Raw genomic sequence first — 229,034 nt, forward strand, 5'->3', positions numbered from 1 at the left:
GGTCGAGCGCCTCGCCGGTGTCGTCGCCGATGCCGTCGACCCGGTCGGGCTCCACCTGGCCGATCGTCTGCCCGGCCATCAGCTGCGCGATGGAGGCCGACCAGCGCGCGAGCAGCACCTGCAGGTCCGTACGGAGCTCGGAGGTGAGCTGGAACGTCATGAAGACGCTGTAGCGCTGCTGGGGCGTACGGATGCCGGCCTGCTCGGCGCTGCCGTAGAACCGGTGGCGCTGCGCCAGGTCGACGACGTCGCCGCCGGCGACCGGCGTCGAGGTGTGGCCGCCCATCGCCGAGGCCGCGCCCGCTCCCGCGACGGCCCCGACCACGCCGCCGCCGGCCGCGGCGGCACCGACGAGCAGCCGCCGCCGCGAGAGTCCCTCTCGCGACGGCGTCTGCGGGTCCTGCGGTTCGCTCATTGCGCGGTGGCGACCTTCTCCGCGATCTGGGACAGCGGCTCCTGGAGCGCCTGCACCGCACGACTCAGCGAGGCGCTCGACTGGGCCTTCAGCGCGGCGTCGTAGTACTTGAAGCCACCCGGGATGCTCGGGTCGCGGTAGGTGTCCAACAGCTTCTCCACGTTCGCGAACTGCGTCTTCACGTTGGCGGTCAGGGTCGGGTCGATCTTCTCAAGCCCCGGCTCGAGGTAGGCGAAGGCCTGCTCGGCGCCCTCGACGTTGCCGGCGAAGTCGACCAGGTCGATGTGGCTGTACTTCTCCTCCTCACCGGAGATCTTGTTCGTCTGCACCTCCTCCAGGAGGCCGGCGGCGCCGTTGGCGAGATCCTCGGGCTTGTAGTCCAGCGAGCCGACGACGTCGGTGAGCTTGGCGACGTTGGTCACCAGCTCGGTGGAGTACTGCTTGGTCTTCGCGGTGATCGCACCGCGGGCGAACAGGTCGCGCTCGATGGCGTGCAGGCCGTGCCAGCCGACCTTGGGGTCGAGGTTGGAGGCACGCATGTCGATCAGGTAGTCCAGGTTGCCGGCGTTGTCGGTGGCCTTGAAGCCGGGCTCGACGAACCCGTCGACGTCGGACTCGATGCGCTCGTAGAACGGCCGCGCCAACGCGTAGTCCTTCTTCGCCTGCGCCAGGTTGCCGGCCTGCACGGCGGTGTTGAGGGTGCCGACCGCGGTCTGCATGTCCTTCACGACGCTGTCGACGTACTGCGCGTAGCCCTTGGTACCGGTCTCGAGCAGGGTGGCGGTGCTGCCGGTGGCCTCGGCGGTCTTGCCGGTGACGGTGAACTCCTGCATCTCCTTCGCCGCGCCCGGGCAGTAGATCTGGTACGTGCCGCCGCCGAGCGTGACGGTGAACTTCACGGTGGGCAGGCCCGGGGCGAGGTTCTCCTTCTCCCCGATGATGCGGTTGTCGCTCTGCAGCTCCAGCTCGGTGAGCGAGGAGGCGCTCTTGTTGGTGACGCTGAAGGTGACCGGCCCGGCCTTGGCCTTGGTGGCGTCGAGCGAGCAGGTCCCACCGTCGTCGCTGGTCATCGTCACGGCCACCTGCGAGGCACCGTTGGAGACCTTCGCGACGTCGGAGGCGCTGCTCGAGGAGCCCGACGAGCTCGAGGCGGCCGCGTCGTCGTCGGATGAGGCGCCACAGGCGCTCAGGGTGCCGGCGGCCAGCAGCAGCGCACCGGCCAGGACGACCGGTCGGGTGGGGTCAGGGAACCGCATGGGTGTTGCTCCTTCGTGGGGCGGGCGCAGTCGACGACTGCGGGGCAGGGGGAACCGGACGGCGCCGGAGGGCGACGAGCAGGACGAGGGCGGCGGCCACCAGCAGCGCGATCGGCAGGACGACGCCCCAAAACCGGTGCTCGGTGCGACGCGAGCCCAGCTGGCGCACGTCCTCGGCGGTGGCCGTGACGTGGCGGGGCGCGACCTGCCAGCTGCTGCCGCTGAGCGTGAGCGTCCGCGTGCTGGTCAGGCCGCCGCCGGAGAGGGTGACCAGCGTGGTGGTGCGCGAGGAGCCGTCGAGCAGGACGCCGTCGGCCAGCCAGACGCTGGTGGTGCGGTAGGTGCGCCAGCTCGCCTGGAACGGCCCGGGATTCTGGGCCGCGTTGAGCCCGACGGGCAGTCGTCCGCCGGAGAGCTGCACCAGGCGGTCGAGGGTGACGGTCGGGGTCGCATCGGCCGGCGTCGAGGTGCGCTGGGTGCGCCACAGCCGGGCCGCGACCCCGGCGTGGTCGTCGGCGCGTCCGGCCGAGGTGAGCCGGATCTGCTCGCGAGCGCCGGAAACGGCGACGTCGACGACCGTGCCCGACGCCGCGAGCCGTGCGGTGCCGGTGCCCTTCGCCGTGGTGAGCGGCGCGGTGCCGGTGGTCACCGACGGCGTGGGAACCGCCAGCACCAGCACGCCTGCCGCCACGGCGAGCGCGGCAGCGGCGCCGATACGCAGCCGCTGCTGGGCGCGGCCGCGGGGCCGGTGCTTCACGGGCCAGTAGACGAACAACGCCACGGGCACCAGGTAGGCGACCCAGCCGACGACCTCGACCAGACGGGGGTCCGACGGGATGCCGAGCACGCCGGTGATCAGCGCCGACCAGAGGCTGCCGGGCTGCACCAGCCAGGCCAGGTCGACCGTGCGCTGCTGGCCGGCGTTGAGCCAGCCCGCCTCGTGGGCGGTGCGCAGCGTCGTGACGACCAGGCCCGCGGCCACCAGGACGAGGAAGGCGCCGGTGATGCGGAAGAAGCGGGAGAGGTTCAGCCGCACGCCGCCGACGTAGATGCCCCACCCGATGCCGATGGCCACGAGGACGCCGAGCACGGCACCCACCGCGGCGAGCGAGGCCGATTGCGCCGCGGAGAAGGTGGCGAGCAGGAAGACGCTGGTCTCGAAGCCCTCCTTGAGCACGGCCAGGAAGGCCATGACCGCCAGGGCGTTGGCGCTGCCGCGGCCCAGGGCCTGCGCGGCCTCGGCCTCCAGCTCCTTCCTCATCCCGCGCGCGTGCGCGTTCATCCACACGATCATGCCGGTGACGAAGAAGATGGCGACGGCGCCGATGATCGACTCCATGCCCTCCTGGGCGGCCTGGGGCAGCGCGTGCTCGACGGCGGCGAGGCTCAGCCCCACCGCCAGCGAGAGCAGCACCGCGAGGCCGACGCCCCACCACATCGCGGTCAGGCTGCGCCCCTCGCGACGCAGGAACGCCGCGATGATGCCCACGATCAGCGCCGCCTCGAGACCCTCGCGCAGGCCGATCACGAGCGTGGCGAGCATGCGGACTCCTGGGGCGGGCGAGGACGGGCGACGACCCGTCAGCAGTGAGGTTAGGCGAACCTAACCCATCTCCGCCACCCGGCCCAGCGGTGACCTGCCTTACCGCACCTGTCCGGGTTCGTCCCGAACGACACGCCTGTAGTTCTGGACTTTTCTTCACTTTGGTCACACAGGCCTCAGTTTTTACGGCAGACTCCCCGACGTCGCATACCGCATGAATCGACGCATCTCGAGGAGACACGCCGGAAATGAAGTTCGTCGTACGCCGCCCTGTGACCGTTCCTCGACCGATGCGGCTGATCGCCTACGCGGTGCTGGGCAGCGTCCTGGTGGCCCCGGCGGTGGCCTCGGCAACCGGTGACGGCCAGGTCGCCGCGAAGGTGATGTCGGCGGCCAAGCGCACCCAGCAGGCGCCCAACGTCTTCTACCCGCTGCCGTCCTCGGCCTCGCCGACCGACCAGCAGAACTACCGCTCCGGCGGTGGCACCGACCTCGAGGCCTCCTGCGGCACCCAGGTCCGCGCGATCCACGCCGGCACCGTTCACTACGTGCCCTCCAGCAGCTGGGGCGGCGCCAACACCGTCGAGGTCACCACCGGCGACGGCCACCTCACCAGCTACTACGGCTACCTGGGCAGCATCACCGCGTTCGACAACCAGATCGTCAGCGCCGGCCAGCCGCTCGGCACCGTCGGCAGCCTCGGGGCCGCGGCCGGCACCTGCGAGCTCGGCATCCAGATCATGCCGAACGGCACGACCACCACCGACCCCACCGCGTGGCTGGAGTCGTGGGTGGGCAAGCCCAACCCCGACCTGAGCATGTGGGGCAGCAACGGCTTCCTGCTGGCCACCTTCAACGTGCTGGGCGCCTCCCACACCAAGCGCCCCGGCGGCGACGCCTCCCGCCGCTACCCGACGTGGTCCAAGCGACTGCCCGGCGTCGTGTCCTACCTGGAGAACAACCACATCGACGTCGCCGGCATGCAGGAGTTCCAGCGCTCGCAGCACAAGGCGTTCCTGAAGCAGGCCAGCAGCCAGTACGCCGCGTTCCCGGCGTCCTCGCGCACCGACACCGACAACACCATCGTGTGGCGCAAGGACACCTTCGACCTGGTCGAGGCCCACAAGTTCGCCATCCCCTACTTCAACGGCCACAAGCGCAACATGAACTACGTGCTGCTGCGGCAGAAGTCGACCGGGCGCACGGCGTACTTCATCAACGTCCACAACCCGGCCAACACCCGCCGCTACCACCACCAGCAGAAGTGGCGTAACCGCTCGATCGCGGTCGAGCGCAAGCTGGTCATCCGCCTGCGCTCGTTCAACCGCCCGGTCTTCCTCACCGGCGACCTCAACGACCGCGACAAGGCGTTCTGCCCGCTGACCAAGGACAAGCTGATGCTCTCGGCCAACAGCGTGCCGAGCTTCACCTGCGCCCCGCCCTCGAGCCTGTGGATCGACTGGATCCTCGGCGCCGGCCAGACCCGGTTCTCCTCCTACATCCGCGACTGGAGCCTGAAGAGCGCCAACGTCACCGACCACCCGGTGGTCTACAGCCGGACGTACCTGGCCGAGTAGCGGGGCCCTCAGGAACCGCCGGCCACCGTCTCGAACCGCAGCCCCGCGTCCTGGAGCCGGCGGGTGAGGTTCTCCCCCATCGCGACGGCCGGGGTGACCTGGCCGGCCGTCGCCGGGTTGTCGTCGTCGAAGGCCAGGCTCAGCGCGGACTCGCCGAGCATCTTGGCGGTCTCGTCGTAGCCGGGGTCGCCGCCGCTGACCCGGGTGCGCACCTGCTGGCCGCCGGCCTCGCCGACGAAGTCGACGGTGAACCAGGACTTCTGCCGTCGCGCGGCCGAGGGACCCTCCCCCGCCGGCACCTTGTCGAGCAGGAAGCGTCGCAGCGGCGGCAGCTGCGCGGCCGCGGCCAGGGCACCGAGCCCCACGGCGCCGCCGGCCAGGTAGCGCAGCGTCTTGACCCCGGCGTAGTGGGAGTAGCGGAAGTCGGGGCCGTAGCGCTCGAGCGCGGCACCGGACCGGGCGACCACGAACGGGTCGATGGTGGGCAGCGGCACCAGCCAGTAGCCCAGCTCGGCGTCACGGTGCGGCTTGCCGGCGACGGCTTTCGAGCGCCGGCCCTCCGGTCGCGGCTCGACCTGACGGCGCTGCTGCATCGCCGAGCGCATCTGGCGCCCGCGCGCGAACGCCGTCAGCGCGGAGGCGAAGGTGCCGCCGGAGAACTGCGCCCCGGCGCGCACGACGCCGCGCAGCGTCACCGGTTCGCCCTCGGGAAGCTGCAGCACGGTGAAGCGGGCGCCGAGGTCGTGCGGCACCGAGTCGAACCCGCAGGCGTGCACCAACCGCGCGCCGGAGGACACCGCGGTCGCGTGGTGGCGGACGTACATCGTGTCGACGAACTCCGGCTCGCCGGTGAGGTCGAGGTAGTCGGTGCCGGCCTCGGCGCAGGCCGCCACCAGCGGCTCGCCGTACTCGACGTAGGGCCCCACGGTGCTGACGATCACCCGCGCCGCGCGGGCGAGCGAGGCCAGCGACTCGGGGTCGGTCACGTCGGCCTGCAGCAGGGGCAGGTCCGCGTGCGCAGCGCCCAGCCGGGCGCGCACCTCCTCCAGCTTCGCGGGATTGCGCCCGGCGAGCGCCCAGCGGCAGCCCTCGGGCACCTGGCGCGCCAGGTACTCCGCGGTCAGGCCCCCGGTGAACCCGGTGGCGCCCAGCAGGACGAGGTCGTACTCCCGTGCGTCGGACATGGACGGAATCTACGGTGGTCCCATGTGCCGCAACATCCGGACCCTGCACAACTTCGAGCCGCCGGCCACGAAGGACGAGGTGCACGCCGCCGCCGTGCAGTACGTCCGCAAGATCAGCGGCGCGGCCAAGCCGAGCCAGGCCAACCAGGCCGCGTTCGACGTCGCCGTCGCCGAGGTCTACGAGGCCACCCGCCGGCTGCTGGAGGGACTGACGACCACCGCCCCACCCAAGGACCGTGAGGTCGAGGCCGCAAAGGCCCGCGCTCGCGCCCAGACCCGTTACGCCTAGCACGTAGCCTGGAGAGGTGCAGGAGCTCGCGGGACGCCTGATGGTGCTCACCGGCGCCGGCATGTCCACCGACTCCGGCATCCCCGACTACCGCGGGCCCGACTCACCGCCCCGCACGCCGATGACCTACCAGGAGTTCGTCGCCGGGCCGCAGGCCCAGCAGCGCTACTGGGCGCGCGCCCATCTGGGCTGGAACCGGATGCGCCGCGCCGAGCCGAACGCCGGCCACGCCGCGCTGGTGCGGCTGGAGGAGCAGGGTCGCGTGGAGCTCCTGGTCACCCAGAACGTCGACGGCCTGCACGAGCGGGCCGGCAGCCGCGAGGTCGTCGCGCTCCACGGACGCATCAGCGACGTCGTCTGCCTGGACTGCGGCACGGTCTCCTCGCGCAGCGCCGTGCAGCACCGGATGGGCGAGCTCAACCCCGGCCACCTGCGCCGCTACTCCGGCGCCACCGTCAACCCCGACGGCGACGTCGAGCTCGACGACACCGACGACTTCGTGGTGCCCGGTTGCGCTGCGTGCGGCGGCCGGCTCAAGCCCGACGTCGTGTTCTTCGGTGAGAGCGTGCCCAAGCCGCGGGTCGAGCGCACCTACGCCGCCCTCGACCGCGCCGACGCGCTGCTGGTGATGGGGTCCTCGCTGACCGTGATGTCGGGGCTGCGGTTCGTCCGCTACGCCGCGAAGGCCGGCACGCCGGTGGTCATCGTCAACCGCGGCACCACGCGCGGCGACGAGCTGGCCACCGTGAAGCTCGAGGCCGGGTGCAGCGAGTTCTTGGAGCGGCTGGTCTCAGACGCGGGTGACGAAGATGTGCTCGGCGGACTCGGGGAGCACCTCAGCGGTCTCCCCCGCTGAGCCGACCAGCACGCCGGCCTCGCCGCCGACCGCCTGCACGACCGCGCCCGGCAGGGCCCCGACCCGGCGCAGCGCCTTCATCAGGGGCTCGTCCTTCTGCATCTCCTCGGAGATCCGCCGCACCCGCACGCGGACGGGCTCGGCCACGTCGAAGGCCAGGAGCGGCTCGACGTCGGCCATGAAGTCTTCGTCGTCGGCCTTCTCCCCCAGCTCGGACAGACCCGGGATCGGGTTGCCGTAGGGCGACTCGGTGGGGTGCTCGAGCAGCTCGATGAGACGACGCTCGACGCTCTCGGACATCACGTGCTCCCAGCGGCAGGCCTCCTCGTGCACCTGCTCCCACTCCAGCCCGATGACGTCGGTGAGCAGCCGCTCGGCCAGCCGGTGCTTGCGCATCACGCGCACGGCCATCCCGTGGCCCTCGGAGGTGAGCTGGAGGTGGCGATCGCCCTCCACGGTGAGCAGGCCGTCGCGCTCCATGCGCGCCACCGTCTGGCTGACGGTGGGCCCGGACTGGTGCAGGCGCTCGGCGATGCGGGCGCGCAGCGGCGTGATGCCCTCCTCCTCCAGCTCGTAGATCGTGCGGAGGTACATCTCCGTGGTGTCGATCAGGTCGCTCACAAGGGGTATTCAACCCGACAGGGCCACAGCGAGGAATGGCATGCTGAGCCCGATGGACCAGCTGATCGTCGCGTCCCGCTTCAACGGACCGCCGCGCTCGGGCAACGGCGGCTACACCTGCGGACTGCTGGCCCACGAGTTCGGGCTCGGCGAGACCGTCGAGGTGACGCTGCGGCGGCCGCCACCGCTCGACGTCGCGCTGGACCTGCGCCGGGGCGAGACCCTCGAGCTGCTCGACGGCGAGACGCTCGTCGCCGAGGCTCGCGCGGTCGAGGAGACGGTCGACGCGGTCGACCCGGTGGACCTCGAGACCGCCCGTGCGGCCTCCGAGCACTACCCCGGCCTCGGCTCCCACCCGTTCGCGCGCTGCTTCGGCTGCGGCACCGAGCGCCCCGACGGACTGCGCGTCTTCCCCGGTCCGGTCGCCGGTGACGACGCCGGCCGCGTCGCCGCGGCGTGGACGCCGGCCGAGTCGACCGCGGCGGACTGGCACGAGTACGACGACCCCACGGAGCGCTGCTCGGTCGCGACGACCTGGACGGCGCTGGACTGCATCGGCGGCTGGGCGTGCGACCAGGGCGAGCGGCTCATGGTGCTGGGCCGGATGACGGCGGTGCTCGATACGCTGCCGGCCGTCGGCGAGCCCCACGTGGTCGTCGCCCAGCGTGTGGGCGGCGAGGGTCGGCGCAGCCTGAGCCTGGCCACGCTCTACGATCCCGACGGCCGCATCGTCGGCCGCGCCCGCCACACCTGGGTCGCGATCGACCCGTCCAGCTTCGACGCCTGAGGAGCACCCCCGTGTCCACAGCCCCCTGGTGGCGCGATGCCGTCTGCTACGAGGTCTACGTCCGCAGCTTCGCCGACTCCGACGGCGACGGCATGGGCGATCTGCCCGGCATCACCTCGCGCCTGCCCTACCTGGCCGAGCTGGGCGTCGACGCGCTGTGGATCACGCCGTTCTACCCCTCACCGCAGCACGACCACGGCTACGACGTGGCCGACTACCGCGACGTGGAGCCGACGTACGGCACGCTGGCCGACTTCGACACCCTGGCCGCGCGGGCCCACGAGCTCGGGCTGCGGGTGATCGTCGACATCGTCCCCAACCACACCTCGTGGGACCACCCGTGGTTCCGCGCGGCCCTGGCCGGCGACGAGGCCGCCCGCGAGCGCTACGTCTTCCGCCCCGGCCGCGGGGCGCACGGCGAGGAGCCGCCGAACAACTGGCTGGCGATGTTCGGCGGCGGCGCGTGGGAGCGCGTGGAGGACGGGTCGTGGTACCTGCACCTGTTCGACCGCTCGCAGCCCGACCTGAACTGGCTCAACCCCGAGGTGCACGCCGACTTCGAGCGCACGCTGCGGTTCTGGCTCGACCGCGGCGCCGACGGGTTCCGGATCGACGTCGCCCACGCGTTGATCAAGCAGGACGGCCTGCCCGACGTCGACGACCCGCCCGCCTACATCGACGGCACCGCCCCCGGCGGCCCGATGTGGGACCGGCCCGAGGTGCACGAGATCTACCGTGAGTGGCACCGGGTGCTGGCCGAGTACCCCGGCGAGCGCATGGCGGTCGGCGAGGCCTGGGCGCCGACGCCGGAGAGCACCGCCCGCTTCGTTCGCCACGACGAGCTGCAGCAGACCTTCAACTTCCACTGGCTCGTGGCCGACTACTCCGCCGCGGCCTTCCGCAAGGTCGTCGACGATACCCTCGACACGCTGCGCCCGGTGGGCGCGAGCGCCACCTGGGTGCTCGGCAACCACGACGTGGTGCGCCCGCCCACCCGCTACGGCGGCGGCGAGCGGGGCGTGGCCCGCACCCGCGCGGCGACGCTGCTGATGCTCGCGCTGCCCGGCTCGGCGTACCTCTACCAGGGCGAGGAGCTGGGTCTCGAGCAGGTCGACGTGCCCGAGGCGGCCCGCCAGGACCCCGACTTCCTCAACGGCCGGGGCCCGGGCCGCGACGGCTGCCGGGTGCCCATCCCCTGGTCCGGCGAGGCACCGCCGTACGGCTTCGGTCCCGGCGCCGGGCAGCCGTGGCTGCCGCAGCCGGCGGACTGGGCCGAGCGCAGCGTCGAGGCCGAGCAGGCCGACCCGGCCTCCACCCTGGCGTTCTACACCGGCGCGCTCGCGCTGCGTCGTCGCCGGATCGCCGAGGGCTGGGCCGAGGACCGCGAGATCGAGTGGCTCGACCTCGGCGCGGACGTCCTGGCCTTCCGCCGCGGCGAGGTGACCGTGCTGATGAACTTCGGCACCGCCGCCGTGCCGGTGCCCGACGGCGAGGTGCTGCTGGCCAGCGGTCTCGTCGAGGACGCCGTGCCGACCGACACCGCCGTGTGGGTCAGCCGCGCTCGCTGACGACGGTCGGCTCCAGCGACTCGTTGTAGCGGGTCAGGGCGTCCACGAAGTCGCTGAGCTCCTCGGCGCTCCAGGTCTCCAGGCGCTGCTCGAGCAGGGCGCGCCGCGAGCGGGCGGTCTCGGCCAGCCGGGCGCGGCCCTTGTCGTTGACCTCGATCTGCTGCGCGCGTCCGTCCTCGGGGTCGGGCGTGCGGGCGATCAGGCCGAGCTCGCAGAGGTGGTGGACCTGCCGGCTGATCGCACCCTTGTCGATGTTGAACCGGTCGGCCAGCTCCGTGGAGCGCATCGGGCCGTTCTCGGCCAGGAACGAGAGCATCAGGTACGACGGCGTCGACAGCTCGGGGTGCACGGTGCGGGCACGCTCGGCCATGACGGCCTTGATGCGGCGCACCATCACCCCGATCTCCTGCTCGAGGAGGTCGACGGAACGCTGCTTGGCTCGGGTCATGGCGCCGGTCACCGTACCCGGTCAGCGGGCACGGGCTGCAGCGCCGAGGCACCGACGGGCTCGCTGTGGTCGCGCTCGTCGGACCGCTCCACGGTGGTCCGCAGCGGCACCTCCTTGATGGCCAGTACGCACACCAGCGCCACCACCGCGAACGGCACGGCGAGCAGGAACAGGTGCCCGGTCGCCTCGCCGTAGGCGCCCTCGAAGACGGCGCGCACGGTGGGCGGCAGCGTCGACAGCTCGGGGACGGCGTGGCTGGAGATGCCCGAGGTGGAGATCCCCAGCGAGGCCAGCTGGTCGCTGACGCTGTCGGCCACCCGCGTGCTCAGCACGGCACCCAGGGCGCTCACGCCGACCGAGCCGCCCATCGAGCGGAAGAACGCCACCACCGAGCTGGCTGCTCCCATGTCGGCCTGCGCGGTGTTGTTCTGCACGGCGAGCACGAGGTTCTGCATGCTCGCGCCCAGGCCGACGCCCATGACGCACATGGCGACAGCGACGTAGACCAGCGAGGTCGTGGCGTCGATCCGGGAGAGCAGCGCCAGGCCGACGATCACCAGCACCATGCCGCCGACCAGGAACCGCTTCCAGCGGCCGCGGGCGGAGATGATCCGCCCGGTGACGATGCTCGAGACGAACAGGCCGCCCACCATGGCGATCGACATCAGCCCGGCGTGGGTCGGCGACATGCCGCGGGCGAGCTGGAAGTACTGCGAGAGGTAGACGGTGGCGCCGAACATCGCGACGCCCACCATCACCGACGCCGCGGTGGCCAGGGTCGTGGTGCGGTCGCGGAAGAGCCGCAGCGGGATGATCGGGTCGCTGGCCACGCGTGCCTCGACCAGCAGTGCGAGCCCGAGCAGCACCAGCCCGCCGAGCACCAGCAGGCCCGAGGTCGTCGAGACCCAGGCGAAGTGCTGACCGGCCAGGGAGACCCACACCAGCAGCAGCGAGACCCCGGACATCAGCAGGGTCGCGCCGAGGTAGTCGATGCGCACCTGGCGCTTGACCACCGGCAGGTGCAGCGTCAGCTGCAGCACCACGAAGGCGAGCACGGCCACCGGGATGCCCACGAAGAAGCACCAGCGCCAGCCGACGCTGTCGACCAGCAGGCCGCCGATGAGCGGGCCGCTCACGGTGGCGAGCGCGAAGACGGCACCGATGTAGCCGGAGTAGCGGCCGCGCTCGCGCGGGCTCACCATCGAGGCGATCACGACCTGCACCAGCGCGGTCAGGCCGCCGACGCCGAGGCCCTGCACGGCCCGCGCGCCGATGAGCAGGCCCATGGTGTGGGAGAACCCGGCGATCAGGGAGCCGGCGACGTAGATGATCAGGGCCGCCTGCACCAGCAGCTTCTTGTTGAACTGGTCGGCGAGCTTGCCCCAGATCGGCGTCGAGGCCGTCATGGTCAGCAGCGTCGCGACGACCACCCAGGTGTAGGCCGACTGGCTGCCCTCGAGGTCACCGACGATGCGCGGCAGCGCGTTGGAGACGACGGTGCTGGACAGCATCGCCACGAAGAGGCCGAGCAGCAGACCGCTGAGCGCCTCCATGATCTCGCGGTGCGACATCTCGCCGTGCTGCTCGACGACGGAGGCGTCGGCGTGCTCCGGCTTCTGGGGAGCGGCGACGTGCCGGCCGGGTGACGGACTGAGGTGGGACACGGGAGCTTCCTTCGACGACTGTGCGGACGCCAGCCATAACGGTTGACGTGGGCAACTGTATTCCTTGCCGTCGGCAACTATCCAGCGAATCGCGAAGGTCAGCGTGTGGCGTGGATCGCGCGCAGCAGCCGGCGGGGCGCCTGCTTGGTCATCTCCCGACGGCTCGGGTGGGCGCCGTACTCCGCGGTGAGCGCACCGCCGGCGAACCCGTGGTTGAACCACATCGTCATCGTGCCGTGGCAGGCGCCGCCGCACTCGAACCGCTTGACCGGCAGCTGCAGGAAGTGCGCCAGCCGGCGCGCGAACGCGCGCTGCTTGGTGTCGATGTCGATGCCGTGCAGCGGCTGGTGGAAGCTCACCACCCGCAGCGGACGCACCTGCTGCAGGAAGGCCATCATCGCCTTCGTCTCGGGCTCGGATGCCGGGCGCGGGCCGGAGTTGTAGTGCCCGGTGAGCCGCTGCCACTTGTACGGGTAGTTGCGGTTGAGGTCGACGCCGTGCGCGTTGACCCGCCTGTGGTGCGCCGCGCCGTCGGGGTTGTACGTCGGCACCAGCCACAGGTCCACGCCCCGCACCGGCGTCCCGTGCACCAGCGAGAGCAGGATCCGCCGCGACGCGGTCTCGTCGCCGTGCATCGTCGCGATGACCACCACGACCGGCTTGCCGGGCTCCCCCAGGTGGTAGGCCCGGATCGGCCGGCCCTGCACCGAGTGGCCGATGACCCGCGTCTCGAGCACCGTGCCCGCCTGCGCCTGTGACTGCGCCCGTACCTGCGCCCGTACCTGCGCCTGGGCCGGCGGCAAGACCAGGAGGGGGGCCAGGAGGGGGGCCAGGAGGGCGAGGAGGGCGAGGAGCCGCTTCATGAGCGCCGATCCTGGCACGTGCGGCGCCGTCCGGACGTGCAGCGACCCGCAGGCGTGGCCTCCGTCGAAGGCCCTTGGAACCGGGCGGATGAGATCCGGTCGCCTGCGGGTCGGGTGACTGCTGATGGATTGCCAGCGCGCGACGCGTGCCGCCTACTGGCGTGGTGCGCTGCTAGCGAGCAGCCACCTCACGAATCCGATAAGCATGCATTGATCGGACCACCTCCTTTCCCGTGTACGACCACGGTAGGGCGCGCACGCGGAGCGCTCAAGGGCTTATCTACGCCGTGGCGTCTACGTCGTGGCGCCGGCGAACTGCGACTGGTAGAGCCGCGCGTAGGCGCCCTCGGCGGCCAGCAGCTCCTCGTGGCTGCCCTGCTCGACGATGGCGCCGTCCTCCATCACCAAGATCAGGTCGGCGTCGCGGATGGTCGAGAGCCGGTGGGCGATGACGAACGACGTGCGGTCCGAGCGCAGGGCGGCCATCGCCTGCTGCACCAGGAGCTCGGTGCGGGTGTCGACCGAGGAGGTGGCCTCGTCGAGGATCAGTAGCGCCGGATCGGTCAGGAACGCACGGGCGATGGTGACCAGCTGGCGCTCCCCCGCCGAGAGGTTCGAGCCGTCCTCGTCGATCACCGTGTCGTAGCCCTCGGGCAGCGAGTGCACGAAGCGGTCCACGAAGGTCGCCCGCGCTGCGGCCAGCACGTCCTCCTCGCTCGCGCCCGGGCGGCCGTAGGCGATGTTGTCGCGGATCGTGCCGCCGAACAGCCAGGTGTCCTGCAGCACCATGCCGATCCGGCCCCGCAGCTCGGCACGCGGGATCGTGGTGATGTCGACGCCGTCGACGGTGATGCGACCGCCGTCGACGTCGTAGAAGCGCATCACCAGATTCACCAACGTGGTCTTGCCCGCTCCGGTGGGGCCGACGATGGCGACGGTCTGGCCCGGACGGGCGACCAGCGAGAGGTCCTCGATGAGCGGGCGGTCGTGGTCGTAGGAGAACGAGACGTGCTCGAAGGCCACCTCGCCGCGGCCCGGAGCGGCGTCGGCCGAGGCCGGTGGGTCGGCGGGCTCCTCGTCGGCGTCGAGCAGCTCGAAGACCCGCTCGGCCGAGGCGACCCCCGACTGCAGCAGGTTCATCATCGAGGCCACCGTGGTCAGCGGCTGGGTGAACTGGCGCGTGTACTGCACGAACGCCTGCACCTCGCCGAGGGTGAGCGCGCCGCTGGAGACCCGCAGCGCCCCGACGACGGCGATGACGACGTAGTTGAGGTTCCCGATGAACATCATCGCCGGCATGATCAGTCCGGAGACGAACTGGGCGCCGAAGGAGACCCGGTAGAGCTGCTCGTTCTGCTCGGCGAAGCGGCGCTCGACCTCCTCGGTGCGGTTGAAGACCTTGACCAGCGCGTGGCCGGAGAAGGCCTCCTCGATCTGCCCGTTGAGCTGGCCGGTGGTGCGCCACTGGGCGACGTACTGGCCCTGCGAGCGCTTCATGATGGCGCGGGTGACGTAGATCGACACCGGCACCGAGACCAGCGCGATGAGCGCGAGCAGCGGTGAGATCCACAGCATCATGGCCAGCACCGCGACCACCGTCATCAGCGAGGTGAGCAGCTGGCTCATGGTCTGCTGCAGGCTCTGGCTGATGTTGTCGATGTCGTTGGTGACCCGGCTGAGCAGCTCGCCGCGCGGACTCGAGTCGAAGTAGCCCAGCGGCAGCCGGTTGATCTTGTCCTCGACGTCTTGCCGCATCGCGCGCACGGTGTTCTGCACGACGCCGTTGAGCAGGAAGCCCTGCAGCCAGCCCAGCAGCGAGGCGACGGCGTAGATGGCGAGCACCCACAGCAGCACGTGACCGACGGCGGTGAAGTCCACCCCCTGCCCGGGCACGACGTGCTTCATGCCGCTCAGCGTGTCGGCCAGCTTGTCCTGGCCGCGGGCGCGCAGCGCCTGGACGGCCTCGGCCTGGGTCAGCCCGGCGGGCAGCCGCTTGCCGAAGAGTCCGGCGAAGACAAGGTCGGTGGCGTGGCCGAGGATCCGCGGGCCGAGCGACATCAGCACCACGCTGACGAGGCCCAGCCCGACGACGCCGATGGCGCGCGTGCGCTCCGGGCGCAGCCGCGCGACCAGCCGGCGCGCCGACGGGCCGAAGTTCATGGCCTTCTGGGCGACCATGCCGCCGCCCATCGGACCGCCACGACCCGGACCTCCGCCCTGGCCCTCGATGCGCTCGGTGGCCCGGAAGCCCTTGGTCTTGGGCGAGTCGCTCATACCGTCGCCTCCTCGGCGCTCATCTGGGAGGAGACGATCTCCTGGTAGGTCTCGCAGCCCTCGAGGAGCTCGCGGTGGGTGCCGTGGCCGACCACGCGACCGTCCTCGAGCACGAGGATCTGGTCGGCGTCCATGATCGTGCTGACCCGCTGCGCGACGATGACCACCGTCGCCTCGGTCGTCGCCGGCCTGAGCGCGGCCCGCAGCCGGGCGTCGGTGGCCAGGTCGAGTGCCGAGAACGAGTCGTCGAAGAGGTAGACGTCCGGGCGCCGGATGAGGGCCCGCGCGATGGCCAGCCGCTGTCGCTGGCCGCCGGAGAAGTTGCCACCGCCCTGCGCGACCGGCGCGTCGAGCCCCTCGGGCAGCGCCTCGACGAAGTCGCGGGCCTGCGCGGTCTCGAGCGCCTGCCACATCTCCTCATCCGTGGCGTCGGCCTTGCCGTAGCGCAGGTTGTCGCGCACGGTGCCGGAGAACAGGTACGCCCGCTGCGGCACCAGCCCGATGCGCGACCAGAGCAGCTCGGGGTCCTGGCGGCGCACGTCGAGCCCGCCGACCGACACGACGCCGTCGGTGACGTCGAAGAGCCGCGGCACGAGGTTGACCAGGGTGGACTTGCCGGCTCCGGTGGAGCCGATCACCGCCACGGTCTGACCGGGCCGGCCGGACAGCGAGACGTCGTGCAGCACGGGCTCGTCGGCGCCGGGGTAGGCGAAGGTGACGTGCTCGAGGTCGAGGTAGCCGCGCTCGGCGGGCGCCGGCGCGAGCGGCTCCTCGGGCGGCGCCACCGACGTACTGGTGCCGAGCACCTCGCCGATCCGGTCGCCGCAGACCGCGGCACGCGGCACCTGCATCAGCATGAAGGTCGCCATCATCACCGACATCAGGATCTGCATCAGGTAGGACAAGAACGCCGTCAGCGCGCCCACCTGCATCTGGCCCGAGTCGACGCGGTGGCCGCCGAACCAGATGACGCCGACGCTCGAGACGTTCACGACCAGCATCACCAGCGGGAACATCGTGGCCATCCAGCGGCCCGCGCGGACCGCGACCTCGGTGAGCTGGTCGTTGGCGACGCCGAAGCGCTGCGCCTCGTAGGGCTCACGAGTGAAGGCACGCACCACGCGGATGCCGGTGATCTGCTCGCGCAGGACCCGGTTCACCTCGTCGATGCGCCCCTGCATCTGGCGGAAGTTGGGCACCATCCGGCTCACCACGAAGCCGACGGTCAAGAACAGCACCGGCACGACGACGGCCAGGATCCAGCCGAGCCCGACGTCTTGGCGCAGCGCCATCACCACGCCGCCGACCATCATGATCGGCGCCGAGACCGCGATGGTGCAGGCCATCAGCACCAGCATCTGCACCTGCTGGACGTCGTTGGTGCTGCGCGTGATCAGCGACGGGGCGCCGAACTGCTGCACCTCGCGGGTGGAGAAGGTGCCGACCCGGCCGAAGACGGCGGCACGCAGGTCGCGCCCCAGGCTCATCGCGGAGCGCGCGCCGAACCACACCGCCCCCACCGAGCAGGCGATCTGGATGAGCGAGACGGCGAGCATGACGCCGCCGATGCGCAGGATGTAGTCGGTGTCGCCGTCGGCGATGCCGCGGTCGATGATGTCGGCGTTGAGCGAGGGCAGGTAGAGCATCGCCAGGACGCTCACGAACTGCAGGGCCACCACCGCGCCGAGGAGGTGGCGGTAGGGCGCGAGGCGCTCGCGCAGCAGGGACAGCAGCACGGTCAGGCCGCTCCTTCCGAGACGTGGGTGCGACGACGGATGCCGTCGAGCATGATGTCCGCGATCTCCTCGGGCGTCATCAGGAATTCCTCGAACGCGCCGGGGTGGCGCTGGCCGATCGCGAGGGTGCGCAGCGTCGCCGCCGCGGTCCGGGGTGCGACGCTGAGCTCGTCGGCGTAGACCGCGAAGAGGTCGGCCAGGCCGTCCATCAGCGCCCGGTTGGCATCGACGAGGAAGTCCGGCGGCCGGTGCTTGCCGCCCGAGCCGGGCATCTCGCGCTCACCGCTGCGGTACTGCTGGAGGATCGCGCCGCGCCAGACCCCCACCACCGTCATCACGCGCTGCGAGCGGGCGAAGAGGTGATCGGCCAGGCTCACCACCAGCGATCGCAGGTCGCTCGCGCGGGCCGAGGCCTCCTTCAGCTGCCGGGTCTCGGTCTGGGGGTCCACCACGTGCTCGACGACCGCTTGCCACAGCGCGATCTTGTCGGGGAAGGCCCGGAAGATCGTGCCCTCGGCGATGCCGGCCGCCTCCGCGATCTGCCGGGTGGTGCACTCGCGGCCGCTCGCCATCAGCAGCGGCACGACGACCTCCACGATGGCGCGACGTCGCTCCTCGGGGGCCATCGGGGTGGCGCGTGGACTCATGCCGGTCAGTATGGGTGAGTGAGTACTCACTCACAAGTGCTCGGCCTCGGCGACCCGATTTCGTCGTTTGTCCGCGAGCGGTGTCCGTTTTGCCATATTTTTGGGGCAACTCACGGGGGAGTGATCGTATGACGCTGCTGGCTGCCGATCCGGCCGAGCGCCGCAAGCCGCGCAAGAAGCGCCGCCGGCGCAAGCACAAGCACCAGGTCAGCGCGACCAAGCCGACGACCTCCAAGCCGTCGACGTCCAAGCCGACCGTGACGCCCATCGTGACCGCGGCGAACCCGCTGCTCTCCCCCACCGCCCTCCACCTCGCGCGACGCTTCAGCTTCGGCGTGACGCCGGCCCTGGGCAGCGCGATCAATGGAGCCGGCGGGGCACGGGCCTGGCTGGTGCAGCAGATGACGCCGTCCGCCGTCACCGATCCGGCCGGCGACACCGTCAACGGCTGGTTCGCGTTCTTGAACCGGACCCCGCAGGAGATCTACTCCCGGGAGAAGGCCGGGACCGAGGGGTCCTGGGTGGTCATGGACGACCTGAGCAAGTGGACCGTGGCGCGGCGCATCCACAGCACGCGCCAGGTGCACGAGGTGATGGTCGACTTCTGGTCCAACCTGTTCAACGTCGCACTGGGCAACGGCAACGGTGCCGCCTACGCGCGGGCCGACTACGACCAGGTGATCCGGCAGTACGCGTTCACCAGCTTCGAGCAGCTGCTGCAGAAGGTGATCGTCCACCCCGCGATGGGGATCTACCTCAACAACAACGTCTCCACCAAGACCGCACCCAACGAGAACCTGGGCCGCGAGCTGCTCGAGCTGCACACCGTCGGGTTCGGCGCCGGCTACACCGAGGCGAACGTCAAGGACTCCGCCAAGATCCTCACCGGCTACCGCGTCGACACCTGGCCCACGTTCAACGCCTACTACGACACGGCCCGCCACTACACGGGCGCGGTGTCGGTCATGGACTTCAGCAGCACGAACACCGCCGCCGACGGCCAGGCCGTGACCATGGCCTACCTGTCCTACCTGGCCAAGCACCCCAAAACCGCCGCGCGGATCGCGCGCCGGCTGTGCGTGCGGTTCGTCAGCGACAACCCGTCCGCCGACCTGGTCAGCACCGTCGCCGCCGCCTACACGGCCAGCAACACCGACATCAAGACCACACTCCTCGCGCTGGTCGACCACCCGGAGTTCAACGCCTCCGTCGGCAAAAAGCTGCGAAGCCCGCAGGAGGACTACCAGGCGATGGTGCGCTCGCTGGGCATCACCCTGGCGCAGCCCTCGGCCAGCGGCGACTTCGTCAACGCGATGCTGTGGCAGTACAAGACGCTCGGCGCCCCGCCGTACGAGTGGGCGCCGCCGAACGGCTACCCCGAGGTCAACGCGGCGTGGTCGAGCGCCGGGCGGATGCTGAACAGCTTCTCCAGCCACCGCAACATGGTGGCCCACTGGTGGCCCACCACCGGCGCGACGCTGCCCGACCTCGCGACCCTGTTCCCGCCGCTGCCCGCGACCCTGCAGAACGTCATCGACGTCGTCAGCACCAACCTGCTCGGCGAGACGCCCGGGCCGACGATCAGCGGGGCCATCGCGACGCTGCTCGGCTGGCCGCTGACCCACGTGATGACGCAGGCCGAGGCCAACAGCTACTGGCGCAAGATCGCCATCGTCTCGACCCTGCTCGACTCCCCGCTCCACCTGTACCGATGACCGCCACGACGACACCGGGACCTGCCATGGACGCCACCACCGCCACCGAGCCCTGCGGCTGCACGGGCTTCTCGATCGACCGCCGGCGCTTCCTCGCCTCGGCCGCCGCGCTCACCGGCGCCGTCGCCGGCGCCCAGATGTTCGGCGACTCCTTCCGCCAGGTCGCCTACGGCGCCGAGACCGGCAACAACGTGCTCGTCGTGCTCAGCATGCGCGGCGGCGCCGACGGCCTGTCGATGGTCGTGCCCCGTGGCGCAGACTGGGACACGCTCTCCGCGGCGCGCCCCGGCATCGTCGTGCCCAAGGCCTCCCTGGTCGGCGGCGACACCAACTTCGGGCTGCACCCCGCGTTCGCGCCGCTGGTGCCGATGTGGAACGCGGGCACGTTCGGCGCCGTGCACGCCGTGGGCCTGCCCGCCCCCAACCGCAGCCACTTCGACGCCATGGAGGCGATCGAGGACGCCTCGGTCAACGACTCGCTGCGCGTCGGCTGGATCAACCGCACGGTGGGCGTCACCTCTGGCGCCGTGCCCGAGACGGCCATGCAGCTGGGCACCGTGCTGCTGCCGACGTCGCTGACCGGCCCCGCCCCGGCGCTCGGCGCCAGCCAGCTGGCCGACCTCGCCCTGGTGCCGCTGGACAGCAACGCCAACCAGGCGCCCCGACAGGCCTCGATCAACGCGATGTGGGCCGGCCACACCGACGAGGCCGGCAACTCCGTGCGCGACGCGCTCGGCACCGTCAACCGGCTCGCCCCGCTGGTCACCCGCGCGGCCGTGAAGGACACCACGATCCTCAACCCCGCCAACTACCCCACCGGCGCCCTGCAGAGCGTCTTGTCGAACACCGCGGCCCTCATCAAGGCCGACGTCGGCGCCAAGTTCATCACCGTCGACTACGGCAACTGGGACATGCACCAGGGCCTGGGCACCGTCTCCTCGGGCTGGATGCTCACTCAGGTCACCCACCTCGCCGCCTCGCTCAAGGCCTTCTTCGACGACCTCGGCACCGCCGCCACCCGCGTCACCGTGGTGACCATGAGCGAGTTCGGCCGCCGCGTCGCCCAGAACGGCAGCGCCGGCCTCGACCACGGCTACGGCAACGTCATGCTCACCCTCGGCGCCGGCGTGGCCGGCGGCACCGTCAAGGGCGAATGGCCCGGCCTGTCGACCCTCAACCAGGGCGACCTGGCCGTCCGCACGAACTTCCAGAGCGTGCTCTGGGAGGTCATCGCCAACCGCTTCCCGGCCCTCTCGGGTCAGAAGGCCACGATCTTTCCCGACCTGGCCGTACCGCAGACGATCGGCACGATGAGCTGAGGCTTCGGCCGACCTCCGGCAGGGTGCCAGAGCGGCACTCCGAGCGATGGTCGAGGAGGTCGCCCACGACCGTCTCGAAACCACCCGCCATCCGCACTACGGCGCGAGCCGCTCGGTGACCCAGCCCGTCTCCTCGCGGCGGTACCGCAGCCGGTCGTGGACGCGGCCGTGGCGGCCCTGCCAGAACTCCACGGCCTCGGGGCGGACGACGTAGCCGCCCCAGGTGGGCGGGCAGGGCACGTCGGCGTCGGCGAAGCGCGCCTGCGCGGCGTCGTAGGCGGCCTGCAGGGCGTCGCGGTCGGCGACGACGGCGGACTGGGGGGCCGGGTCGACCGAGGCCCAGGCGCCGAGCTGGGAGTCGCGGGGGCGGGTGGCGAAGTAGGCCTCGGAGTCCTCGCGCGGCAGCCGCTCGGCGACGCCCTCGACGCGGACCTGGCGCTCGAGGGCGTACCAGGGAAACAGCAGCGAGCAGGCGGGGTTGCCGGCCAGCTCGTCGCCCTTGCGCGAGTCGTAGTTGGTGAAGAAGCGCCAACCCCCGTCGAGGCCCTTGAGCAGCACGGTGCGCGACGACGGTCGGCCGTGGCCGACGGTGCCGAGCACCATCGCGTTGGCCTCGCGCTCGGCGTCCTGGGCCTCGGCGTACCAGCGCTCGAAGAGGGCCATCGGCTCATCGGTCAGGTCGGACTCGGCCAGTCCCCCGGCGGTGTAGTCCAGCCGCCCGAAGCGCTGGCCCTCGCGCGGCTGCTCGAGCCGGTCGGCGAGCGTACGCAGGCCGTCGGCGGCCGACCCGAGCCCGGAGACGACCGCCTTCGCGGCGTCGTCGAGGATCGCGCGGAGGTCGGGTTCGCGGCGGTCGTCCATGGGCCCAAACTAGGCCGTGCGGCATGATGCGCGACATGACCGAGGTCCACGAGGGTCTCGAAGGCGTCGTCGCCTTCCGGACCGAGATCGCCGAGCCCGACAAGGAAGGGTCGTCGCTGCGCTACCGCGGCGTCGACATCGAGGACCTGGTCGGCCGGGTTCCGTTCGAGAAGGTGTGGGGGCTGCTGGTCGACGGCAGCTACGAACCGGGGCTCCCGCCGGCGGAGCCGTACAACATCGCGATCCACACCGGCGACGTCCGCGCCGACGTACAGGCGTCGGTGGCGATGCTGGCGCCGATGCTCGGCATGGGCCAGACCTACGACATCACCGACGAGCAGGCCCGCACCGACCTCTCCCGCGTGGCGGTGATGGTGCTCTCCTACGCCGCCCAGTCCGCGCGCGGCCTCGGCAAGCACGTCATCACCCAGAGCGAGGTCGACCAGGGCGCGACGCTGGCCGAGAAGTTCCTGATCCGCTGGCGCGGCGAGGCCGATCCCAAGCACGCGCACGCGATCGACGCCTACTGGAGCTCCGCAGCCGAGCACGGCATGAACGCCTCGACGTTCACCGCGCGGGTGATCACCTCCACGGGTGCCGACGTCGCGGCCGCCTTCTCCGGCGCCATCGGCGCCATGTCGGGCCCGCTGCACGGCGGCGCGCCCTCGCGGGTACTCGGCATGATCGAGGAGGTCGAGAAGACCGGCGACGCCAGCGGCTACGTCAAGCAGCTCCTCGACAAGGGCGAGCGGCTGATGGGCTTCGGCCATCGGGTCTACCGCGCCGAGGACCCCCGCGCTCGCGTCCTGCGCCGCACCGCCCGCGAGCTCGGGGCCCCGCGCTACGAGGTGGCCGAGGCGCTGGAGAAGGCCGCCCTGGCCGAGCTGCGCGAGCGGCGGCCCGACCGGGTGCTGGAGACCAACGTCGAGTTCTGGGCCGCCATCGTGCTCGACTTCGCCGAGGTGCCCGCGAACATGTTCACCGCCATGTTCACCTGCGCCCGCACCGGCGGCTGGTCGGCGCACATCCTCGAACAGAAGCGCACCGGCCGGCTCATCCGCCCCTCGGCGGTCTACGAGGGACCGGGCACCCGACCGGCCTCCGACATCGAGGGCTGGGACCCGAGCTGGGGCACGGCATGAGCCAGATCAAGGCCCGCTCGGAGGACCTGTCCTGGCGCGAGGTCGACGAGGAGATCGTGATCCTCGACCTGGCCTCCTCGCAGTACTTCTCCCTCAACGGCACCGGCGCCGTGCTCTGGAAGGTGCTGGCCGACGGCGCCGACGAGGACGGCCTGGTCGCGGCCCTCACCTCCGCCTACGACGTGGACGAAGCGCAGGCGCGCGCCGACGTCGCCGCCTTCGTCGCCCACTGCCAGGAGCTCGGCGTCCTGGCATGAGCTGCCGTGGCTGAGACCGCGCGCCGCTCGGGGGTGCTGCTGCGCGCGGTCGGCATCGTGTGGCACGCCGACCGCACCGGCACGGTGGTCGCAGCCGCCCTCCAGGCCCTCGGCGCCCTCAGCGGCATCGGCGTCGTGCTGGCGAGCAAGCTGGCGCTTGACGCCGTGCTCGACGCACCGTCGGCGTCGTCGGTCTCCGGCACCCTCGTCCTCGCTCTAGCGGTGCTGGCGGCGGTGGTGGCGATCAGCTCCTCGGTGGGGGTGCTGCAGAGCCAGCAGCAGCGCATCCTCGGCGAGCGGGTGACCCAGCAGATGTGGCGCGGCGTGCTGCGCGCCTGCGCCGGGGTGCCCCTGGTGACGTGGGAGTCGACGTCGTTCCTCGACCGCCTGGAGCGGGTGCGCAACAACGCGCTGAGCCGGCCGGCCTCGGTGGTCTCCAGCGTGCTCGGCCTCGCGGGCGGGCTCGTCGGGCTGGTCGGCATGGTGGTGGCGCTGGCCGCGCTCGACCCGCTGCTGGTGCCGACCCTGCTGGTGGTGGCGGTGCCGGTCGTCGCGCTCAACCGGCTCTCGAGCCGACTCGAGTTCCGCTTCGCGGTGCGCACCAACCCGCTGCAGCGGCGCCGGCTCTACCTCAAGGTGGTGCTGATCTCACGGCCCAACGCCGCCGAGGTCCGGGCCTTCGGCGCGGCGCCCCACCTCCTCGGCCGGCACGGTGACGCCGACGCCGACTACCTCGCCGACCTGGTGCCGCACGTGCGCCGCCGACAGGGCCTCGGGCTGCTCTCGACGCTCGTCTCCGCCCTGGGGCTCGCCGCGACCCTGGTCCTGGTGGTGGTGCTGGTGCAGCACGGGCGGCTGAGCCTGAGCGAGGCAGGCGCTGCGGCCATCGCGGCCCGCCTGCTCGGCGGCCAGATGACCACCACGCTCACGGCGATGAGCACCCTCAACGAGGCCGTACCCTTCCTGGCCGACCTGGAGTCGTTCCTCGACGACGCCGTCACCGAGGAGTCGCTGCGACCCGGTCGGCCGCTGGACCGAGCGCTGACCCTGCGCGACGTCAGCTTCGCCTATCCCGACCACGAGCCCGCCGTGCGCGAGGTGAGCATTTCGCTGCCCCGCGGCAGCGTGGTGGCGTTGGTGGGCGAGAACGGCTCGGGCAAGACCACGCTGGCCAAGGTCGTCGCCGGTCTGTACGCGCCGACGTCGGGCTCGGTGTCATGGGACGACGAGCCGGCCGCGGGTCACGACCTGCGCGCCTCGGTCACCGTGCTCTTCCAGGACTTCATCCGCTACCAGATGTCGGCGCGCGACAACATCGTGCTGGCCGACACCCGTCGCCCGGTCGAAGAGGAGCACGTCCGTGCCGCTGCCCGCAGCGCCGGCATCGACGAGGCGCTCGCCGCCCTGCCGTCGGGCTATGACACCATGCTCGGCCAGGAGCTGGAGGCCGGCAGCGACCTCTCGGGCGGGCAGTGGCAACGCGTCGCGCTGGCCCGCGCGCTCTACCGCGACTCCGCGGTGGTGGTGCTCGACGAGCCGACCGCGGCGATGGATCCGCGCGCCGAGGCCGCCCTGTTCGGCGACGTGCGCTCCATGCTCGCGGGCCGCACGGCGCTGCTCATCTCGCACCGCTTCTCCAGCGTGCGAAGCGCCGACTACATCTACGTGATGGACGCCGGCCGGGTCGCCGAGGAGGGCACGCACGACGAGCTGGTGGCGCTGGGCGGCACCTACGCCGAGCTGTACGCCCTGCAGGCGGCGGCCTACCTGGACTGAGTGCGCCGAGCGTCCTCGCGCTCGGCCGCGACCACCCAGCGCGCCAGCCCGGCGTCGTCCGGCACGGGGTCGCTCACCGGCAGGTCGATGCCTCGCAGCCGGTAGCGCACCCCCTCGGCCAGCATGTGCGCGACGGCGCCGGCCGTGGCCGGTCCGGTGTCACGAGTGGCCCGGTACCAGTTGCGCACCGAGTGGACGCTCGCCGACGGGGCCGACGGTGGCCGGCGGCGACCCAGCCGGTCGAGCAGCCGCACCCAGGCGGTGCGCGGGCCCATCGCGGCCGCCCACGGTCCGACGGCGGGATCGAGCCAGCGAGACGTGGCCTCGAGCACCGCCCGTACGTGCGGGACCACGCCCCACTCCTGGGCGCGTCCACGCAGCTGGTCCGGCGCGAAGTCGGCCGCGCGGAGCACCTGCTGCACGTCGAGCAGCCAGCGCAGCTCCGAGCAGCCCGACAGGCAGGCGTGCAGCATCACGTGCAGGGCGAAGTCGAGCTCGTCGAGGGTGGCCACCGAGGCACCCTCGACCCGGACCAGTCGGCGACGCCCGAGGAGCACGTCGGCCGCGAGGTGCGTGCGGTCGCGCAGTGCGGCGTGGTTGACCAGGCTCCAGTGCAGGTCGAGCACGGTGCCGTGGGGCAGCCGCATGCTCAGCTCGGCCGTGCGGTGGCGCACCGCGTAGTCCCAGTCCTCGGGCACCACGCTCGCCCCGGCCAACCCCAGCACGGCGACGGCCTCACCCACCCGCGTCGGGGAGACGAGCACGTCGAGGTCGGCGGCGTCGCGCACCTGCTTCTTCTCGAAGACGAGGCTGCGCAGCACCAGGCCCTTCAGCGCCGCCCACTCGATGTCCGCCCCGTCGAGCGCCGACCCCAGCCGCACCAGGTCGGCCACGGTGCGCATGTCGCGAGCGGCGGCGCCACTGCGCAACCGCGTCAACGGTGGCGGCACCGGGTGACCCGCGGTCTGGACCGCGAAGGTCACTGGGGCCAGGACACCGGCCGCCACCGCGCGCTCGACCCAGGTGATCTGCGGCGGCGGCGTGGGACAGGGCAGGTCGCGGGCGAACGACCGGGTCGCGCCGTGCACGAAGGCGTCGGCGTCGTCCACGGGCGGCCATCCTGCCTCCTCGCCGGGCTGGGCGCAGGGGTCTGGCCGAACTCGCCTCCGAGCCGATGGCCGCCTCTAGCATGGCGGTGTTCCCACTGCACCCACCGATGGACGCCCGTGAAGCCCGACCACCCCGACTCCGCCGACCAGCGGCGGCACTACGCCGAGCTGGAGAGCCGTCCGGTGCGGCCCCGCCGCTCGCCGGTCGTGATGGCCGCGGCGGTCTGGACCTGGCTGGCCATCGCGATCACCCGGCGCCGGCTGCGACGAGTCGGCTTCGCCGCCGCGGTGCCGGCGCCACCGGCGCTGCTGCCCTGGAGCAGCCGGCGCGGCGTCTACGGCGTGCTCTCGCGGCTCTCCCCTACCTGCCTCGAGCGCTCCTACGTCCTCCAGCGGTGGTTGAGCGCCCACGGAGTGGACTTCGAGGTGGTGGTGGGCGTGCGCCGTGATGAGGCCGGTGCCATCGCCGCCCACGCCTGGATCGAGGAGCTCACCACGGCCCGGGAGCGTGGCCGCTACACCGAGATCCACCGCGTCCCGGCGCCGGCCGCGTGAGCCGCGACCGACTCGCCGCGCTCGAGCGCGGCACCGGGCTGGTGTTCGGCCTCGACCCGGAGGTGACCGCGCCGCGGGCGCCGCGCGGCGCCACCGCTCGCGAGGCCCTCGAGTCGGTGGTGCTCGAGGCGCTGCAGCGGCCGCCCTGCCTGGTCAGCTTCTCCGGCGGCCGCGACTCGTCCTCCGTGCTGGCCGTGGCCGCTCACGTCGCCCGCCGCGAGGGACTGCCGCTGCCGGTGCCGACGACGTTGGTCTTCCCCGAGTGCGAGAGTGCCGAGGAGTCGGCGTGGCAGGAGCTGGTGGTGCGCCACCTCGCCCTGCCCGAGTGGAACCGCGTGGTGCTGCACGACGAGATCGACCTGGTCGGGCCCCTCGCCCGGCCGGTGCTGCGGACGCTGGGCCGTACCTGGCCCTTCAACGTCTACTTCCACGTGCCGATCTTCGAGCTCGCCCGCGGCGGCACGGTGCTCTCCGGGGTCTTCGGCGACGAGACCACCTCCGCGGGCTGGGCGTGGCGTCACGAGAACCTCGTGGCCCAGCGGCTGCGGCCCGGTGGTCCTCGCGACCTGGCCCGCATCGTGCTGGCAGCGGCAGGGCCGAGAGCCGTGCGCGGACAGGTGCTGCGGCGGCGCGAGGTCCGTCGGGACGAGGTGCCCACCCGTCCGCCGTGGCTCACCGAGTACGCCTTCGACATCGTGCAGGACGCGCGACGCGACCAGGCCGAGCGCGAGAGCCTCTCGCTGCGGCGGTCGATGACGCAGACGCTGTGGCGGCTGCGTTCCCGCGTGCTCGGCCTGGAGACGCTGGACCGGCTGGCGGCCGAGTACGACGTCACGCACTCCGCACCGTTCGCCGACGAACGCTTCGTCGGCGCCCTGCTGGCCGAGCGGTCGTGGCGCATGTTCGAGACGCGGACCGCGGCCGTGCGTCACCTCGTCGGCGATCTGCTGCCCGAGGAGATGTGCGCCCGCAGCTCCAAGGCCTACTTCGACTCCGCGTTCTTCCACCGCCACGCGCGGGCGTTCGCCCACGACTGGGACGGCACCGGCCTGGACCCCGACTACGTCGTGGCCGAGGAGCTGCGCCGCACGTGGACCCACGACGACGAGCCCGACGCCCGCACGTTCGCGCTGCTCCAAGACGCGTGGCTGGCCGCCGACCGTCGCTCGCCGGCCTCAGACCGAGCCTGAGGGCAACTCCGCCAGCACCTCGGCCACCTCGGCCAGCGACTCCCACCGCCGGGGCCGCGACAGCCGGAGGAAGGGCAGCGCGGCGTAACCCATGAGCGCCACGGGGTCGGCCGGCTCGAGGAGCACCGCGCGGTTCTCCAGCAGCACCTTGATTCGCTCGCCGGCGGATAACGGCGCCAGACCGGTGCGCTCACCCCACTCCAGCAGCAGCCACCCCGCCAGCGGCACCCCGGTCACGACCGGCGTCACGTCGTAGCGGTAGCGCGGGCGGGCGCCGAGCACACCCAGGTCACGACCCAGGCCGAGATGACGGGCAGCGTCGGGGCGCAGGTCGACGAACGCCGGGCCGGGGAGCACGAGGCCACCGTCCTCGACCACGACGTCGTCACTGAGCACCGGCAGCCCGCACGAGGCGAGGTAGCCCAGGGTGGTGCTCTTGCCCTGGTTCTTGTGGCCGATGACCGCCCAGGCACGACCGTCCACCACCACGGCGCCGGCGTGCATGGCGTCGCGTCCGTGCCACCAGTTGGTCACCGCGCAGGTGCCCGAGAGCAGCGGGTGCAAGAGCTCCTCGTCGGTGTAGTCGCGGCCGAGCCAGAGCCGCACCGTGGTCTCGCCGCGTCGCAGCTCGGCCCAGCTCTCGCCGTCGGAGAGGGGCAGCAGCGCGCGGTCGCGGTCGAGGACGAACCGAGGGTCGGGCAGCCGGTCGGCCGGGTCCGTGATGCGCTCGACCCGGATCTCGGGGTCGCCGTCGCGGGCCGGCGCCATCAGCCCCAGCGCTCCGGAGAGTCCCTCCAGGCGCAGCCCGTACACGCCGAAGCCGGTCATCGCCACCGTCCGTGGGGCATCTCGGGCGAGACCCTTAGGGGAGACCTCCCCTGTCGGGCGGCACGGCGCGCGACGTAGTTTCTCGGTGACACTTCACACCGCTGACGCGCACGAACCGCAGCGTGCCCAGCGCCACCAGGAATGAGCCCACCATGTCGCAGGACTACACCAGCCCCGAGATCACGCTCGTCGCTAGCGTTCACGAGCTGACGCTCGACGTCGACAAGTCCTACCACCCGAAGTCGGACGGCTACACCTTCGGCGGCAAGCCGATCAACGTCTCCTGATCCCAGGACGGCACGAGGGGCGGAGGGCTGGTGCCCTCCGCCCCTCGTGGCATGTAGGGCACGGACGCACGGTCGCTTCACAACAGTCCCCGCTCGGCGGCGATGCTCACGGCGTGCGACTGGTTGCGTGCTCCGAGCTTGGCGTAGAGGCGCGAGCGGTGCGCCTCGATGGTCTTCTCCGCCACCCCCAGCCGGCTGGCCAGCGACCGGCTGGTCAGCCCGTCGGTGAGCCCGCGCAGCACGTCGTGCTCTCGCGGCGTGAGCACCACCTGGGGCGGCGCCGTCCGACGCTGGTCCTCGCGCCAGCGCCGCAGCACCAGCGCCGCCACGTCGGGGTGCAGCGCCGAGCTGCCGGCGGCGACCGCATCGACGGCGCTGGGCAGCTCACCAGCCAGGTCGTCGTCGAGCACCAGCAGCCCCGACGCCCCGGCCAGCAGCACGAGTGAGGCGGTGCGTGCCGCAGGGTCGTCGGTGATGGCCAGCACCCGCGAGCCGTGGGCGACCAGCCGAGGCACGACGTCCTCGAACCCGGCCTCGATCATGCTCGGGCCGGCCACCACCACCTCGGCCGCGTGGTCACCGGCGGCGTCGACCAGGTCGGCATCGGCGCCGATCCGCTCCGCCCCCACGCCGGCTCCGCGCAGCCAGGCGAGCAGCAGCCCGGCCAGCCCGTCGTCGCGCTCGGCGACGAGCACCCTCGGATGCTGCGTCACTGCGCCGGTCCCCACTGCGCCGGTCCCCGCTGCGCCAGTCCCCACTGGTCTGTCCCCAACTGCCCCGTCGTGCCGTGTCGTCCCGAGCGACGCCGGCGCTGCGCCGGCCGTGATCACCTTAAGGTGCGTCTCCCCGTGGCGGTGCTCCCGCCGAGAAGTAGGGCCTCAACAGCCAGCCAGCGCGAGGAGGCGGCCTACGGCACGCACGCTGGAGACCTCGCCTAGCCGAAGTACGGCTCCAGCAAGCGAGCCAGCGCGAGGACATCCTTGCCCTGGTCGCGCTCGGACGGACCGCGCACGATGGCGATCTGGAGGCGCTTCCCACCGTCCGTCATGGTCACCTGCGCGCTGTTCGACTCGCTCGACCACGGATCGGTCAGGATGCCGGTGCCCAGATCTGCCGGAACGGCCTCGCTGTTCTTCTTCGGCCCCTGCTCGAACTGGCGCAGGAGCGCCTCGTTGTCGCTCTGCGCGCCCGTCTGGAACGTGACGTCGACCAGTCGCCGACCATCCGAACCCGCCTCGTCGATGTAGCAGCTCGCCGAGTCGGCGGACCTCATGGTCCGCAGGTCGTCCGAGGCTGCCTCGATCCGGACGTGGGACGTGGCGGTCGCCAACGTCACCGCCGAGCGGGGCAGCGCCCCGCAGAGCGACGACCCGTCCGAGGGAGCCGAGGTCGGTATGGCCGAGGTGTCGACGTCGGGAGTGCCGCACGCGGCGAGGACGAACGCGGTCACGACGAGGCCCAGGGCGGTGCGCGACAACGTCACGGGATCTCCCACACGCTGGCCTGCATCAGGCGTGGCCATGGTCCCCCTTCGCGATCGTGTGGGGCCGGGGTTCAACCCGGCGCGGAGGCCGCGGAAACCGATCGGGACGGGATCGGGCGTGGACGTCGGGGTCAGGCGTCCTGGTCGTGCTGCCGGTGGGCGTGCACCCGCCACGCCACCAGCAGCAGCACCACCACGACGACCAGGACGACCGCGACGCCGCGCCCGACCTGCTTCTCCACCGCGTGGTACGACGCGCCGGCCAGGTGGCCCAGCAGGACGAAGCCGGTGCCCCAGACCAGGCCGCCGACGGCGTTCCAGACCAGGAACCGCCGGTAGGGCATGTGCGCGGCGCCGGCCAGCGCCGGCATCATCGCGCGGAAGAACGCGGTGAACCGCCCCAGGAACACCGCCACGCCGCCGCGACGCGCCAGGAATCCGCGGGCCCGCTCGACCCGCTCGCGGTGGCGCGCCATCATCCGCAGCCGGAGCAGGCGGGTCAGGTAGCGGCGTCCGACCTCGTAGCCGACGGAGTCGCCCGCGATCGCCGCGAGCACGATCACGGCGATGGCCACCGGCAGCGAGACGTCGCCGATCGCGGTGGCCACGCCGGCCAGGACGGCGGCCGACTCCCCCGGCACCACGAACCCGACGAACACGGCGTCCTCGACGAACACCAGCAGGCCCGCCACCAGCAGCAACCACGCCGGCGGCAGGTGGAGGATGCCCTCGACCAGGTGGCCCACTCCCCCATTGTGTCGGTGACCCGTGTGAGGGTGGAGGTCCAGGCCGCGGCGACGCGGCCGTCTCGGGAGGACACCTTCATGACTTCACTTCTGCGGCGGGTGGCGGTGGTGCTCGCCATCGCCGTCTGCCTGCCCCTGGGTGGCGCCGCTTTCGCCTCACCCGGCAACGGCATCGGCTCGCCCGGCATCGGCGACCCGTACTACCCCGACTACGGCAACGGCGGCTACGACGTCGCGCACTACGCGATCCACGTCGGCTACACCCCGGCCACCGACCAGCTCACCGGCGACACCACCATCACCGCCCACGCCACGCAACGGCTCGCGCGGTTCGACCTCGACCTGATGCTGACCGCCTCCGAGGTCACCGTGAACGGCGCGCCGGCCCGGTTCCGGCAGCGACCGCACGAGCTGGTCGTCCGGCCCCGGCACGTGCTCGCGGCCGGACAGAAGATGGTGGTGCGGGTCCGGTACGCCGGCGTGCCCTCCACGGTCGCCGACGGCGACATCCGGCCCTGGATCAAGACCGCCGACGGTGCCCTGGCCATCAACGAGCCAGAGATCGCCGCCTGGTGGTACCCCGCCGACGACCATCCCCGCGACAAGGCGACCTTCGACGTCCACGTGAGGGTGGCCGACGGCCTGGAGGCGCTCAGCAACGGCAACCTGGTGAGCAGCCGGGTCCGCGACGGGCAACGCACCTGGCACTGGCGCGAGACCTCTCCGATGGCCACCTACCTCGCCTTCTTCGACGTCGGCCAGTTCGACATCACGCGCACGCGCTCGCACGGCATCCCCGTCATCACGGCCGTGGCCTCCAACGGCGGCCAGGAGGGCACCTACGCCGCCGCCGATCTCGCCCGTACACCGGAGATCGTCGACTTCGAGTCCTCGCTGTGGGGGCCCTACCCGTTCAAGCAGATGGGCGGCATCGCCCCCGCCGCCGACTTCGGCTTCGCGCTGGAGAACCAGACGCGGCCGAACTACTCGCGGAAGTTCTGGCGCAACGGACCGAACGTCTACGTCGCGGTGCACGAGTTGGCCCACCAGTGGTACGGCGACTCGGTCTCGGTCCACAGCTGGAAGGACATCTGGCTGAACGAAGGCTTCGCGACCTTCACAGAGTGGATGTGGTCGCAGCGGCACGGCGAGGGCTCGGCCGCGTCCTTGTTCCGGGCGACCTGGGACCAGCACCCGGCCGACGACACGTTCTGGCGGCAGCGCATCGGCAACCCCGGCGCCGGCGAGGAGTTCGACGACCCGGTCTACGACCGTGGCGCGATGACCCTGCAGGCGCTGCGGACGAGGGTGGGCAACCGCACGTTCCTGCGGATCATGCGCTCCTGGGCCCGCGAGCACCGCTACGCCAACGGCCGGATCTCGCAGTTCGTGGCCCTGGCCGAGCGCGTCTCGGGCAAGCGGCTGGACCGCTTCTTCAGGGTCTGGCTCTTCACCGCCCATCGCCCCGCGCCCACCGTCGCGAACGGCTTCCCGCCGCACTTCGGCACGTCCCGCTACCCGACCCCGATCTCGCTGGCCAAGATCATGGACGTGCAGCGGGTGGCCCAGCAGACCGAGCGGCGGTAAGCATTGCTCACTCAGCGCAGCCCGGTCACCACGTAGCGGCGGTCGGCGATCTGACCGCCCCACAGCGCGGGGTCGGGAAGGTCGCGCAGGGTGGGCTCGAGACCGGCGGCCCGGACCAGGTCGACGACCAGGTCCGGGTCGAGGCCGGCCCCGGTGTGCCACTGGCCCTCGACCAGCACCAACCGGCCGCCGGGAGCCAGGAGGTCGGCCCAGCGGCGGACGGCGTCGGCGGGGTCGGTCATCGCCCACAGCACGTGCCGCTCCGCCACGACGTCGACCGTCCCGCCCGCCACGTGCGGGGCGTTGGCGTCGTCGTGGCACAGCTCGAGCGCGACCCCCGCGGCCGCGGCCTTGGCGCGGGCGTGCTCGAGCATGCGGGGCGAGGCGTCCAGGCCGGTCACGGTGTGGCCGCGCTCGGCGAGCAGCACCGCGAGGCTCCCGGTGCCGCAGCCGAGGTCCAGCACCGAGGCCGGCGGCGGCGGCAGCAGCTCGGCCAACAGCTCGCCCCAGGCCGTGCGGGTGATCGGATCGGCCAGTCCGTGGTCGGGCTCGTCGTCGAACCCGTCGGCCTGCGCGTCCCACTCCTGCTGGCCCGGCAGCACCAGCCGGCGGGCGAAGCAGCGCGAGAGCGGGGCGTCGCGGTAGAAGCCGAAGCCCTCGACCGCCTCGTAGCCCGCCTGCTCGTAGAGGGCGATCGCCTCGGGCTGGGCGTTGCCAGTCTCCAGGATCATCACCTCGGCCCCGGCCTCGACGACCGAGCGCTCCAGGTGGGCGAGCATCTGCCGGGCCAGGCCGCGACGGCGGGCGTCGGCGACCACGTACATGCGCTTGATCTCGCAGGTCCGGTCAGCGCCGAGCGCGGGGACCTCGGAGCGGCGCCAGGCACCGGTGGCCACCGGCTCCGCGCCGTCGTAACCGACGAAGAAGGCACCGCGGTCGCCCTCGAAGGCGTCGGCGTCGATGGGCGTCTGGTCGCGCCCGCCGTAGCGGACCACGTACTCCTGCTGCACCTCCTCGACCAGCCGGGCGGCGTCGGGATGGGTGATCGGGACGCGGCGGATGTCCACCGGCGCAGCCTCACACACCGCCCCCGAGGCTCGGCTGGGAGGATGACGGGGTGGCGCAGATCTCGATCCCCGACGACCTCAAGCCGGCCGACGGACGCTTCGGATCCGGCCCCTCCAAGATCCCGGTGGGGGCACTGGAGGCACTGGCGGCCACCAGGACGACGCTGATGGGCACCTCGCACCGCCAGCCGCCGGTGCGCGCGCTGGTCGGTCGCGTGGTCGAGGGCCTCACCGCGCTGTTCGACCTGCCCGAGGGCTACCGGGTGGTGATGGGCAACGGCGGGTCCACCGCGTTCTGGGACATCGCGACCTTCGGCCTGATCCGCGAGAAGAGCCAGCACCTGAGCTTCGGGGAGTTCACCTCCAAGTTCGCCAAGGCGGTCGAGGCGGCGCCGTTCCTGTCCGCCCCGAGCGTCATCACCTCAGAGCCGGGCGGGTTGCCGGCGCCGGTGGCCGAGGAGGGCGTGGACGTCTACGCCTGGGCGCACAACGAGACCTCCACGGCGGTGATGGCGCCGGTGCGCCGGGTGGTCGACGACGGCTCGCTCGTGCTGATCGACGCGACGTCGGGGGCCGGTGGCCTGCCGGTGGACCTCACGCAGACCGACGTGTACTACTTCGCCCCGCAGAAGTGCTTCGCCTCCGACGGCGGCCTGTGGATCGCACTGATGTCGCCCGCAGCGCTCGAGCGGGTCGCCGAGATCTCGGCGAGCGAGCGCTGGGTGCCGGCGTTCTTCGACCTCTCCGTCGCCGTCGAGAACGCCGGGAAGAACCAGACCTACAACACCCCGGCCCTGGCCACGCTGTTCCTGCTGGCCGAGCAGGTGGACCAGATGCTGGGGCTCGGCGGGCTGGCCGCGATGGTCGAGCGGACCACCGCCTCCTCCCAGGCGCTGTACGGGTGGGCCGAGCAGACGTCGTACGCGACGCCGTTCGTGCCCGACCCCGCCCACCGCTCGCTGGTGGTGGGCACCATCGACCTGGCGGGCGTCGACGCCGACGCGGTGGCCGCCACGCTGCGGGCCAACGGCATCGTCGACACCGAGCCCTACCGCAAGCTGGGTCGCAACCAGCTACGGATCGCGATGTACCCGGCGATCGACCCGGCCGACGTCACGGCGCTGACCGCGTGCATCGACCACGTGGTGGCCAGGATGGCGACCACCGACCGGTGATCGTCTCGACCGCCACTGCCCGCACGCGGGTGCCGGACGCGGATGTGTGCGTCGTCGGCGCGGGCCCGGCCGGTCTGGCCCTCGCCGCGCGGCTCTCCGAGCGGGGCCGGTCGGTGCTGCTCCTCGAGAGCGGCCTGGACCGACCGGACCTGCGGACGCAGCGCCTCAACCGCGGCACGGTGGTCGGCCACCCGACCTGGCGGCTGGACCGCAGCCGGCTGCGAGCGGTCGGTGGCAGCGGCCAGGTCTGGGGCGGCTGGTGTCGTGCGCTCGACGCCGAGGACCTGCGGCCGCGCGCGTGGCTGCCGGGCAGCGGCTGGCCGCTCAGCGCGGCCGACCTGGATCCGTACCTGGCCCCGGCCCGGTCGCTGCTCGGTCTCCCGGCCGAGCCGCCGCATCTGGAGCCGGGGGTGGACGACGACGCCTTCGCGACGGCGGCCGGGATGGACGTGGTCGGTTACGAGTTCAGCCCGCTGCGGCACTCCGTCGGCTCGCACGCCTTGGGCGCCCGGCCGGCCGACGACGGGGTCGTGCTGCTCCAGGGCGCGACAGTGGTGGCGATGGAGGCGCTCGGCACGCGTCGACGCATCGACCGTCTCGTCGTCGCCACGGCCGACGGCGCCCACCTGGTCGTCCGGCCCCGGCTGCTCGTGCTCGCCACCGGCGGCATCGAGAACGCCCGGCTGCTGCTGGTCGCAGGACTGGGCAACGAGCACGACTTGGTGGGCCGCTACTTCATGGACCACGTGCACGCCCACGTCGGGCTGCTGGCCCTCGACGAGGACCGCTCGCGCTCTCCCCTGTTCGCCGCGCTGCGCCACGACCGCAGGGGCGGCGGCGCCGCCTGGGGGCCCGCCCTGGCCGGGTCGCCGGCGACGCGTCGTGCGGACCGGTTGCTGGCGGCCGCGTTCACCCTCACCGCGGCGCCGCACACCTACGGCCAGCCCTACCTCGCGCTGCCGGTCCGGCTGCGTCTGCTCGTCGACGACGTGGCCCGGCGCAACGCCCTGGCCGGGCGCACCGAGCTGGTCCCGGCCGACCTCCACCCGCACGACCGTCGGGTGGTGCGTCGACTGATCCGGCACCACGAGGAGCTGCAGCGGGCCCGCTTCACACGCGGGCGCGGCCGCCTCGGCCTCACCGATGCCGCCGACGTGCGCGCCCTGTACGTCCGGGGGGAGCAGGCGCCCAACCCGGACTCGCGCGTGCGCCTGGACCGGCGCCGCGACGCACACGGTGTCCCCCGGGCGTCGCTGGACTGGCAGGTCACCGACGTCGACCGCGCCAGCGTCGAGGGCTGGGTGGACCACGTGGCGCACGCGGCGGCCGACAGCCCCGGCATCCGGCTGCTGCGCGACCCCGCGTGGCAGCGCAGCATCGTCGGCGGCCCGCACCACATGGGCACCACGCGTATGGCCACCGACCCCCGCGACGGCGTGGTCGATGCCGACGCGCGGGTGCACACCGTCGACAACCTCTACGTCGCCGGCAGCTCGGTGTTCCCGACCGGCGGCTACACCAACCCCACCCTGCCGCTGGTGATGCTGGCGCTGCGGCTCGCCGACCACCTCGCCGACCACTACGTCGGTCAGCCCCAGGGGTGATCGGGGCGAACGTAGGTTGGCTGCATGACTGACGAGACTCGCGCCACCGCGGACATCGGGCTCACCGGCCTGGCCGTGATGGGTAGCAACCTGGCGCGCAACATGGCCCGGCACGGACACACGGTGGCGGTGCACAACCGCACCACCAGCAAGATGACCGACTTCCTCGACGCCCACGGCTCCGACGGCGACTTCGTCGGCTCGGAGTCGCTGTCGGACTTCGTGGCCAGCATCAAGCAGCCAAGGGCGATCATCATCATGGTCAAGGCCGGCGAGGCCACCGACGCCGTGATCGACGAGCTCACCGGGCTGCTCGACGACGGTGACATCCTCGTCGACGCCGGCAACGCGCACTTCGCCGACACCGTGCGCCGGCAGCAGGCCCTGGAGGAGCACGGCATCCACTTCGTCGGGATGGGCGTGTCCGGCGGCGAGGAGGGGGCGCTCAACGGCCCCTCGATCATGGTCGGCGGCTCCGACCACGCCTACGAGCGGCTCGGCCCGATCGTCGAGGACATCGCCGCGCAGGTCGACGGCACTCCCTGCGCCGCCCACGTCGGCCCCGACGGCGCCGGTCACTTCGTGAAGATGGTGCACAACGGCATCGAGTACGCCGACATGCAGCTGATCGCCGAGGCCTACGACGTGCTGCGCAGCGTCGCCGGCCAGGAGCCCGCCGAGCTCGCGGAGGTCTTCCGCCGCTGGAACGAGGGCGACCTGGAGTCGTTCCTCATCGAGATCGCCGCCGATGTGCTGGCCCACGTCGACGCCGACACGGGCCGACCGTTCGTCGACGTCGTCGCCGACTCCGCGGAGCAGAAGGGCACCGGCCGCTGGACCGTCCAGGTGGCCCTCGACCTCGGCGTCCCGGTCACCGGCATCGCCGAGGCGGTCTTCGCCCGCAGCGTCTCCGGCCACGACGCCCAACGTGAGGCCGCGCAGAAGGTGTTCGAGGAGAAGCTCGACGCCCCCGAGGTGGGCGAGGACTTCGTCGAGGACGTCCGCACGGCGCTGTTCGCGGCCAAGGTGGTGGCCTACGCGCAGGGCTTCGACATGATCGTCGAGGGCAGCAACGAGCACGACTGGGGCATCCACGCCGGCGAGATGGCCACCATCTGGCGCGGGGGCTGCATCATCCGCGCGAAGTTCCTCGACCGGATCCGCGAGGCGTTCGACGACGAGCCGGACCTGACCACCTTGATGACCCAGGAGTACTTCGCCACGGCCCTGCGCGAGGGCGAGCGCGGCCTGCGCCGCGTCGTCACGACGGCCACCGCGGCCGGAGTGCCCGTGCCGGGCTTCGCCGGGGCGCTCTCCTACTTCGACGCGCTGCGCCGCGACCGGCTGCCGGCCGCCCTGATCCAGGGGCTGCGCGACAACTTCGGAGCCCACACCTACGAGCGCGTCGACCGGGACGGTACGTTCCACACGCAGTGGGCCACCGACGACCGCAAGGAGGTCGAGGCGTGATCGATCTACGCCCGAACGAGGACCAGCTCGCCTTCCAGAAGGCAGCACGCGACTTCTTGGAGAAGGAGGTCGTCCCCCACCGGCAGCGCTGGGACCGCGACGAGCAGGTCGACACCGACCTGATCCCCAAGCTCGCCGAGATCGGCTTCTTCGGTCTCACCATGCCCGAGGAGTACGGCGGCGTGGGCGGCGACCACGTGCTCTACGCCATCGGCATGGAGGAGCTGGGTCGCGCGGACTCCTCGGTGCGCGGCATCGTCTCGGTCTCCCTCGGCCTGGTGGGCAAGGTGATCTTGGCCCACGGCAGCGAGGAGCAGAAGCAGGAGTGGCTGCCGCGGATCACCTCCGGCACCTCGCTGGCCTGCTTCGGCCTCACCGAGCCCGACCACGGGTCCGACCCCGCCCACATGCGCGCCAAGGCCGTCCGCGACGGCGACGACTGGCTGATCTCGGGCACCAAGATCTTCATCACCAACGGCACCTGGGCCGACGTCGCCCTCGTCATCGCGCGCACCAACCCCGACGAGCCGGGCGCGCGGGGCACCTCGGCGTTCCTCGTCCCGACCGACCTCGACGGCTTCACCCGCAACACCATCCACGGCAAGCTCGGACTCCGCGGCCAGGCCACCGCCGAGCTGGTGCTCGAGGACGTACGCGTGCCCGCCTCGGCGCTGGTTGGCGAGGAGGGCAAGGGCTTCAAGTACGCCATGGAGACCCTCGACAAGGGCCGCATCGCCATCGCCGCCAGCTGCACGGGACTGACGCAGGCCTGCCTGGAGGAGTCGGTCGCCTACGCCAAGCAGCGCCAGCAGTTCGGGAAGCCGATCGCCTCCTACCAGCTGGTGCAGGACATGATCGCCGAGATGTCGGTCGACGCCGACGCCGCGCGGCTGCTCACCTGGCGCGCCGCATCGCTGGTCGACGCCGGCGAGCCGTTCGGCACCGCCGCCTCGAAGGCCAAGCTGTTCGCCTCCGAAGCGGCGGTGAAGGCCTCCAACCTGGCCGTGCAGGTCTTCGGCGGCTACGGCTACGTCGACGAGTACCCGGTGCAGAAGCTGGTCCGCGACGCCCGGGTGATGACCCTCTACGAAGGCACCTCGCAGATCCAGAAGCTGCTCATCGGCCGGGCCGAGACGGGCATCAGCGCGTTCTGACGTCGGCGGCGGGGTGGTTTCGACGCGCCTGCTCGCAGGGCTCGCAGAGCTGCTCAACCACCGACCCGGAAGTGGTTGAGCACGTCGACACCACCCGACCGCCGACGCTGGGAAGCCCACGCCGCCCTGCGACGTTCACCACCCATGACCCGCGGACAGAAGATCCCCGACGAGAAGCACCCCATCACCGTCACCCCCACCGAGGGCACGGTGCGCGTCACGATCGGCGACACCGTCGTCGCCGAGTCCACCCGCTCCCTGACCCTCCAGGAGGCGGACTACCCGCCGGTGCAGTACGTGCCGCTGGCCGACGTCGACGCCTCGCTGCTGAGCGAGACCGCGACGTCGACCCACTGCCCCTACAAAGGCGACGCCTCCTACTACACGGTCACCACCGCCGACGGCGCGGTCGAGGACGCCGGTTGGACCTACCACCAGGCCTACGACGCGGTCGCCGAGATCACCGACCACGTCGCCTGGTACCCCGACAAGGCGAGCGTCGAGATCGGCTGAGCCAGCCCTAGGCGAAGTACGGCTTCAGCAGCCGAGCGAGCGCAAGGACGTCCTCGGACTGGTCGCGTCGGGCGGGCACCCGGGCGAGCGTGATCTGCAGCTGCTTCTCGCCGTTCATCATCGTGACCTGGGCACTGGGCGACCCGGTCGACCAGGGGGAGTCGACCAGGCCCGTGCCGAGGTCGGACGGGAGCTTCTTCTCCCGGTTCCCGCTGCGCTGCTGGAACTCGGCGAGCAGCTGCTGGTTCTCGGTGCCCTTGAAGTCGGCGAAGGCGACGTCGAGCGACCACGTCGTCGAGCCCGGGCGGTAGACCTGACAGCTGGTCACGTCCGTCGACCCGATCGCGTCGAGGCCCGCACCGCGCTTCACCACGCGCAGGTCGTCGGTGCCGAGGGCCAGCTCGACCGCGTGACGCGGGAGCGCTCCGCACACCGTGCTGCCTGTCGTCGAGGAGGTCGAGATCGCCGAGAGGTCCACCGAGGCCGCCTGGTGCCCGCACGCGGCCAACGCGGCGACCGAGACCGCCGCGAGGACGAGCATGGGAAACGTGCGCGGTCGCGCGGCGGACCTCGCCACCGAAGGGGTACTTGAGCTCATCGTTGTCGACCTCCGCTCGGCGTCAGTCTGCATCACGCCGACGGGTAGTCCGTGACGAACGGACCCCGATCCGGCCCGATCAGGGGTCCGTTCGTCACGGACTACCGCTTCCGGCGGCGGCGCGAGGCCGACTCCGGGGAGATGTTCAGCAACCGGAGCACGGCCTTCTCCATCGCCGCCTGCCGCTCGACCGGGCCGTCGTACTCGCGCTCGACGGCGGCCGAGATCGTGACGCCGTCCTCGTAGAGGTCGATGACGCGTGGGTCGACGTAGGAGTTGCGCGCGATCGTGGGGGTGTTGCCGAGGAAGGCCGAGACCTCCTTCATCGCGGCGCTGACCGCCCGCTTGCGCGAGGCCTTGGTGTCACCCGGCTCCTCGGAGGCCGCCAGGGCGGCCGCGGCGAGGACCGTGGCGTGCCAGGTACGGAAGTCCTTGGCCGTCAGGTCCTCCCCCACGCTGTCGTGCAGGTAGGCGTTGACCAGCGCGGCGTCGAGGTCGGCCCAGTTGGCGAGGTCCTTGTAGGCCATCAGCCGCTCGCTGCCGCCGCGGCGACGTCGCATGGTCTCCACGGCCTTCATCGCGTCCGGATCGTCGATCTCGATGCGGTGCTCGACGCCGGACTTGCCGACGAACTCGAAGACCAGCACGTCCTTGTGGCGCGAGACGTGCCGCTTCTCCAACGTGGTGAGGCCGAAGGAGTCGTTCTCGGCGTAGACGTCGCTGCCGATGCGGAAGTAGCCCAGGTCGAGCAGCCGGACCGCGGTGGCCGCGGCCCGCTCCAGCGGCATGCCCTCCTGCGCCAGGTGCTCGGCCAGTGCGGCCCTCGCCTTCGGCAGCTTCTTGGCCACCCGGGTGACCCGCTGGAACTTCTCGGCGTCGCGCTTGGTCCGCCAGTCCGGGTGGTAGAGGTACTGGCGCCGGCCGGCGGCGTCGGTGCCGACGGCCTGAATGTGGCCGTTGGCCACCGGGGAGATCCAGACGTCCTGCCACGCGGGCGGAATCACCAGCGCCTTGATCCGCTCGACGTCGGGCCGGCCGAGCCGCTCGCCGTGCTGGTCGAGGTAGCTGAAGCCCTTGCCCGAGCGACGCCTGGTGTAGCCGGGGTCGTGCGGGGAGACCGTGCGCAGCCGGACCATCAGCGACCCACCGCCAGCGCCGCGCGCACGGCCGTGCCGGCGTCGAAGAGCCGCAGCTGCACGACGGGCTGCCGCACGCCCTCCGAGCCGATCCGGACCCGCCCACCGGGGCCCACCGAGATGGACTCGCCCTGCCGCTGCGCGGGCAGCGGGTAGGTCGCGAGCCGGCGGAACCCGGGGTAGGCGTAGACGCCGACGTCGGTGTAGCCGCGGACCAGCACCTGGTCGTCGGAGAGGAACGCGCCGTCGGTGGCGAAGTCGTTGATCGACCCCACGCTGGTCAGCTGGTTGTCGGCGCCGGGGTCCAGGCGCTGCGGGGCTGCGTACACCACTCCACCGAACAGGGCCTTGGTGACGACGAACAACCTCCCAGAGTGGGGATCTCGCAGGAGCGTCTCGGCGTCGTGGGCCGTGCCGTCGGGGTAAATGAGCCGGTACGCCGGCACCTGCACCGTCCGCTCACCGCGGCCGACCGGCACCTTGCGCACCACCACGAAGCGCCGTTCGCGGTCGTTGTCGCCGATGTCGCCCACCCACACGTGCCCGGCGTTGGCCGGGGCGAGCGCCTCGGCGTCGACCTGGCTGCCGTAGTCGGTGATCCCGACGGTGCGGCCGTGGTCGTCGAGCACGAAGACCCGGCCGGCGTCGCCGCTGTCGTTGGTGAGAATCGTCAGCGAGCCGAGGTCCACCATCCCGCTGTCCTCGTCGATGCGCGGGTCCTGCACGGTGAAGACGGTCGCGGCGAGCACCGCCGCGAGGAACGGGATCATCCGAGCAGCTCGGCCAGCTTCGGGGTGACCTGCCAGACCTCGGTCAGCTCCGCCAGCGCGCGACGGTCCTCCTCGCGCGGGGCGGCGTCGGTGCGCACCGCCCGCAACAGCGTGTTGCGGGGCGTGTGCTCGGAGCCGACGAACTCCACGACGTCCACGCGGTAGCCCTCCAGCCGCAGCAGCGAGGCCCGTAGCGCGTCGGTGAGGGTGTCGGCCAACCGCTCGCGCAGGATGCCGTCGCGGGTGAGCATCGCGTACGGCTCGGGCGTCGGCGCGCGCCGCAGCTGGGCGGCGACGTCGTGGTGGCAGCAGGGAGCGGCGAGCACCAGGCTCGCCTCCCAGCCGACCGCGCGGGCCAGCGCGTCGTCGGTGGCGGTGTCGCAGGCGTGCAGCGCGAGCACCACCTCCGGCGCCGGGTCGACGTCGGCCCCGGAGATGGTGCCCTGCACGAAGCGCGCGTCGGCACCGAGCTCGTCGGCCACCCGCTCGTTGTGCGCCAGCGCCTGCGCCTTGGTGTCCACCCCGACCACCCGCACCGGCAGCGACCGCTGGGCGAGGTGGGCCGCCGCGGCGAAGGTGAGATAGGCGTTGCCGCAGCCCAGGTCGACCAGCCGCAGCGGGTCCTCCGGCGTGGGCGTCCGCAGCCGACCCGAGGAGAGCGCGTCGGTGACGGCCTGGTCGAGCAGCCGGACGAACTCCTCGACCTGGCGGTACTTGGCCCGTCGGCTGGGCTTGACCCGTCCGTGCTCGTCGGCGATCCCGAGCGCTCGCAGCACCGGGTGGTCCTCGGCCAGCAGTCGCGCCTTGTCGTGGTCGTGGGACCGGTCGGGTTCCGCAGCGGCGCGGGTGACGCCCACGACCGCCTCGCCCTTCTTCGTCACCCGCAGCTGGTGGGTCTCGGTGGTGGTCTCCACCAGCCAGTTCGCGAACGGCTCGGCCAGCAGCGCATCGAGCGCCGCGGCGCTCTCGGCGCCCGGCGCGTGGTTGGCGGTGAACGCCTGGGTCTGGTCGTAGGTCGTGACCTGCAGCCGGCGCCCGGCCTTGAGGTCGACGTAGCGCAGCTCGGCGCGGCGCCACGGCGGGGTCGTGCCTCGCCGACGGCCCGAGGCGACGGCGCGCACGAGGGTCTCCTGGGTCAGCACCAGCGCGCGCAGCCGGGCGAGCGCGACGTCGAGCGGCTGGGTCATCGCGCCGGTCTCATCGCAGCAGCGAGGTGATGGCGACGATGAGGATCAACCCGGCCAGCGCGCACGGGATGACCAGGCGCCTATAGCGGGGATGCACGTCCACCACCCTAAATCGGGGGGTGGTGAAGGCCGCCGTCCGGGCGCAGACTGTTCAGTACGCCGGCCTCCTCGGCCGGCGCCGACTCTCGGAGATGGTGCGCAGATGACTGCTTCCCTGCCCGACATGATGCCCGTGCTCTCCCGCGGCAAGCACCGCAACGCCAAGCGCGGCGCGTGCTTCATGGAGATGGCCTCCTACCTGGCCGGGGAGAAGTGGTCGGACCATCCCGCGTGCACGCACGGCCTCCTGGCGGCGGTCGCCCGCGACGTCAACGACTACGTCGAGGACGGCGCCCGCAGCCGCATCGTCCCGCTCATCCCCTCGGTGGTCGGCCTCACCACCGACGACCCGCGCGCCGACGCCTGGATCGCCCAGGAGGTCGCGCTGATCGCCCTCCCGATCGCCCCGGCCCCCCGGCAGCGCGTGGCCGCCGTCGGGCTGGTGCGCTGCGAGGAGGTGCTCAACGACCTCGAGGGACGTCCCACCGAGGCGATGCGCCCGGAGATCCGTGCGGCACTGGACGCCCAGCCCCACGCCCGCGACTGGGCGTACCGGTTCCTGCGCCGCGGCCGCAGCACCAGCGCCCGCAGCTTCAACCGCCGCAGCGCGCCGGTGATCGCCCGCGCCTCCGTGGCCGGGGTGGCCGAGGCGCTCGGGGAGGAGCGCGACGAGCGGCTGGTCGGGCTGCTGGAGCGGGTCGTGGTGCTGTGCGAGGAGCGCTTCCCTCAGGCCGCCATGGCCTCGTCGGTGGTCTCGGCCGCGTCGCCCGCCGAGCGCCAGCGCACCAGGGCCTGACGTCCGCCGCCGTAGAGGGCGTAGGCGACCAGCACGCCGAACAGCGACATCGCGCCACCGCCGATGAGGGTCCAGCGGGCCCCGAAGGTGGCGCCGACCCAGCCCACGACCGGGGCGCCCACCGGGGTGCCGCCCATGACCAGGGTCATGTAGAGCGCCATGACGCGACCGCGCATCTGCGGGGCCGTCGAGAGCTGGACGGTGGTGTTGGCGGCGTTGAGCATCGTCAGCAGCGAGAACCCCAGCAGTGGGGTGAGCGCGGCGAAGGTGACGTAGCTGGGCATCAGGCCCAGCACGATCTCGACCGTGCCGAACGCCAGGCCGGCGACGACCACCAGCCACGGCCGGGGCCGGCCCTCGCGGCGCGCGCCGAGCAGCGCACCGGTCAGCGACCCGACGGCCAAGGTGGTGCCCAGCAGGCCGTACTGGCCCGAGCCCTTGTGGAAGACCTGGGTGGCCATCAGCGCCGAGGTCATCTGGAAGTTCATGCCGAAGGTGCCGGCGAAGAAGCCGGCCACCAGCACCAGCTTCAGGTCCGCGCGACGGCGGACGTAGCGCAACCCGTCGCGGATCATGCCGGGCTCGCGGGGTGCCCGCTCGAGGCGCACCAGCTCCGACTCGCGCATCCGGCGCAGGGCGTAGATGACCGCGGCGTAGCTGAGGCCGTTGAGCAGGATGACCCAGCCCGTGGCGGCGACGCCGGAGCCGAACAGCGCGATCAGGAAGCCCGAGGCGGCCGGCCCGACCACGCGCGCCAGGTTGAAGGAGGCGGAGTTGAGGCCGACGGCGTTGGCGAGGTCGTCGGGGCCCACCATCTCGCTGACGAAGGACTGGCGGGCGGGGGCGTCGAAGGCCGCGCCGATGCCGAAGCAGAAGGCGACGGCGAAGACCATCCACGGCTCCACGACGCCGGTGAGCGCGAGAACGGCGAGCAGCAGCGAGCTGAGCCCCATCCACGCCTGGGTGGCCTGCAGCATCTTGTTCTTCGCGAAGCGGTCGGCCAGGAGCCCGGCGTAGGGCGAGAGCAGCAGGATCGGCAGGAACTGCAGGCCGGTGGTGATGCCGAGCGCGGTGGCCGCCGCGGAGGAACTGCCGTGGTGGAGCTGGAGCACCAGCCAGTCCTGCGCGACGCGCTGCATCCAGGTGCCGGTGTTGGAGACGACGCCACCGGCGGCGTAGAGCCGGTAGTTGCGGTTGTGCAGGGCGCGGAAGGTAGGGCTCAATCGAGTGACGCAAGCCTTTCGAGGATCGGGGCGGCCTGGCGGAGCACAGCGCGCTCGTCAGGGGTGAGCTGGTGCAGGCGCTGGGCCAGCCACTCGTCGCGGCGACGCCGGTCGGCCTGCAGCCGCCGGGTGCCCTCCGCGGAGATCGCCACCAGCACCTGACGCTTGTCGTGCTCGTCCTGGCGGCGCTCGACGTAGCCTCCGTCGACCAGGCAGGCGACGGTGCGGGTCATCGAGGGCGGTTGCACCCGCTCGTGGGCGGCCAGCTGGCCGACGGTCATCTCCCCCTCGCGGAAGAGCACGCCGAGCGCCGAGCGGGCGCCGACGCTGAGGTCGTCGGTGGCCTCGCGCTGGTTGGAGAGCCGACGCCGCAGCCGCATCACCGAGACCCGCAGCTCGGAGGCGAGCCCGGCGTCGGTGCGCGCGACGCGCTCCACGGTCGGAGTCATGATGCTGAGCCTAACTCATTAGTCAGGCTAAGCATTCCTCGGGTCAGGTGAGCAGCTGGCGCACCGGGTCGATCGCGAAGTACACGACGAACAGCGCCGAGACCACCCACAGCAGCGGGTGCACGCCGGCGGTGCGGCCGCGCACCAGCTTGATGAGCGCGTAGGAGACGAAGCCTGCGCCGATGCCCACCGAGATCGAGTAGGTGAAGGGCATCAAGACGATGGTGAGGAAGGCCGGGATCGCGATGTCGACGTCGTCCCAGGAGATGCCGCCGACCTGCTGCATCATCAAGAACCCGACCAGCACCAGGGCCGGCACCGCGGCCTCGCTGGGGATCACCTCGACCAGCGGCGCGAAGACCATGGAGAGCAGGAACAGCACCCCGGTGACCACCGAGGCCAGTCCGGTGCGAGCGCCCTCGCCGACGCCGGAGGCCGACTCGATGTAGGCGGTGTTCGACGAGACGCCGCCGAGACCGCCGGCCGCCGCGGCGAGCGAGTCGACGACCAGGATCCGCTGGGTGCCCGGCGGCATCCCCTCCTCGTCGAGCAGCCCGGCCTCGGCGCCGATGGCGGTCATCGTGCCCATGGTGTCGAAGAAGTCGGCGAGCATGAGGGTGAAGACGAGCAGCACGGCCGAGACCACGCCGATGTTGCTGAAGGAGCCGAGCAGGTTGACGTGGCCCACGGTGTCCAGGTGCGGGAGCGAGACGACGTCGCCCGGCAGCCGCGGCACGTTGAGGCTCCAGCCGTTGGGGTTCACCTTGTCGCCGTCGACGCTCGGGCCGACGTTGGCGATGGCCTCGATGACGATGGCCAGCACGGTGGAGGCCACGATCGCGATGAGGATGGCGCCGCGCACCCGGCGCACGTAGAGGGCGATGACCAGGACCAGCCCGATCGCGAACACCAGGACCGGCCAGCCGTCGAGGAAGCCGTTGGCCCCCAGCTGCACCGGCACGGTGGTGTTGGCGGCGTCGGGGATGCGGCGCACGAAGCCGGCGTCGACGAACCCGATGAGGGCGATGAACAGGCCGATGCCGACCGAGATCGCCGTCTTCAGCTGCGCGGGCACCGCGTGGAAGACCGCGGTCCGGAAGCCGGTGAGCACCAGCACCAGGATCACGACGCCCTCGATCACCACCAGGCCCATGGCGTCGGCCCAGGTCATCTGCGAGGCCACCGAGAAGGCCACGAACGCGTTGAGGCCCAACCCCGTGGCCAGCGCCAGGGGGTAGTTGGCGACGAGGCCCATCAGAATCGTCATCACGCCCGCGACCAGGGCGGTGCCGGCCGCGATGGCGGCCAGGTTCGGGGCCGAGCCGCCGCCGAGGTACTTCCCGTCGGCGTCCTTGGCGAAGCCGAGGATGAGCGGGTTGAGCACGATGATGTAGGCCATCGTGAAGAAGGTGACGATGCCGCCGCGCACCTCCCGCCCAACGGTCGATCCGCGCTGGCTGATCTTGAAGAACCGGTCCACGGGCGGCATCAAAGCAGACGCGGTGTGGACCGGTGTGTTTCGGCGGCGTGAAATACCCGCGTCGGGGGTGGCGGCACCCCCGAACGGGACGAGAATGCCGCCCGTGACGACCACTGGAGACCTCGACAACCCGATCGCCGCCGAGCACTACGGACACCGGACCGTCGCGGTCGAGCCCGGCGGCGTCGAGCAGATCCCCGAGTCCGAGCGGCACGGCACCCCGCTGCAGCTGCTGTGGACCTGGACCTCGCCGAACCTGGAGTTCGCCACCATCGGCGTCGGCATCATCGGCCCGCTGTTCTTCGGCCTGAGCTTCTGGCAGTGCTTCCTGGCCATCGTCGTGGGCACCGCCCTCGGCTCGGCCACGCACGGGGTGCTGTCGGGCTGGGGCCCGCGCAACGGGCTGTGCCAGATGGTGCTCAGCCGCACCGGGTTCGGGTTCCTGGGCAACATCCTCCCCGCGGGTCTCAACGCCGTCATCGCCGGCGTCGGCTGGTTCGCGGTCAACAGCATCAGCGGGGCCCTCGCGCTGCACGCCCTGATCGACGGACTGCCGAAGGTGGTGTGCCTGCTCGTCATCGTGGCCGCGCAGCTCACGCTGGCCTTCTACGGCCACAACCTGGTGCACGCCTTCGAGCGCTACGCCCTGCCCGTCCTGGCGCTCGTGTTCCTCATCGGCGCCGTCATCGTCTTCGCCAAGTCCGACCCGGGCGCCCCGGGCAAGCCGATCCCCGGCGCCTGGCTGATCGAGGCGGCCGCCGCCTTCGGCTACGCCTGCGGCTGGAACCCGTACGCCTCGGACTACACCCGCTACCTGCCCAGCAGCGTCGACCGCGTGAAGACCGGGCTCTACGCCGGCCTGGGCATCTTCGTCTCCTGCGTGGTGCTCGAGACCGCCGGCGCCGCGATGGTCTCCGCCGCCGGCAAGGCCGCGAACGTCGACCCGGGCGTCTACACCGGACTGTTGCCGACCTTCCTGGGCGACCTAACCCTGCTGTGCATCGCGGTCGGCGCCGTGGCCGCCAACGCGCTGAACATCTACTCCGGGGCGATGTCGTTCATGGCGCTGGGGGTCAAGCTGCCGCTGCACCGCGCTCGCGCGGTGGTCGCGGTGGTCTTCGGCGTGCTCGGCTTCGTCGTGGCGATCCTGGGCCTGAAGAACGCCGGCGAGAACTACGAGAACTTCCTGCTCGTCATCGCCTACTGGATCGGCCCCTGGCTCGGCGTGGTGCTGACCGACCGCTACCTGCGGCGCGGGGAGTCCACCGAGGAGCTCACGGCGACCGCGACGGACACGACGTACCGGAACTGGGCCGGGCCGATCGCGATGGGCGTCGGCATGGTGATCTCGATCTGGCTGTTCTCGAACCAGACCAAGTACGTCGGGCTCGTGGTCAAGCACGAGCCGCACGTCGGTGACATCACCTTCCTGGTCGGCTTCGTCGTCGCCGCCGCGCTCTACCTGGTGCTCTACCCGGCGATGGGCAAGCGCGCCAAGATGGCCGTGTGACCACCGACGAGGAGATGCTCGCCGTCGCCGTCGAGGAGGCCCGACAGGGCCTGGCCGAGGGCGGCATCCCGATCGGCGGGGCGCTCTTCGGCGCCGACGGCACGGTGCTGGGCCGCGGGCACAACCGCCGCGTGCAGGACAACGACCCGTCGATGCACGGGGAGACCTCGGCCTTCCGCAACGCCGGCCGGCAGCGCAGCTACCGCGGCACCACAATGGTCACCACGCTCTCGCCGTGCTGGTTCTGCAGCGGGCTGGTCCGCCAGTTCGGCATCGGCCGGGTGGTGATCGGCGAGGCGCAGACCTTCTACGGCGGACACGAATGGCTGTCAGAGAACGGCGTCGAGGTGGTGCTGCTCGACGACCCCGGGTGCGTGGCGATGATGACCGACTTCATCGCCGCCCGCCCCGACCTGTGGCACGAGGACATCGGCGTAGATTGAGCGCGTGACCTCTCCCCCGCCGCAGCCGCCGGAGACGCACGAGATCCGCGGCCGGGTGTACGTCGTGGCCGAGGTCGACCCGGTCGACCCCAACGGGGTGCGTACCACCGCCGTCGGCACCGTGCTGTGGCTGGCGGCGTTCGTGATGCTGCTGCCGTTCGTCGGCCGGCTCAAGGCCGACGACCACCTGTGGTGGCTGTGGACCTGCCTGGCCGGCTTCGGGCTGGGCCTGGCCGGCTGGGACTACTGCCGGCGCCGCCGCAACCGGCTCCTGGAGAGCTCGGAGACGTCCGGCTAGAACCGCTCGAGGTCCTGCGGGGTGAGGGTGTCGACGATCGGGTCGGGCACCGGCGCCGGCAGCTGCTTCTTGCGCAGCTGGGCCTCCGAGTGCGCGCCGCAGCCGTGGCCGTAGGCGACGACGCGGGCGTCGTCGTTGGCGAACTCGTTGGCGCAGACCCCGAAGTCCTCCGCCAGCGGGCCGGCCAGGCGCACCAGGAAGCCGCACGACCAGCACTGGTGGTGGGCCTGCTGGGCCAGCGGTGAGTCGGGGCCCTGGTCGCCGGCGTACCAGCGGTCGGCAGCGAGCGCACGACCTGCCACCGAGAGCACCCGGGTACGGCCCAGTCCCAGCTCCTTGGCCACCGCGCGCACCTGGCCGTCGTCGTGCTCGTCGGACTCCTCGGCGTCGCCGGCCAGGAAGGTCGGCACCAGCCGGTCGTCGTCCTCGTCGGTGGGCAGGATGTCGCCGGGCGAGAGGTCGCCGGGCCGGATCCGGTCGCGGTAGGGCACCCAGGCCGGCGCGACGATGGCGCTCTGGCCCGGCAGCAGCACGATCTCGTCGACGGTGGCCGAGGCCTCGCCGGCGGCATGGGCGAGCGTGACGGCCCAGCGCCAGCCCGGGTAGCCGCGCTGGGTGCAGGCGAAGTACCAGGTGCCGACGCCGTCGCCCTCGGGCACCAGCTCCAGCGCCTCGCCGACGACCTCGGCACCTACCTCGGCCACGAGGGCCTCGCGGGCGGCGTCGGCGGAGGCCGCGAGCACGGCGTCGTCAGTGGTGGCGATCACGACGGGAGAGTCTACGAGACCGTGCCGGGCTTCTTGGCAGGATGGGCAGGTGGACGAGCGGACCGACGGCGACGTCGCCGAGCAGCCGTCCCCGGCGCCGCAGCGCGGCCGGGGGCGACGCTTCGCCTCGGCGACCGGTCGCGGGATCGGCGCCGCCGCGCGCGGGACGCGCGACGGGATCGGCGCCGCGGGGCGCGGCACCGGCCACGGTGCGACGTACGTCTTCCGGCAGGCGCGGCGCGCCAGCCACGCCCAGGGCGCCGGCGACAGCGGGCTCTACCGGATCATCGAGCTGCACGCCTTCAACGCCGCCGGCGACGCCGCGCTGGCGATCTCGCTGGCCGGCACGATCTTCATCGCCGACCCGGGCGGTGCGCGCGGCCCGGTGGCGCTGTTCCTGGGGCTGACCATGCTGCCGTTCGCGGTGGTGGCACCGCTGATCGGTCCGTTCCTCGACCGGTTCTCCCACGGCCGTCGCTGGGCGATCGGCGGCACCTTCGCCATCCGTGGCGTCTGCTGCCTGGTGGCCGCCGACGCGATCGCCTCGAACTCGGTGCTGCTCTACCCCGCCGCGTTGGGCTGCCTGGTCGCGTCCAAGGCGTACGGCGTCGCCCGCGCGGCCACGGTGCCGCGACTGATGCCCGAGGGGCTGAGCCTGGTCAAGGCCAACAGCCGGATCTCGCTGGCCGGCATCGTCGGGGCGGCGGTCTCCGGCCCGCTGGCCGCCGGGGCCGCGTCGTTCGGCGGGCAGTGGTCGCTGCGCTACGCGTTCGTGGTCTACGCCGCGGCCACGGTGCTCTCGATCCTGCTCCCGGCCCGCTCCGACGCCAGCGACGACGAGGACTCCCTGATGGACGGGCCCACCCGCACCCGGCTGCCGTCGGTGGTGGTGCTCGGCCTGCGCTGCAACGCCGGGCTGCGGATGCTCTCGGGGTTCCTCACCATCTACATGGCCTTCCTGCTCACCCAGCACCCGCTGCCCGGCTGGACCGGCACCACGTTCCTCGGCCTGCACCGCGAGACGCTGCTGCTGGGGCTGGTCATCGGCGCCGCCGGCCTGGGCAACACCGTCGGCATCGGCCTGGGCAACCTGCTGCGCGCCGTGCCCACCCGCGTGATGGTGGTGGTGCCACTCGTGCTCGACGCCGCCGCCGCGGTGTGCGCCGCCCTGTTCTACGGCCTGCTGTTCGCCGTCGTGCTCGGCCTCGTGGCCGGCGTCAGCCAGGCCGTCGGCAAGCTCGCCCTCGACGCCGCCATCCAGCGCGACGTGCCCGAGCGGGTCCGTACCTCGGCCTTCGCCCGCTCCGAGACGCTGCTGCAGCTGTCCTGGGTGCTCGGCGGGTTCATCGGCATCGCCCTGCCGCTCGTGCCGCGGGTGGGGCTGGGCGTGCTGGCCGGGATCCTCGTGCTCTGGACCCTCTTCGTCCTCGTGGCCCGGTCGCGGCGGGTGGTGCCGGGGGTGGCCTGACCCGCCGAAACTCAACACTTGCGCAGTTGCGGCGCCCGATTTCGGGGGACATCGGCCGATAGGCCCGACTCACAACTGCGCAAGTGCGGGGTTTTGGTCGCCCCGGGTGCGCCAACTCCACACTTGCGCAGTTCGGTGGCCCAAAAAGTCCGGCCACGAGCGAGATGCCGGAGTCACAACTTCGCAAGTGCGGAGTTTTGGCTCGCTACTCCAGCTCGTCGGCCAGCCCCCGCAGGAGCTTGGCGACCGGGCGGGCGACCTTGTTCTCCGGACGCCGGCCGGCGCGGTAGGTCTCGCCGATGCCGTCGAGGAGCCGGATCAGGTCCTCGACGATGCCGACCATCTCCTCGGGCTTCTTGCGGTGCGCGTTGCGCTGGGCGTTGCGCTGGTTGCTGGCCACCGACGTCGGCTGCTCGAGGATGCGCACCTGCAGCGCCTGGTCGCCGCGGCGGCCCTGGGCGATGCCGAACTCGACCCGGGTGCCCTGCTTGAGCGCGCCGGCGCCCTCGGGGAGGGCGGAGGCGTTGACGTAGACGTCGGCACCGTCCTCGCGCGACAAGAAGCCGAAGCCCTTCTCGGCGTCGTACCACTTGACCTTTCCGGTGGGCACAGCAAGACCTCTTCTGCAGCGAGTCGTTCGGGCGGGAGCCGGACGAGTCTACGGGTGCGGCCGAGCGCCGGTCATCGGAATTGCTCGGGCTCGGCCAGCAGCGCGTTCATCGAGCCCGACCGGAACCCCAGCGGGTCGACCTCGGCGTGGTCGAACCCGGTCTGGCGCACCGCCGCCAGCACGGTCTGGTCGACCTGCTCGATCAGCGCTCGGTCGATCTCGACCCGGGCGGTGTCCCCCAGGTCGCGCACCCGCACGTCGCGGGCCTGCGGCACCAGCGCCCGCACCGCCGCCTCGGCGCGCTCCACGCGGGCCAGCCGCGCCGGGGTGATCTCGATGCCGTAGGCCACTCGTGAGCTCAGGCACGCCGCCGCCGGCTTGTCCCAGGTCGGCAGGCTCCAGCGCCGCGAGGCCTCGCGCACCTGCGCCTTGGTCAGCCCGGCGTCGAGCAGCGGGGTGACGGCGCCCCGCGAGGCGGCCGCGGCGATACCCGGCCGGAAGCCCGCCCGGGCGTCGTCGGCGTTGGTGCCGGTGGCGACGACGTCGTAGCCCTCCGCCGCGGCCAGCGGGCCGAGCACGTCGAGCAGCTCGCTCTTGCAGAACGCACACCGGTCGCCGTCGTTGGCGCGGTAGCCCTCGCGCTCCATCTCGTGGGTGGCGGGGGTCAGCACCCGCACGCCGAGCGACTCGGCGAACGTACGGGCGGGGTCGCGCTCGGAGGCCGGCAGCGAGTCGGAGTCGGCCGTGGCGGCGGCGACGTTCTCGGCGCCCAGCGCGCGCACGGCGGCGGCCAGTAGGAAGGCACTGTCGGCGCCACCGGAGAAGGCGACCATCACTCGGCCCAGCGCCCGCAGCCGCTCCTCGAGGGCGGCGAGCCGCAGCCCGAGGAGGTGCTCGTCGAGCCAGGCCGGGAAGGCGGTGAGGTCGTCGAGGACGACGTCGGTGCCGGCCGCCCTGAGCTCCTCGGCCGTGCAGCCGCCCGTCAGCACCGAGACGCTGAGGGCGCCGGCCGCTCGGGCTCCCTCGACGTCGTGCACGTGGTCGCCGACGTAGATCGACGCGCCGTGCTCGAGCAGCGCGTCGGCCTTGAGCGTGCTCCACACCTCACCGGCCACGACGTCGACGTCCAGTCCGAGGTGGTCGACGTGGAGCTGGGCGTTGCGGGTGTACTTGCCGGTCACGAGCAGCACCCGGCCGTGCTCGCGTCGTACCGCCGCCAGCGCCTCGGCGGCGCCCGGCAGCGTCGGCGTCGGCTCGATGGCGGCGCCGGGGTAGATCTCGCGGAACCGGTCGACGGCCCCGGGAATGCGCTCGGCGTCGAGGTGATCGCCGAGCAGCAGGTCGAGCGGGGGGCCGAGCCGGGCGGTCAGCTCCTCCTCGGGGAAGCTGACGCCCAGCTCGGCGCCGAGGGTGCGCAGGGTGGCGGCGAACCCGTCGCGGGTGTCGATCAGCGTCATGTCGAGGTCGAACCCGACCACCAGCTGATCCGCCACCGTTCCAGCCTAGGCCGGTGCGGGCACGGCCGATCCTGGGACCGTCCGCAGCGCCACGGGCACCAGCACGACCACGGTGGCGACGATGGAGACCACCACCGCCCACGCGGGCACCGTCTCGCCGAGCAGGTAGACGAAGCCCGGCACCGTGCAGGTGGTGAAGGAGGCGATGATCGTGAACCAGGCGGTCACCTCGGTCAGCCGCGAGAGGCCGAGCGCGATGACGGCGAAGAACAGGCCCCACAGCGCGGCCCACTGGAACCACAGCAGCGCCGAGGCGGCGTCGTCGAAGCGGACCAGGTTCACCACCGCGAAGCCGACGGCGAGGATCGCCACCCACAGCGAGAACCAGCCGAGGCCCGGTCCCTCGAAGCCGGCCAGGCTGTTGACGCCGACGTAGAGGTAGGTGAACCCGAACATCAGCACGCCGGCCGCCGAGAGCACCGCGTCGCCGTCCTTCGCGGTGACGATGAGGTAGAGCGGCGCGACGGTCTGCAGGCCGCCGACGAACAGGTTGAACACGCCGGCGGTCTTGGCGTCGACCTTGCCGAGGAAGAGCAGGCCGTTGATCAGGAGCACCGCTCCGACGAAGAGCAGTCCGACGGAGGCCATCAGAAGTACGCGTTCCCGGGGAAGGCGGCACCGTTGACCTCGTGGTCGCCGATGGCCGACGCCTTGAGGAACGTCGGGTTGTGCGTCGAGGCGGTCCGGGCGTTGCGCCAGTGCCGGTCGAGGTTGTGCACCGACTGCGTGGCCGAGGCGCCCCCGACGTCGAAGAGCCGCGCCGCGGTGGCGTAGGAGAAGCGGTCGATCGCCACCTTCGCCTGCGCCGCCGCGAGCTGGGCCGCCTCGGCGGCGGCCGCGGTGGGCAGTCCGTCGACCACGGAGTCGGCGGCCTCCTGCAACCGGTCGGCCGCGGCGAGGACGATCGCCTCGGCCGCGAAGGCGTCCGCGGAGATCTCCCCGACGACCTGAAGCACCTGCCGGTCCTCGGCGGGAGACCCAGCGGCGGCATGGCTGAAGTTGCGCGAGCGGCGCTGCACCAGCGCCACGGCGTCGTTGCGGACGCTGCGCAGGATGCCGACGGTGACCGCCTGCAGGTACAGCTGCAAGAAGGCGCCCTGGTAGACCGGGTCGTCTTGGTGGTCGGGGTCGCCGAGGTCGAAGTACTCCTCCTCCTCGACCCGGACGTTGTCGAGCCGGGTGGTGCCGGTGGCGGTCAGCCGCTGGCCGAAGCCGTCCCAGTCGTCCTCGACGGTGACGCCGTCGCGGTCCAGCGGCACGACCGCGCCGGCGATGCGGCCGTCGGGGGTGGCCGCCCAGATCTGGGTGTAGTCGGAGTAGAGGGTGCCGGTGGAGTAGAACTTCTCCCCGTCGAGCCGGTAGCCACCGCCGTCCTCGGGGGTGAGCGTGGTGTCGAAGTGCAGGCCCACCGCGTGCTTGCTCTGCTCGCTGAAGCCGTTGCCGACCAGCCGGTCGGCGTTCACCAGCGCCAGGCCGCGGGCCCGCGAGGCGGCGTCGCCGCTCTGCAGCTGCTGCTCGACGAACCAGAAGTGCGTGCGCAGGATGTGCGCGACGTTGGAGTCGGCCTCGGCGAGCTCGATGAGCGTCGTGAACAGCTCGCGCAGGCTCGCGCCGCCACCGCCCTCGGCGACCGGCACGCGGAGCCGGCCGAGGCCGGCCTGCTTGAGCCAGCCGATCTGCTCGAACGGCGCGATCCGCTCGCGATCGCGGACGTCGGCGTCGACGGCGATGCGGTCCAGCAGCGCGCGGAGCTCGGGTGAGCCGGCTCGGACCGGGGTCGAGGTGGAGGCGACGGTGTCGGTGGTCATGGGCGTCCTCGGAGCACTAGGTCGATAATGTCGAGTGAAATAATGCAGTAAACGGCCAACCAGTACAGGCTGCCGGCCGACGGTTGTGCCGATCAGGGGGTCGGCTCCCCCGATCAGGCGACGGCGGCCGAGGGGCGTATCGGGCTAGACAGATCGGGCCGATCGAGCCTCGGGAAACGCGTGTTCTCCCGAATCTGTGACACCGGCGTGGCGAACACCACATGATCGTCGGTGACGGGGATCATCGGGGATCTGACCATCGGAGTGCTGGCATGACCCTCTTCCCCCTTGCCCTCGCTGCCCTCGCTGCCCTCGTCCTCTTCGCGCTGGCGGCACTACTGACCGCGCCCGCGACCCGACGCCGTCGGGCGCCGATCCCGCGACACACCGAACACCGCCTCGTCCTTCCGGTCGTGGGCGCGCCACCGGGCATCGAGGAGTTCGCGGCGTACGCGATGTGCGGCGACACGGTGGTGCTCTCGGTGAGCGCGGACGCGGCCGCCGACGTGGTCGCCGCCGCCGAGGTGGTCGCCGGCTGGTACGGCTTCGGCCTGCGCGTGTGCCGAGCCGAGCGTCCCGCGAGCGCCCGCCCCGACAGCGGGTCCCACCCCTCGGCCGCCTGAGGGCGGCCGACTCAGGAGAGCCGGGCGCGCACCACGCGGTCCAAGACGTCCAGCGGCAGCGGGCCCTGGTCGAGCACGGCGGTGTGGAAGGCCTTGATCTCGAAGTCGTCGCCCCGACGCTGCTCGGCCTCACGACGCATCCGCTGGATCTCCAGCCGGCCGACCATGTAGGAGCAGGCCTGACCGGGGCTCACGACGTACCGGTCGACCTCGGGGCGCACGATGCCCTCGGTCATCGGGGAGTTGGCCACCATGTAGTCCACCGCCTGCTGCCGGCTCCAGCCCAGGGCGTGCAGACCGGTGTCCACGACGAGCCGGCACGCGCGCAGCGAGTCGGCCGAGAGCATCCCGAGCCGGTCGACCTGGCTGCCGTAGAGACCCATCTCGTCGCTGAGCCGCTCGGAGTACAGGCCCCAGCCCTCGGTGTAGGCGGCGGTGTGCAGGTGCTTGCGGAACTCCGGGACGCTGTCGGGCAGCTCGCCGGCCACCGAGAGCTGCAGGTGGTGGCCGGGGATGCCCTCGTGGAACGCCATCGACTCCAGCTCGAAGGTGCCCCAGTCCTGCGGCTCGTCGACGTTGACGAAGAAGGTGCCACCGCGGCTGCCGTCGGTCGCGGGCGGGAAGTAGAAGGCCTTGGCCCCGGTGAGCGTCCCCTCGACCGCGCACGGCGCCTTCGGCAGCGTCTCGAACCAGTCGCCCATCTCCGCTCCGGCCCGCTCCAGGGCCTGCTTCGAGGCCTCGACCAGCTGGTCGCCGGTCTCGAAGTGGAGCTCGGGGTCGGTACGCATGCGCTCGAAGATCTCGGCCAGGTCGTCGGTGCCGAGCGCCTCGGCGCCCAGCTCGCGGTACTCCTGCGCGAGTGCCTCGACCTGCGCGAGGCCGATGTCGTGGATCTCCTGGGCGGTCTTGTCGGTGGTGGTGAAGTAGCGCAGCGCGGCGGCGTAGGTCTCGGCGCCGTCGTCGAGCCACGACAGCCCGCACTGCTCGTCGGGCCGTGCCTGCGCCAGCACGACGTCGCGCAGCACGTCGCGGTAGCGCTCCATGCCGGGTCGCACCGAGGACGAGACGACGTCGACCAAGCGCGAGCGGAGGTCCTCGGAGCCCTCGGGCAGCGCCAGGGCGGCCACCATCGGGTCGTCGGCCACCGCGACGTCGAGCGCCTCGTCGAGCTGCCGGACGGTCTCGCGGACGGCGAACTGCGCCGGCCGGCGCCCGTGCTCGACGCCCTCGCGCACGCGGTCGGCCAGTGCGTCGTAGGCGGCGCCGATGCCCTCGAAGGTGCCCACCATCGCCTCGGCGACGCGGGCGTCGGGCAGCGTCAGCATGCCCAGCACGAGCGGCATCGAGGTCTGCATGCCGAAGATGGGGTCGGCCGAGAGCTCGGCCAGCCGGGTCTCGAGCAGGTCGGCGGAGGTGCGGGCGTCGCTGACCAGCACGGCCGCGGTGACCTGCTGCTCCTCGTCGAGCCCGCTCAGCGCCTCGGCCCGGTCGGCGAAGTCGCGCAGCTGCGCGATCCGCCGGTCCTCCTCGGCGCGCGAGAGGTCCTCGAACCTGCCCTCGCCCTGCGGGTAGAGCCCCAGCAGGTGCGCCTCGGTGGGCTCGGCCTGCAGCGTCGCGTCCCAGTACTCCCGAGCAAGGTCGTCGATGTCGCTCACGGGCTCAACCTACGTCGTGGCCCTGCCCGACCAGCCCGAGTTTCTCGGCCGACTCCTCGCGCATCTGCACCTTGCGGATCTTGCCGGTCACGGTCATCGGGAACTCCTCGACGACCATCACGTACCGCGGCAGCTTGTAGTGGGCCAGCTTGCCCTCGCAGAAGGCGCGGACGGCCTGGGCGTCGAGCGGCTCACGCCCCTCCCGCATGACGATCCAGGCGCACAGCTCCTCGCCGTAGCGCTCGTCGGGGACGCCGACCACCTGCACGTCGGCAATGTCGGGGTGAGCGTAGAGGAACTCCTCGATCTCGCGCGGGTAGATGTTCTCCCCGCCGCGGATCACCATGTCCTTGATCCGACCGACGATGTTGCAGTAGCCGTCCTCGCGCATCTCCGCGAGATCGCCGGTGTGCATCCACCCCTCCGCGTCGATGGCCTCCGCGGTCTTCTCCGGGTCGTCCCAGTAGCCGAGCATCACCGAGTAGCCGCGGGTGCAGAACTCCCCCGGCGTGCCGCGCTCCACCGTCTCGCCCGTCACCGGGTCGACGACCTTGATCTCGACGTGCGGGGCGACCATGCCGATGGTGGCGGTGCGGTGCTCGAGGTCGTCGTCGGCCCTGGTCTGGCAGGAGACCGGCGACGTCTCAGTCATCCCGTAGGCGATCGAGACGCCCTCCATGTGCATCTCGTTGACGCAGCGCTTCATCACCTCCACCGGGCAGATCGAGCCGGCCATGATCCCCGACCGCAGGGTGGAGAGATCGGTGCTCGCGAAGTCAGCGTGGTTCTGCATCGCGATGAACATCGTCGGGACGCCGTAGAGCACGCTGGCCCGCTCCTGCTGCACGCAGCGCAGGGTCGTGCCCGGGTCGAAACCCTGCGCCGGGATGACCATCGTCGCGCCGTGGGTGGTGCAGCCGAGGTTCGCCATCACCATGCCGAAGCAGTGGTAGAAGGGCACCGGGATGACGAGCCGGTCGGCGTCGGTGAGGCCGATGGTCTCGGTGACCACGTAGCCGTTGTTGAGGATGTTGCGGTGGCTCAGCGTCGCGCCCTTGGGGTAGCCGGTGGTGCCGCTCGTGTACTGGATGTTGATCGCGTCGCCGGGATCGAGCGTGGCCATCCGCTCCGCGACGGCGTCGGCGGGCAGGGCGTCGCCCTCGGCCAGCAGCGCGTCCCAGTCGTCGGTGCCGATGTAGACCACGCGCTCCAGGCCGGGGTTCTCCGCAGCGGTCTCGTCGACCATCGCTCGGTAGTCGCTGGTCTTGAAGTCCACCGCACTGATGAGCATCCGCATGCCCGACTGGTTCACCGCGTAGGAGAACTCGTGCGTGCGGTAGGAGGGGTTGACGTTGACCAGCACCGCGCCGATCTTGGCCGTCGCGTACTGAGCGATGGTCCACTCGGCACAGTTCGGCGCCCAGACGCCGATGCGATCGCCCGTGGCGAGGCCGGCGGCGATCAGGCCGCGGGCCAGCCGGTTCACCTCGGCGTCGAGCTCGGCGTACGTCCATCGCCGGCCGCTCTGGAACTCGACCAGCGCCTCGTTCTCGCCGTGCTCGGCCACGGTGCGCTCGAAGTTCGCACCGATGGTCTCCTCGAGCAGCGGCGGGGTGGCCTCACCCTTCGCGTAGGACTCCATGATCGGAACCTAGTGGCACTCGACCCACCGCGCACCAGGCGTGAGCGTCGATCGTGAACGTCGGCGGCCCGAGCGGCCCGTCGGGGTAGTCCAGAACGAGTAGCACCACGTCGTGCCCCACGATCGGTGCTACTTGATCTGGACTAGGCCTCCGTAGAATTGGCCGGATGTCCACGACCGGCGCCGCGAGGAGTCTCGCCGACCAGCTGCGGGGCTGGCCCGACGAGCGGCTCGCGGCGCTGATCGAGGCGCGGCCGGACCTCGGCGTGCCGGCGCCCCAGGACTCCGCCCAGCTCGCGGCCCGACTCTCGACGCGACCGGCGGTGGTGCGGGCGCTGGACTCCCTCTCGCTGCTGGAGCTGACGGTGCTCGAGGCGGCGCTGCACGCGCCCGGCTCGCTGCACGACGTCGTCCACGCGGCGCCCGCGAGCGTCGACGCCGCGCTCGCCCGGTTGCTCGACCTGGCGCTGCTGTGGGGCACACCCGAGGACCTGCGGCCGGTCAGCGTGCTGGCGGAGGTGCTCGCCTCGCCCCAGGGACCGCCCGTGGGCGAGGTGCCGCGACTGCTCGAGGGTCTCTCGGGGCCGGCCCGCGCACTGCTCGACCACCTCGACGAGCGCGACGCCGACGGTCGCTTCGAGTCGGTCACCGAGCCGGTGCGCGAGCTCCTCGACCGGCGCCTGCTGCAGCTGCGCGAGGACCGGCGCCACGTCAGCGTCCCGTGGTCGGTACGCGTGGCGCTGCGCGGTGGTCGGTCCACTCGCGAGCCCGTCGACGTCGTGCCGCGGGTCGCGACGAGCGAGCAGTCGCAGCGTATCGCCGACCGGGCCGCCGCCGGGGCCGCGTTCGAGCTGGTGCGCCGCACGGAGCTGCTGCTGGACCACTGGGGCAGCCATCCCGTGGGCGTGCTTCGGGCGGGCGGGCTCGGTGTCCGCGACCTCCGTGCGGCGGCGACGCTGCTGGCCGTCGAGCCGGCCGAGGCCGGGCTGGTCGTCGAGACGGCAGCCGCGGCCGGGCTGCTCGCCCCCGGCAGCGCCGACGACGTCGACCCCGCCTGGCTGCCCACCGAGGCCTACGACGCGTGGCTGACCCAGCCGGTGGCCCAGCGCTGGATGACGCTGGCCCGGGCCTGGTTGGCGAACCCGCGGCTCACCGGGCTGATCGGGGCCCGCGACGAGGCCGACCGGCCCGTCAACGCGCTCACCCCCGAGCTGGAGCGGCCGTGGCTGCCGCCCGCCCGCCGCGAGGCGCTGACCGAGCTGGTCGAGACCGAGGGGGTGCTGGCCGCCGGCACCGGGCTGCCGTCGCTGCTCGATCGACTGCGCTGGCGCGCGCCGCGACGACCGGCCGGTCGCGAGCGCGCGGTGACCTGGGCGGTGGAGGAGGCGGCGGTGATCGGGCTGACCGGTCTCGGCGGACCGGCGACGTACGCCGCCGCGCTGCTGACCGACGGCGACGCGGCGGCCGGGCTCGAGCCGCTGCTGCCGGCGGCGGTCGACCACGTGCTGATCCAGGCCGACCTCACCGCCGTCGCGCCCGGCCCGCTGGAGCAGGAGCTCGCCCGCGCGATCGCGCTCGTGGCCGACGTCGAGTCGCGCGGCGGCGCCACGACGTACCGGTTCAGCGACGCCTCGGTGCGGCGCGCCTTCGACGCGGGCTGGTCATCGGTGGAGATCAAGGAGTTCCTCAGCAGCTCCTCGCGCACGCCGGTGCCGCAGGCCCTCGACTACCTCGTCGACGACGTCTCGCGCCGCTTCGGCACGCTGCGGGTGGGTGGCGCCGAGGCGTTCTTGCGCAGCGACGACGAGACCGCGCTCACCGCCCTGGTCACCGATCCGGGCGCGGCCGGCCTGCGACTGCGGCGGATCGCGCCCACCGTGGTGGTCTCCGACGTACCGCTCCACGTGCTGCTGCCCCGGCTGCGCGAGCTCGGCCACGCGCCCGTGGTCGAGGCAGCCGACGGCACGGTGCGCATCGCCCGGCCCGACGTCTTCCGCTCGCGGACGAGCCGGCGGCGACCGGCGGGCGCCGAGCTGGCCCGTCGCGCCGCCCGCACCAGCGCCGTCGTGGCCGCGCTGCGCTCGGGCGACCGGATCGCCGCGAGCCGTCCGGCCGGCCAGCGCGCCGCCCTGCCCGGCGACATCCTCAGCCTGCTGCGTACCGCCGCCGAGGGGGGCGACCGGGTCTGGATCGGCTACGTCGACCACGCCGGCTCGCGGATGGAGCGCGTGGTGCGGCCGCTGCGGGTCGACGGCGGCGCGCTGCTGGCCGACGACGAGGGCGAGCAGCGTTCCTTCGCGGTCCAGCGCATCAGCGAGGCGCGGCTGCTCGGCTGAGTCGTGTGCTGCAGCGGTCGCCAGAGCGACCATCCAGGCACACGACCGTAGGCTGGACCGGTGAGTGAGGGTGCGCTGATCGTCCAGTCGGACAAGACGTTGCTGCTGGAGGTCGACCACCCCGACGCCGCGGAGGCCCGCAAGGCGATCGCCCCGTTCGCGGAGCTGGAGCGCTCGCCCGAGCACATCCACACCTACCGCCTCACCCCGCTCGGGCTGTGGAACGCGCGCGCCGCCGGCCACGACGCCGAGCAGGTCGTCAGCGCCCTGCTCGACCACAGCCGGTACGCCGTGCCCCACGCGCTGCTCGTCGACGTCGCCGAGACGATGGCCCGCTACGGCCGGCTGCGGCTGGACAAGCACCCCACCCACGGGCTCGTGCTCTCCTCGGTGGACCGGCCCGTGTTCGAGGAGGTGCTGCGGAGCAAGAAGATCGCCGGGATGATCGGCGAGCGTGTCGACGCCGCCGTGCCCGATGCCGTGGGCGCCGTGGTGGTGCACCCCAGCCAGCGCGGCAACCTCAAGCAGGCGCTGCTCAAGCTGGGCTGGCCGGCCGAGGACTGGGCCGGCTACGTCGACGGCGAGGCCCACCCGATCGCCCTGGACCAGGGCGACTGGGAGCTGCGCGCCTACCAGCAGCAGGCCGCCGACGCGTTCTGGGAGGGCGGCTCCGGCGTCGTCGTGCTGCCCTGTGGCGCCGGCAAGACCCTCGTCGGCGCGGCGGCCATGGCCCACGCCCAGGCCACCACGCTGATCTTGGTGACCAACACCGTCAGCGCGCGCCAGTGGAAGCACGAGCTGGTGCGGCGCACGTCGCTCACCGAGGACGAGATCGGCGAGTACTCCGGTGCGCGCAAGGAGATCCGGCCGGTCACCATCGCGACCTACCAGGTGCTGACGATGCGGCGGAAGGGCGCCTACCCCCACCTCGACCTGCTCGACGCCCGCGACTGGGGCCTCATCGTCTACGACGAGGTGCACCTGCTCCCCGCCCCGATCTTCCGGATGACCGCCGACCTGCAGGCCCGGCGCCGCATCGGGCTCACCGCCACCTTGGTGCGCGAGGACGGCCGGGAGGGCGACGTGTTCAGCCTCATCGGGCCCAAGCGCTTCGACGCGCCCTGGAAGGACATCGAGGCCCAGGGCTGGATCGCGCCCGCGGACTGCGTGGAGGTCCGGGTCACGCTGCCCGAGGGCGAGCGGCTCGCGTACGCGACGGCGGAGCCCGAAGAGCGCTACCGGCTGGCCAGCTGCACGTTCGCCAAGACCCGCGTGGCCGAGGAGCTGGTGGCCCGCCACCGCGGCGAGCAGACGCTGGTGATCGGCCAGTACCTCGACCAGCTCGACGAGCTCGGCGAGCACCTGGGCGCCCCGGTCATCAAGGGCGACACCACCGTCAAGGAGCGCGAACGCCTCTTCGAGGCCTTCCGCAGCGGCGAGATCGAGCTGCTCGTGGTCTCCAAGGTCGCCAACTTCTCCGTCGACCTGCCCGAGGCGGCCGTCGCCATCCAGGTCTCCGGTAGCTTCGGCTCGCGCCAGGAGGAGGCCCAGCGGCTGGGCCGGCTGCTGCGCCCCAAGGCCGACCGCCGCACGGCCCGCTTCTACGCCGTGGTCTCCCGCGACACCGTCGACGCGGACTTCGCCCAGAACCGGCAGCGCTTCTTGGCCGAGCAGGGCTACGCCTACCGGATCGTCGACGCCGACGACCTGGGTTCCCTGGACGCCGCGGCAGGGTAGTCCGTGACGGACTGCCCCTCAGCGCACACCCATCCACCCACCCGGGCGGTCCGAAACACTCTTCACGGGGGGTCGCCCGACCCGCCCCGATCAGTTGACGTCCAGCACACGACAGGAGCGCGATGAGCGGCATCCGAGCGGTCCCCGACGGTGGTGACCACGCCGATCGCGCCGCCCGGGCGCGCCAGGACCAGTCGGCCCAGCTGGCCGCGCTGATCCAGCGCTCCGGACGCGGCGACGAGCGGGCGTTCGCCGCCCTCTACGACGCCGTGGTGCGGCGGCTCCACGGGCTGGTGCTGCGCGTGGTGCGCGACCCGGCCCAGGCCGAGGAGGTCACCCAGGAGGCGATGGTGGAGGTCTGGCGGCAGTCCGCGCGCTACGACCCCGCCCTGGGCAGCCCACTGTCGTGGCTGATGACGATCGCCCACCGGCGCGCGGTCGACCGGGTCCGTTCGGCCGAGGCCTCGAGCCGGCGCGACACCACCTACCACCAGCAGAACCAGAGCATCGACCACGACGCCACGGCCGAGGCAGTCGCTCAGAACCTGGAAGGCCACCGGGTCCGCCAGGCCCTGGCCTCCCTGACCGACACCCAGCGCGGCGCGCTCGAGCTCGCCTACTTCGGCGGGTACACCCACACCGAGGTGGCGAACCTGCTCGACATCCCGCTGGGCACCGCCAAGACCCGCATCCGCGACGGACTGATCCGTCTTCGTGACACCCTCGGAGCCGACCATGAGTGACCTGCACCCCCTCTCCGGGGCGTACGCCGTCGACGCCCTCGACGATGTCGAGCGCGCCCGGTTCGAGCGCCACCTCAAGGAGTGCGACGACTGCGCCGCCGAGGTGACGAGCCTGCGCGAGGCCGCCGGCCTGCTCGCGCTCACCGCCGACCCGACCCCGAGCCCCGAGATGCGCGAGCGGGTGCTGGCCCAGGTCCACACCGTGCGCCCGCTGCCCCCGGTCGCCACCCAGGTGGAGGTGGTGCGCCGCCGTTGGGCGCGGTTTCCTCAGCTGGTGGCGGCAGCGGTGGCAGCGTTCGTCGTCGTCGCGGGCGGTGTAGGCGTCTCGGCGCTGCACCCGTTCCGCCAGGACCAGGCGCCGGTGGCCGGCAGCGTCGTGCAGCAGGTGCTGCAGGCCCAGGACTCCCGCAACCAGGCCGTCGACGTCGGCGAGGGCCGCGCGACGCTCTACCACTCCAAGTCGGTGGGCCGCGCGGTGCTGGTCACCAAGGACATGCCGGCGACGCCGACGGGCCGGACCTACGAGCTGTGGTTCAAGAAGAACGGCCACTTCGTGCCGGCCGGCCTGATGACCGCCTCGGGGAATCAGACCTTTGTGCTGCACGGCGGGCTGGGCGACGCCACCGACGTCGGGGTCACCATCGAGCCGACCGGTGGCTCGAAGCGGCCGACCAGCGCCCCGGTCGCGTACTTCGACCTGGCCAAGTCCGTATGACCTCGCGCCGCGTCGCCGTCGTCGGCAGCGGTGTCTCCGGGCTGGTCGCGGCGTGGGTGCTGGCCCGCGACGCACGGGTGACGCTCTACGAGGCCGACGACCGGCTCGGCGGTCACGCCGACACCCACGACGTCGAGGTCGACGAGCACACGCTGGCCGTCGACACCGGGTTCATCGTGCACAACGAGCGCACCTACCCGACCCTGCTGCGGCTCTTCGACGAGCTCGGGGTGGTGACGCAGGAGTCCGACATGAGCATGTCGGTGCGTGATGAGGAGACCGGCCTGGAGTGGGCCGGCGCCCTGGGGGCGCGGGGGTTGTTCCCGACGTCGGCGAACCTGCGCAACCCGCGCTACCTGCGGATGCTGGTCGAGATCCCGCGCTTCCACCGGATGGCCAAGCGCGCCCTGTCCGGCGAGAGCGACGAGACGCTGGCCTCCTTCTTGGCCCGCGGCCGGTTCAGCGAGTTCTTCACGACCTATTTCATGACCCCGCTGGTGGCCGCGGTGTGGTCGGCCGACCCGGACCACGCGCTGGAGTACCCGGCCCGCTACCTGTTCACCTTCCTCGAGCACCACGGCATGCTGACCGTCTTCGGCTCGCCGACCTGGCGCACCGTCGCCGGCGGCTCGCGCGAGTACGTCGAGCGCGTGGCCAAGCGCCTGGACGAGGTGCGGCTCTCCTCACCGGTCAGCGCCATCCGCGAGCACGCCGACGGCGTCGACGTCACCGACCCCGCGGGCACCACCCGCTACGACGCGGTCGTCGTCGCCACCCACCCCGACCAGGCGCTGCGCGCGATCGGCGAGCCGACGCCGCTGCAGCGTGAGCTGCTCGGCGCGATCCCCTACGCCCCCAACGTCGCCCGCCTGCACACCGACGAGCGGCTGCTGCCGCGCGCCGAGGGGGCGCGGGCGTCGTGGAACTACCTGCGCCGGACCTCCACCGATGGTCGGGTGCTGGTCAGCTACGACATGACGCGGCTGCAGCGGCTGCGCGAGACCGGGGGCCGGCGCTACATCGTGACGCTGGGCGGTGAGGACCTGATCGACCCCGCCTCGGTGATCGCGACGATGCACTACGCCCACCCCGTCTACACGCCGGAGTCGGTGGCCGCGCAGCGCCGGCTGCCCGAGCTCAACAGCCGGCGGGTCGCCTTCGCCGGCGCCTACCACGGCTGGGGGTTCCACGAGGACGGTGCGCTCTCGGGCCTCCGCGCCGCCGAGCACCTGGGGGGCACGTGGCCCGAGCGCGCGACCCGCCAGGTCGCACCGACCCCGCGGATCTACGCCACCCGCATCACCCACGCCCGGGTCGAGCCGCTGCGCAACGTCTTCTCCTACGCCAGCCACACCTGGCTGGTCGATCTCGACGACCTGCCGCACTACTCCGGCATCGCCGCGCCGCTGCTGCGCCGGCTCGCGCGCTTCGAGGCCCGCGACCACGTCGGCGACCCCGCGCTCTCGCTGCGCGCCAACATCGACGCCCTGCTGGCCGAGCACGGCATCCACGACGTCGCGCGCGTGCAGATGCTGGCCCACCCACGCACGCTGGGCTACGTCTTCAACCCGATCTCGGTGTTCTGGTGCCATCGCGAGGACCACTCGCTGGCGGCGGTGGTCGTGGAGGTCCACAACACCTACGGCGGCCGGCACGCCTACGTGGTGCATCCCGACGAGCACGGCCGGGCGATCGTCGACAAGGAGCTCTACGTCTCCCCGTTCAACGACACCTCGGGCACCTACCACGTCGCCGTCCCGCTGCCCGGCGAGACCGTGAACGTCGCCGTCACCTTGCACCGCGAGGGCCGACCGCCCTTCACGGCCACGATGAAGGGCACCGCCGGCGCAGCCGACGCCCGCGGCGTCCTGCGCAGCTCCCTGCGTCACCCCGTCGTCCCCCTGCTCGGATCGCTACGGATCCGGATCCAGGGCATCAAGCTCTGGCTGCGCGGCCTGCCCGTGCAGCCCCGTCCACGAAAGGATGGCTGAGATGGCCACCTACGCCGACTCGCACGTCGACACCCACCTGCTCGACATCGCCCGCTGGCCCGACCTGGCGCCGATCCGCGCCTCCGTGCAGGGCCGGGTGGAGACCGCGGTGGCCCGCCGGCTCTTCACCGCGGCGGTCGGCCGGCTGCCGGTCTCGGTCCGGTTCCCCGACGGCCGCGTGGTCGGCACCGGCGGCCCCACGATGACGGTCCTCGACGAGGACTCCTTCTTCCGCCGCCTCGGCTCGGGCAAGCTCATCGGCTTCGGCGAGTCCTACATGGCCGGCGACTGGGAGGCCGAGGACCTGGGCGGCTTCCTGACCGTGCTCGCCGCCCAGATGGCCTCGCTGGTGCCCGAGCCCCTGCAGCGGCTGCGTGCCCTCGTGGTGGCGCGCCACCCGGCCTCCGAGCGCAACATCGAGGCCAACACGCAGCGCAACATCGCCCGTCACTACGACCTGTCCAACGACATGTTCGCGACGTTCCTCGACGAGACGATGACCTACAGCAGCGCGCTCTTCGCCGAGGAGCCGACCACCGGCTCGACGGCGCGGGCCGACCTGGCCGAGGCGCAGCGCCGCAAGATCGACCGACTGCTCGACCAGGCCGGCGTCGGCGCAGGCACCCGGGTGCTGGAGATCGGCACCGGCTGGGGCGAGCTGTGCATCCGCGCCGCCGAGCGCGGCGCCACCGTCACCTCGGTGACGCTGTCCGAGGAGCAGAAGTCCCTGGCCGAGGAGCGCATCGCCGCCGCGGGCCACAGCGACGCCGTCACCGTCGAGCTCAAGGACTACCGCGCGGTCGAGGGCGAGTACGACGCCGTGCTCAGCGTCGAGATGATCGAGGCGGTGGGCTACGAGTTCTGGCCGACGTACTTCGAGACGATCGACCGGCTGCTGGCCCCTGGCGGCAAGGCCGCCATCCAGGCGATCACCATGCCGCACGACCGGATGCTCGCCACCCGCTCGACCTACACCTGGGTCAACAAGTACATCTTCCCCGGCGGGTTCCTGCCCTCGGTCGAGGCGATCGAGCAAGTCACGCGCGACCACACCTCGCTGCGGGTCGGCGACCGGCTCTCGATGGGCCACCACTACGCCGAGACGCTGCGGCTGTGGGACCAGGCGTTCCTCGCCGCCCACGACCGCGTGCACCAGCTCGGCTTCGACTCGGTCTTCGACCGGATGTGGCACTTCTACCTCGAGTACAGCCGCGCCGGCTTCGCCTCGGGCTACATCGACGTCAACCAGATCACCTTGCAGCGGAAGGCGGAGGAGCGCTGATGCTGGTCTCCGGGACCCCCACCGTCGCCGCCCGGCTCGAGGCCGCGCTGCGGCCCGTCGTCGGCGGCGACCTGCCCGTCCACCTCACCGCGTGGGACGGCTCCACCGCCGGACCCGTCGACGCCCCGCACGTCGTGCTGCACACCCCCGACGTCCTGCGCCGGCTGTTGTGGCACCCGGGTGAGCTGGGTGCCGCCCAGGCGTACGTGACCGGCGAGCTCGACGTCGAGGGTGACCTCGACGCCGCCCTCACCCACGTCTGGGGCGTCGTCCGCGAGCGCGGTCTGAGCTCGGTGCGCCCCACCCCGGCCACGCTCGTCAACGTCCTGCGCACCGCTCGCGAGCTCGGCGCCGTGGGCCTGCCGGCGGCCGCTCCGGCCTCGCAGGCGGTCATCAAGGGCCGGCTGCACTCGCTGTCGCGCGACCGGCGCTCCATCAGCCACCACTACGACTTCTCCAACGAGTTCTACGCCGCCATCCTCGACGACCACATGGCCTACTCCAGCGCGTACTACGAGCGGGCGGACATGAGCCTGGAGGAGGCGCAGGCGGCCAAGCTCGACCTGGTCTGCCGCAAGCTCGCGCTGCGCGAGGGCGACCGCTTCCTCGACGTCGGCTGCGGCTGGGGCTCGCTCTCCCTCTACGCCGCCGAGCACTTCGGCGCCCGCGTCACCGGCGTGACGATCGCAGCCGAGCAGAAGCGGTTCATCGACGAGCGGATCGCCGAGCGCGGCCTGGGCGACCGGGTGGAGATCCGGCTGCAGGACTACCGCGAGGTCGGCGACGGGCCCTACGACGCCGTGGCCTCGATCGAGATGGGCGAGCACGTCGGGCAGGACAACTACCCGACCTACGTCGACGTCCTGCGTCGCAACGTGAAGCCGCAGGGCCGCGTGCTGATCCAGCAGATGTCGCGCCGCGGCCGCCACCCCGGCGGCGGGCCGTTCATCGAGTCGTTCATCGCCCCCGACATGCACATGCGGCCCGTCGGCGAGACCGTGGAGCTGATCGAGGCCGGCGGTCTCGAGGTCCGCGACGTGCACCTGATGCGCGAGCACTACGTCGACACCGTCCGCGACTGGATGGTCCGCTTCGAGGCGAACGCCGACCGGCTGCGCGACCTCGTCGGCGAGGAGCAGCTGCGAGTCTGGCGGCTCTACCTCGTCGGTGGAGCGATGTCGTTCCGCGACGGCCGCATGGGCGTCGACCAGATCCTCGCCGTCCGCAACGACGAGGCGGGCCACTCCGGCTTCCCCCGCGTCCGCGACTGGTGAGCACGCCGTTCGTCCTGGTCGCCGGCGCGGTGGCCGTGGTCCTGCTGATGGCGGCCACCGCCGTTGCGGCGCACCGCACCGGCCGGTGGGCCGTCGTCGACGTCACCTGGGGCTCCGGGTTCGTCGTCATCGCCCTGGTGGCCGCTCTGCTGGGCGACGGGTCGGCGCTGCGGCGGGTGCTGCTGCTCGTCCTGCCCGCCGTCTGGGGCCTGCGGCTGGCCTGGCACATCCTCCGGCGCGCCGGCGGGCGCGAGGACCCGCGCTACGCCGAGCTGAAGGAGCGCGGCGGCTCGCTGTTCCGTAGCGTCCTGCTGCCCCAGGGCGTCGTCATGTGGTTCGTCGCGCTGCCGGTGCAGGTCGGCGTCGGCTCCGAGCGCGGTGTCACCTGGCTGGGCTGGCTCGGCGTCGTCGTCTGGGCCGTCGGCCTGGCCTTCGAGGCGATCGGCGACCAGCAGCTCGCCGCCTTCAAGGCCGACCCCGCCCACCGGGGCACGATCATGGACCGCGGCCTGTGGGCCTGGACCCGCCACCCGAACTACTTCGGCGACGCCTGCCTGTGGTGGGGCATCTGGCTCCTCGCCGCCGACGCCGGCTGGTGGGGCGCCGCGACGGTCCTGTCTCCGCTGGCCATGACCTACTTCATCCGCAACGTCACCGGCGCCAAGCTGCTGGAGAAGACGATGTCGAAGCGGCAGGGATGGGACGAGTACGCCCGCCGCACCCCGCTGTTCTTCCCGCGACCGCCCCGCCGCGCCTGAGCTCAGCTCGACTCGGCCTCCACCGAGGTCATCGCCAGTCGCAGGTCGCGCACCATCGCGTAGGGCAGCCCGAGCCGCGTGAGGATGATCTGCACCTGCGGCAGCAAGAACGCCTGCGCCTGCAGCTCTACCCGTCCGATCTCGGTGGTCGCCCGCAGCCACAGCACCGGCGACCCGCTCGCGTCGACCTCGACGAACCCGCCGACCACGCCCCACGGCGCCAGCGAGGCGACGATCGGCGTGATCGCCGCCTCCCACGCCGGGTCGATGCCCTCGCTGCCCACGCTGCCCACGCTGGGAGCCTAGGCCGGGGGCCGAGCCGCGGGTTTCGAGACGGTCGCGGGCGACCTCCTCAGCCAGCGCCCGCGCGACCTCCTCCACCAGCGGCAGACCCCGGCGACCGAAACAGGCGACCGGCAGCGGTGATCGAGCAGCAGGCGAGCCCTGGCGAGCCGCGCGTCGAGATCACCCCGCCGCCGACCGCTGGCACCGCCCCGCTCGGCTCAGCCGGCGTGCACCCCGGCCGGGCTGACGTGGATGCTCGCCGCCGTCAACCTCGGCAGCCGGTCGAGGAGGTGCTCCTGGGCGTGGTGGGCGATGTCGTGGGCGGCGCCGAGCGGGAGGTCGGCGGCGACGCTGAGATCGGCCTCGGCCCGCAGGGTGTGGCCGACCCAGCGCAACCGCAGCTCGCGGACGTCGAGCACGCCGTCGACGGTGGTGACCGCCTCCCGGGCGGTGCGCACGAGCTCGGGGCTCACCGCGTCCATCAGCCGGGCACCCACCTGGACGACGGCCGTACGCAGCACGCCCAGGATCGCCAGCGAGATGACCAGGCCGACGGCCGCGTCGGCCCACGGCAGCCCGACGGCCACGCCGGCCGCGCCGAGCACGACGGCGAGCGAGGTGAAGCCGTCGGTGCGGGCGTGCAGACCGTCGGCGACGAGCGCGGCCGAGCCGATCCGGCGGCCCACGACGATGCGGTGGCGCGCGACCAGCTCGTTGCCCACGAAGCCGATGACGCCCGCCGCGGCCACCGCCCACAGGTGGGAGACGGGCTGCGGGTGCAGCAGCCGGTCGGCGGCCTCGTAGGCCGCCACCAGCGCGGACAGCGCGATCACGACGACCACCAGCACTCCGGCCAGGTCCTCGGCGCGGCCGTAGCCGTAGGTGAAGCGCTCGTTCGGCGGCTTGCGCGCCAGCCGGAACGCCACCAGCAGCGGCAGCGCCGTGGCCGCGTCGGCGAGGTTGTGCAGCGTGTCGCCCAGCAGCGCCACCGAGCCCGTCGCCGCGACCACGACGCCCTGCAGGAGCGCGGTGAGCGCCAGCGCCGCCAGGCTGAGCCACAGCGCCCGTCGACCGCGGTCGTCGGCCTCGAGCGCGGAGTCGACCTGCTCGGCGCTGTCGTGGGAGTGGCCACCGACCAGGCCTGAGAGGGCGTGCCCCACCCGACCCCGCCTCGTCGTCGGGCCGTGCTCGTGGGCGTGGTGGTGGTGGTGGCCGTCGGGGGCGTGCTCGTGAGGCACCACCCGATGCGTCATCGCACGACCTCCACGCCACGGTGGTGGGCGGGCACGTCGTCGAGCAGGTGCTCGACGTGCCCGACGGCGTCGACCACTAGCTGGCGCACGTGGTCGTTCTCGACGCGGTAGAGCACGTTGTTGCCCTGGCGCCGGGTGGTCACCAGCCGCGCCATGCGCAGCTTGGCCAGGTGCTGGGAGACCCCGGGGACGGGCCTGTCGAGCTGCTGGGCGAGGTCGGAGACCGATCGCTCCTCGTCGAGGAGCAGCCCGGCCAGCTGCAGCCGCGTCGGGTCGGCGAGGACCCGGAGGACCTCGACCGCCAGCGACACCACCTCGTCGGACCAGAGCGGCGGTTGCGTACTTGCGTGCATGCGCAAATGCTAAGGCTCGGGGTCGCTGTGCGCCAGCCGGTGGTTGGCCGCCTCCGTCGCCTCGACCAGTCGCGCGAGGAAGCGGGCGATGGTGGCGAGGTCGCGCGGCGAGGCCTCGGCGAGGACGCCGGCGATCTCGGTGCCGGCGACGGTCAGGAAGGCGTGCGTCCGCTCGCGGGCGGCGGGGGTGGGGTGCAGGGTCACGCGGCGCCGGTCGGCGCTCTCGCGCGCCCGGCGCAGCAGACCGGCGCGCTCGAGCCGGTCGACCAGCACGGTGGTGGCGCCCGTCGTCATCCCGAGCCGGCGCGAGAGCTCGCCCGGCGAGAGCGGCGTCCCGGACTCCGCGGCCCACACGACCTGCCCCAGTGCGTGGGCGTCGTTGGTCGGCAGGCCGAGCCAGCGGGCCTGACGACGGCTCAGCTCCTCGAACCCGGCCGACCACTCCCCCAACGCCTGCATCACGGCGACCTGCGCCGGCGCCCAGTCGTGGGTGAGGGGGTCGACATCGGCCACGTATTCACTTTAGAGTCAAGTGACTTGACTGCCAAGCAACTTGACTCGGAGTGTCCCGATGACCCCACCCCACGTGCTCGTCTCCGGCGAGAGCATCGGCGGCCTCTCGGCCGCGTTCTGGCTGGCTCGCACCGGCTGGCAGGTCACCGTCCTCGAGCGCGCGCCGTCGTTCCGCGACGGCGGCCAGAACGTCGACGTGCGCGGTGTGGGGCGCGAGGTGCTCGACCGGATGGGCCTGTTCGAGACGGTCAAGGCGCTCAACACCACCGAGACCGGCACCGTGCTCGTCGGCGACGACGGTCGCGTGCGCACCGAGCTCCCCTCCGACGACGTCGACGGCTCCACCGCCGAGCTCGAGGTGCTGCGCGGCGACCTGGCGCGGGCCGTCCGCGACGCGCTGCCCGACGGCGTCGAGATCGTGCACGACGACTCCATCAGGGCCGTCGAGGACCACGACGACCACGTGGTGGTGACCACGCAGCAGGGCCGGCGCTACGAGGTAGCGCTCCTGGTGGTGGCCGAGGGCGTCCGCTCGACCACGCGCGACCTGGTCTTCTCCGACGTCGCCGACGTGCACGAGCTCGGCATCACCATGGCGTTCGGCACCATCGAGCGCACCGCGACCGACGACGACACCTGGCGCTGGTACAACGCCGTAGGTGGCCGGCAGGTGCACCTGCGCCCCGACCCCTACGGCACGACGCGAGCGATCCTCGCCTACGCCGACGGCGGCGACCTGGCCGGCGTCGGCCCCGACGAGGCCAGGACCTCGCTGCGCGAGCGGTTCGCCGACGCCGGCTGGGAGGCACCACGGGTGCTCGACGGCTTCGACCGCACCGACGACCTCTACGTCGACGACCTGGCGCAGGTGCGGATGCCGACCTGGCACCGCGGCCGGGTCTGCCTGCTCGGCGACGCCGGCTGGTGCGTCACCCCGATAGGAGGCGGCGGTGCGACCCTGGCGCTCACCGCCGGCTACGTGCTCGCGGCCAGCCTGACCCACGGCACCGAGCGCGCAGACCTCGAGCGTGACCTCGAGGCGTACGAGCAGTGGCTGCGGCCCGTGGTCGCCGACGTGCAGCGACTCCCACCGGGCATGGATCACTTCGCCTTCCCCCGCACGCGGCTGGGCCTCGCCGCGCGACGGGTGGTCGACAAGGCGATGACGACGCCGCCGCTCTCGCGGTTGGCCGCACGCGCCACGCACGTGGCGCAGACCGACCAGGAGCTGCCCCCGCTGCCCTCGCCGCGGTGAGCGCCCGGTTAGCTAGCTGAGCACCCGGGCGCTCAGGTAGTAGCAGCTGACCGCGTCGCCACCGCCGTAGCCGTCGGGCAGGTAGGCCGCGGGCCCGGCGATCTCGACCGGCGTCCAGAGGCCCTCGGCCGCGAGCCGATCGACGACGGCCCGGCACTCCCGGTCGCGCCACAGGTCGTCGCGCTGGGTGACGACGACGATGCCGTCGGGGCGCACCACGCGCGCGAGCTCGCGCCAGATCGCCTCCACCTCGGGCAGGTAGGTCATCACGCCGACGCACAGCGCGGCGTCGACGCTGTCGTCGTCGACGGGCAGCCGCTGCTGCAGATCGGCGGCCACGAGCGACTCGTACTCCCCCGTGGTGCGCGCGAGCGCGAGCGAGGCCGGGGAGATGTCGAGGCCGCGGATCCGTCCGGCGAAGCCGTGCGCGCGCAGCGTGCGGGCGACCATCCCCGTGCCGCAACCGACGTCGAGCACCGGGTCGGCGTCGGGCCGCAGCGACATCAGCGTCGCCACCACCGTGCTCGGCGCGCGGTAGTCCCACGCCTGCAGGTCCTCGTCGTAGGCGGTGGCCCAGGAGTCGTAGCGCTGGGCCACGGCCTGCGGATCGCTGCTGCTGGCGCCGAGCCAGTCGGCGATGCCGACGTCGTCGGAGGAGGGGTCCTCGGAGGCCATGCGCCAGCCTCTCACGGGGCAAGATGTCGGCCATGGCTCGTCCTCCGCGCTTCGACCACGTCGGGATCACCGTCGCCGACCTCGACACGGCCGTGGACTTCTTCGTCGGCCTGGGACTGGAGGTGGAGGGCCGCACGTTCGTCGAGGGCGAGTTCCTCGACACCGTGTGCGGCATACCCGACTCGCGCACCGAGGTCGCCATGCTGCGACCGCCCGACGGTGGTACCTCGCTTGAGCTGGCCAGCTTCGTCCGGCCCGACCACCGCCCGGGCTCGCCCGCGGCGATGGCCAACGAGGTCGGGCTGCGCAACGTCTGCTTCGAGATCCCCGACCTGCGCGCTACGGTCCAGCGCCTCGCCGAGGCCGGCTACGGGCTCGTCGGCGGCATCGGCAACCACGAGGACACCTGGCTGATGGCCTACGTCCGGGGACCGGAGGGCATCGTCGTCTCCCTGGCCGAGCAGGTCGGCTGAGCACCGTGTGGTCGCGCCGCGCGGTGCTGGCCGGTGGCGGCGTCGCGCTGCTCGGCGCTGCCGCAGCGGGCGTGGCCGACGGCGTGTTGCCCGGGCGGACGTTCGTCCGGCACGAGCTGGGGCTCGACGGTGCCGACGGCTCGGTGCCCGACGTCGAGCCCGGACCTCTGCGCAGCGGCGCGTTCAGCTCGCGAGCTCGCGGTGGGCGCCGCACGGGCTGGACCATCGCGTGGCCGCCACACGCTCGGGTCGGTGCATCGCTGCCGGTCGCCGTCGTGCTGCACGGGCGTCGCAACGACCACACCACTGCTTTCGGGGGGCGCCACCTCGGCCTCGACCGCTTCCTCGCCCAGGCGGTGCACGGGGGCGCGACCCCCTTCGCCATCGCCAGCGTAGACGGCGGCTCGGCGTACTGGCACGACCGGCGTGACGGCGACGGTGCCGCGACGATGGTCGTCGAGGAGTTCCTGCCCCTGCTGGCCTCCCACGGTCTCGACGTCGCTCGACTCGCCCTCATGGGCTGGTCGATGGGTGGTTTCGGCTCGCTGCACCTGGCCGGGGTCCTCGGTCACGCACGCGTGAGCGCCGTGGCCGCGATGAGCCCGGCGCTGTGGCACCGGTTCGCCGACACCGCCCCCGGCGCCTTCGACGACGCCGCCGACTTCGCCCGCACCACCGACTTCGGCCGCCAGCACCGGCTCGACGGCGTGCGGGTACGGATCGACTGCGGGCGCGACGACCCCTTCTTCTCGGCGACCCGCGACTACGTGGCCGGGTTCGCGAACCGGCCGGCAGGCGGCTTCGAACCAGGTGCCCACACGATGGGCTACTGGCGGCGGCTGGCTCCCACGCAGGTGCGGTTCGTCGCCGAGGCCCTCACCTAGGGTGGGCGCTGTGCAGCTGGAGAACGTGGTGTTCGACAGTCTCGACCCGCAGCGGCTGGGCCGGTTCTGGGAGGCGGCCGTCGGCGGCGAGACGCTCACCGACGCACCGGGGATCTTCGAGACCAGCCTGGTGATCGAGGGCGGGCCGTCCCTCGACCTGTGCTTCCAGCCGGTCACCGAGCTGCCCTCGCCCGGGCCCCGGCTGCACCTCGACCTGCTGGGCGGGCCACACCAGACCGAGGTCGTCGACCGGCTGCTGGGGCTGGGTGCGCGCCACCTCGACATCGGTCAGCACGACGTGGCGTGGGTGGTGCTGGCCGACCCGGAGGGAAACGCCCTGTGCGTGATGGAGGACCGGCCCGAGTTCGTCGGCACCGGTCCGGTCGCCGCCCTGCCCCTGGCCTCCGCCGACCCCGACGCGGACGCCGAGCTGTGGTCCTGGCTCACCGGCTGGACCGACGTCGACAGCAGCGAGGCCCGCTCGCTGCGCCACCCCTCCCGGCTGGGGCCGCTACTCGACCTGTGCCCGGAGCGGACCGCCAAGGGCGAGGCCAAGAACCGGATCCACCTCGACCTGCGACTGGAGGCGGGCGAGGACGCCGACGGGGTCGAGGCCGCCATCCTCGGGCTCGGTGGCCGCCGCGTGCGGCACCCCGAGTGGGGCGAGCTGCCTTGGCGCCACTACACCGACGTCTCGGGCAACGAGTTCTGCATCCTCCCCGCGTCGGGGTAGTCCAGCACCCACGTCATGGCCGTCGGGCCCGCCCGCCGTGACGAGCGTGCCGGACTACGCGCCGAAGCCGCCGTCGGCGCGGACCACGCGCCCGTGCAGCACCGCGCCCTCGACAGAGCAGGCGAAGCCGACGGTGGCGGCGATCTCCTCGGGGGTCAGGACGCGACCCAGTCCCTGGTGGGAGACCAGCTCCGCGACCGGCACGCCGTAGATGTCGGAGGTCGCGTGCAGCATCGCGGTGTCCGTCGATCCAGGGGAGATGCCGCATGCCACCACCCCGGTGCCCACGAGGTCCGCCGCCAGGCCTCGCACCAGACCCACGACGCCGTGCTTGGCCACGGTGTACGCGGCAAGCCGGAACAGGCCGGTGTGGCCTGCGGCCGAGGCGAGGGCGACGAACCGGCACCGTGAGGGGTCGGGCCCGGCGAGCATGGCCGGCACGACCGCGGCCGCGGTGTTCCAGACCCCGCGCAGGTCGACGTCGAGCAGCTCGTCGACATCGGCCTCGGGGGTCTCCCACAACGGTGCGCCACCGCGCATGACGGCGGCACCGGCGACGGCGAGGTCCAGGTTCCCCCAGCGCTCGACGGTCTCGGCGACGGCCCGCTCGAGCGCCGAGCGGTCGCGCACGTCGGCGACGACGGGGTGCACGTCGGGTGAGGCCAGCGCCTCGAGGTCCTCGCGGGTGGCCAGAGGCGGGCCCTCGCAGCTGTCGAGCGCCACGACCCGGTGTCCGTCGGCGACGAGCCTGCGGACCACGGCCGCGCCGATGCCACGAGCCGCTCCCGTCACCAGGGCGACTGCCATCAGCGGGCCCTCACAGTGCCTCGACCAGTGCCTCGACGACGCGGTCGACCAGCTCGGCCAGGATCTGCTCGCCCTGCTCGGCGCTCGCTGCGCGCGGGTCGCCGAGCACGCCGTTGGCCGAGACCGCCGCGACGCCGCCCTCGATCATGGCGGGCAGGATCTCACGCAGCGGTGCGGCATTGCCGACCTCGAGCCGGTCGGTGCGGACCCGCTCGGGGCACAGGTGCAGCAGCAGCGAGGTCTCGGTGAGGCCGGCGTGGAGATCAGCCCCGGGAAGGTGCGGGGGCTCGGTCGCGCACGGCACCCAGTCGACGTCGTGGCCCTCGACCTGCAGCTGCCCGACGGCCTCCTTGAGCGCCGAGAGGTTGCCGCCGTGGCCGTTGACGTAGACGACGCGGCCGGCCCAGGTCGCCAGCGAGCGGGTGAGCTCGACCAGCAGGTGGGTGAGCGCCTCGGTGCCGATCGAGACCGTGCCGGCGAACGACTGGTGCTCGCCGCTGGAGCCGTACCCCAACGCCGGCGCCAGCACGGCGTCGACGCGGGCAGCGGCACGTTCGGCCACGGCCGTCGCGATGAGGGTGTCGGTCTCCAGCGGCAGGTGCGGTCCGTGTTGCTCCAGGGAGCCGACGGGGACCAGCACCAGCGGCGCGTCGGGGACCTCCCGCCACGCCAGGTCGGCGAGCACGCGTGGCACTAGGTGCCCAGCGCGCGGGTGAAGCCCTCCGGCACCAGCACGTGCTCGGGCCGCAGCTCGCGGACGTCGGAGAGGCCGAGCCCGAGGACGGCGGAGTCGATGCCGCCGCGCAGCACGTCGAGTACGTTCTCCACCCCGGCCTGGCCGTTGGCGGCGAGCCCCCACAGGTAGGCGCGGCCGATCATGACGGCCTTGGCCCCCAGCGCGAGCGCCTTGACGACGTCGGAGCCGCGGCGCACACCGCCGTCGAGGAGTACGTCGACCTGGCTGCCGACGGCCTCGGCGATGGCGGGCAGGCAGCGGATGGTGGCCGGCGTGCCGTCGAGGTTGTTGCCGCCGTGGTTGGAGACCGAGAGGCCCGCGACGCCGGCGTCGACCGCCCGCTTGGCGTCGTCGACCCGGCACACGCCCTTGAGCACGAAGGGACTGCCGGTGAGCTGGTGCCATTGGTCGCGCATCCAGGCGACGTCCTCCCACGACGGCGGCGGGGTGGTCATCCACTCGTAGTAGGCGCCGAAGAACGTGGGCGCAGCACCGCCGTCGGGCGGCGCGAGGTTGGGCGCGGTGAGGTCGGGCAGGGCGCCGGACTTGGCGAACTCGTAGAGCCAGCGCGGCTTCACCGCCACCTTGGGCGCGAAGCGGACCATCGTCGCCAGGTCGACCTTCTCGGGGATCTCCGGGCTGCCCCAGTCGCGACCCATCGAGAACGACCAGTCCAACGTGGCGATCAGGCCCTTGGCTCCTGCCCGGTGGGCGCGCTCCATGCGCTGGACCATCACGTCGCGGTCGCCGGTCCAGTACATCTGGAAGAAGGTGGTGGCGCCGGTGGCGACGACGTCCTCCACGGAGCGGCTGGCGAAGTTGGACAGGCCCATGATCGTGCCGCGAGCAGCGGCCGCACGGGCGACCGCCACCTCACCCTCGGGGTGCACCGCCTGGACGCCGGTGGGCGAGATCAGCACCGGCAGCGAGACGTCGTGGCCGAGCACCGCGGTGCCGAGCGAGCGCTGAGCCTGGTGTCCGGCGACGTGCGGCGCGAGGCCGAGCTCGGCGAACGCGGCCTGGTTGTCGGCGATGGTCCAGCCGCGCTCGGAGCCGGCGATCAAAGCGCCGTAGACCGGGGCCGGCAGCCGCTTGCGTGCGCGCTGCTGGGCGACCGCGACCGACTCGAACCAGGGGTTCTGCTTCCAGGGGTTGGCGATCTTCACGACGGATCGAACCCCGCCAGCGGGCTCTCGGCGCAGGCGCTGACCGGAGGTTGGCGCTGCAGGGTGAGCATCACCGGCTCGTTGCGGGTGGGCGTGCGTCGGGAGTGGTCCTGGCTGGCCGCCGGCACCGTGCGCGCGCCGGCCAGCCCCGCCTCGCTGTTGCCCTTCACGCACTCGGGGTCGGGTCCGTCGAGCGGCAGCCCGGTGAAGAACTTGGCCGCCATGCAGCCACCGCGGCAGGCGTCGTAGGCCGAGCACTTCGTGCACGCGCCACCGGTCTGCGGCGACCGGAGCTCGGTGAACAGCTCGGAGTGCTGCCAGACGTGCTGGAACCCGCCGTCGGCGAGCAGGTTGCCGGCCTTGAACCGGTCGTGGATGGCGAAGGGGCAGGCGTAGACGTCGCCGACGGGGTCGATCAGGCAGACGACGCGACCCGCACCGCACAGGTTGAGCCCGGGCAGCGCCTCGCCGTAGGCGGCGAGGTGGAAGAACGAGTCACCGGTGAGCACGTGGTCTCCGTTGGCCAGCAGCCAGTCGTAGAGCTCGCGCTGCTGCTCCGGCAGCGGGTGCAGCTCGTCCCAGACGTCGGCGCCGCGGCCGCTGGGGCGCAGCCGGGTGAGCCGCAGCGTGGCACCGTAGGCGTCGGCGATGGCCTTGAAATCGTCGAGCTGGGCGATGTTCTGCCGGGTGCAGACGACGCTGATCTTGGCGTCGCGGAAGCCGGCGTCGCGCAGGTTGGCCAGGGCGCGCAGCGCGGTGTCGTAGGAGCCGGGGCCGCGGACGTAGTCGTTGACCTCCGCGGTGGCGCCGTCGAGGGAGACCTGCACGTCGACGTAGTCCGTGCTGGCCAAGAACCGCGCCCGCTCGGGGGTGATGCGCACGCCGTTGGTCGAGAACTTCACGCCGACCTGGTGGTCGACGGCGTACTCGAGCAGGTGCCAGAAGTCGGGGCGGATGGTGGGCTCGCCACCGCCGATGTTGACGTAGAAGACCTGCATCCGCTGCAGCTCGTCGATGACGGCCTCGCACTGGGAGGTCGTGAGCTCGCGCGGATCGCGGCGGCCACTGCTGGACAGGCAGTGGGCACAGGCGAGGTTGCAGGCGTAGGTCAGCTCCCACGTGAGGCAGATGGGGGCGTCGAGGCCGTACTCGAACTGCTCGACCAGCGAGCCGGTCTGCGGCCGCTCGGGTGCGATCGTCATGCGGCTTCTCGCTTCCTGATCATGTCGGTGGCCGCGAGGCCCGCCAAGGCGGCGGCGTAGGCGGTGTGCTGCTCGGTGGGGACGCCGCAGGCGAGGAGCGCCGAGCGGACGTCGGCGTGGGCGGCCAGCGACTCCACGACGGCCACCAGCTCCGGCCGCTTGAGGAAGGTCAGCTTGCGGTTGCCGAAGTGGTAGGCCAGCGCCCCGAACGGCTCGGGACGCAACGCGACCGACGGCGAGACCGCCCACGCCTCGTCGAGCATCAGTACACGCCGCACATGCCGTCGATCGAGACCTCTTCGACGAGGTCCTCGACGACCAGGCTCTGCCCCTCGGTCTGCTCCTGGATCTCCTCGGGCTCGCTCATGAATCCTCCTGGGGTGAGTGGTGTGGAGCACACAGTAGATGCACTCGGTGCCATAATGGAAGGGTGTCGAGCCAACGACGACAGCCGGGGCGTCCCGAGGCGACCAGCCACGGCGAGATCGAGCAGGCGGCCTTCGCGCTCTTCGCCGAGCGTGGTTTCGACGGCACGACGCTGGACGACATCGCCGACGCCGTCGGCGTCGGCCGCCGCACGCTGTTTCGCTACTTCCGCTCCAAGAACGACATCCCGTGGGGGCAGTTCGACCTCACCCTCGACGCGTTCCGGCGGCTTCTCGCCTCGATGCCCGAGGACCTGCCGCTCCACGAGAGCGTCCACCGCGGCGTCATGGACTTCAACGACTTCCCCGACGACGCGATGCCGGCGCACCGCGAGCGGATGCGGCTGATCCTCACCAACCCGGCGCTGCAGGCGCACTCGATGCTGCGCTACGCCGAGTGGCGCGACGTCATCGCCGAGCACGTCGCCTGGCGCACCCGCGGCTCGGTCACCGACCTGCTGCCCCGCACCGTCGGCCACGTCTCGCTGGCGCTCGCACTGACGGCGTACGACGTCTGGCTGGCCGACGAGCACGCCGTACTGCTCGAGGTGCTCGAGGAGTCCATGGGCACGTTGCGCAGCTACCTGGGACCCTCGTGACCATGGAGCTCGCGTGGCCGCTGGAGGGCGCCGACGACCTGCGCGAGCAGCTGCTCGCGGCCTACGCCGGCCCCGAGCGCGGCTACCACGACCTCACCCACCTGGCCGAGGTACTGCAACGGCTGGCCGAGCTGGGCTGCACCGAGCCGACCGTGCTGCTCGCGGCCTGGTTCCACGACGCGGTCTACGGGGAGGGCGAGGACGAGGAGCGCTCCGCCCGGCTGGCCGAGGCGACGCTGAGCGGACTGCTGCCCGATGCCGAGGTGGTCGCCGTCGCCCACCTGGTGCGGATGACCGCCCACCACCGGCCCGACCCCGACGACCACGAGGCGCAGCTGCTCAGCGACGCCGACCTGGCCATCCTGGCCGCCCCGGCCGAGCGCTACGCCGCCTACGTGGCCGGCGTCCGCGCCGAGTACGCGGCCTACGACGACGCCACCTTCCGCTCCGGTCGCGCGACGGTGCTGCGCGACCTGCTGGCCAAGCCCTCGCTCTTCCACACCGTCTACGCCCAGCAGCACTGGGAGGCCCCCGCCCGCGCCAACGTCGAGGCCGAGCTGTCGACGCTGGAGGCCTAGTCCAGACCGAGTAGCACCAGTCTCGACGCGCGCATCGGTGCTACTCGGTCTGGACTATCCGACCTGGGCTAGGCGGGTGGGGGCTTGCGGACCCGGAGCCCGGCGGTGATCAGTCGGGCCACCAGCTCGCGGCTGCGGACCGGCACCGCGCCGGCCTCGACCATCGCGTCGTACCACTCCGAAGGCACGTCGTAATGGTCGCGGTCGAACCCTCGCTCGGGCACCCCGGCCTCGGCGGCGAAGGCGTGCAGCTCGTCGTAGGACACGTCGGAGGCCAGGTGCGACCAGAGCCGACCGCGGCCGGGGGCGTTGGGCGGGTCGATGAGGATCACGCCTGCCCCTCCCGTCGCCGGTTCCCCACGGTACCCAGGTGAACCGGCACTCCCCCACCGGAGCTCCTGTGGGTCGGTGAGGGTTCACCACGGTGCCGTGGGGAACCGTCACCGGCAGCGCTCACTCCACCGGCACCCCGAGCGCCCGGTCGAGAGCGTCGTCGAGGAGCAGCCGCCAGGACCGGACCCGGTCGACGTCGACGTAGCCGCGGGTCCAGGAGTCGCCGGCGCGGGCACGGGAGCCCACGCCGAACTGCCTGACCCCCGCGCGCACCAGCCAGGGCACCAACGCGGGCTCCAGGCCGCCGCAGGCCAGCAGCAGCCGGGCCACCCCGGGGTCGACGCCGGCACGGGCGACCAGGTCGTCACCGCCGACGCCGAGGCCCTGCGGGGAGCCGCCCGAGGCGACCCCGTCCAGGCGCGGCAGCGAGGCGGCCGCGTGCCAGGCGTGGTCGGTGCGCAGGGCGTCGTCGAAGCAGCGGTCGAAGGCCCACGGCAGGTGGGGCAGCAGCGCGAGCAGCGAGCCGGTGCGGTGCACGTCGATCTCGAGGTCCCGGTCGAGCCACCCCAGCGAGTAGCCGGCCGCCCCCAGGGTCGCGGCGGTCGTCCCCAGCCGAGCCAGCGTCGTGACGTCCTCACCGCGCAGCAGCACCCGCACCGGCAGGTCGGTCTCGCGCACGGCGGCAGAAACCTCGGCCGGGGTGGTCGCCACCAGCAGGACCCGGTCGGCGCCGCCGAGCGTCGCGGCCGCCACGTCGCGGGCGTGGAGGCACACCACCTCCAGGCACGCGCGCGCCGATGTCCCGCCGGTTGTCACACTGGACATCGTGACATCCACGGATCCCCTGGTCGTCGCACGCGCGCTCGTGTTGCACGACCTGACCTCGACCGACGTCGCGACCCCCGCCAACGTCTCGCTGCTGGAGGAGGCCGTCGCGCAGCGACGCTGGTGGCTCGAGCAGTGGGCCGACGGTGCGCCGTACGTGGCCGGACTGGTCGCCCAGGACGTCCAGGACGGGCTGCTGGGCACGTCCGGGCGCTGGCCCCTGTGCCGCAGCTGCGACGTGGACGACCTGCACCCGCTCTACGTCGACCCCGACCTCGGCGGCCCCGACCCGCAGTGGGTCTGCGAGCAGACCGGCACCGTCGTCGCGCCGCTCGGCAACCTCTAGCTAGCGCTCGAACTCGGCGCGCAGCACGGGCACCCACAGCGTGAACTGGTTGGCGCGGTAGACCGACCGGGATACCTCGCAGACCTGCTCGCGGCAGTACGCCCGCCGCGAGATCCGCAGCACCGGGTCGCCCGGGCCGACCTCGAGGTGGGAGGCCTCGATCTCGCTGGCGGAGTCGGCGACGACGGAGTCCTCGCCCCAGGTCGGCATCAGGCTCTGCTCGCCGAACCACACATACAGGCTGTCGGGCTCCGGCTCGGCCAGCAGGTCGGGGAAGAGGTCGAGGGAGAGGTAGACGTCGGTGACGCAGGCGGGCACGCCGTCGGCGGTGCGTAGCCGCTGCCAGTGGACGATCGGGTGACCCTCCTCGACCTGCAGCGCCCGCGCGACGCCGGGGCCGGCGGTCTCGCGGCGGCGCAGCAGGGTGCGCGCGCCGGCAGCACGGCCGCGACGTTCCATCTCCTCGGTGAAGGACGACAGCCGCGCCTGCATGTCGACGTGCGGCTTGGCCACGAACGTGCCGCGACCCGGGATCCGCTCCAGCAGGCCTTGGGAGACCAGGCTGTCCAGTGCGTGCCGCACCGTCATCCGCGCGACGCCGAACTTCTGCACCAGCTCGCGCTCGGACGGCGCGGGCGACCCCGGCTCGGCCTGGTGCACCAGGGTGCGCACGTACTCGCGTACCTGCACGTGTTTGAGCTTGTCGGCCTTGACCACCGGTGTTCCCTCCTCCAAACCCCGCTGAACAATAAGCGGACGACAGGGGTCGTTGTCAGGCGATTCGGTGCAGTCTTCTCCTCCGCGTACCGAAAAGGGCGTTGTTGCCCGAATCGACCGCGTGGTCCGGCACATTCCGGACTCTGTGGTCCCGCAATGAGGGGCCTCGGCGCGGCGGCGTCAGCGCCGGCGGCGGATCACGGCCACCAGCACCGCCAGCACCGCCAGAGCGGCCAGCGCCTGCTTCCAGTACCCCTTGACCAGCACCGGCAGGACGGTCGCGCCGAGGTCCAGCGCATCGTCGTTCGCCCGGTCCTGCGCCTGGTCCTGGGCCCGGGTCGGCACCGGCGTCGGCGGCTGCGTTGTGCCGGCCGCGGCGATCGGGGTGGGACCGGGGATCGCCGTAGTCGCAGTGGTCGCAGGAGTCGCCGTGGGCGCCGGGGCGGATGCAGGGGCCGGCGTCGGCTCGGCGGCCGGGGCGTCCGGCGCTCCCCCCACCTTCGTCTTCAGGCACTCCACGAACTGCGCCAGCAGCTTGTCCGAGACGTCCTGCATGACGCCGCGACCGAACTGCGCCGGCTTGCCGGTGATGGCCAGGTCGGTGACCACCTCGACGTCGGTGCTCGAGCCGTTGCCGGTCAGGGTGGCCGTGACGTTGGCGCCGGCCGTGCCGTTGCCGCGCTTGTCCTTGCCCTTGGCCTCGATCCTCATCGTGTGCGCCGACGCGTCCTTCTCCACGAACGTGCCGGAGCCGTTGTAGACAAGGGCGATCGGACCCAGCTTCACCTTCACCGACCCCTGGAATGAGTCGTCCTCGACGCTGGTCACCTGGGCGCCGGGGAAGCACTCGGCCACCGACCCGATGTCATTGAAGGCCTGCCAGGTCTCCTCGACGTCGGCAGGGACGGTGAACCGGTGGGTGAGCTCCATGCGCCCTAGCCTGCCGCAGCGGCGAGCACGGCGCGACGTGACAGCACGGTGGCCAGGTGACGCCGGTAGTCGGCGTCGCCGTTGAGGTCCGAGGGCGGGTTGGTGCCCTCGGCCGCCGCCTCGCACGCCGCGCGGACGGCGTCCTCGGTGGCGGGCTGTCCGGTCAGCGACTGCTCCACGGCTCGTGCCCGCAGCGGGGTCGAGCCCATGTTGGTGAGTCCGACACGGGCCTCGGTGATCGTGCCGCCCTCGGCCTTGAGCGTCGCCGCGACGGCGACGATGGGCCACTGGTGTGCCACGCGCACGAACTTCTCGTAATGCGCGCCCCAGCCGGTGTGCTTGGGGATGCGTACCTCGGTGAGCAGCTCGTCCTCGCCGATGGCGGTCTCGAAGAGGTCGACGAAGAAGTCGTCGGCCCCGACCGTGCGCGTGCCGCCGCCCTGCTCGGCGATGACGAACTCGGCCCCCAGCGCGAGCGCCGGGGCACCCATGTCGCCGGCCGGGTCGGCGTGGGCCAAGGCGCCGCCGAACGTGCCGCGGTGGCGGATCTGAGCGTCGGCCAGGTGGTGCACGGCCTTGGTCAGCAGGGCGGCGTGCTCGGCCACCAGCGGGTCGGTCAGCACCGTGGCGTGGGTGGTGGTGGCCCCGATGACGATCGCGTCGCCGTCCTCGCGGATGCCGCGCAGGCCCTCGATGCGGCCGATGTCGATCACGTGCTCGGGCGCGTTCAGCCGCATCCGCAGTACCGGCAGCAGCGACTGGCCGCCGGCGATGACCTTGGCCTCGTCGCCGTGCTCGGCGAGCAGCGCCAGCGCCTCCTCGAGGCTGGTCGGTGCGGCGTACTCGAACTGGGCCGGGATCATGCGGGGCCCCCGTTCGAACCGGAGCGAAGTGAGGATTCGAATGGGGTGAAGCTCATGCCTGCTCTCCTTCTGCGTCGAAGTGGGGCATCGCGTCGCCGGTGGTCGGATCGGCACCGCCGGCGCCGCTGCCGTTGATGGCCCGCCAGACCCGCTCGGGCGTGCACGGCATGACGATGTCGTTCACGCCGAAGTGGCGCACGGCGTCGACGATGGCGTTGACCACCGCCGGGGTGGAGGCGATGGTGCCCGCCTCGCCGACGCCCTTGGTGCCCAAGGTGTTGGTCAGCGACGGCGTGGACCGGTGGTGCACGTCGAAGCTGATCATGTCGGCCGCGGTGGGCACGAGGTAGTCCACGAACGAGGCGGAGACCAGCGTGCCGGCGTCGTCGAAGACGGCGTCCTCGAACAGGGCCTGGGCGATGCCCTGCACCAGCCCGCCGTGCACCTGGCCGGCGACGATGAGCGGGTTGATGACGTTGCCGATGTCGTCGACGCAGGTGTACTTGCGCAGCTTGATCGCGCCGGTCTCGGTGTCGACCTCCGCCGCGCACAGGTGGGTGCCGTGCGGGAAGGAGAAGTTGACCGGGTCGTAGGTCGCGTCGGCGTCGATCGAGGGCTCCATGCCCTCGGGCAGGTTGTGCGCCACGAACACCGCCCCGGCGACGTCGGCGATGCTGATGCCCTGGTCGGTTCCGCGGACGCTGAAGGTGCCGGCCTCGAACTCGATGTCGTCGACGTTGGCCTCGAGCAGATGGGCCGCGACCGGCTTGGCCTTCTCGATGACCTTGTCGGCCGCCTTGACCAGCGCCTCACCGCCCACCGTCAGCGACCGCGAGCCGTAGGTGTCGAGGCCCTTGGACGCCACCTGGGTGTCGCCGTGCAGGATCTCGACGCTCTCGAACGGCACGCCGAGCCGGTCGGCCACGATCTGGCTGAACGCCGTCTCGTGCCCCTGGCCGTGAGCGCTGGCGCCGGTGGTGACCTCGACGCTGCCGGTGGCCAGCATGCGGATAGAGGCGTTCTCCCAGCCGCCGGCGCCGTAGTCGAGCGAGCCCAGGACCCGGGAGGGCGCCAGACCGCACATCTCGGTGAAGGTGGAGATGCCGATGCCCAGCTGCACGCGGTCGCCGGACTCGCGACGCCGCTGCTGCTCCGCGCGCAGCTCGTCGTAGCCGAAGCTGGCCATGGCCTCCTCGGTGGCCGCCTCGTAGTTGCCGGTGTCGTACTCCAGCCCCGAGACGGTCGTGTAGGGGAACTCGTCGTGGCGGATCCAGTTCTTGCGCCGGACCTCCATCGGGTCCATGCCCAGCTCGTGGGCCAGCTCGTCCATCATCCGCTCGACGCCGAAGGTGGCCTCGGGCCGGCCGGCGCCGCGGTAGGCGTCGACCCAGGTCTTGTTGGTCAGCACCGTCTGGCAGGCGAAGTGGTAGGCCGGGATCTTGTAGATCGCGTTGAACATGAACGCACCCAGCACCGGCACGCCGCCGCCGACGACCGCGACGTAGGCGCCCAGATCGGCGGTGAGCTCGATCTTGAAGCCGGTCAGGGTGCCGTCCTTGTCGGCCGCCATGGTGAGCTTCTGCCACTGGTCGCGGCCGTGGTGGGCCGCCATCAGCGACTCCGAGCGCGTCTCGGTGTACTTCAGCGGCTTGCCCAGCCGACGCGCGATGCACCAGGTGAGCCACTCCTCCGGGGTGACCTGCAGCTTGCCGCCGAACCCGCCGCCGACGTCGGGGGCCACGACGCGGATCTTCGACTCCGGCACCCCGGTGGTAGCGGCCAGCGCGAACCGCAGGATGTGGGGCACCTGGGTGGCCGAGTACATGACGTTCTGCTCGCCGGTGGGGTCGACGACGGTCGAGCGCGGCTCCATGAACGCCGGGATGAGCCGGTTCTGGCGGAACTCGCGCTCCACGACGACGCCGTCGGTGCGGGCCGCCGCGATCGCGTCGTCGACGTTGCCGCCGGTGCCGGCCTCGGCGGAGTCGAAGACCCACAGCGCCGACTTGTTGCTGCCCAGGTCGGGGTGGGCGAGCACCTCGTCGCGCAGCGCCTCCTTCATGTCCAAGGCGGCGGGCAGCTCTTCGTACTCGACGTCGACCAGCTCGGCGGCGTCGCGCGCCTCGGCGGCGGTGCGTGCCACGACGGCGGCGACGATCTCGCCGGCGAAGGCGACCCGGTCGGCGGGCATCGGCAGGTGCACCGGCGTCTTCTGGTCCGGGGTGATCGGCCAGGCGTTGATGAGCACGCCCTGGCTCTCGCCGAGGTCGGCGCCGGTGTACACGTCGACGACGTTGGTCGCGGCCTTGGCCGCCGAGGTGTCGATCGAGACGATCTTCGCGTGCGCGAAGGGGCTGCGCACCATCGCCATGTGGAGCATGCCGGTGAGCTGGATGTTGTCGGTCCAGCGGGTGCGGCCGGTGATCAGCCGCTGGTCCTCCTTGCGGCGGCGGTCGCGGCCGATCTCGCCGGTGGCGGCGGCGGGCCGGTCCTCGGTGACGGTCATGAGGCGTTGACCTCCTGCCCCGACGCGGTCTGCACGGCTCGCACGATGTTGTGGTAGCCGGTGCACCGGCACAGGTTGCCCTCGAGCCCGACCCGGATCTCCTCCTCGGTCGGCTTCGGGTTGTCGTTGAGCAGGTCGACCGACTGCATGATCATCCCCGGCGTGCAGTAGCCGCACTGCAGGGCGTGGCACTCGTGGAAGGCCTGCTGCACCGGGTGGAGCTCACCGTCGCGGGCCAGCCCCTCGATCGTGGTCACCTCCGACCCCTCGGCCTGCACCGCGAGTACGTTGCACGACTTCACGCTGTGACCGTCGAGGTGGACGGTGCACGCGCCGCAGTTGCTGGTGTCGCACCCGACGACGGTGCCGGTCTTGCCGAGCTTCTCGCGCAGGAACTGCACCAGCAGCATGCGCGGCTCGACGTCCTCGGAGACCGATGCTCCGTCGACGGTGAGGCTGATCCTGGTCATGTGAGGCGACTCCTGACTGTGACCGACGTGTCCGGCGTCACACAACCTAGGCAGCCGCGGTTGGCGGAAGGTTGGCGGCTCGATCGCCGGTGATCGGCCGCCTCCGCGCCGGAGCCGCAGCGCTCGATCCCACCGTTCCGCCTCGTCCGAGACCGACGTCACGGACAATGTCCGATATGCACGAGTCGGCGCGCCACTCCCGGCGGCTGCGCGTCTATGACCTCCTCGAGGCCGCGCAGGACATCGGGCACGAGGGCGTACCCGCTCAGCTGAGCGAGATCCGCGATCAGGCGCGACACGACGCCGACGCCGACCTGCAGCAGCTGGCCGCGACCGGTCTGGTCTTCTACGACCTGCTGCACGGCCACGACCACGAGGCCACCGCGCTCGAGTGCGACCGGCTCGTCGAGGACGCCGAGGCCCTCGAGCTGCCGGGCCTGCTCTCGATGGCGCTGTCGATGCGGGCGATGCACGCGATCTCGGTGGACAACGAGGCGCTGCTCGCCGACGCCGGCCGCGCGGTCGCGCTGGCCGACCTCGACGAGGGCGAGCCGGTCGACCGCGGGTTCGCCTGGACCACCCTGGGCGGCGCCTACACCTCGCTGGACCTGTGGGAGCTGGCCGATGAGGTCAACGACCGCGCCGCCGACCTGGCCCCGGAGTGCCCGGACCCCTACCGCCAGCTCGCGGCGGTCAACTCCAACCGCTTCCACATCCGGATCGCGTGGGGTGCGGCGCTGCTCGAGCACGGCGACGTCGAGGCGGCGATGGCCCGGCTGACCGCGGCGCAGGAGGCCGCCGACACCGCCCTGCTGACCGTGGGGGTGCCGTTGCTGTGGCAGCACGCGGCCGTCGCGGCCCGCGACCTCCTGCGGTTCGTGCGCCGCGCCTACGGCAGCGCCGAGAACGGCGACGTCGCCGACGACCTCGAGCGCATCCACCAGCACCGCCTCGTGCTGCACGAGTACGACGAGGCCGACGTCCGCCCGTACTTCGACCCGTTCCTGGCACTGGGGCTGCACCTGCTCGGTCGCAGCCAGGAGGCTCGCGCGCTGCTCGCGCCGGCCACCAGCGGCACGGCGCACACCCCCGCCGACACCTTCGCGGCCTGGGTGCTGGCCCAGGTGCTCTCTCCGGCGGAGCTCAGCGAGGACGCCCGCGCGCACCGCGCCTACGGCGCGCTCGTCCACGACCTGCACTGGACCGCCCGGGCCGGGGTGCTGGCAGCGGCACGAGCCCGCATCGCGGAGTCGGCGCTCACCTCGGCGCACGCCAGCCTCTCGCGCGAGGTGGGCCGCGACCCCCTCACCGGTCTGGACAACCGGCGGCGCTTCGACCGGTGGCTCAGCCACGACGAGGACGAGGGGCGCGACGCGAGCGTGGCGGACCCCGGGGCGGCGCGTCCGACCGCGCTGCTGCTCATCGACGTCGACGAGTTCAAGCAGGTCAACGACACCTTCGGCCACGACACCGGCGACGAGGTGCTGCGCCAGATCGCCGAGATCATCACCGGCGGCATCCGCGACCAGGACGTCGCGCTGCGCCTGGGCGGCGACGAGTTCGCGGTCATCCTGGCCGGTCAGCCGGGCCAGGAGCACAGCGGCGACGTGCTCGAGCAGGCCGCCGCCGGTCGTGCCCGGTCGCTGGCCGGCACCGTGGTCGAGGCCCCATGGCAGGACCTGGCCGCCGAGCTCGCGGTGAGCGTCTCGATCGGCTGGGCCGTCGGTGCGGTGGGGCGCGACGAGACCGGCAGCGCCCGCGACCTCTACCGCGCCGCCGACGCCGACCTGTACGTCCACAAACGGGCCCGGAATTTCTCGCATTTCGAGGATCGTTCCGCCCGGTAAGTCTCATACTTGGGCCTATGTCCGTTCTGAGCACGCCGGCGTTCCGGTTGCGCGTGTACGACCTCATGGAGGCCGCTCAGGGCGTCGACCCGCAGGGCGCGCGCGAGGAACTGGACCAGATCGCCAGCCAGGCCGAGTTCGAGGGACATACCGAGCTGGCGCAGCTGGCTCACACCGGCCGGGTGCTGCACGACGTCGTGCACTCCGAGGACCGCGACACCGTCGCCTTCGACGTCGCCGACCTCGTTCACCGCGCCGAGGCGCTCGACGCCCCCGCGCTGCAGGCCATGGCGCTGGGCCTGCGTGCCGTCGTCGCCGGCTCCACCGGCGAGAGCGAGGCGCTGCTGGCCGACGCCGGACTGGCCGTCGCGCTGGCCGAGCGGGAGGATCTGCCCGCGCTGGACCGGTGCTTCGTGTGGGTGCTGGCCGGGGCGGCGTACACGACGCTGAACCTGTGGGAGCTGGTCGACGAGCTCTACGACCGCGCCGCCGAGCTGGCCCCGGCGTGCGAGCAGCCGCGCCAGCAGGCCGCCGTCGCGGTCAACCGCTTCCTGATCCGGCTCGACTGGGCCGCCGCGCTGCTCGAGCACGGGGACGAGGCCCAGGCGCTGGCGCAGCTGGTGGGCGCCGAAGAGGCCGCCGAGACCGCGCTCCTGACCCCCGACGTCCCCGACCTGTGGCAGCGCGACGCGCTGGCCTGCCGCGACCTGCTCACCTTCGTCCAGCACAGCTTCGGCGTGCTGCCCGGCGGCACCCCCGGGCGCCAGCTCGAGCGGCTCGAGGGTCACCGGCAAGCGCTGGCCGAAGCCGGCGACGTCGAGATGCTGCCCTTCCTGGAGGCCTTCACCGCGCTGGGCCTGATGCGGCTCGGGCAGCGTGCGGCCGCCCAGGACATGCTGGCCGACGGCCCGGTGCACTCCTCCTCCTCGGGTGCGCTCGCCTTCCAGGCCTGGGCTCGCGCCGAGGTGGCGATGCCCGAGCACCCCGACGAGGCCCTGCAGGCCGTGCGCGACTACGCCACCGTGGTGTGCGACCTGCGCTGGAACGCCCGCAACGGCGTGCTCGCCGCCGCCCGCGCCCGCATCGACGAGGCCCGGCTGGCCGCCGAGCACGCCGTCCTCTCGCGCGAGGTGATGCGCGACCCGCTGACCGGGCTGGAGAACCGCCGCCGCTTCGACCAGTGGCTCGGCGACGACCAGCACCCCGACCGGCCGACCTCGCTCATCCTCATCGACGTCGACCACTTCAAGCAGGTCAACGACGTGCACGGCCACGCCGTCGGCGACGAGGCGCTGCGCCGCGTGGCCCGGGCCATCACCGACAACATCCGCGACTACGACGTCGCCGTGCGCCTGGGCGGCGACGAGTTCGCCGTCATCATGGTCGCCCCCGACCGGCTCATGGAGCGCGGCAGCGCCGACCAGGTCCTCCACCGCGCCGCCCGCGGCCGGGCCCGCGCCATCGCCGCGGCGGTCGCCAACACCAACTGGGACCAGATCGCGCCCGGCCTGGACGTCAACATCAGCGTCGGCCTCTCCACCGGCTGGCTCGGCGAGCACCACCCCGGCGCGGCCGAGACCCTCTACCGGCTGTGCGACGAGGACCTCTACTCCGCGAAGTTCCGGCAGACGTCGCGGGTGCGGGCGTAGGCGTCGGGTGGCTCGCCTGGGGTGCCGGAGTCGTCGGGACTCAGTACTGTCGGGACTCAGAACCACCAAGACCCAGAACCGCCGAAACTCAACACTTGCGCAGTTTTGAATCGGACAAGTCGGATCTGCCGTGGCGAATCGGGCCACTCAACTGCGCAAGTGTTGAGTTTCGGCGACCAGGGGCGCCCCCGCCACCACCGCCCGCCCCGGACGCAGCGTCACCAGCACCCCGGTCAGCAGCAGCACCGCCCCGACCAGCTCGGCCCGGTGGGGCACCTCGCCGAAACACAGCCAGGCCGCGACCATGGCCACCGGCGGCACCAGCAGGATCCACGGGACGACCGCCGAGGGCTGGTGGCGCGAGAGCAGGCCGTTGAAGATGCCGTAGCCCACCAGCGAGGCCAGCACCGCCGTGTAGAGCGTCGAGAGCACCGCGTGCCAGCCGAAGGCGGCGAGACCGTCGGCGACCCCGCGAGGACCGTCGAGCAGCAGCGAGAGCGCGAGGGCCGGCACCGGCACCACCAGCGCTGACCACACCGTGAGCCCCAGACCGCCGCGGGCTCCGGAGGCGCGGGAGAGCACGTTGCCGATGCCCCAGCTCAGCGCCGCTCCGACGCACAGCAGCACGGCCAGCAGCGGGGTCGCCCCACCCCGGCCGGCGCCGACCACCACGAGGCCGACGGCCCCGACCGCGATCCCGAGCAGCTGGGTGGAGCTGGGCCGCTCGCCGAGCACGCCGGCGGCGATGAGCACGGTGAAGATCACCTGCGCCTGCAGCACGAGCGCCGCCAGGCCGGGCGAGAGGCCGGCGTCGATGGAGGCGTAGAGCAGCCCGAACTGACCCAGCGACATGAACGCGCCGACGGCCAGCAGCGTGCGCCACGGCACCTGCGGTCGCGGCACGAGGAAGATCGCCGGCACCACGACGACCACGAACCGGATCGCCAGGAACAGCAGCGGCGGGACGCCGCGCATCCCGGCGTCGATGGCGACGAAGTTGAAGCCCCAGATCACCGCGACCAGTGCAGCCAGCAGCGAGTCGCGCGTCGTCACCGATCCATCGTCCCCCGCGTCACCGTGAAGCACCAGCAACAGTAAGCCGCTGGTACCATGTAGCGTTCCTGCATGATCGATCTGGACGCCCTGGTCTCGCTGCGTGCCGTCGACGACCACGGCACCGTCGGCGCCGCGGCCGACGCCCTCGGCTTCACCCCCAGCGCGGTCTCCCAGCAGGTCAAGCGCCTCGAACGGCAGCTCGGGCTGGCCCTGCTCGAGCGGGTCGGGCGCGGGGTCATCCTCACCGGCGCCGGCCGGCAGCTCGTCGACGACGGCGCCGCCGTGCTGGCCGAGCTCGAACGGATCGAGGCCGGGCTGCACCGCGCCGCCTCCTCGGTGTCGGGACACCTGCGGCTCTCCGCGTTCTCCACCTCCGTGCGCGACGTCGTCGCCCCCGCCCTAGGCCGGCTCACCGCGCGCCACCCCGATCTCTCCGTGACGCTGCACGAGGGCGAGCCGTGGGACGTCGTCGACCTGGTGGCCGACGGCCGCCAGGACCTCGGCCTGGTGCACAGCTGGGGCGACGTGCCGCTGCCGGTGCCCGACCACGTGGTCTCGACCCACCTGACCCGCGACGTGGCCGACGTGGTGCTCCCGGCCTCCCACCCGCTGGCCGGTCGGCGCCGGCTCAGTCCGCACGACCTGCTCGACGCGGCCTGGATCGCCACCCCGGAGGGCACGATCTGCCGGCAGTGGCTGACCCGGATGTACCTGGGCACCGGGCGGCTCCCGCACGTCGCGCACGTCTCGATGGAGTTCGACTCCCACCTCGCGCTGGTGCGGGCCGGCCTGGGTATCGCACTGGTGCCCCGGCTGGGTCGCGCCGAGCTGCCCGCCGGGGTCGTCGCGGTGGCCGCGATCGACCCGGTGCCCACGCGCGAGGTGGTCGCGCTGCACCGGCGGACGATGAGCGACTCCCCCGCCGTCCGTGCGCTGCTGGCGGAGCTGCGCGCTACCGCCGAGCCGCCGCCAGCCGCCCCTTGAGCAGCGCCTTGGCCGGGTGCGGCGAGACCCCGAGCCGGGCCAGGCAGACCTCGAGGATCTCGGTGTCGTAGGGCGCGATCTCGCTGTAGCCGATGACCGCGTCGGGGTCGGGCTGGGCCAGCAGCGCCTCGCGCACGGCCACGGCGACGAAGTCGGCCAGCTCGGTCAACGCGGGCGAGTTGGTCCCGGGAAGCAGGTCGCCGCCGTACGCCGCCACCGCACCGAGCACGTCGCCGCCGCGGATCCGCTCCACGACCACCTCGACGTCGACGCTCACCGGCATCATCAGCCGGTAGGGGCGCGAGGAGAGCGCGCCGCCCAGCGCCGAGCGCAGGTGGGAGACCTCGGCCTTCAGCGTCGAGGTCGAGACCGCCTGGTCACCGTAGAGCTGGGCGTGCAGCTGCTCGAGCGAGAGCCCCTCGGGACGTAGCGCGAGCAGCGCCAGGATCTCGGTCTGACGGCGGTTCAGCAGCAGCCGCTGGCCGTCGAGCCGCGCCTCCGCGGCGCCGAGCAGGGTCAGCGAGAGGCCGTGGCCGTCGTAGGCCATCGGTGAGAGCCGCGGGTGCTGACGGGTGTCGGGCAGCGCCGTCTCAATCAGCCGGGCCATCATCCGCGCGGTGGCCAGGCCGATCGGGTGGCTGCGGTCCCAGGTGGTCGAGAGGTCGATGACGCCCAGCCGCTCCCCGGTGACGGGGTCGTGGACGGGTGCGGCCCAGCAGACCCAGTTGTGCACGATCGGGGCGTAGTGCTCGGCGCTGAAGACCATCGCCGGCTGGTCGAGCCGACCGGCCAGGTCCAAGGCGTTCGTGCCGACGCTGCCGTCGTCCCAGCGTCCCGAGGCCACGAAGTTGACCGACTCGGCCTTGCGGCGCATCACCCGCCCGCCGTAGGTCCACAGGATGCGGGTCTGCGGGTCGGTCACCGCGAGCACCAGGTCGCCGTCCTCCGCGGTGCGGCGCAGCTCCTCCTCCACCGCGCCGACCGCGACCTGCAGCGGCGAGCCCTGCCAGTAGGCGTGGGTGTCGGACTCATCGGCCAGCGGCGCTTGGCTGACGGCCAGGTCGATGGCGGGCGCCGAGCGCTGCCAGCTGCTGAGGATCTCCGGGCGGACACCGTGCTGGACGCCGTTCTGGCCGCCGTCCTCGACGAACGCCGTCCAGGCCCGCACGGCGTCGTGCCGCCGATCACGCAGGTGCGTGCGGCTGCTCCCCGTGGTGCCCCTCGTACTCGTGATCGTCGACCTCCGCTGTGGTACCGGTCACGGTACTGGGCTCACCGTGGATCCGTCCCGCGGTGGCGCCCAGCCGGCCGCCGGAACCGCCCCACTGGGCCGCGATGATCTCCGCCGCGATGCTGACCGCGGTCTCCTCCGGGGTGCGCGCGCCGAGGTCCAGGCCGATCGGGCTGGAGAGCCGCGCGAGCTCGTCGTCGGTGACGCCGACCTCCTTCAGCCGCAGCACCCGATCCTCGTGCGTGCGCCGCGAGCCCATGGCGCCGATGTAGCCGACCTGCGGCAGTCGCAGCGCCACCTCCAGCAGCGGCACGTCGAACTTCGGGTCGTGGGTGAGCACGCAGAGCACCGTGCGCGAGTCCAGCCGGCCCGCCTCCTGCTCGGCGGTGAGGTAGCGGTGCGGCCAGTCGACGACCACCTCGTCGGCCTCGGGGAAGCGGGTGGCGGTGGCGAAGACGGGCCGGGCGTCGCAGACCGTCACGTGGTAGCCGAGGAACGAGCCCACCCGTGCCACCGCGGCGGCGAAGTCGATCGCCCCGAACACCAGCATCCGCGGGGCCGGCGCGAACGCCCACACGAACACCCGCATTCCCTCCCCGCGCCGCTCGCCGTCGGGGCCGTAGGTGAGCGTCGCGTTCCGCCCGTGAGCCAGGAGCCCCAGCGCGTCGTCGGTGACCGCGTCGTCGGCGCGGGTGGACCCCAGCGACCCGCTCCGGCGGGGTAGTCCGAGACGAGATGGCTGCGGATCGTCGGGATCGACAGCCATTTCGTCTCTGACTATGCCGCCGGGGCGCACGACCAGTCGCCGGCCCAGCCAGGCGGGGTCGGGGTGCTCGATGACGGTGGCCAGGGCGACGGGGCGGCCGGCCTGCACGTCGGCGACCACCTCGGCGAGCTCGGGGAAGGTCTCCCGGTTCACCTTCTCGACGTAGACGTCGAGGATGCCGCCGCAGGTCAGGCCGACGGCGAAGGCGTCGTCGTCGGAGACGCCGTATCGCTGCAGCACCGGCTCCCCGGAGTCGACCACCTCGCCGGCCAGCTCGTAGACCGCACCCTCCACGCACCCGCCCGAGACCGAGCCGACGGCCTGGCCGTCGGGGCCGACCAGCATCGACGCCCCCGGCGGCCGCGGCGCGGAACGGAAGGTCGCGACCACCGTGCCGACCCCGACGGTCTCGCCGGCGTCGTACCAGTCCATCAGCTCCTCGAGCACCTCACGCACCGCCGACCACCTCCAACACAGCCTCGAACGAGCGCAGCGAGTGGCCCGCGATGAAGTCGTCGCAGTGCGGCAGCGCCGCGACGATGCCCGACTGCAGCGGCTCGTACCCCGCCTTGCCGCGGTGCGGGTTGACCCACACCACCCGGCGCGCCAGCCGCTGCAGGCGCTGCATCTGCTCGCCCAGCTGGCGCGCGTCGCCGCGCTCCCAGCCGTCGCTGAGCACCACGACGACGGCGCCGCGCGCCATCCCGCGCGCACCCCACCGGTCCAGGAACGCTGCGAGCGTCTCGCCCAGCCGGGTGCCGCCGGACCAGTCGGGCACCTCATCGCCCGCGCGCACCAGCGCCCGCTCGGGGTCGTGGGCTCGCAGTGCCGCGGTGATGCGCGTGAGCCGGGTGCCCAGCGTGAAGACCTCCACCGGCGCCCCGGTCTGCACCAGCCGGTGGCACAGCCGCAGCAGGGCGTCGGCGTAGGGGCGCATGCTGGCGCTGACGTCGACCAGCAGCACCAGCCGCCGCGGCTGCGTGGCCCGACGCCGGTGCGCAACCACGGCGGGTTCGCCCAGCTGCTGCAACGAGGCGCGCAGCGTGCGGTGCAGGTCGACCTCGCCGCGCCGCCACGGCGTACGTCGGATGGCCCGGCGCCGCGGCGGGCGCGGTCGCAGCGAGGCGATCATCGCGTCGAGCAGCGCCTTCTGCCGACCGTCCAGCGAGGCGACGTCGCGGTGGCGCAGCACCTCGGCCTCCGAGGCCGCCGCGTTGAGGACGTCGGGCGAGCCCTCGCCACCGGTCTCCTCGGGGTCGTCGCTCACCGGCAGGGGGGCCGCGATCTCGCGCGGCGACTCCCGCGGCACGCTGCGCGGCAGCTCGGCGCGGTCGCCGAACCAGGCGTGGAAGACCTGGTCGTAGCGGTCGAGGTCGTCGGGACCGGAGCACAGCGTCGCGCGGCCCGCCGTGTAGGTGGCGCCAACGTCGTCCAGGCCCACCAGGGCCACGGCCTCGAGGTAGCCCATCTCGCGGTCGGTGGTGACGTTCACGCCCGCCGCGCGCAGGGCCCGGGTGAACCCGAGCAACACCTCCTCGACGTCCCTCATGAGGCCAGCATCCGGTCCAGCGCGTGCTTCACGCGGTCGGTGTCCTCGCGGTACTTCACCACCGCTCCCAGGGTGCGGGCGGCGGTCTCCAGGTCGAGCTCGGCGGCACCGAGCCGCTGCAGGGCGCGCGCCCAGTCCAGCGTCTCGGCGACCCCGGGCTGCTTGAGCAGCGGCTCGGCGCGCAGCTGCTGCACGACGCCCGCCACCTGGCGGGCCAGCGCCTCGGATACCTCGGGCAGCCGGCTGCGCACGATGGCCACCTCGCGCTCGAGGCCGGGGTGGTCGATCCAGTGGTAGAGGCAGCGACGCTTGAGCGCGTCGTGGAGCTCGCGGGTGCGGTTGGAGGTGAGCACGACGGTGGGCGGCGTCGCGGCGGTGACCGTGCCGAGCTCGGGGATGCTCACCGACCAGCTCGAGAGCACCTCGAGCAGGAACGCCTCGAACTCGTCGTCGGCGCGGTCGACCTCGTCGACCAGCAGCACGGCAGGCGACTGGCCGACCGACTGGCGCAACGCCCGCAGCACCGGCCGGGCCAGCAGGAACCGCTCGTCGAAGAGCGACTTCTCGGCCTCGCTGGGGTCGAGCGCACCGTCCTTGGTGGCCGCCTCCAGCGTGCGCAGGTGGAGGATCTGGCGGGCGAAGTCCCAGTCGTAGAGGGCCTGCGAGGCGTCGATGCCCTCGTAGCACTGCAGCCGGATCAGCGGCACGTCCTGCACCTGGGCCAGCGCCTCGGCCAGGGCCGTCTTGCCCGTGCCCGGCTCGCCCTCCAGCAGCAGCGGTCGCTGCATCTCCCTCGCCAGGAAGACGACCGTGTCCAGCGCGTCGTCGCTGAGGTAGCCGGTCGACGCCAGAGCCGCCGACACCTCTGCCGGGGTGTCCATCCGATCAGCCTAGGTCCGAGCGGTTGGCCCGGGGTTGGACGATGGGCAGGTGGAGCCGAAGACGTGCGCCTCCTGCGGGCGCCGGATCGAGTGGCGCAAGAAGTGGGAGCGCGACTGGGACCAGGTGCGCTACTGCTCCGCCTCGTGCCGGCGCCGCGGCGTCACCGACGACGACGAGCGGCTCGAGCGCTCCATCCTCGACCTGCTCTCCCGCCGTGCGCGCAGCGCCACCATCTGCCCTTCGGACGCCGCCCGCGACGTCGGCACCGACGACACGTGGCGCGACCTGATGGAGCCGGCGCGCCGGGCGGCCCGGCGCCTGGTCGCGGCCGGGAAGGTGGAGATCACCCAGGGCGGCCGGGTGGTCGACCCCTCCACCGCGAAGGGCCCGATCCGCATCCGTCGCACTCACTGATCGACGTCGACCCCGGTGGCGAGGTCGCCGCACTCCACCAGCGTCGGCGGGTGGTCGCGCAGGTAGTCGCGCGCGCCGCGGTCGCCGACGCTGATGGCGAGCACCCCGGCCCAGTGCTCGCGACCCAGCAGCACGGGGTGGCCGGGCACGCCGTCGTACGCCGCGCGTGCGAGCACGTCCGGCTGGTCGGGCTCGGCGAGCAGTCGCGCCACCACGTCGGACCCGACGTCGGGCAGGTCGACCAGCGTCACCAGGCACCGCGTGGCCCCGCCGTGCGCCACGTGGGCCAGGCCCGCGGCGAGCGAGGCCCCCATGCCCTCGTCCCAGTCCGCCGCCACGACGACGGTGACGTCGAAGGGGTCCAGGAGCGGACGCGCATCCTCGGCCTGCGCGCCGAGCACCACGACGACGTCGTCGCACCCGGCCAGCGTGGCCACTGCGTGCGCGAGCCAGCCCTCCACCAGCGCCTTGGGTCGACCCATCCGTCGCCCGGCGCCGGCGGCGAGGAGCAGGCCGGTGGTCACCGCAGCGCCGCGCAGTAGCCGGCGATCAGGGCGTCGGCGACCACGCCGACGTAGTCGTCGTCGGGCCAGAACGTCGCCTCGTGCAGGCCGCCGCGCTCGTCGCCGGTGCCGACGAAGAGCATCAGGCTGCGGGTGTGGGCGGAGTAGTAGGAGAAGTCGTCGGAGCCGAAGGAGCGCCAGGAGGAGTCGACCTCGTGGCCGAAGCCCGTCAACAGCTCGCCGGCCGCGACGGCCAGACGCGGATCGTTGAGCAGCGGTGGCTCGGCGACGTCGATCTCGACCTCGGCGGCGCACCCGTGGCCGGCGGCCACGTGCTGGGCGATGTCACGGATGGCCGCATGGGCCACCGCGCGGTCCTGCTCGCGCATGGTGCGCACGGTGCCGGACCCGACGGCGATGCTCGGCACGACGTTGTTGGCGGTGCCGGCGCGCAGCTGGTTGACCATGCAGGCGACGCCGACGGTCGGGTCGACGCGCCGCGCGCCCACCTGCTGCAGCGCGACGACGATCGCCGAGAGCGCGAGCACGGAGTCGTCGACGGTGTGCGGGTAGCCGGAGTGGCCGCCGTGCCCGGTGACGGTGACGGTGAACTCGTCGGTGGCGGCGTTGACCGGTCCGGGCGTGGCGGCGATCGTGCCGGCCGGCAGCCTGGGCTGCACGTGGGCGGCGACGATCGCGTGGACGTCGTCCATCGCACCGTCGGCGACGACGTCGCGCGCACCGGAGTCGGCTCCCTCCTCGCGAGGCTGGAGCAGGGCGGTCACCGGTCGCGGCAGGTCGAGGTCGGCGGCGGCCATGACAACCGCGGCGAGACCGGCCAGGTGCACGTCATGCCCGCAGGCGTGCATCGCGCCGTTCGTCGACGCCCAGGGCAGCCCGCTCGCCTCGACCACCGGCAGCGCGTCGAGCTCGGCGCGCAGCACCACCGGCGCCGGCCCGGGCGCCACCGGCAGCAGCCGCCCGGTGCCCGCCACCGTCCGGCCCTCCCCCAGGCCCAGCGCGTCGACCACGGTCTGGGTCGTCGCGCTCTCGACGCCGCCCAGCCGCGGGGCGGCGTGCAGCGCATGGCGCAGCTCGACCGCCGCGGGCAGGTGGCGGCGTACCGCATCACGCCAGGCCTCAGCAGTCACAGGAGTGTTCATCATTCCCCGCACGTGCGGGGAATTACCGGGGGTCGAGGCCGTAGGCCCGGACGGCGTTCTCCCGCGCCACCAGGTCGACCAGCCGCTGGGCGTCGTTGTCGGTCATCTCGCCATGCTCCACGAGCCGCCCCAGGAGGTCCTCGGCGGCCTCCCGGAACATCAGCGCGGCCACCAGGTAGAGCTCGGCCAGGCCGAACGCGTCGGAGGAGAACAGCAGCTTGCCGAACGGCACGAGCTCGAGCGTCTCGCGCAGCAGGGTGCGGCTGAGCACGCCGGCGTTGTGGGTGGCCAGGCCCAGGTCCATGAAGACGTGGTCGAAGACCTGGGAGAGGTAGGCGGCGTTGCGGTGGAAGGGCCAGTTGTGCAGCAGCAGCACCGGCACGCCCCGATCGACGGTGCCGCGCAGGAAGGCGGTCAGGCGCAACGGGTCGCACTGCAGCAGGTCCAGGTCGCTGTCGCCGTAGCCGACGTGGAACTGCAGGGGCAGCCCCAGCTCCACCGCGGTGTGGGCGAGCCAGGCGCTGACCGTCTTGTCGACCAGCCGCTCGGGGGCGACGCCGGCCAGTGCGCTGGCCAGCTCGTCGGCGCTCGGCTTGGTCGCGGGCAGCTCCAGACCCACCCGGTAGGCGGCGATGCTCTTGGCCCCCACCGCGCCCGACGCCTGCAGTCGCGAGACCACCTCGCCGGCGAAGTCGTCGGTGCCCGCCTGGAGCACCTGCTCGGCCACCCACTCCAGGCGAATGATCTCGTGGGCACTGCCGCCGGCGTAGGCCGCGGTCTCCTCGGGCGAGGTGAGCACGTCGCGCCACAGCCCGGTGTCGACGACGAAGGTGTCGATGCCGGCCGCGCCGAGCAGCCGCCGGTTGACCTCGGGCGCACCGAGCTCGCGCCGGCGCGCGAGGTAGGCGTCGGCGTCGACCAGCGGCTCGAGGTCGAGCAGCGGCGCGCAGTGGCGTCGGATCGCCAGTCCGAGCATGGAGTCGAACAGGGTCGTGGCCAGCGGCGACGCGTGCGGCGCCTCGTTCATCAGCGCCTCAAAACCGGCGCGGTCGAGGTCGTCGGCGACCAGCCCGTGGCAGTGGTGGTCGATCAGCGCGGGCATCCTCATCCGGCGTCGTCCAGGGCACGCAGTCCGGCGGTGAGCCGCTTGGCCAGGCCGGGAGCCGCGAACATCACCACCGCCACCAGGATCACCCAGCCGAAGGCGACGATCGGGAACCAGAACGCCGGCTGGCCCGAAGCGGGGTACGGCAGCACGTTGCGCCAGATGGTGTAGCCGAGCATCACCAGCGCCAGCAGGGGGATGACGATCTGCCAGCCGGGCACGTCCATCTTCTTGTCCACCCAGATCAGCTTGATGCAGCCGACGGTCGCCAGCACGTAGGCCACCAGCAGGATCAGCGTGCCGATCGTGCCGCTCCACAAGAAGGTGTCGAAGACCTCGGCGTGGAAGAGGACCGCGCAGACCAGCGCGATGAGCGCCACGACGACGGTGACGACGATGGCAGCGATCGCCGGCGTGGCGTTGCTGCCGGTGCGGCCGAGCGGGTGGCCGGGGACGGCGTCGCGGACGATCGCGAAGAGCAGCCGCGAGGCGCCGACGACGCAGGCCAGGCAGCAGCCGAAGGCGCTGACCGCCGCACCGAGGGTGATGAGGTCGCCGACCCAGGAGCCGACGTACGAGGTGCCGAGGTCGCCCATCAGTGCGGGCGAGGCGATGAAGGCCTTGACCCCGGCGGCGTCGGGCTTGAAGGCCATCATCTCGATGGCGGTGACGACGGTGAAGTAGACGCCGCCGAAGATCGCGGTGCCCAAGATGGCACGGGGGATGTCGCGCTGCGGCTGCTCGGCCTCCTCGCCCAGCGTGGCCGCGGCCTCGAACCCGGCGAAGGAGAGCAGTCCGAAGACGATGCCGAGTCCGAGGTCGGAGACCGGCGTGCCCGAGGGGACGCTGAAGACCGACATGGTGAAGTGCGCGTCGTTCGGTGCGCTGCCGCCGAGCATGCGCACCAGCACCACCACGGCGATGACCAGGATCAGCGCGACGGTGATGCCCTCGACGCTGAGCAGGATCGACGTCGCCCGCCGTGCGGGCACGACGGCGAAGAACAGCGAGAGCCCCAGCGCCACGGCGCCGACCAGGAAGCCGGCCCAGGCGGGCTGGTGGTTCCACACGCCGATGATGTCGAGGAACGAGGACCCGAAGATGCCGGCGGCGCTGGCGGTGACCAGCGCGTAGAAGACGTAGGTGCCCATCAGGCCGAGGCCGGCGACGGCGCCGGCGCGCGCACCGAGCGTCGCGCCCGCGAAGACGTAGACCGAGCCGGCGTGGCGGTAGTACTGGCACAGCCGCACGAAGACGTAGGCGATGAGCAGCACCGCCACGGCGGCGAGGAAGAACGCCAGCGGCGTCGCGCGGCCGACCAGGCCGGCGGTGCCCTGCGGGTTGATGTTGGCCGCCATGCTCGGTGCCATCAGGGCTACCGAGATGCCGACCGCCTGCCACACCGAGAGGCTGCGGCGCAGGGTGGTCTTCTTCTCCGAGACGGGTGCGGTCATGGTGGTGCTCCTCGGGCAGCAGGAACCGACTCAGCCGTCGTTGGCTCGTGGTGAGTCTGGCCAGCCCCCTATCTTTTGTCCAGACCAATGGAAGGAACGATCATGGACGCAGCCGAGCGCGAGCACCGACGTCAGCGGGCCGAGAACCTGCTGGCCGGCCTGGAGGAGCAGGGCGTGGTCGCCGTGGCCACCAGCTTCGTCGACAACGCCGGGGTCTCGCGCGTGAAGTCGGTGCCGCTGGACCGGCTGCCCTCGCTGGCCGCGTGGGGCGTCGGCTTCTCCACCGCGTTCGACTTCTTCCGGTTCGACGACTGGGTGGCCGCGCCGCCGAGCGGCGTCGGTCCGGTGGGCGACCAGCGGATCGTGCCCGACCTCGACCGGCTCGTCGTCCGCTCCGCGCTGGACGGCTGGGCGTGGGCGCCCGGTGAGCGCTTCGCCCAGGACGGCTCGGCCTACGCCCTGGACAGCCGGCTGCTGCTGCGCCGGCTGGTCGCCGACGCCGCCGCCGGCGGCCTGACCTACCGGGCCGCCTACGAGATCGAGTGGGTGGTCTCGCTCGACGACACCGAGTTCGTGCCGGCCGCGAGCGGGCCGGCGTACGGGCTGGCGCGGCTGGGTGACGCCTCGGACTACTCCCACGACGTGCTCGCCGCGCTGGCCGCGGAGGGCGTGACGGTCGAGCAGTACCACCCCGAGTACGCCCCCGGGCAGTTCGAGCTCTCGGTGGCGCCAGAGGACCCGGTGGGCGCCGCCGACACCTCGGTGCTGGTGCGCGACACGGTCCGCGCGGTCGGGCGCCACCACGGGTTCGTCACCTCCTTCTCCCCCAAGGTCGACGTCGCCGGCGTCGGCAACGGCGGTCACGTGCACCTCTCGCTGTGGCGCGACGGTCAGAACCTGATGGCCGGCGGCCAGGAGCGGTTCGGGCTGACGGCGGAGGGCGTCGCGTTCGCCGGCGGCGTGCTGGCCCACCTGCCCGGACTGCTGGCGATCGGCGCCCCCGGCGTCGCCTCCTACCTGCGGCTGGTCCCGCAGCACTGGGCGGGCGCCTACGCCTGCTGGGGGCTGGAGAACCGCGAGGCCGCGCTGCGGATGGTCACCGGCTCGACCGGCAGCGAGTCGGCCGCGGCCAACCTGGAGGTCAAGTCCTTCGACCTGCAGGCCAACCCCTACCTGCTGCTGGCCGGCCTGCTCGCCGCCGGCACCGCGGGCGCCGACCTCCCCGAGCCGGTCGACGTCGACCCCGCCTCGCTGGGCGAGGACGAGCTGGCCCGCCGCGGCATCGGCCGGCTGCCGACCAGCCTGCGCGAGTCGCTGGACGCCTTCGCCGCCGACGAGGTGCTCACCACCGCCTTCGGCCCGCAGCTGGTCGAGGCGATCGTCGCGGTCCGCGAGTCCGAGCTGGAGCTCTTCGCCGACGCCTCGCCCGAGGAGGTCGCCGCCGCCGTGCGGTGGGTGCACTGAGGCCGCCCCCAGGTCGCCAAAGTCCCGCACTTGCGCAGTTGTGCGGGGGACATGTCGGGCGACCCCCTCGATTTCCTGCGCAAGTGTGGAGTTTCGGCGCGCGCGGTCGACGACCGGCGGGCGCCCCCCACGTGCGCCAACTGCACACCTGCGCACCCGGCGCGGACATTCCGGTCGATCGGGCGTGCCGACGTCGCAGGTGTGCAGTTGGCGCACCCCCGGGCCAGGGCGCCGACCACCACCGAAACCCGTTCGCGCACTGTCGGTGCCCGCTGACACCCTGAGTCGGTGAGCTCGGGACCGTCGACGAAGACCCCCCTCCGCGCGTTCTGGCACGACCTGCCGCGGGAGGGTCGGCTGCTGCTCTCCATCGTGGTCGTGGAGTTCATCGGCACCGGGCTGGTGCTGCCGTTCTGGGTGGTCTACCTCCACGAGGTCCGCGGCTTCAGCCTCGCCACCACCGGTCTGCTGATCGGCGTGCAGCCGCTGGCCGGGCTGATCGCCGCCGTGCCCGGCGGCGGGTTGATCGACCGCATCGGGGCACGCCTGGTGCTGGTCGGCTCCACGACGCTGGTGCTGGTGGGCGAGGCCGTGATGGCCTTCGCCTCCACCGCGCCGCTGGCCGCGCTGGGGTTCGCGCTGTCGGGGTGCGCGTTCGGCGTCTCGTTCCCGGCCTCGCAGACGCTGGTGGCCACGATCATGCCCTCGCACCTGCGGCAGCGGTACTACGGGCTCAACTTCAGCCTGCTCAACCTCGGCATCGGCGTGGGCGGCATCGTCGGCGGCGCGTTCGTCGACGTCCACCGGCTGTGGACGTTCCAGACGATCTACCTGGTCGACGCCGCGACGTTCCTGGCGCCGCTGTTCGTGCTGCTGGTCCCGCTGCGCCACGTCACCGGCCGCGCCGAGCACGACGAGGCCGAGACCACCAAGCCGAGCTACCGCGAGGTGGCTCGGCTCCCGGGCATGCGCACGATGGTGCTGCTCAACTTCGTCGCCTCCTTCGTGGCCTACGCCCAACTCAACTCCGGCATGCCGGCGTTCGCCCGCGACGTCGCCCACGTGTCCACCCAGGGTCTGGGGCTGGCGTTCGCGGCCAACACGCTGGTCATCGTGCTGCTGCAGCTGGTCGTGCTGCAGCGCATCGAGGGCCGACGCCGCACCCGGGTGATGGTGGTGATGTCGGCGGTGTGGGCGCTGTCGTGGGTCCTCATGGGCGCCTCGGGCCTGGTGCCCGACACCTGGGGCGCCACGGTGCTCATCGCCACCTGCGCGAGCGTGTTCGCGCTCGGCGAGACGCTGCTGCAGCCGACGATGCCGGCCATCACCAACGACCTAACCACCGACCGGCTGCGCGGTCGCTCCAACGCACTGGCCTCGATCGCCTTCCAGGTGCCGATGGTCCTCGCGCCCCCGATCTCCGGCTGGCTGATCGGGCACCACCAGCAGGTGCCCTACGTCGTCGGGCTGGTCGTCGGCTGCGGCCTGGTGGCGCTGCTGGCCGTCACCCGGCTCGAGCCGCTGCTGAGCCCGACGGCGAACGGCGTCGGCGTCAGGGGTCCGCTCGACGACCCGCCGCCGGGGACCGCTGCCGACGCCCTGCGGGAGTCCGCCGGCCAGCCCTGAACCCAGCGCAGGACACGTGCAGCTTTGTGCAGTGCACATTCACGGTCTCCGGATCGGGCGGCAAGGTCTTGTCGCGCACCCCCGGTTTCGGATTGCGTATCTCCGCTCGCCACTCCCGACGAGCACGAAGAATGGGAGATCACCACCGTGCGCCAGAAGATTCTCGGGACGGCTCTGGCCGGTGCCGCGACAGCGATCCTGCTCGCCACCAGCCCCGCCCACGCAGCACCGGCACCTACCCAGCAGGCCACGCCGGCCACGGCGAAGGCCATGCACGCGCAGCGCCTGTGCAGCGCCAGCACCAAGAAGACCGTCGCCTCCTGCTACGCCGAGGTGCTGGTCAAGAACAGCACCGACCTCGCCCCCGACAGCGCGGCCCCTCCGGCCTCCGGCATGACGCCGGACGACCTGCAGGACGCCTACAACGTGGCGGGCACGACCTCCGGCGGGCGCACCGTCGCGATCGTCGACGCCTACGGCTACCCCAACCTCGAGCGCGACCTGGGCGTCTACCGCTCGCAGTTCGGGCTCTCGGCCTGCACGAAGGCCAACGGCTGCCTGAAGATCATGAACCAGACCGGCGGGACCTCGCTGCCCTCGACCGACGTCGGCTGGGACGGCGAGCAAGCGCTCGACGTCGACGCGGTCTCGGCCGTGTGCCCCGACTGCAAGATCGTCGTCGTCCAGGCCACCTCGGCCTCGATCTCGAACCTCGGCACGGCCGCGAACACCGCTTCGAAGCAGTCCGGCGTGGTGGCGATCTCCAACTCCTACGGCGGCGGCGACCTGGCCGACTCCACCTACGGCGCGAAGTACAACCACCCGGGCATCGCCGTCACGGCCTCCACCGGCGATGACGGCTACGACGGAGCGAGCTTCCCGGCCTCCTCGCAGTACGTCACCGCGGTCGGCGGCACCTCACTGACCTCGGCGAGCAACACTCGCGGCTGGTCGGAGACGGTCTGGGACGGCGCGGGCAGCGGCTGCTCCACCGTCAACGCCGCCCTGAGCGCGGCCTCGTCCTCGGGCACCGGGTGCAGCAAGCGCGCGATGGCCGACGTCTCCGCCGCCGCCGACCCGTCCGCGGGAGGCATGGCGGTCTACTACCCGACCAGCGCGTCGGCCTCCACCTGGGGCCAGATCGGCGGCACCAGCGAGTCCGCGCCGATCGTCGCCTCGGTCTACGCCCTCTCGGGCAACACCTCCGGCTACGCCAACGCGATCCCCTACTCCCACACCGGGTCGCTCAACGACGTGACCAGCGGCTCCAACGGCTCCTGCTCGCCTACCCAGTGGTGCACGGCGCGCAGCGGCTGGGACGGCCCCACCGGGCTCGGCACCCCGAACGGCACCGCCGCCTTCTGATCGGACCCTTGGCAGTCGAACACCTGTTCGTTAACATGGACAGGTGCTCGACTTCCAGGCCTCGTTGCTCGACCTCAACCTCGACCGCGTGGCGCTCGGTGCGCTGCGCGGTCGGGTCGAGCGCCGCGAGCTCTCCGACGGCGCCTGGGTCGACCTGCGTCGCGGCTGGCTCTGCGGCGCCGACGAGGTCTTCGCCGACCTCGTCCACGACGTGCCGTGGCAGGCCGAGCGGCGCCCGATGTACGACGACGTCGTCGCCGTGCCGAGGCTGCTGTGCCACTACGCGGCCGGCGACCTGCTCCCGCACCCGATCCTCGAGCACGCCCGCGACACGCTGTCGTCCTACTACGCCGACGAGCTCGGCGAGCCTTTCGTCACCGCCGGCTGCTGCTACTACCGCGACGGGCACGACTCGGTGGCCTGGCACGGCGACCGGATCGGCCGCGGCCGCAGCGCCGACACGATGGTCGCCATCCTCTCGCTCGGGTCGCCGCGACGGCTCTCGCTGCGACCGGTCGGCGGCACCACTGCGGCGGCGTACCCGCTGGGTCACGGCGACCTGATCGTGATGGGCGGCTCGTGCCAGCGCACCTGGGAGCACGCGATCCTCAAGACCGCCCGACCGGTCGGGCCGCGCATCAGCATCCAGTTCCGTCCCCGCAACGTCTTCTGAGTAGGGTCGGGCGGCATGCGCCGGATCGCCGCCGCCCTCGCCGGGCTGCTCGCCGCCGGCGTGATCGCCGCCGCGGCGCACGCCGCGCCGCCGACCGACCCGACGGCCCTCGCGGTCGTCACCGCCGCCCACGTCGGTCACCCACCGAAGCCCAAGCCACCGCCGGCACCGCCCAACCCGCTGGCCTCACTCAAGCTCGGCGTCTACCAGGGCAACGACGAGCAGGCCTGGGCGCCGTACGCCCGCAGCCGCGGCGAGAACCGCAAGCTGCTGGCCAAGATCGCGCTGCGGCAGAAGGCCAAGTGGTACGGCGCCTGGGTCAGCAACGGCGCGATCGAGGGCAAGGTCCGCGCCTACGTCGAGGGCTCCACGCACGGCCGCTCCGACACGTTCGCGCTGATGGCGCTGTTCCGGGTGGTGCCGTGGGAGGGAGCGGCCTGCCACCGGGTGTCCTCCGGCGGGGAGCAAGCCAGCTACCGGCAGTGGATCGACAACGTCGCCCGCGGCATCGGCTCCTCCCACGTGGTGGTCATCCTCCAGCCCGACGGCCCGTTCGTGACCTGCGCGCCGCACCACTCCGCGGTGCCCTCGCAGCTCATCGCGTACGCCTCGCGCAAGCTCAGCGCGCTGCCCCACACCTACGTCTACATCGACGGCGGGGCGTCGGACTGGCCGTGGAGCCGCTCGGAGGCGGCCAGCTTCCTCATCGCCGACGGCGTCCGCTACGCCCGCGGCATCGCACTGAACTCCACCCACTACGGCGCCACCGGCGACGAGGTGCAGGCCGGTGCCGAGATCGTTCAGGAGCTCGCCCGTCGCGGCATCAAGGACAAGCACGTCGTGGTCAACACCTCCTCCAACGGCCGCCCGGTCGTCTTCGGCCAGGCGCCGGGCAAGGACCACGACAACGCCACGGTGTGCGCCAGCCGGTCCTCGCAGCGCTGCGTGACGCTGGGGATCCCGCCCACCACCGACGTCGCCAACGCGCGCTGGCCACTCACCGCCCGACAACGCACGATGGCCCGCGACTACGTCGACGCCTACCTGTGGTTCGGCCGGCCCTGGCTGTACCGCCAGGCCGACCCGTTCGACTACGGCCGGGCGCTCCAGCTGGCGCGGACGACGCCCTACTGATGCCGCCGAGCCGATGACTCCGTACCGATGAACGGGGCCGACCTGGTCGCGCGGCTGCGACGGTTACGGGGCGAGTCGCAGCGCCCTCGGCTGGTGATCGGCATCGCCGGGGCTCCGGGTGCCGGCAAGACCACCCTGGCGCTGGACCTGGTGGCGCGGCTGGGGCCGGACGCGGTCCACCTGCCGATGGACGGGTTCCACCTGGCCGACGTCGAGCTGGAGCGGCTGGGACGCCGCGACCGCAAGGGGGCACCCGACACCTTCGACCCCGGCGGCCTGGCCGCGCTGCTCGCCCGCGTCGGCGACGGCGAGCCGGTCTGGGCCCCCGCCTTCGACCGCGACCTGGAGCAGCCGGTGGCCCAGAGCATCGCGGTGCTGCCCGAGCACGAGATCGTCGTGGTGGAGGGGAACTACCTGCTGCTGCCCGAGTCCGGCTGGGCCGCCGTCCGGAGCCGGCTCGACGAGGCCTGGTACCTACGGCTCGACGAGCCCACCCGCCGCCAGCGGCTGGTGGCCCGGCACGTGCGGTTCGGCAAGGCGCCCGACGCCGCCGAGGAGTGGGTCGCCCGCGTCGACGAGCCCAACGCCGGGCTGGTGGACCGCAGCGCCCCTCGGGCGGACCTGGTCATCGACCTCGGCCGGTGACGGTTCCCCACGGCACCGTGGTGAACCGTCACCGACGAGAACGACGAAGGGCCCCGGGAACTCCCGGGGCCCTTCGTGCTGACGTGCTCAGAGGCTGCGGATCAGAAGTCCATCCCGCCCATGCCGCCGTCGCCGCCGGCGGGCATCGCCGGCGCCTTCTCGGGCTTGTCGGCCACGACGGCCTCCGTGGTGAGGAACAGCGCGGCGATCGACGCGGCGTTCTGCAGCGCCGAGCGCGTCACCTTGGCCGGGTCGATGATGCCGGTGGCGACCATGTCGACGTACTCACCGGTGGCGGCGTTGAGGCCGTTGCCCGGGGTCAGGTTGCGCACCTTCTCCGCCACGACGCCGCCCTCGAGACCGGCGTTGACCGCGATCTGCTTGAGCGGGGCCTCGGAGGCCAGGCGCACGATGGTCGCGCCGGTGGCCTCGTCGCCGTCGAGCTCGAGCTTCTCGAAGGCCTTGTCGGAGGCCTGCACCAGGGCCACGCCGCCGCCGGCGACGATGCCCTCCTCGACGGCCGCCTTCGCGTTGCGAACGGCGTCCTCGATGCGGTGCTTGCGCTCCTTGAGCTCGACCTCGGTGGCCGCGCCGACCTTGATGACCGCGACGCCGCCGGCCAGCTTGGCCAGCCGCTCCTGCAGCTTCTCGCGGTCGTAGTCGGAGTCGGACTTGTCGATCTCGGCGCGGATCTGGTTGACCCGGCCCTGGATCTGGTCGCCGTCACCGGAGCCCTCGACGATCGTGGTCTCGTCCTTGGTGACGACGATCTTGCGGGCCTGGCCCAGCATGTCGACGGTGGCACCCTCGAGCGAGAGACCCACGGTCTCGGAGATGACCTGCGCGCCGGTCAGGATCGCGATGTCCTGCAGCATGGCCTTGCGGCGGTCACCGAAGCCCGGAGCCTTGACGGCCACGGACTTGAAGGTGCCGCGGATCTTGTTGACGACCAGCGTCGAGAGGGCCTCGCCGTCGACGTCCTCGGCGATGATCAGCAGCGGCTTGCCCGACTGCATGACCTTCTCCAGCACCGGGAGCAGGTCCTTCACGTTCGAGACCTTGGACTCCACGATGAGGATGTAGGGGTCGTCGAGGACGGCCTCCATGCGCTCGGGGTCGGTGAAGAAGTACGCCGAGATGTAACCCTTGTCGAAGCGCATGCCCTCGGTGAGCTCGAGGTCCAGCCCGAAGGTGTTGGACTCCTCGACGGTGATGACGCCTTCCTTGCCGACCTTGTCCATCGCCTCGGCGATGATCTCGCCGACGGTGGTGTCGGCCGCGGAGATGGACGCCGTCGAGGCGATCTGCTCCTTGGTCTCGACGTCCTTGGCCATGCCGAGCAGCTGCTCGGAGACGGCCTCGACGGCCTTCTCGATGCCGCGCTTGAGCGCCATCGGGTTGGCGCCGGCGGCCACGTTGCGCAGGCCCTCGCGGACCATGGCCTGGGCCAGGACGGTGGCGGTGGTGGTGCCGTCACCGGCGACGTCGTCGGTCTTCTTGGCGACCTCCTTGACCAGCTCGGCCCCGATCTTCTCGTAAGGGTCCTCGAGCTCGATCTCCTTGGCGATGCTCACACCATCGTTGGTGATGGTGGGCGCGCCCCACTTCTTCTCCAGGACGACGTTGCGGCCCTTGGGGCCCAGCGTCACCTTGACCGCGTCGGCGAGCGTGTTCATGCCACGCTCCAGGCCGCGACGGGCCTCCTCGTCGAAAGCAATCAGCTTCGGCATGTGCTCAGTGATTCCTTTACCAAGTCAGATGGGACGACGTCGTGGGTGCCCGCGACGGACGGCCGCCGCACCCGCCGGACCATTCCCGCCGAGCACCGCACGACCTCACCGTTGACGCCGATGGATCTATCACTCTCATGGCGAGAGTGCTAGTAGCAGTATTAGCACTCGCCCCAAGCGAGTGCAAACGTCCGACGGCTCACGACGCGGCCAGTGCGGCGGCCACGAACCGGGCCGCGTTCTGCGGTGCGCGCTCCAGGTAGAGCCCCGGCTCGGTGACCTCGAGCTCGCCCACGGCCAGCGAGCCGTCGGGTAGCCGCAGCTGGTCGACGCGGGCGTAGCTCAGCCTCACACCGAGCAGCTGCTGGGCCGCCGCGACCGTCCGTACGGCGAGGTCGGCCGCCTCGACGTCGGGGTCGGCGACCTCGGTGCGTCCGCCGTAGGTCTCGTGCACGCGGATCTCCTCGCCGGCCGGGTGCTTGAGCAGCTGGGCGCCCGCCTCGCCGCCGAGCACGTAGACCGAGCGCTCGCCCTCGACGCGCACCGACTCCAGCAGCGGCTGCACGATCCAGGGCCCCTCCCCCGCCCCGTGCCCGCGCGCCGCGTCGGCCGCCGTGATCACCTCCACGCCGCGCCCGCCTGCGCCGACGGCGGGCTTCACCACGGCCGTGCCCCACTGCGCGACCGCGCGGCCGAGCTGGTCGGAGGTCTCGGCGACGACGGTCGGCACGACGGGCACCGCGGCGTCGGCGAGCTCGAGCAGGTAGCGCTTGTCGGTGTTCCAGGCGAAGACGTCGGCACCGTGGAGCAGCCGCGGCCCGACCGAGCCGGCCCAGGCCAGGAACTCCGCGCGTCGTTGCTCGTAGTCCCACGTGGCGCGGGCGGCGACCACGTCGGCGGCACGCCAGTCGACGTCCGGGTCGTCCCACGCGGCCCAGCGCGCAGTGGCGCCCGCGTCCGCGAAGGCGCTCAGCAGCAGGTCGCCGCCCGGCTCACCATGGGGCAGGTTCGTGCACGTCGCCAGCAGCACCGAGGGCATGAGGACATCCTGGCGCGAAGGTGCCGAGCTCCTCGACGCGGTAGCCCTCGGGGTAGGAGCGCACCTGCGGCAGGTCGCGGAAGTGCCACTCGTCGCGACGCGCGGGGAAGAACCGCAGTACCCGCCCCCGGACCCTGAGAGCCGCACGGTAGAGCGCGCCCTCGGCCGGCGCGGTGTAGCCGAACGCCTCGAGGAGCCGGTCGTCCATCAGCGAGAGCTGGACGCGGCGCACCAGCCACCGTGGCAGCGGCCGGAAGAGCGGGAACCCGGCCTGCAGCCTCAGCGTCGCCTCCGAGACCGCGACCGCACCGTCGTCGCGGCCGAACCGCTCGACCTCGTAGGCGTCCATCGCCTCGCCGAACTCGCGCCAGGTGGCCGGGATGTCGCGGATGCCCATCAGCCGGCCCAGCCGGCGGTAGTAGTTCGCGGTGGCGGTGCGCTCGATCTCGCTGAGCGGGCGGTAGCCGTAGGCCTCGATCCAGCGGATCGGGACCGTGACGAAGGTGGTGAGGACGTAGCGCAGGTCGTCCTGCGGGATGCGCCAGTGCTGGTGCATCTGGTTCATCCGCCGCACGGCGGCGCGACCGGTCACGGAGTCGAAGCCGTGCTCGCCCACGGCCTCGAGGATCAGCCCGGTGTCGTCGAAGCGGCGCTGGGTGCGCTCGGTGAACTCGCCCGTGCGCGCCAGCAGACCGCCGATGCTGGGCACGGCGTAGGTGCGGAACAGGGCCAGCTCGAGTGCCTGCTCGAGGTCCCACGGGAACTCGCGCGCGACCAGCAGCCGGTAGATCTCCTCGTGGTCGACCTCGGGGTCGAGCTCGGAGATGCGACGCACCCAGTGGCGGCGGCTCAGCATGACCGTGACAGTACTACTGTCACGGTCCCGAGTCAGCGGTCGCAACAAGGCTGGCGGCGCCGATCAGAGGCGCGTCAGCGCATGACTCGGCCGGCGAGAGTGCGGACAAGCCGGGCGACGGGCGCGCGACCCCGGTCGGTTCGCGGGCGCTTCGCCCGGTTCTGTCCCCCGGTTTCACCCGTCGGCCGGTGAAACCGGGCACTCCGGACGCGCGAGTGGAGGAAACCGCCCCCGGCGCCGGCGAGAGACCCTCAGCCCCCCGCCACCGCCGGGATGATCGAGATCTGGACCCCGTCGGCGGTGGGGGTGGCGAGCCCGTCGAGGAAGCGGACGTCGTCGTTGCCGACGTAGACGTTGACGAAGCGACGCAGCGCACCGGCGTCGTCGAGCACCCGGGAGCGGATGCCGGCGTAGCGGGTCTCGAGGTCGTCGATCACCTCGCCGAGGGTGGCGCCTTCGGCGCCGACCTCCGACTCGCCGGAGGTGTAGGTCCGCAGGATGGTCGGCACCCGCACGCTCACGGCCACCTAGATGATCCCTGCGGCGGTGAAGGCCTCGTAGGAGGCGTCGATGGTGGCGGCCGGGCCGACGCGGTCGGCGACGGCGTCGAGGGTCTTCAGGCCGTCGCCGGTGTTGAAGACGACGGTCTCGGCGGAGGTGTCGAGCGCGCCGGACTCGGCCAGCTGCTTGAGCACGCCGATGGTCACGCCGCCCGCGGTCTCGGCGAACACGCCCTCGGTACGAGCCAGCAGCTCGATGCCCTGGCGCACCTGCTCGTCGTCGACGTCGGCCACGACGCCGCCGGTACGGCGCACGACGTCGAGCACGTAGGGACCGTCGGCGGGGTTGCCAATGGCCAGCGACTTGGCGATGGTGTCGGGCCGCACCGGGCGGACGACGTCGTGGCCGTCGCGGAAGGCCTGCGCCACCGGGGAGCAGCCCGTGGCCTGGGCGCCGAAGATGCGGTACGGCTTCTCCTCGACCAGGCCGAGCCTGATCAGCTCCTGGTAGGCCTTGTCGACCTTGGTCAGCTGCGAGCCCGAGGCCACCGGGATCACCGTCTGGTCGGGGATGTGCCAGCCGAGCTGCTCGGCCACCTCGTAGCCCAGCGTCTTGGAACCCTCGCCGTAGTAGGGGCGGACGTTGACGTTGACGAACGCCCAGCCGTCCTCCTCGCCGGCGATCTCCGAGGCCAGCCGGTTGACGTCGTCGTAGTTGCCGCGCACCGCGACGAGCCGGTTGGTGTAGATCGCGCTGGCCACGACCTTGGGGATCTCCAGGTCGTGCGGGATGAACACCACGGTCGGGATGCCGGCGCGGGCACCGGCTGCGGCGACGGCGTTGGCGAGGTTGCCGGTGCTCGGACAGGCGAACACCTTCGAGCCCAGCTCGCGGGCGGCCGACAGTGCCACCGCCACGACGCGGTCCTTGAAGGAGTGGGTGGGGTTGCCGGAGTCGTCCTTGACCCAGAGCCGGTCGATGCCCAGCTCGCGGCCCAGGTTGGCCGCGCGGATCAGCCGGGTGAAGCCGGGCTCGGTGTTGGGGCTCTCGGCGATGTCGGCCGGCACCGGCAGCAGCGGCTGGTAGCGCCAGATGTTGGCGGGCCCGGCCTCGATCTGCTCGCGGGTGATGCTGGGGTAGTCGTAGGAGATCTCCAGCGGCCCGAAGCACTCGGTGCACGCGTAGAACGGCCCCAGCTCCTGGGTGGCGCCGCACTCGCGACAGGAGAGGGCGACGGCGTTGCCGAACGCGCCGGCGCGGAGTCGGTCCTGGACCAGGGTGCTCATGAAAGCCTCCTCATCTTCCCCGCGCGGCGACCTTCGTCCGCGGGACGGAATTGGCACCGGAACCGCGTGGAGCTGGTGCGGTGTGGTTGCCGGGGCTTCGCCGGGCCGTGTCCCTCTGCCCCTCTGGATGAGCTCTGCTCAGCGTAAAAGCGCGTCTCAGAATGTGCACATCGTGTCCGCGATGTGGGACCGATCGTCTCAGGCTCGCAGCGCCCGGACGTCGTCGACCAGCGCGTCGAGGAAGTCCATGACGCCGTCGGGACCGGCGACCACGACGTCGGCCAGGTCCACCAGCGCGGACTCCTCGCGCGAGCCGGAGGCGACGAGCAGACCGACGACGCCGTCGGCGCGCAGGTCGCCGACGGCCTTGAACGCCTCGACGTCGCCCAGGTCGTCGCCGACGAAGCAGAACGCGCCCGCGTCGAGCTCCTCTGCCAGTCGGTGCACGGCCGCGCCCTTGTCCATCCCGCCGGCGCGCACCTCCAGGACCATCCGACCCGGCTCGACCACCAGGTCGTGGCGGCGCGCGGCCTCGCCGACCGGCTCGCGGAGCCGCTCCAGCGCCGCGTCCGGGTCGGGCAGCCGCCGGGTGTGGATGCCGAGCGCCAGCCCCTTCTCCTCCACCCACGCCTCGGCCGCGTCGGCGCGCCGCAGGATGCCGGGCAGCTCGCTGCTCAAGGTGGCCAGCCCGCGCGGCGGCTTGGGGGTGATGACGCGGCGCTCGTGGGAGCTCCAGCGCTCGTTGCCGTACTGGCCGAGCACGTACAGGTCGCGGCCGCGACCGCCCAGCTCGTCGCCGATCTCGTCCAGTCCACCCAGCGCCAGCACCTGACGTGCGGGCCTGCCGGTGACCACCGCCACCCCGCGCACCGCCTCCGCCAGCCGCAGCAGCACCTCGCGCCCGCGCGGGTGGATGCGGGCCTGCTCGGGGTCCTCGACGATGGGCGCCAAGGTGCCGTCGAAGTCGAGCCCGACGACGAGCCGGTCGGCGCCCCGGACCACCGCGGCGTAGTGCCGTTCGGCGTCGGGCGAGACGGTCTCCACGACGCCCATGCTCCCGCAACGCCCCGACCGGGTGCCGCGCGGGCCTTACTGCAGCCGGTAGCCCGAGGTGAGGATCACCGTCAGCCGGTCGCCGCGCATCGGCGACACGGCGGGCTCGACGCGGCTGATGCCGAGGTCGCGGGCGAGCACCTTGGCCGCGCGCGCCATCGCCTTGGGGTAGTAGACCGTGCTGGTCGGGATGGTGCCGTACCAGTTGTCGGAGCCCACCACCTTCCAGCCGACGCTCTTGGCGCGGGTGGCGGCCCGGCCGGCCAGGCCCTTGCGCTTGGTGTTGTTGAAGACCTCGACGAAGGTGGCCGCGCGGCGCACGGCCCGGCTCGGCGCCGAGACCGACGCGCTCGGGCTCGAGGACGCCTTCGGGGTCGAGGCCGACGTCGGACTGGACGACGGGGTCGAGGAGGCCGAGGCGCGCTTCGACGGGGTGGCCGAGGCGCTGCTCGAGGAGCGAGCCGACGAAGGGCTCGGGGTGCTGCTGGCAATTCGGGCCGCGCTGGTGGTGTCGGCGGCCGCGGCGGTCTTCTTGCTCGGCGTGGTGGCCACGTACATGGCGGCGCCGATGGCCACGACGACGATGGCGACGATCATCAGCCGCGAGGGGACGACGACGCCCCGCTCGTCTCGCCTGCTGCACCGGTGGGGGAAGAGGTGCATGGGGGCCTCAGACGTCGAATCCCAGGCGGCGTGCCTGGCGTTGTCGTTGCCGGGAGGCGCGCAGCCGCCGCAGCCGGCGCACCAGCAGCGGGTCGGTGGCCAGCGCCTCCGGCCGGTCGATCAAGGTGTTGAGCACCTGGTAGTAGCGCGCCGACGACATGTCGAACTGCTCGCGGATCGCCTGCTCCTTGGCGCCGGCGTACTTCCACCACTGCCGCTCGAAGTCCAGGATCGAGGCGTCGCGGTCGGACAGCTCGGCGGTGTCGGTCGAGGTCACGTGGGAGGAGGCGTGCTCGGCAGCCATCTGCGGCGACTCCTAGAACGGGGCTGTTGAGGTGACAACGCATCCCATCCTAGGTGTTGGAAGCACAACGGTGTCATTCGGCACGCGGCGAGTCGCCCGACCCGTTTCCCCACTAGCCTGGCGCCCGATGCAAGCAGACGACGTCGTCCGGTGGGGTGTCCTGGCCACCGGCAAGATAGCGCACACCTTCGCCACCGACCTGCGCCTGGTGCAGGGCTCCCGGCTCGCCGCCGTGGCCTCGCGCAGCCTGGAGTCGGCCCAGCGGTTCGCTCTCGAGCACGCCACCGAGGACCACACCCCGCTCGCCTACGGCTCCTACGCCGAGCTGGCCGCCGACCCTGACGTCGACGTGGTCTACGTCGCCAGCCCCCACGCGCTGCACCTCGAGCACGTCCGCATGCTGCTCGAGGCGGGCAAGCCGGTGCTGTGCGAGAAGCCGGTCACCCTCAACGCCGCCCAGGCCGAGGAGCTGATCGACCTGGCGCGCGAGCGCGGGCTGTTCTTCATGGAGGCCATGTGGATGGCCTGCCACCCGCTGGTCCGCCACGTGCGCGAGCGGGTGCTCGCCGGCGACTTCGGCACCCCCACCCAGCTGGTGGCCGACCTCGGCTGGCTGGTCGACCTGCCGCCCACCGACCGGATGTTCGCCCCGGAGCTCGGTGGCGGCGCGCTGCTCGACATGGGCGTCTACGTGCTCACCTTCGCCCAGCTGTTCCTCGGCGAGCCCGAGCAGCTGGGGGCCACGGCGGTGCTCGACGAGCACGGCATCGACCTCAACACCGCCATCGTCGGGCGCTACCCGGGCGGCGCCGTCGCGGCGCTGACCACGACGATGACCGGCCACTCCCCCCGCACCGCCACCATCGCCACCGACCTCGGGCTGCTGGAGTTCCCGGGCCCCTTCCACCACCCCTCGCAGGTGATCTGGACGTCCTACGAGGGCGGTCGCCCGCAGCAGCCGGTCAAGATCGACCCGCCGCAGCCGGTGGTCGGCGCGGGCTACGGCAACGAGGCTCGCGAGGTGGTGCGCTGCCTGCGGGCCGGCGAGCTGGAGTCGCCGATGGTGCCGCACGCCCAGACGCTGGCCGTGATGCGGCAGCTGGACGAGCTGCGCGGTCAGCTGGGCATCGTCTACCCCGGCGAGTAGCGGGCCGGCCCGCTACCCGCCGGGCCAGGCGGCCCGCCGGTACACCGAGTCTTCACGGCTGCGCAACGGCGTCGAAACACGCCCTGCGAACACTCGTCGAGACATACCTGTCGCCCGACAGGTACTCGACCCGAAGGCCCGGCCATGACCGATCCCGCTCCCTCCAGCCGCACCGGCGACGGCACCTACTCCGGCACGCACGCCACCGGCACCGAGCACCACGACCTCTCCAGCCTCGGGTACGACCAGGAGCTGCACCGCGGTGTGGGCTACTTCGCCTCGTTCGCCGCGGGGTTCTCCTTCGTCTCGATCCTCACCACCGTCTTCCAGCTGTTCGGGCTGGGCTTCAGCTTCGGCGGCGCCGCGTTCTTCTGGACCTGGCCGGCCGTGTTCGTCGGGCAGCTGCTGGTGGCCCTGTGCTTCGCCGAGCTGGCCGCCCGATACCCGATCTCGGGCGCGATCTTCCAGTGGGCCAGCCGGCTCTCGGGCACCGACCTGGGCTGGTTCACCGGGTGGGTGATGGTGGTGGGCCAGATCCTCACCGTGGCCACCGCCGCCATCGCGATGCAGGCGGTGCTGCCCTCGATCTGGAGCGGCTTCCAGCTGGTGGGCGGCTCCTCGGCGGACGCCGCCCCCACCAGCGCCACCGGCGCGCAGAACGCCGTGGTGCTCGGCATCATCGTGCTGGTCGCCACCACGATCATCAACGTCATCGGTGTGCGGCTGATGGCGATGATCACGGCCGCGGCCGTCGTCATCGAGCTGCTCGGGGTGGTCGCGCTGGTGATCGCGCTCTTCGGCCACGCCGAGCGGTCGGTCTCGGTGGTCACCACCACCCAGGGCGCGGCACCGGGGGCGTACCTGCCGGCCTGGTTCGCCTCCTCGCTGATGGCCGCCTACGTCATGGTCGGGTTCGACTCCGCCGGCGAGCTCTCCGAGGAGACCCACGCACCGCGCCGCACGACGCCGCGCACCATCGTCCGCGCCCTGGTGGTCTCCGGCGCCGGTGGACTGCTGCTCCTCCTGGGCGGCCTCGTCGCGGCCCCCTCGCTCACCGACGGCTCACTGGCCACCGGCGGGCTGGCCGGCGTCATCACCGCGCGGCTCGGCGACGTCGGCGGCCGGGTGCTGCTGGTGGCCGTGGCCATCGCGGTGTTCGCCTGCACGCTGGCGGTGCAGACCTCCGGCTCGCGCATGATGTTCTCGATGGCGCGGGAGCGGACGCTGCCGTTCTGGTCGGTGCTCGGGAAGGTCTCGCCCCGCACCGGCACCCCGATCGCCACCTCGGTGGTGGTCGGCGTGGGCGCGGCGATCGCGCTGGCGGTGAACTGGCACCAGAGCGCCGTGTTCACCGCGCTCGCCTCGCTGTGCATCGCGATGCTGTACCTGGCCTACCTCGGCGTCACCGTGCCGCTGCTGGTGCGCCGGCTCCGCGGCGGTCTGCCGGGCGGCGTCGACGAGACCGGGGCGCCGCTGTTCAGCCTGGGGCGCTGGGGCGTGCCGATCAACGTGGCCGCCATCGCCTACCAGGTGGTGATGGTCCTCAACCTGGCCTGGCCCCGCGCGGCGATCTACGACCTCACCGGCCACACCTGGTGGCTGCAGTGGAGCGCGTTGCTCTTCATCGCCGCGACGCTGCTGGTGGGCGCGGCCATCCACTGGCGCACCCGCGTACGGCACGGGGGCCCGATCCGGCTGCCGGCCATCGCCGTGCCGGAGCCCACGCCGGAGGCGAGCGCCTGATGCCGACCGACGAGCGCGTCAGCCACCGCGAGGCCGGCCGCGCGACCGGCGACCTGGCCTCGGCCCGCGACGACGCCCGGGCACAGGGCACGTCGGTCTCCGACTGGATGGCCTACCTGCCCGCGTCGAGCTCGCCGTACCCGCCGGCCGGGGTCGACCCGGCCGAGCTCACCTGGGCCGAGACGGTGGCGCCCGGCGGCTACACGCACCGGCGCGTGGCGCGCGGCACGCGCATCCGGTTCGAGGACCTCACCGGCGAGGCCTGCGCGCACGTCGTCGTCCTCAACGCGCTCGCGCCGTGGGAGCGGCTCAACGTCGCCGACACCCAGAAGATCCCCTGGCAGGCCTACCTCGGCACCGACCACCCGCTGCTCTCCGGCGACGGCCGGGTGCTGGCCACCGTGCTCGGCGACACCTCGGGCCACCACGACGCCTTCTGCGGCACCAGCACCGACGCCTGGAACCAGCAGCGCTACGGCGACGCCGCGCCGCAGGGCCCGACTCCCTCGGGACGCGCGCGGCTGACCCTGGCCGCGGCCAAGCACGGCCTCGCCCCGCGCGACCTGCCGCCGTCGGTCTCGTTCTTCCAGGGCGTCCGGGTGGCCGCCGACGGCGCCTTCGACTGGCTGGGCTCGGCCGGGCCGGGCACCTCGGTGGACCTGCTGGCCGAGCTGCCGCTGATCGTGCTCGTGGCCAACGTGCCGCACCCGCTCGACCCGCGCCCCGACTACGTCGTGGGCCCGCTGCGCGTGCACGCCTGGCGCAGCCGACCCACCGGCCCCGACGACGCACGCTTCGAGGCCTCTCCCGAGCGGCGCCGGGCGTACCTGAACTCGTTGGACTACGCGACGGCGGCGGGCCTGTGACCTCCCCGATGACCTCCCCTGTGACCGCGGTGCCGGTCGGCGCGACCTACCACCCGGACTCGCCGCTGGAGTGGAGCGAGCCGCTGGTGCCCGGCCGCATCGTGCTCGACGAGCAGGTGGCGCCCAACGCGCCGTGGTCGGCGGTGGTGGCGGCCGGGCACGTGCTGACCATCGTCGACGTCGGCGGCAACCAGTCCGCGGACTGCCTGATCTACGACGCCGGGGACCACACCGAGCGCTACAGCGTGCCCGACACCCTGACCTGGCAGGGCAACGCCTACGTGCGCGAGGGCACGGTGCTGCGCTCCAACCTGGGCCGGCCGCTGATGACGGTGGTGGGCAACGAGGTGGCGCGACAGGACACGATCGGCGGGGCGTGCGGCAAGGAGTCGAACTCGCTGCGCTACGGCCACCACACGACCTTCCAGCACGGCTGCCGGGAGAACTTCCTGGCCGAGGGCGCCCGGCACGGCCTGGGCGCACGCGACCTGGTCTCCAACCTCAACTGGTTCATGAACGTACCGGTGGAGGCCGACGGCACGCTGGGCATCGTCGACGGCATCTCCGCGCCGGGCAAGCGGGTGGCGGTGCGCGCCGAGACCGACGTGCTGGTCGTGGTGAGCAACTGCCCGCAGATGAACAACCCGTGCAACGACTTCAACCCCACGCCGCTGCGCATGCTGGTCACCGACCCCGCCGCCGATGCCTGACCCGGGACCGGCCGGGACGGTCCTCGTCGCCAACCGCGGCGAGATCGCCCGCCGGGTGCTGCGCACCGCTCGCACGCTCGGGATGCGCACCGTGGCGGTCTACTCCGACCCCGACCGCGCCGCGCCGCACGTGCGCGAGGCCGACGTCGCGGTCCGGCTGGGACCGGGGCCGGCGCGCGAGTCCTACCTCGACGTCGAGGCGCTGCTCGACGCCGCGCGGCGCACCGGCGCCACCGTGCTCCACCCCGGCTACGGCTTCCTCTCCGAGAGCGCCGATCTCGCCCAGGCCGTCGAGGCGGCCGGCATCGCCTTCGCCGGACCGACGCCGGAGCAGATCGAGTCCTTCGGCACCAAGCACACCGCCCGCGCGCTGGCCGAGGCCGCGGGCGTGCCGCTCCTGGCCGGCACGGGGCTGCTGGGCTCGGCCGACGACGCGGTGTGCGCGGCCGAGGACGTGGGTCTGCCGGTGATGCTCAAGGCTACCGGCGGCGGCGGAGGCATCGGCATGCGCGCCTGCCGCACGGTGGACGACGTCCGCGCGGCCTACGACGCGGTGGTGCGGCAGGCCGAGGCCAGCTTCTCCTCCGCCGGGGTGTTCCTGGAGCGGCTCGTCGAGCCGGCCCGTCACGTCGAGGTGCAGGTCTTCGGCGACGGACGCGGGCGGGTCGCGGTGATCGGCGACCGTGACTGCTCGCTGCAGCGCCGTCACCAGAAGGTGATCGAGGAAGCGCCGGCGCCGCTGCTGCCGGCGTCGGTGCGCAGGCAGCTGCACGAGGCCGCGCGGTCGCTGGGGGAGTCGGTGCGCTACCGCTCCGCCGGCACGATCGAGTTCGTCTACGACCCGGTGCGCGAGGAGGCCTCCTTCTTGGAGGTCAACACCCGGCTGCAGGTCGAGCACCCGGTCACCGAGCTGGTGCACGACGTCGACCTGGTGGCGCTGATGCTGCAGCTGGCCCGCGACGGCGAGGTGCCCGGCTCGGTGCTCGAGCGCGACTGGAGCCCGTCGGGCTGGGCCGTGGAGGCCCGCGTGTACGCCGAGGACCCCGACCACGACAGCCGTCCCTCGAGCGGGCTGGTCACCGAGGCGGTGTTCCCCGGCCAGGGCGCGCCCGCACTGGCCGACGTGCGGGTGGACGGCTGGATCGAGACCGGGCTGGAGGTCTCGCCGTACTACGACCCGCTGCTGGCCAAGGTGATCGCCGCAGCCCCCACCCGCGACGCCGCCCTCGACCTGCTGCACGAGGCGCTCACCGAGAGTCGCGTGCACGGGGTGGTGACCAACCTCGGGCTGCTGCGCGGGCTGACCGAGGACCTGCGGCTGCGCAGCGCCAGCCATGCCACCTCGACGCTGGCCAGCACCGCCGACCCCGAGCCGCGCATCGACGTGGTGGAGGCCGGCGCGATGACCACCGTGCAGGACCTCCCGGGCCGGATCGGCTACTGGCAGGTCGGGGTGCCGCCGTCGGGGCCGATGGACCCGGTCTCGCTGCGCGAGGCCAACCTGGCGGTGGGCAACCCGCCGCAGGCTCCGGGGCTCGAGGTCACCGCGACCGGTCCCCGGCTGCGGTTCTCGACGGCGTCGGTGGTGTGCGTGACCGGGGCGCCCGCGGACGTCCGCGTGGACGACGAGGCGGTGCCGATGTGGCAGCCGGTGGAGGTGCCGGCGGGCTCGGAGCTGGCCATCGGCACCGCGGAGGGACCCGGCCTGCGGCTCGCGGTGGCGGTGCGCGGCGGCCTGGAGGTGCCGCGCTACCTGGGCAGCTGCTCCACCTTCACCCTGGGCGGCTTCGGCGGTCACGCCGGCCGGGCGCTGCAGCCCGGCGACGTGCTGCGGCCGGGCTCGCCGGACGCCGACGAGCCGCACCCCTGCCTGCCCGAGGGCGCCACGCTGGGCCGCATCGGCGGACCGACGCCACCCGAGCGGCGTCCGCACCTGACCTCGCAGTGGCAGCTGGCCGTGACCGAGGGCCCCCACGCGGCACCGGAGTTCTTCACCCGCGAGGACCTCGAGACCTTCTACGCCACCGACTACGAGGTGCACTTCAACTCCGCGCGCACCGGCGTCCGGCTCATCGGGCCGCGGCCCCGGTGGGCCCGCGACGACGGCGGCGAGGCCGGGCTGCACCCCTCCAACATCCACGACACCCCGTACGCCGTGGGAGCCGTGGACTTCACCGGCGACACCCCGATCATCCTGGGTCCCGACGGCCCCTCGCTGGGCGGCTTCGTGTGCCCGGCCGCCGTCGCCAGCGGCGACCTGTGGAAGCTGGGCCAGCTCCGACCCGGCGACACCGTGCGCTTCGTGCCGGTGCGCGCGGCCGACGCCCCCGGCCTCGACGAGGCCCGCGCGTCGGCCACCGTGCCGCGACCCGGCGGCGACGGCGACGACGGCGTGCTCGGTCGCACCGAGGCCACCGACGCCGACCCGGGCGTCACCTACCGCCGCGACGGCGACGACAACGTGCTGGTCGAGTACGGCGAGCAGACGCTCGACCTGGGCCTGCGGATGCGCGTCCACGCGCTGATGACCCGCCTGGAGGAGCAGGCTCCCGCCGGCGTGGTGGACCTGACGCCGGGCATCCGCTCGCTGCAGGTGCACACCGACCCCGACGTGCTGCCCGCCGACCGGCTCACCGGACTGCTGCGCGAGATCGAGGCCGACCTGCCGTCCACCGGCGACCTGGTCGTGCCCTCCCGCACGGTGCGGCTGCCGCTCTCGTGGGACGACCCGGCCACCCGGCTGGCCATCGAGCGGTACATGACGGGCGTCCGCGACGACGCGCCCTGGACGCCGTCGAACCTGGAGTTCATCCGCCGCATCAACGGCCTGGACAGCATCGACGACGTGCGCCGCGTGGTCTTCGACGCCAGTTACCTGGTGCTCGGCCTCGGCGACGTCTACCTGGGCGCCCCGGTGGCCACGCCGCTGGACCCGCGGCACCGGCTGGTGACCACGAAGTACAACCCCGCCCGCACCTGGACCGCGGAGAACTCCGTGGGCATCGGCGGGGCGTACCTGTGCGTCTACGGCATGGAGGGCCCCGGCGGCTACCAGTTCGTGGGCCGCACGGTGCAGGTGTGGAACCGCTGGCGCCGCGGCGGGCTGTTCGACGCGCAGCCCTGGGCGCTGCGCTTCTTCGACCGCATCGAGTGGTACCCGGTCTCGGCCGAGGAGCTGCTGGAGCTGCGGGCCGAGACCGACGCCGGCCGGGGCCGCTACGAGAGCGTCGAGGGCAGCTTCGCGCTGGCCGATCACGAGCGCTTCCTGGCCGAGCACGCCACCTCGATCGAGGCCTTCCGCGCCACCCAGGCGGCCGCCTTCGAGGCCGAGAAGCAGCGCTGGCGCGCGTCGGGTGAGTTCGACGTGCGCCCCGAACCCGCACCGACGCCCGTCGCCGCGGAGCCCGACCTGCCCGAGGGCGCCGTCGCCGTCCGGGCCCCGTTCGTGGCCACCGTGTGGCAGGTCTCGGCCCGGCCGGGCACCAGCGTCACGGAGGGCGACCCGCTGATCTCGCTGGAGGCGATGAAGATGGAGACCCCGCTGCGCGCACCCGCCGACGCCGACGTCGTCGAGGTGTACGTCGAGCCGGGCGCCCAGGTGGCGCCGGGCCAGGTGCTGCTCGCGGTGCGGTCGCGATGAGCGCCCGCACCCGCGTGGAGGCCGCGCTGGCCCGGCTGGTCGAGGTCGAGCGGCCCGAGGTCTGGATCAGCCTGCGCGAGCCCGCGGAGCTGCTGGCGCAGGCCGACGACGTCGACGCCCGGGTCGCGGCCGGCGAGCAGCTGCCGCTGGCCGGTCTCGTGGCGGCGGTGAAGGACAACATCGACGTCGCCGGGCTGGCCACCACCGCCGGTGCGGCCTCCTACGCCTACGAGCCGGCGGCCGACGCTCCTGGCGTGGCCCGGCTGCGCGCGGCCGGTGCGGTGGTGCTGGGCAAGACCAACCTCGACCAGTTCGCCACCGGCCTGGTGGGCACCCGCAGCCCGTTCGGCGCCGTCCGCAACGCCTGGGACCCCGCCCGCATCTCGGGCGGCTCCAGCTCGGGGTCGGCCGTCGCGGTGGCCCTCGGCGTCGTCGACCTGGCGCTGGGCACCGACACCGCCGGCTCCGGCCGGGTGCCGGCGGCCCTCAACGGCATCGTCGGCGTGAAGCCCACCAGGGGGCTGATCCCCACCACGGGCGTGGTGCCCGCCTGCCGGACGCTCGACTGCGTCACCGTGCTCGCCCGCGACCTGCGGCTGGCCCGCCGCGCCGCGATGCTGATGAGCGGCCCCGACGGCGTCGACCCGCTGGCCCGCGCGTCACAGCCGGGACGAGCGCTCCCGGCCGTGCCCAGGGTGGCCGTGCCGGACGACCTCGGCGAGCTGGCGCCCGGCTGGGCGGCGGCCTTCGAGGCGGTGGTGGAAACCCTGCGCAGCCAGGGCGTCGAGGTGGTCGAGGTCGACGTCGCGCCGCTGCTCGAGGCGGCCACCCTGCTCTACGGCGGCGCGTTCGTGGCCGAGCGCACCGCAGCGGTGGGCGACCACGTGGCGGCTCACCCCGAGCTGGTCGGCACCGACCTCGACCCCACCGTCGCGGCCATCGTCTCGGCCGGTGCCACGGCGAGCGCCGTGGACTACTTCCGCGACCGGGAGCTGCTCGAGCGACTCGGCCAGCAGGGGCTGAGGTTCCTCGCGGACTGCTCCGCGCTGCTCACCCCCACCACCACCTGGCACCCGACGCTGGCCGAGGTGGCCGACGACCCGGTCGGCGCCAACAGCCGGATGGGGCGCTTCACCAACTTCGCCAACCTGCTCGACCTCTCCGCGCTCGCGGTGCCGGCCGGAGTGGTCGACGGGCTGCCGTTCGGCGTCATGCTCACCGGCGCCGCCCACGACGACGCGCTGCTGGAGCAGATCGCCACCCTGCTGCAGCCCGACGTCGACCTGCTGGTGGTCGGCGCCCACCTCTCCGGTCAGCCCCTCAACCACCAGCTGGTGGCCGCGGGCGGCTCGCTGGTGGGTCCGGCGCTAACGGCACCGGCGTACCGGCTGCACCGGCTGGCCACCACCCCGCCCAAGCCCGGGCTGCGACGCGTGGCCGACGGGGGCGAGGCCGTGCGCGGCGAGGTGTGGCGACTGCCCGCGCCGGGACTGGCCGGGCTGCTGGCCGCGCTCCCCGCGCCGATGACGCTGGGCCCGGTGGAGCTGGCCGACGGGAGCACCGTCGTCGGCTTCGGCTGCGAGCCCGTGGCGCTCGCCGGCGCCGAGGACATCACGGCCCACGGCGGCTGGGCCGACTACCTCGCGACACAATCGATGCGGTGAGCGCCCCGGACGGCAAGGTCACCCCTCGCGTGGGGAGGCCCCGCGCGAACCCGCGCGACGACGACGGTCTCGATGCCCGCGAGCAGATCCTCGACGCGGCGGCCGCCCTGTTCGCCGAGCACGGCTACGCCGGCACCTCCACCCGCGCCATCGCCGAGCGCGTCGGGATCCGGCAGGCCTCGCTGTACTACCACGTGGCGGGCAAGGACGACCTGCTGCTGGAGCTGCTCGAGCGCTCCGTGCGTCCCAGCCTGGACTTCGTGGCCGACCTGCTGCGGCTGGGCGCGGGTGAGCGACGCTACGCCGCGCTCCACGCGCTGGCGGTGATCGACGTCGGGACCCTGCTGGCCACCCCCCACAACATCGGCACCCTCTACTTGACCCACGAGGTGCAGCAGCCGAGGTTCGAGCCCTTCCACCGCCACCGCGCCGAGCTGCGGTCGGCCTACGTGGAGCTGGCCGGCTCGGAGTTCGCTGGCAGCTGCTGCCTGCAGCTGGTGGAGATGGTGATCGGGCTGCGCCGCGACCGCGAGCCCGCGCCGGCCGAGTCCGCCGGGCTGCGCGAGGAGATCGCCACGGCCTGCCTGCGCGTGGTCGGGCTGGCGCCCGGACGGGTGGCCGCTGCGGCGCGCGAGGGCGCACGGCTGGTGGAGCAGCTCGCCGGCGAGGGGTCCCGTACGCCGCCCGCATAGGGTGGGGCGGTGAGCGGATCGGGTGCCGAGCTGGTCGTCGTGGCCAACCGGCTGGCCTTCGACCGAGTGGTCGAGGACGACGGCAGCGTCGCGTGGCGCCGCTCCCCCGGCGGCCTGGTCTCCGCGCTGATGCCGGTGATGCGGGCCAACCATGGCGCCTGGATCGGCTGGCCCGGCGACACCACGGACGAGACCGACGGCGCCGAGATCGAGCCCTTCGAGCAGGACGGCCTGCAGCTGGTGCCGGTCACGATGAGCACGCGGGAGTACGAGGAGTTCTACGAGGGCTTCTCCAACGCGACGCTGTGGCCGCTCTACCACGACCTGGTGGCCAAGCCGGAGTTCCACCGTGAGTGGTGGGACGCCTACGTCGAGGTCAACCAGCGCTTCGCCCGCCGCGCGGCCGAGGTGGCCGCCGAGGGCGCCGTGGTGTGGGTGCAGGACTACCAGCTGCAGCTGGTGCCGCAGCTGCTGCGCGAGCTGCGGCCCGACCTGCGCATCGGCTTCTACCTGCACATCCCGTTCCCGCCGGCGGAGCTGTTCCAGCAGCTTCCCTGGCGCCGGCAGATCCTCGAGGGCCTGCTCGGTGCCGACCTGGTGGGCTTCCAGCTGCCCGGCGGGGCGCAGAACTTCATCCGGCTGGTGCGCAGCCGGGTGGGGCACAAGACCCAGCGCGACACGATCCTGCTCCCCGACGGCCGCGAGGTCCGGGCGCGGGCGTTCCCGATCTCCATCGACGCCGAGTCCTACGAGGAGATGGCGCGCACCGACGCGGTCAAGGCGCGCTCGGAGGAGATCCGGACGGTGCTCGGCGACCCGCGGGTGGTGTTCCTCGGCATCGACCGGCTCGACTACACCAAGGGCATCTTCGCGCGGCTGCGGGCCTTCGCCGAGCTGCTGGTCGACGGCGAGCTCGAGGTCGGCGACGCCGTGTTCGTCCAGGTGGCCACGCCCTCGCGCGAGCGGGTGGACCAGTACCGCATGCTGCGCGACGAGATCGACCGGCTGGTCGGGCGCATCAACGGCGACCTGGGCAGCATCGGCCGTCCCGCCATCAGCTACCTGCACTCCTCCTACCCGCCGGAGGAGATGGCGGCGCTCTACCGCGCGGCCGACGTCATGGTGGTCACGCCGCTGCGCGACGGGATGAACCTGGTGGCCAAGGAGTACGTCGCCTGCCGCTACGACGACGACGGCGCGCTGGTGCTCTCGGAGTTCGCCGGCGCGGCCGCCGAGCTGCGCCAGGCGTACCTGGTCAACCCCTACGACATCAACGGGATGAAGGCGCAGATGCTCGCCGCCGCCCGGGCCGAGCCCAAGGAGCGCACCCGCCGGATGAAGGCGATGCGCAAGACCGTGCACGAGCACGACGTCGACGCCTGGGCCCGGGCGTTCCTCGACGCCTTGCGCGGAACATAGTCTGGTCGGCATGGACCTGATCCCGAAGCCGGACCAGGTCGTCTCCGCGGCGTCGAACCTGGCCCACTCCCTGGTCTACGGCGGCCTGGCCGACCTGCGCCCGATGCCGCGCACTCTCATCGACGACGGCCCGCTGCGCGAGGTCTACCACTACCGCCCCCAGCGCACCGTCCGCGAGACCGGCGACCCGGTGCTGCTGGTGACCCCGCTGGCCGCCCCGGCGCTGTGCTACGACCTGCGGCGCGGCTGCTCGCTGATCGAGCACCTGGTGCAGCAAGGGCGCCCGACCTACCTCGTGGAGTACGGCGAGATCAGCTTCCGCGACCGCAACCTGGGCATGGAGCACTGGATCAACGAGGTCGTGCCCGAGGCCGTCCGTGCGGTCGCCGAGCACGCCGGCGGCCGGCCCGTGCACATCGTCGGCTGGAGCCTGGGCGGCATCTTCGCGGTGCTCGCCGCCGCCGACTCGGCGTCCTTGCCCATCGCCTCGCTGACCGTGCTGGGCTCGCCGTTCGACGTCACCCAGGTGCCGCTGATCGCACCGATCCGGCCGCTGCTGGACTTCGACGCCGGCCTGATCACCCGCGCCTACCGACTGCTCGGCGGGGCCCCGAAGGCCCTGGTGCGCACCGCCTTCCAGCTCAGCAGCATCTCCGACCACCTCACCAAGCCGTTCGTGAAGCTGGTCTCGCTCGACGACGCCGAGTACCTCGCCCAACTCGAGGCGGTGGAGCGGTTCACCGCGGCGATGACGGCGTACCCGGGACGCACGTTCGGCCAGCTGTACCACCGGATGATCAAGGGCAACGAGCTGGTCGACGGCAGCTGGGAGATCGGCGGCCGCGAGATCCGGCTCGACGCCATCACCGTGCCGGTGCTGGTGTTCGCCGGCAACACCGACGGCATCGCGCCGGTCAACGCCGTCCGCGCGCTGCTGCCGCTGCTGCCGAACGCCGAGGTACGTCTCGAGATCGTGCCCGGGGGCCACCTGGGCATGCTCACCGGGCGCGCCGCTCGCGGCACCACCTGGCCGACGCTGGACGAGTGGCTGGACGAGAAGTCCGCCGCGCAGACCTCCAAGCGGGCCGACCCGAAGGCGATCGGCAGCAACCCGCGGCGGCGGTACTCCTCCTCGGCCACCCGGGGCCTGGCCAAGAAGTGAGGCGGCTGCTGGCGGCCGCTCTGCTGCTCGTGCTCGCGGGGTGCGGAGGTGGGACGACGGCGACGCCTGCGCGGCCCACCACATCGCCGACCGCGTCGGGCTCGTTCTCGCTGGTGCCGGCCCACGCGCGCTACGTCGCGCTCGGCGACTCCTACACCGCAGCGCCGTACGTCTACCTCACCGACGTCGCCCAGGGCTGCCTGCGCTCGGACCACAACTACCCGGCCCTGCTGGCGAAACGGCTCGGCGCACGGCTCACCGACGTCTCCTGCAGCGCGGCCGACACCACCGACGTCGAGGGCTCGCAGCGCACCTTCCAGGGCACTCGTCCGCCGCAGCTGGCTGCCGTCGGCTCCGACACCGACCTGGTGACGATCGGCCTGGGCGGCAACGACTTCGGGCTCTTCGCCTCCTTGGTGAGCGGCTGTCCGATCACCGGACCGAACGGCCAGAGCTTCGGGCTGCAGTCGGGTACGGCGTGCGGCCGGGTGGACGTCGCGGCCGCCCTGGGCGACCTGCCGAAGATCCGCGAGCGACTGGTGTCCGTCGTGCGAGCCGTGCAGGCGAAGGCTCCGAACGCCACCGTCGTGCTGGTGGGCTACCCCCGGATCGCGTCGACCGGCGCGCAGTGCCGCTCGCTGCTGCCGATCTCGCAGACCGACGCCGTCGCCGCCGACCGCGTGACCAAGGCCCTCTCGACCGCGATGGCCGCCGCCGCGCGGCAGACCGGCGCCGGCTTCGTGAACATGTACGCCGCCTCCGCCGGCCACGACGTCTGCGCGGGCAAACGGGCCTGGGTCAACGGCATCCACACCGACACCGACCGCGCCGCCCCCCTCCACCCCTTCCTGGCCGAGCAGCGGGCGGTGGCCGATCGGGTCGCGGCCGCGTTGGCGGGGTAGTCCGAGACGAGATGGTTGTCGATCAGCCCTCGGAACAACCATTTCGTCTCTGACTATCCCGCTACCCAGGCCCATCCCGGGGTAGTCCAGAACGCAATACATGGTGATCGGCCCCAAAACCATGAAGAACGTTCTGGACTAGGTCGCGGGCGGTCCTAGGCTCGGGCCCATGGAACCCCTGGTCGCCGACCTCGTCGACGTGCACGCCGAGGGGGCGAGGGCCATCGCGGCGGTGGGGGCCGACCAGTGGTCGCTGCCGACGCCGTGCGAGGACTGGGACGTCGCCGACCTGGTGCGGCACCAGGTCATGGGGCACCGGGTCTTTACCGCGCTGCTGGCCGGCGAGCCCGTGGACCGCGCGACGATGTGGGGCGAGCTGGGCGAGGTCGACCCGGCCCAGCTGACGACCCTGTTCGTGGAGTCGGCGCGCGATCTCGAGCGGGCTTTCGACGCCCCGGAGGCGCTGGCCCGGCGGATCACGCTGCCGATCGGGGAGGTGCCGGCGGAGGCGTCGCTGCACCTGCGGCTGGCCGAGACGATGGTGCACGGCTGGGACCTGGCCCGCGCCACCGGCCAGCAGCCACACTTCCCCGACGACCTGGTCGAGCGCGAGATCGAGGCCAGCCGACAGCTGCTCCAGCGGGTACCGGCGGGCCACTCGCCGTTCGGCTCCCCGGTCGGGGTGCCCGACGACGCGGCGCCGCTGGACCGGCTCGCGGCACTCCTGGGCCGCACTCCGTGACGCTGGCGGGACTGGTCGAGAAGCGTCTCGTCGCCCCCGACTGGGCGCAGGCGCTGGCCCCGGTGGAGGACCAGATCACGGCGATGGGCGGCTTCTTGCGCGAGGAGCTGGCCGCAGGACGTCGCTACCTGCCGGCCGGCGACCTGGTGCTGCGGGCGTTCCAGCGGCCGCTGGCCGAGGTCAAGGTGCTCGTGGTCGGCCAGGACCCCTACCCGACGCCGGGGCATCCGGTCGGGCTGAGCTTCTCGGTGGCCCCCGACGTCCGCCCGCTGCCCAAGAGCCTGGTCAACATCTACACCGAGCTGGTCGACGACCTCGGCGTCGAGCGTCCGGTCACCGGCGACCTCACGCCGTGGGCGGAGTCCGGCGTGCTGCTGCTCAACCGGTCGCTGACCGTGCGCCCCGGCCAGCCGGCCTCCCACCGCGGCAAGGGCTGGGAGGCGGTCACCCAGCAGGCCATCGACGCGCTGGTCGCCCGGGGCGGGCCGCTGGCCGCGATCTTGTGGGGCCGCGACGCCCAGGGGCTCAAGCCGAGGCTGGGATCGGTGCCCTCGGTGGAGTCGGTGCACCCCAGCCCGCTCTCGGCCCACCGCGGCTTCTTCGGCTCGCGGCCCTTCAGCCGGGTGAACCGGATGCTGGTCGAGCAGGGCGGCGAGCCGGTGGACTGGAATCTAGTTCAATCTTAAACTAAGATGGTGGCATGCCCGACCGGATGCCCGCCCTCTACATCGGCCACGGGGCCCCGCCCCTGCTCGACGACCCGCTGTGGTCGGGGCAGCTGCGCGGCCTGGCCGGCGACCTGCCGCGGCCCAGCGCCGTCCTCATGGTCAGCGCCCACTGGGAGTCCGCCCCGCTCGCGCTCTCGGCGTCGGGCCCCGGAGTCGGGCTGGTCTACGACTTCGGCGGGTTCGCGCAGAAGTACTACGAGATGACCTACGAGACCCCCGACGCCACGGCTCTGGCCGCCCGCATCGCCGGCCTCATGCCCGCCGCCGAGCAGGTGCACCAGCACCCCCGGCGCGGCCTGGACCACGGCGCCTGGGTGCCGATGAAGATCATGTACCCGGCCGGCGACGTCCCGGTGCTGCAGATGTCGCTGCCCACCCACGACCCGGGACGCCTCCTGGAGATCGGCCGCCGGCTCGCGCCGCTGCGCGACGAGGGCGTGCTCATCGTCGGCTCGGGGTTCTTGACCCACGGCCTGCCGTTCCTCACCGACTTCTCCCTCGACGCGACACCGCCGACCTGGTCGGTGGAGTTCGACGCCTGGGCCGCCGAGGCGATGGCGCGCGGCGACGTCGACGAGCTGGCCTCCTACGCCGACAAGGCGCCGGGCATGCCGTACGCGCACCCCACGGTCGAGCACTTCAGCCCGCTCTTCGTCACCCTCGGCGCCGCGACCGCACCGGACGCGCCCGGCGAGCAGGTCATCGACGGCTTCTGGCTCGGACTCTCGAAGCGGTCGCTGCAGGTGGCCTGAGGGTCCGGCCCTTTGCCAGACTTGGGCCTCGTGCCCATCCTCTCGATCCAGTCCTCGGTGGCCTACGGACACGTCGGCAACTCGGCCGCCGTCTTCCCACTGCAGCGGCTGGGATTCGAGGTCTGGCCGGTCATCACCGTCCACTTCTCCAACCACACCGGCTACGGCGCCTGGCGCGGGCCGGAGCTGGCGGCGGCCGACGTCCGCGAGGTGGTGCGCGGGGTCGAGGAGCGCGGCGCGTTCCCCCACGTCGAGGCGGTGCTCTCGGGCTACCAGGGCGGCGAGGACATCGGCGAGGTCGTGCTCGACACCGTGGCCGCGGTGAAGGCCGCCACCCCCGACGCGCTCTACGTCTGCGACCCGGTGATGGGCGACGTCGGCGCCGGGCTCTACGTGCACGAGCGGATCCCGGTGCTGATGCGCGAGCGGGTGGTGCCGGCCGCCGACGTCGTCACCCCCAACCACTTCGAGCTCGGCGTGCTCACGCACAGCAAGCCGCGCACGATGCCCGAGATCCTCGACGCCGTGGCCGCCGTCCGGGCCACCGGGCCGCGGGTCGTGCTGGTGACCAGCCTGGTGCGTCCCGACCTCGCCACCGACACCATCGAGACCCTCGCGGTGGGCCCCGACGGCGGCTGGTTGGTCAGCACGCCGCGACTCCCGCTGCACCGCGACGGCGCTGGCGACGTCACTGCCGCCCTGTTCACCGCCCACGTCCTGCGCGGCGCCGATCTGCGCACCGCCCTGGAGCGGACCGTGGCCAGCGTGTACGACCTGATGCAGGTGACCCTGGACCGCGACAGCCCCGAGCTGGAGGTCGTGGCGGCCCAGGAGCGGTTCGTCGAACCGGTCTCACGGTTCACCGCCGAACCGGTCTGAGCGGCCCCTACCTCGGCCACTCGTCGCCGTAGTAGGCGTTGGTACGGACGATCTCGTCGTCGGTGATGGCCTTCTCCTGGGCCGGGGTGGCGCGGAACTCGGCCGGCATCGGACGATCGCAGGCGGCCTCTCGGCAGTGGATGTAGTCGAACCACAGCGCGACGAGCTTCCTCTTGACCTCCGCGTACGCCGGGTCGTTCTGCAGGCCGTCGAGCTCGAGCGGGTCCTTCTTCAGGTCGTAGAGCTCCTCCTCGCCGGTGCTGTAGCGGGTGTACTTGTACCTCGCCGTGCGGATGCCGCGGGTGTCCAGACCGTCGTCGAAGCCGGGCTGCAGGTGCTCGTCGGCGTCGCGGCGGTAGCGCCTGGCCTCGTCGCGGCCCTCGGTGACCACCGGGACGGTCCAGCCGGAGTCGCCGTTGCTCACGGCGGGCAGGAACGAGGCGCCGTCGGTCCGCGGCATCGTCGTCCCGGCGTACTGGGCGAGGGTCGGAGCCAGGTCGATGGTGGTGACCGGGTCGTAGCGGCGGGCGTGTGGGACGCCCGGGCCGGCCATGACCAACGGCACCCGCAGCGACGGCTCGTGGCTGAGGATCTTGCCCTGCCGCTTGCGGTGCTCGCCGAGGAAGTAGCCGTTGTCGGAGGTGAACACGACGACGGTGTCGTCCCACTGCCCGGTGCGCTGCAGCGTCTTCATCGTGATGCCGATCTGGCGGTCGAGCACGAACTCGGCCTCGGCCCGCTGCCGCGAGACCTCGGTCAGCGCCCTCTTCTCGGTCTCGTCCATCTCCGGCACGTGACGCAGCAGCGCCGGCTTGTCGCTCATGTCGGCCTCGGCCGGCCCGTACGGCGGCTGCCCCAGCGCGTGAGTGATCTCCCGGTCGAACCGACCCCGCACCCACCCCGGCCGGGCCGGGGTCTCCCAGTGCTCGAGGAAGCCCCGCAGGTTGCGGGTGGGCTTGGGGTCGTCGCGCTCGTGCGGGCGGCCGAAGTGCGGGGCGGTCGGCGTCCACCAGATGAACCACGGCTTCTTCTGCTTCCCGTAGTCGCGGATCCGGCCACGCGTCTCACGGCCGTTGACGTTGGTGGAGTAGTCGCCGGGGTGCGGCACCACGCGCCCGTTGATGACCTGCGTGTAGTGGGTGTAGTTGTACGTGCCGCCGAAGTACGGGCTCCGGTTGCCGTAGAGGTGGTCGCTGCCGGCGTACCAGTCCGTCCAGCCCGGCGGCACGTAGGTGCGCGAGTCCTGGCCGGCGCGGGTCGGCTGCTGCGCGTAGCCGTTGAGGTACTTGCCCACCAGCGCGGTGTGGTAGCCCGCCTGCTGCAGCACCGTGGCGATGGTGGTGCGATCGTCGAAGGCGTGGAAGCCCCACGGCGGCTCGTGGCTGAGCACGCCGTGGTTGTGGGCGTACTGGCCGGAGAGGAACGAGGCCCGGCTGGGGCAGCACAGCGGGTACGGCGCGAAGGAGTTCTCGAACGTGACGCCCCGCCCGGCGATCAGCTTGCGCACGTTGGGCATGAAGCGCAGCTCGTCGGTGCGCATGTCGTCGGCCTCGATGACCAGCAGGTTCGGACGCCGCACCGCGGGCAACGGCGCCGTCGCACCCGCGGAGAAGTGCGGCTGCCGCGGCTCGATGGACTCCCGCGAGCCGGAGCCGGTGTGGCCACCACAGCCGGCCGCCAGGGCCACCACGACGCAGATCACGATCCCCGACGGCCAACGACGCACCGCGGAACCCTATCCGTTTTCTATGAGAGTTTGCTGAGTGACTTACCTGACTTTGAGCTACCGGGTCCAGTGGTCGTCGTAGTAGACGTTGGTCCGGGTGATCTCGTCGTCGGTGATGGCCTTCTCCTGCGCGGGCGTGAGCCGGAACTTGGCGGGCAGCGGGTCCTGGCAGTCGGCCCCCTTGCAGTTCATGTACTTCGTCCACAGCGCGGCCAGCTGCCGAGAGATCCCCGCATAGGCGGGGTTGTCCTGCTCACTGCTGAGCTGGAGCGGGTCCTTGGCGAGGTCGTAGAGCTCGGTCTCGCCGGTGGAGTAGCGGATGTAGGACCACCGGCCCAGCCGGAGGCCGCGCGTGTCGAGACCGTTGGACTCGAAGCCCGGTGAGCGCGCCCGTACGTAGCTCTTCCGGTCGTCGCGCCCCTCGGTGACCACCGGCACGGTCCAGCCGGTGTCGCCCTGCTCGAGGTCGCGCAGGAAGGAGGTGCCGTCGGTGTCGGGCATCGTGGTGCCGGCGTACTGGGCCAGCGTCGGGGCCATGTCGATGACCGACACCGGGTCGTAGCGCTGGCCGTGCTCGATGCCCGGACCGGCGATCAGCAGCGGCACCCGCAACGACGGCTCGTGGGCCAAGATCTTGCCCTGCCGCTTGCGGTGCTCACCGAGGAAGTAGCCGTTGTCGGAGGTGAACACCACCACCGTGTTGTCCCACTGACCGGTGCGCTGCAGCGTCTTCATCGTCACGCCGATCTGCCGGTCGAGCACGTACAGCGACTCCGCCCGCTGCCGCTCCACCTCGGTGAGCGCCTTGCGCTCGGCATCGTCCATCTCCGGGGTGCCGCTCAGCAGCCGCGGCTTGTCGCTGATGTCGGCCTCGGCCGGCCCGTAGGGCGGCGTACCGAGCGGGTGGGTGATCTTCTTGTCGAAGATGCCGCGCACCCAGCCCGGACGAGCCGGTGTCGGCCACCTCTCGAGCTTGCCCTTGGTGTCGCGCAGCGGAGCGGGGTCGTCCTTCTCGTGCGGGCGGCCGAAGTGCGGCGCCGTGGGCGTCCACCAGATGAACCACGGCTTCTTCTGCTTGCCGTAGGCCCGGATCCGGCCTCGGGTCTCGCTGGCGTTGACGTCGGTGGAGTACCGATCAGGGTGCGCGACGACCTTGCCGTTGATGACCTGGGTGTAGTGGAAGTAGTTGTAGGTACCCCCGAACAATGGACTCTTGCTGCCGTAGCGGTGGTCGCTGCCGGCGTACCAGTCGGTCCAACCGGGTGCCACGTACGTGCGCGAGGACAGCGTGCTGTCGTGCCGGTGCTCGGAGCCGTAACCGTTGAGGTACTTGCCCACCAGCGCCGTGTTGTAACCGGCCTTCTGCAGCACCGTCGCGATGGTGGTGGTGTCGTCGAAGGCCTGGAAGCCCCACGGCTTCTTCACGCTGAGGACGCCGTTGTTGTGGTTGTACTGCCCGGACAAGAAGGTGGCCCGGCTGGGGCAGCACAGCGGGTAGGGCGCGAAGGAGTTCTCGAAGGTGATCCCCCGCTGGCCGATCAGCTTGCGCACGTTCGGCATGAACTGCAGCTCGTCGCTGCGCATGTCATCGGTCTCGATGACCAGGACGTTGGGCCGCGTAACGGCCGGCACGTACGCCGTCGAGCTCGGGCTGAACGTCGGCTCGGCCGGCTCGACCGAGCGCTTGTCGCCGCCCTGCCCGCCGCACGCGGCCGCCAGCGCCAACAAGACGAGCGCAACCAGGACCCCGATCGAGCGACGCAGCACCTGGTCACGCTACCGAGGCAGGTACGTCCGACTGAGCACGGGAGCCGCGTGTCAGGATTGAACTGACGACCGTCCGCTTACAAGGCGGGTGCTCTACCACTGAGCTAACGCGGCGGGGCTTCAGGGTAGGGGGCGGGTTCGGGTTCGGACCAACCCGCTCCGGCTGCGGGGCGCTCCTCCCGGCGGCCGTCGGGCCCCGAGGTGTGCGCCAACTGCGCACTTGCGAAGTCGGCACGCCAGAAGCCGCCCGTTCGTCGGGCCAGGTGCGCACGTGTGCAGTTGGCGCGCCTGTCATTCCGGCTGCGGCAGGAGCGCATCCGCGTCGTCGACCGCGGTGGCCGAGACGACGACCTCCTCGGGACGGGTGGGGAGCACGTGGTCGATGTAGTCCTGGGCGGTGTCCTCCAGGCTGACCTCGGCACCGCGGTCCTCGCTGAGGTACCACCGGTGCTCGAGGATCTCGTGGAAGAGCTCGGGGCCCTCGAGCTTGCCGCGCTGCTCGGGCGGGATCATCGCCAGCGTCGGCTCGTAGACCTGGGAGAGCCAGCGGTTGGCCACCAGCATCCGGTCCTCCCCGCCCAGGCCGAAGTAGGCGGTGTAGGCGGCGAGGTCGTTGAGCAGCCGCCGGGCCTGGTTGTCCTCGACGTCGAGGCCGGTCAGGTCGCGGAACTCGCGGCGGTGGTGGCCCAGCTCGACCACCCGCGGCTGGATCTGGATGGTCGAGCCGTCCCAGTCGGTCACCACGTCGAGCTCCTCGACGTCGAAGCCGAGGTCGTTGAGGCGCTCGACCCGCTGCTCGATGCGCCAGGTCTCCTCGGAGTCGAACTCCTCCTTCGCGGTCAGCTCCTCCCACAGCGAGGCGTACCGCTCCTGGATCAGGTCGACGATGAGCATCTCGTCGATCTCGTGGTCGACCAGGCCGCCGGCCTTGAGGTCGAGCAGCTCGGCGAAGACGTTCTCCACGCCCACCTGGACGTCGTTGTTGCGCAGCTGGGCCGAGAGCTCGGGCCGCAGCTCGCCGGTCTCGGCGTCGACCAGGTACGCTGCGAAGGCTCCGGCGTTGCGGCGGAAGAGCACGTTCGAGAGCGACACGTCTCCCCAGTAGAAGCCGGCCAGGTGCAGCCGGACCAGCAGCACCACGAGCGCGTCGATGATCAGCGGCAGGCTGTCGGCGCGGACGCCGTGGCTGAACAGCGTGCGGTACGGCATCGCGAACGCCAGGTGCCGGGTGATCAGGCAGGCCGGCAGCGGCTCGCCGGACTCGGTCTCGCGGCCGGCCACGACGCCGTGCGGCGTCACCGCCGGCAGGCCCATCCGCTGCAGGTCGCGCAGCAGGCCGTACTCGCGCCACGCGATCGGCTCAACCGTCTCCTTGACCGCGTAGACGGCCTCGCCGAGCCGCACGATGCGCACGACGTGGCGCGAGAGGCCGCGCGGCAGCGAGATGACGTGCTCGGTCCATTCGACCAGCGGCACGGGCCACGGGAGCGTGAACACCGCCGGGTCGGGACGGTTCGCCACGATGCGCAGCGGCATGGTTCCAGGGTAACGGCGCTCACACCCCGCCTCAGGCCAGCAGGTCGCGCCCGATCACCATCCGCTGGATCTGGTTGGTGCCCTCGAAGATCTGGGTGACCTTGGCGTCGCGGAAGAACCGCTCCACGGGGTAGTCCGCGGTGTAGCCGTAGCCGCCGAACACCTGGACGGCGTCGGTGCTCACCCGCATCGCGGCGTCGGTGGCGGTGAGCTTGGCGATGCTGGCCTGCCGCGAGAAGCGTCGGCCGGCGTCCTTGAGCCGGGCCGCGTGGAGGTAGGTCGCGCGCGCCTGCTCCACCGCTGCGGCCATGTCGGCCAGCAGGAACTGCAACCCCTGGAACGACCCGATCGGCTGCCCGAACTGCTCGCGCTCCCCCGCCCACGCCACGGCCGCCGCGAGCGCCGCCTGGCCGATGCCGGTGGCCACGGCGGCGATGCCCAGCCGTCCGGCGTCGAGCGCGGAGAGGGCGATCTTCATGCCCTGGCCCTCCTCGCCGATGCGCTGCGAGACCGGGATGCGGGCGCCGTCGAAGATCACCTGGGTGGTGACGTCGGCGTGCAGGCCCATCTTCTTCTCCGGCGCCCCGAACGACATGCCCTCGGTGTCAGCCGGCACCAGGAAGCCGGTCAGCCCGCGGCGCGGGTCGTCGTCGGTGCGCGCGAAGAGCACGTAGTAGTCGGCGTGGCTGCCGTTGCTGATCCACTGCTTGGTGCCGTGCACGACGTACGCCTCGCCGTCGCGGCGCGCTCGGGTCCGGATGCCCGAGACGTCGGAGCCCGCCTGCGGCTCGGAGAGGCAGTACGCACCCAGCCAGTCGCCCGAGAGCATCCGCGGCAGCCACTCCTCGCGCAGCGCGTCGTCGGCGTTCTGGTCCACGGCCAGGCAGGTCAGCGCGTGCACCGAGACCCCGACGCCGACGCTGGCCCAGGCGGTGGCGATCTCCTCGAGCACCTGCAGGTAGACCTCGTAGGGCTGGGCCCCACCGCCGTGCTCCTCGGCGAAGGGCAGGCTCAGCAGCCCGGCCTTGCCCAGCACCCGGTAGGCGTCCGCCGGAAACTCGGCCCGCGCCTCGGCTTCGTCGGCGCGGGGCCGCAGCTCGTGCTCGGCGATCTCGCGGGTCAGGCCGAGGAGCGCCTCGGCCTCGTCGGTCGGCAGCAGGCGCTCGACGGTGGTGGCCATGGCCCCACTATGCCCGCGCGACTATGCCCGCGCGCGGGAGAGGGCGTAGAGCACCACCGAGGCGGCGACGCCGGCGTTGAGCGACTCCAGGTCGTCGGCCATCGGGATCGAGACCAGCCGGTCGCAGGTCTCGGCGACCAGCCGGGAGAGCCCATCGCCCTCGGACCCGACCACCACGACCAGCGGTCCGGCGGCCAGGTCGGCGTCGGCCTCCAGCTCGGGCAGGGACAGGTCGCCGTCAGCAGCCAGGCCCACCACCGTGCAGCCGGCGTCCTGGTAGGCCTTGAGCTGCCGGGTCAGGTTCGTCGCCTGCGCCACCGGCACGCGGGCGGCGGCACCGGCGGAGGTCTTCCAGGCGCTGGCGGTCATCCCCGCCGAGCGCCGCTCGGGCACGACCACGCCGTGCGCGCCGAACCCGGCGGCGCTGCGCACCACGGCGCCGAGGTTGCGCGGATCGGTCACCTGGTCGAGCGCGACCACCAGCGGCGCCTCGCCGCGCTCCTCGGCGCGCGCGAGCAGGTCGTCGGGGTGGGCGTACTCGTAGGGCGGCACCCGCGCGGCGAGCCCCTGGTGCACCGCGCCACCGGTCATCTTGTCGAGCTCGTGGCGACTCACCTCGAGCAGCGAGATGCCGCGGTCGGCGGCCATCTCGAAGGTCTCGCGCAGCCGGCCGTCGCGCTCGGCACCCTCGGCGACGTAGACCGCGCTCACCGGCATCCGCGCCCGCAGCGCCTCGACCACCGAGTTGCGCCCGGCCACCCATTCCGCGTCGCCACCCTTGCGCTGCGGGCGGCCCGAGGCGGACCGCTCGGCCTGCTTCTTGGCCTTGAACGCCTTGTGATTGGGTCGTTCGGCGGCCTTCGGGGTCGGCCCCTTGCCGGCCAGTCCGCGGCGCACCCGGCCGCCCGATCCGGCGGTCGGGTTGCCCTTCGACGTGCGGCGCACGGAGCCGCGTCGGTTCGAATTACCAGGCATCGGTTACTGCTCCAGCTCCCAGGTCGGTCCGTCGGGGGTGTCGGTGATCGCGATGCCGGCGGTGCGCAGCGTGTCGCGGATGGCGTCGGCGGCGGCGAAGTCCTTGGCCGCCCGGGCGGCGGCCCGCTGCTCGAGCAGGCCCCGCACCAAGACGTCGACGGCCGAGGTCAGTCGCTCGTCGGAGCCGGCCGCGGCGCCCCAGGCCGGGTCGGCCGGGTCGAGACCGAGCACGTCGAGCATCGCGCGCACCTGCCCGGCGAGTGCGGAGACGTCCTCGCCGGCGGCGAGCAGCCGGTTGCCCTCGCGGACGACGTCGAAGAGCACACCGACGGCAGCCGGGGTGCCGAGGTCGTCGTCCATCGCCTCGACGAAGGCCGGCGGGAGCTCGCCTGGGTTTCGAGACGGGCGCGGGGCGCCCTCCTCGACCACCGAGTCCACCGGGAGTGCTCGCTCGAGGAACCCCTCGACCCGGCGGAACCCGGCCGCTGCCTCCTCGAGCGCCTCGAAGCTGAACTCGACGTGCGAGCGGTAATGGGCGCTGACCATGTAGAAGCGCAGCTCGATGGCGCGCACCCGCTGGAGCACCTCGCCGACCACCAGCGAGTTGCCGAGCGACTTGCTCATCTTCTCCCCGGCGGTGGTGATCCAGGCGTTGTGCAGCCAGTACGAGGCGAACGGCCGCCCGGCCGCGCGCGACTGCGCCTGCTCGTTCTCGTGGTGGGGGAACCTCAGGTCGACCCCGCCGCCGTGGATGTCGAAGGCCGGGCCGAGGTACTTGCCCGCCATCGCCGAGCACTCGATGTGCCAGCCCGGTCGGCCCGGGCCCCAGGGCGAGGGCCACGAGGCGGTGGCCGGCTCGGAGTCCTTGCGGCCCTTCCACAGGGCGAAGTCGCGGGGGTCGCGCTTCCCGCGGGGGTCGGCGTCCTCGGCCGCCTCCATGTCGTCGACGCGCTGGCCCGACAGCTCCCCGTAGGCGGGCCAGGAGAGCACGTCGAAGTAGACGTCGCCGGAGCCGTCCTCGGCGGCGTAGGCGTGCCCGTCGCGCACCAGCTCCTCGATCAGCTGCAGCATCTCGGGTACGTGCCCGGTGGCGGCGGGCTCGTAGGTGGGTGGCAGCACGTTGAGCGCGTCGTAGGCGCGGGTGAGCTCGCGGCTCATCTCGTAGGCGAGGTTGTACCAGGGCCGGTCCTGGTCGGCGGACTTGAGCAGGATCTTGTCGTCGATGTCGGTGATGTTGCGGATGAAGTCAACCTGGTAGCCACTGGCCAGGAGCCAGCGGCGCAGCACGTCGAAGTTGACCGCCGATCGCACGTGCCCCACGTGCGGCTGCGACTGCACCGTGAGCCCGCAGACGTACACACCGGCGCGACCGGGCTCGAGCGGGACGAACTCGCGCACCGCCCGGGCGGCGGTGTCGTGCAGGCGCAGACTCACCCGCGAAGGGTATCCGCGCCCGGCGACACTCCCTCCGCCAGCAGCGCGAACGAGACCAGCCAGTGCGTGCTCATGAAGCTCCCACCGGCGATGTGCTCGGTGGCCAGCGCCACCTGGGCGTCCGCCGCCCGCACCACCTCCGTCGGCAGGAAGGGTGCCAGCGAGCGCAGCTGCCAGGCCCGGCTCAGTCCGAGACCCAACAGGTGCGCGCCCTTGCCGTCGGTGGGGTCGCGCACCTCCGCCACCGCCAGCAGCGGCTCGAGGTCGGGCAGGAACGCCGCGAGCCAGGGCTCGAAGTCCTCGGCCGGCAGCACGCGGCGCATCAGCTCGGCCTCGCTCAGCGTGGGCGAGAGGAAGTCGCTGGGCCCCGGCTCCCAGCGCACCGGGGCGTCGCGGTCGGCCAGGTAGAGCCGGCGAGCGGTCTCCTCGACGAGGCCGGCGTCGGGCAGGCAGGCGTGGAGCAGCGACAGCGCGAAAGCGAGGTTGGCGTGCTCGCCGCTGCGGTTGGGCGTGGCCAGCGTGGGCAGCCAGGCCTCGGTCAGCTCGGCGACCACCTCGAGCAGGTCGGGCAGGTCGGCGGCCACCGCCAGCGCCGCCGCCCAGGCCCAGCCGTAGGGACGCTCGAACCAGGGGTGCGCCCGCAGGTAGGCCACCTCCGTGGCGACGTGGGCGGGCGTCAGCCGCTCCTCGAGCAGCGCGCGCAGCGGGGCGGGGTCGGCGACCAGCGGCAGCAGCGTGAGCGCCGACCAGTGCATGTGCACCGAGGAGTGCCAGTCGAAGCTGCCGTGGAACGCCGGGTGCAGCCGCGACGGCGTGACGTCGACGTCGTCGGGCCCGGCGGAGACGTGCTGGGCGGCGTAGGGATAGGGCGTGGTCAGCACCGCGTGCACGGTGCGGGCCCACTCCTCGTGGTGCTGCATCAGAAGGCCAGGACGTACATGAGGACGATGTTGCACGCCAGCAGCGGCACCGCCGTGGGCAGTTGGGCCTTGATCGGGCCGTAGGTGTCGGTGAGCTCGAGCAGCGCCGCCGGCACCAGGTTGAAGTTGGCCGCCATCGGCGTGACCAGGGTGCCGCAGAACCCGGCCAGCATGCCGATCGCGAACACCGCGGGCGGGTTGCCGTGGAACTGCTCGATCAGCAACGGCCAGCCGACGGCCGCGGTCATCACCGGGAAGGCGGCGAACGCGTTGCCCATGATGATGGTGAACAACGCCATCCCCAGGCAGTACACGACGACGGCGAGCAGCAGCAGCCCGTGCGGCAGCACGGAGTCGGTGATCTTGCCGACCGCCGTCCCCACGCCGGCCGCGGTGAACAGCAGCCCGAGCGTGGCCAGGAACTGCGGCAGGATCGCCGCCCAGCCGATGTGGCCGAGCAGCCGGTCGCCCTCGCGCAGCGGCACCATCGGGTTCGGCTCGCGGAAGAGCGCCATGCCCACCACCAGCGCCACCACGGCGGCCACCCCGAGCCCGATCACCGTCTCCGAGCCGACCTCGAGCAGGGGCGTGCCGCCGGGCTTGACGTTCTTGAGCACCGAGCCGAAGACGACCGCCACCAGCGGGATCAGCAGCGCAGGAAGGAAGAGCCAGTTGACGTACCGCTGCGCGAGCCGCTCGCGGGTGGGTTCGTCCGTGGTGAGCGCGGTGCCGCGGCCGGGGAAGCCGAACCCGGCGAGCACGGCCACGGCCAGCACGGCCAGCCCCTCGACGAACGCGCTACCGCTCTTGTCCACGACGTAGGTGCCGTAGACGAAGCAGAACGCCAGCAGGGCCCAGAACGCGGCGCTGCCGAACCGTCTGGTGTCGGTGCGGTCGACCGCCCGGATGACGGCGACGGCCACGAAGAGCGCGGCGACCAGCCAGTAGACGAACTCCGCGGTGATCACGAGCGCACCAACTCGTCGAGGCGGCGGTCCAGGCGCAGCATCCGCCAGCCGTGGATGACGAAGGCGCACACCGCCGTCGGGATGGCCCAGAGCGCGACGTCGAGGGCGTCGAGCTTGAGCCCGTAGGTGGTGTCGACGAACCCGGTGATGAGCAGGATCGACCCGACGGCCACGAAGATGTCCTCGCCGAAGAACGCCCCGACGTTGTCCGCGCTCGCCGCGTAGGAGCGGATCCGCTCACGCGCGGGCCGGCTCAGGTCGCCGTGGCGGCGCTCGGCCGCGGCCTCCGACATGGGAGCGACGATCGGCCGGATGGCCTGGGCGTGCCCGCCGATGGCGAGCAGCCCGAGGGCGGCGGTGACCTGCCGGATCAGCAGGTACGCCGCCAGCAGCCGGCCCGGGGTGAGCGCCGAGAGCCGCGTGATGAGCGTGCGGGCGCGGTGCTGCAGGCCGTAGCGCTCGATGAGGCCGATGACCGGCAGCACGAAGATGAAGACGGTCACCGACCGCGAGCCTGCGAAGCCGGTGCCGAAGGCGTCGACGATCTTGACCGGCGACAGCCCCGCGATCAGGCCCGCGGCGATGCCCGCGACGGTGACCACCAGCATTGAGTTGAGCCGGAGCGCGAACCCGACGACCACCACCGCGACTGCCACGAGCACCCACATGGCGCAGCAGCCAACCACAGCCACATTGCAAGCGGCTTGCAAAATCTTTGCGTTCTCGCGACAGACTCTTGCGCCAGCGTCCTCGGCTGGCGTAGGAAGAGACGAATGCAGCGCCGCGCATTTCTCGGGGCGGCCGCGGCGGGTGCCGTCGCGACCGCGAGCACGATCGCAGCCCCGGCGTCGGCCCGACCCGCCCCCCTGGGTCATGGCCGGCGCCGGGTCCGTACCGGTTTCGAGGCACTCGCCGCGTCCGGCTACCGGACGCTGCGGGGCTCGAGGGTCGGCATGCTGGCCAACCCCACGGCGCTGACCCGCGACCTCGCCCACGAGGTCGACGTCATGCACGCCGACCGCCGCGTCGACCTCGTCGCCGTCTTCGGCCCCGAGCACGGCTTCCGCGGTACGGCGCAGGCCGGCGGCTCGCAGGGCTCCTACGACGACCCGGCCACCGGGCTCCCGGTCTACGACCTGTACGCCAAGACGCAGGACGAGATCACCCAGATCATCGGCGGCGCCGGGATCGACGTGCTGCTCGTCGACATCGTGGAGATCGGCGTGCGGTACTACACCTACATCTGGTCGATGTACCAGGCGATGGTGGCGTGCGCACGACTGGGCATCGGATACGTGGTGCTCGACCGGCCCTCGCCGCTGGGCGCCTCACACCCGCGCGGTCCGGTGCTCCACCCCGCGCTGTCGACGTTCGTCGGCCTCAAGCCGATCGCGATGGACTACGCGATGACGATGGGAGAGCTGGCCCGCCTGGACAACGCCGAGTTCGTGCCCGACGACGCCGGCGGCCGGGCCGCCGACCTCACCGTGGTGCCGGTGCAGGGCTGGCGTCGAGACGACGACGCCGACACCACCGGCCTGCCCTGGGTGCTGCCCTCGCCCAACATCCCCACCCTCGACAGCGCTTTCGTCTACGCCGGCAACGGGCTGTTCGAGGGCACCAACCTCTCCGAGGGCCGCGGCACCACCAAGCCGTTCGAGACCGTCGGCGCCCCCTACGCCGACTACCACTGGGCCGCGACGCTGAACGACCAGGACCTGCCCGGCGTTGCGTTCCGGGAGGCCTACTTCTCCCCGACCTTCTCCAAGTACGTCGGCCAGACCTGCGCCGGCGTGGAGCTCCACGTGAACGACCGGCGGGCCTACGACCCGGTGCGCACCGCCGTCGCGATGATCGTGTCGGCCAGGCGGCTCTACCCCGACGACTTCGCCTGGCGCTACGACACCGGCGACCCGGTCGATCCCTACGACGTCGACAAGCTCGCCGGCTCCTCGCTGCTGCGCGACGCCGTCGACGCCGGCCAGGACACCGATGCGGTCGTCGCCACCTGGCACGACGAGCTGCGCGCCTTCGAGCGCATCCGGTCGGCCCACCTGATGTACCGATGAGGAGAGACATGACGAAGCTCGTTCTCGTCGCCGCGGCGGCGCTGGTGGCGGCCACGGGAGCCACGGCGAGTGTTCCCAGCGCAATCGCCAGTGCAATCGCCAGCGCGACCACCGGGGTGACCACCGACCACGGCGGACCGCGGCTGGCGCAGCTCGTGGGCAGCCAGCACGTCACCTTGCACCGCGGCTCGGCCCGCAGCGCCGGGCTGCTCCCGGCGTACGCGCGACGCGTCGTGCGCGACGCCGCCGCCGGCGTCACGCCCGAGAGCGCCACCACGCCCGGCGTCTACCCCGGCGAGACGGTGATCGCCGGGCGCAACGGCGTCATCACCGGCTTCGACGCGAAGGGCTTCGCGCTGCGCTACGCCGACCAGAGCGGTACCCAGCTCCCGCGCGAGGAGTGGATCTCGACTCGTCGCTCGACGATGTACGACCTCGCCTCGCTCTCGAAGCTGTTCACCTCGATCGTGGCGGTGCAGCAGCTGGAGAAGGGCCGGCTCGACCTCGACCGGACGGTGGCCTCGTACCTGCCGGCGTACGCGCAGAACGGCAAGGGCGCGATCACCATCCGCCAGCTGCTCACCCACACCTCGGGGCTGCCGCCGGACCCGAGCCCCGCGCTGTGGACGTACCCGACGTACCAGGACCGGATCGACGCGATCCTGACCCAGACACCCGCCGCGCCGGCCGGGTCCACGTACGTCTACTCCGACCTCAACATGATGTCGCTGCAGCTGGTGCTGGAGAAAATCACCGGCAAGCCGCTGGACCAACTGGTGCGGCAGGGCATCACGAAGCCGCTGCACATGACCAGCACCATGTACAACCCGCCGGCCCGGCTGCGGTACCGGATCGCCGCCGAGGAGTACCAGACCACCCCGGCGCGCGGGCTCACCTGGGGCCAGGTGCACGACGAGAACGCCTGGGCGCTGAACGGCGTCGCCGGCCACGCCGGGGTGTTCTCCGACGCCCACGACCTCGCGATCTTGGCGCAGACGATGCTCAACGGCGGCCGCTACGGCAAGGCGCGGATCCTCTCGAAGCACTGGGTGGTGGCGATGCTGAAGAACTACAACCAGGCCTTCACCGGCAACGAGCACGGGCTCGGCTTCGAGCTGTGGCAGCACTACGAGTCCGGCGCTCTCGCGACGCCGTACACGGGAGCCCACACCGGCTTCACCGGCACCTCGATCACCATCGACCCGACCACGCAGAGCTTCGTCATCCTGCTCACCAACCGGGTGCACCCGCACCGGACGGGACCGACGGTGAACCCCTACCGGCGCGCGGTGGCCGACGACATGGCTCGCGCGGTGCGCGTGAAGCCGGCGGCGGGGCGCACCGCCTGGTACGCGGGCATGGAAGACGCGACCACGGCCACGCTGACGATGCCCGTGACGCTGCCGGCCGGACGCACGGCGCTGCGCTGGTCGATGTGGTACGACACCGAGCCCCGCGCCGACTTCGCCACTCTGGAGGCCTCCACCGACGACGGCACCTCGTGGACGCCGGTGCCGTTCACCCTGCGCGGCAAGCGGCTCTCGGTGCGCACCCCCGGCTCGGTGGCGGGCTACGAAGGCCACCAGTGGTTGCGGGCGCGCGCCTCGCTGGCGGCGTACTCCGGCCGGGTGCAGCTGCGCTGGCGCTACACCACCGACGAGCTCTACCACGGTCGCGGCGTCTACGTGGACGACGTGCGGGTGCAGCGCGGGCGGCACACGATCCTCGACGCCGAGCGGCACCCGGCGGTGCTCGACGCGGTCGGGTGGGTGGCGTCGCGGAGCTGAGGCGGCCGGCGCTGGCGACCGGCGTCCGTTCACCATGGCACCCTGGTGAAAGAGTGACGTATGTGACGAATGGGATTAGGCTCGCGCGGTGCGCCGCTTGCTTCCCGTTGTCCTGCTGACCCTCGTCGCGACCGGTACCGTGCCTGCGTCCGCTGCCCGGGAGGCGACCGCGATGACCGGCCAGAACACCTACACCGCCCTGTCGTCGGCGGCCTTCGGGCACGGCGTCCACCGCGGCACCGCGGTGACCAGGTACGGCCGACTCAAGCTGGCCTCGGCCAACGGACACCGCCGCGTCGCGGGCACCTCCTGGGCCACCGCGCGCTGGACCTCGGACTGGGTGACCCCGGGCCACGCGTTCACCCAGCTGATCCCGTCGTGGCAGGCCGTCACGCCGGCGCGCTCCTACGTGCAGGTCTCGCTGCGCGCGCGCACCGCCGACGGCCGCGTCTCCTCCTTCGACACGATCGCCCGTTGGACCAGCAGCGACGCCGTGTTCAAGCGCACCTCGATGGGCACCCAGGGCGACGACCTGGCCCGGGTGAACACCGACACCTTCGTCGCCGCGTCCGGGGTGCAGTTCACCAGCTGGCAGGTGCGGCTGACCCTGGTGCGCGCTCCCGGTGCGGCGTCGCCGAAGGTCCGCCGGGTCGGCGCGGTGGCCTCGCTGCCGGCGGCGACCGTGCCCGCGACGTCCACCCCGCTCTACGGAGCCCAGCAGCTGGCCGTGCCCGGCTACTCCCAGATGACGCACCGCGGCCAGTACCCCGCCTACGGCGGCGGCGGCGAAGCGTGGTGCTCGCCCACCAGCACGTCGATGGTGCTCGGCTACTACGGCGCGCTGCCGTCGCGCTCGGCGTACGCCTGGGTGAAGAAGTCCTACGCCGACCCCTGGGTCGACCACGCCGCCCGCATGACCTTCGACCACCGCTACGACGGCACCGGCAACTGGCCCTTCAACACCGCCTACGCCGCCCGCCTCGTCGACGACGCCTTCGTCACCCGGCTCAGCGACCTGCGCGACGCCGAGCGCTTCGTCCACGCCGGGATCCCGCTGGTGGTCTCGATCTCGTTCTCGCGAGGCCAGCTCTCCGGCGCGCCGATCTCCGCCACCGCGGGCCACCTGGTCGTCATCACCGGCTTCACCGCGAGCGGCAGCGTCGTGGTCAACGACCCGGCGGCCCCGTCGAACGCCTCGGTCTCCCGGACCTACGACCGCGGCCAGTTCGAGCGGGCCTGGCTCACCTCGTCCAAGGGCGCGGCCTACGTCATCCGCGACGCCGCCCACGCCCTTCCCGCGGCTGGGGGGTCCGGGTCGTCCTGGTGAGCGTGCGGTGCCAAAGTCGCGCACTTGCGAAGTTTTCGGCGGGACAAACCAGGCGTACCCCAGAGAAAGCTTCGCAAGTGTGGAGTTTTTGTCTTCAGCAGCCGCAGCTGTAGAACGTCACGTCCCAGTGGGTGCCCTCATCGGCATAGACGTTCCCCGAGGCCGCCTGGTAATGCGGGGCACCGTCGCCGGCCCAGGCGCCGGTGTAGGTGTAGGTGCTGTGGATCCAGCTGGTCAGGCACGAGGTGCGGGAGAAGTCGAACTTGTAGCCGTTGGCGTGGCTGTAGGTCCCTGAGGCGTCGCCGACCTCGGTGCGCGAAGGTGCACCGGCCTCAGCGTGCAGAGAAGTGAACGGTATGCCAGCCGGTCGCACCGTCGGGCACGACGTCGGCGCGCGCCGCGGTCTGGGTGTAGCCGCTCTGGTCGGTGGCCCGCACCACGAGCACGTGGTCGCCGCCGCTCAGGTCGACCTCGCCGGCCCACTGCACCCAGGTGTCGTTGCCGGGCACGGTGCCGAGGTCGGCGCTCTGCCAGGCCTTCCCGTCCAGCTGGTACTCCACCTTCGCGATGCCGGTGTGCTGCGACCACGCCGATCCGCCCACGCGGCGCTTGCCCGCCTCGACCTGCTGCCCCGAGCGCGGGACGTCGATGCGGGACTCGGTCTTGACCGGGCCCAGCGGCGACCAGCCGTTCTGCGTCCAGTACGCCGAGAAGTCGGAGAAGCGGGTGACCTCCAGGTCGACGAGCCACTTCGTGGCCGAGACGTAGCCGTACAGGCCGGGCACGACCATGCGTACGGGGAACCCGTGCTCGAGCGGCAGCGGCTTGCCGTTCATGGCCAGGGCCAGCATCGCGTTGCGGTTGACGTCAGTGAGCGCCGAGAGCGGGGTGCCGCAGGTCCAGCCGTCCTGCGACGTCGTCTTGACCGCGTCGGCGCCGTCCTTGACGCCGGCCTCGGCGAGCAGGTCGCGCACGAGCACCCCGGACCAGAACGCGTTGCTGATCAGGTCGCCGCCGACCTCGTTGGACACGCAGCACAGCGTGATCCACTCCTGCGTGAGCTGGCGTCGCGCGAGCTGGTCGTAGGTGATGACCAGCGGCTGGTCGACCATGCCGTGGATGCGCAGGCTCCAGTCGTCCGGGGTGATCGTGGGGATCGAGAGCTCGACGTTGATGAGGTAGAAGTCCTCGTTGGGGGTGCGCCACGGCTCCACGCCGTCGACCCGCAGGTTGGCGCCCACCGGCACCGCACCGGTGCGCACGGGCAGCCGCAGCAGCCGTCGCGCCTCCTCGGCCTTACTGCGCGCCTGGCCCCACCAGCCGGCCAGGCCGGTCACCACCAGCGAGGCGGCGAAGGTCCCCGCCGTGCGGGTCAGGAACGCCCGGCGACCGGTCACCTCGGTCTCGGCCCGCACCGCCGCCCCCACCAGCCAGGGCAGCAGCACCAGCCAGGTGGCCAGGCCCACGATCAGCGGCAGGAAGGAAGCCGGCGTCGGGTGCTTCTGGTGCAGCACCCCGGCCAGCCCGACGGCGCCGAGCACCGCGAGCACGACGTAGCCCTGCCAGGGGCGATGGGCCGCACGGACGCCGGCCCACCCGGTCAGCGCGATGAGCCCGAGCGCCGTCCCGGCGACCAGCAGCGGCTTGTCGAGGTGCTGGACCACGCCGATGAGCAGCTCGGCGACCGGGCCCGGCGTCAGGTCGCGCACGACGGCGGCGACGTCGAGCACCGGGTTGCTGTCGAGCCGCAGCAGGGAGGCCGCCGCGACGCTGGTGGCGGCGCCCGAGAGCCCGGTCACCGCACCGGCGACGAAGGGACGCAGCCGGCCGGCGCGGCGCGCAGGAGAGGCAGCGGCCGCCGTCGTCGGCTCCTCCACGTCGGTGGTCACTGCTTCATGGTGACACCTGATGGGGCAGGATCCTCATCTGTGCAGGAGCTGCGAACCGGGATCGGGAGCGACGTGCACCGGCTCGTGGCCGGGCGCCCGATGCGGCTGGCGGGCCTGGACTGGCCCGAGGAGCCCCTGGGTCTCGAGGGCCACAGCGACGCCGACGTCGCCGCTCACGCCGTGTGCGACGCGCTGCTCTCTGCCGCCCACCTGGGCGACGTCGGTAGCAACTTCGGCACCTCCGAGCCCCGGTGGCACGGCGCGAACAGCCTCACGCTGCTGGCCGAGGCGGTCAGCCGGGTGCGAGCCGACGGCTGGGCCGTTGCGAACGTCGCGGTACAGGTGATCGGCAACGTCCCACGCATCGGGCCGCGCCGCGCCGAGGCGGAGCGGGCCCTGGCCGCGGTCGTCGGCGCACCCGTCTCGGTCTCGGCCACCACCACCGAGGGGCTCGGCTTGACCGGTCGCGGTGAGGGCGTCGCCGCGATCGCCACCGCGCTGCTGCAGCGCGAGGCCTGAGCGTGCCGACGCTCACGACGTACGACGGGCTGCGCCTGGCCGTGGCCTGCTACGGCCCCGCCGACGCGACCCTCACCGTGCTGCTGGCCCACTGCTGGACCTGCGATCAGGACCTGTGGCGCTACCAGGTGCGCGACCTGCTGGCCCAGGAGCCCGGGCGCGTACGCATCGTCACCTGGGACCACCGCGGCCACGGCCTGTCCGACCCGACCCCGCGCGGCACCACCACCATCGAGAACCTCGCGCGCGACATGTCCGACGTCGTCGACACCTTCGCCCCCGACGGCCGGCTGGTGCTGGCCGGGCACTCCATCGGTGGGATGACGCTGATGGCGCTGGCCCGGCTGCGCCCCGAGCTGTACGCCTCGCGGGTGGCGGGCGCGCTGTTCTGCTCGACGTCCTCAGGCGGTCTCGACGCCGACTGCATGGTCCACGAGCGCACCGACGCACTCGCCGCGCTGGCCGGCGTGCCGACCGAGGTCCTGGTCGGCACCCACGACCGGCTCACCCCGGTGCGCATGGCCCGGCGCATCGCCGACGCGGTGCCGGACTCCCGGCTCACCCTGCTCCCCGACGCCGGCCACATGCTCCCGCTGGAGCGCGACGACGTCGTCTCGGCCACGCTGTTGCGGCTGGTGCGTCAGGCCGGGTAGGGGCCTCAGCCCGCCCGTCGCCGACCGACCTCGACCATGCCTCCGGCGACCCGAACGTCGTAGGTCGAGATCTTGACCCCTGGGTCGTCCAGGCAGATGCCCGTGGCCAGGTCGAAGGCCTGCAGGTGCGTCGGGGAGGCGACGAAGGTGACGTCGCCGCGGGTGCCGACCATGCCGCGGGCCAGCACGTGGTGCTGGGTGAACGGGTCGCGGTTGGTGACCGCCCTGACCTCCCCGTCGTGGGTCCGGAAGACCGCGACGGCCCGTCCGTGCACCAGGACCGCCACGCCGTGGTCGGCGTCCAGGTCGTCGAAGCGACACACGGCGACCCACTCCGGATCGCCCATGGTCACCTCCACCCACGACCCGGCCGACCGTCGGCCCCGTCGCCTGTGGGGAACGTAGATCGCGCACGTAACGGCGGATCGCTGCTATGTAACGGCCGGGAAAACTCGTTTCGCCCTACGGTGGGGCCGTGACCGCGCCCCGTACCGCCGCCGTCGTGCTCGCCGCCGGGTCGGGCAGCCGCACCGGATCGGTCACCAACAAGGCGCTGCTGGCGCTGGCCGGGACGCCGATGCTGGTGTGGTCGGTCCGCACCGCGCTGGCGATCGACGGCGTGCACCGGCTGGTGCTGGTGGTCCGGTCCGACGAGCAGGAGGCGGTGGCGCAGGCCGTGGCCCCGCACCTGGGCAGCAGCGACGTCTGGCTGGTCGAGGGCGGCGCCACGCGCCACGAGTCCGAGCAGCGGGCACTGGCGGCGCTGCGTCGCGACATCGACGACGAGGAGGTCGAGGTGGTCGCCGTCCACGACGCCGCGCGTCCGCTGGCCACGCCCGAGCTGTGGCGCGCCGTGATCGACACTGCGGCCGCGCGCGGCGGGGCGCTGCCGGTGCTGCCCGAGGTCGGCCTGCTGCCGCGCGAGCCCGTCGAGCGCGCCGGTGAGGGCGCCGCAGAGAGCCTGGTCGCGGTGCAGACGCCGCAGGCCTTCCGGGCCGCTCCCCTGCTGGCCGCCTACGACCGCGCGCAGGCCGAGGGCTTCACCGGCAGCGACACCGCCGCCTGCCTGGAGGCCTACGCCGACCTGCCGCTCGTGGCGGTGCCCGGCGAGGCCGCCAACCTCAAGGTCACCTGGGCCGACGACCTGCGCGTGGCCGACCGGCTGCTCACCGGCTGAACGGCTCGAAGCCGCTCTCGAGCACCCGCAACGAGGCGAGGTCGGCGACCCGCGCCGCTGCTGCCGGCGCCGCCAGCAGCTCGACGCGATGCTCGAGCCGCAGCCGGCCGACCAGCGCCGGCAGGTCGGCGAGGTCCAGGGGCGACGCCGCGCCTGCGAGCACCCGCGCGGGAAGCACGAGCGGCGAGACCACCCGCACGAACGCGTCGCGATCGGCGGTGCCGGCGATCAGGTCGCCCTCGAGGCGTTTGAGGGTGTCGGCGACCGGCTGCACGCCGGCCACCACCACCTCACCGGCCACGGCGGCACGGATCGCCTCGGCCAGGAAGCCGGCCGGCGTCGCGGGGCACAGCGGGTCGTGGACGACGAGAGGGCGGCCGGAGTCGCGCAGCCGCTCCCAGTCGACGTCGAAGTCGACCAGGTCGACCCCGGCGTCCTCGAGGGCCGAGGAGGCCCACACCACGAGGGGCTCGCCGTGGAGCAGCGCGAACGGCAGCGACCCGCGGTCGGTGGTCGGGACGATCCCCAGCGGCGTCGGCTCGTCCACGAGCCGACCGTAGACGCCACCGGGCCCCGACCGTGTGGTCGGGGCCCGGTGGCGTCTTTCTCTGGTGGTGCTAGGAGGCGAGCACCTCGTCGAGGATGGTCTCGGCCTTGTCCTCGTTGGTGTGCTCGGCCAGCGCCAGCTCGGAGACGAGGATCTGGCGCGCCTTGGCCAGCATCCGCTTCTCACCGGCGGAGAGACCGCGGTCGCGCTCGCGGCGCCACAGGTCGCGCACGACCTCGGCGACCTTCATGACGTCGCCGGAGTGCAGCTTCTCCAGGTTGGCCTTGTACCGGCGCGACCAGTTGGTCGGCTCCTCGGTGTGAGCGGCGCGGAGCACGTCGAACACGCGGTCGAGGCCGGCCTTGTCGACGACGTCACGGACGCCGACCAGGTCGAGGTTGCAGGCAGGGACGCGGACCACGAGGTCCTGCTGGGCGACGATCCGAAGGACGAGGTACTGGGTGTCCTCCCCTTTGATCTTGCGCATCTCGATCTTCTCGATGACGGCAGCGCCATGGTTGGGATAGACGACCGTTTCGCCGACGGTAAATGTCATGTGCAGTTGACCCCTTTCGAGGTGACTAGTCTAACACGCTCCCGCAGCGGCGCCGTCGGCGTTTGTGCAGGTCAGAGCGCCTTTCGGAGGTTGACAGAACTGCGTGAGGTGTGCATCCGGCGGCGTCGGCGGATACTGCGTGCGGGAGAGGGAGGCGGTCGTCATGGGGACCGAGGAGACGTCGACGAAGGAGCCGCTCGCGAGCGCGCGAGCACGCTCGGAGGTGCCCGAGCAGCTGGCCGGAGCGGTCGGTGCCTGCCACCCGCTGCAGGCCCTGCTGATGGGGGTGGCCGTGGCTGCGGCGGCCTACGTCTCGGGGCGCCCGCTGCGCGAGACGCTCGTCGCCGGCGCTGCGATCTTGGTGGTCCAGGCCGCGCTGGGGCTGCTCAACGACGCCGCCGACGCCGAGCGCGACCGGGCGGCAGGAGTCGCCGGCAAGCCGGTCGCCGAGGGCCACCTGCCGCCCGGCAACGCCTCGTTCCTCGGCGTCTGCCTGATGGTCATGGCCGTGCCGCTGGCGCTGGAGAACGGGACGGCGGCGGCCGTGGCCCTGCTCGGCTACCTCCTCGCCGGCCTGCTCTCGCTGACCCCGCTGCGCCGGTCGTGGCTGTCGTGGCTGCCGTGGGCGGCGGGCTTCGCGCTGCTGCCGGCGTACCTGGCCTACGGTGGCTGGGGGCTAGGCGTCCACGGCTCCCCGCCCACCTGGACGATGACCGTGCTGGCCGCGGCGCTCGGCGTCGGGGTGCACCTGCTGCTGGCGCTGCCGCACCTGGTGGCCGACAACCGCAACGGGATGCGGCACCTGCCGCTGCGCATCGCGCTGCGCACCGGGGCGTCGCGGCTGCTGGTGGCGGCCACGATCTGGACCGGGCTGTGCGCGGTGGCACTGGTGCTGGCGGCGTTCGCCGTCGGCCTGCGGCAGTGACGACGGCGGCGGTGTCCTAGGCTGGCGGCGAGCCACCGTGGGTGGCGCAGACGACGCAGTGCGACCAGGAGGACAGGCCTCGTGCAGATCTCTTCGCGACGGGTGCTGGCCCGCCTCTCGCTGCTGCTGGCGGTGCCGCTGGTGGGCGCGTGCGGGTTCAACGCCCAGACCGACGCCGTGTACCAGCCGGCCGTCGGCAGCAACGCGCGCGACAGCCAGGTCGACGTCCTCGGCGCGGTCGTGGTGTCCTCCACCCCGGGGCGCGGCCGCTTCATCGCGACGCTCTCCAACGAGTCGCAGAGCCACAGCGACAAGCTGACCGGCATCCAGAGCTCCGGGTCGACCGAGGCGACGCTGAGCGGTGACATCTCGATCACCGCCACGGGCGACGTGAACCTGGCCAAGGCGACCCCGATCACCGTCACGGGCTCCAAGATCGACGCGGTGAAGAGCAACTTCGTCACCTTCCAACTCACCTTCGAACGGGCCGAGCCGGTCACCATCAGCGTCCCGGTCGTCACCGCCACCGGTCCCTACCAGGGCTACGGCGCCGCCTCCACGCTCACGCCCAACGACGTCGCCACCAAGGGCTCGCAGGGAGCGTTCGGCCAGTGACGCACACGCTGATCCTGCTGCGCCACGGCGAGAGCGAGTGGAACGCCAAGAACCTGTTCACCGGCTGGGTCGACGTCGCGCTGAGCGAGACCGGCCGCGGCGAGGCCGTCCGCGGCGGCCGGCAGCTGGTCGAGGCGGGCCTGCTGCCCGACGTCGTCCACACCTCGCTGCTGCGGCGCGCGATCACCACCGCCAACATCGCCCTCGACGAGGCCGACCGGCACTGGATCCCGGTGCGCCGCTCCTGGCGCCTCAACGAGCGTCACTACGGAGCCCTGCAGGGCAAGGACAAGAAGCAGACGCTGGAGACCTACGGCGAGGAGCAGTTCATGCTCTGGCGCCGGTCCTTCGACGTGCCCCCGCCCCCGCTCGAGGACGACGACGAGTTCTCCCAGGCCGGCGACCCCCGCTACGCCGACCTCGGGGAGGACATGCCCCGCTCGGAGTGCCTCAAGGACGTGATCGCCCGCATGCTCCCCTACTGGGAGTCGGCGATCGTGCCGGACCTGCAGGCCGGCCGGGTCGTCCTCGTGGCCGCCCACGGCAACAGCCTGCGGGCGGTGGTCAAGCACCTCGACCACATCAGCGACCACGACATCGCGGGCCTCAACATCCCCACCGGCATGCCCCTGGTCTACGAGCTCGACGACGACCTCTCTCCCACTGTCCCGGGCGGCCGGTACCTCGACCCCGACGCCGCCGCCGAGGCCGCTGCTGCGGTGGCCAACCAGGGGCGGTAAGGGTTTGCGCCTCACCAAAACCGCGCACTTGCACAGACCTACGCGCTGAACGGCGATTTGTCCCACGCACAACGCTGCAAGTGCACGACTTTGGCGTTCTAGGCGACCGGGAAGTGAGCCCGCCACCCCTCGTTGATCGGCGAGACCCTCACGCCTCGCTGCACCAGCGCCCTACGCACCCGCTCGATCGTTCGTAGCGGGTCGTGGAAGATGCCGGCACTCGTGACGACGATGATGCGCCACCCGCCCTCGTCGAGCTCCTCACGCCGGTCGAGATCGGACTCCCATTGGCCGACCCGCTCGATGTGATGACGTCCGTCGTATTCAACGATGAGCCGGATCCGCGGATAGGACAGGTCGAGGCGACGCCTCAGCCGCCCGGTGGCGCCAACGATTCGAAAGTTCACCTCCGGCTCGGGAAGGCCCGCGAACACGAGGAGCAGCCGTAGTCGGGTCTCCATCGGAGAGTCGACCTCAGCACGCACCAACGCGGCCGCGCGTCTCGACTTGCGGACGTGCTTGCCGCGCAGCCGCGCGCAATAGTCCACGAGCTCGTCTCGAGTGAAGAACCCGTGGCGCACCATGTGGTCTCCGGCCACCACTGTGTCCACAAGCGGCAGCGTCGCCGCGAGCTCGACAAAGAGCTGCAAGGCCGCGCTGATCGGCATCCCTCGGAACTGGGCGCAATCGCTCGGCGCAGCTCGGAAGTGCGGACGCAGCCCCGCCCGATAGTGGCGGTCTCGACGAGCGTGAACCGTCACGTGGATCTCGTCGTCGACCGGCACTGGGATTCCCAACAGCTGCGCAACGGTCGAGTGGCTCAGATGCGCATCGGCGACCGGGTGCAGCAGGAGTCCGGCTTGGGCTCTCACCTTGACGTCGAGCTCGACGTCGGCGACCACATGGACGCCCCAGTAGATGCGCTGCCAGCCGTGCCCCCGCAGCGCACCACGACTCAGACCAAGATCAACCAGGTCGCCGGCAAGGACCGGCAATGGTTCAGAGCGCCCCGAATTCGACATGCCACGAGCGTGCCCCCGGGACGGGCACTGCGCACGAGCGTCTTCGACACCTGTGGACAACGCCAAAGTCCCGCACTTGCGAAGTTATGAGCGGGACATTTCGCCGTTCAGCTCGCAGGTCCACGCAAGTGCACGGCTTTGGCCCGCGCACCGGCCCCTCAGGCGTCCGACGGCGACGGCATGTCCCCGGTCACCAGGAACGCGACCCGGCGGGCGATGGAGACGGCGTGGTCGGCGATGCGCTCGTAGTAGCGGCCCAGGAGGGCGATGTCGACGGCCGCCTCGACGCCGTGCTTCCAGTCGGAGTCGAGGAGGTCGCGGAAGGAGGAGCGGCGCAGCTTGTCCATCTCCTCGTCGGCCTCCTCGAGCTGGCGGGCGCCGTCGGCGTCGCGCTCGGCGATGATGACCTCGACCTTGCCGACCATGACCTCGGCGATGGCGGCCATGCGCGAGATGGTGGGCTCGAGCTCCTCGGGCACGGCGATCTCGGGGACGCGGAGCCGGGCGATCTTGGCCACGTGCACCGACAGGTCGCCCATCCGCTCGAACTCCGAGACCATCCGCAGCGCGGCGATCAGCATGCGCAGGTCGCCGGCGACGGGGTTCTGCAGCGAGAGCAGCTCGAAGCTCCGCTCCTCGATCTCCTCGCGCTTGCGGTCGATCTCCGCGTCGCTGCTGATGACCTGCTCGGCGCGGTTGGCGTCGCCGTTGAGCAGCGACTCGGTGGCCTGGGAGACTGCCGTGCGGACCAGGCGGGACATGGTGACCAGGTCCTGACGAATTCCGTCGAGTTGGTCGGCGTACGCATCACGCATGTCCCCGACCTTAGGCCCACCAGGTGAAGGGTCGGGGGCGAAGCGTGAACGGGCAGTGAACACGTGCCCAACCGGACGCCCGCAATGGAAACTGCAGGTGAGAGCGGCCGTACCATCGGATACGTGGACTCCGCGACGACGCAGGCCCTCCTGTTCGGCGTGCTCGGAGCCGTGCTGGGTGGTGCCGCCGTGCTCGCCTGGCGGGTGAGCGAGATGCAGCAGCACCGCGTCGTCGAGGAGCCCGACGAGACCGTTCCTCCGGCCGGCGTCGCGACCGTGCTCTCGGTGCTGCGCAGCAGCGCGCTGGTCGTCGGGGCCGACGACGTCGTGCTTACCTCGACCGCCGCCGCGCAGACGATGGGGGTCATGAGCGGCACCCGGCTCAGCGACGACGAGCTGCTCTCGCTGGTGCGTCAGGTCCGTCGCGACGGGCAGATCCGCGAGACCGAGCTGCTGCGCTCGCGCAGCCGCGGCGAGCGGGCGCGCCACGTGGCCGCCCGCGTGGCGCCGCTGGGCGCGCGGCTGGTGCTGGTGCTCCTCGAGGATCGCACCCGCGAACGGCAGGTCGAGGCCATCCGTCGCGACTTCGTGGCCAACGTCAGCCACGAGCTGAAGACCCCGGTCGGCGCCATCCGGCTGCTCGCCGAGGCCGTCACCGACGCCGCCGACGACCCCGAGGCCGTCCAGCGCTTCGCGGCGCGCATGGGCGTGGAGAGCCAGCGGCTGGGGCGGCTCGTGCAGCAGATCATCGAGCTCTCCCGGTTGCAGGACGACGACCCGCTGGAGGAGCTGGGCAGCGTGTGGCTGGACCGCATCGTCGAGCGCGTCGTCGACGAGAACTCCACCGACGCCGCGGCCAAGCAGATCAAGGTCACCCACGACGGCGACGAGCACCTCGCGCTGCTGGGCAACAAGGAGCAGCTGAGCCTGGCCATCGGCAACCTGGTCTCGAACGCCGTCAGCTACTCCCCCGACGGCTCGACGGTGCTCATCACGACGCGCGCCGAGAGCGAGGACAGCGTCAGCATCGCCGTCACCGACCAGGGCATCGGCATCCCCGAACAGGAGATCGAGCGCATCTTCGAGCGCTTCTACCGCGTCGACCCGGCACGCCACCGCTCCACCGGCGGCACCGGGCTCGGACTCTCGATCGTCAAGCACATCGTCGCCTCCCACGGTGGCGAGGTGCGGGTGTGGTCGGTGGAGGGGCAGGGGTCGACGTTCACCCTGACGCTCCCCCGTGCCAGGCAGGACCTGGTGCCCGCGACCGCGGCGCCGGCTCAGAAGGAGGGACGCCCGTGACCCGGGTGCTGGTGGTCGAGGACGAGGAGAGCTACTCCGACGCCTTGTCCTACATGCTGCGCAAGGAGGGCTTCGAGGTGGCGGTGGCCAAGACCGGCACCGACGCCCTCACCGAGTTCGACCGGTCCGGGGCCGACCTGGTGCTGCTCGACCTGATGCTGCCGGGGATCCCGGGCACGGAGGTGTGCCGCCAGATCCGGCAGAGCTCCAACGTGCCGGTCATCATGGTCAGCGCCAAGGACGACGAGGTCGACAAGGTGGTCGGGCTCGAGCTGGGGGCCGACGACTACGTCACCAAGCCGTACTCCCCCCGTGAGCTGGTGGCCCGCATCCGCGCCGTGCTGCGTCGCGGGGTGGAGCCGGACCTGGCGCCGACGACGCTGGAGGCGGGGCCGGTGCGCATGGACGTCGAGCGCCACGTCGTCACCGTCAACGGCGACAACACCCGGCTGCCGCTCAAGGAGTTCGAGCTGCTGGAGATGTTCCTGCGCAACCCGGGCCGGGTGCTGACCCGCGGTCAGCTCATCGACCGCGTGTGGGGCTCGGACTACGTCGGCGACACCAAGACCCTCGACGTCCACGTCAAGCGGCTGCGGACCAAGCTCGAGCCCGACCCGGCCGACCCCAAATATCTGGTGACCGTGCGCGGACTGGGCTACAAGCTGGACCTGTGACCTCACGTCGCCCGCCCGGTGCGCGTCTACCGAGCATGGCGACGACGACGTCCTCGGGTTCGACCACCGCCACACGACCGCCGGCCTGGCTGCCACTGGCCGCGGTCGGGGTGACGCTGGTGCTGTGGGCCTCGGCCTTCGTGGCCATCCGGCACCTGGCCGACGTCTTCGCGCCCGGACCGCTCTCGCTGGGTCGGCTGTTCTTCGGCTCGCTCGCGCTCGGCCTGACCGCGCTGGTGACCCGCACCTGGCGTGCGGCGACCCCGCGCCAGTGGCTGGCCATGGTGGCCATCGGCGTGCTGTGGTTCGGGATCTACAACGTCGCGCTCAACGCCGGTGAGCGCCGCGTCGACGCCGGCACCGCCGCGCTGCTGATCCAGGTCTCACCCATCCTCATCGCCGTGATCGCCCTGGTGTTCCTGCACGAGCGCGCCACCGCCGCCCTCGGAGCCGGCATCGTGCTGGCCTTCGCCGGCGTCGCGCTGATCGCCTTCTCGACCTCCAGCGGCACCGACCACGACACCGTCGGGGTGCTGCTGTGCGTGCTCTCCGCGGTCGTGTACTCCATCAGCCTGGTGCTGCAGAAGCCGCTGGTGGCCACGCTCCCGGCGCTTCAGGTGACGTTCGTGGCCTGCACGGTCGGGCTCGTGGTGTGCCTGCCCTTCGCCGGACGGCTGTTCCACGAGCTCTCGCGCGCCGGAGCCTCCGACGTGTGGTGGCTGGCCTACCTCGGCGTCTTCCCGACGGCCATCGCCTTCACCACGTACGCCTACGCGCTGCGCCACATGAACGCCGGCAGCCTCGGCGTCAGCACCTACCTGGTGCCGCCGATCACCGTGCTGCTCAGCCTGGTCTTCCTCGGCGAGACCCCGCCGTGGTTCGCCTACGTGGGCGGCGTGCTGGCGCTGCTCGGTGTCGCGGTCACCCGGCGGACACCCGCTGCGACACCTCTGGGACCTCAGAAGTCATCGACGTGACCGGATGTGTCAGGAGTTGTCCCTAGGCGCCGCAATTCTCCGCCCTCACCGCATCCGGATCCGGCGGTGCGGACCATCCGGTCAGCACATTCGCCGACGAAGTAGCCCACGGCGAGCCTAGGATGGGGATCGTCTGAGAGCGAGGGGGACCCATGCCAGTGCTCAGCACGAGGGCGGTGGCGCTCGCCGCGCTCATCGTCGTGTCGATGAGCGGCTGCGGTAGTCACGAGGACGGCCGAGCTGCAACTAGCAGCGGGTCCTCACGCCCATCGAGCTCCGGATCGGCCGACGGCTCCGGTGCGAACGAGGTTGGATCCGGCTCCGGCGCGTCGCCGGTCCCCGACGCGCCAGTCAACACCCCGCCCCCGTCCGGGTCCTACGACGACTCCACGGGCACCCGCGGAGGGTCCGCGAAATCGCAGAAGGCCGTGCTCGCAGCCCTGCCGGGGTCCAAGACCCCGGCCTGCGTCGACGTCGGCGCCAACCCCACGGTGCGCTCGGGGCGCCTCGCGATGGGCGACTTCGTATCCGCGCGCAGGCTGTTCGCCCACGGAGGGAGCGCCTACGACGCCGCGGAGTCTTTCTTCTACGTCATCCCGACGAGCTCCCGGCTGACGTCGGCGAGAGTGACCTTCTCCCCGGTCTCGGGAGGCGGGAAAACCACCACCGTCACCACCCGGCAGCACGAGGAAGCAGCGCAGTGGACCTACTACCCGGTGCACGTCAAGCTGACCCCGGGGGTGTGGCGCCTGACCGCGGTCTCCGGCACGGACCGAGGGTGCTTCCTGCTTCACCTCACCGCCTGATGTGAAGCAGGACCGGCTTAGCTGGTCAGGGAACCCTCACGCGGAACGCCTTGTTGCGGGCCAGCTTCTTGAAGCCCCGCAGCGAGATTCGTGAGGACTGCACCCGCGATACGTCCTGGTTGAAGTAGACCATCGCCTTCAGCTCGGGGTAGCGGTGAAGGTTGCGGACGACGTTGCGGAAGAATCGTCCCTTCCACGAAGCGACACCGGGCTTCTCGGCGATGCCCCATTCGGCCAGCATGATCGGCTTACCGGGGTGGTGCCGGACGGCCCAGCGATACTCACCGGGCCAGGCGTTGCCCCAGCGCAGGTTCATCAGCCGCCGAAAGCCCCCGCTCTGGCCGTTCTGGTTCGGCTTCTGGTACGGGTCGAAGCCGATCCAGTCGACGTAGTCGTCACCAGGCCACAGCGCACCGAACCACGGGCGGACCGCGTAGGTCTGGGCACCCATGTACTGCATCACCATCACGGCGTTGTCGACCCCGGCGGCCCGCAACCGATCGACGACGTGACGGTACATCGCGGAGTAGTCCGACGCCGTGTAGCCCGACCCAGGGGTCTCGATGACCTCCTCCTCGGGCTCGTGGTGCAACGCCAGGAAGAACTTCTTGTGGAAGGTCGCCTTGAGGTACGCCGCCTCGCGGTCCAGGTAGGCGTCGTCCTTACCTGCCGCCACGTCGGCCCAGCTGTACCCGGCCTCGGGCTTCCAGCTGACGAACAAGATCCGGTGGGAACCGGGCTGGTTAACCAGCCCGAGCTCCCACGGCGTCGGGAAGAGCTCCTGGTTCTGGTGGTAGTAGTGCAGCACGTTCTGGTGGACGCCCACCATGGCCTCGTAGGACAGGAATGAGTCCTGCGGGGCGGCATAATCGGCGGGTTGCACCAGCGCGCCCTGCAGGATGTGGCACTTCGGCACCAGCTTCTGGCCCAAGCCGCAGCTGTGTCGGGAGGCCGTGCGCTCACTCGGCGTCGCGTAGGACGCGGCGAGCGCGCTCGAGACAGCGAGCCGCGGGGCGGGCTGGGGATCGGCGGTGCCCTGCGCGGTGATCGCGCACAGTCCCATCAGCAGTGCTCCGGTCGTCATGGCGCTCAACCGCGTCGCCACCCGCGCTCGGCCGCCGTCGAGAAACCTCAGGCCGCTCATCTCCACCCCTAGGGTCGTCCGGACCCCGAGTGGATCCGGTACTCCTAGTAGTGAAGCGAATAAAAGCCGCTTTTGGTAGCAGAATGGACATTTTTCCCTCTGACACCACTGGGCACATGGGTCACCGAAGTGTCGGATCGGCCGAGGTCCGACACGGCCACCGGCGCCGGCCGCTGCAGCGGGATCAGGCAGGTTTCAACGCCACCGTCCACATGATGGCCTTGTCGCTCGCGGAGTCCGTCGTGGCGGTGACGCCGCCAGCCGTACCGGCGCCAGCCGCCGCCGCGTCGGCGACCAGCATGCTGAAGCGTCCCGACGAGCCGGTGTCGTAGGCGCTGTCACGCGAGGTGACACCCGCGGGGGGCGTCCAGGCCGCGACGGCCGTGGACTTGTCGGTCCACCAGGACACGATGCGATCCCCCGCAGCCGCGGTGACCGTGGGCGTGGTGTGCGACGTCCCGCCCGCGTCGCCGATCACCGCGAAGGCGTCTACGGGGGCGCTCCCCGACGCATTGCGGTAGACCGCCAGGGACAGCACCGCCTTGCCGGCTGCCGACTTGGTCACCGAGACGGCGGAGCCTGCGTCCGAGCTACCGGCCGTCTTGCGCCACATCGTCGACGAGATGGTGCTGTTGGTCAGGGTGGAGACCTGGGTCCAGCCGCTGGGGGGTGACGTCCAACCCGCGCCTGCAGAGCTGGTGAGGACCAACAGCATGGTGTCGCCAGTCGTGACCGCCGCAGGGACCGTCACGGACTTGGACGTCGTACTACCCGCCGCGGAGTGGGCGCTGCCCACGTAGGTCACTGCCTGCGCCGACGGGCTGCTCACCGTGACCTGCTGGGTGGTCGTGCCCGTGGCTCCGCCATTGTCGGTGACCGTCAGCTTGACCGCGTAGGTCGCAGCCGAGGAGTAGGCGTGGGTCGGCTTGGCGCTCGTGCTGGTTCCCCCGTCGCCGAAGTCCCACGACCACCCGGTGATCGTCCCGTCGGAATCGCTGGACGCCGAGGAGTCGAAGGTACAGCTCAGTGCGGTGCAGCTGGTGGTGTACGACGCCGTTGGGGCGGCGTTCTGTGCTGCCGCCTCCGGCTTCAGCGCGATGGTCCACATGATCGCCTTGTCACTGGAGGCATCGGTCGTCGCCGTCAAGGTGCCGTAGGCGCCTTGGGAGACCGGTCCATTGCTGTCGGCCGCCAGCAGGCTGAACCGACCCGAGCTCCCGGAGTCGTAGGCCACGTCACGCTGGGTGACCCCTTGCGGTGCGCTCCACGACGACACTGCAGCGGACTTGTCGGCCCACAGGGATACCACCGTCGCCCCGGACGGTGCGGTAATCGAGGGGGTGACGTGGCTGAAGCCACCGGCATCGCCGCTGACCGCCGAGGTGGGGATCGGCGTCGACGCCGAGACCCCGCGGTAGTCCAGCAGACCCACGCTGGCCTTGGCTGCCGCCGACGAGGTGAAGCTCACGGTGCCACCGAGATCGCCCGCCGCCACCTGCTTGCGCCACAGCGTCGAGGTGATCGAGACGTTGGTGGTCGTGGCGACCTGGGTCCATCCCGACCCAGGCCCGCTCCAGGTGGTCGTCTTCGAGGTGTTCAGCGTCAGCAGTATGGTGTCGCCGACCTTGGCGCCGGCGGGGACCGCTGCGGTCTTGGTGGTCGACGATCCCGCCGCGGAGTGGGAGGCGCCCACGAAGGAGACCTGCTGCGCGGTCGAGGCCACCGTGACCTGACGCGTCGTGGACGCCGAGGCTCCCTTGTCGTCGGTCACGGTGAGCGTGATCGCGTAAGAGCCCGCTGCCGAGTATGCGTGCGACGGGTTGACGCCGCTCGCAGTACCGCCGTCGCCGAAGTCCCAGCTGTAAGAGGCGATCGAGCCGTCCGTGTCGCTGGAGGCAGCCGCGTCGACCGCGCACCCGCCGTTGCTGCACGAGGTCGTGAACGAGGCCGTCGGCGGCTTGTTGGCCGCGGGGGAGGCGATGAAGAACATGGACTTGTTGGTCCAGTCGACCCCTCCGGTGGTGGGCCCGTTCACCAAGACCGGCGTTCCGGAGACGGCGGTGCCGTCGAAGGAGACCTGGTACAGCCCGCCGTTGAGCTTGTTCACGTAGTAGAGGGTGTTGCCGGAGAGGAACATCCCGCCGGCGTTGGTGAAGTCGACGCTGCTGGAGACGACCTGCTCGGTGTTGTCGACGATGCCGCTGTCGGGTGAGAACCAGGCCGAGTACAACCGCGAGTCGCCGGTCATGGTGAAGTAGAGCCGCCCGCCGCTGTAGAACATCCCGGTCACCGAGGCGACCTGGCTGTAGAAGGTCGGGTTGTTGCCGTCGAAGGTCGTGCCGTCCTGAGAGTCGACCGTGGCCCACGCCGGGTCGTGGTACGGGTTCACCGCGGTGGGCGAGCCGATCGAGCTGCCGTTGAGCGGGGCGACGTAGAGAGTCCCGTCGGTCGAGCCGTAGAAGAGCTTGCTGCCGACCGTGAAGGCGCCGCGGGTGTTGCGCCAGGGGATGCTCGTGCCGCTCACCGGCTGCGGCGTACCGGCGCTTGTCCCGTCGAAGGAGACCGACGTCAGCGAGTCCGTGGGGTCCGTGGGTGCCGCGACGTCCTGGTTGATGATCTCGATCCCGTTGACCAGCGGGTTCTCGGTCTCGTGAGCGAAGGAGATGTCGACCACGCCGTCGGTCGCCGTGGCGTCGAAGGCCTTCATGGTGCCGGTCTGGTCGCCCACGTCAGCGGCGATGTCGTAGTGGTCGAGAACCCGGGCGCCGTTGATGTCGACGTCGAAGACGCGCTGGCCCGCGCTGCCGGTCCCGGTGTAACGGTTCGCGAAGTAAAGCCTGACCTTGACGTGGGTCCCTGTGGCCACGGGGAAGCGATAGTCCATCTTCGGGTTGTCGCTGCCGCTCCACCGCTCGTGATCGAAGATCGCCGACGGGGTGCCGGCGGGCACCGTGGAGCTGACGGACGTGACCGGGTTCCAGTCGGCGGTCGAGGTCTGGCCGCTCAGGTACGGGCTCGGGCTGGCCGAGGAGTCGGCGGCCCAATCGGGCCCACCGTCGGAGGAGGTGATGGCCGGGCCGCCGGCGTCCACGCGGTAGAGGACGTTGGTCGGCGAGTTCGAGGCGTACCTGCCCAGGTAGACAGTGCCGGGAAGCTTGCCCGTCGCCGTCGAGGCCAGCTGCGTGCCTCCGGAGTAGGGGAAGAAGGCGATCTTCTGACGCTGGTACTTGTAGTTGCCGATGTAGTTGTTGTCGTAGGCCATCCACAGGCCCTTGTCGGTGGCCAGGAGGGCGTAGACCGCCTTGCCGAGCGGCTTGTGTCCCGGGTTCCAGCTGTAGGGCCGGCCGCTCACCGGATCCAGTGCGGCCAGGCCCGGACGCGGCACGGCACCGGGCTGCGCCTGGTCCGACCCCAGCGGGTTGTTGTTCCAGCGGTTGTGGCCGCCGATGTAGACGGCGTTGTTGGTGACGGTGACTCCCCAGACGGTGTCACCACCGGTCTGGTCGACCCACGTCGGCTGGATGTCGACGCCGGTGGCCCGCGTCTCGAACCGTGAGGTCGCATCGCACAGGCTCCCGGTGACTCCACCGCCGGTCGCGTTGACGACGAAGTAGGAGCTGTCCGGGGAGAAGGTGATCCCCCGTGTGTAGCCGTCGAAGGCCCAGTTGAAGCAGTACGGCGAGTACCGCGTGGTGGCCCAGCTGGTGTCGACCGCGGTCGAGGTCGAGTTGAGGTCGATCATGACGAGCTGGTCGCGCAGCAACCCGTCGGCGTACTTGAAGTTTCCCGTGACCACGAGCCTGGTGCCGTCGGGCGAGACGTCGAGAGCCCACGGACCGACGTATCCCTGCGCACCGCTGCCCGTGTCGTTGTGGTGCCCGGTCAGCTGCTCGCTCACGTAGCCGTCCAGGGCACCGCTCGAGGCACTCATCGAGGCCAAGCCCTGACGGGTCGACCCGTTGGCGGTGGTGAAGAACCCGCCCACGACCAACCGGCTGCCCGCCTTCGCCATGTCGCGGATGCCGCCGTAGTTGAAGGTGGGCGCGGTGAACGAGGACACGATGGCACCGGTCGAGACGTTCAGCAGCGTCAGGTACTTGACCGCCTTGCCGTTCACGCTGGTGAAGTCGCCCGCGACGTAGACCGAACTGGTGTCGGGCCCGGGCAGCACCGAATAGACCTGCCCGCCGCTCAGCGCAGGTGCGAAGGTGCTCGAGATCGCCCCGGTCGTCGCGTTGAACGCCGCGATCCCCGAGCGGGCCGTGCCGCCGACGGAGGTGAAGCTGCCGCCGATCACCATGACGTCGCCGACCTGGGCCGCGCTCCACACGGCGCCGTCGTCGACCTGCGGCGTGACAGCGGACGGGACCGCGCTGACCATGCTCGATTCCGTGGGCGGAGCAGGGGTGGAAGCCTGGTGCGCCACGGCCGGCGGAGCCGGCAGCGCAATGATCGCCCCGAGGATTGCGATGGCCACCGCGACCAGCGCAGCTGTGACTCTGTTCAACATCGTGCGCACGTCCAGCCCCCCGGCCATCGACTAATCTTCAGCGCGAGAACTGTGACACCGCGAAGGGCCACGCGAGGGCGCCGGAGCGATACATCTGAAATGTCCAGCTAATGGGTCTAGACCAGGGTGCGCCGATGACTGATGATCCTCGCTGGAACCGTCAACGACTGCGCTCAGCCGTACCGCGTCCGTTGCGCCCGGCGGTCCGTACCGTCTTCAAGTCCACAGCCCGAGCGACCAGCAGCTGGCGGATGAGGCCGTCGTTCCTGGTCATCGGGGGGCAACGCTGCGGCACGACGACGATCTTCAAGGTGCTGTCGCAGCACCCGCAGCTGGCGCGGCCCCCCGTGGAGAAGGGCACCGACTACTTCACGCTGCACTACTCGCGCGGCATGTCGTGGTACCGATCGCAGTTCTCGTTGGCCGCAACCGCTCGAGCACGCGCGTACGGGCACGGCGACGCGGTGGCCTTCGAGGCCTGCACCTACTACCTCTTCCACCCGCTGGCGATCCCGCGGCTGGCCAACGACCTGCCCGACGTCAAGCTGGTGGCCATGCTCCGCGACCCGGTGGAGCGTGCCTACTCCGCCTACAAGCACGAGTTCGCTCGTGGCTTCGACGTGGCGGACACCTTCGACGAGGCGCTGGAGCTGGAGGACAGTCGGTTGGAGGGCGAGGTGGAACGCATCCTCGCCGACCCCGACTACGAGTCCATTCCCCATCGCCACCACGCCTACCGTCGTCGCGGCCAGTACGCGGAGCAGCTACGGCGGGTGCTGGACCACTTCCCGCGAGAACAACTGCACGTGATGGACAGCGAGCTGTTCTTCGCCGACCCGCAGCGCGAGCTGGCCGACCTGCTGGGTTTCCTGGGCCTCGAGGCATGGTCGCCGGGGTCCATCGAGCAGCACAACGCCCGTCCCGGCACCTCGATGTCGCCTCAGGCGAGAGCACGTCTCACCGAGCACTACGCCTCGCACGACGCAGAGTTGGCGCAGCTGCTGGGCCGTCAGCCGGGCTGGCGCTCCTGAACCACCGTCTCACGCGGCGACACCCTCGCCCCCGGTCCGAGCACACGGGCGACCGAGGTCATCAGCAGCAGACCGAGCACACCGAAGACGAGTCCCCCGACGACATCGGTCAGCCAGTGCTCGAGGTTGTAGGTACGCGCATAGGCCTGGACGGTGGCCAGCACGGCGAGAACCGACCAGGTGGCGAACCACGCCCGGCGCTCGCGCGTGCCGGTTGCGACGGTGAATAGGTAGAGCACCAGCCCGTAGACGATGAGGACCCGCGCGCAGCCACCGGAGGGGAAGGTTCCCAGCGTGGTGGGCGGGTGGCCACGATGCACGACGTCTTGCAGGACAATCTGCAGGTGCTTCTCCAAGACGTACCCGGAGAACAGCAGCGCCGGTGGCACCCACCAGGACCAACCCCGGCGCCACCACACGAGCGCAAAGCCGATGGCCGCGACCAGGTCGACCCCCTGGGCGATGCGGGGTTTGCCGATGTTGGTCAGGTGCTGCCACAAGGTGGACCACCAGCCGTCGACCTGGCGCGCCTGGAACCAGCCGAACGCGGGTCGGTCGACCAGCTGCTCCAGAGCGTGGGCAAGCTCCCCCAGCGGCCACAGCACGACGACGAGAGCGGCGGCCCCGGCCAGGTACACGATCAGCGCGGTGATCGCCGCTCCCCACTGACCCACCGCCGCACTCACGACGACCGCGGTGCGCTGACGCGCCCGAGTAGCCCGAGCGGGGGGATCGAGGACGGGGGCGCGAGCCGTCAGGGCGGCTCCCGCCCCCACGACCACGGCGAACCACGCCAGGCACACGACGACGGCACCGTTCATCCCGACCTCCGTTTCGACGGCCCCAATCGGCTCATTTCGGCTATGGGTCCTGCGCAGAACGCATAGCGTAAGGGCTGGTCTGGAGGTGGCGATGGGTCTACGGCAAGCGGCGGGCACGACGATGTCCCGCCACGAGCCGCGGCTGCTGCTCCCCCCGGGACCGACCGGCGTCTCCGCCGCGATCGACCGGGTCCGGCGCCGTGCGCGCGCCTCGCGGCACCGCCCCGAGTGGCCCCTCGCCGCCCTGTTCGTGGGATTCCCGCTGTGGTGGGCGCTGGGCGTGGTCCAGGTCGCCTACCTGATCTTCAGCGCAATGATGGCCTGGCGGATGCTTCAGCGCAGGACGCTCGCGAGACCTCGCGGCCTCGGCGTCTGGCTGCTCTTCGTCGTGTGGTCCCTGGCGGGGATCGCCGTCCTGCAGGTGCTCGTGCCGAACTCGGTACCGGGCGACAACAACAACCGCTACCTGCTGTGGGGGTTGCGCTGCCTCGGCTACGCCGAGGTCAGTGTTGTTCTGCTCTACGTCAGCGATCTCTCGCGCCGCATCGACCGCGTCCGCGTGTCGCGGGCACTCGCGCCCATGTTCGTGACGATCGTCCTCGGCGGTCTCGCCGGCAGCGCCGCCGGGGCCCTGCCCCTGCGCTCGCTCACCGAGGTGCTGCTCGGACCGGTCCTGCCCGCCAACGCGTTCCTCACCTCGCTGATCCACCCGGTGCTGGCAGATCGGCACGTCTACCTGGGCGCGGTCACCTATCGGCCCAGCGCGCCCTTCCCTTACGCGAACGAGTGGGGCCTGAACTTCGCTGCCTTCCTCCCCTTCTTCGTCCACGCCTGGCTACGGCGAGACGCCGGGTGGCGGCGGGTGGCGGGCCCGGTCCTGCTCCTCGTGAGCCTGGTCCCAGTCGTCTACTCCTCGAACCGAGCGCTGTGGGTCGTGCTGATGGCGATGGCCGCACTCGCGGTGGGCACGTTCTGGCGATCCTTCAACATCCGTGTCGTGCTCGCAGCGGGGACGCTCGTCGCCGTCGCACTGGTAGCGGTCGTCGTCTCGCCCTTGGGGACAGCCGTCGCCGACCGCCTGGACGGGCACAACAGCAACGCCGGACGGGCGCGACTCACTGCCACCTCGATCGAGGGCCTGGTTCACAGCTCGCCCGTGGTGGGAGCCGGAGCGACCCGGCGACCCGCCGGCGGCTCGTACTCGATCGCCGCCGGGAACTCGACGACCTGTCCGACCTGCCTGCCGCCCTCGTTCGGCACCCAGGGCGTCTTGTGGTCGGTGCTGTTCACCACCGGTTTCGTGGGTGCACTGCTCTTCGTGGGCTTCTTCGTCTCGGTGCTGTGGCGCCACCGGCGACAGCGAGCCGCAGCCGACCGCGCGGCCCAGCTGAGTCTGGTGGCGTTCTTGGCTACCTGTCCGGTCTACGACTGGAGCATCCCGACCGTGGTAGCGGTCATGGCCGCGGTGGGCTTGCTGGCCGGAGGGGATGTGGTCTCCTCCCGACCGGTCGTACGGCCTGCTGCCAGGTTGGTCTTACCGGTGATGGTGACCGGCGCGCTCGGCGGTCTGGTCGCTTTCGGCCTCGCGGGAGGCACCACCTACACCGCCACCGCCTCGGTCTATCTGCCGGACACCACGGCGGCGGGCGGTGCGACCATCGACCAGACGCTGGACAACGAGGCCCAGTACGTCCACAGCCAGACCGTGAGCCGAGCCGTCGCCGCCGCCACCGGCCATCGCCCGGTCACAGGGCCGGTGGTCACAGCGCAGCCGAACAGTCGGATCCTGCTCGTCCGGTACGCCGCTCCCGACGCCGCGCGGGCAGAGGCCGCGAGTAGACGCGCGGCAGCCGTGCTGCTCGCCGATCTCACCGGCAGGCTGGAGCGGGACCGCCGGATTACCGAGGCGCTCCTCCGTCAGCAGGCCCGGACCGCCGCCGGTCAGATCACCACCCTCAACGATATCGGCGGACTGGGGGTGCCCGGCTCCAGCTACTCGCTGGTCCAGCGCTCCGCGGTCATCTCGCAGCTGTACCAACTCGAGCAGAGCAGGAGCGCCGAGCTCACCACCGGAGTGTCGGGCCGGGTGACGGGTGTCGCGACCGGGGTACTTCCCCAGCGTCGGCAGACTTTCGTCGTGTCCGGCGCGATGCTGGGCCTGCTTCTCACCTGTTGCCTGGCCGTTCTCGCGGATGTCCTCCCCGTACGCACCAGAACGCGTCGGCTCGCTTGCGGTGGGTCGCTACTGGGCCTCCCGCAGGTACAGGTGGTCGCCGGCCGCGCGGACCCGTGGTCGGCGCGCGAGCAGCTCCGACCGGGGCCGGCCGAGTTCGTCGGGGCCGACCACAATGACGTGGAGGGTCGCGCGGTTGCTGCGGCACTCCGCGCCGACGTCAGGCGGACGGAGGGGCCGTTTCCGGCAGCAACCAGAGACCTGGTCCTCGTATCATCTGAGGAGACCTCCTGGCGCGTTCTTCGCCAGGCGCACCATCGGTGGCGGAGCAGCGGGTGGAGCGTCGTCGGCCTGGTGCTGGTCCTCCATCCTCACCGGCGTCACGTCCGGACCAACCCGTACAGGGAGCTGCGTTGACCATCTCACCACCTCGTGACGCCTTCGCCAGCGCCGAGCTGCTCCGCATCGCGCTGCGTCGCCACCGTCTCTTCGTGGTCTCACTCGCCCTTGCGGTCGCCGTCTTGGGAGCCGGCCTCGCGGCCCTTCGGCCCACCCCCTTCCGCTCGACCGTCGACGTCCTGATCAAGCCCGTGGTCGGCGCCGCCTTCTCCCCGGACACCACCGGCAACGCTCAGCAGGTCACGGTGGGCCTCGAGACGGAGTCGCACCTCGTCGGAGATCCGCAGGTCGTCGCTTTGCTCGGGCGCTCCTTGCGATCCGCCGTGGACGATGGTCGAGTCGACATTTCCACCACGCTGCTGACCAACAGCCAGATCCTCGCCATCACCGTCAACGGATCGACGCCGGCTCGCGCGAGAGCCAACGCCACGGCGGTGGCCCGGGCTTACCTACTGTCCCGGGGTCGCCAGGCCACCCAGGTACGCGACCAGCAGGTGTCGGGCCTCGACAAGCAGATCATCGCTACCCAAGCGCGCTTGGCGGCCGCCTCCAGCGCCAGCTCCGACGACAAAGCGGACGCCACTGTCCAGCTCCTCGCGACCCGTCTGACCAGCCTCCAAAGCGCCCTGGGCAGTGCGCAGGCCGTCGCTACGGCACCGGGCAAGGTCGTCAGTCCCGCCAGTGTGCCGTCTCGCTTCAGTCCCTTGAGCTACCTCGTGGGTGCGATCGTGGGCGCCATCATCGGCGTCTTGCTGGGTCTCGCCCTCGCGCTGCGACGCGCCCGGCGCTTCGACGAGTTCGACATCGACGCCACCTCTACCCTGGGTGTTCCCCGCTGGGGGTTCCTCGGCGACCGCAGTGCCAAGCGGAGCGCACTCCTGGTCAACCAGGACGCCGACTCCTCATCGCGTGAGGCCATGCGCCATCTGCGGATGCTCCTCGCAGCGGGCCGTGAGCTACCCGGCGTCGTGGCGGTGAGCAGCCGCGAGCCCTTCGCACCGCTTTCGGCGATCGCGGTCGACCTGGCCACCTCCCTGGCCGATGCCGGGTACGACGTCACGCTGGTCGACGCCGCCATCGACGACCCGCGGGTGGCAGGGCTCGTGCAGCATCCCGAGGTTCCGGGCGTGGCCGACCTGCTGCGCCACCAGCGCCAGCGCGTGCTGCCGTCCAGCGCCTTCGCCAACATCCAGGTCGTGACGGCCGGCACGTCTCCTGGAGAGGTCCGCGACCTGTACTCGGGCTACCAGCTGCGAGCGGCGTTGGACAGAGAGCGCAAGAAGCGCGACCTCGTCCTGCTGGTCACCCCGCCGCTGTCCTCGGCGACCGGGATCAGCGTGGCGAGCGCGGCGGACACCGTGCTCCTCATCGTCGACCGCGACCGCGACCGCTATCGCTCGATCGTGGCCACTATCGAGCAGATCAAGCGTTCGGGGGTTGCCGTGGGGGGGTTGGCCTCGGCACGCCACCTGGAGTCCCGCGCGGCTCACGCTGCGCAGGAGATCGCGACCACCCCCCAGTCATCTGCTCCGCCGATCGCCGAGCCGGGTTCGGCGGGAGACCAGACCGGGATCGCCGGCGAGCCCTCACCCGACGCCGCTACCACCGATGCGGAGCCCAGCGAGGCTACGCAGCAGACTCCGGTGGATGCGGCCGGAGCCGATGCCGAGCCGGTTCCCGAACCGGCGGGTGTCGACGGCGAGGAGGTCCGCGCCGGCACCACCGAGCAAGCCGCGGGCCCGTCGGCGCCATCGAACTCCTCACCGCAGCGCGCGACCGGTCGCCGCTCGCGTCGCACCGACCCGAAGCCCACCGACGCCGAGACGAGCAGCTCCAGTTCGGTGCGCTCGTGGCTCTGACTCGGACCGACCGCGGGCACGCGAGGCGCTCATCCGGGTCCGGGTCCGGCCGATGACCTCAGCCGACGGCGTCGACGGCTACCTGGAGCTGGTGCTAGGGGCACTGTGGCCCGGCCGCAGCGTCCTGCGGGTGCCTCCTGCGCGACGCAGGGCCCCCGGCGAGACGGCCCTGATCCCTCTGCCCCACCACCGAAACCCGCGACTGCTCGTCCCCGAGGGGCCCCCCGCCGCCAGTGCCGCAGCAGTGCGGAACTTCAACACCTTCACCACGGGTCTGACCCGCGCGAAGTCGCAGCTCGCGGCCGCCGGCGTGCGCGCCGGTGCGCTGCGGTGGGCGCCATCGCGCTTGCTCCTGCGGGGTGAGGAGCCGGGTATCGACGCCTACCTCTCGCAGGTTCTCGGTTTGCCCGTCCAGGTGGCGCTCTACATCGGACCACGGCGTGCGGTGCAGAAGCCGGTGTTGCAGGTCATCGACCCCTCGGGGCACACGATCGGGTTCGCCAAGGTGGGCATCAACGAGCTCACCCGACGCCTAGTGAGGCGGGAAGCGGACGCGCTGCGCGCAGTCGCCACCCACGACACGCGGGTCCTACGGGTGCCGGACATCGTGCACGCGGGGGTCTGGGAGGGTCACGAGCTGCTAGTGCAGGAGGCGGTACCGCCCGGTCGCTCCCGCGCCGCAGTGCGGCGATGGCTCCCCGAGGCGACCGCCGAGGTCGGACGTATCGAGGGAACCACCTGGTCTGCGTGGCCCGCGAGTACCTACCGCCGAAGGCTGGGCCAGCGACAGCGGGCTCTTGTCTCCCATCCGTGCGCTCCGCTGCTCACCGCGGCGCTCGATCTCGCCGATCGGGTGGTGGGCACCGACGCGGTCGAGTTCGGGTGCAGCCATGGCGACTGGGCGTCTTGGAACTTCACCGCGAACGACGATTACCTGGTGGCCTGGGACTGGGAGCACTTCGCGCGTGACGTGCCACTGGGGTTGGACGCGGTGCACCACGACATCGCCGAACGGACCGCGCTGCGCGGACTCAGACCGGCCGCAGCCTTCGCAGACCTCGTCGGCGACCTGCCCACCGCTCTGACCGGAACGATGGTGGGCGCGTCCGCAGCCCCGCGCGCCGTGGCCCTCTATGTCGTGGAGATCCTGACCCGGTACCTGGAGGACGACGAGGCCCGCAACGGGACCACGGCGATGAGCAGGGTCTCCGACTGGGTACCACCGACCCTGGGCCTCTTGGCCGGCAGCGCGACGCGATGACCTCCAGCCCGCCCACGACCTCGACGTCGCACGACGGCGTCAACCTGACGCGAGTTGCGCGGTCCTCGGCCGTCACGCTGCTCGGCGCCGCCGTGTCTGCCATCGCGACCTTCGCCCTCACCTTGGTCGTGGCCAGGGGCACCGACCAGGTCACCGCGGGCGTCTTCTTCAGCAGCACGGGGGTCTTCGTCATCGCCGCCGCGGTGTGCGGCCTGGGCACGGACGCCGGTCTGGTGTACTTCCTCTCCCGGGCCCGCCTGCGGGGCCGTGCCGATGAGATCCCCCAGCTGATGCGAGCCGCGCTCGAACCCATCGTCGGGTGCGCCCTGGTCGCCGGTGTGATCATGTTCGCCTGCGCCGGTCCCCTCGCCAAGATCATCAGCCGCGACGCCGCCGCGCAGACCGCCGAGGCGCTGCGGGTGCTGGCGCCCTTCTTGGTGTTCTCGGTAGCGCTCAGCGCCTTGCTCGCCGCGGCTCGGGGCTTGCGCACCATGCGTCCCTACGTGGCCCTCGAGCAGATCGGACGCCCCACCCTGCAGCTCCTGACCGCTGCGCTGCTGCTGCTGCTGCCGGTGAGTCTGTCGCTGCCGTGGGCGTGGTCGCTGCCCTACGTCGTGGTCTGCGGCGCCGCGGTGGCGTGGTGGCGACGGGCGCTGCCGGGCCTCCACGCGCACGACAACAGGCCGGACAATCGGCCGGACAACAGGCCGGATAGTGTCCGTGGCCCGCTGTGGCGCTTCACAGCACCTCGAGCGGTGTCGAGCATCGCACAGATTCTGATGCAGCGTCTTGACGTCGTCCTCGTCGCTGCGCTGGCCGGCGCCGCTCCGGCTGCGGTCTACGCCGCCGCGACCCGGTTCGTTGTGCTGGGTCAGCTGGCCCGCAACAGCGTCTCGCTGGCGGTGCAGCCCCACCTCGCCGACACCTTGATCAGCCGCGATATCCATGGCGCTCGATCGCTCTACCGCACCTCGACCGCCTGGCTGATGTGCACCACCTGGCCGCTGTTCTGCACGCTCGCTGTGGCCGGGCATCAGCTCCTGCAGATCTTCGGTCGTGGATACGGGGTGGCCGGACCCGTGCTGGTGATGCTGGCGCTCGCGATGATGGTGGCCACGCTCTGCGGGGACGTCGACGTGCTGCTCATCATGAGCAGGCGAACCTCGTGGAGCATGTGGAACATGCTCGTTGCCGTCGTCTTGAATGTCGGGCTCGACGTGTGGCTCATTCCCGCGCTCGGGGTCAACGGGGCAGCGTTGGGCTGGTCGGTGGCGATCGTCGTGCGCAACCTGCTGGCGCTGGCCCAGGTGCGGATCGCGCTCGGGATCCAGCCGCTGGGCCGTGAGACCGGCTACGTCGCCGCACTGAGCGTCAGCTGTTTCGGGCTCATCTCCTGGGCGGCGATGCGGCTGGCGGGCTCGGGCTGGGGTGCGCTGGCTGTTGGTCTCGTGCTCGGCGCTGCCCTCTACGCTGCCGGCCTGTATGCGGCTCGCACCCAGCTACACCTCGACGAGTTGGTGCCCTCGCGCCAACGCGGGAGGGTCAGCCGAACCGCTTGACGATATCGGCCGGGTTGCCCGAGACGACGACCCTCGGGGGCACCGAACCCCGCACGACGGCGCCGGCGGCCACGACGCTGTCGGAGCCGACCGTCGACCCCTTCAGGAGTAGGGCGCGAAGGCCCACCCAGACGTTGTCGCCGATCTCCACCGGCGCTCGAGTCGCGGACAGGGGGGGACGGTGGCGGTCCTCAGGACGCAGGTTGTGGTAATCGGTGTCGGTGATGCCGCAATCGGAGATCAAGCACTCCCGGCCGATCGTCACCTGCTCCTGGGCGATCAACCAGCACCCGTTGAGCAGCGTGTCGGAGCCCACGGTCACGGTGCCGCCACCCTTGACCGACAGACCCCGCACTCTCACCCGTGCACCCAGCTCGACCCGCGTGCCGTGCTTGATCCGAAGCGGGCCCAAGATCATGACACCCTCACCGAGGGTGAGCGAGCGATAGCGAGCGGTGTACCAGCGGCGTCGCAGGGCGAACACCACGCCGACCGCCACCCGCGTCGGCCCGTTCAGCTCCCGCACGTCGATGACCCTAGCCGACCCGGCGCTCGCGTCACGGTCCGCCGCGAAGCACATCATGGGAAACGTGCTAATTGGACATTCAGTCGATAAAGGAAAGATGTCGGACGGTCTAGGTGAAAAGTCCGATTAACCCGTTAAGTCCGCCCATCCGGCGGATATTCAACCGCAACAACTCCTGATTTACTGAGGGTGAACATGGGGTTGTCACAAGTGATTCAACGGGGGGTTTAGCAGCCATGACCACGACACGCACGTCCGACCTTCGCATTCCTCGGCAGCGGGCCGGCAGCAGTCGAGTCGACCAGGTCTCGGTTCCGCGGCCGAAGCCTACGGGCCCGGCCATCACGACGGGTCCGCGCACGTTGATGGTCGCTGCGACCGGCGGTCACCTGGAGCAGCTCTTCCGGTTCACCAGCCGCTTCGCGCCTGCCAGCGGCCAGGTGGAGTGGGTGACCCACGACGACCCGCAGTCGCAGTCCCTCCTCGCTCACCAGAAAGTGCATTTCATTCCATATGTCCCACCTCGAGGGTGGCGTGAGATTTTGCGGACGGAGCCGCAGGCCCTTTCCATCCTGCGTCAGGGCCGTTTCGACCGGGTCGTCTCCACTGGCGCCGGCGTGGCTATCCCCTTCGTCACCACCGCCCGCATGCTGGGCATCCCGTGTCACTACATCGAGAGCGCGGCGCGTGCCGATGGTCCCAGCCTCACCGGCCGCGTGATGCAGCGGACCCCCGGGGTCAACCTGTACTCCCAGTACTCGCGCTGGTCCGATGACCGGTGGTCCTACCGGGGCTCGCTGTTCGACAGCTTCCGGGCGCGACCCGTGGCGGCCAGAGCGCCGCGCCGCGTCGTGGTCACGCTCGGCACGATGCGCGCCTACTCTTTTCGTCGCGCGGTCGACCGGCTCATCGACATCCTTCCCGCGGTCCTGGCCCCGGACGCCGAGGTGGTGTGGCAGGTCGGCGCGACGGACCCCGGAGGTCTGGCAGGTGACGTCCGGGTCAGCCTCGCCAACGCCGAGCTGCGTGCTCTCATCAGCTCGGCGGACCTGGTGATCGCCCACGCCGGCATCGGCTCGGCCCTGACGGCCCTCGAGCTGGGGTGCCGCCCCGTGCTGCTCCCTCGGCGGGCCGCCCACCAGGAGCACGTGGACGACCACCAAACCCTCATCGCCCGTGAGCTGGACAGTCGCGGGCTGGCCATCTCACGTGAGGCCGACCTGGTCACCGCTGACGACCTGCTGGCCGCCACGGCCGCACGCGTGGACCTGAACCAGGCACCCGCTCCGTTCTCGCTGAGGTCCTGAGGGGAGATGGTCGTGTCACAGCCGACTCACCACGGTCCACAGCTGGCCGAGCACCCCAGGGACGACAACAGGGACGACACCACGGCGTGGCCGAGCGTCTGCGTGGTCATCCCAACCCACAACCGACCCGAACTCGTACGCGCGGCCATCGCCTCCGTGCTCGGGCAGGACTATGCGGGGACCATCGAGATCGTGGTGGTCTTCGACCGGTCTGAGCCCGACCACACCCTGGCCCGCCAGGGCGACGATCGCGCGGTCCGGGTCATCCACAACGTCCGGACACCCGGGCTGGCCGGATCGCGCAACAGCGGCATCCTCAGCGCACGGGCAGACATCGTCGCCTTCTGCGACGACGACGACCAATGGCTGCCGCTCAAGCTCTCCCGGCAGGTGAGCCTCCTGCAGACCTCCCCCGACTGCGAGATGACCAGCACGTCCATCGTGATCGACTTCGAGGGGCGCTCGATCGTGCGCCTCGCCGGCCAGGATCGGGTGACCTACGCCGAGCTGCTGCGCTCGCGCAAGTCGATGCTGCACTCATCCGGCTTCGTGTTCCGGCGCGACGCACTCATCGAGGGGATCGGCCTCATCGACGAGGACACGCCGCGGAGCATGGCCGAGGACTGGGACATCCTGCTGCGAGCGGCCCGCCGCCGTCCCATCCTCCACATCGACGAGCCGCTCGTACGGGTCCGCTGGGGGCCGACCTCCTTCTTCGCCAACGACTGGCAGGTGCGCAACGAGGCCAGGCTGTGGATGCTGGCGCACCACCCGGACATCGCCCGCGACCGGAAGGGCTTCGGCCTGACCCACGGCAAGCTGGCGTTCGGGCACGCGATGCTGGGGCAACGCCGGCAGGCGGTGCGCGAGGCCCTGCTCGCCGCGTCGCGCAACCCGCTCGAGCCGCGCCTCTACCTGGCCCTGCTGGTCGCCGCGCGGGTCTTGCCCGGCCAACGGGTGGTCAACGCGCTGAACCGCCGCGGTCACGGGATCTGAGGGCTGCACACCCCACCGACGGCTCGGGCGCCATTCAGCCCTCCTCGCGCTCCAGCCAGCCGCGGAAGGCCTCGAGGTTGGCGGTCGACTCGCCGTTGGCGCGCCGCCAGCGCCACTCCTTGCGGATCGCGGTGGAGAAGCCGAGCTCGAGGATGGTGTTGAACGACTCGTCGGAGTAGGCCAGCAGCGAGCCGAGCAGCCGGTCGACCTCCTCGACCGAGACCACCGAGAGCGGCAGCCGGGCCTCGATAAAGATGTCGCCGAGCGGGTCGACGGCGAAGGCCATCGCGAACATCCTCATGTTGCGCTCGAGGAGCCAGCGGTAGACGCCGGCGTGATTCTCGTCGGGTCGTCGGCACACGAAGGCGTGCATGGTCAGGGCGTGGCGGCCGAGCTCCATCCGCACCGGCGTCTTCAGCTTCCGCTCACCGGGCAGGACGACGTCGAAGACACCCTCGGCCGGCTCGTCCCACTCGACCTCGCCGGCGGCGAGCGCCTCGCGGATCGTCTCCGCGGCGCTCACCGGGGCTCCGCCAGGTCGTGGCGCATCGCGCCGGCGGCGTCGACGTAGGCCTGGAGCGTGCGCTCGGCGGTGACGTCCCACCCGAAACGCGAGGCCTGCTCGAGCGCGCCGGCCGAGAGTCGTTCGCGCAGCTTCTGGTCGGCCAGCAGGCGCCCGATGGCGGCGGCGTAATCGGCCGGGTCGTGGCCGGCGACGACCAGGCCCGAGCGGCCGTCGGCGACGGCGGTGGGCAGGCCGCCGACGGCAGCGGCGACGACGGGGGTGCCCACCGCCTGCGCCTCAACGGCCACCAGGCCGAAGGACTCGTTGTAGGAGGGCACGACGACCACGTCGGCCGCGGCGTACCAGTCGACCAGGTCCGCGCGATCGACCGGCGGCACGAAGCGGACGACCTCGCGCAGCCCGAGCGAGTCGGCGAGGTCGACCAGCGCCTCGGGACGTTCCAGGCCCGAGCCCGAGGGGCCGCCCACGACGGCGACGACGAGGCGCTCGCGCAGGGTCGGGTCGGCGCGGAGCAGCTCGGCGGCCGCGCGGACGAGCACGTCGGGCCCCTTGAGCGGTTGCAGCCGACCGACGAAGAGCAGCAGCGCGGCGGACTCGGCGATCCCGAGGCGTCCTCGCGCCTCGGCGCGTGGACGCGGCCGGAAGGTGTCGAGGTCGACGCCGGGGTGGATCACGTCCACGCGAGCGGGGTCGGCGTCGTAGAGCTCGATGAGCTGCTTGGCCTCCTCCGCGGTGTTGGCCAGCAGCAGGTCGGCCGCGGCCACCACCTGCTCCTCACCGATCACGCGGGCGACCGGTTCGGGGGCGTCGCCCCGGGCCAGCAGCTGGTTCTTCACCTTGGCCATCGTGTGCATCGAATGCACCAGCGGGACCGCCCACCGGTCGCGGGCGAGGGCACCGACCTGGCCGGAGAGCCAGTAGTGGCTGTGCACGACGTCGTAGTGACCTCGCTCGTGCGCCGCCTCGCTGCGCAGCACCTCGCGGGCGAACGCGCACAGCTGGCCGGGGAGCTCGGCCTTGGAGAGGCCCTCGAAGGGTCCCGCGACGACGTGGTGCACCTGCACGCCGTCGGTCAGCCGGACCACGGGATCCAGCCGCGAGGAGGTGGCGCGGGTGAAGACGTCGACCGCGACGTCGCGCTCGGCCAAGCGCTTGGCCAGCTCGACGACGTAGACGTTCATGCCGCCAGCGTCGCCGGTGCCGGGCTGGTCGAGCGGGGAGGTGTGCAGGCTGACCATCGCGACGCGACGGATCGGCATGTCACCACCTCCTGTCGACCTGAACCTCGGCTCGATCCTCGCCTATTCCTACAGTTGACCCCTATGAGCAGTCGCACCGCCGTCGTCACCGGGGCCAGCAGCGGGATCGGGGCCGCCACGGCGCGCGCCCTGGCCGGCGACGGGTTCCACGTCTGGTGCGCAGCGCGCCGCGAGGACCGCGTCCGCGAGCTGGCGGCCGAGATCGGCGGCACCGCGGTGGTCTGCGACGTCACCGACGACGCCTCGGTCGCCTCGCTGGCCGAGCAGGTCGGCGAGCGGCTCGACCTGCTGGTCAACAACGCCGGCGGCGCCTTCGACGCCGACCCCGTCGCCGAGGCCGACCTCGACCGGTGGCGGACGGCCTACGAGGTGAACGTGCTCGGCCTCGTCCGCGTGACCAAGGCACTGCTGCCGGCCCTCATGGCCAGCGGGAACGGCCTGGTGGTGAACCTGGGCTCGACCGCCGGCCGGATCGCCTACGAGAACGGCGCGAGCTACACCTCCGCCAAGCACGGCACCCAGGTGGTGACCGAGACGCTGCGCCTGGAGCTGGTCGACCGGCCGGTGAGGTTCAGCGAGATCGCCCCGGGGATGGTGGCCACCGAGGAGTTCGGGCTGGTGCGCTTCGACGGCGACCAGGACAAGCGCGACGCGGTGTACTCCGGCGTCGAGCAGCCGCTGGTGGCCGACGACGTCGCCGAGTGCGTGCGCTGGGTCGCCTCCCTGCCCGCCCACGTGAGCGTCGACGAGCTGGTGGTGCGGCCCAAGGCGCAGGCGGCGCAGCACAAGGTGCATCGGGGGGCGATCGGGTGAGCGGGGGTTGTCGGGGTTGCCGCGACCGCCAAAACTCAACACTTGCGGGGTTGTGGGCGTGACAAATCGGATGATCGGCCGCTCTACCTTCGCAAGTGTGGAGTTGTGGCGGTCGCGGCGAGCACCCCAGCGATGACCCCGCACGCCCCGTCCAGCTGCGCGACCACCTGGTCGTAGGTCGCCTGGTCGGCGCCGACCGGGTCGGCGACGTCGTAGTCCTCGCCGCGGCGGAGGGTGTCGTTCAGGGTGGAGCGGTGCAGGGCGCACCAGGCGACGAGGTCGGCGGGGGTGCCCGGCGGAGCCTGGGGGGCCAGGGCCGCGAGCTCGAGCACGGTGAAGGTCCGGTGGAGGGCCCCGGGGGACTCCTGGAGCACCTGGGCGCGCAGGTTACGGCTGGCGGCGAGGACCAGATCGGCTCCCTCGACCGTCGCGGCGGCCAGCCGGCGAGAGGCGAAGCCGGCGCCCGATGCTCCCCGCTCGAGGAGGGCGGCGGCGGAGCGGGCGTCCATCGCCACCGCATCGGGGGCCCGGGTGCCGGCGGAGGTCACGGCGAAGCGCTCGGCGGCGCCCAGCACGACCAGCCGGTGGCTCAGGAGGCGCTCGGCGAAGGGCGAACGACAGAGATTGCCCTCACACACCACCAGTACGGTGAATCCGGCCACCCGGTAGACCGTAGACTTCCCGTCTCGTGGCCCAGCGCACTGACCTCCGTAACGTCGCCATCGTCGCGCACGTCGACCACGGCAAGACGACCCTGGTCGACGCCATGCTCTGGCAGGGCGGTGCGTTCGGCGAGCATCAGCACGTCGACGAGCGGGCGATGGACTCCGGTGACCTCGAGCGCGAGAAGGGCATCACCATCCTCGCGAAGAACACCGCCATCCACTACACCGGCGCCAGCGCACCGGCGGGCGGGATGACGATCAACATCATCGACACCCCCGGTCACGCCGACTTCGGCGGCGAGGTCGAGCGCGGGCTGTCGATGGTCGACGGCATCGTGCTGCTGGTCGACGCCTCCGAGGGACCGCTGCCGCAGACCCGGTTCGTGCTGCGCAAGGCGCTCAACGCCGACCTGCCGGTCGTGCTGGTGGTCAACAAGGTCGACCGCTCCGACGCCCGCATCGCCGAGGTCGTCGACGAGACCTACGAGCTGTTCCTCGACCTGCTCGACGAGTCCCACAGCCAGGACGCGCTGGACTTCCCGGTCGTCTACGCCAGCGCCAAGGCCGGCAAGGCGTCGCTGGAGCTGCCGGACAACGGCGGGCTGCCCGACTCCCCCGACCTCGAGCCGCTGTTCCGCACCATCTTGGAGACCATCCCGGCACCGGAGTACGACGAGGGTGCGCCGCTGCAGGCGCACGTCACCAACCTCGACGCCAGCCCGTTCCTGGGCCGCCTGGCCCTGCTCCGGGTGCACCAGGGCACGCTGCGCAAGGGCCAGACGGTGGCCTGGATGCGCACCGACGGCACCACCCGCAACGTCAAGGTCACCGAGCTGCTGGTCACCGAGGCGCTGGAGCGCAAGCCCGGCGAGGAGGCCGGCCCCGGTGACATCGTGGCCATCGCCGGCATCCCCGACATCATGATCGGCGAGACGCTGGCCGACGCCGAGAACCCGGTGGCACTGCCGCTGATCCAGGTCGACGAGCCGGCGATCTCGATGACCATCGGCACCAACACCTCGCCGCTGGCCGGACGCGGACCCACCAAGGGCACCAAGGTCACCGCGCGACTGGTCAAGGACCGGCTCGACTCCGAGCTCGTCGGCAACGTCTCGCTGCGCGTGCTGCCCACCGAGCGCCCCGACGCCTGGGAGGTCCAGGGCCGCGGCGAGCTGGCGCTGGCCATCCTGGTCGAGCAGATGCGCCGCGAGGGCTTCGAGCTGACCGTCGGCAAGCCGCAGGTGGTCACCCGCGAGGTCGGCGGCAAGGTGCACGAGCCGTTCGAGCGGCTCACCATCGACGCCCCCGAGGAGTACCTGGGCGCCATCACCCAGCTGCTCGCGGTGCGCAAGGGCCGCATGGAGCAGATGGTCAACCACGGCACCGGCTGGGTGCGGATGGAGTTCCTGGTGCCCGCCCGCGGCCTCATCGGCTTCCGCACGGAGTTCCTCACCGAGACCCGCGGGACGGGCATCGCCCACCAGGTCTTCGAGGGCTACGAGCCGTGGGCCGGTGAGATCTCCTCGCGGTCGCAGGGCTCGCTCGTGGCGGACCGCTCCGGCGCGGCCACGGCGTACGCGATGACCAACCTGCAAGAGCGCGGCGTCCTCTTCGTCGAGCCGACCACCGAGGTCTACGAGGGCATGATCGTCGGCGAGAACTCCCGCGCCGACGACATGGACGTCAACATCACCAAGGAGAAGAAGCAGACCAACGTCCGCTCCTCCACCTCCGACAACTTCGAGAAGCTGATCCCGCCGCGGCACCTCAGCCTCGAGCAGAGCCTGGAGTTCTGCCGCGAGGACGAGTGCGTGGAGGTCACCCCCGACTCCGTGCGGATCCGCAAGGTCACCCTCGACGCCGGTGAAAGGGCCAGGACGGCCGCCCGTGCGCGCCGCGGCTGACCCACTCCTGCGTCGGGTCGCCTGGGCGATCGCGGCTCTGTACGCCGTCGGGCTGGCGCTGCTGGTCTTCTCCCCCATCGGCGGCGCGCTCAACGAGCTGACGGTGCGGCTCTACGTGCTGTGGGTCTACCGCCTGCACGGCAACCCCGCGGTGACCCCGGACTGGTTCGGCGCCGGGCTCAACGTCGTGCTCTTCGTGCCGCTCGGCGTGCTGGTGGTGCTGCTGGTCCGCTGGCCGTGGTGGGCGGCCACGCTGCTCGCGGTGTGGGTCTCGGCCGGGATCGAGCTGGTGCAGGTGATCCCGGTGCTGCACCGTGTGGCCAGCCTGGAGGACGTCATCACCAACACCACCGGCGGCTTCGCCGGCGCGCTCATCGGAATCCGCCTCCGCGACTCGGTCCGCGCACGCGACATCGGCTAGGTGCACCGCGGTGCCTACGATCACCGCGTGACCCGTGCCCTGATCCTCTCCGAGCACGATCTGGCGGGGTACGAGGCGCGGTTCGCGCGCGGCGAGGTGCCCTCGGCGCTGCCCTACGGCGCCGAGGCGGTGCGCGACCTGGGCTGGGAGACCGCCGGCGTGCGGCTGCCGGAGGGGCCAGTGGCGACCAAGCTGCGGCAGGCCGCCGAGCACCGCTACGGCGGACCACTGGCCCGCCAGGTGCTGGGCGTGCCGCGCGCCTTCCGCAGCGACCTGGTGCTCGCGCTGCTGGAGACCCAGGCCGGCCTGGCCGGCCGCCTGGAGCGGCTGCACGTGCCGCCGTACGGCAACCGGCCGCTGGTGGTGTTTTCGTGCTGGCTCGCCGACGACGTCCGCCGCGCCGACACCGCCACCCGGCGCCGGCTGGCACGGCGCTTCGCCAGCGTCGACCTGCTCACCCACATGTCGCGACACGAGACCGCCACGCTGGTCGAGCTCGGCATCTCCGAGGAGCGGCTGCTCGCCGTGCCGTTCGGGGTGGCTGACCGCTACTACACCCCCGGTGAGCACGCGCGCGACATCGAGGTGCTCGCCGTCGGCCAGGACCGCGGCCGCGACTACGCCACCCTGCTCGATGCCGTCCGCGGCACCGACCTGCGGCTGCAGCTGGTGTGCCGCCCGGAGAACCTCGTGGGCCTGCAGGTGCCCGAGAACGTCACTGTCCTGGGCCCGGTGCCGCTGCCGCGCTACCGCGAGCTGCTGCGCCGGGCGCAGGTGGTCGCCGTGCCGACCCACGACCTGTCCTACCCCACCGGTCAGAGCGTGGCGCTGGAGGCGGCGAGCACCGGCGGCTGCGTGGTCGTGACCGGGACGCGGGCGATGCGCGACTACTTCTCCGAGGCCACCGCGCGACTGCTCGACGTCGGCGACGCCGCCGGCTGGCGCGCGACGCTGCTGGAGCTGCGGGAGGACGCGGACGCTCGGGAGCGGCTGGGCGCGGCGGCCCGCGACAGCGTGCTGGCGGACTTCACGTGCGACCACATGTGGCAGGTCGTGGTCGACCGGACGCGCGCCTTGGGGCTGACCTGAGCGCGGCCGTGGAAAACTTCCGCCCATGAGACGGCTGGTGATCGCGCCTCACATGGACGACGAGTCGTTGGGCTGCGGCGGCCTGCTGGCCAAGTACCCCGAGGAGTGCGTCGTGGCCGTCGTGGCCGAGGGCGACGAGACCCGTCGCCGCGAGCACGCCACGGCCCTGGAGCTCCTGGGGATGGGCGAGAGCGTCTCGCTGGGCTTCCCCGACGGCCGCGTCGCCGAGGACATGCCGGGGCTGGTGCGCTCGCTGGACGAGCTCATGGCGCGGCTGCGGCCCGACGAGGTCTACCTGCCGTTCCCCTCGCTGCACCAGGACCACATCGCCGCCTACGAGGCGGGAATGCGCTCGGCGCGGGTCTCGATGAGCACCGACCACTGGGTGCCGACCAGCCTGTTCGTCTACGACATCGCCGTCTACGACCTCAACCTCTACCCCTCCGACCTGCGGTGGAACGTCTTCGAGGAGCTCACCGAGGCCCAGGCCGACCTCAAGGCGGCGGCCTGCCGGGCCTACGAGAGCGAGGTGCCCACGGGGCTGCACCCGATGAACAGCATCAAGGAGCTGGCCGCCTCGGTCGGGCACGTGCGGCTGGTCGGCTACGCCGAGCAGTACGCGCTGGTCCGGCAGGTCCGCCGATGACCCCGATCCGATGAACCCGATCCGATGAACCCGATCCGATGACGCTCGTCGCGATCCACCAGCCCGACCTCCTGCCCTACTCGGGGTTCTGGTTCAAGATGGCGGTCAGCGACGTCTTCGTCGTCGCCCGCCACGACCAGTTCCAAAAGCACGGCTACCAGCGCCGCGTGACGATGCGCGAGACCTGGGTGTCCCACCAGCTGGTGGGCAAGCCGAGCCTGGTGCCGATCACCGAGGTCGAGGTGCAGCCGGGCTGGCAGGACCGGCTGGTCGCCGCGATCCGCGGTCGCTACGCCGGTGCCCGGTACTGGCGCGAGCGGGGCACCGACCTGCTCGAGCGGATAGCGGCCTGCGAGGGCACGCACCTCGACGAGGTCAACCTGTCCCTCATCGAGGTGGTCCGCGACTTGCTCGGGATCGACACCCCGCTCGTCGTCACCGAGCCGCCCGCCGGACGCGGCCTGGACCGGCTGGTCGAGCAGGTCCACGCGGCCGGCGGCGACGCCTACCTCTCCGGCGCCGGCGGCGCGTCGTACCTGGGCGAGGACGCCGCCGAGCGCTTCGCCGCGGCGGGCATCGAGCTGCGCTGGTCCGACCACGAGGCGCCGAGCCCGGACTCGGTGGTCACGCTGCTGATGGACCTCGAAGACCCGAGGGACGCGTGCCTGCGCCGGCACCGGTGAGCGACGCAGCCGCCCGCCGCGACCCGGTGCTCGACATCGGTCGCGGGGTGGCGATGGTGCTGATCGTGCTGGGTCACGTGACCCGCGGCCTGGCCGCGGGCGAGGAGCTCGACCCCTCGCGCACCTGGTACGTGAAGCTCGACGCCGCCCTCTACGTGCTCCACCTGCCGCTGTTCGTGCTGCTCTCCGGGGCGTTCGTGGCGCGGGCGGCGACCCGCGACGGCACCGCGGCCTACCTGCGCTCACGGCTGGTGCTGCTGGCCTGGCTGTTCGTGGTGTGGACGGTGATCCAGGGAGCGGTGCAGCTGGCGCCGGGCCGCCTGGTCAACACCCCGATCTCGTGGCGCGACATCCTCGCCGGGCTGTGGCACCCGCTCGGCGAGCTGTGGTTCCTGCCCACCCTGGCCGTGCTGACGGTGGTGACGGTGCTGGTCGCGCCGTGGCGCTCCCCCGGTCGGCGCTGGGCGCTGCTGGCGGTCGCAGCCGCGGTGAGCCTGCTCGACTGGGGCCACTTCGGTCACTGGAGCGGCATCCAGGGCATGGGCCTGGCGGTCTGGTACGTGCTCGGCGTGGTGGTCGGGCACGCGCGGCTGCAGGCGGTGGCGCACGACCGCCGTGCGGCCCCGGCGGCCTTGGTCGCCGTGGCCGGCCTGGTGGCGCTGTTCGTGGTGACCACACCGGTCAACCCGAGCGACTCGACGGTGCCGCGCACCCCGGACGGCATCGGCGCGGGCGTCCTGGCGGTCGTCCTGGGGCTGGCCCTCTCGTGCGGGGTGGCCCGGCTGGTGGCGGCGTCGCCGCTGCGAGAGGCGCTGGCCGGGCTGGGGCGCCGCTCGCTGGAGGTGTTCTTGGCCCACATCGCCTTCGCCTCGGGCTGCCGCATCGCGCTGACCCACCTCGGGGTGGACTCGCTGCCGGTGCTGATCGGCGCGGGCCTGCTGGTCGGTCTGGGCGGCTCGCTGCTGCTGGTGGCGATCACCGACCGGGTGGGACCGCGGTGGCTCTTCGCGCCGCCGGCCTTCCTCCGCCGCCCCGGTGCTACCGCCGCCGCAGCACCCGCTTGACCCGGCCGCCGACCGTGCGGGCGGCGACGTAGGCCCGGCCCAGGCGCGACGTCGGCGGCGCGTGCACACCGGTGTGGGTGACCACGACCGGCTCGCGGACGAGCGCCGGCGACCCCGGCGCGAGCAGCTCACCGAAGGCCTCGGCCAGGGCCTGCTGCTGGGCCGACCTGCTGTAGCGGCTGGTGACGAGGTCGCGACCGGCCCGGGCTCGGGCGTCGAAGGCGGCGCGGTCGTGCTCGAAGAGGTCCATCGCCGCCTCGACGCCGTCGGCCATCGCCACGACGTCGGAGTCGTCGACGGTGGTGGCCAGCTCGGGCAGCAGGAACTCGCGTCCGCCGTGCCCGGTCCAGCCGACGACGTGCGCGCCGGCGGCCATCGCCTCGGCGGCCGGCAGCCCGAAGCCCTCGCGCTCGCCGCCGGCCAGGAACACCGCGCTGCGGCCGAGCACGTCGGCCACCTGGGCCGGGGTCATGGCCTCGATCGGCTGCAGCCGCCACGGCTCGCGCGAACCGGGCGCGAACCGGCCGCGGCGGTGCAGCAGCTGCAGCGCGGCCATCAGGTCCTCCGGCCGGCGTCGCGGCATGAAGGAGACCAGCCGCTCCTTGGCCTGCGGCGCGAACCGCTCGGCGTCGACCACCACCGGCACCCGGTGCACGACCAGCTCCGGGCTCAGCGCGCGCAGGTACTCCTCGATGACGTCGGAGACCGCCACCGCGGCCACCGCCTGGGGCCAGCCCGGGTAGGTGCCGGGCAGCGCCCGGTCGAAGGCGGCGCCGCCGGCCAGGAAGTCGATGCCCTGCACCAGCATGACGGTCGGCACCTCGGGGTTGAGCCCGCTCCACTTCGCCCCGCCGACCTCGGGCATCACCAGCAGGTCGCCGGGCTCCAGGCGCACCCGCGGGGCCGCCTCGACCGGCGCCGTCCCGGCCAGCCCCGCGACCTCGAAGCCGGCACGGCCGTGCCAGACCCGCGCGGGCAGGCCCGCGGACTCCAGTCCGGCCACGAGGTCGTACATGACCTTCAGGCCGCCGGAGAGCGCGGGCAGGTCGGGCGCCATGAGGCGGATCATCTCGCCGGGCTCCTCCCACCGCGCGCCCCGAGAACCGTCCGGTCGGCTCGGTCAGCCGAGCGTCCGGAATGCCAGAATAGAAGGCAATAGTACGAAACAGTCGTCACATCAGCACCATGAGTCCCAGAATGGTGGAGTGCGGTCCTCCCGCGCAGCCGTTCTGCCCACGAGCGAGAGGTGACTTTCCGTGGTCGGCCTTCCCGATGGCATCGCCGAGCTGCTCTCCTCGGGCACCCGCAAGCGGCTCGCCCTCTCCATCGCCGGCTCGGTACTGCTCTCGGTGCTCGACACCCTCGGGGTGCTGGCGATGCTGCCGATGATGCAGCTGGTCACCCGCACCAACCCGTACGCGGGCAGCCTGGGCTTCGTCAACCGGCTGCTGGGCTTCCCTTCCTCGCGGGTCCTGCTCATCACCCTGGCCGGCGTCGTGGTCACGGCCTTCGCGCTCAAGGGCCTGGTGACGGTGCTGGTGCGCACCTGGCAGCTGCGCTTCATGGCCACCCAGGAGGCGGCGACGTCGACCCGGCTGCTCGAGGGTTACCTGCGCGGCCCGTACGCCTGGCACCTGACCCGCAACACCTCCGACCTGATCTGGACCGTGGAGAGCGCGGTGCAGATCACCTTCGCCAACGGGATCACCTCTTGGCTGGCGATGCTCAGCGAGCTCTTCACGATCGTGCTGGTCTTCGGGTCGCTGCTGGTGGTGGCGCCGCTGCCGACGCTGCTCGCGCTCATCTACTTCGGCGCGGCCGGGTCGGTGATGCTGCGCTTCGTCCGGCGGCGCAGCGCGCTGGCCAGCGACCGGATGGTCGCCTCGAGCAAGATCACCGCGCGTACGTCGCTGCAGGCGATGGGCGCGGTGAAGGAGGTCAAGCTGCGTCACGCCGAGGCGCTCTTCGTCGAGCGCTACAACGACGCCCGGCGCGACTCGGCGCGGGCCCGGGCGATGTCGATGCTGCTCTCGGAGGTGCCCAAGTACCTCTTCGAGGTGATCTTCGTGCTCGGCATCGCGCTCATGGCCTTCGTGGCGACCTCGACCGGCGGCACCGCCCACGGACTCTCGGTGCTCGGGCTGTTCGTCGCGGCCGGCAGCCGGATCCTGCCCAGCACGGTAAGACTGATCTCCAGCGTCGGCGGAGTCCGCTACGCCCGCGAACCGATGATGCACCTGATCGCGGAGTGGCAGGAGCAGGAGGCCGCGCGGCAGCTGGCCGAGCAGCAGGTGCGCACCCGCGACGTGCCGCGCGGCGACATCGACGTCGAGGGCCTCACCTTCGCCTACGCCGACTCCCCCGACGACCTGGTGCTGCGCGGCGTCGACGCCCACATCGCCCAGGGGTCCTCGGTGGCCCTGGTCGGCTCCAGCGGCGCCGGCAAGAGCACGTTGGTCGACGTGCTGCTCGGGCTGCACCGGCCGGCGGGCGGACAGGTGCGGGCGGGCGGGGTCGACGTCTTCGACAACCTGCCGCAGTGGCAGGCCCGGCTGGCCGTCGTCCCGCAAGACGTCTACCTCCTCGACGACTCGCTGCGCCAGAACATCTGCTTCGACGAGGAGGAGGACCTCGACAGGCTGGAGCGGGTGCTCGCCCGGGCCCAGCTCACCGACCTCATCGCCTCGCTGCCGGAGGGCCTCGACACCACCGTGGGCGAACGGGGCGTACGCCTGTCCGGCGGCCAGCGGCAGCGCATCGGCATCGCTCGCGCCCTCTACCGCGACCCCGAGGTCCTGGTGCTCGACGAGGCCACCAGCGCACTGGACAACGAGACCGAGCGCCGGCTGACCGAGACCATCGAGTCGCTGCGCGGGACGATGACGATGGTGATCGTGGCCCACCGGCTCTCGACCGTGCGCCACTGCGACGCGCTGCTGTTCATGAACGCCGGACGCGTGGTCAGCCGCGGCAGCTTCGAGGAGGTGGCGGCCCAGAACGCGGAGTTCGCCCACCTGGTCGAGCTGGGCTCGCTGGACCCGCGCGCCGAGCGCGAGCCGACCTCCTTCTCGGAGCGATGAGCGCGCAGCCCTCACCCACGGCGGGCGTGAGCGTGGTCGTCCCCCACTACGGCGACCCGGCGCCCACGCTGCGACTGCTCGACGCCCTGCGCGACCAGCGCGGGGTGGACCTGCAGCTGGTGGTCGTCGACGACGCCTCCCCCCAACCGTTTCCCGAGCCGTTTCCCGAGCCCGTTCCCGGGCAGCCGGGAGACACCGGCGTCGAGGTCGTCCGTCGCCGGGTCAACGGCGGGTTCGGCAGTGCGGTCAACAGCGGCGCCGCCCGGGCCCGCCAGCCGTGGCTGCTGGTGCTCAACAGCGACGTCGAGGTCGGGCCGACCCTCGTGTCCGACCTGCTGCGGGCGGCCGCCTCGTGGCAGCCTGCCGTCGTGAGCCCGAGGGTGGTCGACCGCGACGGGGTCGAGGCCTGGACCGGCCGTCGCTTCCCCAGCACCACTCAGCAGGCGGTGGAGTGGCTCACGCCCCTGGCCCGCTACCGCGACCGCGGCTGGTGGCACCGGGCGGTCGGCCACGACGTCGGCGCCCGCGGCCGTACGCAGGTCGTCGACTGGGTGGTCGGCGCCGCGATGCTGCTGCCGACCGAAGCGTTCGCCGCCGCCGGCGGCTTCGACGAGCGTTTCCACATGAACGCCGAGGAGGTGGACCTTCAGCGCCGGCTGCGCGAGCAGGGCGTCCGCGCCGTGGCGCTGGCCGAGCCGACGCTGGTGCACGTGGGCGGCGGGTCGTCCCACAGCACCCGCCGGCGCGGCTGGCTGGTCGATTCCCGGCTGCGGTACGCCGAGAAGTGGGGCGGGCGGCGCCGGCTGCAGGCCGCGCTCACCGCGGCCACCGGCGCCAACCTGGCCGTCAACGCCTGCCGCCGGCTGGCCGGTCGCGACCTGCACCCGCTCGGCGTCGCCCGCGAGGAGCTCGCGCTGATCTGGGGGGCTGGGCGATGACGCTGCGCGCCGGGCTGCGCTGGCACCTGGGACGGGCGCGGACCGCCGCCACCCGCCACCGGTTCGCCGCCCTGGGCCCTGGCACCGTGATCGTGCGACCGCACGCCCTGCGCGGTCTGGCCGGCGTCTCGATCGGTCGCGACTGCGCGATCTACGAGGACGTCTGGCTGCAGTGCGAGGCGGGCGGCACCTTGTCCATCGGCGACCACACGTACCTGGGCAACGGCGTGCACCTGCACGCCATCGACCCCGTGAGCATCGGCAGCGGGTGCGTCCTGGCCGACGGTGTCTTCGTCGCCTCCGCCGACCACGACCGCGTCGACCGCCACCGGGTGCACGGATCCGGCCCGGTGGTCATCGGCGACGACGTCTTCCTCGGCCAGCGCGCCGTGGTGCTCGGCGGGGTGACCATCGGCGACGGCGCCACCGTCGGGGCCCATGCGGTGGTCACCCGCGACGTGGCGCCGGGCCAGGTCGTCGGCGGCGTGCCGGCCCGGCCGCTGGGGTCGACGTCGTGAGGGTGCTGCTCACCGGCGGGGCCGGCTTCATCGGCCAGCACCTCGCCCGCGCGCTCACGGCCGGCGGCCACGACGTCACGGCCCTGGACCTGCTGGTGCCGCAGGTGCACGCCGACGCCGAGGCCGCGGTGCGCACGTTCCCCGGCGAGGTGGTGCGCGGCGACGTCGCGGACCCCGGCGCGTGGGCCGCGCTGGCCCGTCCCGATGCGGTGGTGCACCTGGCCGCCGAGACCGGCACCGCGCAGTCGATGTACGAGCAGGAGCGCTACCGCTCGGTGAACGTCGGCGGCACCACGCTGGCCGGTGAGCACGCCGCGCGATGGCAGGTGCCGCTGGTCGCGCTGAGCTCGCGGGCGGTCTACGGCGAAGGACGCTACGAGGACGGAGCGCCCGTGGCCTCCCGCGAGGACGACCCGCACCACCCGGTCTCGGTGTACGGGGAGACCAAGTCGCAGGGCGAGGCCGCGCTGCTGCCGGCGGCGGGCCGCGTGCCGGTGACGATCGTGCGGCCGCAGAACGTCGTCGGCCCGGGGCAGGCGCTGCACAACCCCTACACCGGCGTGCTCGCGGCGTTCTTGGCCATGCTCCGCGAGGGCCGGCCCGTGACCGTCTACGGCGACGGCTCGCAGACCCGGGACTTCGTGCACGTGGCCGACGTCGCGGTGTTGCTGACCTGGCTCGTCGACCACCCCGGCGACACCGGGGCGCCGCGGGTGCTCAACGCCGGCACCGGTGTGCGCACCAGCCTGCTGCAGCTGGCCCACCAGGCGATCGCCGGCCGGCCCGACGGCGTCGACGCGGCCGTGGAGGTGGTGCACCTCGACGTGCACCGGGCCGGCGACATCGAGCACGCGTGCGCCGACCTGGCCCGGCTGCGCGAGAGCGGTGCGCCGCTGCCCGCGTGGACCACCGCCGACGCCGTCGCCGACTTCGTCCGCCGCTCCTGGGACCAGCCGGGCGCGCGGGCCTCGGCCTGGGACGACGCCCTGGAGGAGCTCGCCGACCGGGGCCTCACCTCGTGAGGGTGCTGCTGGTCTCGCCGCGCTTCCACGGCTACTGGCGCTCGATCGCGGCGGCCCTCTCCGCGGCCGGGCACCAGGTGCGCGCCCACCCCTACGACCAGCGGTCGGCCGGCGCGCTGGTGGCGCACAAGCTCGGCCGGGAGCTGCCCGCCCGACTGGCCGGCCGCCCCGCCACCGGCGCCGAGGGGACGCTGACCCGGCGCGCCGTCGCCTTGCTGCGCGAGAGCCGGCCCGAAGCCGTGGTGGTCGTACGCGGCGACGGGCTGGGGCCGGCGTTCTACGAGGAGCTCGACGCGGCCCGCGTGCCCCGCGTGCTCTGGCTCTACGACGAGGTCCGGCGCACCGGCTGGAGCCCGGAGACGCTGCGCGCCGTCGGTCCGGTGGCGACGTACTCGCCGCTCGACGCGGCGGCGCTGGGGCTGCGCTACCTGCCGCTGGCCTTCGATCCGGCGGTCGCCGACCTGCACCAGGTGGCCCGCACCGACGACGTGGTGTTCATCGGCGCGCGCTACCTCTCGCGCGAGGAGGTGCTGGTGGGGCTGCAGGCCGCCGGGGTGCCGGTGCGCGCCTTCGGGCGCGACTGGTCGCGGCACCTGCTCGACCGCGCGCGTACCTGGGGCGGCGCCCGTCCGGGCGTACCGTCGGGGCGCGACGTCTCGCGGGCCGAGGGCTACCGGCTGATGGCCGGGGCCGGCGGCGCGCTCAACCTCCACGGCGACCAGGACGGCTTCACGATGCGCACCTTCGAGGCCAGCGGCGTCGGCGGCCTGCAGCTGCTCGACCGCGACGACGTCGGCGAGCTCTACGAGCCCGGCGTCGAGCTGCTCACCTTCACCGGCGTCGAGGAGCTGGTCGACCTGGTCCGCCGGGCCCGGCACGAGCCGGGATGGGCCGAGACGGTGCGGGCGCGAGGTCGCGAGCGCACGCTGGCCGAGCACACCTTCGCCCACCGCGTGGGCGTGCTGGAGGAGCTGTGGTCCACGTGGGGCTGACCCATCCGCAGGACCTGCGCGCCTGGCAGCGCTGGCAGGACTCCCGCCACCCCGCACGGTCGGTGCTCACGCGCGTACGCCCGCGCCCGGCGCGCGGAGTGCTCACCCGCGGCGGCGAGGCACCCGACGTGCTCGTCGCCCTCGACAGCGGCTCGCCCAGCAACCGGGCGGCACTGCTTGCTCCGGTGGCCCACCTGCCCCGCGAGCGCGTGGCCGTCCTGGCACCACCCGGGCTCGCGCCGACCTCGGCCGGATGGCGCTCCGCGCCGTGGTCGGCCGACACGCTCGACCGGTCGCTGGACTCCGTACGTCTCGTGGTCTCGGCCGGGCACTACCTACCGCTGGGCGGCGCCGGCTTCGCGCTGGCCACAAGCCGCGACGTGCCTTTCGTGGTGGTGCAGCACGGGCTGCTGACCCCGCACGCCCCGCCGCTGCCCCCCTCGGCCCGGCTGCTGGCCTGGAGCGAGGCCGACGTCGAGTTCTGGTGCGCCGGTCGCGACGACGTGCGCTCGGCAGTGGTCGGCGCGCAGCTGCTGTGGGAGGCCACCGCGGCGGCCGGCGGCGACGACGACGTGCCGCGTACGCCGGCCGGACCGCCGACGTACCTGGGGCAGCTGCACGGCGCGGAGCTGCCGCGCCCGGTGCTGGCCGCGGCGGCCGAGGCCTTCTGCCGCGAGACCGGCGCAAGCTACCGGCCGCACCCCTCCGAGCGCGACCGGGCCAGCCGACGCCAGCACGCGCGCTGGGAGGCGGCCGGCATCGTCGTCGAGCGCGACGGACCGCCGCTGGCCGAGCTCGGCACCCCGGTGGTGAGCGTGTTCTCCACCGGCGTGCTGGAGGCGGCCGCCCGCGGCCTGCCCGCGTGGGTGGAGCTCCCCGACCCGCCGCCGTGGCTGGCGGAGTTCTGGGCGCGCTACGGCATGCGGCGCTGGGGCGAGGACCCGACGCCGGCGCCGCCGCTGCCCGCCACCGCACCGGCACAGCTGGTGGCCCGAGCGATCGAGGGGCTGCTGTGAGGCTGCTGGTGCTCGTCCCCGCCCGCGGCGGCTCAAAGGGGATCCCGCGCAAGAACGTCCGCGACGTGGCCGGCAAGCCGCTGCTGGCCTGGACGGTGGAGCACGCCCGCGAGCTGGCCCGGGAGCTGGCCGACGACGCCGGACCGACGGTCGACGTCGTGGTCTCCACCGACGACGCCGAGATCGCCGAGGTCGCCCGCGCGGCCGGGGCCGAGGTGCCGTTCGTCCGGCCGGCCGAGCTGGCCGAGGACACCACCGCCACCGAGCCGGTGGTGCTCCACGCCATCGAGGAGATGACCACCGCGGGCCGCGAGCCCGACGTCGTGATGCTGCTGCAGGCCACCTCGCCGGTGCGGCTGCCGGGCACGCTGTCGCGATCGGTCGCGGAGTTCACCGCCGCCGACGTCGACTCGATGGTGGGCGTCGTGCCGCACGCCCCGTTCATGTGGCGCGCCGGCCGGCCGCCGACGGCGGCCTACGACGTCGCCCACCGGCTCCGGCGGCAGGACCTGTCGCCCGACGACCTGCTCTACCGTGAGACCGGCTCGCTCTACCTGACCCGGACCGAGGTCTACCGCGAGCACCACAACCGGCTGGCCGGGCGCATCGCGCTGTTCGTCATGGCCGAGGTGGAGGGCATCGACGTCGACACCGAGCTCGACCTCGCCCTGGCCGAGGAGCGGCTGCGGCGGATGTGAGCGGCGGCTCAGGCGCGAGCGGCGTAGTAGATCCAGTTCGACGTCGGTGCACTCCCGGAGAGCACCTCCTCGCCGAAGGCGTCGTAGAGCCGCGCCGTGCCGAAGCCGGCGGCGCCCAGCTGCGCGCGCTGCCGCTCCGGGGAGATGTAGTAGTGCATCAGCGCGAAGTCGTGCGCCTCGTCGTTGATGATCGCGTACTCCTCGGTGTGCACCTCGCCGCGGCGCAGACGCAGGTGGCGAGGCAGGTGGCGCAGGGCGTGCGCCGACGCGACCAGGGTGCGACGTCCGAACCGGCGTGTCCGTTGCCACGGCAGCAGGTTGAACCGCTCGTACTCGCGGTTGTGGGAGGAGAACAGGAACACCCCGCCCGGATCGAGCACGCGCCGCACCTCCGCGAGCACCAGCAGCCGGTCGTCGGGCGGGACGCTGTCGATGCCGTTGAAGCTGAAGACGACCAGGTCGAAGCTGTCGTCGGCGAACCGGGAGAGGTCGCGGGCGTCGCCCCAGGAGAGGTCGGCGCCCGGGTACTGCGAGCGGGCCACCTCCACCATGCGCTCGGAGTAGTCGATGCCGACGTAACTCGCGGCCGGCTCCGAGAGCACCGGGACCGTGCGGCCGACACCGATGCCGATGTCGAGCACGCGGCCCTCGCGCACCGTCGGCTCCAGGTCGGCCAGCGCCCGCGCCTCGGGCCGGCCGACGAGACTCATGCCGACGTAGATCTGGACCGCGTCGTCGTCGCGGTAGAGGTCCTGGTTCTGGTTCGACATCGGATCCGTCCTTGGTGCGAGCGTCCGCCCTCGGGCCCGGCTCTCACCGAAACCCCACCAAGTCTACATTTCGCTCATACCGTTGAGGCATGAATCGCCCTCACCGTCGCCTGGCGAGCGTGTGCCTGGCCGCCCTGGGCCTGGGGCTGGTCGCTGGACTGGCGACCGCGCCCGCCGACGCCGCCCGGGGTCGGGCAGTGACGTTCCACCCGCGCCCGCTCGCGGCCGGTGCGATCGTGGCCAACACGCTGCGCGGGGAGTACGAGTGGCAGGGCAACAGCGCGCAGCCCACCGGCGTCGCCGTACCCGACACCTACTACCGCGACGCCGTGCGCTGGGCCCAGGTCGAGCCGACGCTCGGCACGTTCGACGACTCCCGCTTCGAGCAGGGCCTCGCCGACGCGGCCGCGAAGGGGGGCCGCTTCGGCTTCCGGGTGATGGCCTGGTGCCCCGGCTGCTGGATGCAGGACTCGACCGTGCCGTCGTGGCTGCCGACGCAGGGCGACGGCATCCCGGACTGGAACAGCCCGACCTTCATCAGCGCCTGGCAGGGCCTGATGGCCCACCTCGGTGCGAGGTACGGCGACGACCCGCGGCTGGGCGTGATCGACGTCGGCGGCTACGGCAAGTACGGCGAGTGGCACACCGACGGCGAGGGCACGGCCGCGACGCCGGCCACGATGCGGGCGATCATCTCCGCCGTCGTGGACAACTTCCCGCGCGACCACGTCGTCATCAACGCCAGCGACGCCACCGGCACGGCCATCGCGATGTCGCTGAGTCCCCGCATCGGCCTGCGGGCCGACTGCCTGGGCGCCCCGAACATGTACTCGCTGGTCGCCACCTCCCGGGCGCTCCAGCGACGCTGGCGCACGGCTCCGGTGCTCTCGGAGTGGTGCCACGCGGGCGGATCGAGCACGGTGCTCGGCGCCCGCCAGGTGCGTCGCTACCACGTGTCCACGGTCTCCAGCGGCAACTTCCCGGTGGCCTACGCGGCCATGTCGGCCGCCCAGCGGGCCGGGTGGCTGAACGCGGTCCGCACCGCCGGCTACCGCTACGGACTGCGCAGCCTGACCCTGCCGCGCACGGTGCGCCCGGGCCGATCGTTCGTGGTGCGGACCGGCTTCGTCAACACCGGCTCCGCGCCCACCTACGACGACTGGCGGCTGCAGCTGCGCCTCGTGCGCGCCGGGCGCACGGTGGCCACCGTGCCGCTGCGCGGCGACCTGCGCCGGCTGCTGGCCGGCGTTCGGACCTTCCGCAGCCGCGCCGTCGTCGGTGTCCCGCGCGGGACCTACCAGCTGCGCCTGGCCGTCGTCGACCCCCGCGGCTACCTGGCCCCGATGGCGCTCGCCACCGCCGGGCGGACCTCCGACGGGGCGTACCGGGTGGGGCGGGTGCGCGTCCGGTAGGGGTGGGGGTTGCCCGGATTCACCGGCCGGCGGGTGAAACCGGGGGACGAACCCGCGCGAACCGGGCGCGAAACCACCGGGATCGCGCATCGCCGCGCCCTTTTGTCCGCACCCGCCGGTTTGCAGAAGTCGCCGCCCTTGTCCCATTTGTCCCATTAGACTCATCGCGTGTACGTCGAGAGGCACTTGACGCCGTACGTCGTGTACGCCGAGGACCCGGTCCTGCGGGGCCTGGAGAAGATCACGGCGAACAGGTCGCGCGTGGTGTTCGTGGTCTCCGAGCACGGGCACCTGCAGGGCGCGCTGTCCGACGGCGACTTCCGCCGCTGGGTGAGCGAGCACCCCGCCGTCGACCTGAGTGTCTCCTGTCTCGACGTCGCCAACCGCGACGTCCGCGCCGTGGCGGCGACGTCGACGCCTGCGGAGATCCGCCGGCTGTTCGGGTCCGGCGTCGACCACGTCCCGCTGGTCGACGAGCAGCGCCACCTGGTGGCCATCGCGGTCAACCGCTCCAACGAGCTGAACATCGGGCGCCACACCGTGGGCCCCGACGCCCCGGCCGTCCTCATCAGCGAGATCGGCATCAACCACCAGGGCTCCGTGGACTTCGCCAAGCGGCTGGTCGACCTCAGCGCCGAGGCCGGCGCCGACGTCGTGAAGTTCCAGCTCCGCGACATGGGCGCGCTGTACCGCAGCGACTCCAGCGCCGGGGAGGACCTCGGGCCGCAGTACACGCTGGACCTGCTGGCCAAGTACAACCTCGGCGCCGAGGAGCTCTTCACCGTCTTCGACCACTGCCGCAGCGTCGGCATCGACGTCATGTGCACCGCGTGGGACCCGCCCAGCGTCGACCGGCTCGCCGAGTACGGGATCGACGGCATCAAGGTCGCCTCGGCCGACATGACCAACCACGCGCTGCTGCGGCACATGGCCGCCACCGGCATCCCGATGGTCGTCTCCACCGGCATGGCCACCGAGGGCGAGATCCGCGAGACGGTCGACCTGCTGCGTGCGACGGGCATCGCGTTCTCCCTGCTGCACTGCCAGTCCACGTACCCGGCGCCGTACAAGGACGTGAACCTGCGGTACCTGACCCGGCTCGCCGAGATCGGCCAGTGCCCGGTCGGCTACTCCGGCCACGAGCGCGGGTTCCACGTGCCGCTGGCCGCCATCGGTCTGGGCGCGAAGGTGATCGAGAAGCACTTCACGACCGACCGGTCGCTGGAGGGCACCGACCACAAGGTGAGCCTGCTGCCCGCGGAGTTCGCCGAGATGGTGCGGCGCGTGCGCGAGATCGAGGAGGCGCTCGGCTCGGCCGCTCCGCGCAGCGTGTCGACCGGGGAGATGATGAACCGCGTCAACCTGGCCAAGAGCCTGGTGGCGAGCCGTCCCATCGAGGTGGGGCAGACCATCACCCGTGACGACGTCGACATCAAGTCGCCGGGCCGCGGCCTGCAGCCCAACTCCCTGGAGCGGCTGGTGGGACGTGCCGCGCGGCGGACGCTGGCGGCCGGCGACTTCTTCTTCACCTCCGACCTGGGCGAGGGCACCGCCCGCGGCCGCGCCTTCGGCTTCCGCCGACCCTGGGGCCTGCCCGTCCGCTACCACGACCACGCCGACCTCGCGGGCGAGTCGAACCCGGACTTCGTGGAGTTCCACTTCTCCTACAAGGACCTCGACATCGACCCCGCGTCGGTGTTCGACCACCGGCTGCCGACGACGTTCACCACCCATGCCCCGGACCTGTTCTCCGGCGACTTCATCATCGACCTGGCCTCACCCGACGCCGAGACCTGGGAACGCTCGATCGCCGAGGTGCAGCGCGTCATCGACCGCACGCGCGAGCTGCGCTCCTGGTTCACCGCCGACGCCGACCCGGTCGTGGTGGTCACCATGGGCGGCTTCACCCGCGACCACCACCTGTCGCCCTCGGGCCGCCCCGAGCTGTACGAGCGCGTCGCCAAGGCGCTCACGCTGCTCGACGAGGGCGGGGTCCGCCTCACCGCGCAGACGCTGCCGCCGTTCCCCTGGCTGATGGGTGGCCAGCAGCACCACAACCTGTTCGTGGACCCCGCCGACACCGCGGAGTTCGCCCACGCCTTCGACCGGCGCCTCACCCTCGACATCTCCCACACCAAGCTCGCGGCCACCTTCCTCGACGTCTCGTTCGCCGAGACGGTGGAGCTGCTCGCACCGCACACCGAGCACCTGCACCTGGTCGACGCCACCGGCGTCGACGGCGAGGGGGTCCAGGTCGGCGACGGCGAGGTCGACTGGGCGCTGCTGGCCGAGCAGCTGGACCGGCTCGCCCCGCGCGCCGGCTTCATCCCCGAGATCTGGCAGGGTCACGTCAACCACGGCGAGGGCTTCTGGACCGCACTCGGACGTCTCGAGCAGTGGTTCTGAACGCAGTGTGGGCCATCCCGGTCGGTGACGTCGGCGGGGTAGCCCGGCACGCGGCCGACGTCGCCGGCGTCGGCGTGCCCGGCTGGCGGCTCCGCTTCCTGGTGCCCGATGGCCCGGTCGTCGACCTCCTGCGGTCGCGGGACGCCGACGTCGTCGTCGGCCGCTTCGGCCCCGCGCACGGCCTCACCGCCTCGCTCGCAGCGCTGCGTCGCGCCTCGGCCGGCGCCGACCTGGTGCACACCCACCTGGCCTACGCCGACGTCGTCGGTGCGCTGGCCAAGCCGCGCGGCGGCGTGCTCGTCACCACCGAGCACGGCATCGCCGACACCGACCTCGTCTACCACGGCTCACCGGCACGCTCGCGTGCCCGGGCTGCGCTGCACCGGCTGCGCCTGCGTCGGGCCGACCTGCTGCTCGCCGTCTCCCAGGCCACGCTGGACGTCGTGCGCCGCAAGTGGCGGCCGCCGGCCTCCCTGCCCACCCACGTCGTGCACAACGGCGTCGACCCGTTGCCCGAGCCGCCGGCCGAACCGGGCTTGCACGTGGCCTCCCTGGCGCGGCTGGCCCCCGAGAAGAGGCTGCGCGAGCTGGTCGCCGGCTTCGCCGTGCTCGCCGCACGCCGGCCCGAGGCGCGGCTCACCCTGGCCGGGGTAGGACCGCTGCACGCCGAGCTGGTCGAGCAGGTGGGTCGGCTCGGCCTGACCGACCGCGTCGACCTGCCCGGCTTCGTCGACGCGGCGTCGCTGCTCGAGAGCGTCCACGTCCTGGCCCAGCTCTCGGTCTGGGAGAACTGCTCCTACTCGCTGCTCGACGCGGTCGTGCGGGGTCGCGGCGTGGTCGCCTCGGCGGTGGGCGGCAACCCTGAGATCCTGCCCGGCCGCTGCCTGGTCGACCCGGCCGACGCCGCGGCCGTCGCGGACGCGCTCGAGGCGCAGGGCACCCAGCCCGAGCAGCGCCCGACGCTTCTCGCCGACTGGCCCGACGTCGCGGCGATGGCCAAGCAGGTCGGCGAGGCCTACGCGGAGGTGGCCCAGTGAGCGAGACCAGCGCCCGGGCACCGCGCCCCGGTCTGGCCGTCGGCAGCGCCCGGCGGCGCCGCATCGCCGCCAACGCCTGGGGCGTCGACCTCGTCGACCCGCGGCGGCAGGAGGAGACCAAGCCGCTGGACTTCCTCGCGTTCGCCGCGTTCGGCTTCCCCGCGCTGGCCGCTCCGGGTCTCGGGCTCCCGGTCAACGAGCTGCTCCCGCTGGCCCTGTGCGCGCTCTGCCTGGGCCGGCCGCCGACCTCGAGCCGGCCGGTGCCGGGGTGGTTCACCTGCCTGATCGCGGCCTTCGTCGGCTGGATGTTCTTGACGTCCTACCTCCACGACAGCCTCGACTGGCGACGGCTGCTGCACCTGGTGCTCTACGGGGTGCTGTGCCTGTTCATCGCCGCGGGCCGCATCCACCTCCGCTCGGCCCTGTACGGCCTGGGCTGCGGGCTCGCGCTGACCATCGTCTTGAGCCTGGCCAGGATCGGTCCCAACGCCTACGCAGGCCGCCTCACCGGCTACCTCGGCGACCCCAACGCCGGCGGCTACGTCGTCAGCGCGCTCGGCGCTGTCGCCATCGGCCTGCTCGTGGTCCGGCCCCGGCTGCGTCAGGTGCTGATGCTGCTGGTGCCGCTGGCGATCATCATGACCTTCTCGCGCACCACCTTGCTGGCGATGTCGTTCTCGCTGGTCTGGCTCCTCGTGGGGCGACGGGTCAACGCGTTCGTCGGTCTGCTGCTCACCGGCGCCATGGTGTACGTCGTCGGCCACATCCCCCCGCAGCTGAAGCTGCTGGGACCGTTCGCCGACCGCAAGGGAAGCGACGAGCTGCGGGCGCGGATCATCATCCAGGAGCACGCCGACGTCGACCGCTCGCCGCTGACCGGTGCAGGAGCCGGCACCGCCCACGTCAGCATCGGCAACGACCAGTTCTTCTACCACTCCAGCTATCTCGCGCTCCAGCGCGAGGGCGGACTCATCGCGCAGCTGATCCTGCTGGGCACGATGGTGCTCCTCTTCCTGCTCGCCATCCGGCGCAGGCGCCAGCTGCGCAACGCCTGGCTCGAGGCCGCCCTCATCTGTGTCGCCGTGTGCGCGGTGAACCTGGGCGAGGTGCTGCTCGAGCTGCCCGCCTCGGTGGTGATGGGGTTCCTGCTCCACCACATCCTCAACCCACCCGAGGCGACCGCGGCACCACCGGGTCGACATCTGGTGGCGCCATGACCGACCTGTTCACCATCGCGGCCAACCGCGGCGAGCTGGGTGGCGGCGAGGTGATGCTGCTCCAGCTCGCGGACGCCGCTCGCGCCCTGGGCCTGGCGACGAGGGTGGTCGCCCCCCGCACACCGGCCGAGACCGCCGACGCCGCCCACGACGCGGGCCACGGCGTCGTCGCCCTCCCCTGCCGCAGCCGTCGCGACTACGCCCGCGCGCTGCGGTCCTGGGACCGCGACCGGCGCGGTCTGCTGTGGTGCAACGGCCTGCTGCCGGCGCTCGCGACGGCCGGGCACCGCGACCGCGTCGTCCACCTGCACCAGGCACCGACCGGTGCGCAGTCCTGGGCGTGCCGGCTGGCCGTCGCCGGAGCCGTGACGACCGTGGTGCCCTCGGTGTCGATGGGCCGCACGGTGCCGCACGACGTCGTCCTGCCGAACTGGACCGGCGACATCGCGACGCTGCCGGAGCCCACCGGCCGCCAGGTCGTCGGGTACCTCGGCCGGCTGCAGAGCGACAAGGGCGTCGATGTCCTCGCCGACGCGGTCCGCGGGCTGCGCGACACCGGGCGCGAGCTGCGGCTGCTGGTCGCGGGCGACCACGGGTTCGGCGACGCCGCCGACCGCCGCCGCGTGGACGCGGCCCTGGCCGGGCTCGGCGACGCCGTCGAGCTGCTCGGCCGCGTCCCGCGCGAGGAGCTCCTGGCGTCGGTCGACCTGGCCGTCTTCCCCTCGGTGTGGTCCGAGCCGTTCGGGCTGGTCGTGGCCGAGGCCATGGCCAGCGGCGTGCCGTTCGTGATCTCCGACGCCGGCGCGCTCTCGGAGGTGGCCGGCCCCGAGCACCCGTGGGTCGCACGGGCCGGCGACACCGCCGACCTGGCTCGCGTGATCGAGGAGGCGCTGGGTTGCGAGCCCGCACGCCGCCGCGAGGTCGTCGCCGAGGCCCGCCGCCGGTGGGAGCAGGAGTTCTCACCGACGGCCGGTGGCCGCCGCTTCGCCGACGTGCTGCGCCGCGTGGGCTATCGCCTGCCGTCCGGAGCCCGACCGTGAGCCGCCCGCGCACCAGCGTCGTGGTGCCGACCTACCGGGGCGCGCACCGGCTGCCCGCCCTGCTGGACGGCCTGGCCGCACAGAGCGACGACGATCTCGAGGTGGTCATCGCCGTGGACGGCGACGTCGACGGCTCGGCCGCCGTGGTGGAGGCCCGGACGGACCTCCCCGTCCGCGCGGTGGTGCTGCCCCGCAACCAGGGCCGTTCCGCCGCGCTCAACGCGGGGTTCGCCGCCGCCCGTGGCGAGCTGCTCGTGCGCTGCGACGACGACCTCGAGCTGTCGCCCGGGTACGTCGCCGCCCACGTCGCCGCCCACGCCTCGGCCCGCGTCGGCGTCATCGGGCCCTGCCGCAACGTCTACGACGACACCGCCTACGCGAGGGTCTTCGGCACCGACGCCGACCAGCGGCTGCTGCAGGCCCAGCTCTCGGCCGGCCCCGAGACCGCGTGGCGGTTCTGGGGCGGCAACGTCTCGGTGACCCGCGAGGACCAGGAGCGGGTCGGCGAGTACGACCACCGCACCTTCGACCGGTACGGCTGGGAGGACGCCGACTGGGGCTACCGGCTCTGGCGCACCGGGTGCCCCGTCGTCGTCGACCCCCGGGCCTGGGCCGTCCACCACGGCGCCGCGATCAGTGCTGCCACGCGCGCCGGGCGGGCCTTCGACTCCGGCTGGTCGCAGGCGCTCTTCGAGCGCAAGCACGATCTCGACCTGGACCAGCGGGGCGCGGCCCCGCACAGCCCCTGGCAGCGCCTGGTGTCCCGTTACGCCGACGGCCTCGACGCCGCGGAGGTGAGACGACGCGGCGAGCGCGCCGACGACCACCTGGCTCGCTGGCCCCGCTACCTCGCCCGTAAGCGGGTCGCCCTGCTGGTCGAGGCCGCCGCCCGCTCGGGCTACCTCAGCGCCACCCGCTCCGCCACCGAAAGGACCCCGACCCCATGACCACCGCCTTGATCACCGGCATCACCGGACAGGACGGCCTCTACCTCGCCGAGCTGCTGCTCGCGAACGGCTACGACGTGCACGGCATCGTCCGCGGCCAGAACAACCCCAAGCTCGAGCTGGTGCGCCGCGTGCTGCCCGACGTCACCGTGCACACCGGCGACCTGACCGACCTGTCCAGCCTGATGCGGGCGATGCGCGACTCCGACCCCGACGAGGTCTACAACCTCGGCGCGGTCTCGTTCGTCGCCTACTCCTGGATGAACGCGCAGGTGACCTCCGACGTGACCGGGCTGGGCGTCCTCAACATGCTCGAGGCGGTGCGGCTGCACGCCGGCGACGACCCCGCGGCGGTGCGCTACTACCAGGCGTCGAGCTCGGAGATGTTCGGCAAGGTGCAGCAGGTGCCGCAGAGCGAGGCGACGCTGCTGTGGCCGCGCTCGCCCTACGGCGTGGCCAAGGTCTACGGGCACTACATGACCATCAACTATCGCGAGTCCTACGGCATGCACGCCTCGTCGGGCATCTTGTTCAACCACGAGTCGCCGCGCCGCGGGCCGGAGTTCGTGACCCGCAAGGTCTCCCAGGCCGTCGCGCGGATCAAGCTCGGTCTGCAGGACACGCTCACGATGGGCAACCTCGACGCCCAGCGCGACTGGGGCTTCGCCGGCGACTACGTCGAGGCGATGTGGTTGATGCTGCAGCAGCCCGACGGCGACGACTACGTCATCTCCACCGGTGAGACCCACTCGATCCGCGACCTGCTCGACGTCGCGTTCGCCCACGTCGGCATCGAGGACTGGTCCGGTCTGGTCGAGCAGGACCCGCGCTTCATGCGGCCCGCCGAGGTCGACCAGCTGCTCGGCGACTCGAGCAAGGCAAGGAGCCGGCTGGGCTGGAAGCCGAAGGTCTCCTTCACCGAGCTGGTGCAGATGATGGTCGACAACGACCTCACCGAGCAGAAGGTCCTGGCGGGGCTGTGAGCTGATGGTCTCCTTCGTCACCGGTGTCACCGGCCAGGACGGCTCCTACCTCGCCGAGCAGCTGCTCGCCGAGGGAGTGGAGGTGCACGGCCTGGTGCACTCGGCCGCGGCGGCCGAGGCCGACGAGCACGTGCCGAGCGCCGACGTCATCGTGCACGAGGGCGACCTGGCCGACCCGGCCCGGATGCGCGAGCTGATGCTCCAGATCCAGCCCGACACCGTCTACAACCTGGCCGGCATCAGCTCGGTGGCCTTCTCCTGGCGGGAGCCCGGGCTCACCGCGCGGCTCTCGGGCGTCGCGGCCCTGGAGCTCATGGAGTCGGCGCTGGACGTCCAGACCCGCACCGGCCAGGAGGTCCGCTTCGTGCAGGCCGCCAGCGCGGAGATCTTCGGCCAGGCCGAGGTCTCCCCGCAGGACGAGCTGACGCCGCTGCGCCCGGTCTCGCCGTACGGCACCGCGAAGGCCATGGCCCACCTGGCCGCCCACGTCTACCGCCAGCGCGGTCTGCACGCGGTCAGCTGCATCCTCTACAACCACGAGTCGCCGCGACGTCCACCGCGCTTCGTGACCCGCAAGATCACCCGCGCCGTGGCGCTGATCTCCCAGGGCCACCAGGACCTGCTCGAGCTGGGCAACCTCGATGCGCGCCGCGACTGGGGCTGGGCCCCGGACTACGTCGACGCGATGGTGCGGGCCGCCCGGCACGACGAGCCGCTGGACTACGTGGTGGCCACCGGTGTCGCGCACAGCGTCCGAGACTTCGTACGGGCCGCCTTCTCCCGCGTGGGCATCGAGGACTGGCGCGACCTGGTCAGCGTCGACCCCGACCTGGTACGGCCGGCCGACGCCGCCGAGCAGTGCGGTGACGCCAGCCGCGCGCGGACGGTGCTGGGGTGGGAGCCCACGGTCAGCTTCGAGGACCTGGTCGGCCGCATGGTCGAGGTGGACCTGGAGGAGCCGGGCATGCCCCGGCAGCGCTCCGGAGGTGCGACATAGCGCTGCGGATCGCGATCGCCCACGACTACCTGACCCAGCGCGGCGGCGCTGAGCGGGTCGTCCTGGCCATGGCGCGCGCGTACCCGGACGCCACCATCCACACGCTGCTCTACCACCCCGAGGAGACCTACCCCGAGTTCCGCGACCTGCGGGTGGTCACCAGTCCGCTGGACCGGGTCGGGGCGATCCGGCGCAACCACCGGGCGGCGCTGCCGCTGATGTCATGGGCGGCCGAGCAGATGCACGTCGACGCCGACGTCGTGCTGGTCTCCTCCAGCGGCTGGGCGCACGGGTTCGGCACCGCTCCGCACACCCGCAAGCTGGTGTACTGCCACAACCCGGCCCGCTGGCTCTACCAGTCCGAGACCTACCTGGGCCACGAGCCGGGGCGCTCGGCGAAGGGCCTCGCTCTGATGACGCTGCGGCGCCGGCTGGTGGCCTGGGACAAGCAGATGGCCGGGCGGGCCGACCGCTACCTGGCCAACTCCCAGGTGGTGCGCGAGCGGATCCGGTCGGTCTACGGCATCGACGCTCCCGTGCTGCCGCCGCCCCACGCGCTCTCCCCCGACGCCACCCGCGAGCCCGTGCCCGCGCTGGCCGACTGGGCCGCGACCGGCTTCCACCTGGTGGTCTCCCGGCTGCTGCCCTACAAGAACGTCGACCGGGCCATCGCCGCGTTCGAGGGCTTCCCGGCCGAGCGGCTCGTGGTCGTCGGTGACGGACCCGAGCGGCGCGCGATCGAGGCCTCGCTGCCCGGCAACGTCCGCCTGGTCTCCCACCTCAGCGACGCCCAGATGCGCTGGTGCTACGCGCACTGCACCGCCCTGGTCGCGCCCTCGATCGAGGACTTCGGGCTCACCCCGCTCGAGGGCGGCGCCTTCGGCAGGCCGACGCTGGCGCTGCGCGGCGGCGGGTACCTCGACACCGTGCGCGAGGGCGTCACCGGGCTGTTCTTCGACACCCCGACGGCCGCGCGCATCCAGGCGGCCGTGGTCGACAACCAGGGCCGCGAGTGGGACGACGACGCGATCCGCCAGCACGTCGACTCCTTCTCCGAGGAGCAGTTCGCCAAGCGGCTGGACGCCGAGGTCGCCGCCCTCGCCGGGGACGGCTGAGCCGGTCGTCGGGCCAGTCTCGATATTCCGACATTCCTGGCCTAAGCCGACAAAACGTCGATACCCTCGGTAGGTGGCCCAGCTCGACCGACTGCTGCCGACGCGCAGCCACGCGCACGCCACCGGCGCTCGCGGCGCTCGTGGGGGCGGCCGCCGCCGACCGCGGCGCGGCGTGCTGTCCTCGGGGGCGGCGAGCTCGCGCGTCCTGCTGCCGCTGATCTGCCTGGGGCTCGACCTCGGTCTGGTCCTGGTGGCGATCCTCGCCGCGACCGGGCTGCGGCAGTCGCTGCCGTTCCTCGACGGCGCACAGGACGTCGGCGTGCTGGTCGACAGCATCACCGGGCCGATCGTGGTCGGCTGGCTGGCCATGCTCGGCCTGTTCGGCACCTACCGCTCGCACGCCCTGGCCGCCGGTACCGAGGCCTACCGCGGCGTCGTCAACGCCTCCATCGTCTTCGCCGGCTTCGTGGGCATCGCCTGCTACCTGTTCAAGGTCGAGCTGTCGCGGGGCTTCTTCGTGATGGCCTTCGTCATCGGCATCCCACTGCTGGTCGCCGGCCGGCTCGCGCTGCGACGCGGCGTGCACGCCGCCCGGCGCCGCGGGCTGTTGCGCCACCGCGTCCTGGTGGCCGGCGACTCCGCCCACATCGACGAGATCGCCACGATCATGGCCCGCGAGTCCTGGCTCGGCTACGGCGTGGTCGGTGCACTGCGCGCCCACGGCCAGAGCGACCTGGAGGCCACCGCCACCGGGGTGCCGTACGTCGGAGACGCCGCCGAGGCGGCCGACACGGCGCTGCGGGTGCGCGCCGACGCGATCATCGTCGCGGGCGGGGCGTTCCGCAGCTCGGTGGAGCTGCGACGGGCCCAGTGGGCACTGGAGGACCAGCACGTCGCGATCATCGTCGCGCCCAGCGTCACCGACGTCGCGCGCGAGCGCGTCGCCATCCGTCCCGTCGCCGGCCTGCCGCTGGTCCACGTCGAGCGCCCGCAGGGGCAGGCGGCCTCGCGCTGGGCCAAGCGGGTCTTCGACCTGCTCGGCGCCGGGCTGCTGGTGCTGCTGCTCTCACCGCTGCTGGTCTTCGCCGCGATCGTGGTCAAGCGCCACGACGGCGGCCCGGTCCTGTTCCGCCAGGTGCGCGTGGGTCGCGACGGCCAGCGCTTCGCGATGCTGAAGTTCCGCAGCATGGTCGTCGACGCCGAGGCCCGGCTGGCCGAGCTAAGTGCGGCGAACCAGAGCGACGGGCTGCTGTTCAAGGTCGCCGACGACCCGCGCATCACGGCTCCGGGGCGCTGGCTGCGCCGCTACTCCGTCGACGAGCTGCCCCAGCTGTTCAACGTGCTGCGCGGCGACATGAGCCTGGTGGGTCCGCGGCCCGCGCTGCCCGACGAGGTCAGCCGCTACGACACCGACGTCTCCCGCCGGTTGCGGGTGCGCCCGGGCATCACCGGCCTGTGGCAGGTCTCCGGCCGCTCGGACCTCTCCTGGGAAGACACGGTGCGTCTTGATCTGTACTACGTCGACAACTGGTCGATGCTGCAGGACCTGCTCATCTTGGCCCGGACCGTGAAGGCGGTCGTGGGCTCCGACGGCGCCTACTGAGGGGCCGCGAGGTCAGGGGTAGGTCGTGAAGCTCTTGCCGAGGTCGGTGCTCAGCAGCAGCCGCTGACCCACCTGGGCCAGCACACGGTCGCCGGCGATGGCTAGGCCCAGTGGCGCGGCCGTGGTGCTCAGGCACGCGATCTGCGTGGCGGCCGCCTGGGAGGCGATCCGGGCGAGCTGCGCCGTGCAGGTGTCGCTCTCCGCGAGCACCAGGGGCAGCCCGCTGGCCGGCTGCGCCGCGGCGACAGCGCCCGTGACGGTGTAGGACACCGTGGCCGCGTCGGCGTCGTCGGGCACGTCGAGCAGGTTGGAGCCCGAGCAGCTGACCAGCGCGTGCGTGGCTCCGGGCAGGGTGGTCACCGACACCGGGACGCAGTCGAGGTTCTGCACGCCGCCGGTGACCGGGCCGTGGACGGCGCTCTTGGTGGTGTCGGTGTCGAGGTACCAGATCCGGCTGGGCACGGCTCCGCGCTTCCAGGTGGCGCCGGCGTCGACCGACGTCCAGGCGTGCAGCTTGCAGTCGGCGTCGGCGCCGACGATGCGCAGCGCCGAGCCCCCGGCCAGCACCCCCAGCGCCTCCTGCAGACCCGCGACGGTGCGGGCGACCAGCGGCCGGTCGGTGCCGCTGGCCACCCAGACGCGCGCCCGCCGGGCGTCGCGGGAGTCGCAGGAGCCGCGCGTCACCCGCAGCACCCGCCCGTCGGCCCCGGCGGCGAGGAAGAGCGGACCGGTGATCGAGGAGTCGGCGGTCTCGTCGCTCGAGGGCGTGGAGGTGGCGATGACCGAGCCGTCGGAGACCGGCGTGCGATGGGTCTGGTGCCAGGCCAGCGCCAGCACGAGCAGGTCGGCCACCACGAAGGCGACGACGACGCCCCACGAGCGCAGCCATCGCATAGGTCGCATACTCCCACGGAGATCACGCCGTATCCGTAAACTAACTAGACACCGCCGGCGGAACCGATCCGCCCGACTCGACGCCGAGTCAGCACATCAGGGGGCTGCGACATGGTGCACGCCATGCTGTCCGAGGACGACGAGGACACCCGCGGGTTCGTGCGGCGCCACAAGGCGCTGGTCGTCCTGCTGGTGATCGTCCTGCTCATCCTCGCGGTCCTCGGCGGCGGCGCGTTCTACCTCAACCGGCAGATCGACTCGATCCCGCGGGTGGCGCTGAAGGTCAAGGGCGAGCGGCCGGCGGCGCCGACCAACCACTCGATGAACATCCTGCTCGCCGGAGCCGACAACGGCGCGGCCGGTGGCAATACCATCGCCAAGGAGGTCGCCGACGGGCACTGGGTCAGCGGCTCGCACCGCTCCGACACGATCATGGTGCTGCACCTGACCGCGGACCGGAAGCACGCCTACCTGATCTCGATCCCGCGCGACACCTATGTCACCGTCAGCGGCTACGGCAAGCAGAAGATCAACGCCGCCTTCTCCTACGGCGGCCCCTCGCTCTACGTGCAGACCATCGAGCAGTTCAGCCAGCTGCGGATGCAGCACCTGGCGATCATCGACTGGAACGGCTTCCGCGACCTGGCCACCGCGCTGGGCGGCGTGCAGGTCTACGTGCCCGACGACAGCTACGACAGCGCCAACGACATCCACTGGCACAAGGGCGAGCAGACGCTGACCGGCAACAAGGCGCTGCTCTACGTCCGCCAGCGACACGGCTTGGCCAACGGCGACTTCGACCGCATCGCGCGGCAGCAGAACTTCCTGCGCTCCGCGCTCAGCCAGGCCGCCGACAAGGGCAACCTGACCAACCCGATCCGCTTCAAGAACATGCTGAGCGCGATCACGCACAACCTGACCATCGACTCCGCGTTCAGCAACAGCGACGTACGCAGCCTGGCCTGGTCGCTGCGTCACCTGCGGGCCAAGGACATCACCTTCGTGACCTGCCCGATGGAGCGCTTCGCCGACGAGCAGGTCGGCAGCGTCATCATCCCCGACCTCAAGCAGACCCGCGAGCTGTTCAGCGACGTCGCCACCGACGACCTGGACGCCTACGTGACCAAGTACGGCGTCAACGCCCGGACGCTGAACGCCGCCAACAACGTCAGCTAGACCGCCGCTTCCCGGCGATCGAGGTCAGCTCGACCGGCGGCTGGCCGTGCTCGTTCTCGCGGGCCGCGGTCCGCTCCCGCAGCGTCTGCTCGCGCTGGGCCTGCTCGCGTTCCTCGCGGCGGCGCATCCGCCGGTAGAGGAACCGGGCCCGCAGCGTGTTGCCGTTGGAGCGATCGCCGCCGGTGCGGTCATAGGCGGAGTAGTAGTCCTGGCTGTGGGTCGCGTGGCCGTAGCCGTACACGACGCCGCCGATGCCGCCCAGCGGCGCCCGGTTGAGCACCGATCCCAGCACGTGGCCGCCGACCTGCTGGAGCACCTTCGCGGCCAGGCGCGCCTGCTCCTTGTAGGTCTTGCCGACCGCCAGCACCAGGATCGAGCCGTCGACGATGCCCGAGAGCAGGCCGGCGTCGGTGACCGGCAGCAGCGGTGGGGCGTCGATGAGCACCATGTAGTCCGCGGCCACCAGCTCCTCGATGACGCTCTGCATCCTCTGCGAGCCGAGCAGCTCGGAGGGGTTGGGCGGGATCCGGCCGGCGGCGATGACGTCGAGGTTGGGCAGGCCGGGATCCTGGATCGTGGCGCGCAGGTCGATGTCTCCGGCCAGCACCTGGGTGAGCCCGACGACGGGGTCGAGCTCGAAGATCGTGGAGACCATCGGCCGGCGCAGGTCGCCGTCGAGCAGGATGGTCTTCTGCCCGGCCGCGGCGAGCACCCGGGCCAGGTTGGCGGTCACCACCGACTTGCCCTCGCCGGCGTTGGCGCTGGTGATGACGATGCTCTGCGGCGGCTTGTCGACGTCGACGAAGCGCAGGTTGGTCCGCAGCTGGCGCAGCGCCTCGGCGGCCGGTCCGGTCTGGGAGCCGACCAGGCCGTCGTCGCCCACGCGGTCCAGCTCGTCGGACTCCGGCAGGATCGTGAGCACGCTGGTGCCGACGAGGCTCTCCATGTCGTCCACGGTGCGGATGCGGCTGTCGAGCTGGCGGCGCACCAGCGCGAGCAGGTAGCCGGCCACGATGCCCGCGATGCCACCGGCGAGCAGGTTGATGCGGTAGTCCGGCGAGGAGGGCGCGCTGGGCGCACCGGCCTGCTGGGTGGCGACCAGCTTGACCAGGGTGCTCACCGGCGCCCCGGAGGGCCGGGCCGCGGACTCCAGCTTGGCGGCCTCGGTCGACATCGCCCCGATCACCGCGTTGGCCAGGTCGCGCGCCTGGGACGGTGAGCTCGCGGTGGCGTAGATGGTCAGCTGCGGGTTGTCGGCGTCACCGACGGCGCTGAAGCGGCTGGCGATGTCGCTCGGCGTCTCGTCGAGCTTGAGGCTGTCGATGACGTCCTGTGCGACGGCGGTGCTGCTGACCAGGCCGACGTAGACCGAGAGCTTCTGCTGGGCCAGGCTGGTCGCGCTGTACACGTCGCTGACCGAGTCGCCGCTGTCGACGGCGACGTAGCCCTTCGAGGTGGCCGTGTACACCACCGGCTGGTGCAGCGTGTAGAGGAGCGCCGCCACCAGGCCCAGGGAGAACGTCGCGAAGATGACGCGCCAGTTGACGCGCGTGAGGCGCACGAAGTCCACGACGGTCACGCGCGCGGCCTCCATCCTCCGACTGATGCCGGTGAGACAGGAGTTTACAAGCGGATCACCCGCTTTGCCCGATCTGCCCGGTGGCGCCGCGCCGCTGCCGCGCAGCGTTCCTATCCTGGTCCCATGACCGCGGTCGCGATCGACGGGTCGGCGCGGGTGGCGCTGGCCCACGCCGTGGTGCAGGTCCTGGCCGAACGGGCCGGCGTCGACCTGCTGCACGTGAAGGGCCCCGCCCTCGACGCCTCGCTGCGCGACGCCGAACGGATCAGCACCGACGCCGACGTCTTGGTGCGGCCCGGCCACGTGCTGGCCCTCACCGCGGCCCTGGTCGACCACGGCTGGCGGCTGGTCACCGGCTTCGCCAGCGGATCGGTCTTCGAGCACGCGGCCAACTACCACCACGACGCCTGGGGCTACGTCGACGTCCACCGCAGCTTCCCTGGCGTCACGATCGGCAGCGAGCAGGCCTTCGACCTGCTCTGGGCCGACCGCACCGCCTCCGAGGTGGCCCACCGGGCCTGCGCGGTGCCGTCGGTGCGCGACCAGGCGCTGCTGCTGTGCCTGCACGCCGCCCGCGGCATGGGCGCACCGCGCGCCGTCGCCGACCTCGACCGCGCGTGGGGTGCCGCCGACGAGGCCGACCGCGCCCGCCTGCGCGCCCGCGCCGACGAGCTCGGCGCGCGGGTGGCGCTGGCCGCGGCCCTGGGCGAGCTCGACGCCGGCGACCTCGGCGAGGACCGCACCGTGCCGCTGTGGCGCTACTACTCCCAGGGCGGGTCGCGCGTCGATGAGTGGGTGGCCCGGCTGCGGGCCGCCCCCAGCCGCCGTGCAGCGGTGCGGACCGCCGTACGCGGCCTCGGCGTCAACCGCGAGTACGCCGCGATGGCGCTGGGCCACGAACCCTCGCGCCGCGAGCTGGCCGGGCTCTTCGCCGGTCGGATCGGCACGGGCGTGCGCCAGCTGGTGCGGCGGCGCGATGGCTGAGCGCTACGCCGTCCCCGACGACCTCGGCTGGGTGGCCACCCGCCGCACGCCGGCCCCGCAGGTCACCATCGCGCTGCTCCCCGACGGACCGCCCTTCGCCCTGCACGGCGCCTCCGCCGCGATCTGGCTGGCCGTCGTCGACCTCGCCGACCCCGCCGCGGTCGTCACCCGCGTGGCCGAGGAGACCGAGCAGCCCGAGGACGTGGTGCGCGAGGGGGTCCTGGGGTTCCTCGAAGAGCTGGCCGGGCGGGGTTTCCTCCGGCCGGCCTGAGCCCCGTTCACCATGCCACCATGGTGAAAAGCCACCTCCCACGACGTAGGACCTGTGGGAAGTGGCACTTCGTCGTGGTGAGTGCGGAGGTTCTCCACAGATTCGACGCACCATCTGGTGGCGGGATCCGACGCTGCCCAGATTGGTGGGCATGGATGACCTCCTCGAGCAGATCCGCGAGCACTTCGGCGTCTTCACCACCGGCGATGCGAAGCTGCGCGGCCTGGACGGGAAGGCGATCGCCCGCGAGGTCCGGTCGGGCACCTGGCACCGGATCCGCCGCGGCGGATTCGTGGCCGGTGAGACCTGGCGACAGGCCGACGCCGAGACCCGGCACCTGATCCGGGCCGCGGCGATCCAGCGCTCCTACGGCGACCGCGTCGCGTTCAGCCACACCACGGCCGCGCTGCTGCACGGCCTCGACGTGTGGGGGCTCGACCTCGATCGCGTCCACGTCACGCGGTGCGACACCGGAGCCGGCCGGGTCGAGCGCGACGTCGTCCACCACGAGGGCTTCCCCGAGTCCGACGAGCTCACGCGCGTCGGCGGATGGCAGGTCGTCGACCCGGCCCGAGCCGCGCTGGAGACCGGGACGCTGGGCACACCCGACAGCGCGATGATCACCATCAACCACTGCCTGCACCGTGGCCTGGCCACTCCCGAGGAGCTGATCGAGCGCTACGCACGCTTCCAGCGCTGGCCGCAGAGCCAGCAGCTGCAGGTGGTGCTCCGCCTGGCCGACGCCCGGGTCGAGTCACCGGGAGAGTCGCGGTGCCTGTGGTACTTCTGGCTCAACGGCGTGCCGATGCCGGAGCTGCAGTGGCCCGTGTGGGTCGACGGGCGCGAGCACCGCGTCGACTTCGCCTGGCCGCAGCACCGGCTGCTCGGCGAGTTCGACGGCCGGGTCAAGTACGGCCGGCTGCTCAAGCCGGGCCAGCGACCTGAGGACGCCCTCTTCGACGAGAAGCAGCGCGAGGACGCGATCCGCCGGATCACCCGGTGCATGATGATCCGCTACGTCTGGGGCGACCTCCGCGACCCCCGACGGATGTGCCAGCTCACCAAGCGCATGCTCGACGTCGCCGCCTGAGCCCTGCTTCCCACGATGAACTGCCGCTTCCCACAGGTCCTGCACCGTGGGAAGTGGTCGTTCACCATGCCACCATGGTGAACGAGCGCGGCCGGGCCGGCCGAGGCCTCAGTCCTCCAGCAGCCCCAGCAGGTACGACCCGTACCCGCTCTTGACGAGCTTCTCGGCCCGGACCCGCAGCTCGTCATCGGACAAGAAGCCCATCCGCCAGCCGACCTCCTCGGGGGCGCCGATCTTCAGGCCCTGGCGGCCTTCGAGGGTGCGCACGAAGTTGCCGGCGTCCGACAGCGAGTCGAAGGTGCCGGTGTCGAGCCAGGCGGTGCCGCGCGGGAGCACCTCCACCTGCAGCGTGCCCTGCTCGAGGTAGATCCGGTTGAGGTCGGTGATCTCCAGCTCGCCGCGGGCCGAGGGCTGCAGGTCCGCCGCGTGGTCGACGACGGTCTCGTCGTAGAAGTAGAGGCCGGGCACCGCGTAGTGGCTGCGCGGGTGCTCGGGCTTCTCCTCCAGCGAGACCGCGCGGCCGGAGTCGTCGAACTCCACGACGCCGTACGCCTGGGGATCCTGCACGCGGTAGCCGAACACCGCCGCCCCCCGCAGCGCCTCGAACCGGGTGAGCTGGGCGCCGAGGCCGGGACCGTAGAAGATGTTGTCGCCCAGGACCAGCGCCGAGGGCCCGCCCCGTACGTGGTCCGCGCCGATGACGAAGGCCTGGGCCAGGCCGTCGGGCGAGGGCTGCTGCGCCCAGGTGATGTGGACGCCGAACTGGGAGCCGTCGCCCAGCAGGGACTCGAACTGCGGCGCGTCGTGGGGCGTGGTGATGATGAGGATGTCGCGCACTCCGGCGAGCATCAGCGTCGAGAGCGGGTAGTAGATCATCGGCTTGTCGTAGACCGGCACCAGCTGCTTGCTGATGCCCAGGGTGATCGGATGCAGCCGAGAGCCCGTGCCGCCCGCCAGGATGATGCCGCGCATGGCCGTCGAGCGTAGGGCATGTCCAACCCATACCCTGGGAGCATGGATCGCCTCCTCGTCACCGGCGGCGCCGGGTTCATCGGCTCGGCCTTCGTGCGCTACGTCGTGGAGCACACCGACGCACACGTCACGGTGCTGGACAAGCTGACCTACGCCGCGAACCGCGAGGCCCTCGACGAGCTGCCCTCGGACCGGGTGGAGCTGGTGGTCGGCGACATCGCCGACGCCGCGACGGTCGACCCGCTGGTCGCCGCCGCCGACGCCGTCGTCCACTACGCGGCCGAGTCGCACAACGACAACTCGCTCGCCGACCCCAGCCCCTTCGTGCAGACGAACGTGGTCGGCACCTTCACCCTGCTCGAGGCCGTCCGCCGCCACGACACCCGCTACCACCACGTCTCCACCGACGAGGTCTACGGCGACCTCGAGCTGGACGACCCGCAGCGCTTCACCGAGGCCACGCCCTACAACCCGAGCAGCCCGTACTCCTCGACCAAGGCCGGCTCCGACCTGCTGGTGCGCGCGTGGGTGCGCTCGTTCGACGTCCGCGCCACCATCAGCAACTGCTCGAACAACTACGGCCCCTGGCAGCACGTGGAGAAGTTCATCCCGCGCCAGATCACCAACATCCTCAACGGCGTCCGGCCCCGCGTCTACGGCACCGGCGCCAACGTCCGCGACTGGATCCACTGCGACGACCACAGCTCCGCGGTGTGGACGATCCTGCAGGAGGGCCGCATCGGCGAGACCTACCTGGTCGGCGCCGACGGCGAGCGCAACAACCTGCAGATCGTCCAGTCGTTGCTCTCGATCCTCGGCTATGCCACCGACGACTACGACCTGGTCACCGACCGCGCCGGCCACGACCTGCGCTACGCCATCGACTCCACCAAGCTGCGCACCGAGCTGGGCTGGGCGCCGCGGTTCGACGACCTCGACAAGGGCCTGGCCGACACCGTCGACTGGTACTCCGCGCACACCGAGTGGTGGCGCCGACACAAGGCCGCCACCGAGGCCAAGTACGCCGAGAAGGGCCACTAGGGGTGCCGACGGTCTCCACGACGAGCATCCCCGGACTGCTCGTCGTCTCGCTCGACGTCCACGGTGACGACCGCGGCTGGTTCAAGGAGAACTGGCAGCGCGAGAAGCTGGTCGCCCTGGGCCTGCCCGACTTCGGTCCGGTACAGCAGAACATCTCCTACAACGCCGCCGCCGGCGTCACCCGCGGCATCCACGCCGAGCCGTGGGACAAGCTCGTCTCCATCGTCACCGGGCGAGCGTTCGGCGCCTGGGTCGACCTGCGCGAGGGCCCGGGCTTCGGCGCGGTGTTCACCCACGAGCTCGACCCGCACACGGCGGTCTTCGTGCCGCGCGGCGTCGGCAACTCCTACCAGGTGCTCGAGGACGCCACCGCGTACTCCTACCTGGTCAACCGGCACTGGCGCCCCGACGCCGGCTACAAGGAGCTCAACCTGGCCGACCCCACCGCGGCTGTCCCGTGGCCGATCGCGCTCGACGACGCCTCCGTCGAGCGCTCCGCGAAGGACCTGGCGAACCCCGAGCTGGGCGACGTCGAGCCCTTCGCGCCCGCGCCCGCGCTCGTCGTGGGCCACCGCGGCCAGCTGGGTCGTGCCCTGCTGCGGGCACTGCCCCACGCCGACGGCGTCGACATCGACGAGCTGGACCTCACCGACCCGACGGCGGTCGCCGCCTTCGACTTCTCCGGCTACGACGTCGTCGTCAACGCCGCCGCCTACACCGCCGTCGACCGGGCCGAGACCGACGAGGGCCGCCTGGCCTGCTGGGCCGGCAACGCCACCGCGCCGGCGACCCTGGCCCGGCTGGCCTCCGAGCACGGCTTCACCTTGGTGCACGTCTCCTCCGACTACGTCTTCGACGGCACCCGCCGGCCCCACACCGAGGACGAGCCGCTCGCGCCGCTGAGCGTCTACGGACAGGCGAAGGCCGCCGGCGACCTCGCCGTCGCGGCCACACCCCGCCACTACCTGCTGCGCACCACCTGGCTGATCGGCGAGGGCCACAACTTCGTGCGCACGATGGCCAAGCTGGCCGACGACGGCGTCAGTCCGACGGTCGTCGACGACCAGGTCGGCCGGCTCACCTTCACCGACGACCTCGCCCGCGGCATCGCGCACCTGCTCGAGGTGCGCGCGCCCTACGGCACGTACAACCTCACCAACACCGGCCGGGTGCGCAGCTGGCGCGAGTTCGCCGCCGACGTCTTCGAGGCCCGCGGCCGCTCCCGCGACGACGTCGCTCCCACCACCACCGCGGAGTACGCCGACGGCCGCGAGCCCTTCGCCCCGCGCCCGCTGCTCTCGGAGATGTCGCTGGACAAGCTCCTGGCCACCGGCTTCGAGCCCCGCGACGTCGACGAGGCGCTGGCCGACTACCTGCGCCGCAGCTGAGCCTCGATCTCGTCGGCGAAGCCGATCACGGCCGAGGCGCCGTGCACCGGACCGCCGGCCACGAGGGCGTCGGCCCCCAGCAGCACCGCCGACGGCCGCACCAGTCCGAGCACGGCGCTGACCCGCTCCTGCGGGTCGTGCAGCACCGCGGGCCAGCCGGGCGGTGTCGGCTCCCCCGCGGGCAGCGCCGAGAGCACGTGGACGTCGACGCCGGGCAGCCGCGCCGGCCAGTCGCCGATCGCGTCGGTGACCTTCGCGCACGAGGAGCAGCTGGTCGAGAGCGTCACCAGCAGCTGAGGCCGCTCGCTGGCCAGCTCGGGTAACGAGACCGCCGTACCGTCGGCGCCCTGCACGTGCAGGAACGGGATGCCGGCCCGGGCCGCCCCGCCGGCGTCGCGGTGCACCGTCGCCGCCACCAGCACACCCACCAGCACCACGGCGACCAGCCACCCGACGTCGCCGGCGTCCAGGGCGCCCAGCCGGCCGACCAGCGAGTGACCGCGCACCGCGTCGACGACCGCCAGCACCGCCGCGGCCAGCAGCAGCTGGTTGCGCACCACGGTCATGGCGCCGACGTGTCCGCCGCCCAGCCCGCCGAAGCAGTCGCACTCGGCCTCCCGCCCCGTGGCCACGACGCGCACGACCAGCACGGTGTACGCCGCGAGCAGCACCGCGACGAGCACGGCGGTGACCAGGAAACCCGGGCCCGGCAGCAGCAGCGCCAGGCCGAGCACCACCTCCAGCCACGGCAGCCACCGCGGTCGACGCAGGAGGCGACGCAGCACGTCAGGCACCCCGAGGTCCGCGAGCGCCGTGGTCGGCGCACCGGGGTCGCGGACCTTCGCGGCCCCGGCGGCCACGAGCGCACAGCCGACGGCCAGGGGCGCGAGCACGACCGCGTCTGCCACCAGATCAGGGTAGAGACCCGTCTACCCTCCTCGTGTGGACGCGCGGCTCGAGCTGTCAGCGCTGGGCGCTCCGCTCGACCTCGTGGTCGGCGGTTCGCGCGCCCAGGAGTTGCACGCCGCGCTGGCCGAGCGGTGGGAGCTGTGCCTGCGCGGGACCGGTGAGAGCGACGCTCGCACGATCGAGGTGTCGCTGGGCGACGAGCACGCCGACGCCGTCGTCGAGGAGGTCGCGGTTCCCCGTGCCGCCGGCGCCGACCTGGACCGGCTCCTGGTCGACGTGACGCACCGGGTCACCCACCAGGCGATCGCGGCAGGCGTCGGCCGGTTGCTGATGTTCCACGCCGCCGGCGTGTGCGACCCGCACTCGGGCGACACGGTGGTCTGCGTGGCGCCCGGCGGCACCGGGAAGACGACCCTGTGCCGCACGCTGGGGCGCGGGCGCGGCTACCTGTCCGATGAGACGGTGGGCGTGGCCGACGACGGCACCGTGCGCCCCTACCCCAAGCCGCTGTCGGTGCGGCGCGACGGCTCCGCGGTCAAGGACGAGGTGGCGCCGGACCGGTTCGGGCTGCGGGCCGCCGCCGTGAAACCCACCGTGCGCGCCGTGCTGCTGCTCTCCCGCGAGGCCGCCGGCGCCCGGCAACCGGTGGTCGAGAAGCTCGACCTGTTCGAGGCGATCGTCGCGCTGGCGCCGGAGACCTCGTCGCTGGCCCGGCTGTCGCAGCCGCTGCACCGGCTGGCCGCGCTGCTCGAGCAGACCCGGCTGCTGGCGCGTGTCCGCTACGACGAGGCGGCCACCTTGGCCCCCCTGGTCGAGGATCTGATCGGTCCGCCGCGAGCGGAGGCGTCGTGACCGCCGAGCAGGTGCGCAGCGTCCCCGTCGTCGACCAGCTCGACCGCGACGGCGAGCGGCTGGTGCTCCTGCCCGAGCGCGCGGTGCGGCTGGTCGGGCTCGCGCCGGCGCTGCTGGACCTCAGCCGGGACTGGACCGACGTCGCCCGGCTGGTCGAGCAGCTCGAGGAGCGCTTCGGCGTGCCGGCGGCCGGCGAGGCCGCCGACCTGGTCCGCGAGGCGGTGGACGACCTCGCCGCGCAGGGACTGATCGAGCTCTCCGGCCACGGATCCACGCCCGGAGAGGGCATGATCGGCCCATGAGCGCCACCAGTCCGCCCGCCGGCGGGGGTCACAGTCACGCCGGCCAGCCGCTGCGGGTGCTGTTCGTGTGCACCGCCAACATCAGCCGCTCGCCGTACGCCGAGCTCTACGCGCGCGCCAGCACCCAGCGCCGCGGGGTGCCGCTGGAGTTCGACTCCGCCGGCACCTGGGCCGTCCCCGGCAACCCCATCGACCCGGTGATGGGCTACCAGCTCGCCCAGCGCGGCATCGACTCCGGGGCCTTCCGCAGCCGCCGCGTCACCCCGCAGGACGTCAGCGACGCCGACGTCGTGCTGGTGATGGAGGAGGTGCACCGCAGCTTCCTCCTCGAGGACGTGCCGGCCGCCATCGGGAAGGTCTTCACGCTGGGCCAGTTCGCCGGGCGCACCGTGCAGTTCCCCACCGCCCACGGCACCGACCTGGTCGACGCCCTGGGCAAGCGGCGCACGCGCGGCCGCGTCGACGACGACGTCGCCGACCCCTACCGCCGCGGCGAGGAGGTGGCTGCGGCCACGGCCAGCCGGCTGGACCGGTTGCTCGAGGTCGCTCTGTACGCCCTGCACCCCGCCAGCGGCGAGCAGGCCCCCGCCCCGATCCCGGGCCGCCGCGGGTAGCCGGCGACCGATCTGGGTTACCGGCGCGTAACCTCCACCGGCCTGGACCGTTGGAGGTGGCTGTGAGACGACTCACTCGTACCGCCACTGCCGCCACCGCCCTGCTGCTCGCCTGCCTGGGCACCGCCGCGACCGCGACCGGATCGAGCACCGGATCCAGCACCGGATCCAGCACCGGCGATACCGGTTACCGGCTCGACGACTACGCCGACGGCCAGGCGAGCTACGTACTCCCCCCGGGCGAGAACGGCCTGGTCACGGTGGCCGACGCCGTGCAGTTCGAGCTGACCGGCCAGCGGCCGGCCGGCAGCGACGACCAGCTCGCGCAGTACTCCGACCTCCTCTACGGCGCTTCGGACCTCACCGACGCCTCGCTGAGCCGGTACTACAACGACGAGTCCTTCGGGGTGCGGCCGGCCGACGTGGTGCGCACCGAGTCGCCCGCCGAGGGCGTGCACATCTACCGCGACCGCCAGGACGTCCCGCACGTCTACGGCGACTCCGATGCCGCCGCGGCCTACGGCGCGGGCTACGCGCAGGCCGAGGACCGGCTCTTCCTCATGGACGTGCTGCGTCACTACGGCTCCGGCACCCTGGCCTCGTTCCTGGGCGCCTCGTGCGAGTTCGAGCAGATGGACCACGACCAGCTGCTGCTCTCCCCGTACACGAAGGCCCAGGCCACGGCGCAGGTGGACGCGCTGCCGAGCCGTTACGGCGCCCAGGGGCAGCGGGCCAAGGACATGATCGAGGCCTACGTGAAGGGCGTGAACGCCTACATCGACGCCGCCCGGCTCGACCCGTCCAAGCTGCCCGCCGACTACGTCGCCGGCGCACCGGACGCGCTGGTCCCGCAGCACTGGACGCCGGCCGACGTCGTCGCCGTGGCCAGTCTGATCGGCGGCATCTTCGGTCGCGGCGGCGGCTCCGAGGTCGACAACGCCCACCTGCTCAGCTACCTGCAGGGCAGGTACGGCGCCACCGCCGGCGAGGCCGCCTACCGCTCGTTCAACCGCCAGAACGACCCGCTCGCCCCGACGACGATCACCGACCAGACGTTCTCCTACGGCACCCGCACGAAGCCGCTGGACGCCTCGCTCACCGCGATCCCCGACGACGGCGCTCTCACCGGCGGCCCGACGGACACCTCGCCGGGCTGCGCCCAGGCGAGCAGCCAGGGCTCCTCATCGCTCCCGGGTGTGCCGCTGAGCGCTGGCACCCGCGCGCAGACGGCGCTCAACATCGCCCAGGCGCTGCGGTCGATGCCGTCGTCGATGAGCAACGCGCTGGTGGTGAACGGATCGAAGACCGCATCGGGCCACCCGATCGCCGTCTTCGGTCCGCAGGTCTCCTACTTCGCCCCGCAGATCCTCAGCCTGATCGACCTCCACTCCCCCGACTACGCCGCCGAGGGCGCCTCGTTCCCGGGCACCGGTCTGGTGGAGCTCGGCCGGGGCAAGGACTATGCGTGGTCGGCCACGTCGGCCGGCAGCGACCTGATCGACATGCGGGTGGAGAAGATCTGCAACCCCGACGGGGGCGCGCCCGCGGCGCACGGCACGTCGTACGTCTTCGACGGCGCATGCACCCCGATGACGAAGGAGCAGTTCGACGAGACCGCGTTGCCGAAGGCCGGCGGCACGGGGGCGCCGGCGTACCTGCGGCACACGATCTACCAGACCCGGCACGGCGTCGTGCAGGGCTGGACGACCGTGAAGGGGCAACCGGTCGCGATCGTCCAGCAGCGTTCGACCTACGGCCACGACATCGACTCGGTGGTGGGCTTCCTCGGCTTCGGCACTCCCTCGCAGACCCACGACGTGCAGAGCTGGATGGACTCGGCGGCCAGGATCGGGTTCACCTTCAATTGGTTCTACGCCGACGACCGCGACACCGGCTACTTCGTCAGCGGCCGCGACCCGGTGCGCAACCCGGCCGAGGACCCGACGCTGCCCACGTGGGGCACCGGCCGGGCCGAGTGGCGCGGCTTCCTGACCGCGGCGCAGCATCCCCACGAGACGAACCCGGCCCAGGGCTACTTCGTGAGCTGGAACAACAAGCCGGCGCCCGGGTTCGCCGGCGACGGCGACTACTCCTACGGCCAGAGCTTCCGCTCGGTGCTGCTGGTCAAGCAGCTGCAGGCCCAGCTCACGGCCCACCCCGGCTCGCTGCATCGCGCCGACGTCGTGAAGGCGATGGAGACCGCCGCCAGCCAGGACCTCGACGGCGTCGAGCTGAACCAGCTGGTGCTGCGCTACGCGGGCCAGCGCCCACAGTCCGCCGGCGTCCGGACGATGCTCGACCAGCTGCGCGCCTGGGACGCCGCGGGCTCCCACCGCCTCAAGTCGACTCCGTCGGACACCCAGTACACCGACCACGCCGCCGTCGCCATCTCCGATGAGCTGGTGCCGAACCTGATCCGTGCCGTGTTCGACGGCATCCTCGGCGCCGGCGGCACCTCCGACGTCGGCTCCAACGGCGGTGCGGCCACCGAGGGCTACACGAAGCTGCCGATGCAGTGGGTCAACACCCCCAACTCCGGCGGCGCCCACCTGGGCTCGGCCTACGACGGTGGCTACGAGGGCTACCTGATGACCGCGCTGCAGCAGTTGCTCGGCGCTCACCCGCAGGACGCCTTCGACTCCGCGCTCACCTCGCACCTGTGCACCAGCGGCCCGGGCACCTGTGGCGCCGCGGTCGACCGCGCCCTGCAGACCACCTACGACGCGCTGGTGAGCGCCAACGGCAGCACCGACGTCGCCTCCTGGACGGCCTCGAGCGCCTCGAAGGCCGCCGGCCAGACCATGCCGGCCTACGACGCCATCGGCTTCCGCGCGCTCGGCATCGTCGGCCAGCCCGACATCGACTGGCAGAACCGGCCGACCTTCCAGCAGGTGGTGGAGTTCCCGCGGCATCGGACGCGGTGAGCCGCCGGCGGACCGCTCAGCCCAGCGCCCGGTCGACCAGCTCGCGCAGCTCGTCGGGCAGCTGGTGCTCCCCGACGGTGACCGTCCGCTCGCCCAGCGTCAATCGGTAGACGAACCGATCCGGGCGCGGGTCGTGGGCTCCCAGGGCGGCCAGCTGCTCACCGAGGGCGCCACCGACGGTGTCGTCGACCTCGACCGTCCCGGTGCGGCTGATCCCGGCGAACCCGCCGGTGCGGGCCACCTCGAGGTTCACGACGCCGTGACGCCGACGCCCTGCCAGGCCTTCCGCACGTCGTCGGCGTGCTCGCCGGCGGCGTCGACGGTGGCGGTGGCGAAGCCGGCGAAGTCGGTGTCGGCGCCGATCCCGGAGGTGAGGGCGGCGTACCAGATCCGGCCGGCGCCCTCGGCCGCGCTGCCGCCGACCGCGGTGGCGGCCAGGTAGAAGGCGCGATTGGGGATGCCGGAGTTGGTGTGGACTCCGCCGTTGTCGTCGCTGGTGTCGACGTAGTCCTTCATGTCCCCGACCTGCGGGTCCTTGCCCAGCTGGGGGTCGTCGTAGGCGGTGCCCGGGGCCTTCATCGAGCGCAGCGCCGTGCCCTTCACCCCGGCGAGGAAGATGCCCTCGCCGATCAGCCAGTCGGCCTGCTTGGCGCTCTGCTTGAGCAGCCGCTGCTTGAGCGAGATCCCGAAGACGTCGGAGATCGACTCGTTGAGCGCACCCGACTGGCCCTCGTAGGTCAGCCCTGCGGTGCGCTCGGTGACCGCGTGGGTGAGCTCGTGGCCGAGCACGTCCACGGGCCGGGTGAACCGGCCGAACGCCTTGCCGTCGCCGTCGCCGAAGACCAGCTGGGTGCCGTTCCAGAAGGCGTTGTCGTAGTTCTGGTCGTAGTGCACGGTGCCGAGGACGTCGGCGCCCTTGTCGTCGAAGGAGTCGCGGTCGTAGACCTCGGCGTACATCGCCAGCGCGGCGGCGATGCCGTCGGCGGCCTCGTCGGTGGCGTCGTCGCCGGTGGCCGCGTCACCCGGTGAGCGGACCAGCCGGCCCGGCAGCGTGGTGCCGTGCTCGGCGTCGTGGATCTCCCACGGCTTGCCCGACGCCACCGCGGTGGCGGTGAGCGACTGCGCCCCGCGCGTGGCGCGGAAGCGACGGTCGTGCTCGAGGGTGAGGTCGGCGCAGCGGGCGCAGTGGGCGTCGTCCATCGCGCGCACCCGCTCGAGCAGGTAGTCGGGGACGAACGCGTGGCGCATCAGCGACGCCGGGTCAGCGCCGAGACGGCGGGGCGGACGTC

216 protein-coding genes, 1 tRNA gene, 1 pseudogene and 1 riboswitch (1 of these 219 only partly in view) are annotated in these 229,034 nt (G+C 72.3%); of the genes and pseudogenes, 118 read left to right on the top strand and 100 right to left on the bottom strand.

Annotation, left to right across the window (positions count from 1 at the left end):
• The 3 genes from D9V37_RS20740 to efeU form a co-directional block, all read right to left on the bottom strand.
• A partial coding sequence (locus D9V37_RS20740) for a Dyp-type peroxidase domain-containing protein (protein WP_232524939.1) occupies positions 1–415 on the bottom strand: 415 nt, incomplete at its 3' end.
• Positions 412–1,671, bottom strand: a complete 1,260-nt coding sequence (gene efeO / locus D9V37_RS14915; RefSeq protein WP_121806984.1) for an iron uptake system protein EfeO — start codon at positions 1,669–1,671, stop codon at positions 412–414. The genes D9V37_RS20740 and efeO, both read right to left, overlap by 4 nt.
• Positions 1,658–3,214, bottom strand: a complete 1,557-nt coding sequence (efeU, locus tag D9V37_RS14920; protein WP_121806985.1) for an iron uptake transporter permease EfeU — start codon at positions 3,212–3,214, stop codon at positions 1,658–1,660. The genes efeO and efeU overlap by 14 nt, the downstream gene beginning before the upstream one ends.
• 290 nt (positions 3,215–3,504) lie before the next feature.
• Between efeU and D9V37_RS14925 the strand changes: the two genes are divergently transcribed.
• The gene (locus D9V37_RS14925; RefSeq protein WP_158604486.1) at positions 3,505–4,791 is read left to right on the top strand and encodes a peptidoglycan DD-metalloendopeptidase family protein; all 1,287 of its coding nucleotides are present in this window, start codon (positions 3,505–3,507) and stop codon (positions 4,789–4,791) included.
• Between the two features lie 8 nt (positions 4,792–4,799).
• On the opposite strand, the gene D9V37_RS14930 is transcribed toward D9V37_RS14925, so the two are convergent.
• Positions 4,800–5,975, bottom strand: coding sequence for a saccharopine dehydrogenase family protein (locus D9V37_RS14930; RefSeq protein ID WP_121806987.1), 1,176 nt, complete (start codon positions 5,973–5,975; stop codon positions 4,800–4,802).
• Between the two features lie 22 nt (positions 5,976–5,997).
• Here D9V37_RS14930 and D9V37_RS14935 point away from each other — a divergent pair, with 22 nt between their 5' ends.
• Together D9V37_RS14935 and D9V37_RS14940 are read left to right on the top strand one after the other, a co-directional pair.
• Positions 5,998–6,264: a DUF2277 domain-containing protein gene (locus D9V37_RS14935; protein ID WP_121806988.1), complete on the top strand. Its 267-nt coding sequence runs from the start codon at positions 5,998–6,000 to the stop codon at positions 6,262–6,264.
• 16 nt (positions 6,265–6,280) lie between these two features.
• Positions 6,281–7,120: an NAD-dependent protein deacetylase gene (locus D9V37_RS14940; protein ID WP_232524940.1), complete on the top strand. Its 840-nt coding sequence runs from the start codon at positions 6,281–6,283 to the stop codon at positions 7,118–7,120.
• Here the strand turns inward: D9V37_RS14940 and D9V37_RS14945 are convergent.
• A complete protein-coding gene (locus D9V37_RS14945; RefSeq protein ID WP_121806989.1) occupies positions 7,055–7,741 on the bottom strand; it encodes a metal-dependent transcriptional regulator in 687 nt (228 codons plus the stop codon). The genes D9V37_RS14940 and D9V37_RS14945 overlap by 66 nt on opposite strands.
• Positions 7,742–7,793: 52 nt before the next feature.
• On the opposite strand from D9V37_RS14945, the gene D9V37_RS14950 reads away from it, so the two are divergent.
• Together D9V37_RS14950 and D9V37_RS14955 are read left to right on the top strand one after the other, a co-directional pair.
• Positions 7,794–8,528, top strand: coding sequence for a hypothetical protein (locus D9V37_RS14950; protein ID WP_198412580.1), 735 nt, complete (start codon positions 7,794–7,796; stop codon positions 8,526–8,528).
• A gap of 11 nt (positions 8,529–8,539) precedes the next feature.
• Positions 8,540–10,096: a glycoside hydrolase family 13 protein gene (locus tag D9V37_RS14955; RefSeq protein ID WP_232524941.1), complete on the top strand. Its 1,557-nt coding sequence runs from the start codon at positions 8,540–8,542 to the stop codon at positions 10,094–10,096.
• On the opposite strand, the gene D9V37_RS14960 is transcribed toward D9V37_RS14955, so the two are convergent.
• The 6 genes from D9V37_RS14960 to D9V37_RS20520 all read right to left on the bottom strand — a co-directional run bounded on the left by D9V37_RS14960 (position 10,080) and on the right by D9V37_RS20520 (position 17,728).
• On the bottom strand, positions 10,080–10,544 hold the full coding sequence (locus D9V37_RS14960; RefSeq protein WP_121807830.1) for a MarR family winged helix-turn-helix transcriptional regulator: 465 nt from the start codon (positions 10,542–10,544) through the stop codon (positions 10,080–10,082). The genes D9V37_RS14955 and D9V37_RS14960 overlap by 17 nt on opposite strands.
• Positions 10,545–10,552: 8 nt before the next feature.
• Positions 10,553–12,208, bottom strand: a complete 1,656-nt coding sequence (locus D9V37_RS14965) for an MDR family MFS transporter (RefSeq protein WP_332835756.1) — start codon at positions 12,206–12,208, stop codon at positions 10,553–10,555.
• Between the two features lie 98 nt (positions 12,209–12,306).
• A complete protein-coding gene (locus D9V37_RS14970) occupies positions 12,307–13,071 on the bottom strand; it encodes a DUF2817 domain-containing protein (protein ID WP_121806990.1) in 765 nt (254 codons plus the stop codon).
• A 294-nt stretch (positions 13,072–13,365) separates the two neighbouring features.
• A complete protein-coding gene (locus tag D9V37_RS14975) occupies positions 13,366–15,345 on the bottom strand; it encodes an ABC transporter ATP-binding protein (protein ID WP_121806991.1) in 1,980 nt (659 codons plus the stop codon).
• Complete coding sequence (locus D9V37_RS14980; protein WP_121806992.1) at positions 15,342–17,081, bottom strand: ABC transporter ATP-binding protein; 1,740 nt, start codon at positions 17,079–17,081, stop codon at positions 15,342–15,344. Before D9V37_RS14980 ends, D9V37_RS14975 begins: the two co-directional genes overlap by 4 nt.
• A gap of 2 nt (positions 17,082–17,083) precedes the next feature.
• Entirely contained in the window at positions 17,084–17,728 is a 645-nt protein-coding gene (locus tag D9V37_RS20520) for a TetR/AcrR family transcriptional regulator (protein ID WP_198412582.1), read from the bottom strand.
• Between the two features lie 128 nt (positions 17,729–17,856).
• On the opposite strand from D9V37_RS20520, the gene D9V37_RS14990 reads away from it, so the two are divergent.
• Positions 17,857–19,443, top strand: a complete 1,587-nt coding sequence (locus D9V37_RS14990) for a DUF1800 domain-containing protein (RefSeq protein WP_121806993.1) — start codon at positions 17,857–17,859, stop codon at positions 19,441–19,443.
• Between the two features lie 26 nt (positions 19,444–19,469).
• Entirely contained in the window at positions 19,470–20,762 is a 1,293-nt protein-coding gene (locus D9V37_RS14995) for a DUF1501 domain-containing protein (protein WP_158604487.1), read from the top strand.
• 96 nt (positions 20,763–20,858) lie between these two features.
• On the opposite strand, the gene pdxH is transcribed toward D9V37_RS14995, so the two are convergent.
• Positions 20,859–21,623: a pyridoxamine 5'-phosphate oxidase gene (gene pdxH / locus D9V37_RS15000; protein WP_121806995.1), complete on the bottom strand. Its 765-nt coding sequence runs from the start codon at positions 21,621–21,623 to the stop codon at positions 20,859–20,861.
• A 35-nt stretch (positions 21,624–21,658) separates the two neighbouring features.
• On the opposite strand from pdxH, the gene D9V37_RS15005 reads away from it, so the two are divergent.
• The 3 genes from D9V37_RS15005 to D9V37_RS15015 are packed head-to-tail and all read left to right on the top strand — an operon-like array spanning position 21,659 to position 24,798.
• Positions 21,659–22,765, top strand: a complete 1,107-nt coding sequence (locus D9V37_RS15005) for a citrate synthase 2 (protein WP_121807832.1) — start codon at positions 21,659–21,661, stop codon at positions 22,763–22,765.
• Positions 22,762–23,022: a PqqD family protein gene (locus D9V37_RS15010; protein ID WP_121806996.1), complete on the top strand. Its 261-nt coding sequence runs from the start codon at positions 22,762–22,764 to the stop codon at positions 23,020–23,022. Before D9V37_RS15005 ends, D9V37_RS15010 begins: the two co-directional genes overlap by 4 nt.
• Positions 23,023–23,028: 6 nt before the next feature.
• On the top strand, positions 23,029–24,798 hold the full coding sequence (locus tag D9V37_RS15015; protein ID WP_198412583.1) for an ABC transporter ATP-binding protein: 1,770 nt from the start codon (positions 23,029–23,031) through the stop codon (positions 24,796–24,798).
• Here D9V37_RS15015 and D9V37_RS15020 read toward each other — a convergent pair.
• Positions 24,786–25,907, bottom strand: coding sequence for a nucleotidyltransferase family protein (locus tag D9V37_RS15020; protein WP_121806997.1), 1,122 nt, complete (start codon positions 25,905–25,907; stop codon positions 24,786–24,788). The genes D9V37_RS15015 and D9V37_RS15020 overlap by 13 nt on opposite strands.
• A gap of 117 nt (positions 25,908–26,024) precedes the next feature.
• Here D9V37_RS15020 and D9V37_RS15025 point away from each other — a divergent pair, with 117 nt between their 5' ends.
• Positions 26,025–26,462 carry a lasso peptide biosynthesis B2 protein gene (locus D9V37_RS15025; RefSeq protein WP_121806998.1) on the top strand — a complete coding sequence of 146 codons (438 nt, stop codon included), beginning with the start codon at positions 26,025–26,027 and terminating at the stop codon, positions 26,460–26,462.
• The gene (locus D9V37_RS15030; protein WP_158604488.1) at positions 26,459–27,652 is read left to right on the top strand and encodes an asparagine synthase-related protein; all 1,194 of its coding nucleotides are present in this window, start codon (positions 26,459–26,461) and stop codon (positions 27,650–27,652) included. Before D9V37_RS15025 ends, D9V37_RS15030 begins: the two co-directional genes overlap by 4 nt.
• Here the strand turns inward: D9V37_RS15030 and D9V37_RS15035 are convergent.
• Positions 27,638–28,480, bottom strand: coding sequence for a hypothetical protein (locus D9V37_RS15035; RefSeq protein WP_121807000.1), 843 nt, complete (start codon positions 28,478–28,480; stop codon positions 27,638–27,640). The two genes, D9V37_RS15030 and D9V37_RS15035, sit on opposite strands and share 15 nt — an antisense overlap.
• 152 nt (positions 28,481–28,632) lie before the next feature.
• On the opposite strand from D9V37_RS15035, the gene D9V37_RS20915 reads away from it, so the two are divergent.
• Complete coding sequence (locus D9V37_RS20915; protein ID WP_269778384.1) at positions 28,633–28,767, top strand: hypothetical protein; 135 nt, start codon at positions 28,633–28,635, stop codon at positions 28,765–28,767.
• A gap of 77 nt (positions 28,768–28,844) precedes the next feature.
• On the opposite strand, the gene D9V37_RS15040 is transcribed toward D9V37_RS20915, so the two are convergent.
• From D9V37_RS15040 to D9V37_RS15050, 3 genes are all read right to left on the bottom strand, one after another.
• Entirely contained in the window at positions 28,845–29,462 is a 618-nt protein-coding gene (locus D9V37_RS15040; RefSeq protein ID WP_121807001.1) for a response regulator transcription factor, read from the bottom strand.
• A 239-nt stretch (positions 29,463–29,701) separates the two neighbouring features.
• Positions 29,702–30,250, bottom strand: coding sequence for a hypothetical protein (locus D9V37_RS15045; protein ID WP_121807002.1), 549 nt, complete (start codon positions 30,248–30,250; stop codon positions 29,702–29,704).
• Between the two features lie 131 nt (positions 30,251–30,381).
• Positions 30,382–30,996, bottom strand: a complete 615-nt coding sequence (locus D9V37_RS15050) for a DedA family protein (protein WP_121807003.1) — start codon at positions 30,994–30,996, stop codon at positions 30,382–30,384.
• A gap of 78 nt (positions 30,997–31,074) precedes the next feature.
• Here D9V37_RS15050 and D9V37_RS15055 point away from each other — a divergent pair, with 78 nt between their 5' ends.
• The gene (locus tag D9V37_RS15055; RefSeq protein ID WP_147455961.1) at positions 31,075–32,583 is read left to right on the top strand and encodes a M1 family metallopeptidase; all 1,509 of its coding nucleotides are present in this window, start codon (positions 31,075–31,077) and stop codon (positions 32,581–32,583) included.
• Between the two features lie 11 nt (positions 32,584–32,594).
• Here D9V37_RS15055 and D9V37_RS20525 read toward each other — a convergent pair whose 3' ends face one another.
• Positions 32,595–33,650 carry a bifunctional GNAT family N-acetyltransferase/class I SAM-dependent methyltransferase gene (locus tag D9V37_RS20525; RefSeq protein WP_198412584.1) on the bottom strand — a complete coding sequence of 352 codons (1,056 nt, stop codon included), beginning with the start codon at positions 33,648–33,650 and terminating at the stop codon, positions 32,595–32,597.
• Positions 33,651–33,700: 50 nt separating this feature from the next.
• On the opposite strand from D9V37_RS20525, the gene serC reads away from it, so the two are divergent.
• From serC to D9V37_RS15085, 5 genes are all read left to right on the top strand, one after another.
• Complete coding sequence (serC, locus tag D9V37_RS15065) at positions 33,701–34,825, top strand: phosphoserine transaminase (RefSeq protein ID WP_121807005.1); 1,125 nt, start codon at positions 33,701–33,703, stop codon at positions 34,823–34,825.
• Positions 34,822–36,429, top strand: a complete 1,608-nt coding sequence (locus tag D9V37_RS15070) for an FAD-dependent oxidoreductase (RefSeq protein ID WP_158604489.1) — start codon at positions 34,822–34,824, stop codon at positions 36,427–36,429. Before serC ends, D9V37_RS15070 begins: the two co-directional genes overlap by 4 nt.
• Before the next feature lie 24 nt (positions 36,430–36,453).
• A complete protein-coding gene (gene gndA, locus D9V37_RS15075) occupies positions 36,454–37,899 on the top strand; it encodes an NADP-dependent phosphogluconate dehydrogenase (RefSeq protein ID WP_121807007.1) in 1,446 nt (481 codons plus the stop codon).
• Positions 37,896–39,053, top strand: coding sequence for an acyl-CoA dehydrogenase family protein (locus tag D9V37_RS15080; protein WP_121807008.1), 1,158 nt, complete (start codon positions 37,896–37,898; stop codon positions 39,051–39,053). Before gndA ends, D9V37_RS15080 begins: the two co-directional genes overlap by 4 nt.
• A gap of 144 nt (positions 39,054–39,197) precedes the next feature.
• Complete coding sequence (locus tag D9V37_RS15085; protein WP_121807009.1) at positions 39,198–39,566, top strand: DUF427 domain-containing protein; 369 nt, start codon at positions 39,198–39,200, stop codon at positions 39,564–39,566.
• Between the two features lie 7 nt (positions 39,567–39,573).
• On the opposite strand, the gene D9V37_RS15090 is transcribed toward D9V37_RS15085, so the two are convergent.
• The 4 genes from D9V37_RS15090 to D9V37_RS15105 all read right to left on the bottom strand — a co-directional run bounded on the left by D9V37_RS15090 (position 39,574) and on the right by D9V37_RS15105 (position 43,257).
• Positions 39,574–40,107: a hypothetical protein gene (locus D9V37_RS15090; RefSeq protein ID WP_121807010.1), complete on the bottom strand. Its 534-nt coding sequence runs from the start codon at positions 40,105–40,107 to the stop codon at positions 39,574–39,576.
• Between the two features lie 158 nt (positions 40,108–40,265).
• A complete protein-coding gene (locus D9V37_RS15095) occupies positions 40,266–41,300 on the bottom strand; it encodes a DNA topoisomerase IB (protein WP_121807011.1) in 1,035 nt (344 codons plus the stop codon).
• Entirely contained in the window at positions 41,300–42,070 is a 771-nt protein-coding gene (locus tag D9V37_RS15100; protein ID WP_121807012.1) for a hypothetical protein, read from the bottom strand. Before D9V37_RS15100 ends, D9V37_RS15095 begins: the two co-directional genes overlap by 1 nt.
• Entirely contained in the window at positions 42,067–43,257 is a 1,191-nt protein-coding gene (locus tag D9V37_RS15105; RefSeq protein WP_121807013.1) for an SAM-dependent methyltransferase, read from the bottom strand. Before D9V37_RS15105 ends, D9V37_RS15100 begins: the two co-directional genes overlap by 4 nt.
• Positions 43,258–43,459: 202 nt before the next feature.
• On the opposite strand from D9V37_RS15105, the gene D9V37_RS15110 reads away from it, so the two are divergent.
• Positions 43,460–44,152 carry a hypothetical protein gene (locus D9V37_RS15110; RefSeq protein ID WP_147455962.1) on the top strand — a complete coding sequence of 231 codons (693 nt, stop codon included), beginning with the start codon at positions 43,460–43,462 and terminating at the stop codon, positions 44,150–44,152.
• On the opposite strand, the gene D9V37_RS15115 is transcribed toward D9V37_RS15110, so the two are convergent.
• Genes D9V37_RS15115 through D9V37_RS15125 form a run of 3 tightly spaced genes read right to left on the bottom strand, consistent with a single transcriptional unit; the run spans position 44,083 to position 47,313 of the window.
• The gene (locus tag D9V37_RS15115) at positions 44,083–45,375 is read right to left on the bottom strand and encodes an MFS transporter (RefSeq protein WP_121807015.1); all 1,293 of its coding nucleotides are present in this window, start codon (positions 45,373–45,375) and stop codon (positions 44,083–44,085) included. The two genes, D9V37_RS15110 and D9V37_RS15115, sit on opposite strands and share 70 nt — an antisense overlap.
• Positions 45,372–45,824: a MarR family winged helix-turn-helix transcriptional regulator gene (locus D9V37_RS15120; protein ID WP_198412590.1), complete on the bottom strand. Its 453-nt coding sequence runs from the start codon at positions 45,822–45,824 to the stop codon at positions 45,372–45,374. The genes D9V37_RS15115 and D9V37_RS15120 overlap by 4 nt, the downstream gene beginning before the upstream one ends.
• Before the next feature lie 43 nt (positions 45,825–45,867).
• On the bottom strand, positions 45,868–47,313 hold the full coding sequence (locus D9V37_RS15125) for an NCS2 family permease (protein ID WP_121807017.1): 1,446 nt from the start codon (positions 47,311–47,313) through the stop codon (positions 45,868–45,870).
• A gap of 94 nt (positions 47,314–47,407) precedes the next feature.
• On the opposite strand from D9V37_RS15125, the gene D9V37_RS15130 reads away from it, so the two are divergent.
• From D9V37_RS15130 to D9V37_RS15140, 3 genes are read left to right on the top strand one after another with little or no spacing between them, the layout of a single operon-like run.
• Positions 47,408–48,814, top strand: a complete 1,407-nt coding sequence (locus D9V37_RS15130) for a purine-cytosine permease family protein (RefSeq protein WP_232524942.1) — start codon at positions 47,408–47,410, stop codon at positions 48,812–48,814.
• A complete protein-coding gene (locus tag D9V37_RS15135) occupies positions 48,811–49,257 on the top strand; it encodes a nucleoside deaminase (protein ID WP_232524943.1) in 447 nt (148 codons plus the stop codon). Before D9V37_RS15130 ends, D9V37_RS15135 begins: the two co-directional genes overlap by 4 nt.
• Positions 49,258–49,261: 4 nt before the next feature.
• Complete coding sequence (locus D9V37_RS15140) at positions 49,262–49,555, top strand: DUF2530 domain-containing protein (protein WP_232524944.1); 294 nt, start codon at positions 49,262–49,264, stop codon at positions 49,553–49,555.
• Here D9V37_RS15140 and D9V37_RS15145 read toward each other — a convergent pair.
• Entirely contained in the window at positions 49,552–50,322 is a 771-nt protein-coding gene (locus D9V37_RS15145) for a DUF3027 domain-containing protein (protein ID WP_121807019.1), read from the bottom strand. The two genes, D9V37_RS15140 and D9V37_RS15145, sit on opposite strands and share 4 nt — an antisense overlap.
• Positions 50,323–50,371: 49 nt before the next feature.
• Here D9V37_RS15145 and D9V37_RS15150 point away from each other — a divergent pair, with 49 nt between their 5' ends.
• Positions 50,372–51,790: an MFS transporter gene (locus D9V37_RS15150; RefSeq protein ID WP_232524945.1), complete on the top strand. Its 1,419-nt coding sequence runs from the start codon at positions 50,372–50,374 to the stop codon at positions 51,788–51,790.
• Between the two features lie 205 nt (positions 51,791–51,995).
• On the opposite strand, the gene D9V37_RS15155 is transcribed toward D9V37_RS15150, so the two are convergent.
• The 4 genes from D9V37_RS15155 to D9V37_RS15170 all read right to left on the bottom strand — a co-directional run bounded on the left by D9V37_RS15155 (position 51,996) and on the right by D9V37_RS15170 (position 55,725).
• Complete coding sequence (locus D9V37_RS15155) at positions 51,996–52,400, bottom strand: cold-shock protein (RefSeq protein WP_121807020.1); 405 nt, start codon at positions 52,398–52,400, stop codon at positions 51,996–51,998.
• 71 nt (positions 52,401–52,471) lie between these two features.
• Positions 52,472–53,893 (bottom strand): ATP-dependent sacrificial sulfur transferase LarE, encoded by a 1,422-nt coding sequence (larE, locus tag D9V37_RS15160; RefSeq protein WP_232524946.1) that lies wholly within the window; start codon positions 53,891–53,893, stop codon positions 52,472–52,474.
• A 9-nt stretch (positions 53,894–53,902) separates the two neighbouring features.
• Positions 53,903–54,505 (bottom strand): AmiS/UreI family transporter, encoded by a 603-nt coding sequence (locus tag D9V37_RS15165; protein WP_121807021.1) that lies wholly within the window; start codon positions 54,503–54,505, stop codon positions 53,903–53,905.
• Positions 54,505–55,725, bottom strand: a complete 1,221-nt coding sequence (locus D9V37_RS15170; RefSeq protein WP_121807022.1) for an acyl-CoA dehydrogenase family protein — start codon at positions 55,723–55,725, stop codon at positions 54,505–54,507. Before D9V37_RS15170 ends, D9V37_RS15165 begins: the two co-directional genes overlap by 1 nt.
• A gap of 413 nt (positions 55,726–56,138) precedes the next feature.
• On the opposite strand from D9V37_RS15170, the gene D9V37_RS15175 reads away from it, so the two are divergent.
• Complete coding sequence (locus D9V37_RS15175; protein ID WP_121807023.1) at positions 56,139–56,348, top strand: hypothetical protein; 210 nt, start codon at positions 56,139–56,141, stop codon at positions 56,346–56,348.
• Between the two features lie 11 nt (positions 56,349–56,359).
• On the opposite strand, the gene D9V37_RS15180 is transcribed toward D9V37_RS15175, so the two are convergent.
• Together D9V37_RS15180 and D9V37_RS15185 are read right to left on the bottom strand one after the other, a co-directional pair.
• Positions 56,360–58,003, bottom strand: a complete 1,644-nt coding sequence (locus D9V37_RS15180; protein ID WP_121807024.1) for a DUF885 domain-containing protein — start codon at positions 58,001–58,003, stop codon at positions 56,360–56,362.
• Positions 58,004–58,007: 4 nt separating this feature from the next.
• Positions 58,008–59,645 carry an AMP-binding protein gene (locus tag D9V37_RS15185; RefSeq protein ID WP_121807025.1) on the bottom strand — a complete coding sequence of 546 codons (1,638 nt, stop codon included), beginning with the start codon at positions 59,643–59,645 and terminating at the stop codon, positions 58,008–58,010.
• Positions 59,646–59,812: 167 nt separating this feature from the next.
• On the opposite strand from D9V37_RS15185, the gene D9V37_RS15190 reads away from it, so the two are divergent.
• The 8 genes from D9V37_RS15190 to D9V37_RS15225 all read left to right on the top strand — a co-directional run bounded on the left by D9V37_RS15190 (position 59,813) and on the right by D9V37_RS15225 (position 70,481).
• Positions 59,813–61,981, top strand: a complete 2,169-nt coding sequence (locus tag D9V37_RS15190) for a helicase-associated domain-containing protein (protein WP_121807026.1) — start codon at positions 59,813–59,815, stop codon at positions 61,979–61,981.
• 60 nt (positions 61,982–62,041) lie between these two features.
• On the top strand, positions 62,042–63,718 hold the full coding sequence (locus D9V37_RS15195) for a DNA repair helicase XPB (protein WP_121807027.1): 1,677 nt from the start codon (positions 62,042–62,044) through the stop codon (positions 63,716–63,718).
• Between the two features lie 122 nt (positions 63,719–63,840).
• Complete coding sequence (sigK, locus tag D9V37_RS15200) at positions 63,841–64,461, top strand: ECF RNA polymerase sigma factor SigK (RefSeq protein WP_121807028.1); 621 nt, start codon at positions 63,841–63,843, stop codon at positions 64,459–64,461.
• Positions 64,454–65,176 carry an anti-sigma factor gene (locus tag D9V37_RS15205; RefSeq protein WP_121807029.1) on the top strand — a complete coding sequence of 241 codons (723 nt, stop codon included), beginning with the start codon at positions 64,454–64,456 and terminating at the stop codon, positions 65,174–65,176. Before sigK ends, D9V37_RS15205 begins: the two co-directional genes overlap by 8 nt.
• A complete protein-coding gene (locus D9V37_RS15210; protein ID WP_121807030.1) occupies positions 65,173–67,167 on the top strand; it encodes an FAD-dependent oxidoreductase in 1,995 nt (664 codons plus the stop codon). Before D9V37_RS15205 ends, D9V37_RS15210 begins: the two co-directional genes overlap by 4 nt.
• A 1-nt stretch (position 67,168) precedes the next feature.
• Positions 67,169–68,449: an SAM-dependent methyltransferase gene (locus D9V37_RS15215; protein WP_121807031.1), complete on the top strand. Its 1,281-nt coding sequence runs from the start codon at positions 67,169–67,171 to the stop codon at positions 68,447–68,449.
• On the top strand, positions 68,449–69,723 hold the full coding sequence (locus tag D9V37_RS15220; protein ID WP_121807032.1) for an SAM-dependent methyltransferase: 1,275 nt from the start codon (positions 68,449–68,451) through the stop codon (positions 69,721–69,723). The genes D9V37_RS15215 and D9V37_RS15220 overlap by 1 nt, the downstream gene beginning before the upstream one ends.
• On the top strand, positions 69,720–70,481 hold the full coding sequence (locus tag D9V37_RS15225; RefSeq protein WP_232524947.1) for a DUF1295 domain-containing protein: 762 nt from the start codon (positions 69,720–69,722) through the stop codon (positions 70,479–70,481). Before D9V37_RS15220 ends, D9V37_RS15225 begins: the two co-directional genes overlap by 4 nt.
• A gap of 2 nt (positions 70,482–70,483) precedes the next feature.
• Here the strand turns inward: D9V37_RS15225 and D9V37_RS15230 are convergent, their stop codons facing one another.
• The 4 genes from D9V37_RS15230 to D9V37_RS15245 form a co-directional block, all read right to left on the bottom strand.
• Complete coding sequence (locus tag D9V37_RS15230; RefSeq protein ID WP_121807033.1) at positions 70,484–70,774, bottom strand: hypothetical protein; 291 nt, start codon at positions 70,772–70,774, stop codon at positions 70,484–70,486.
• A 210-nt stretch (positions 70,775–70,984) separates the two neighbouring features.
• Positions 70,985–72,019, bottom strand: a complete 1,035-nt coding sequence (locus tag D9V37_RS15235) for a cation diffusion facilitator family transporter (protein WP_121807034.1) — start codon at positions 72,017–72,019, stop codon at positions 70,985–70,987.
• A complete protein-coding gene (locus D9V37_RS15240) occupies positions 72,016–72,372 on the bottom strand; it encodes an ArsR/SmtB family transcription factor (RefSeq protein ID WP_121807035.1) in 357 nt (118 codons plus the stop codon). Before D9V37_RS15240 ends, D9V37_RS15235 begins: the two co-directional genes overlap by 4 nt.
• 9 nt (positions 72,373–72,381) lie before the next feature.
• Complete coding sequence (locus D9V37_RS15245) at positions 72,382–72,885, bottom strand: MarR family winged helix-turn-helix transcriptional regulator (RefSeq protein ID WP_121807036.1); 504 nt, start codon at positions 72,883–72,885, stop codon at positions 72,382–72,384.
• A 58-nt stretch (positions 72,886–72,943) separates the two neighbouring features.
• Between D9V37_RS15245 and D9V37_RS15250 the strand changes: the two genes are divergently transcribed.
• Entirely contained in the window at positions 72,944–74,140 is a 1,197-nt protein-coding gene (locus D9V37_RS15250; protein ID WP_121807037.1) for an FAD-dependent monooxygenase, read from the top strand.
• Positions 74,141–74,152: 12 nt separating this feature from the next.
• Here D9V37_RS15250 and D9V37_RS15255 read toward each other — a convergent pair whose 3' ends face one another.
• Positions 74,153–74,815 carry a class I SAM-dependent DNA methyltransferase gene (locus D9V37_RS15255; RefSeq protein ID WP_121807038.1) on the bottom strand — a complete coding sequence of 221 codons (663 nt, stop codon included), beginning with the start codon at positions 74,813–74,815 and terminating at the stop codon, positions 74,153–74,155.
• Positions 74,816–74,847: 32 nt separating this feature from the next.
• Here D9V37_RS15255 and D9V37_RS15260 point away from each other — a divergent pair, with 32 nt between their 5' ends.
• Genes D9V37_RS15260 through D9V37_RS15270 form a run of 3 tightly spaced genes read left to right on the top strand, consistent with a single transcriptional unit; the run spans position 74,848 to position 76,905 of the window.
• Positions 74,848–75,288: a VOC family protein gene (locus D9V37_RS15260; RefSeq protein WP_121807039.1), complete on the top strand. Its 441-nt coding sequence runs from the start codon at positions 74,848–74,850 to the stop codon at positions 75,286–75,288.
• Positions 75,289–75,293: 5 nt separating this feature from the next.
• Complete coding sequence (locus D9V37_RS15265) at positions 75,294–76,172, top strand: alpha/beta hydrolase (RefSeq protein WP_232524948.1); 879 nt, start codon at positions 75,294–75,296, stop codon at positions 76,170–76,172.
• 10 nt (positions 76,173–76,182) lie between these two features.
• Positions 76,183–76,905 carry a VOC family protein gene (locus D9V37_RS15270; RefSeq protein WP_121807840.1) on the top strand — a complete coding sequence of 241 codons (723 nt, stop codon included), beginning with the start codon at positions 76,183–76,185 and terminating at the stop codon, positions 76,903–76,905.
• Positions 76,906–76,959: 54 nt separating this feature from the next.
• Here the strand turns inward: D9V37_RS15270 and D9V37_RS15275 are convergent, their stop codons facing one another.
• Genes D9V37_RS15275 through mftA form a run of 6 tightly spaced genes read right to left on the bottom strand, consistent with a single transcriptional unit; the run spans position 76,960 to position 81,183 of the window.
• Positions 76,960–77,712, bottom strand: a complete 753-nt coding sequence (locus D9V37_RS15275; protein WP_121807041.1) for a mycofactocin-coupled SDR family oxidoreductase — start codon at positions 77,710–77,712, stop codon at positions 76,960–76,962.
• Positions 77,713–77,722: 10 nt separating this feature from the next.
• Positions 77,723–78,397 (bottom strand): mycofactocin biosynthesis peptidyl-dipeptidase MftE, encoded by a 675-nt coding sequence (gene mftE, locus D9V37_RS15280; RefSeq protein WP_121807841.1) that lies wholly within the window; start codon positions 78,395–78,397, stop codon positions 77,723–77,725.
• An 8-nt stretch (positions 78,398–78,405) separates the two neighbouring features.
• Complete coding sequence (gene mftD / locus D9V37_RS15285) at positions 78,406–79,614, bottom strand: pre-mycofactocin synthase MftD (RefSeq protein WP_121807042.1); 1,209 nt, start codon at positions 79,612–79,614, stop codon at positions 78,406–78,408.
• A complete protein-coding gene (mftC, locus tag D9V37_RS15290) occupies positions 79,611–80,816 on the bottom strand; it encodes a mycofactocin radical SAM maturase (RefSeq protein WP_121807043.1) in 1,206 nt (401 codons plus the stop codon). The genes mftD and mftC overlap by 4 nt, the downstream gene beginning before the upstream one ends.
• Positions 80,813–81,079: a mycofactocin biosynthesis chaperone MftB gene (mftB, locus tag D9V37_RS15295; RefSeq protein WP_121807044.1), complete on the bottom strand. Its 267-nt coding sequence runs from the start codon at positions 81,077–81,079 to the stop codon at positions 80,813–80,815. The genes mftC and mftB overlap by 4 nt, the downstream gene beginning before the upstream one ends.
• Complete coding sequence (gene mftA, locus D9V37_RS15300; protein ID WP_121807045.1) at positions 81,079–81,183, bottom strand: mycofactocin precursor MftA; 105 nt, start codon at positions 81,181–81,183, stop codon at positions 81,079–81,081. The genes mftB and mftA overlap by 1 nt, the downstream gene beginning before the upstream one ends.
• A 63-nt stretch (positions 81,184–81,246) precedes the next feature.
• On the opposite strand from mftA, the gene mftR reads away from it, so the two are divergent.
• Both mftR and D9V37_RS15310 read left to right on the top strand, forming a co-directional pair.
• Positions 81,247–81,840: a mycofactocin system transcriptional regulator gene (gene mftR, locus D9V37_RS15305; protein WP_121807046.1), complete on the top strand. Its 594-nt coding sequence runs from the start codon at positions 81,247–81,249 to the stop codon at positions 81,838–81,840.
• A 2-nt stretch (positions 81,841–81,842) separates the two neighbouring features.
• Entirely contained in the window at positions 81,843–82,418 is a 576-nt protein-coding gene (locus tag D9V37_RS15310; protein WP_121807047.1) for an HD domain-containing protein, read from the top strand.
• A gap of 68 nt (positions 82,419–82,486) precedes the next feature.
• Here D9V37_RS15310 and D9V37_RS15315 read toward each other — a convergent pair whose 3' ends face one another.
• Positions 82,487–82,750 (bottom strand): DUF4031 domain-containing protein, encoded by a 264-nt coding sequence (locus D9V37_RS15315; RefSeq protein WP_121807048.1) that lies wholly within the window; start codon positions 82,748–82,750, stop codon positions 82,487–82,489.
• A 121-nt stretch (positions 82,751–82,871) separates the two neighbouring features.
• Complete coding sequence (locus tag D9V37_RS15320) at positions 82,872–83,576, bottom strand: copper homeostasis protein CutC (protein ID WP_198412690.1); 705 nt, start codon at positions 83,574–83,576, stop codon at positions 82,872–82,874.
• A 1-nt stretch (position 83,577) separates the two neighbouring features.
• Here D9V37_RS15320 and D9V37_RS15325 point away from each other — a divergent pair, with 1 nt between their 5' ends.
• Positions 83,578–83,922, top strand: a complete 345-nt coding sequence (locus D9V37_RS15325) for a hypothetical protein (protein ID WP_232524949.1) — start codon at positions 83,578–83,580, stop codon at positions 83,920–83,922.
• Here the strand turns inward: D9V37_RS15325 and D9V37_RS15330 are convergent, their stop codons facing one another.
• From D9V37_RS15330 to D9V37_RS15350, 5 genes are all read right to left on the bottom strand, one after another.
• Complete coding sequence (locus tag D9V37_RS15330) at positions 83,923–84,639, bottom strand: GntR family transcriptional regulator (protein WP_232524950.1); 717 nt, start codon at positions 84,637–84,639, stop codon at positions 83,923–83,925.
• A 180-nt stretch (positions 84,640–84,819) separates the two neighbouring features.
• Positions 84,820–85,569: an SRPBCC family protein gene (locus tag D9V37_RS15335; protein ID WP_121807050.1), complete on the bottom strand. Its 750-nt coding sequence runs from the start codon at positions 85,567–85,569 to the stop codon at positions 84,820–84,822.
• A 5-nt stretch (positions 85,570–85,574) separates the two neighbouring features.
• The gene (locus D9V37_RS15340; RefSeq protein ID WP_121807051.1) at positions 85,575–86,432 is read right to left on the bottom strand and encodes an FAD binding domain-containing protein; all 858 of its coding nucleotides are present in this window, start codon (positions 86,430–86,432) and stop codon (positions 85,575–85,577) included.
• Between the two features lie 52 nt (positions 86,433–86,484).
• A complete protein-coding gene (locus tag D9V37_RS15345) occupies positions 86,485–88,938 on the bottom strand; it encodes a xanthine dehydrogenase family protein molybdopterin-binding subunit (protein ID WP_121807052.1) in 2,454 nt (817 codons plus the stop codon).
• Entirely contained in the window at positions 88,935–89,408 is a 474-nt protein-coding gene (locus tag D9V37_RS15350; RefSeq protein WP_121807053.1) for a (2Fe-2S)-binding protein, read from the bottom strand. The genes D9V37_RS15345 and D9V37_RS15350 overlap by 4 nt, the downstream gene beginning before the upstream one ends.
• Positions 89,409–89,584: 176 nt before the next feature.
• Between D9V37_RS15350 and D9V37_RS15355 the strand changes: the two genes are divergently transcribed.
• Positions 89,585–91,255 (top strand): GGDEF domain-containing protein, encoded by a 1,671-nt coding sequence (locus D9V37_RS15355; protein WP_121807054.1) that lies wholly within the window; start codon positions 89,585–89,587, stop codon positions 91,253–91,255.
• A gap of 17 nt (positions 91,256–91,272) precedes the next feature.
• On the top strand, positions 91,273–92,904 hold the full coding sequence (locus D9V37_RS15360) for a GGDEF domain-containing protein (protein WP_121807055.1): 1,632 nt from the start codon (positions 91,273–91,275) through the stop codon (positions 92,902–92,904).
• Between the two features lie 147 nt (positions 92,905–93,051).
• On the opposite strand, the gene D9V37_RS15365 is transcribed toward D9V37_RS15360, so the two are convergent.
• Positions 93,052–93,957, bottom strand: a complete 906-nt coding sequence (locus D9V37_RS15365) for an EamA family transporter (RefSeq protein ID WP_121807056.1) — start codon at positions 93,955–93,957, stop codon at positions 93,052–93,054.
• A gap of 72 nt (positions 93,958–94,029) precedes the next feature.
• Between D9V37_RS15365 and D9V37_RS15370 the strand changes: the two genes are divergently transcribed.
• Positions 94,030–94,944, top strand: a complete 915-nt coding sequence (locus D9V37_RS15370) for a LysR family transcriptional regulator (protein ID WP_121807057.1) — start codon at positions 94,030–94,032, stop codon at positions 94,942–94,944.
• Here the strand turns inward: D9V37_RS15370 and D9V37_RS15375 are convergent.
• From D9V37_RS15375 to D9V37_RS15390, 4 genes are read right to left on the bottom strand one after another with little or no spacing between them, the layout of a single operon-like run.
• Positions 94,913–96,112 (bottom strand): sigma-54-dependent transcriptional regulator family protein, encoded by a 1,200-nt coding sequence (locus D9V37_RS15375; protein WP_232524951.1) that lies wholly within the window; start codon positions 96,110–96,112, stop codon positions 94,913–94,915. The two genes, D9V37_RS15370 and D9V37_RS15375, sit on opposite strands and share 32 nt — an antisense overlap.
• Before the next feature lie 16 nt (positions 96,113–96,128).
• On the bottom strand, positions 96,129–97,397 hold the full coding sequence (locus D9V37_RS15380) for an XdhC family protein (protein WP_121807059.1): 1,269 nt from the start codon (positions 97,395–97,397) through the stop codon (positions 96,129–96,131).
• Positions 97,390–98,490 (bottom strand): vWA domain-containing protein, encoded by a 1,101-nt coding sequence (locus tag D9V37_RS15385; RefSeq protein ID WP_121807060.1) that lies wholly within the window; start codon positions 98,488–98,490, stop codon positions 97,390–97,392. The genes D9V37_RS15380 and D9V37_RS15385 overlap by 8 nt, the downstream gene beginning before the upstream one ends.
• Positions 98,487–99,371 carry an AAA family ATPase gene (locus D9V37_RS15390; protein ID WP_121807061.1) on the bottom strand — a complete coding sequence of 295 codons (885 nt, stop codon included), beginning with the start codon at positions 99,369–99,371 and terminating at the stop codon, positions 98,487–98,489. The genes D9V37_RS15385 and D9V37_RS15390 overlap by 4 nt, the downstream gene beginning before the upstream one ends.
• A gap of 49 nt (positions 99,372–99,420) precedes the next feature.
• Between D9V37_RS15390 and D9V37_RS15395 the strand changes: the two genes are divergently transcribed.
• Positions 99,421–99,786 carry a DUF2256 and DUF3253 domain-containing protein gene (locus D9V37_RS15395; RefSeq protein ID WP_121807062.1) on the top strand — a complete coding sequence of 122 codons (366 nt, stop codon included), beginning with the start codon at positions 99,421–99,423 and terminating at the stop codon, positions 99,784–99,786.
• Here D9V37_RS15395 and D9V37_RS15400 read toward each other — a convergent pair.
• The 4 genes from D9V37_RS15400 to D9V37_RS15415 are packed head-to-tail and all read right to left on the bottom strand — an operon-like array spanning position 99,780 to position 104,011.
• Positions 99,780–100,310: a nucleotidyltransferase family protein gene (locus D9V37_RS15400; RefSeq protein ID WP_121807063.1), complete on the bottom strand. Its 531-nt coding sequence runs from the start codon at positions 100,308–100,310 to the stop codon at positions 99,780–99,782. The two genes, D9V37_RS15395 and D9V37_RS15400, sit on opposite strands and share 7 nt — an antisense overlap.
• Positions 100,307–101,440 carry a M20 metallopeptidase family protein gene (locus tag D9V37_RS15405; RefSeq protein WP_232524952.1) on the bottom strand — a complete coding sequence of 378 codons (1,134 nt, stop codon included), beginning with the start codon at positions 101,438–101,440 and terminating at the stop codon, positions 100,307–100,309. Before D9V37_RS15405 ends, D9V37_RS15400 begins: the two co-directional genes overlap by 4 nt.
• Positions 101,441–101,474: 34 nt before the next feature.
• Entirely contained in the window at positions 101,475–102,560 is a 1,086-nt protein-coding gene (locus D9V37_RS15410) for an amidohydrolase family protein (RefSeq protein WP_121807065.1), read from the bottom strand.
• On the bottom strand, positions 102,557–104,011 hold the full coding sequence (locus D9V37_RS15415; RefSeq protein ID WP_121807066.1) for an APC family permease: 1,455 nt from the start codon (positions 104,009–104,011) through the stop codon (positions 102,557–102,559). The genes D9V37_RS15410 and D9V37_RS15415 overlap by 4 nt, the downstream gene beginning before the upstream one ends.
• A 102-nt stretch (positions 104,012–104,113) precedes the next feature.
• Between D9V37_RS15415 and D9V37_RS15420 the strand changes: the two genes are divergently transcribed.
• The 6 genes from D9V37_RS15420 to D9V37_RS15445 all read left to right on the top strand — a co-directional run bounded on the left by D9V37_RS15420 (position 104,114) and on the right by D9V37_RS15445 (position 110,918).
• A complete protein-coding gene (locus tag D9V37_RS15420; protein WP_121807067.1) occupies positions 104,114–105,475 on the top strand; it encodes a type I glutamate--ammonia ligase in 1,362 nt (453 codons plus the stop codon).
• 288 nt (positions 105,476–105,763) lie between these two features.
• Entirely contained in the window at positions 105,764–107,101 is a 1,338-nt protein-coding gene (locus D9V37_RS15425) for an MFS transporter (RefSeq protein ID WP_121807068.1), read from the top strand.
• A gap of 147 nt (positions 107,102–107,248) precedes the next feature.
• Entirely contained in the window at positions 107,249–108,466 is a 1,218-nt protein-coding gene (locus tag D9V37_RS15430; protein ID WP_198412596.1) for a S53 family peptidase, read from the top strand.
• A 43-nt stretch (positions 108,467–108,509) separates the two neighbouring features.
• Positions 108,510–109,139, top strand: coding sequence for an alpha-ketoglutarate-dependent dioxygenase AlkB (locus D9V37_RS15435; protein ID WP_121807069.1), 630 nt, complete (start codon positions 108,510–108,512; stop codon positions 109,137–109,139).
• A 15-nt stretch (positions 109,140–109,154) separates the two neighbouring features.
• Complete coding sequence (locus tag D9V37_RS15440; RefSeq protein WP_121807070.1) at positions 109,155–110,273, top strand: glycoside hydrolase family 6 protein; 1,119 nt, start codon at positions 109,155–109,157, stop codon at positions 110,271–110,273.
• A gap of 27 nt (positions 110,274–110,300) precedes the next feature.
• Positions 110,301–110,918, top strand: a complete 618-nt coding sequence (locus D9V37_RS15445) for a nucleoside/nucleotide kinase family protein (protein ID WP_121807071.1) — start codon at positions 110,301–110,303, stop codon at positions 110,916–110,918.
• Between the two features lie 101 nt (positions 110,919–111,019).
• On the opposite strand, the gene groL is transcribed toward D9V37_RS15445, so the two are convergent.
• From groL to D9V37_RS15485, 8 genes are all read right to left on the bottom strand, one after another.
• The gene (gene groL, locus D9V37_RS15450) at positions 111,020–112,648 is read right to left on the bottom strand and encodes a chaperonin GroEL (protein ID WP_121807072.1); all 1,629 of its coding nucleotides are present in this window, start codon (positions 112,646–112,648) and stop codon (positions 111,020–111,022) included.
• A 199-nt stretch (positions 112,649–112,847) separates the two neighbouring features.
• Complete coding sequence (locus D9V37_RS15455) at positions 112,848–113,687, bottom strand: ATP-grasp domain-containing protein (RefSeq protein ID WP_121807073.1); 840 nt, start codon at positions 113,685–113,687, stop codon at positions 112,848–112,850.
• Positions 113,641–114,543, bottom strand: a complete 903-nt coding sequence (locus tag D9V37_RS15460) for an oxygenase MpaB family protein (RefSeq protein ID WP_121807074.1) — start codon at positions 114,541–114,543, stop codon at positions 113,641–113,643. The genes D9V37_RS15455 and D9V37_RS15460 overlap by 47 nt, the downstream gene beginning before the upstream one ends.
• A gap of 251 nt (positions 114,544–114,794) precedes the next feature.
• Complete coding sequence (locus D9V37_RS15465) at positions 114,795–115,070, bottom strand: MoaD/ThiS family protein (RefSeq protein ID WP_121807075.1); 276 nt, start codon at positions 115,068–115,070, stop codon at positions 114,795–114,797.
• A complete protein-coding gene (gene thrC, locus D9V37_RS15470; RefSeq protein WP_121807076.1) occupies positions 115,071–116,330 on the bottom strand; it encodes a threonine synthase in 1,260 nt (419 codons plus the stop codon).
• A gap of 7 nt (positions 116,331–116,337) precedes the next feature.
• Positions 116,338–116,464: riboswitch (SAM riboswitch) on the bottom strand.
• 64 nt (positions 116,465–116,528) lie between these two features.
• Positions 116,529–117,374 carry a trehalose-phosphatase gene (otsB, locus tag D9V37_RS15475; RefSeq protein ID WP_121807845.1) on the bottom strand — a complete coding sequence of 282 codons (846 nt, stop codon included), beginning with the start codon at positions 117,372–117,374 and terminating at the stop codon, positions 116,529–116,531.
• A 45-nt stretch (positions 117,375–117,419) separates the two neighbouring features.
• On the bottom strand, positions 117,420–118,046 hold the full coding sequence (locus D9V37_RS15480; RefSeq protein ID WP_121807077.1) for a LytR C-terminal domain-containing protein: 627 nt from the start codon (positions 118,044–118,046) through the stop codon (positions 117,420–117,422).
• A gap of 7 nt (positions 118,047–118,053) precedes the next feature.
• Positions 118,054–118,350 (bottom strand): DUF3263 domain-containing protein, encoded by a 297-nt coding sequence (locus D9V37_RS15485; protein ID WP_121807078.1) that lies wholly within the window; start codon positions 118,348–118,350, stop codon positions 118,054–118,056.
• 127 nt (positions 118,351–118,477) lie between these two features.
• On the opposite strand from D9V37_RS15485, the gene D9V37_RS15490 reads away from it, so the two are divergent.
• From D9V37_RS15490 to pdxY, 14 genes are all read left to right on the top strand, one after another.
• Entirely contained in the window at positions 118,478–119,497 is a 1,020-nt protein-coding gene (locus tag D9V37_RS15490) for a Gfo/Idh/MocA family protein (protein ID WP_121807079.1), read from the top strand.
• A 144-nt stretch (positions 119,498–119,641) separates the two neighbouring features.
• Positions 119,642–121,240 (top strand): APC family permease, encoded by a 1,599-nt coding sequence (locus tag D9V37_RS15495; RefSeq protein WP_121807080.1) that lies wholly within the window; start codon positions 119,642–119,644, stop codon positions 121,238–121,240.
• Positions 121,240–122,106: an urea amidolyase associated protein UAAP1 gene (locus D9V37_RS15500; protein ID WP_121807081.1), complete on the top strand. Its 867-nt coding sequence runs from the start codon at positions 121,240–121,242 to the stop codon at positions 122,104–122,106. Before D9V37_RS15495 ends, D9V37_RS15500 begins: the two co-directional genes overlap by 1 nt.
• 8 nt (positions 122,107–122,114) lie before the next feature.
• The gene (locus tag D9V37_RS15505; protein ID WP_121807846.1) at positions 122,115–122,816 is read left to right on the top strand and encodes an urea amidolyase associated protein UAAP2; all 702 of its coding nucleotides are present in this window, start codon (positions 122,115–122,117) and stop codon (positions 122,814–122,816) included.
• Positions 122,809–126,456, top strand: coding sequence for an urea carboxylase (gene uca / locus D9V37_RS15510; protein WP_121807082.1), 3,648 nt, complete (start codon positions 122,809–122,811; stop codon positions 126,454–126,456). Before D9V37_RS15505 ends, uca begins: the two co-directional genes overlap by 8 nt.
• Positions 126,453–128,120, top strand: coding sequence for an allophanate hydrolase (locus D9V37_RS15515; RefSeq protein ID WP_121807083.1), 1,668 nt, complete (start codon positions 126,453–126,455; stop codon positions 128,118–128,120). The genes uca and D9V37_RS15515 overlap by 4 nt, the downstream gene beginning before the upstream one ends.
• Positions 128,117–128,812 carry a TetR/AcrR family transcriptional regulator gene (locus tag D9V37_RS15520; protein WP_232524953.1) on the top strand — a complete coding sequence of 232 codons (696 nt, stop codon included), beginning with the start codon at positions 128,117–128,119 and terminating at the stop codon, positions 128,810–128,812. The genes D9V37_RS15515 and D9V37_RS15520 overlap by 4 nt, the downstream gene beginning before the upstream one ends.
• 9 nt (positions 128,813–128,821) lie before the next feature.
• Complete coding sequence (locus D9V37_RS15525; protein WP_121807084.1) at positions 128,822–130,231, top strand: alpha,alpha-trehalose-phosphate synthase (UDP-forming); 1,410 nt, start codon at positions 128,822–128,824, stop codon at positions 130,229–130,231.
• Positions 130,232–130,241: 10 nt separating this feature from the next.
• The gene (locus tag D9V37_RS15530; protein WP_121807085.1) at positions 130,242–131,393 is read left to right on the top strand and encodes an alpha/beta fold hydrolase; all 1,152 of its coding nucleotides are present in this window, start codon (positions 130,242–130,244) and stop codon (positions 131,391–131,393) included.
• Positions 131,390–132,295 carry an SGNH/GDSL hydrolase family protein gene (locus D9V37_RS15535; protein WP_158604490.1) on the top strand — a complete coding sequence of 302 codons (906 nt, stop codon included), beginning with the start codon at positions 131,390–131,392 and terminating at the stop codon, positions 132,293–132,295. The genes D9V37_RS15530 and D9V37_RS15535 overlap by 4 nt, the downstream gene beginning before the upstream one ends.
• Before the next feature lie 169 nt (positions 132,296–132,464).
• Positions 132,465–133,037: a TIGR03086 family metal-binding protein gene (locus D9V37_RS15540; protein ID WP_121807086.1), complete on the top strand. Its 573-nt coding sequence runs from the start codon at positions 132,465–132,467 to the stop codon at positions 133,035–133,037.
• Between the two features lie 2 nt (positions 133,038–133,039).
• Entirely contained in the window at positions 133,040–133,723 is a 684-nt protein-coding gene (locus tag D9V37_RS15545) for a uracil-DNA glycosylase (RefSeq protein ID WP_121807849.1), read from the top strand.
• A gap of 14 nt (positions 133,724–133,737) precedes the next feature.
• On the top strand, positions 133,738–134,517 hold the full coding sequence (locus D9V37_RS15550; RefSeq protein WP_121807087.1) for a dioxygenase family protein: 780 nt from the start codon (positions 133,738–133,740) through the stop codon (positions 134,515–134,517).
• A gap of 30 nt (positions 134,518–134,547) precedes the next feature.
• Positions 134,548–135,396, top strand: a complete 849-nt coding sequence (gene pdxY, locus D9V37_RS15555) for a pyridoxal kinase PdxY (protein ID WP_121807850.1) — start codon at positions 134,548–134,550, stop codon at positions 135,394–135,396.
• Positions 135,397–135,403: 7 nt separating this feature from the next.
• Here the strand turns inward: pdxY and D9V37_RS15560 are convergent, their stop codons facing one another.
• The 10 genes and pseudogenes from D9V37_RS15560 to D9V37_RS15605 all read right to left on the bottom strand — a co-directional run.
• The gene (locus D9V37_RS15560) at positions 135,404–137,122 is read right to left on the bottom strand and encodes a sulfatase family protein (RefSeq protein WP_147455964.1); all 1,719 of its coding nucleotides are present in this window, start codon (positions 137,120–137,122) and stop codon (positions 135,404–135,406) included.
• A 57-nt stretch (positions 137,123–137,179) separates the two neighbouring features.
• Positions 137,180–138,889: a sulfatase family protein gene (locus D9V37_RS15565; RefSeq protein WP_121807089.1), complete on the bottom strand. Its 1,710-nt coding sequence runs from the start codon at positions 138,887–138,889 to the stop codon at positions 137,180–137,182.
• A 42-nt stretch (positions 138,890–138,931) separates the two neighbouring features.
• Positions 138,932–139,003, bottom strand: a tRNA-Thr gene (locus tag D9V37_RS15570).
• 177 nt (positions 139,004–139,180) lie between these two features.
• On the bottom strand, positions 139,181–140,425 hold the full coding sequence (locus D9V37_RS15575) for a DUF4032 domain-containing protein (RefSeq protein ID WP_121807090.1): 1,245 nt from the start codon (positions 140,423–140,425) through the stop codon (positions 139,181–139,183).
• Between the two features lie 31 nt (positions 140,426–140,456).
• Positions 140,457–141,605 (bottom strand): acyl-CoA dehydrogenase family protein, encoded by a 1,149-nt coding sequence (locus D9V37_RS15580; RefSeq protein ID WP_121807091.1) that lies wholly within the window; start codon positions 141,603–141,605, stop codon positions 140,457–140,459.
• 21 nt (positions 141,606–141,626) lie between these two features.
• The gene (gene rlmB / locus D9V37_RS15585) at positions 141,627–142,580 is read right to left on the bottom strand and encodes a 23S rRNA (guanosine(2251)-2'-O)-methyltransferase RlmB (protein WP_121807092.1); all 954 of its coding nucleotides are present in this window, start codon (positions 142,578–142,580) and stop codon (positions 141,627–141,629) included.
• 3 nt (positions 142,581–142,583) lie between these two features.
• Complete coding sequence (cysS, locus tag D9V37_RS15590) at positions 142,584–144,014, bottom strand: cysteine--tRNA ligase (protein WP_121807093.1); 1,431 nt, start codon at positions 144,012–144,014, stop codon at positions 142,584–142,586.
• Positions 144,011–144,934, bottom strand: a complete 924-nt coding sequence (locus D9V37_RS15595) for a DUF2891 family protein (RefSeq protein WP_121807094.1) — start codon at positions 144,932–144,934, stop codon at positions 144,011–144,013. Before D9V37_RS15595 ends, cysS begins: the two co-directional genes overlap by 4 nt.
• Positions 144,934–145,902, bottom strand: a complete 969-nt coding sequence (locus D9V37_RS15600; protein WP_121807095.1) for a DUF979 domain-containing protein — start codon at positions 145,900–145,902, stop codon at positions 144,934–144,936. Before D9V37_RS15600 ends, D9V37_RS15595 begins: the two co-directional genes overlap by 1 nt.
• An 8-nt stretch (positions 145,903–145,910) precedes the next feature.
• Positions 145,911–146,570, bottom strand: a pseudogene (locus D9V37_RS15605) (DUF969 domain-containing protein); the annotation flags it as partial.
• A gap of 285 nt (positions 146,571–146,855) precedes the next feature.
• Here D9V37_RS15605 and D9V37_RS15610 point away from each other — a divergent pair.
• The 3 genes from D9V37_RS15610 (at position 146,856) to D9V37_RS15620 (ending at position 151,085) form a co-directional block, all read left to right on the top strand.
• A complete protein-coding gene (locus tag D9V37_RS15610; protein ID WP_232524954.1) occupies positions 146,856–147,971 on the top strand; it encodes an exo-beta-N-acetylmuramidase NamZ family protein in 1,116 nt (371 codons plus the stop codon).
• An 8-nt stretch (positions 147,972–147,979) separates the two neighbouring features.
• Positions 147,980–149,758 carry a serine hydrolase gene (locus tag D9V37_RS15615; RefSeq protein WP_198412597.1) on the top strand — a complete coding sequence of 593 codons (1,779 nt, stop codon included), beginning with the start codon at positions 147,980–147,982 and terminating at the stop codon, positions 149,756–149,758.
• 172 nt (positions 149,759–149,930) lie between these two features.
• A complete protein-coding gene (locus tag D9V37_RS15620; protein WP_121807099.1) occupies positions 149,931–151,085 on the top strand; it encodes a C39 family peptidase in 1,155 nt (384 codons plus the stop codon).
• Positions 151,086–151,179: 94 nt separating this feature from the next.
• Here the strand turns inward: D9V37_RS15620 and D9V37_RS15625 are convergent, their stop codons facing one another.
• Together D9V37_RS15625 and D9V37_RS15630 are read right to left on the bottom strand one after the other, a co-directional pair.
• Positions 151,180–151,458 (bottom strand): hypothetical protein, encoded by a 279-nt coding sequence (locus D9V37_RS15625; RefSeq protein WP_121807100.1) that lies wholly within the window; start codon positions 151,456–151,458, stop codon positions 151,180–151,182.
• Positions 151,418–152,974 carry a molybdopterin-dependent oxidoreductase gene (locus D9V37_RS15630; protein ID WP_232524955.1) on the bottom strand — a complete coding sequence of 519 codons (1,557 nt, stop codon included), beginning with the start codon at positions 152,972–152,974 and terminating at the stop codon, positions 151,418–151,420. Before D9V37_RS15630 ends, D9V37_RS15625 begins: the two co-directional genes overlap by 41 nt.
• Positions 152,975–152,980: 6 nt before the next feature.
• Between D9V37_RS15630 and ispF the strand changes: the two genes are divergently transcribed.
• The gene (ispF, locus tag D9V37_RS15635; RefSeq protein ID WP_121807101.1) at positions 152,981–153,493 is read left to right on the top strand and encodes a 2-C-methyl-D-erythritol 2,4-cyclodiphosphate synthase; all 513 of its coding nucleotides are present in this window, start codon (positions 152,981–152,983) and stop codon (positions 153,491–153,493) included.
• A 2-nt stretch (positions 153,494–153,495) separates the two neighbouring features.
• Positions 153,496–154,146, top strand: coding sequence for an alpha/beta fold hydrolase (locus D9V37_RS15640; protein ID WP_121807102.1), 651 nt, complete (start codon positions 153,496–153,498; stop codon positions 154,144–154,146).
• 5 nt (positions 154,147–154,151) lie between these two features.
• Here the strand turns inward: D9V37_RS15640 and nirD are convergent, their stop codons facing one another.
• Positions 154,152–154,493, bottom strand: coding sequence for a nitrite reductase small subunit NirD (gene nirD, locus D9V37_RS15645; RefSeq protein WP_121807852.1), 342 nt, complete (start codon positions 154,491–154,493; stop codon positions 154,152–154,154).
• Between the two features lie 128 nt (positions 154,494–154,621).
• Here nirD and D9V37_RS15650 point away from each other — a divergent pair, with 128 nt between their 5' ends.
• Positions 154,622–155,323: an IspD/TarI family cytidylyltransferase gene (locus D9V37_RS15650; protein WP_198412598.1), complete on the top strand. Its 702-nt coding sequence runs from the start codon at positions 154,622–154,624 to the stop codon at positions 155,321–155,323.
• Here the strand turns inward: D9V37_RS15650 and D9V37_RS15655 are convergent.
• Complete coding sequence (locus D9V37_RS15655; protein WP_121807103.1) at positions 155,313–155,870, bottom strand: 2-C-methyl-D-erythritol 4-phosphate cytidylyltransferase; 558 nt, start codon at positions 155,868–155,870, stop codon at positions 155,313–155,315. The genes D9V37_RS15650 and D9V37_RS15655 overlap by 11 nt on opposite strands.
• Positions 155,871–155,940: 70 nt before the next feature.
• Positions 155,941–156,426 (bottom strand): CarD family transcriptional regulator, encoded by a 486-nt coding sequence (locus tag D9V37_RS15660; protein WP_121807104.1) that lies wholly within the window; start codon positions 156,424–156,426, stop codon positions 155,941–155,943.
• 163 nt (positions 156,427–156,589) lie between these two features.
• Between D9V37_RS15660 and D9V37_RS15665 the strand changes: the two genes are divergently transcribed.
• From D9V37_RS15665 to D9V37_RS15675, 3 genes are all read left to right on the top strand, one after another.
• Positions 156,590–157,351: a UbiA family prenyltransferase gene (locus D9V37_RS15665; RefSeq protein ID WP_121807105.1), complete on the top strand. Its 762-nt coding sequence runs from the start codon at positions 156,590–156,592 to the stop codon at positions 157,349–157,351.
• 81 nt (positions 157,352–157,432) lie between these two features.
• A complete protein-coding gene (locus D9V37_RS15670; RefSeq protein ID WP_147455965.1) occupies positions 157,433–157,966 on the top strand; it encodes a hypothetical protein in 534 nt (177 codons plus the stop codon).
• Positions 157,963–158,706, top strand: a complete 744-nt coding sequence (locus D9V37_RS15675) for a phosphoglyceromutase (protein WP_121807107.1) — start codon at positions 157,963–157,965, stop codon at positions 158,704–158,706. The genes D9V37_RS15670 and D9V37_RS15675 overlap by 4 nt, the downstream gene beginning before the upstream one ends.
• A gap of 98 nt (positions 158,707–158,804) precedes the next feature.
• Here D9V37_RS15675 and D9V37_RS15680 read toward each other — a convergent pair whose 3' ends face one another.
• A complete protein-coding gene (locus tag D9V37_RS15680) occupies positions 158,805–159,728 on the bottom strand; it encodes an endonuclease domain-containing protein (protein WP_121807108.1) in 924 nt (307 codons plus the stop codon).
• Positions 159,729–159,886: 158 nt separating this feature from the next.
• Positions 159,887–160,543, bottom strand: a complete 657-nt coding sequence (gene phoU / locus D9V37_RS15685) for a phosphate signaling complex protein PhoU (RefSeq protein ID WP_121807109.1) — start codon at positions 160,541–160,543, stop codon at positions 159,887–159,889.
• A 123-nt stretch (positions 160,544–160,666) separates the two neighbouring features.
• On the opposite strand from phoU, the gene D9V37_RS15690 reads away from it, so the two are divergent.
• From D9V37_RS15690 to D9V37_RS15705, 4 genes are all read left to right on the top strand, one after another.
• On the top strand, positions 160,667–161,845 hold the full coding sequence (locus D9V37_RS15690) for a sensor histidine kinase (RefSeq protein ID WP_121807110.1): 1,179 nt from the start codon (positions 160,667–160,669) through the stop codon (positions 161,843–161,845).
• Entirely contained in the window at positions 161,842–162,519 is a 678-nt protein-coding gene (locus tag D9V37_RS15695; protein ID WP_121807111.1) for a response regulator transcription factor, read from the top strand. Before D9V37_RS15690 ends, D9V37_RS15695 begins: the two co-directional genes overlap by 4 nt.
• A gap of 35 nt (positions 162,520–162,554) precedes the next feature.
• Entirely contained in the window at positions 162,555–163,496 is a 942-nt protein-coding gene (locus D9V37_RS15700; RefSeq protein ID WP_121807112.1) for a DMT family transporter, read from the top strand.
• Between the two features lie 428 nt (positions 163,497–163,924).
• Positions 163,925–164,302, top strand: a complete 378-nt coding sequence (locus tag D9V37_RS15705; RefSeq protein ID WP_147455966.1) for a hypothetical protein — start codon at positions 163,925–163,927, stop codon at positions 164,300–164,302.
• A gap of 25 nt (positions 164,303–164,327) precedes the next feature.
• On the opposite strand, the gene D9V37_RS15710 is transcribed toward D9V37_RS15705, so the two are convergent.
• Together D9V37_RS15710 and D9V37_RS20920 are read right to left on the bottom strand one after the other, a co-directional pair.
• Complete coding sequence (locus D9V37_RS15710; RefSeq protein ID WP_147455967.1) at positions 164,328–165,446, bottom strand: glycoside hydrolase family 26 protein; 1,119 nt, start codon at positions 165,444–165,446, stop codon at positions 164,328–164,330.
• A 184-nt stretch (positions 165,447–165,630) separates the two neighbouring features.
• Positions 165,631–169,827 carry a PKD domain-containing protein gene (locus D9V37_RS20920; RefSeq protein ID WP_158604491.1) on the bottom strand — a complete coding sequence of 1,399 codons (4,197 nt, stop codon included), beginning with the start codon at positions 169,825–169,827 and terminating at the stop codon, positions 165,631–165,633.
• Positions 169,828–170,207: 380 nt separating this feature from the next.
• Between D9V37_RS20920 and D9V37_RS15720 the strand changes: the two genes are divergently transcribed.
• Positions 170,208–170,987, top strand: coding sequence for a sulfotransferase family protein (locus D9V37_RS15720; RefSeq protein WP_232524956.1), 780 nt, complete (start codon positions 170,208–170,210; stop codon positions 170,985–170,987).
• On the opposite strand, the gene D9V37_RS15725 is transcribed toward D9V37_RS15720, so the two are convergent.
• Positions 170,966–171,808 carry a phosphatase PAP2 family protein gene (locus D9V37_RS15725; RefSeq protein WP_121807117.1) on the bottom strand — a complete coding sequence of 281 codons (843 nt, stop codon included), beginning with the start codon at positions 171,806–171,808 and terminating at the stop codon, positions 170,966–170,968. The two genes, D9V37_RS15720 and D9V37_RS15725, sit on opposite strands and share 22 nt — an antisense overlap.
• Before the next feature lie 280 nt (positions 171,809–172,088).
• On the opposite strand from D9V37_RS15725, the gene D9V37_RS15730 reads away from it, so the two are divergent.
• The 4 genes from D9V37_RS15730 (at position 172,089) to D9V37_RS15745 (ending at position 179,059) form a co-directional block, all read left to right on the top strand.
• Positions 172,089–174,398 (top strand): hypothetical protein, encoded by a 2,310-nt coding sequence (locus tag D9V37_RS15730; protein WP_147455968.1) that lies wholly within the window; start codon positions 172,089–172,091, stop codon positions 174,396–174,398.
• A 74-nt stretch (positions 174,399–174,472) separates the two neighbouring features.
• Positions 174,473–176,239, top strand: a complete 1,767-nt coding sequence (locus D9V37_RS15735; protein ID WP_147455969.1) for a hypothetical protein — start codon at positions 174,473–174,475, stop codon at positions 176,237–176,239.
• A 244-nt stretch (positions 176,240–176,483) separates the two neighbouring features.
• Positions 176,484–177,500 carry a hypothetical protein gene (locus D9V37_RS15740; RefSeq protein ID WP_121807120.1) on the top strand — a complete coding sequence of 339 codons (1,017 nt, stop codon included), beginning with the start codon at positions 176,484–176,486 and terminating at the stop codon, positions 177,498–177,500.
• On the top strand, positions 177,497–179,059 hold the full coding sequence (locus D9V37_RS15745) for a lipopolysaccharide biosynthesis protein (RefSeq protein WP_121807121.1): 1,563 nt from the start codon (positions 177,497–177,499) through the stop codon (positions 179,057–179,059). Before D9V37_RS15740 ends, D9V37_RS15745 begins: the two co-directional genes overlap by 4 nt.
• On the opposite strand, the gene D9V37_RS15750 is transcribed toward D9V37_RS15745, so the two are convergent.
• Complete coding sequence (locus D9V37_RS15750; RefSeq protein WP_198412599.1) at positions 179,043–179,585, bottom strand: acyltransferase; 543 nt, start codon at positions 179,583–179,585, stop codon at positions 179,043–179,045. The genes D9V37_RS15745 and D9V37_RS15750 overlap by 17 nt on opposite strands.
• A 617-nt stretch (positions 179,586–180,202) precedes the next feature.
• Between D9V37_RS15750 and D9V37_RS20295 the strand changes: the two genes are divergently transcribed.
• A complete protein-coding gene (locus D9V37_RS20295; protein ID WP_158604492.1) occupies positions 180,203–180,892 on the top strand; it encodes a glycosyltransferase in 690 nt (229 codons plus the stop codon).
• Positions 180,893–180,994: 102 nt separating this feature from the next.
• Positions 180,995–181,888 carry a glycosyltransferase family 2 protein gene (locus D9V37_RS15760; protein WP_198412600.1) on the top strand — a complete coding sequence of 298 codons (894 nt, stop codon included), beginning with the start codon at positions 180,995–180,997 and terminating at the stop codon, positions 181,886–181,888.
• A gap of 34 nt (positions 181,889–181,922) precedes the next feature.
• Here D9V37_RS15760 and D9V37_RS15765 read toward each other — a convergent pair whose 3' ends face one another.
• Together D9V37_RS15765 and mshA are read right to left on the bottom strand one after the other, a co-directional pair.
• Positions 181,923–182,411 (bottom strand): type III secretion system chaperone family protein, encoded by a 489-nt coding sequence (locus tag D9V37_RS15765; protein ID WP_121807124.1) that lies wholly within the window; start codon positions 182,409–182,411, stop codon positions 181,923–181,925.
• Entirely contained in the window at positions 182,408–183,673 is a 1,266-nt protein-coding gene (gene mshA, locus D9V37_RS15770) for a D-inositol-3-phosphate glycosyltransferase (RefSeq protein ID WP_121807125.1), read from the bottom strand. The genes D9V37_RS15765 and mshA overlap by 4 nt, the downstream gene beginning before the upstream one ends.
• Before the next feature lie 63 nt (positions 183,674–183,736).
• Here mshA and D9V37_RS15775 point away from each other — a divergent pair, with 63 nt between their 5' ends.
• Positions 183,737–184,486, top strand: a complete 750-nt coding sequence (locus D9V37_RS15775; RefSeq protein ID WP_121807126.1) for an SDR family oxidoreductase — start codon at positions 183,737–183,739, stop codon at positions 184,484–184,486.
• Positions 184,487–184,569: 83 nt separating this feature from the next.
• On the opposite strand, the gene D9V37_RS15780 is transcribed toward D9V37_RS15775, so the two are convergent.
• Positions 184,570–185,148 carry an arsenate-mycothiol transferase ArsC gene (locus tag D9V37_RS15780; protein ID WP_121807127.1) on the bottom strand — a complete coding sequence of 193 codons (579 nt, stop codon included), beginning with the start codon at positions 185,146–185,148 and terminating at the stop codon, positions 184,570–184,572.
• A 26-nt stretch (positions 185,149–185,174) separates the two neighbouring features.
• Here D9V37_RS15780 and typA point away from each other — a divergent pair, with 26 nt between their 5' ends.
• The 6 genes from typA to D9V37_RS15810 are packed head-to-tail and all read left to right on the top strand — an operon-like array spanning position 185,175 to position 190,958.
• Positions 185,175–187,055 (top strand): translational GTPase TypA, encoded by a 1,881-nt coding sequence (typA, locus tag D9V37_RS15785; protein ID WP_121807128.1) that lies wholly within the window; start codon positions 185,175–185,177, stop codon positions 187,053–187,055.
• Entirely contained in the window at positions 187,039–187,476 is a 438-nt protein-coding gene (locus tag D9V37_RS15790) for a VanZ family protein (protein WP_158604493.1), read from the top strand. Before typA ends, D9V37_RS15790 begins: the two co-directional genes overlap by 17 nt.
• Positions 187,477–187,503: 27 nt before the next feature.
• Positions 187,504–188,565, top strand: a complete 1,062-nt coding sequence (locus D9V37_RS15795) for a glycosyltransferase family protein (protein ID WP_147455970.1) — start codon at positions 187,504–187,506, stop codon at positions 188,563–188,565.
• Positions 188,566–188,590: 25 nt separating this feature from the next.
• Positions 188,591–189,211 (top strand): PIG-L deacetylase family protein, encoded by a 621-nt coding sequence (locus D9V37_RS15800; protein ID WP_121807131.1) that lies wholly within the window; start codon positions 188,591–188,593, stop codon positions 189,209–189,211.
• A gap of 38 nt (positions 189,212–189,249) precedes the next feature.
• Positions 189,250–189,894, top strand: coding sequence for a WbqC family protein (locus D9V37_RS15805; RefSeq protein WP_121807132.1), 645 nt, complete (start codon positions 189,250–189,252; stop codon positions 189,892–189,894).
• Positions 189,891–190,958 carry an acyltransferase family protein gene (locus D9V37_RS15810; protein WP_147455971.1) on the top strand — a complete coding sequence of 356 codons (1,068 nt, stop codon included), beginning with the start codon at positions 189,891–189,893 and terminating at the stop codon, positions 190,956–190,958. Before D9V37_RS15805 ends, D9V37_RS15810 begins: the two co-directional genes overlap by 4 nt.
• Here the strand turns inward: D9V37_RS15810 and D9V37_RS15815 are convergent.
• Positions 190,933–192,027: a hypothetical protein gene (locus tag D9V37_RS15815; RefSeq protein WP_121807134.1), complete on the bottom strand. Its 1,095-nt coding sequence runs from the start codon at positions 192,025–192,027 to the stop codon at positions 190,933–190,935. The two genes, D9V37_RS15810 and D9V37_RS15815, sit on opposite strands and share 26 nt — an antisense overlap.
• Positions 192,028–192,214: 187 nt before the next feature.
• Between D9V37_RS15815 and D9V37_RS15820 the strand changes: the two genes are divergently transcribed.
• Genes D9V37_RS15820 through D9V37_RS20765 form a run of 7 tightly spaced genes read left to right on the top strand, consistent with a single transcriptional unit; the run spans position 192,215 to position 199,222 of the window.
• Positions 192,215–194,038 carry an ABC transporter ATP-binding protein gene (locus D9V37_RS15820; RefSeq protein WP_121807135.1) on the top strand — a complete coding sequence of 608 codons (1,824 nt, stop codon included), beginning with the start codon at positions 192,215–192,217 and terminating at the stop codon, positions 194,036–194,038.
• 26 nt (positions 194,039–194,064) lie between these two features.
• A complete protein-coding gene (locus tag D9V37_RS15825; protein ID WP_198412601.1) occupies positions 194,065–194,976 on the top strand; it encodes a glycosyltransferase family 2 protein in 912 nt (303 codons plus the stop codon).
• Positions 194,973–195,494 (top strand): acyltransferase, encoded by a 522-nt coding sequence (locus D9V37_RS15830; RefSeq protein ID WP_121807137.1) that lies wholly within the window; start codon positions 194,973–194,975, stop codon positions 195,492–195,494. Before D9V37_RS15825 ends, D9V37_RS15830 begins: the two co-directional genes overlap by 4 nt.
• Complete coding sequence (locus D9V37_RS15835; RefSeq protein ID WP_121807138.1) at positions 195,491–196,516, top strand: NAD-dependent epimerase/dehydratase family protein; 1,026 nt, start codon at positions 195,491–195,493, stop codon at positions 196,514–196,516. The genes D9V37_RS15830 and D9V37_RS15835 overlap by 4 nt, the downstream gene beginning before the upstream one ends.
• On the top strand, positions 196,513–197,508 hold the full coding sequence (locus tag D9V37_RS15840) for a CgeB family protein (protein WP_147455972.1): 996 nt from the start codon (positions 196,513–196,515) through the stop codon (positions 197,506–197,508). Before D9V37_RS15835 ends, D9V37_RS15840 begins: the two co-directional genes overlap by 4 nt.
• Complete coding sequence (locus D9V37_RS20760; protein ID WP_121807855.1) at positions 197,499–198,524, top strand: RNA-binding protein; 1,026 nt, start codon at positions 197,499–197,501, stop codon at positions 198,522–198,524. Before D9V37_RS15840 ends, D9V37_RS20760 begins: the two co-directional genes overlap by 10 nt.
• Positions 198,521–199,222 (top strand): acylneuraminate cytidylyltransferase family protein, encoded by a 702-nt coding sequence (locus tag D9V37_RS20765; RefSeq protein ID WP_121807140.1) that lies wholly within the window; start codon positions 198,521–198,523, stop codon positions 199,220–199,222. The genes D9V37_RS20760 and D9V37_RS20765 overlap by 4 nt, the downstream gene beginning before the upstream one ends.
• Positions 199,223–199,230: 8 nt before the next feature.
• Here the strand turns inward: D9V37_RS20765 and D9V37_RS15855 are convergent, their stop codons facing one another.
• Complete coding sequence (locus tag D9V37_RS15855; protein ID WP_121807141.1) at positions 199,231–199,992, bottom strand: class I SAM-dependent methyltransferase; 762 nt, start codon at positions 199,990–199,992, stop codon at positions 199,231–199,233.
• 89 nt (positions 199,993–200,081) lie between these two features.
• On the opposite strand from D9V37_RS15855, the gene D9V37_RS15860 reads away from it, so the two are divergent.
• The 10 genes from D9V37_RS15860 (at position 200,082) to D9V37_RS15905 (ending at position 212,749) form a co-directional block, all read left to right on the top strand.
• Positions 200,082–201,404 carry a DUF4832 domain-containing protein gene (locus D9V37_RS15860; RefSeq protein ID WP_147455973.1) on the top strand — a complete coding sequence of 441 codons (1,323 nt, stop codon included), beginning with the start codon at positions 200,082–200,084 and terminating at the stop codon, positions 201,402–201,404.
• Positions 201,405–201,572: 168 nt separating this feature from the next.
• Positions 201,573–203,810 (top strand): N-acetylneuraminate synthase family protein, encoded by a 2,238-nt coding sequence (locus tag D9V37_RS15865; RefSeq protein ID WP_121807143.1) that lies wholly within the window; start codon positions 201,573–201,575, stop codon positions 203,808–203,810.
• Positions 203,801–204,847, top strand: coding sequence for a glycosyltransferase (locus tag D9V37_RS15870; RefSeq protein ID WP_121807144.1), 1,047 nt, complete (start codon positions 203,801–203,803; stop codon positions 204,845–204,847). Before D9V37_RS15865 ends, D9V37_RS15870 begins: the two co-directional genes overlap by 10 nt.
• A complete protein-coding gene (locus tag D9V37_RS15875; protein ID WP_121807145.1) occupies positions 204,844–206,064 on the top strand; it encodes a hypothetical protein in 1,221 nt (406 codons plus the stop codon). Before D9V37_RS15870 ends, D9V37_RS15875 begins: the two co-directional genes overlap by 4 nt.
• Positions 206,061–207,104: a glycosyltransferase family 4 protein gene (locus D9V37_RS15880; RefSeq protein ID WP_121807146.1), complete on the top strand. Its 1,044-nt coding sequence runs from the start codon at positions 206,061–206,063 to the stop codon at positions 207,102–207,104. Before D9V37_RS15875 ends, D9V37_RS15880 begins: the two co-directional genes overlap by 4 nt.
• Positions 207,101–208,051, top strand: coding sequence for a glycosyltransferase family 2 protein (locus D9V37_RS15885; protein ID WP_158604494.1), 951 nt, complete (start codon positions 207,101–207,103; stop codon positions 208,049–208,051). The genes D9V37_RS15880 and D9V37_RS15885 overlap by 4 nt, the downstream gene beginning before the upstream one ends.
• Entirely contained in the window at positions 208,048–209,034 is a 987-nt protein-coding gene (locus D9V37_RS15890; RefSeq protein WP_121807148.1) for a GDP-mannose 4,6-dehydratase, read from the top strand. The genes D9V37_RS15885 and D9V37_RS15890 overlap by 4 nt, the downstream gene beginning before the upstream one ends.
• A gap of 4 nt (positions 209,035–209,038) precedes the next feature.
• Entirely contained in the window at positions 209,039–210,031 is a 993-nt protein-coding gene (locus D9V37_RS15895; protein ID WP_121807149.1) for a GDP-mannose 4,6-dehydratase, read from the top strand.
• A complete protein-coding gene (locus D9V37_RS15900) occupies positions 209,929–211,146 on the top strand; it encodes a glycosyltransferase (protein WP_269778385.1) in 1,218 nt (405 codons plus the stop codon). The genes D9V37_RS15895 and D9V37_RS15900 overlap by 103 nt, the downstream gene beginning before the upstream one ends.
• 73 nt (positions 211,147–211,219) lie before the next feature.
• Positions 211,220–212,749 carry a sugar transferase gene (locus D9V37_RS15905; protein WP_198412603.1) on the top strand — a complete coding sequence of 510 codons (1,530 nt, stop codon included), beginning with the start codon at positions 211,220–211,222 and terminating at the stop codon, positions 212,747–212,749.
• Positions 212,750–212,761: 12 nt separating this feature from the next.
• Here D9V37_RS15905 and D9V37_RS15910 read toward each other — a convergent pair whose 3' ends face one another.
• Positions 212,762–213,643 (bottom strand): hypothetical protein, encoded by an 882-nt coding sequence (locus D9V37_RS15910; RefSeq protein ID WP_121807151.1) that lies wholly within the window; start codon positions 213,641–213,643, stop codon positions 212,762–212,764.
• Positions 213,644–213,754: 111 nt separating this feature from the next.
• Between D9V37_RS15910 and D9V37_RS15915 the strand changes: the two genes are divergently transcribed.
• Entirely contained in the window at positions 213,755–214,819 is a 1,065-nt protein-coding gene (locus D9V37_RS15915; RefSeq protein WP_121807152.1) for an LCP family protein, read from the top strand.
• Here D9V37_RS15915 and D9V37_RS15920 read toward each other — a convergent pair.
• The gene (locus D9V37_RS15920) at positions 214,812–216,398 is read right to left on the bottom strand and encodes a polysaccharide biosynthesis tyrosine autokinase (RefSeq protein ID WP_158604495.1); all 1,587 of its coding nucleotides are present in this window, start codon (positions 216,396–216,398) and stop codon (positions 214,812–214,814) included. The genes D9V37_RS15915 and D9V37_RS15920 overlap by 8 nt on opposite strands.
• A gap of 123 nt (positions 216,399–216,521) precedes the next feature.
• Between D9V37_RS15920 and D9V37_RS15925 the strand changes: the two genes are divergently transcribed.
• The 3 genes from D9V37_RS15925 (at position 216,522) to D9V37_RS15935 (ending at position 218,743) form a co-directional block, all read left to right on the top strand.
• Positions 216,522–217,382 (top strand): nucleotidyltransferase family protein, encoded by an 861-nt coding sequence (locus D9V37_RS15925; protein ID WP_121807154.1) that lies wholly within the window; start codon positions 216,522–216,524, stop codon positions 217,380–217,382.
• A complete protein-coding gene (locus tag D9V37_RS15930) occupies positions 217,375–217,653 on the top strand; it encodes a PqqD family protein (protein WP_121807155.1) in 279 nt (92 codons plus the stop codon). The genes D9V37_RS15925 and D9V37_RS15930 overlap by 8 nt, the downstream gene beginning before the upstream one ends.
• A gap of 151 nt (positions 217,654–217,804) precedes the next feature.
• Positions 217,805–218,743: a type IV toxin-antitoxin system AbiEi family antitoxin domain-containing protein gene (locus D9V37_RS15935; protein ID WP_121807156.1), complete on the top strand. Its 939-nt coding sequence runs from the start codon at positions 217,805–217,807 to the stop codon at positions 218,741–218,743.
• Between the two features lie 108 nt (positions 218,744–218,851).
• Here the strand turns inward: D9V37_RS15935 and rfbA are convergent, their stop codons facing one another.
• On the bottom strand, positions 218,852–219,715 hold the full coding sequence (rfbA, locus tag D9V37_RS15940) for a glucose-1-phosphate thymidylyltransferase RfbA (RefSeq protein WP_121807157.1): 864 nt from the start codon (positions 219,713–219,715) through the stop codon (positions 218,852–218,854).
• A 42-nt stretch (positions 219,716–219,757) separates the two neighbouring features.
• On the opposite strand from rfbA, the gene rfbB reads away from it, so the two are divergent.
• Both rfbB and D9V37_RS15950 read left to right on the top strand, forming a co-directional pair.
• Positions 219,758–220,756: a dTDP-glucose 4,6-dehydratase gene (rfbB, locus tag D9V37_RS15945; protein WP_121807158.1), complete on the top strand. Its 999-nt coding sequence runs from the start codon at positions 219,758–219,760 to the stop codon at positions 220,754–220,756.
• Between the two features lie 2 nt (positions 220,757–220,758).
• Positions 220,759–222,144, top strand: a complete 1,386-nt coding sequence (locus tag D9V37_RS15950; RefSeq protein WP_232524957.1) for a sugar nucleotide-binding protein — start codon at positions 220,759–220,761, stop codon at positions 222,142–222,144.
• Here D9V37_RS15950 and D9V37_RS15955 read toward each other — a convergent pair.
• Complete coding sequence (locus D9V37_RS15955; RefSeq protein ID WP_121807159.1) at positions 222,126–223,052, bottom strand: MauE/DoxX family redox-associated membrane protein; 927 nt, start codon at positions 223,050–223,052, stop codon at positions 222,126–222,128. The genes D9V37_RS15950 and D9V37_RS15955 overlap by 19 nt on opposite strands.
• Positions 223,053–223,086: 34 nt before the next feature.
• On the opposite strand from D9V37_RS15955, the gene D9V37_RS15960 reads away from it, so the two are divergent.
• The 4 genes from D9V37_RS15960 to D9V37_RS15975 all read left to right on the top strand — a co-directional run bounded on the left by D9V37_RS15960 (position 223,087) and on the right by D9V37_RS15975 (position 227,745).
• Positions 223,087–223,905, top strand: a complete 819-nt coding sequence (locus tag D9V37_RS15960) for a hypothetical protein (RefSeq protein WP_121807160.1) — start codon at positions 223,087–223,089, stop codon at positions 223,903–223,905.
• Entirely contained in the window at positions 223,902–224,207 is a 306-nt protein-coding gene (locus D9V37_RS15965) for a PqqD family peptide modification chaperone (protein ID WP_121807161.1), read from the top strand. The genes D9V37_RS15960 and D9V37_RS15965 overlap by 4 nt, the downstream gene beginning before the upstream one ends.
• Complete coding sequence (locus D9V37_RS15970; protein ID WP_121807162.1) at positions 224,204–224,821, top strand: arsenate reductase/protein-tyrosine-phosphatase family protein; 618 nt, start codon at positions 224,204–224,206, stop codon at positions 224,819–224,821. Before D9V37_RS15965 ends, D9V37_RS15970 begins: the two co-directional genes overlap by 4 nt.
• 62 nt (positions 224,822–224,883) lie before the next feature.
• Complete coding sequence (locus D9V37_RS15975) at positions 224,884–227,745, top strand: penicillin acylase family protein (protein ID WP_158604496.1); 2,862 nt, start codon at positions 224,884–224,886, stop codon at positions 227,743–227,745.
• Between the two features lie 16 nt (positions 227,746–227,761).
• Here the strand turns inward: D9V37_RS15975 and D9V37_RS15980 are convergent, their stop codons facing one another.
• The 3 genes in view from D9V37_RS15980 to D9V37_RS15990 are tightly spaced (each overlapping or abutting the next) and all read right to left on the bottom strand, a layout consistent with a single transcriptional unit that may run on beyond the window.
• Positions 227,762–227,998, bottom strand: coding sequence for a protealysin inhibitor emfourin (locus D9V37_RS15980; RefSeq protein ID WP_121807164.1), 237 nt, complete (start codon positions 227,996–227,998; stop codon positions 227,762–227,764).
• Positions 227,995–228,993 carry a M4 family metallopeptidase gene (locus D9V37_RS15985; RefSeq protein ID WP_121807165.1) on the bottom strand — a complete coding sequence of 333 codons (999 nt, stop codon included), beginning with the start codon at positions 228,991–228,993 and terminating at the stop codon, positions 227,995–227,997. The genes D9V37_RS15980 and D9V37_RS15985 overlap by 4 nt, the downstream gene beginning before the upstream one ends.
• Positions 228,993–229,034: the 3' end of a DUF2516 family protein gene (locus D9V37_RS15990; protein WP_121807166.1), read on the bottom strand. It continues 219 nt past the right edge of the window; only the last 42 of its 261 coding nucleotides appear in the window; the start codon falls outside the window, past its right edge; the stop codon is at positions 228,993–228,995. Before D9V37_RS15990 ends, D9V37_RS15985 begins: the two co-directional genes overlap by 1 nt.

Source organism: Nocardioides mangrovicus, assembly GCF_003674065.1.
GTDB classification, from domain to species: domain Bacteria; phylum Actinomycetota; class Actinomycetes; order Propionibacteriales; family Nocardioidaceae; genus Marmoricola; species Marmoricola mangrovicus.

Bases quoted from the DNA above. Each gene is read 5' to 3' on its own strand.
- ispF (WP_121807101.1), top strand. From the start codon at position 152,981: ATGGTGACACCTGATGGGGCAGGATCCTCATCTGTGCAGGAGCTGCGA.
- D9V37_RS14995 (WP_158604487.1), top strand. From the start codon at position 19,470: ATGGACGCCACCACCGCCACCGAGCCCTGCGGCTGCACGGGCTTCTCG.
- D9V37_RS15340 (WP_121807051.1), bottom strand. From the start codon at position 86,432: ATGATCCCGGCCCAGTTCGAGTACGCCGCACCGACCAGCCTCGAGGAG.
- D9V37_RS15495 (WP_121807080.1), top strand. From the start codon at position 119,642: ATGACCGATCCCGCTCCCTCCAGCCGCACCGGCGACGGCACCTACTCC.
- D9V37_RS15725 (WP_121807117.1), bottom strand. From the start codon at position 171,808: ATGAACGGTGCCGTCGTCGTGTGCCTGGCGTGGTTCGCCGTGGTCGTG.
- D9V37_RS15220 (WP_121807032.1), top strand. From the start codon at position 68,449: ATGCTGGTCTCCGGGACCCCCACCGTCGCCGCCCGGCTCGAGGCCGCG.
- D9V37_RS15930 (WP_121807155.1), top strand. From the start codon at position 217,375: ATGGCTGAGCGCTACGCCGTCCCCGACGACCTCGGCTGGGTGGCCACC.
- D9V37_RS15125 (WP_121807017.1), bottom strand. From the start codon at position 47,313: ATGCCGCCCGTGGACCGGTTCTTCAAGATCAGCCAGCGCGGATCGACC.
- D9V37_RS15550 (WP_121807087.1), top strand. From the start codon at position 133,738: ATGCCCGACCGGATGCCCGCCCTCTACATCGGCCACGGGGCCCCGCCC.
- D9V37_RS15250 (WP_121807037.1), top strand. From the start codon at position 72,944: ATGACCCCACCCCACGTGCTCGTCTCCGGCGAGAGCATCGGCGGCCTC.
- D9V37_RS15580 (WP_121807091.1), bottom strand. From the start codon at position 141,605: ATGGCCACCACCGTCGAGCGCCTGCTGCCGACCGACGAGGCCGAGGCG.
- D9V37_RS15925 (WP_121807154.1), top strand. From the start codon at position 216,522: ATGACCGCGGTCGCGATCGACGGGTCGGCGCGGGTGGCGCTGGCCCAC.
- D9V37_RS15490 (WP_121807079.1), top strand. From the start codon at position 118,478: ATGCAAGCAGACGACGTCGTCCGGTGGGGTGTCCTGGCCACCGGCAAG.
- D9V37_RS15210 (WP_121807030.1), top strand. From the start codon at position 65,173: ATGACCTCGCGCCGCGTCGCCGTCGTCGGCAGCGGTGTCTCCGGGCTG.
- D9V37_RS15890 (WP_121807148.1), top strand. From the start codon at position 208,048: ATGACCACCGCCTTGATCACCGGCATCACCGGACAGGACGGCCTCTAC.
- mshA (WP_121807125.1), bottom strand. From the start codon at position 183,673: ATGCCGATCCGTCGCGTCGCGATGGTCAGCCTGCACACCTCCCCGCTC.
- mftC (WP_121807043.1), bottom strand. From the start codon at position 80,816: ATGACGATCGCACCCGAGCGGCCGCAGACCGGCTCGCTGGTCGAGCAG.
- D9V37_RS15805 (WP_121807132.1), top strand. From the start codon at position 189,250: ATGACGCTCGTCGCGATCCACCAGCCCGACCTCCTGCCCTACTCGGGG.
- D9V37_RS15360 (WP_121807055.1), top strand. From the start codon at position 91,273: ATGTCCGTTCTGAGCACGCCGGCGTTCCGGTTGCGCGTGTACGACCTC.
- D9V37_RS15680 (WP_121807108.1), bottom strand. From the start codon at position 159,728: ATGTCGAATTCGGGGCGCTCTGAACCATTGCCGGTCCTTGCCGGCGAC.
- D9V37_RS15660 (WP_121807104.1), bottom strand. From the start codon at position 156,426: ATGACATTTACCGTCGGCGAAACGGTCGTCTATCCCAACCATGGCGCT.
- D9V37_RS15010 (WP_121806996.1), top strand. From the start codon at position 22,762: ATGAGCCAGATCAAGGCCCGCTCGGAGGACCTGTCCTGGCGCGAGGTC.
- D9V37_RS15035 (WP_121807000.1), bottom strand. From the start codon at position 28,480: ATGACCGGCTTCGGCGTGTACGGGCTGCGCCTGGAGGGACTCTCCGGA.
- D9V37_RS15190 (WP_121807026.1), top strand. From the start codon at position 59,813: ATGTCCACGACCGGCGCCGCGAGGAGTCTCGCCGACCAGCTGCGGGGC.
- phoU (WP_121807109.1), bottom strand. From the start codon at position 160,543: ATGCGTGATGCGTACGCCGACCAACTCGACGGAATTCGTCAGGACCTG.
- D9V37_RS15255 (WP_121807038.1), bottom strand. From the start codon at position 74,815: ATGGCCTCCGAGGACCCCTCCTCCGACGACGTCGGCATCGCCGACTGG.
- D9V37_RS15275 (WP_121807041.1), bottom strand. From the start codon at position 77,712: ATGGCAGTCGCCCTGGTGACGGGAGCGGCTCGTGGCATCGGCGCGGCC.
- D9V37_RS15090 (WP_121807010.1), bottom strand. From the start codon at position 40,107: ATGCTCGTCCTCGCGGCGGTCTCGGTCGCCGCGTTGGCCGCGTGCGGG.
- D9V37_RS14960 (WP_121807830.1), bottom strand. From the start codon at position 10,544: ATGACCCGAGCCAAGCAGCGTTCCGTCGACCTCCTCGAGCAGGAGATC.
- D9V37_RS20920 (WP_158604491.1), bottom strand. From the start codon at position 169,827: ATGGTCAGCGCGGTCCCGTCCGCTGTCACGCCGCAGGTCGACGACGGC.
- D9V37_RS15815 (WP_121807134.1), bottom strand. From the start codon at position 192,027: ATGATCCGCCTCATGGCGCCCGACCTGCCCGCGCTCTCCGGCGGCCTG.
- D9V37_RS15345 (WP_121807052.1), bottom strand. From the start codon at position 88,938: ATGACCGTCACCGAGGACCGGCCCGCCGCCGCCACCGGCGAGATCGGC.
- D9V37_RS15235 (WP_121807034.1), bottom strand. From the start codon at position 72,019: ATGACGCATCGGGTGGTGCCTCACGAGCACGCCCCCGACGGCCACCAC.
- sigK (WP_121807028.1), top strand. From the start codon at position 63,841: ATGAGCGGCATCCGAGCGGTCCCCGACGGTGGTGACCACGCCGATCGC.
- D9V37_RS15260 (WP_121807039.1), top strand. From the start codon at position 74,848: ATGGCTCGTCCTCCGCGCTTCGACCACGTCGGGATCACCGTCGCCGAC.
- D9V37_RS14975 (WP_121806991.1), bottom strand. From the start codon at position 15,345: ATGAGCGACTCGCCCAAGACCAAGGGCTTCCGGGCCACCGAGCGCATC.
- D9V37_RS14935 (WP_121806988.1), top strand. From the start codon at position 5,998: ATGTGCCGCAACATCCGGACCCTGCACAACTTCGAGCCGCCGGCCACG.
- thrC (WP_121807076.1), bottom strand. From the start codon at position 116,330: ATGAGCACCCTGGTCCAGGACCGACTCCGCGCCGGCGCGTTCGGCAAC.
- D9V37_RS15110 (WP_147455962.1), top strand. From the start codon at position 43,460: ATGACTGCTTCCCTGCCCGACATGATGCCCGTGCTCTCCCGCGGCAAG.
- D9V37_RS15120 (WP_198412590.1), bottom strand. From the start codon at position 45,824: ATGACTCCGACCGTGGAGCGCGTCGCGCGCACCGACGCCGGGCTCGCC.
- D9V37_RS15420 (WP_121807067.1), top strand. From the start codon at position 104,114: ATGGACGCAGCCGAGCGCGAGCACCGACGTCAGCGGGCCGAGAACCTG.
- efeU (WP_121806985.1), bottom strand. From the start codon at position 3,214: ATGCTCGCCACGCTCGTGATCGGCCTGCGCGAGGGTCTCGAGGCGGCG.
- D9V37_RS15610 (WP_232524954.1), top strand. From the start codon at position 146,856: ATGCTGGCCAACCCCACGGCGCTGACCCGCGACCTCGCCCACGAGGTC.
- D9V37_RS15445 (WP_121807071.1), top strand. From the start codon at position 110,301: ATGAACGGGGCCGACCTGGTCGCGCGGCTGCGACGGTTACGGGGCGAG.
- D9V37_RS15530 (WP_121807085.1), top strand. From the start codon at position 130,242: ATGGACCTGATCCCGAAGCCGGACCAGGTCGTCTCCGCGGCGTCGAAC.
- D9V37_RS14930 (WP_121806987.1), bottom strand. From the start codon at position 5,975: ATGTCCGACGCACGGGAGTACGACCTCGTCCTGCTGGGCGCCACCGGG.
- efeO (WP_121806984.1), bottom strand. From the start codon at position 1,671: ATGCGGTTCCCTGACCCCACCCGACCGGTCGTCCTGGCCGGTGCGCTG.
- rfbA (WP_121807157.1), bottom strand. From the start codon at position 219,715: ATGCGCGGCATCATCCTGGCGGGCGGCACGGGCTCTCGGCTGCATCCG.
- D9V37_RS15410 (WP_121807065.1), bottom strand. From the start codon at position 102,560: ATGAGGATGCCCGCGCTGATCGACCACCACTGCCACGGGCTGGTCGCC.
- D9V37_RS15335 (WP_121807050.1), bottom strand. From the start codon at position 85,569: ATGGAGCTCACCCACCGGTTCACCGTCCCTGCCGACGTCGAGGAGACC.
- D9V37_RS15055 (WP_147455961.1), top strand. From the start codon at position 31,075: ATGACTTCACTTCTGCGGCGGGTGGCGGTGGTGCTCGCCATCGCCGTC.
- D9V37_RS15500 (WP_121807081.1), top strand. From the start codon at position 121,240: ATGCCGACCGACGAGCGCGTCAGCCACCGCGAGGCCGGCCGCGCGACC.
- D9V37_RS15700 (WP_121807112.1), top strand. From the start codon at position 162,555: ATGGCGACGACGACGTCCTCGGGTTCGACCACCGCCACACGACCGCCG.
- D9V37_RS15005 (WP_121807832.1), top strand. From the start codon at position 21,659: ATGACCGAGGTCCACGAGGGTCTCGAAGGCGTCGTCGCCTTCCGGACC.
- D9V37_RS15085 (WP_121807009.1), top strand. From the start codon at position 39,198: ATGACCCGCGGACAGAAGATCCCCGACGAGAAGCACCCCATCACCGTC.
- nirD (WP_121807852.1), bottom strand. From the start codon at position 154,493: ATGGGCGATCCGGAGTGGGTCGCCGTGTGTCGCTTCGACGACCTGGAC.
- D9V37_RS15935 (WP_121807156.1), top strand. From the start codon at position 217,805: ATGGATGACCTCCTCGAGCAGATCCGCGAGCACTTCGGCGTCTTCACC.
- D9V37_RS15985 (WP_121807165.1), bottom strand. From the start codon at position 228,993: ATGCGCCACGCGTTCGTCCCCGACTACCTGCTCGAGCGGGTGCGCGCG.
- D9V37_RS15390 (WP_121807061.1), bottom strand. From the start codon at position 99,371: ATGGACACCCCGGCAGAGGTGTCGGCGGCTCTGGCGTCGACCGGCTAC.
- D9V37_RS15855 (WP_121807141.1), bottom strand. From the start codon at position 199,992: ATGTCGAACCAGAACCAGGACCTCTACCGCGACGACGACGCGGTCCAG.
- D9V37_RS15185 (WP_121807025.1), bottom strand. From the start codon at position 59,645: ATGGAGTCCTACGCGAAGGGTGAGGCCACCCCGCCGCTGCTCGAGGAG.
- D9V37_RS15915 (WP_121807152.1), top strand. From the start codon at position 213,755: ATGGTGCACGCCATGCTGTCCGAGGACGACGAGGACACCCGCGGGTTC.
- D9V37_RS15100 (WP_121807012.1), bottom strand. From the start codon at position 42,070: ATGATCCCGTTCCTCGCGGCGGTGCTCGCCGCGACCGTCTTCACCGTG.
- D9V37_RS15370 (WP_121807057.1), top strand. From the start codon at position 94,030: ATGATCGATCTGGACGCCCTGGTCTCGCTGCGTGCCGTCGACGACCAC.
- pdxH (WP_121806995.1), bottom strand. From the start codon at position 21,623: ATGGACGACCGCCGCGAACCCGACCTCCGCGCGATCCTCGACGACGCC.
- D9V37_RS15540 (WP_121807086.1), top strand. From the start codon at position 132,465: ATGGAACCCCTGGTCGCCGACCTCGTCGACGTGCACGCCGAGGGGGCG.
- D9V37_RS15800 (WP_121807131.1), top strand. From the start codon at position 188,591: ATGAGACGGCTGGTGATCGCGCCTCACATGGACGACGAGTCGTTGGGC.
- D9V37_RS14970 (WP_121806990.1), bottom strand. From the start codon at position 13,071: ATGAAGCGGCTCCTCGCCCTCCTCGCCCTCCTGGCCCCCCTCCTGGCC.
- D9V37_RS15860 (WP_147455973.1), top strand. From the start codon at position 200,082: ATGAATCGCCCTCACCGTCGCCTGGCGAGCGTGTGCCTGGCCGCCCTG.
- D9V37_RS15665 (WP_121807105.1), top strand. From the start codon at position 156,590: ATGGGGACCGAGGAGACGTCGACGAAGGAGCCGCTCGCGAGCGCGCGA.
- D9V37_RS15910 (WP_121807151.1), bottom strand. From the start codon at position 213,643: ATGCGATGGCTGCGCTCGTGGGGCGTCGTCGTCGCCTTCGTGGTGGCC.
- D9V37_RS20520 (WP_198412582.1), bottom strand. From the start codon at position 17,728: ATGAGTCCACGCGCCACCCCGATGGCCCCCGAGGAGCGACGTCGCGCC.
- D9V37_RS15575 (WP_121807090.1), bottom strand. From the start codon at position 140,425: ATGCCGCTGCGCATCGTGGCGAACCGTCCCGACCCGGCGGTGTTCACG.
- rfbB (WP_121807158.1), top strand. From the start codon at position 219,758: ATGGATCGCCTCCTCGTCACCGGCGGCGCCGGGTTCATCGGCTCGGCC.
- D9V37_RS15880 (WP_121807146.1), top strand. From the start codon at position 206,061: ATGACCGACCTGTTCACCATCGCGGCCAACCGCGGCGAGCTGGGTGGC.
- D9V37_RS15830 (WP_121807137.1), top strand. From the start codon at position 194,973: ATGACGCTGCGCGCCGGGCTGCGCTGGCACCTGGGACGGGCGCGGACC.
- D9V37_RS15455 (WP_121807073.1), bottom strand. From the start codon at position 113,687: ATGCCCTCGGTGCTGCTGGCGACGTGCACGAACCTGCCCCATGGTGAG.
- D9V37_RS14950 (WP_198412580.1), top strand. From the start codon at position 7,794: ATGGACCAGCTGATCGTCGCGTCCCGCTTCAACGGACCGCCGCGCTCG.
- rlmB (WP_121807092.1), bottom strand. From the start codon at position 142,580: ATGCCTGGTAATTCGAACCGACGCGGCTCCGTGCGCCGCACGTCGAAG.
- D9V37_RS15415 (WP_121807066.1), bottom strand. From the start codon at position 104,011: ATGACCGCACCCGTCTCGGAGAAGAAGACCACCCTGCGCCGCAGCCTC.
- D9V37_RS20915 (WP_269778384.1), top strand. From the start codon at position 28,633: ATGTCGCAGGACTACACCAGCCCCGAGATCACGCTCGTCGCTAGCGTT.
- D9V37_RS15165 (WP_121807021.1), bottom strand. From the start codon at position 54,505: ATGGCCTCCGTCGGACTGCTCTTCGTCGGAGCGGTGCTCCTGATCAAC.
- D9V37_RS15310 (WP_121807047.1), top strand. From the start codon at position 81,843: ATGGAGCTCGCGTGGCCGCTGGAGGGCGCCGACGACCTGCGCGAGCAG.
- D9V37_RS15350 (WP_121807053.1), bottom strand. From the start codon at position 89,408: ATGACCAGGATCAGCCTCACCGTCGACGGAGCATCGGTCTCCGAGGAC.
- D9V37_RS15240 (WP_121807035.1), bottom strand. From the start codon at position 72,372: ATGCACGCAAGTACGCAACCGCCGCTCTGGTCCGACGAGGTGGTGTCG.
- D9V37_RS15355 (WP_121807054.1), top strand. From the start codon at position 89,585: ATGCACGAGTCGGCGCGCCACTCCCGGCGGCTGCGCGTCTATGACCTC.
- D9V37_RS15215 (WP_121807031.1), top strand. From the start codon at position 67,169: ATGGCCACCTACGCCGACTCGCACGTCGACACCCACCTGCTCGACATC.
- D9V37_RS15205 (WP_121807029.1), top strand. From the start codon at position 64,454: ATGAGTGACCTGCACCCCCTCTCCGGGGCGTACGCCGTCGACGCCCTC.
- D9V37_RS15460 (WP_121807074.1), bottom strand. From the start codon at position 114,543: ATGCTGAGCCGCCGCCACTGGGTGCGTCGCATCTCCGAGCTCGACCCC.
- D9V37_RS15485 (WP_121807078.1), bottom strand. From the start codon at position 118,350: ATGGCTGCCGAGCACGCCTCCTCCCACGTGACCTCGACCGACACCGCC.
- D9V37_RS15710 (WP_147455967.1), bottom strand. From the start codon at position 165,446: ATGAGCGGCCTGAGGTTTCTCGACGGCGGCCGAGCGCGGGTGGCGACG.
- D9V37_RS14925 (WP_158604486.1), top strand. From the start codon at position 3,505: ATGCGGCTGATCGCCTACGCGGTGCTGGGCAGCGTCCTGGTGGCCCCG.
- groL (WP_121807072.1), bottom strand. From the start codon at position 112,648: ATGCCGAAGCTGATTGCTTTCGACGAGGAGGCCCGTCGCGGCCTGGAG.
- D9V37_RS14990 (WP_121806993.1), top strand. From the start codon at position 17,857: ATGACGCTGCTGGCTGCCGATCCGGCCGAGCGCCGCAAGCCGCGCAAG.
- D9V37_RS15745 (WP_121807121.1), top strand. From the start codon at position 177,497: ATGACCTCCAGCCCGCCCACGACCTCGACGTCGCACGACGGCGTCAAC.
- D9V37_RS15515 (WP_121807083.1), top strand. From the start codon at position 126,453: ATGAGCGCCCGCACCCGCGTGGAGGCCGCGCTGGCCCGGCTGGTCGAG.
- gndA (WP_121807007.1), top strand. From the start codon at position 36,454: ATGACTGACGAGACTCGCGCCACCGCGGACATCGGGCTCACCGGCCTG.
- D9V37_RS15615 (WP_198412597.1), top strand. From the start codon at position 147,980: ATGACGAAGCTCGTTCTCGTCGCCGCGGCGGCGCTGGTGGCGGCCACG.
- uca (WP_121807082.1), top strand. From the start codon at position 122,809: ATGCCTGACCCGGGACCGGCCGGGACGGTCCTCGTCGCCAACCGCGGC.
- D9V37_RS15105 (WP_121807013.1), bottom strand. From the start codon at position 43,257: ATGACCCAGCCGCTCGACGTCGCGCTCGCCCGGCTGCGCGCGCTGGTG.
- D9V37_RS15440 (WP_121807070.1), top strand. From the start codon at position 109,155: ATGCGCCGGATCGCCGCCGCCCTCGCCGGGCTGCTCGCCGCCGGCGTG.
- D9V37_RS15970 (WP_121807162.1), top strand. From the start codon at position 224,204: ATGAGCGCCACCAGTCCGCCCGCCGGCGGGGGTCACAGTCACGCCGGC.
- D9V37_RS15595 (WP_121807094.1), bottom strand. From the start codon at position 144,934: ATGCAGCACCACGAGGAGTGGGCCCGCACCGTGCACGCGGTGCTGACC.
- D9V37_RS15480 (WP_121807077.1), bottom strand. From the start codon at position 118,046: ATGCACCTCTTCCCCCACCGGTGCAGCAGGCGAGACGAGCGGGGCGTC.
- D9V37_RS15095 (WP_121807011.1), bottom strand. From the start codon at position 41,300: ATGGTCCGGCTGCGCACGGTCTCCCCGCACGACCCCGGCTACACCAGG.
- D9V37_RS15170 (WP_121807022.1), bottom strand. From the start codon at position 55,725: ATGACCACCGACACCGTCGCCTCCACCTCGACCCCGGTCCGAGCCGGC.
- D9V37_RS15620 (WP_121807099.1), top strand. From the start codon at position 149,931: ATGACCGGCCAGAACACCTACACCGCCCTGTCGTCGGCGGCCTTCGGG.
- D9V37_RS15320 (WP_198412690.1), bottom strand. From the start codon at position 83,576: ATGTCCAGTGTGACAACCGGCGGGACATCGGCGCGCGCGTGCCTGGAG.
- D9V37_RS15385 (WP_121807060.1), bottom strand. From the start codon at position 98,490: ATGAGGGACGTCGAGGAGGTGTTGCTCGGGTTCACCCGGGCCCTGCGC.
- mftB (WP_121807044.1), bottom strand. From the start codon at position 81,079: ATGCTCGACGAGGCGTGGGCGGTCTCGCCGTCGGTCGCGTTGCGTCCC.
- D9V37_RS15775 (WP_121807126.1), top strand. From the start codon at position 183,737: ATGAGCAGTCGCACCGCCGTCGTCACCGGGGCCAGCAGCGGGATCGGG.
- D9V37_RS15895 (WP_121807149.1), top strand. From the start codon at position 209,039: ATGGTCTCCTTCGTCACCGGTGTCACCGGCCAGGACGGCTCCTACCTC.
- D9V37_RS15505 (WP_121807846.1), top strand. From the start codon at position 122,115: ATGACCTCCCCTGTGACCGCGGTGCCGGTCGGCGCGACCTACCACCCG.
- D9V37_RS15720 (WP_232524956.1), top strand. From the start codon at position 170,208: ATGAGGCCGTCGTTCCTGGTCATCGGGGGGCAACGCTGCGGCACGACG.
- mftA (WP_121807045.1), bottom strand. From the start codon at position 81,183: ATGAGCGAGCCCGAGGAGATCCAGGAGCAGACCGAGGGGCAGAGCCTG.